At 62.3% G+C, this 226,934-nt stretch carries 211 protein-coding genes, 1 tRNA gene, 1 rRNA gene and 9 pseudogenes (1 of these 222 running past the window's edge); 96 read left to right on the plus strand and 126 right to left on the minus strand.

The features are described from left to right. Positions 1-185: 185 nt before the first annotated feature. A 5S ribosomal RNA gene (gene rrf, locus L6D80_RS04155) occupies positions 186-301 on the plus strand. A 66-nt stretch (positions 302-367) separates the two neighbouring features. On the opposite strand, the gene L6D80_RS04160 is transcribed toward rrf, so the two are convergent. After that, positions 368-1,231: a universal stress protein gene (locus tag L6D80_RS04160; RefSeq protein ID WP_054903524.1), complete on the minus strand. Its 864-nt coding sequence runs from the start codon at positions 1,229-1,231 to the stop codon at positions 368-370. 152 nt (positions 1,232-1,383) lie between these two features. On the opposite strand from L6D80_RS04160, the gene L6D80_RS04165 reads away from it, so the two are divergent. After that, complete coding sequence (locus L6D80_RS04165) at positions 1,384-2,001, plus strand: MiaE family protein (protein WP_054903525.1); 618 nt, start codon at positions 1,384-1,386, stop codon at positions 1,999-2,001. A gap of 28 nt (positions 2,002-2,029) precedes the next feature. Here L6D80_RS04165 and L6D80_RS04170 read toward each other — a convergent pair whose 3' ends face one another. After that, positions 2,030-2,350 carry an ElaB/YgaM/YqjD family protein gene (locus L6D80_RS04170; protein WP_054903526.1) on the minus strand — a complete coding sequence of 107 codons (321 nt, stop codon included), beginning with the start codon at positions 2,348-2,350 and terminating at the stop codon, positions 2,030-2,032. Between the two features lie 127 nt (positions 2,351-2,477). On the opposite strand from L6D80_RS04170, the gene L6D80_RS04175 reads away from it, so the two are divergent. Continuing rightward, a complete protein-coding gene (locus L6D80_RS04175) occupies positions 2,478-2,741 on the plus strand; it encodes a hypothetical protein (RefSeq protein WP_054903527.1) in 264 nt (87 codons plus the stop codon). Positions 2,742-2,755: 14 nt separating this feature from the next. On the opposite strand, the gene L6D80_RS04180 is transcribed toward L6D80_RS04175, so the two are convergent. Beyond that, complete coding sequence (locus L6D80_RS04180; protein ID WP_176515239.1) at positions 2,756-3,244, minus strand: LEA/WHy family protein; 489 nt, start codon at positions 3,242-3,244, stop codon at positions 2,756-2,758. 136 nt (positions 3,245-3,380) lie between these two features. Here L6D80_RS04180 and L6D80_RS04185 point away from each other — a divergent pair. The 7 genes and pseudogenes from L6D80_RS04185 to L6D80_RS04215 all read left to right on the plus strand — a co-directional run. Then, a pseudogene (locus L6D80_RS04185) lies at positions 3,381-3,887 on the plus strand (RNA polymerase sigma factor); the annotation flags it as partial. A gap of 4 nt (positions 3,888-3,891) precedes the next feature. Then, complete coding sequence (locus L6D80_RS04190) at positions 3,892-4,764, plus strand: FecR family protein (protein ID WP_223849214.1); 873 nt, start codon at positions 3,892-3,894, stop codon at positions 4,762-4,764. 128 nt (positions 4,765-4,892) lie between these two features. After that, positions 4,893-7,319: a TonB-dependent receptor gene (locus L6D80_RS04195; protein WP_054903530.1), complete on the plus strand. Its 2,427-nt coding sequence runs from the start codon at positions 4,893-4,895 to the stop codon at positions 7,317-7,319. A gap of 153 nt (positions 7,320-7,472) precedes the next feature. Continuing rightward, positions 7,473-7,790, plus strand: a complete 318-nt coding sequence (locus tag L6D80_RS04200) for a hypothetical protein (protein WP_054903531.1) — start codon at positions 7,473-7,475, stop codon at positions 7,788-7,790. Between the two features lie 23 nt (positions 7,791-7,813). Then, a complete protein-coding gene (locus tag L6D80_RS04205; RefSeq protein WP_176515236.1) occupies positions 7,814-8,962 on the plus strand; it encodes a PQQ-dependent sugar dehydrogenase in 1,149 nt (382 codons plus the stop codon). 40 nt (positions 8,963-9,002) lie between these two features. Continuing rightward, positions 9,003-10,109, plus strand: a complete 1,107-nt coding sequence (zapE, locus tag L6D80_RS04210; RefSeq protein WP_176515234.1) for a cell division protein ZapE — start codon at positions 9,003-9,005, stop codon at positions 10,107-10,109. 12 nt (positions 10,110-10,121) lie between these two features. Then, positions 10,122-10,703: a DinB family protein gene (locus tag L6D80_RS04215; protein ID WP_054903534.1), complete on the plus strand. Its 582-nt coding sequence runs from the start codon at positions 10,122-10,124 to the stop codon at positions 10,701-10,703. 25 nt (positions 10,704-10,728) lie between these two features. Here L6D80_RS04215 and L6D80_RS04220 read toward each other — a convergent pair whose 3' ends face one another. From L6D80_RS04220 to trhP, 4 genes are all read right to left on the minus strand, one after another. Continuing rightward, a complete protein-coding gene (locus L6D80_RS04220) occupies positions 10,729-11,727 on the minus strand; it encodes an alpha/beta fold hydrolase (protein ID WP_054903535.1) in 999 nt (332 codons plus the stop codon). Positions 11,728-11,802: 75 nt separating this feature from the next. Further along, a complete protein-coding gene (locus L6D80_RS04225) occupies positions 11,803-12,240 on the minus strand; it encodes a YqaA family protein (protein WP_176515232.1) in 438 nt (145 codons plus the stop codon). Continuing rightward, the gene (locus L6D80_RS04230) at positions 12,240-12,668 is read right to left on the minus strand and encodes a DUF411 domain-containing protein (protein WP_054903537.1); all 429 of its coding nucleotides are present in this window, start codon (positions 12,666-12,668) and stop codon (positions 12,240-12,242) included. Before L6D80_RS04230 ends, L6D80_RS04225 begins: the two co-directional genes overlap by 1 nt. Positions 12,669-12,770: 102 nt before the next feature. Next, positions 12,771-14,105, minus strand: a complete 1,335-nt coding sequence (trhP, locus tag L6D80_RS04235; protein WP_176515230.1) for a prephenate-dependent tRNA uridine(34) hydroxylase TrhP — start codon at positions 14,103-14,105, stop codon at positions 12,771-12,773. A 311-nt stretch (positions 14,106-14,416) separates the two neighbouring features. Between trhP and lhpI the strand changes: the two genes are divergently transcribed. Both lhpI and L6D80_RS04245 read left to right on the plus strand, forming a co-directional pair. Further along, the gene (gene lhpI / locus L6D80_RS04240) at positions 14,417-16,162 is read left to right on the plus strand and encodes a cis-3-hydroxy-L-proline dehydratase (RefSeq protein WP_176515228.1); all 1,746 of its coding nucleotides are present in this window, start codon (positions 14,417-14,419) and stop codon (positions 16,160-16,162) included. Positions 16,163-16,242: 80 nt separating this feature from the next. Beyond that, positions 16,243-17,307 (plus strand): AI-2E family transporter, encoded by a 1,065-nt coding sequence (locus tag L6D80_RS04245; RefSeq protein WP_054903539.1) that lies wholly within the window; start codon positions 16,243-16,245, stop codon positions 17,305-17,307. A 24-nt stretch (positions 17,308-17,331) separates the two neighbouring features. Here the strand turns inward: L6D80_RS04245 and L6D80_RS04250 are convergent, their stop codons facing one another. Continuing rightward, positions 17,332-19,395, minus strand: a complete 2,064-nt coding sequence (locus L6D80_RS04250) for a TonB-dependent receptor family protein (RefSeq protein ID WP_176515225.1) — start codon at positions 19,393-19,395, stop codon at positions 17,332-17,334. Positions 19,396-19,626: 231 nt separating this feature from the next. On the opposite strand from L6D80_RS04250, the gene L6D80_RS04255 reads away from it, so the two are divergent. Together L6D80_RS04255 and L6D80_RS04260 are read left to right on the plus strand one after the other, a co-directional pair. Next, the gene (locus L6D80_RS04255; protein ID WP_054903541.1) at positions 19,627-19,872 is read left to right on the plus strand and encodes a helix-turn-helix domain-containing protein; all 246 of its coding nucleotides are present in this window, start codon (positions 19,627-19,629) and stop codon (positions 19,870-19,872) included. 9 nt (positions 19,873-19,881) lie between these two features. Beyond that, on the plus strand, positions 19,882-20,244 hold the full coding sequence (locus L6D80_RS04260) for a hypothetical protein (RefSeq protein ID WP_054903542.1): 363 nt from the start codon (positions 19,882-19,884) through the stop codon (positions 20,242-20,244). Here the strand turns inward: L6D80_RS04260 and L6D80_RS04265 are convergent. After that, positions 20,241-20,630 carry a helix-turn-helix domain-containing protein gene (locus L6D80_RS04265; RefSeq protein ID WP_054903543.1) on the minus strand — a complete coding sequence of 130 codons (390 nt, stop codon included), beginning with the start codon at positions 20,628-20,630 and terminating at the stop codon, positions 20,241-20,243. The two genes, L6D80_RS04260 and L6D80_RS04265, sit on opposite strands and share 4 nt — an antisense overlap. Before the next feature lie 201 nt (positions 20,631-20,831). Here L6D80_RS04265 and L6D80_RS04270 point away from each other — a divergent pair, with 201 nt between their 5' ends. Next, positions 20,832-21,104, plus strand: coding sequence for an Ogr/Delta-like zinc finger protein (locus L6D80_RS04270; RefSeq protein WP_176515223.1), 273 nt, complete (start codon positions 20,832-20,834; stop codon positions 21,102-21,104). 74 nt (positions 21,105-21,178) lie between these two features. On the opposite strand, the gene nuoN is transcribed toward L6D80_RS04270, so the two are convergent. The 14 genes and pseudogenes from nuoN to L6D80_RS04340 all read right to left on the minus strand — a co-directional run. Continuing rightward, the gene (nuoN, locus tag L6D80_RS04275; protein ID WP_012273301.1) at positions 21,179-22,648 is read right to left on the minus strand and encodes an NADH-quinone oxidoreductase subunit NuoN; all 1,470 of its coding nucleotides are present in this window, start codon (positions 22,646-22,648) and stop codon (positions 21,179-21,181) included. Positions 22,649-22,655: 7 nt separating this feature from the next. Continuing rightward, positions 22,656-24,188 (minus strand): NADH-quinone oxidoreductase subunit M, encoded by a 1,533-nt coding sequence (nuoM, locus tag L6D80_RS04280; RefSeq protein WP_054903545.1) that lies wholly within the window; start codon positions 24,186-24,188, stop codon positions 22,656-22,658. Positions 24,189-24,228: 40 nt separating this feature from the next. Next, positions 24,229-26,082, minus strand: a complete 1,854-nt coding sequence (nuoL, locus tag L6D80_RS04285; protein WP_176515220.1) for an NADH-quinone oxidoreductase subunit L — start codon at positions 26,080-26,082, stop codon at positions 24,229-24,231. After that, entirely contained in the window at positions 26,079-26,387 is a 309-nt protein-coding gene (nuoK, locus tag L6D80_RS04290; protein WP_008096201.1) for an NADH-quinone oxidoreductase subunit NuoK, read from the minus strand. Before nuoK ends, nuoL begins: the two co-directional genes overlap by 4 nt. 3 nt (positions 26,388-26,390) lie before the next feature. Next, entirely contained in the window at positions 26,391-26,891 is a 501-nt protein-coding gene (gene nuoJ, locus L6D80_RS04295) for an NADH-quinone oxidoreductase subunit J (protein ID WP_054903547.1), read from the minus strand. A gap of 10 nt (positions 26,892-26,901) precedes the next feature. Continuing rightward, positions 26,902-27,450 carry an NADH-quinone oxidoreductase subunit NuoI gene (gene nuoI, locus L6D80_RS04300; RefSeq protein WP_016488223.1) on the minus strand — a complete coding sequence of 183 codons (549 nt, stop codon included), beginning with the start codon at positions 27,448-27,450 and terminating at the stop codon, positions 26,902-26,904. A gap of 11 nt (positions 27,451-27,461) precedes the next feature. Beyond that, on the minus strand, positions 27,462-28,469 hold the full coding sequence (nuoH, locus tag L6D80_RS04305) for an NADH-quinone oxidoreductase subunit NuoH (protein ID WP_016391389.1): 1,008 nt from the start codon (positions 28,467-28,469) through the stop codon (positions 27,462-27,464). Further along, positions 28,466-31,180, minus strand: coding sequence for an NADH-quinone oxidoreductase subunit NuoG (nuoG, locus tag L6D80_RS04310; protein ID WP_176515218.1), 2,715 nt, complete (start codon positions 31,178-31,180; stop codon positions 28,466-28,468). Before nuoG ends, nuoH begins: the two co-directional genes overlap by 4 nt. Before the next feature lie 132 nt (positions 31,181-31,312). Then, on the minus strand, positions 31,313-32,677 hold the full coding sequence (nuoF, locus tag L6D80_RS04315) for an NADH-quinone oxidoreductase subunit NuoF (protein ID WP_054903549.1): 1,365 nt from the start codon (positions 32,675-32,677) through the stop codon (positions 31,313-31,315). Further along, positions 32,674-33,171 carry an NADH-quinone oxidoreductase subunit NuoE gene (gene nuoE, locus L6D80_RS04320; protein ID WP_003251433.1) on the minus strand — a complete coding sequence of 166 codons (498 nt, stop codon included), beginning with the start codon at positions 33,169-33,171 and terminating at the stop codon, positions 32,674-32,676. The genes nuoF and nuoE overlap by 4 nt, the downstream gene beginning before the upstream one ends. 2 nt (positions 33,172-33,173) lie before the next feature. After that, positions 33,174-34,955: an NADH-quinone oxidoreductase subunit C/D gene (gene nuoC, locus L6D80_RS04325; RefSeq protein WP_054903550.1), complete on the minus strand. Its 1,782-nt coding sequence runs from the start codon at positions 34,953-34,955 to the stop codon at positions 33,174-33,176. Between the two features lie 78 nt (positions 34,956-35,033). Then, on the minus strand, positions 35,034-35,711 hold the full coding sequence (locus L6D80_RS04330) for a NuoB/complex I 20 kDa subunit family protein (protein ID WP_003251429.1): 678 nt from the start codon (positions 35,709-35,711) through the stop codon (positions 35,034-35,036). A gap of 9 nt (positions 35,712-35,720) precedes the next feature. Then, positions 35,721-36,134: an NADH-quinone oxidoreductase subunit A gene (locus L6D80_RS04335; RefSeq protein ID WP_003251427.1), complete on the minus strand. Its 414-nt coding sequence runs from the start codon at positions 36,132-36,134 to the stop codon at positions 35,721-35,723. Between the two features lie 414 nt (positions 36,135-36,548). Beyond that, a pseudogene (locus L6D80_RS04340) lies at positions 36,549-36,761 on the minus strand (lysoplasmalogenase); the annotation flags it as partial. 698 nt (positions 36,762-37,459) lie between these two features. Here L6D80_RS04340 and L6D80_RS04345 point away from each other — a divergent pair. Then, positions 37,460-37,689: pseudogene (locus L6D80_RS04345) on the plus strand (DUF3077 domain-containing protein); the annotation flags it as partial. A 124-nt stretch (positions 37,690-37,813) separates the two neighbouring features. Here L6D80_RS04345 and aceA read toward each other — a convergent pair. Together aceA and L6D80_RS04355 are read right to left on the minus strand one after the other, a co-directional pair. Continuing rightward, positions 37,814-39,139, minus strand: a complete 1,326-nt coding sequence (gene aceA, locus L6D80_RS04350) for an isocitrate lyase (protein ID WP_176512818.1) — start codon at positions 39,137-39,139, stop codon at positions 37,814-37,816. A gap of 493 nt (positions 39,140-39,632) precedes the next feature. Further along, on the minus strand, positions 39,633-40,367 hold the full coding sequence (locus L6D80_RS04355) for a secretin N-terminal domain-containing protein (protein WP_223849215.1): 735 nt from the start codon (positions 40,365-40,367) through the stop codon (positions 39,633-39,635). A 141-nt stretch (positions 40,368-40,508) separates the two neighbouring features. Here L6D80_RS04355 and L6D80_RS04360 point away from each other — a divergent pair, with 141 nt between their 5' ends. From L6D80_RS04360 to L6D80_RS04370, 3 genes are all read left to right on the plus strand, one after another. After that, on the plus strand, positions 40,509-41,684 hold the full coding sequence (locus L6D80_RS04360; protein WP_176512820.1) for an ATP-binding protein: 1,176 nt from the start codon (positions 40,509-40,511) through the stop codon (positions 41,682-41,684). A 52-nt stretch (positions 41,685-41,736) separates the two neighbouring features. After that, the gene (locus L6D80_RS04365) at positions 41,737-43,458 is read left to right on the plus strand and encodes a S8/S53 family peptidase (RefSeq protein WP_176512821.1); all 1,722 of its coding nucleotides are present in this window, start codon (positions 41,737-41,739) and stop codon (positions 43,456-43,458) included. A gap of 87 nt (positions 43,459-43,545) precedes the next feature. After that, positions 43,546-44,988: a SulP family inorganic anion transporter gene (locus L6D80_RS04370; RefSeq protein ID WP_176512822.1), complete on the plus strand. Its 1,443-nt coding sequence runs from the start codon at positions 43,546-43,548 to the stop codon at positions 44,986-44,988. Between the two features lie 32 nt (positions 44,989-45,020). On the opposite strand, the gene fusA is transcribed toward L6D80_RS04370, so the two are convergent. Further along, a complete protein-coding gene (gene fusA / locus L6D80_RS04375; RefSeq protein WP_054902665.1) occupies positions 45,021-47,132 on the minus strand; it encodes an elongation factor G in 2,112 nt (703 codons plus the stop codon). Between the two features lie 73 nt (positions 47,133-47,205). Next, a complete protein-coding gene (locus L6D80_RS04380; protein ID WP_054902666.1) occupies positions 47,206-47,631 on the minus strand; it encodes a hypothetical protein in 426 nt (141 codons plus the stop codon). 195 nt (positions 47,632-47,826) lie between these two features. Here L6D80_RS04380 and L6D80_RS04385 point away from each other — a divergent pair, with 195 nt between their 5' ends. Further along, positions 47,827-48,129 carry a hypothetical protein gene (locus tag L6D80_RS04385; protein ID WP_054902667.1) on the plus strand — a complete coding sequence of 101 codons (303 nt, stop codon included), beginning with the start codon at positions 47,827-47,829 and terminating at the stop codon, positions 48,127-48,129. Positions 48,130-48,131: 2 nt separating this feature from the next. Here L6D80_RS04385 and L6D80_RS04390 read toward each other — a convergent pair whose 3' ends face one another. Both L6D80_RS04390 and gcvA read right to left on the minus strand, forming a co-directional pair. Next, complete coding sequence (locus tag L6D80_RS04390; protein ID WP_054902668.1) at positions 48,132-49,376, minus strand: 2-aminoadipate transaminase; 1,245 nt, start codon at positions 49,374-49,376, stop codon at positions 48,132-48,134. A 132-nt stretch (positions 49,377-49,508) separates the two neighbouring features. Next, positions 49,509-50,405 carry a transcriptional regulator GcvA gene (gene gcvA, locus L6D80_RS04395; protein WP_054902669.1) on the minus strand — a complete coding sequence of 299 codons (897 nt, stop codon included), beginning with the start codon at positions 50,403-50,405 and terminating at the stop codon, positions 49,509-49,511. A gap of 253 nt (positions 50,406-50,658) precedes the next feature. On the opposite strand from gcvA, the gene L6D80_RS04400 reads away from it, so the two are divergent. From L6D80_RS04400 to L6D80_RS04410, 3 genes are all read left to right on the plus strand, one after another. Continuing rightward, positions 50,659-52,041 (plus strand): amino acid permease, encoded by a 1,383-nt coding sequence (locus L6D80_RS04400; protein ID WP_054902670.1) that lies wholly within the window; start codon positions 50,659-50,661, stop codon positions 52,039-52,041. Between the two features lie 109 nt (positions 52,042-52,150). Continuing rightward, entirely contained in the window at positions 52,151-52,651 is a 501-nt protein-coding gene (locus tag L6D80_RS04405) for a PaaI family thioesterase (RefSeq protein WP_176512823.1), read from the plus strand. Between the two features lie 88 nt (positions 52,652-52,739). Next, entirely contained in the window at positions 52,740-53,435 is a 696-nt protein-coding gene (locus L6D80_RS04410; RefSeq protein WP_054902672.1) for a glutathione S-transferase N-terminal domain-containing protein, read from the plus strand. A 46-nt stretch (positions 53,436-53,481) separates the two neighbouring features. On the opposite strand, the gene L6D80_RS04415 is transcribed toward L6D80_RS04410, so the two are convergent. Beyond that, positions 53,482-55,098: an inorganic phosphate transporter gene (locus L6D80_RS04415; protein ID WP_054902673.1), complete on the minus strand. Its 1,617-nt coding sequence runs from the start codon at positions 55,096-55,098 to the stop codon at positions 53,482-53,484. 127 nt (positions 55,099-55,225) lie between these two features. On the opposite strand from L6D80_RS04415, the gene L6D80_RS04420 reads away from it, so the two are divergent. The 8 genes from L6D80_RS04420 to L6D80_RS04455 all read left to right on the plus strand — a co-directional run bounded on the left by L6D80_RS04420 (position 55,226) and on the right by L6D80_RS04455 (position 62,015). Next, entirely contained in the window at positions 55,226-55,612 is a 387-nt protein-coding gene (locus L6D80_RS04420; RefSeq protein ID WP_176512824.1) for a DUF488 domain-containing protein, read from the plus strand. Continuing rightward, the gene (locus L6D80_RS04425) at positions 55,602-56,033 is read left to right on the plus strand and encodes a GNAT family N-acetyltransferase (protein WP_176512825.1); all 432 of its coding nucleotides are present in this window, start codon (positions 55,602-55,604) and stop codon (positions 56,031-56,033) included. Before L6D80_RS04420 ends, L6D80_RS04425 begins: the two co-directional genes overlap by 11 nt. Positions 56,034-56,191: 158 nt before the next feature. Continuing rightward, complete coding sequence (locus tag L6D80_RS04430) at positions 56,192-56,581, plus strand: helix-turn-helix domain-containing protein (protein ID WP_054902676.1); 390 nt, start codon at positions 56,192-56,194, stop codon at positions 56,579-56,581. A 63-nt stretch (positions 56,582-56,644) separates the two neighbouring features. Then, positions 56,645-57,283: a response regulator transcription factor GacA gene (gene gacA, locus L6D80_RS04435; protein WP_054902677.1), complete on the plus strand. Its 639-nt coding sequence runs from the start codon at positions 56,645-56,647 to the stop codon at positions 57,281-57,283. A 5-nt stretch (positions 57,284-57,288) separates the two neighbouring features. After that, positions 57,289-59,112 (plus strand): excinuclease ABC subunit UvrC, encoded by a 1,824-nt coding sequence (uvrC, locus tag L6D80_RS04440; RefSeq protein WP_054902678.1) that lies wholly within the window; start codon positions 57,289-57,291, stop codon positions 59,110-59,112. Between the two features lie 33 nt (positions 59,113-59,145). Beyond that, positions 59,146-59,706: a CDP-diacylglycerol--glycerol-3-phosphate 3-phosphatidyltransferase gene (pgsA, locus tag L6D80_RS04445; RefSeq protein WP_054902679.1), complete on the plus strand. Its 561-nt coding sequence runs from the start codon at positions 59,146-59,148 to the stop codon at positions 59,704-59,706. Positions 59,707-59,769: 63 nt separating this feature from the next. Continuing rightward, positions 59,770-59,845: transfer RNA gene (locus L6D80_RS04450), tRNA-Gly, on the plus strand. 226 nt (positions 59,846-60,071) lie between these two features. After that, a complete protein-coding gene (locus tag L6D80_RS04455; RefSeq protein ID WP_017642575.1) occupies positions 60,072-62,015 on the plus strand; it encodes a tyrosine-type recombinase/integrase in 1,944 nt (647 codons plus the stop codon). 48 nt (positions 62,016-62,063) lie between these two features. Here L6D80_RS04455 and L6D80_RS04460 read toward each other — a convergent pair whose 3' ends face one another. After that, positions 62,064-62,705: a substrate-binding domain-containing protein gene (locus L6D80_RS04460; protein ID WP_023110687.1), complete on the minus strand. Its 642-nt coding sequence runs from the start codon at positions 62,703-62,705 to the stop codon at positions 62,064-62,066. 95 nt (positions 62,706-62,800) lie between these two features. On the opposite strand from L6D80_RS04460, the gene L6D80_RS04465 reads away from it, so the two are divergent. Next, positions 62,801-63,109 (plus strand): helix-turn-helix domain-containing protein, encoded by a 309-nt coding sequence (locus L6D80_RS04465; protein ID WP_017642573.1) that lies wholly within the window; start codon positions 62,801-62,803, stop codon positions 63,107-63,109. A gap of 26 nt (positions 63,110-63,135) precedes the next feature. On the opposite strand, the gene L6D80_RS04470 is transcribed toward L6D80_RS04465, so the two are convergent. Further along, positions 63,136-64,029: a LysR family transcriptional regulator gene (locus L6D80_RS04470; protein ID WP_003821171.1), complete on the minus strand. Its 894-nt coding sequence runs from the start codon at positions 64,027-64,029 to the stop codon at positions 63,136-63,138. A 320-nt stretch (positions 64,030-64,349) separates the two neighbouring features. Beyond that, positions 64,350-65,438, minus strand: a complete 1,089-nt coding sequence (gene hppD / locus L6D80_RS04475) for a 4-hydroxyphenylpyruvate dioxygenase (protein ID WP_003821169.1) — start codon at positions 65,436-65,438, stop codon at positions 64,350-64,352. Positions 65,439-65,569: 131 nt separating this feature from the next. Between hppD and L6D80_RS04480 the strand changes: the two genes are divergently transcribed. Continuing rightward, the gene (locus tag L6D80_RS04480; protein ID WP_033471055.1) at positions 65,570-66,052 is read left to right on the plus strand and encodes an Lrp/AsnC family transcriptional regulator; all 483 of its coding nucleotides are present in this window, start codon (positions 65,570-65,572) and stop codon (positions 66,050-66,052) included. Between the two features lie 100 nt (positions 66,053-66,152). Further along, positions 66,153-66,347 (plus strand): heavy-metal-associated domain-containing protein, encoded by a 195-nt coding sequence (locus L6D80_RS04485; RefSeq protein ID WP_003821167.1) that lies wholly within the window; start codon positions 66,153-66,155, stop codon positions 66,345-66,347. 74 nt (positions 66,348-66,421) lie between these two features. On the opposite strand, the gene L6D80_RS04490 is transcribed toward L6D80_RS04485, so the two are convergent. From L6D80_RS04490 to L6D80_RS04505, 4 genes are all read right to left on the minus strand, one after another. After that, positions 66,422-67,180, minus strand: coding sequence for a MauE/DoxX family redox-associated membrane protein (locus L6D80_RS04490; protein WP_017642570.1), 759 nt, complete (start codon positions 67,178-67,180; stop codon positions 66,422-66,424). A 223-nt stretch (positions 67,181-67,403) separates the two neighbouring features. Continuing rightward, entirely contained in the window at positions 67,404-67,742 is a 339-nt protein-coding gene (fdx, locus tag L6D80_RS04495) for an ISC system 2Fe-2S type ferredoxin (RefSeq protein ID WP_003821165.1), read from the minus strand. Positions 67,743-67,757: 15 nt separating this feature from the next. Beyond that, a complete protein-coding gene (cueR, locus tag L6D80_RS04500; protein WP_003821164.1) occupies positions 67,758-68,237 on the minus strand; it encodes a Cu(I)-responsive transcriptional regulator in 480 nt (159 codons plus the stop codon). A gap of 15 nt (positions 68,238-68,252) precedes the next feature. Next, positions 68,253-70,748 carry a heavy metal translocating P-type ATPase gene (locus L6D80_RS04505; RefSeq protein WP_033471058.1) on the minus strand — a complete coding sequence of 832 codons (2,496 nt, stop codon included), beginning with the start codon at positions 70,746-70,748 and terminating at the stop codon, positions 68,253-68,255. Positions 70,749-70,983: 235 nt separating this feature from the next. Here L6D80_RS04505 and L6D80_RS04510 point away from each other — a divergent pair, with 235 nt between their 5' ends. Then, on the plus strand, positions 70,984-71,340 hold the full coding sequence (locus L6D80_RS04510) for an ArsR/SmtB family transcription factor (RefSeq protein ID WP_003821162.1): 357 nt from the start codon (positions 70,984-70,986) through the stop codon (positions 71,338-71,340). A gap of 109 nt (positions 71,341-71,449) precedes the next feature. On the opposite strand, the gene lpdA is transcribed toward L6D80_RS04510, so the two are convergent. The 6 genes from lpdA to L6D80_RS04540 all read right to left on the minus strand — a co-directional run bounded on the left by lpdA (position 71,450) and on the right by L6D80_RS04540 (position 79,621). After that, on the minus strand, positions 71,450-72,877 hold the full coding sequence (gene lpdA, locus L6D80_RS04515; protein ID WP_003821161.1) for a dihydrolipoyl dehydrogenase: 1,428 nt from the start codon (positions 72,875-72,877) through the stop codon (positions 71,450-71,452). 105 nt (positions 72,878-72,982) lie between these two features. Further along, on the minus strand, positions 72,983-73,381 hold the full coding sequence (locus tag L6D80_RS04520) for a hypothetical protein (protein WP_015912828.1): 399 nt from the start codon (positions 73,379-73,381) through the stop codon (positions 72,983-72,985). Positions 73,382-73,434: 53 nt separating this feature from the next. Then, positions 73,435-76,581, minus strand: a complete 3,147-nt coding sequence (locus L6D80_RS04525) for an efflux RND transporter permease subunit (protein ID WP_039016762.1) — start codon at positions 76,579-76,581, stop codon at positions 73,435-73,437. Positions 76,582-76,594: 13 nt separating this feature from the next. Further along, positions 76,595-77,710: an efflux RND transporter periplasmic adaptor subunit gene (locus L6D80_RS04530; protein WP_003821159.1), complete on the minus strand. Its 1,116-nt coding sequence runs from the start codon at positions 77,708-77,710 to the stop codon at positions 76,595-76,597. Continuing rightward, positions 77,707-78,258: a hypothetical protein gene (locus tag L6D80_RS04535; RefSeq protein ID WP_039016763.1), complete on the minus strand. Its 552-nt coding sequence runs from the start codon at positions 78,256-78,258 to the stop codon at positions 77,707-77,709. Before L6D80_RS04535 ends, L6D80_RS04530 begins: the two co-directional genes overlap by 4 nt. Before the next feature lie 34 nt (positions 78,259-78,292). Beyond that, entirely contained in the window at positions 78,293-79,621 is a 1,329-nt protein-coding gene (locus L6D80_RS04540; protein ID WP_058201276.1) for a TolC family protein, read from the minus strand. A 282-nt stretch (positions 79,622-79,903) separates the two neighbouring features. On the opposite strand from L6D80_RS04540, the gene L6D80_RS04545 reads away from it, so the two are divergent. The 14 genes and pseudogenes from L6D80_RS04545 (at position 79,904) to L6D80_RS04600 (ending at position 95,712) form a co-directional block, all read left to right on the plus strand. Then, positions 79,904-80,161, plus strand: coding sequence for a metal-sensing transcriptional repressor (locus L6D80_RS04545; RefSeq protein WP_039016764.1), 258 nt, complete (start codon positions 79,904-79,906; stop codon positions 80,159-80,161). Between the two features lie 9 nt (positions 80,162-80,170). After that, positions 80,171-81,356 (plus strand): annotated as a pseudogene (locus L6D80_RS04550) (MFS transporter). Between the two features lie 133 nt (positions 81,357-81,489). Further along, the gene (locus tag L6D80_RS04555) at positions 81,490-82,518 is read left to right on the plus strand and encodes a cation diffusion facilitator family transporter (protein ID WP_021205762.1); all 1,029 of its coding nucleotides are present in this window, start codon (positions 81,490-81,492) and stop codon (positions 82,516-82,518) included. A gap of 43 nt (positions 82,519-82,561) precedes the next feature. Next, positions 82,562-82,939, plus strand: a complete 378-nt coding sequence (locus tag L6D80_RS04560; protein WP_023110690.1) for an ArsR/SmtB family transcription factor — start codon at positions 82,562-82,564, stop codon at positions 82,937-82,939. 231 nt (positions 82,940-83,170) lie between these two features. Continuing rightward, on the plus strand, positions 83,171-83,740 hold the full coding sequence (locus tag L6D80_RS04565; RefSeq protein WP_021204993.1) for a DUF4148 domain-containing protein: 570 nt from the start codon (positions 83,171-83,173) through the stop codon (positions 83,738-83,740). 166 nt (positions 83,741-83,906) lie between these two features. Beyond that, a pseudogene (locus L6D80_RS30490) lies at positions 83,907-84,134 on the plus strand (cation transporter); the annotation flags it as partial. Between the two features lie 33 nt (positions 84,135-84,167). Next, the gene (locus tag L6D80_RS04570) at positions 84,168-86,615 is read left to right on the plus strand and encodes a heavy metal translocating P-type ATPase (protein WP_438810800.1); all 2,448 of its coding nucleotides are present in this window, start codon (positions 84,168-84,170) and stop codon (positions 86,613-86,615) included. A gap of 111 nt (positions 86,616-86,726) precedes the next feature. Further along, complete coding sequence (locus L6D80_RS04575) at positions 86,727-87,818, plus strand: efflux RND transporter periplasmic adaptor subunit (RefSeq protein ID WP_276574616.1); 1,092 nt, start codon at positions 86,727-86,729, stop codon at positions 87,816-87,818. Beyond that, positions 87,724-88,032, plus strand: coding sequence for a hypothetical protein (locus L6D80_RS30495; protein WP_476748335.1), 309 nt, complete (start codon positions 87,724-87,726; stop codon positions 88,030-88,032). The genes L6D80_RS04575 and L6D80_RS30495 overlap by 95 nt, the downstream gene beginning before the upstream one ends. Beyond that, entirely contained in the window at positions 88,029-91,205 is a 3,177-nt protein-coding gene (locus L6D80_RS04580; RefSeq protein WP_024069209.1) for an efflux RND transporter permease subunit, read from the plus strand. Before L6D80_RS30495 ends, L6D80_RS04580 begins: the two co-directional genes overlap by 4 nt. A gap of 20 nt (positions 91,206-91,225) precedes the next feature. Beyond that, a complete protein-coding gene (locus L6D80_RS04585) occupies positions 91,226-92,731 on the plus strand; it encodes an efflux transporter outer membrane subunit (RefSeq protein WP_024069210.1) in 1,506 nt (501 codons plus the stop codon). A gap of 50 nt (positions 92,732-92,781) precedes the next feature. After that, complete coding sequence (locus L6D80_RS04590) at positions 92,782-93,174, plus strand: MerR family transcriptional regulator (RefSeq protein ID WP_019396549.1); 393 nt, start codon at positions 92,782-92,784, stop codon at positions 93,172-93,174. A gap of 91 nt (positions 93,175-93,265) precedes the next feature. Further along, the gene (locus L6D80_RS04595) at positions 93,266-94,462 is read left to right on the plus strand and encodes an MFS transporter (RefSeq protein ID WP_058201275.1); all 1,197 of its coding nucleotides are present in this window, start codon (positions 93,266-93,268) and stop codon (positions 94,460-94,462) included. A gap of 278 nt (positions 94,463-94,740) precedes the next feature. Beyond that, the gene (locus tag L6D80_RS04600; protein ID WP_024569039.1) at positions 94,741-95,712 is read left to right on the plus strand and encodes an IS481 family transposase; all 972 of its coding nucleotides are present in this window, start codon (positions 94,741-94,743) and stop codon (positions 95,710-95,712) included. Here L6D80_RS04600 and L6D80_RS04605 read toward each other — a convergent pair. From L6D80_RS04605 to L6D80_RS04625, 6 genes are all read right to left on the minus strand, one after another. Continuing rightward, on the minus strand, positions 95,612-96,094 hold the full coding sequence (locus L6D80_RS04605) for a ClbS/DfsB family four-helix bundle protein (protein ID WP_176512826.1): 483 nt from the start codon (positions 96,092-96,094) through the stop codon (positions 95,612-95,614). The two genes, L6D80_RS04600 and L6D80_RS04605, sit on opposite strands and share 101 nt — an antisense overlap. A 245-nt stretch (positions 96,095-96,339) precedes the next feature. Next, on the minus strand, positions 96,340-96,882 hold the full coding sequence (locus tag L6D80_RS04610) for an ester cyclase (protein ID WP_058143955.1): 543 nt from the start codon (positions 96,880-96,882) through the stop codon (positions 96,340-96,342). Positions 96,883-97,097: 215 nt separating this feature from the next. Then, a complete protein-coding gene (locus L6D80_RS04615; protein ID WP_063893102.1) occupies positions 97,098-98,561 on the minus strand; it encodes an efflux transporter outer membrane subunit in 1,464 nt (487 codons plus the stop codon). A gap of 7 nt (positions 98,562-98,568) precedes the next feature. Continuing rightward, on the minus strand, positions 98,569-99,480 hold the full coding sequence (locus tag L6D80_RS04620; protein WP_058143957.1) for an efflux RND transporter periplasmic adaptor subunit: 912 nt from the start codon (positions 99,478-99,480) through the stop codon (positions 98,569-98,571). Between the two features lie 13 nt (positions 99,481-99,493). Then, the gene (locus L6D80_RS30225; RefSeq protein WP_058143958.1) at positions 99,494-99,688 is read right to left on the minus strand and encodes a DUF1656 domain-containing protein; all 195 of its coding nucleotides are present in this window, start codon (positions 99,686-99,688) and stop codon (positions 99,494-99,496) included. Further along, positions 99,682-101,745, minus strand: a complete 2,064-nt coding sequence (locus tag L6D80_RS04625) for an FUSC family protein (protein WP_058201273.1) — start codon at positions 101,743-101,745, stop codon at positions 99,682-99,684. Before L6D80_RS04625 ends, L6D80_RS30225 begins: the two co-directional genes overlap by 7 nt. 544 nt (positions 101,746-102,289) lie before the next feature. Between L6D80_RS04625 and L6D80_RS04630 the strand changes: the two genes are divergently transcribed. After that, positions 102,290-102,988, plus strand: a complete 699-nt coding sequence (locus L6D80_RS04630) for a FadR/GntR family transcriptional regulator (RefSeq protein WP_058201314.1) — start codon at positions 102,290-102,292, stop codon at positions 102,986-102,988. Between the two features lie 211 nt (positions 102,989-103,199). Here the strand turns inward: L6D80_RS04630 and L6D80_RS04635 are convergent, their stop codons facing one another. Then, on the minus strand, positions 103,200-105,458 hold the full coding sequence (locus L6D80_RS04635) for a TonB-dependent siderophore receptor (protein ID WP_323540057.1): 2,259 nt from the start codon (positions 105,456-105,458) through the stop codon (positions 103,200-103,202). A 12-nt stretch (positions 105,459-105,470) separates the two neighbouring features. Beyond that, a complete protein-coding gene (locus L6D80_RS04640; protein WP_058143960.1) occupies positions 105,471-105,887 on the minus strand; it encodes a hypothetical protein in 417 nt (138 codons plus the stop codon). 182 nt (positions 105,888-106,069) lie between these two features. Between L6D80_RS04640 and copM the strand changes: the two genes are divergently transcribed. The 3 genes from copM to kdsA all read left to right on the plus strand — a co-directional run bounded on the left by copM (position 106,070) and on the right by kdsA (position 108,079). Beyond that, positions 106,070-106,768 (plus strand): CopM family metallochaperone, encoded by a 699-nt coding sequence (copM, locus tag L6D80_RS04645; RefSeq protein ID WP_058143961.1) that lies wholly within the window; start codon positions 106,070-106,072, stop codon positions 106,766-106,768. 10 nt (positions 106,769-106,778) lie between these two features. Beyond that, positions 106,779-107,036 carry a glutaredoxin family protein gene (locus L6D80_RS04650; protein WP_058143962.1) on the plus strand — a complete coding sequence of 86 codons (258 nt, stop codon included), beginning with the start codon at positions 106,779-106,781 and terminating at the stop codon, positions 107,034-107,036. Positions 107,037-107,206: 170 nt separating this feature from the next. Continuing rightward, positions 107,207-108,079: a 3-deoxy-8-phosphooctulonate synthase gene (kdsA, locus tag L6D80_RS04655; protein WP_058143963.1), complete on the plus strand. Its 873-nt coding sequence runs from the start codon at positions 107,207-107,209 to the stop codon at positions 108,077-108,079. Positions 108,080-108,128: 49 nt separating this feature from the next. Here the strand turns inward: kdsA and mobH are convergent, their stop codons facing one another. Continuing rightward, the gene (gene mobH, locus L6D80_RS04660; protein ID WP_058143964.1) at positions 108,129-110,000 is read right to left on the minus strand and encodes a MobH family relaxase; all 1,872 of its coding nucleotides are present in this window, start codon (positions 109,998-110,000) and stop codon (positions 108,129-108,131) included. A gap of 315 nt (positions 110,001-110,315) precedes the next feature. On the opposite strand from mobH, the gene L6D80_RS04665 reads away from it, so the two are divergent. The 3 genes from L6D80_RS04665 (at position 110,316) to L6D80_RS04675 (ending at position 112,043) form a co-directional block, all read left to right on the plus strand. Beyond that, the gene (locus tag L6D80_RS04665) at positions 110,316-110,942 is read left to right on the plus strand and encodes a hypothetical protein (RefSeq protein WP_047219624.1); all 627 of its coding nucleotides are present in this window, start codon (positions 110,316-110,318) and stop codon (positions 110,940-110,942) included. A 12-nt stretch (positions 110,943-110,954) separates the two neighbouring features. After that, positions 110,955-111,587: an RES family NAD+ phosphorylase gene (locus L6D80_RS04670; RefSeq protein WP_058130708.1), complete on the plus strand. Its 633-nt coding sequence runs from the start codon at positions 110,955-110,957 to the stop codon at positions 111,585-111,587. An 84-nt stretch (positions 111,588-111,671) separates the two neighbouring features. Next, positions 111,672-112,043, plus strand: a complete 372-nt coding sequence (locus tag L6D80_RS04675) for a DUF3742 family protein (protein ID WP_058130706.1) — start codon at positions 111,672-111,674, stop codon at positions 112,041-112,043. Between the two features lie 17 nt (positions 112,044-112,060). Here L6D80_RS04675 and L6D80_RS04680 read toward each other — a convergent pair whose 3' ends face one another. The 16 genes from L6D80_RS04680 to L6D80_RS04755 all read right to left on the minus strand — a co-directional run bounded on the left by L6D80_RS04680 (position 112,061) and on the right by L6D80_RS04755 (position 126,096). Next, on the minus strand, positions 112,061-113,581 hold the full coding sequence (locus tag L6D80_RS04680) for a conjugal transfer protein TraG N-terminal domain-containing protein (protein WP_047219618.1): 1,521 nt from the start codon (positions 113,579-113,581) through the stop codon (positions 112,061-112,063). 15 nt (positions 113,582-113,596) lie between these two features. Beyond that, a complete protein-coding gene (locus tag L6D80_RS04685; protein ID WP_047219619.1) occupies positions 113,597-113,968 on the minus strand; it encodes a hypothetical protein in 372 nt (123 codons plus the stop codon). After that, positions 113,965-115,362, minus strand: coding sequence for an integrating conjugative element protein (locus L6D80_RS04690; protein ID WP_039016603.1), 1,398 nt, complete (start codon positions 115,360-115,362; stop codon positions 113,965-113,967). The genes L6D80_RS04685 and L6D80_RS04690 overlap by 4 nt, the downstream gene beginning before the upstream one ends. Before the next feature lie 9 nt (positions 115,363-115,371). Continuing rightward, a complete protein-coding gene (locus tag L6D80_RS04695; protein ID WP_222934056.1) occupies positions 115,372-116,298 on the minus strand; it encodes a TIGR03756 family integrating conjugative element protein in 927 nt (308 codons plus the stop codon). A 17-nt stretch (positions 116,299-116,315) separates the two neighbouring features. Then, positions 116,316-116,762 carry a TIGR03757 family integrating conjugative element protein gene (locus L6D80_RS04700; protein WP_026083770.1) on the minus strand — a complete coding sequence of 149 codons (447 nt, stop codon included), beginning with the start codon at positions 116,760-116,762 and terminating at the stop codon, positions 116,316-116,318. A gap of 154 nt (positions 116,763-116,916) precedes the next feature. Further along, positions 116,917-117,411, minus strand: a complete 495-nt coding sequence (gene radC, locus L6D80_RS04705) for a RadC family protein (RefSeq protein WP_017640437.1) — start codon at positions 117,409-117,411, stop codon at positions 116,917-116,919. 181 nt (positions 117,412-117,592) lie between these two features. Next, a complete protein-coding gene (locus tag L6D80_RS04710; protein WP_017640436.1) occupies positions 117,593-118,378 on the minus strand; it encodes a DsbA family protein in 786 nt (261 codons plus the stop codon). Positions 118,379-118,391: 13 nt separating this feature from the next. After that, a complete protein-coding gene (locus L6D80_RS04715; RefSeq protein WP_176512827.1) occupies positions 118,392-121,271 on the minus strand; it encodes a conjugative transfer ATPase in 2,880 nt (959 codons plus the stop codon). Then, positions 121,271-121,711, minus strand: a complete 441-nt coding sequence (locus tag L6D80_RS04720; RefSeq protein ID WP_017640434.1) for a TIGR03751 family conjugal transfer lipoprotein — start codon at positions 121,709-121,711, stop codon at positions 121,271-121,273. The genes L6D80_RS04715 and L6D80_RS04720 overlap by 1 nt, the downstream gene beginning before the upstream one ends. Beyond that, the gene (locus L6D80_RS04725) at positions 121,692-123,110 is read right to left on the minus strand and encodes a TIGR03752 family integrating conjugative element protein (RefSeq protein WP_176512828.1); all 1,419 of its coding nucleotides are present in this window, start codon (positions 123,108-123,110) and stop codon (positions 121,692-121,694) included. The genes L6D80_RS04720 and L6D80_RS04725 overlap by 20 nt, the downstream gene beginning before the upstream one ends. Beyond that, complete coding sequence (locus L6D80_RS04730; protein WP_003105643.1) at positions 123,100-124,011, minus strand: TIGR03749 family integrating conjugative element protein; 912 nt, start codon at positions 124,009-124,011, stop codon at positions 123,100-123,102. Before L6D80_RS04730 ends, L6D80_RS04725 begins: the two co-directional genes overlap by 11 nt. Beyond that, a complete protein-coding gene (locus L6D80_RS04735) occupies positions 124,008-124,700 on the minus strand; it encodes a PFL_4703 family integrating conjugative element protein (RefSeq protein WP_003105641.1) in 693 nt (230 codons plus the stop codon). Before L6D80_RS04735 ends, L6D80_RS04730 begins: the two co-directional genes overlap by 4 nt. Further along, positions 124,697-125,095 carry a TIGR03750 family conjugal transfer protein gene (locus tag L6D80_RS04740; protein ID WP_003105639.1) on the minus strand — a complete coding sequence of 133 codons (399 nt, stop codon included), beginning with the start codon at positions 125,093-125,095 and terminating at the stop codon, positions 124,697-124,699. Before L6D80_RS04740 ends, L6D80_RS04735 begins: the two co-directional genes overlap by 4 nt. Positions 125,096-125,106: 11 nt before the next feature. Continuing rightward, positions 125,107-125,466, minus strand: a complete 360-nt coding sequence (locus L6D80_RS04745; RefSeq protein WP_003090173.1) for a TIGR03745 family integrating conjugative element membrane protein — start codon at positions 125,464-125,466, stop codon at positions 125,107-125,109. 16 nt (positions 125,467-125,482) lie between these two features. Beyond that, complete coding sequence (locus tag L6D80_RS04750; protein WP_003050225.1) at positions 125,483-125,716, minus strand: TIGR03758 family integrating conjugative element protein; 234 nt, start codon at positions 125,714-125,716, stop codon at positions 125,483-125,485. Then, positions 125,713-126,096, minus strand: a complete 384-nt coding sequence (locus tag L6D80_RS04755) for an integrative conjugative element protein, RAQPRD family (protein ID WP_003120001.1) — start codon at positions 126,094-126,096, stop codon at positions 125,713-125,715. The genes L6D80_RS04750 and L6D80_RS04755 overlap by 4 nt, the downstream gene beginning before the upstream one ends. A 203-nt stretch (positions 126,097-126,299) precedes the next feature. Between L6D80_RS04755 and L6D80_RS04760 the strand changes: the two genes are divergently transcribed. The 8 genes from L6D80_RS04760 to L6D80_RS04795 are packed head-to-tail and all read left to right on the plus strand — an operon-like array spanning position 126,300 to position 133,538. Then, entirely contained in the window at positions 126,300-126,770 is a 471-nt protein-coding gene (locus tag L6D80_RS04760; protein ID WP_003050245.1) for a helix-turn-helix domain-containing protein, read from the plus strand. Continuing rightward, positions 126,767-127,342 carry a PIN domain-containing protein gene (locus tag L6D80_RS04765; protein WP_003109777.1) on the plus strand — a complete coding sequence of 192 codons (576 nt, stop codon included), beginning with the start codon at positions 126,767-126,769 and terminating at the stop codon, positions 127,340-127,342. Before L6D80_RS04760 ends, L6D80_RS04765 begins: the two co-directional genes overlap by 4 nt. Before the next feature lie 17 nt (positions 127,343-127,359). Then, entirely contained in the window at positions 127,360-128,274 is a 915-nt protein-coding gene (gene cap6 / locus L6D80_RS04770; protein ID WP_003105629.1) for a CBASS system CD-NTase-associated protein Cap6, read from the plus strand. Further along, positions 128,271-128,741 carry a type III CBASS phage resistance system CD-NTase-associated protein Cap8 gene (gene cap8, locus L6D80_RS04775; RefSeq protein WP_003105626.1) on the plus strand — a complete coding sequence of 157 codons (471 nt, stop codon included), beginning with the start codon at positions 128,271-128,273 and terminating at the stop codon, positions 128,739-128,741. Before cap6 ends, cap8 begins: the two co-directional genes overlap by 4 nt. Beyond that, a complete protein-coding gene (cap7, locus tag L6D80_RS04780; protein WP_003090159.1) occupies positions 128,738-129,238 on the plus strand; it encodes a type III CBASS phage resistance system CD-NTase-associated protein Cap7 in 501 nt (166 codons plus the stop codon). Before cap8 ends, cap7 begins: the two co-directional genes overlap by 4 nt. Beyond that, positions 129,238-130,140, plus strand: a complete 903-nt coding sequence (locus L6D80_RS04785; RefSeq protein WP_003105624.1) for a CBASS oligonucleotide cyclase — start codon at positions 129,238-129,240, stop codon at positions 130,138-130,140. Before cap7 ends, L6D80_RS04785 begins: the two co-directional genes overlap by 1 nt. Positions 130,141-130,178: 38 nt before the next feature. After that, positions 130,179-130,904: a CBASS effector endonuclease NucC gene (nucC, locus tag L6D80_RS04790; RefSeq protein ID WP_003050273.1), complete on the plus strand. Its 726-nt coding sequence runs from the start codon at positions 130,179-130,181 to the stop codon at positions 130,902-130,904. A 9-nt stretch (positions 130,905-130,913) separates the two neighbouring features. After that, complete coding sequence (locus L6D80_RS04795; RefSeq protein WP_003116812.1) at positions 130,914-133,538, plus strand: AAA family ATPase; 2,625 nt, start codon at positions 130,914-130,916, stop codon at positions 133,536-133,538. Positions 133,539-133,578: 40 nt separating this feature from the next. On the opposite strand, the gene L6D80_RS04800 is transcribed toward L6D80_RS04795, so the two are convergent. From L6D80_RS04800 to pilL2, 7 genes are read right to left on the minus strand one after another with little or no spacing between them, the layout of a single operon-like run. After that, positions 133,579-134,328 carry a TIGR03747 family integrating conjugative element membrane protein gene (locus L6D80_RS04800; protein ID WP_003109778.1) on the minus strand — a complete coding sequence of 250 codons (750 nt, stop codon included), beginning with the start codon at positions 134,326-134,328 and terminating at the stop codon, positions 133,579-133,581. Next, positions 134,325-136,517 carry a type IV conjugative transfer system coupling protein TraD gene (gene traD, locus L6D80_RS04805; RefSeq protein WP_176512829.1) on the minus strand — a complete coding sequence of 731 codons (2,193 nt, stop codon included), beginning with the start codon at positions 136,515-136,517 and terminating at the stop codon, positions 134,325-134,327. Before traD ends, L6D80_RS04800 begins: the two co-directional genes overlap by 4 nt. A 4-nt stretch (positions 136,518-136,521) precedes the next feature. Continuing rightward, on the minus strand, positions 136,522-137,070 hold the full coding sequence (locus L6D80_RS04810; protein ID WP_017640426.1) for an integrating conjugative element protein: 549 nt from the start codon (positions 137,068-137,070) through the stop codon (positions 136,522-136,524). Beyond that, positions 137,067-137,657 carry a transglycosylase SLT domain-containing protein gene (locus L6D80_RS04815; protein ID WP_017640425.1) on the minus strand — a complete coding sequence of 197 codons (591 nt, stop codon included), beginning with the start codon at positions 137,655-137,657 and terminating at the stop codon, positions 137,067-137,069. Before L6D80_RS04815 ends, L6D80_RS04810 begins: the two co-directional genes overlap by 4 nt. Next, positions 137,639-138,364: a TIGR03759 family integrating conjugative element protein gene (locus L6D80_RS04820; protein WP_017640424.1), complete on the minus strand. Its 726-nt coding sequence runs from the start codon at positions 138,362-138,364 to the stop codon at positions 137,639-137,641. The genes L6D80_RS04815 and L6D80_RS04820 overlap by 19 nt, the downstream gene beginning before the upstream one ends. Positions 138,365-138,378: 14 nt before the next feature. After that, positions 138,379-139,020 carry a hypothetical protein gene (locus L6D80_RS04825; RefSeq protein ID WP_017640423.1) on the minus strand — a complete coding sequence of 214 codons (642 nt, stop codon included), beginning with the start codon at positions 139,018-139,020 and terminating at the stop codon, positions 138,379-138,381. Then, positions 139,017-139,616 (minus strand): PFGI-1 class ICE element type IV pilus protein PilL2, encoded by a 600-nt coding sequence (gene pilL2, locus L6D80_RS04830; RefSeq protein WP_017640422.1) that lies wholly within the window; start codon positions 139,614-139,616, stop codon positions 139,017-139,019. The genes L6D80_RS04825 and pilL2 overlap by 4 nt, the downstream gene beginning before the upstream one ends. Before the next feature lie 243 nt (positions 139,617-139,859). Between pilL2 and L6D80_RS04835 the strand changes: the two genes are divergently transcribed. Next, the gene (locus tag L6D80_RS04835; protein ID WP_236183031.1) at positions 139,860-141,623 is read left to right on the plus strand and encodes an ATP-dependent nuclease; all 1,764 of its coding nucleotides are present in this window, start codon (positions 139,860-139,862) and stop codon (positions 141,621-141,623) included. Continuing rightward, positions 141,610-143,424, plus strand: a complete 1,815-nt coding sequence (locus L6D80_RS04840) for an ATP-dependent helicase (RefSeq protein WP_026083768.1) — start codon at positions 141,610-141,612, stop codon at positions 143,422-143,424. The genes L6D80_RS04835 and L6D80_RS04840 overlap by 14 nt, the downstream gene beginning before the upstream one ends. Before the next feature lie 66 nt (positions 143,425-143,490). On the opposite strand, the gene L6D80_RS04845 is transcribed toward L6D80_RS04840, so the two are convergent. The 19 genes and pseudogenes from L6D80_RS04845 to merT all read right to left on the minus strand — a co-directional run bounded on the left by L6D80_RS04845 (position 143,491) and on the right by merT (position 157,974). Beyond that, positions 143,491-144,270 carry a competence protein CoiA gene (locus L6D80_RS04845; protein ID WP_017640418.1) on the minus strand — a complete coding sequence of 260 codons (780 nt, stop codon included), beginning with the start codon at positions 144,268-144,270 and terminating at the stop codon, positions 143,491-143,493. 138 nt (positions 144,271-144,408) lie between these two features. After that, positions 144,409-146,688 (minus strand): helicase-related protein, encoded by a 2,280-nt coding sequence (locus L6D80_RS04850; protein ID WP_176512831.1) that lies wholly within the window; start codon positions 146,686-146,688, stop codon positions 144,409-144,411. A gap of 136 nt (positions 146,689-146,824) precedes the next feature. Beyond that, the gene (locus L6D80_RS04855; protein WP_003116817.1) at positions 146,825-147,130 is read right to left on the minus strand and encodes a hypothetical protein; all 306 of its coding nucleotides are present in this window, start codon (positions 147,128-147,130) and stop codon (positions 146,825-146,827) included. Positions 147,131-147,219: 89 nt separating this feature from the next. Beyond that, positions 147,220-147,540 carry a hypothetical protein gene (locus L6D80_RS04860; RefSeq protein ID WP_003116818.1) on the minus strand — a complete coding sequence of 107 codons (321 nt, stop codon included), beginning with the start codon at positions 147,538-147,540 and terminating at the stop codon, positions 147,220-147,222. A 50-nt stretch (positions 147,541-147,590) separates the two neighbouring features. Further along, a complete protein-coding gene (locus tag L6D80_RS04865; protein ID WP_003116819.1) occupies positions 147,591-148,700 on the minus strand; it encodes a DUF6094 domain-containing protein in 1,110 nt (369 codons plus the stop codon). A 64-nt stretch (positions 148,701-148,764) separates the two neighbouring features. Then, the gene (locus tag L6D80_RS04870) at positions 148,765-149,412 is read right to left on the minus strand and encodes a hypothetical protein (protein ID WP_003116820.1); all 648 of its coding nucleotides are present in this window, start codon (positions 149,410-149,412) and stop codon (positions 148,765-148,767) included. 76 nt (positions 149,413-149,488) lie between these two features. Then, complete coding sequence (locus tag L6D80_RS04875; protein ID WP_003090124.1) at positions 149,489-149,749, minus strand: hypothetical protein; 261 nt, start codon at positions 149,747-149,749, stop codon at positions 149,489-149,491. A 16-nt stretch (positions 149,750-149,765) separates the two neighbouring features. Next, a complete protein-coding gene (locus tag L6D80_RS04880; protein WP_003116821.1) occupies positions 149,766-150,173 on the minus strand; it encodes a hypothetical protein in 408 nt (135 codons plus the stop codon). A 104-nt stretch (positions 150,174-150,277) separates the two neighbouring features. Beyond that, on the minus strand, positions 150,278-150,619 hold the full coding sequence (locus L6D80_RS04885) for a hypothetical protein (RefSeq protein ID WP_003116822.1): 342 nt from the start codon (positions 150,617-150,619) through the stop codon (positions 150,278-150,280). A gap of 94 nt (positions 150,620-150,713) precedes the next feature. Next, entirely contained in the window at positions 150,714-151,403 is a 690-nt protein-coding gene (locus L6D80_RS04890) for a DUF3275 family protein (protein WP_003116823.1), read from the minus strand. A gap of 94 nt (positions 151,404-151,497) precedes the next feature. After that, positions 151,498-152,325: a DUF932 domain-containing protein gene (locus tag L6D80_RS04895; RefSeq protein ID WP_003116824.1), complete on the minus strand. Its 828-nt coding sequence runs from the start codon at positions 152,323-152,325 to the stop codon at positions 151,498-151,500. 145 nt (positions 152,326-152,470) lie between these two features. Continuing rightward, positions 152,471-153,376 carry a DUF3577 domain-containing protein gene (locus L6D80_RS04900; protein ID WP_003116825.1) on the minus strand — a complete coding sequence of 302 codons (906 nt, stop codon included), beginning with the start codon at positions 153,374-153,376 and terminating at the stop codon, positions 152,471-152,473. Between the two features lie 310 nt (positions 153,377-153,686). Next, positions 153,687-154,137, minus strand: a pseudogene (locus tag L6D80_RS30230) (XF1762 family protein). 141 nt (positions 154,138-154,278) lie between these two features. Beyond that, entirely contained in the window at positions 154,279-154,563 is a 285-nt protein-coding gene (locus L6D80_RS04910) for a DUF3085 domain-containing protein (protein ID WP_031629745.1), read from the minus strand. A 45-nt stretch (positions 154,564-154,608) separates the two neighbouring features. Continuing rightward, positions 154,609-155,127 (minus strand): annotated as a pseudogene (locus L6D80_RS30500) (Tn3 family transposase); the annotation flags it as partial. Continuing rightward, entirely contained in the window at positions 155,091-155,606 is a 516-nt protein-coding gene (locus L6D80_RS30505; RefSeq protein WP_003098931.1) for a Tn3 family transposase, read from the minus strand. The pseudogene L6D80_RS30500 and the gene L6D80_RS30505, both read right to left, overlap by 37 nt. Before the next feature lie 18 nt (positions 155,607-155,624). Beyond that, positions 155,625-157,313, minus strand: a complete 1,689-nt coding sequence (merA, locus tag L6D80_RS04920; RefSeq protein ID WP_003098932.1) for a mercury(II) reductase — start codon at positions 157,311-157,313, stop codon at positions 155,625-155,627. A gap of 10 nt (positions 157,314-157,323) precedes the next feature. After that, on the minus strand, positions 157,324-157,611 hold the full coding sequence (merP, locus tag L6D80_RS04925) for a mercury resistance system periplasmic binding protein MerP (protein ID WP_003116826.1): 288 nt from the start codon (positions 157,609-157,611) through the stop codon (positions 157,324-157,326). 12 nt (positions 157,612-157,623) lie between these two features. Further along, positions 157,624-157,974: a mercuric ion transporter MerT gene (gene merT / locus L6D80_RS04930; protein ID WP_003116827.1), complete on the minus strand. Its 351-nt coding sequence runs from the start codon at positions 157,972-157,974 to the stop codon at positions 157,624-157,626. A 71-nt stretch (positions 157,975-158,045) separates the two neighbouring features. Here merT and merR point away from each other — a divergent pair, with 71 nt between their 5' ends. Further along, positions 158,046-158,453, plus strand: coding sequence for an Hg(II)-responsive transcriptional regulator (gene merR / locus L6D80_RS04935; protein ID WP_003098939.1), 408 nt, complete (start codon positions 158,046-158,048; stop codon positions 158,451-158,453). A 261-nt stretch (positions 158,454-158,714) separates the two neighbouring features. Here merR and L6D80_RS04940 read toward each other — a convergent pair whose 3' ends face one another. The 10 genes and pseudogenes from L6D80_RS04940 to L6D80_RS30510 form a co-directional block, all read right to left on the minus strand. Beyond that, entirely contained in the window at positions 158,715-159,539 is an 825-nt protein-coding gene (locus L6D80_RS04940; protein ID WP_003098941.1) for a hypothetical protein, read from the minus strand. Between the two features lie 288 nt (positions 159,540-159,827). Further along, positions 159,828-160,106, minus strand: a complete 279-nt coding sequence (locus L6D80_RS04945) for a hypothetical protein (protein WP_003116828.1) — start codon at positions 160,104-160,106, stop codon at positions 159,828-159,830. Positions 160,107-160,203: 97 nt separating this feature from the next. Further along, the gene (locus L6D80_RS04950) at positions 160,204-160,941 is read right to left on the minus strand and encodes a DUF5983 family protein (protein ID WP_003116829.1); all 738 of its coding nucleotides are present in this window, start codon (positions 160,939-160,941) and stop codon (positions 160,204-160,206) included. 83 nt (positions 160,942-161,024) lie between these two features. Further along, on the minus strand, positions 161,025-161,711 hold the full coding sequence (locus L6D80_RS04955) for a hypothetical protein (protein ID WP_003116830.1): 687 nt from the start codon (positions 161,709-161,711) through the stop codon (positions 161,025-161,027). A 182-nt stretch (positions 161,712-161,893) separates the two neighbouring features. Then, on the minus strand, positions 161,894-162,286 hold the full coding sequence (locus L6D80_RS04960; protein WP_003116832.1) for a hypothetical protein: 393 nt from the start codon (positions 162,284-162,286) through the stop codon (positions 161,894-161,896). A 21-nt stretch (positions 162,287-162,307) separates the two neighbouring features. Further along, on the minus strand, positions 162,308-162,520 hold the full coding sequence (locus L6D80_RS04965) for a hypothetical protein (protein ID WP_003116833.1): 213 nt from the start codon (positions 162,518-162,520) through the stop codon (positions 162,308-162,310). 337 nt (positions 162,521-162,857) lie between these two features. Continuing rightward, a complete protein-coding gene (locus L6D80_RS04970) occupies positions 162,858-163,163 on the minus strand; it encodes a hypothetical protein (protein ID WP_223656317.1) in 306 nt (101 codons plus the stop codon). A 342-nt stretch (positions 163,164-163,505) separates the two neighbouring features. Then, positions 163,506-164,006 carry a signal peptidase II gene (gene lspA / locus L6D80_RS04975; protein WP_003098955.1) on the minus strand — a complete coding sequence of 167 codons (501 nt, stop codon included), beginning with the start codon at positions 164,004-164,006 and terminating at the stop codon, positions 163,506-163,508. Between the two features lie 3 nt (positions 164,007-164,009). Then, positions 164,010-166,142 (minus strand): heavy metal translocating P-type ATPase, encoded by a 2,133-nt coding sequence (locus L6D80_RS04980; protein ID WP_430736141.1) that lies wholly within the window; start codon positions 166,140-166,142, stop codon positions 164,010-164,012. Positions 166,143-166,490: 348 nt separating this feature from the next. Next, positions 166,491-167,015, minus strand: a pseudogene (locus L6D80_RS30510) (cation transporter); the annotation flags it as partial. Between L6D80_RS30510 and cadR the strand changes: the two are divergent. Then, entirely contained in the window at positions 167,014-167,412 is a 399-nt protein-coding gene (gene cadR, locus L6D80_RS04985) for a Cd(II)/Pb(II)-responsive transcriptional regulator (RefSeq protein ID WP_003098965.1), read from the plus strand. The pseudogene L6D80_RS30510 and the gene cadR overlap by 2 nt on opposite strands. Positions 167,413-167,479: 67 nt before the next feature. Here the strand turns inward: cadR and L6D80_RS30235 are convergent, their stop codons facing one another. Together L6D80_RS30235 and L6D80_RS04990 are read right to left on the minus strand one after the other, a co-directional pair. After that, positions 167,480-167,854: a DUF3703 domain-containing protein gene (locus L6D80_RS30235; RefSeq protein ID WP_011516992.1), complete on the minus strand. Its 375-nt coding sequence runs from the start codon at positions 167,852-167,854 to the stop codon at positions 167,480-167,482. Positions 167,855-167,866: 12 nt separating this feature from the next. Then, positions 167,867-168,076, minus strand: coding sequence for a sterol desaturase family protein (locus tag L6D80_RS04990; RefSeq protein ID WP_014747696.1), 210 nt, complete (start codon positions 168,074-168,076; stop codon positions 167,867-167,869). Between the two features lie 411 nt (positions 168,077-168,487). Here L6D80_RS04990 and L6D80_RS04995 point away from each other — a divergent pair, with 411 nt between their 5' ends. After that, the gene (locus L6D80_RS04995) at positions 168,488-169,123 is read left to right on the plus strand and encodes a cation efflux transmembrane domain-containing protein (protein WP_003098972.1); all 636 of its coding nucleotides are present in this window, start codon (positions 168,488-168,490) and stop codon (positions 169,121-169,123) included. A gap of 723 nt (positions 169,124-169,846) precedes the next feature. Here L6D80_RS04995 and L6D80_RS05005 read toward each other — a convergent pair. The 11 genes from L6D80_RS05005 to L6D80_RS05055 form a co-directional block, all read right to left on the minus strand. Further along, positions 169,847-171,877 carry a DNA topoisomerase III gene (locus L6D80_RS05005; RefSeq protein ID WP_003116834.1) on the minus strand — a complete coding sequence of 677 codons (2,031 nt, stop codon included), beginning with the start codon at positions 171,875-171,877 and terminating at the stop codon, positions 169,847-169,849. A 283-nt stretch (positions 171,878-172,160) separates the two neighbouring features. Beyond that, a complete protein-coding gene (locus L6D80_RS05010) occupies positions 172,161-172,601 on the minus strand; it encodes a single-stranded DNA-binding protein (protein ID WP_003098976.1) in 441 nt (146 codons plus the stop codon). Positions 172,602-172,674: 73 nt separating this feature from the next. Then, complete coding sequence (locus L6D80_RS05015) at positions 172,675-173,202, minus strand: DUF3158 family protein (protein ID WP_003098978.1); 528 nt, start codon at positions 173,200-173,202, stop codon at positions 172,675-172,677. Continuing rightward, positions 173,199-173,990 (minus strand): PFL_4669 family integrating conjugative element protein, encoded by a 792-nt coding sequence (locus L6D80_RS05020; RefSeq protein WP_003116836.1) that lies wholly within the window; start codon positions 173,988-173,990, stop codon positions 173,199-173,201. Before L6D80_RS05020 ends, L6D80_RS05015 begins: the two co-directional genes overlap by 4 nt. A gap of 429 nt (positions 173,991-174,419) precedes the next feature. Beyond that, positions 174,420-175,658 carry an STY4528 family pathogenicity island replication protein gene (locus L6D80_RS05025; protein ID WP_003116837.1) on the minus strand — a complete coding sequence of 413 codons (1,239 nt, stop codon included), beginning with the start codon at positions 175,656-175,658 and terminating at the stop codon, positions 174,420-174,422. A gap of 3 nt (positions 175,659-175,661) precedes the next feature. Then, positions 175,662-176,222 (minus strand): DUF2857 domain-containing protein, encoded by a 561-nt coding sequence (locus tag L6D80_RS05030; RefSeq protein WP_003090097.1) that lies wholly within the window; start codon positions 176,220-176,222, stop codon positions 175,662-175,664. Positions 176,223-176,236: 14 nt separating this feature from the next. Beyond that, positions 176,237-177,916 (minus strand): ParB family protein, encoded by a 1,680-nt coding sequence (locus tag L6D80_RS05035; RefSeq protein WP_004350508.1) that lies wholly within the window; start codon positions 177,914-177,916, stop codon positions 176,237-176,239. Further along, positions 177,909-178,178, minus strand: coding sequence for a hypothetical protein (locus L6D80_RS05040; protein ID WP_003050422.1), 270 nt, complete (start codon positions 178,176-178,178; stop codon positions 177,909-177,911). Before L6D80_RS05040 ends, L6D80_RS05035 begins: the two co-directional genes overlap by 8 nt. Continuing rightward, on the minus strand, positions 178,162-179,037 hold the full coding sequence (locus L6D80_RS05045) for a ParA family protein (RefSeq protein ID WP_003098988.1): 876 nt from the start codon (positions 179,035-179,037) through the stop codon (positions 178,162-178,164). Before L6D80_RS05045 ends, L6D80_RS05040 begins: the two co-directional genes overlap by 17 nt. A 42-nt stretch (positions 179,038-179,079) precedes the next feature. Next, a complete protein-coding gene (locus L6D80_RS05050; protein ID WP_003090093.1) occupies positions 179,080-179,292 on the minus strand; it encodes an AlpA family transcriptional regulator in 213 nt (70 codons plus the stop codon). 118 nt (positions 179,293-179,410) lie between these two features. Then, positions 179,411-180,157: a hypothetical protein gene (locus tag L6D80_RS05055; protein ID WP_003098991.1), complete on the minus strand. Its 747-nt coding sequence runs from the start codon at positions 180,155-180,157 to the stop codon at positions 179,411-179,413. A gap of 450 nt (positions 180,158-180,607) precedes the next feature. On the opposite strand from L6D80_RS05055, the gene L6D80_RS05060 reads away from it, so the two are divergent. The 14 genes and pseudogenes from L6D80_RS05060 (at position 180,608) to L6D80_RS05125 (ending at position 199,284) form a co-directional block, all read left to right on the plus strand. After that, the gene (locus tag L6D80_RS05060; protein ID WP_003098996.1) at positions 180,608-181,108 is read left to right on the plus strand and encodes a DUF305 domain-containing protein; all 501 of its coding nucleotides are present in this window, start codon (positions 180,608-180,610) and stop codon (positions 181,106-181,108) included. Between the two features lie 777 nt (positions 181,109-181,885). After that, positions 181,886-182,201, plus strand: a pseudogene (locus L6D80_RS05065) (IS3 family transposase); the annotation flags it as partial. 521 nt (positions 182,202-182,722) lie between these two features. Beyond that, the gene (tssB, locus tag L6D80_RS05070; protein WP_054902680.1) at positions 182,723-183,226 is read left to right on the plus strand and encodes a type VI secretion system contractile sheath small subunit; all 504 of its coding nucleotides are present in this window, start codon (positions 182,723-182,725) and stop codon (positions 183,224-183,226) included. Positions 183,227-183,260: 34 nt separating this feature from the next. Continuing rightward, positions 183,261-184,799: a type VI secretion system contractile sheath large subunit gene (gene tssC, locus L6D80_RS05075; RefSeq protein ID WP_054902681.1), complete on the plus strand. Its 1,539-nt coding sequence runs from the start codon at positions 183,261-183,263 to the stop codon at positions 184,797-184,799. Positions 184,800-184,819: 20 nt separating this feature from the next. Further along, a complete protein-coding gene (gene tssK / locus L6D80_RS05080) occupies positions 184,820-186,175 on the plus strand; it encodes a type VI secretion system baseplate subunit TssK (protein WP_054902682.1) in 1,356 nt (451 codons plus the stop codon). Beyond that, a complete protein-coding gene (gene tssL / locus L6D80_RS05085) occupies positions 186,172-186,852 on the plus strand; it encodes a type VI secretion system protein TssL, short form (protein ID WP_054902683.1) in 681 nt (226 codons plus the stop codon). The genes tssK and tssL overlap by 4 nt, the downstream gene beginning before the upstream one ends. Positions 186,853-187,223: 371 nt before the next feature. After that, a complete protein-coding gene (locus tag L6D80_RS05090; RefSeq protein WP_223849216.1) occupies positions 187,224-188,588 on the plus strand; it encodes an OmpA family protein in 1,365 nt (454 codons plus the stop codon). A 13-nt stretch (positions 188,589-188,601) separates the two neighbouring features. Then, positions 188,602-189,093 (plus strand): Hcp family type VI secretion system effector, encoded by a 492-nt coding sequence (locus tag L6D80_RS05095; RefSeq protein ID WP_054902684.1) that lies wholly within the window; start codon positions 188,602-188,604, stop codon positions 189,091-189,093. 148 nt (positions 189,094-189,241) lie between these two features. Then, positions 189,242-191,896 carry a type VI secretion system ATPase TssH gene (tssH, locus tag L6D80_RS05100; protein WP_176512924.1) on the plus strand — a complete coding sequence of 885 codons (2,655 nt, stop codon included), beginning with the start codon at positions 189,242-189,244 and terminating at the stop codon, positions 191,894-191,896. Between the two features lie 2 nt (positions 191,897-191,898). Then, positions 191,899-194,406, plus strand: coding sequence for a type VI secretion system Vgr family protein (locus L6D80_RS05105; protein ID WP_176512832.1), 2,508 nt, complete (start codon positions 191,899-191,901; stop codon positions 194,404-194,406). A 17-nt stretch (positions 194,407-194,423) separates the two neighbouring features. Then, on the plus strand, positions 194,424-196,691 hold the full coding sequence (locus L6D80_RS05110; RefSeq protein ID WP_176512833.1) for an ATPase: 2,268 nt from the start codon (positions 194,424-194,426) through the stop codon (positions 196,689-196,691). Between the two features lie 21 nt (positions 196,692-196,712). Further along, entirely contained in the window at positions 196,713-197,729 is a 1,017-nt protein-coding gene (locus L6D80_RS05115; RefSeq protein ID WP_176512834.1) for a formylglycine-generating enzyme family protein, read from the plus strand. Positions 197,730-197,813: 84 nt separating this feature from the next. Then, the gene (locus tag L6D80_RS05120; protein ID WP_082422857.1) at positions 197,814-198,077 is read left to right on the plus strand and encodes a PAAR domain-containing protein; all 264 of its coding nucleotides are present in this window, start codon (positions 197,814-197,816) and stop codon (positions 198,075-198,077) included. Between the two features lie 112 nt (positions 198,078-198,189). Next, the gene (locus tag L6D80_RS05125) at positions 198,190-199,284 is read left to right on the plus strand and encodes a hypothetical protein (RefSeq protein ID WP_176512835.1); all 1,095 of its coding nucleotides are present in this window, start codon (positions 198,190-198,192) and stop codon (positions 199,282-199,284) included. Here the strand turns inward: L6D80_RS05125 and L6D80_RS05130 are convergent. Further along, positions 199,265-199,795 (minus strand): hypothetical protein, encoded by a 531-nt coding sequence (locus L6D80_RS05130; protein ID WP_236183034.1) that lies wholly within the window; start codon positions 199,793-199,795, stop codon positions 199,265-199,267. The genes L6D80_RS05125 and L6D80_RS05130 overlap by 20 nt on opposite strands. Before the next feature lie 276 nt (positions 199,796-200,071). On the opposite strand from L6D80_RS05130, the gene L6D80_RS05135 reads away from it, so the two are divergent. Genes L6D80_RS05135 through L6D80_RS05165 form a run of 7 tightly spaced genes read left to right on the plus strand, consistent with a single transcriptional unit; the run spans position 200,072 to position 209,226 of the window. Continuing rightward, positions 200,072-202,618 (plus strand): ImcF-related family protein, encoded by a 2,547-nt coding sequence (locus L6D80_RS05135; RefSeq protein ID WP_236183033.1) that lies wholly within the window; start codon positions 200,072-200,074, stop codon positions 202,616-202,618. Beyond that, on the plus strand, positions 202,615-204,201 hold the full coding sequence (gene tssA, locus L6D80_RS05140; RefSeq protein ID WP_176512836.1) for a type VI secretion system protein TssA: 1,587 nt from the start codon (positions 202,615-202,617) through the stop codon (positions 204,199-204,201). The genes L6D80_RS05135 and tssA overlap by 4 nt, the downstream gene beginning before the upstream one ends. A 23-nt stretch (positions 204,202-204,224) precedes the next feature. After that, the gene (gene tssF, locus L6D80_RS05145; RefSeq protein WP_176512837.1) at positions 204,225-205,994 is read left to right on the plus strand and encodes a type VI secretion system baseplate subunit TssF; all 1,770 of its coding nucleotides are present in this window, start codon (positions 204,225-204,227) and stop codon (positions 205,992-205,994) included. Next, positions 205,958-207,055: a type VI secretion system baseplate subunit TssG gene (tssG, locus tag L6D80_RS05150; protein WP_176512838.1), complete on the plus strand. Its 1,098-nt coding sequence runs from the start codon at positions 205,958-205,960 to the stop codon at positions 207,053-207,055. The genes tssF and tssG overlap by 37 nt, the downstream gene beginning before the upstream one ends. After that, entirely contained in the window at positions 207,036-207,572 is a 537-nt protein-coding gene (gene tssJ / locus L6D80_RS05155; RefSeq protein WP_176512839.1) for a type VI secretion system lipoprotein TssJ, read from the plus strand. The genes tssG and tssJ overlap by 20 nt, the downstream gene beginning before the upstream one ends. A gap of 4 nt (positions 207,573-207,576) precedes the next feature. Further along, entirely contained in the window at positions 207,577-208,017 is a 441-nt protein-coding gene (gene tssE, locus L6D80_RS05160) for a type VI secretion system baseplate subunit TssE (protein WP_054902692.1), read from the plus strand. A 21-nt stretch (positions 208,018-208,038) separates the two neighbouring features. Next, on the plus strand, positions 208,039-209,226 hold the full coding sequence (locus tag L6D80_RS05165; RefSeq protein ID WP_176512840.1) for an OmpA family protein: 1,188 nt from the start codon (positions 208,039-208,041) through the stop codon (positions 209,224-209,226). Here the strand turns inward: L6D80_RS05165 and L6D80_RS05170 are convergent. The 7 genes from L6D80_RS05170 to L6D80_RS05200 all read right to left on the minus strand — a co-directional run bounded on the left by L6D80_RS05170 (position 209,221) and on the right by L6D80_RS05200 (position 218,177). Then, entirely contained in the window at positions 209,221-210,369 is a 1,149-nt protein-coding gene (locus L6D80_RS05170; RefSeq protein ID WP_176512841.1) for an LLM class flavin-dependent oxidoreductase, read from the minus strand. The two genes, L6D80_RS05165 and L6D80_RS05170, sit on opposite strands and share 6 nt — an antisense overlap. Then, the gene (locus L6D80_RS05175) at positions 210,359-211,357 is read right to left on the minus strand and encodes an LLM class flavin-dependent oxidoreductase (RefSeq protein WP_176512842.1); all 999 of its coding nucleotides are present in this window, start codon (positions 211,355-211,357) and stop codon (positions 210,359-210,361) included. Before L6D80_RS05175 ends, L6D80_RS05170 begins: the two co-directional genes overlap by 11 nt. 39 nt (positions 211,358-211,396) lie before the next feature. Next, the gene (locus L6D80_RS05180; RefSeq protein ID WP_176512843.1) at positions 211,397-212,428 is read right to left on the minus strand and encodes an LLM class flavin-dependent oxidoreductase; all 1,032 of its coding nucleotides are present in this window, start codon (positions 212,426-212,428) and stop codon (positions 211,397-211,399) included. Then, positions 212,425-213,429 (minus strand): LLM class flavin-dependent oxidoreductase, encoded by a 1,005-nt coding sequence (locus L6D80_RS05185; protein WP_176512844.1) that lies wholly within the window; start codon positions 213,427-213,429, stop codon positions 212,425-212,427. Before L6D80_RS05185 ends, L6D80_RS05180 begins: the two co-directional genes overlap by 4 nt. Continuing rightward, complete coding sequence (locus L6D80_RS05190) at positions 213,426-214,364, minus strand: 5'/3'-nucleotidase SurE (protein WP_054902698.1); 939 nt, start codon at positions 214,362-214,364, stop codon at positions 213,426-213,428. Before L6D80_RS05190 ends, L6D80_RS05185 begins: the two co-directional genes overlap by 4 nt. Then, entirely contained in the window at positions 214,361-215,704 is a 1,344-nt protein-coding gene (locus L6D80_RS05195; RefSeq protein ID WP_176512845.1) for an LLM class flavin-dependent oxidoreductase, read from the minus strand. The genes L6D80_RS05190 and L6D80_RS05195 overlap by 4 nt, the downstream gene beginning before the upstream one ends. 61 nt (positions 215,705-215,765) lie before the next feature. Then, positions 215,766-218,177 (minus strand): TonB-dependent receptor plug domain-containing protein, encoded by a 2,412-nt coding sequence (locus L6D80_RS05200; RefSeq protein WP_176512846.1) that lies wholly within the window; start codon positions 218,175-218,177, stop codon positions 215,766-215,768. Positions 218,178-218,551: 374 nt separating this feature from the next. On the opposite strand from L6D80_RS05200, the gene L6D80_RS05205 reads away from it, so the two are divergent. Continuing rightward, positions 218,552-219,544, plus strand: a complete 993-nt coding sequence (locus L6D80_RS05205) for a P1 family peptidase (protein ID WP_176512847.1) — start codon at positions 218,552-218,554, stop codon at positions 219,542-219,544. Positions 219,545-219,547: 3 nt separating this feature from the next. Here L6D80_RS05205 and L6D80_RS05210 read toward each other — a convergent pair whose 3' ends face one another. Next, positions 219,548-220,918: a tetratricopeptide repeat protein gene (locus tag L6D80_RS05210; RefSeq protein WP_176512848.1), complete on the minus strand. Its 1,371-nt coding sequence runs from the start codon at positions 220,916-220,918 to the stop codon at positions 219,548-219,550. A gap of 323 nt (positions 220,919-221,241) precedes the next feature. Between L6D80_RS05210 and L6D80_RS05215 the strand changes: the two genes are divergently transcribed. The 5 genes in view from L6D80_RS05215 to L6D80_RS05235 are tightly spaced (each overlapping or abutting the next) and all read left to right on the plus strand, a layout consistent with a single transcriptional unit that may run on beyond the window. Further along, entirely contained in the window at positions 221,242-222,846 is a 1,605-nt protein-coding gene (locus tag L6D80_RS05215) for an ABC transporter substrate-binding protein (RefSeq protein WP_220462500.1), read from the plus strand. Then, complete coding sequence (locus L6D80_RS05220) at positions 222,843-223,835, plus strand: ABC transporter permease (RefSeq protein WP_054902702.1); 993 nt, start codon at positions 222,843-222,845, stop codon at positions 223,833-223,835. The genes L6D80_RS05215 and L6D80_RS05220 overlap by 4 nt, the downstream gene beginning before the upstream one ends. Beyond that, positions 223,832-224,680 carry an ABC transporter permease gene (locus L6D80_RS05225; protein WP_054902703.1) on the plus strand — a complete coding sequence of 283 codons (849 nt, stop codon included), beginning with the start codon at positions 223,832-223,834 and terminating at the stop codon, positions 224,678-224,680. Before L6D80_RS05220 ends, L6D80_RS05225 begins: the two co-directional genes overlap by 4 nt. Further along, positions 224,677-226,314: a dipeptide ABC transporter ATP-binding protein gene (locus L6D80_RS05230; protein WP_176512849.1), complete on the plus strand. Its 1,638-nt coding sequence runs from the start codon at positions 224,677-224,679 to the stop codon at positions 226,312-226,314. The genes L6D80_RS05225 and L6D80_RS05230 overlap by 4 nt, the downstream gene beginning before the upstream one ends. Next, on the plus strand, positions 226,311-226,934 hold the 5' portion of the coding sequence (locus L6D80_RS05235) for an LLM class flavin-dependent oxidoreductase (protein ID WP_176512850.1). The gene runs 600 nt beyond the window's last position; 624 of the gene's 1,224 nt are visible here — the first part of the coding sequence; its start codon is at positions 226,311-226,313; its stop codon lies off the right edge, out of view. The genes L6D80_RS05230 and L6D80_RS05235 overlap by 4 nt, the downstream gene beginning before the upstream one ends.

Here is a 226,934-nt window from a genome sequence, read left to right on the forward strand (position 1 = left end):
GCGCTGTGAGGCGTTGAGCTAACCAATACTAATTGCCCGTGAGGCTTGACCATATAACACCCAAGCAATTTGCTAGCGCAGATTGCGGTGGTGAAGACGAAACGAACCGAAAGTTCGCAACATCACAAATATCGCATATCCGAATTCGCTAGGCTGTCCAGCTGGACATTCTGGCAACAGAATTTCTTGACGACCATAGAGCATTGGAACCACCTGATCCCATCCCGAACTCAGTAGTGAAACGATGCATCGCCAATGGTAGTGTGGGGTTTCCCCATGTGAGAGTAGGTCATCGTCAAGATTCATTTCGCAAAACCCCTATCTGCGCGAGCAGGTAGGGGTTTTGTCTTTTCCGACGTTGTCGCTTCTAGCCCCGGGCCAGCTCGGCCAAGTGCGCGGTAGCCTCTTCACTCTTGAGCACCAATACATCACCCTCGAGTGTGTCGAGCACCACTTCGGCGGTATTGCCAATCAATGCCCCGGAAATGCCGGTGCGTGCGACCGTACCAATCACAGTGACCACTGCATTGAGTTTCTTCTCGGTATGGGGTATCAGCACGTCTGCAGGCCCTTCAGCAACATGCAGCCGGTCTTCGCTGATATCGTACTCAGCCTGAAACGCACTGCAGGCCTCTCGGTACCGTTTTTCAATGGTTTCGCTGAGCTGATAGACCGGGTCCGACGCCGACAGCATGGGGGAGGGGTGGGCACTGATGACATGCAGGCTGCCCTTGGCCAACCCGGCAATAGCGTAACCGTGGTCGATGATGCTGGCATGCAGTCTACGATGGTCTTCGTCCTGATTGCCGACATCGACGGCGGCCAGAATCACACCGCCTGTCCAGGGGCGCTCACTCTTGACCATAAGGACTGCACAAGGGCATTGGCGTAAGAGTTTCCAGTCGCTGGGCGTCAGCAAGGCCTTCTTCAATGGGTTGTCCGGCCGGTGTTCCTTGATCACCAACTCGCACCCTTCTGCCTGCTGCACATTGATGATTGATTCGTGGAGCGTGTCATGCCAGGCCTGCTCATGCGTGACCTTGTCATAGCCGTCATCGTGCAGTTGGCTGCTCAACAGGCTGAGCAGGGCGCTATGATCGTGCTTCTTGTCGCACATCAGCAGATGCAAGCGGGCACCTGTCACGCCTGCAATCAGTTTTGCCCGTGTCAACGCACGGCTATGGGCATGTTCCGGGTCCAGGACGACAAGGATGCTACGGACAGCTTGCATGGGTAAGAACTCCATTCAAAGGGGGCGACCACTGTCTGACTATAGTTGGCGTGCGTGGCGTCGCCGTTTGATGTACATCAAGCATAGCCACTGGCGTAGCCAGTCGTCGTGGGTATAATCGCCGGTCCTGCCTGCCTGTGTGGTTGTACGTTATGTCCCTGATCCCTGAAATCGATGCCTTTCTAGGCTGTCCGACTCCAGACGCCTGGATCGAAGCGGCGCTCGCCGACCAGGAAACTTTGCTCATCGACCATAAGAATTGTGAGTTCAAGGCTGCAAGCACGGCCTTGAGCCTGATCGCCAAGTACAATACCCACCTGGACCTGATCAACATGATGTCGCGCCTGGCCCGTGAGGAGTTGGTGCATCACGAGCAGGTGTTGCGCCTGATGAAGCGGCGCGGCGTGCCGTTGCGGCCAGTTTCAGCGGGGCGTTATGCCTCTGGCCTGCGTCGCCTGGTGCGCGCTCATGAGCCGGTCAAGCTGGTAGACACGCTGGTGGTAGGGGCATTCATTGAAGCGCGCAGTTGTGAGCGTTTTGCCGCTTTGGTCCCTCATCTGGATGAAGAACTCGGCACTTTCTATCACGGCTTGCTCAAGAGCGAAGCACGTCACTACCAAGGCTATCTGAAGCTCGCCCATCAATATGGGGACGAAGCGGACATTGCCCGCCGCGTGGTGCTGGTACGCGAAGCAGAAGCCGAGCTGATCCAGTCGCCGGATCAGGAGCTACGCTTCCACAGTGGTATTCCGCTGGCGCAGGCCGCCTGAGGCGTACAGGCGGCGCGCCAAGCACTGTTTACTGGCGTCGTCCCAGCAGCAGGCCTATGACCAGGCCGAAGCCCGCCGATACAGCAACGGTCTGCCACGGATGGCCGCCAATGTAATCCTGGGTAGCGTCGACCACTGGCTGCGCCTTGGCGCGTACATTGCCTGCGGCCTCTCTGGCCTGACGAAGTTTCAGGCTTACCTGGGCGCGCAGACTGTCGGCTTCCTCGCCAACCATGGAAGCGCTGTCGTTGAGCAGCTTTTCTGATTCTTCGATCAATGCCTGCAGCTCACTGAACACCTGATCCTTGATCTGATCGCTATCAATCAATTTGGCTGTTTTACGGGCCATGAACACGTCCTCGTCGATGGTGGGGTTAAGCAATGGATGCTTGCGCGCCGCGAAAGTTGCGATAGCTTACCGAAGCGGCTGCGCTACGGTGTAAGATAGCGGCCATTTTCAAAAGGCAGGTACCTTCATGAGTTTCAATCTGGCCAATAAAAGCTTCGAGGAACGGGCGCAGATCGAGGCAGAGAAGGCCCGGCTGTTCGAAATGTGGAAGAACAACCTGGGCAAGGCCAAGGGTGAGGCCGCCCGGCTGATTTCCGAGAAACCGCGCCGCAAGGGCAAATGGGCCGAATGGGTACGTGCCGAGCTGGACGGTATGTCGCCGCCCGAATACGCCAACATGGTGCGCAGCGAGGTCAACAAGATGATGGCCGCCGCCAGTGCCAGCCGTTAATGTAACCGCGCCTGTCACCAATAGAAGCTGTCGCCCTTGGGTAGCTCAAGCGTGCCTTCATCGGTGAAGCGCACGGTGCCCAATGGCCCTCCGGCCAGCTTTCCGCGCAGCACATACGGCATCCCCTGCAGCGAGTCGAGCTTGCTCATACCGTAGGCTTGGCGCAGAAATGAGAAAGCCGTGATGCTCACCGGCACAACGATTACCGCCTCGCCATAACGGCCAATATGCCCAGGTTGATCGCTGACGCCGGAGGCCAGGGGCTGGCCATTGACCTCCAGGTTCAGCGCGATGCCGCTGTAATCGACGGTTGCTTCATTGGGGTTCTGCACACGCATCTTCACTGCCATGCGCATTTCCAGCTCCTGCCCGGCGAGTGGTTCAATGCCGATCACGCTGATGTTCAGCGGGTCACGGGCCTGGAACAATGCACAGGCATTGAGCCCGCCGGCCATCAGTAGAACCAGTAACAGACGAAGGTAAGGGTACAGACGGGCAGACATGGGTAGCGGCCTTGCGCGGGGAATCGAAGCTGCAGTGTGGCAAATGCACGGCAGCGTTGAAAGTATCGGGTCGAATGAAAGATACTGTTTCTCATTAACGCCCGATAATTTCTCCTACTGGCAGTTTCTTCACCCAATGCTGACGTCCCCCGTGTCTGGTCTGCTGGCGAGTTTCCAGGAGCACTACGACGATCTTCTGCAGTTTCTGACCCGGCGCATGAGCGATCGGCAGCGTGCCGCCGATGTGGCACAGGAAACTTATCTCAAGTTGGTGAAGGTCGACGCACAGGCGGTTCCGGTATTGCATGCGCGTAGTTTTATCTTCCGCGTTGCGGGCAATTTGGCCATTGATGCCCTGCGCCGAGAGCAGCGCCTCGCCTCGAGCCATGATGACAGCGACGGAGCGGGCGAGGTCGTATGCCCGGCACCGGCTCCTGAAGCAGCACTGCTGGCCCGGGAGCGCTTGCAGATCCTTGACGAAGCCTTGCTGCAATTGTCCACCAACGCCCGCCAGGCGCTATTGCTCAACCGGGTGGAAGGCCTGACCCAGGCACAGATCGCACAACGGCTGGGCGTTTCCGAGAGCATGGTGGCAAAATACATAGGCCAGGCGCTGCGTCACTGCCGTGACTGGCTCAAACACAACCATGACTGACACCTTGAACATGCACGCGCCGCAACCGATCAGTGATTTGTCCGATGATGCGCTCGATTGGCAGGTGCTCCTGCACTCGGGCAATGCCAGTGCGGCGGATAAGGCGCGCTACCGACGCTGGTGCCAGCTAAGCTCGGCCCATGCCGAAGCAGCGGGCGAAGCTGAAGCGCTCTGGCGCGATATTGGTCACGCAGCGGCTGCCCAAGTGAGCCAAGTGCCGCCAGTACGAAATAAACGGCGCTGGCTTGCCGGGGTGGCCGCCTCGTTGGCCTTGCTGATGGCCGGATACAGCAGTTGGCAGCAAGTGCCGGTGTGGCTGGCTGACTACCACACCGGTATGGGCGAGCGGCAAACCATCATTCTTGCCGATGGCTCTCGGGTCGTCCTCAACAGTGGCAGCGCTCTGAAGGTGGACTTCAGTGCGAAAGAACGCAAGGTGTCGTTGCAGGCCGGTGAGGCGTTTTTCGAGACTGCCACAGACCCACGCCCGTTCGTGGTCGAGAGTGCGGGCAAGCCTGTGCGCGGCGACGCGGCGGCGTTCAGTGTGCGCCGCGACGGCCGTGTGGTGCTGGCCCAGGGTCAAGCCCAAGTCGGCAATCACAGTGTCAACGTATCAGCCGACGCCAGCGCGCAGACGGCCTGGCAGCGCGGCAAGCTGATCTTCAACGGCAAACCGTTAGGGCAGGTGCTGGCTGAGCTCGAGCGCTACCAGCATGGTCGCATCCTGTTGCCCAACAGCAAGCTGGCAGCGCTTGAGGTCAGTGGAGTTTTCGACCTGAACGAGCCCGAGGCGCTGCTGCACACCCTCGAACAGCGCTATGGCCTCAAGGTCACCTACCTGCCATGGCTGGCGGTGGTCTATTAGCCGCTAAAAAATAATCGAAATATTTTTCATTTGGCACTGCAAGTTCGTGCGCGCCAGATCGTCGTAGTGGGACTGATCAGCAACCCATTCTCATTTACGACTTGTCTGGAAGCTCCTTCGTGCCTCTCATGCCCAAGCCTTCGTACCGTCGCGGCGGTCGTTTGAACCATGTTCTGCTGTCCTGTAGCGCCCTGGCCATGTTCGCCGGCCCCCTACAGGTGCTGGCCGCCACTCAAGCCGGGCAGGCGCCGATGGAGGCGCGGCAGGTGCAGCTGGATCTGCCTGCGCAACCCCTGGACCAAGCCCTGACCGCATTTGCCGACCAAGCCGGTCTGCATCTGCTGTACACCACCAGCGACGTTGCAGGCTTCACCAGCCCCTCCTTGCAGGGCAGCTACAGCGTTGAGCAGGCATTGCAGCAACTGCTCGCCGGCAGCGAGATGGCGTGGCATTTCACCGATTCCCGCACCGTTACCCTGCGCAGGGCCCTTGCAGCACCCCAGGCGGTCAACCTCAAACCCATTGAAGTCAGCGTAGCCTCGCGTACCAGCACGGCCATCAGCGAGATCCCCGGTACCGTCTGGGTGGTCGACCAACAGCAACTGCGCGAACAGCTCGACAGCGGGGTGAGCCTCAAGGAGGCCATCGGCAAGTTGGTACCGGGCTTAGACCTTGCACCTGAAGGCCGAACCAACTATGGCCAGAACATGCGCGGGCGCAACGTACTGGTGATGATCGATGGGGTTAGCCAGAACAGCTCACGTGGCCTCTCGCGCCAGTTCGATAGCATCTCACCGTTCAACGTCGAGCGTGTCGAAGTGCTGTCCGGCGCCAGTGCTATTTATGGCGGTGGCGCCACCGGTGGCATCATCAACATCGTGACCAAGAAGGGCGAACCAGGCCCGGCGCGCTTCGAGACCCAGCTCGGTGCCAGCAGCGGCTTCAATAACAGCGACGACCTCGCCACCCGCTTCGCCCAGTCGATCAGTGGCGGCAATGACCGGATCAGTGCGCGCCTGGGTGTCTCCGGCGAACAGAACGAAGCCTTTTACGATGGCGCGGGCGACCAGATCTTCATCGACAACACCCAGACCGACCTGCAATACAACCGCACCATCGATCTGCTCGGCACGGTGGGCGTGAAACTTACCGATGAGCAAAGCATCGACCTGCTGGCTCAGTACTATGACTCAGGCAACCACGGCAGCACGGGCATCTACTTCCCCAACCTGAACTACAACGCTCCCTCCGATCTGGAAGATGCCGAGCTGCGCAGCGGCTATTCCTCGGATCTCGAACCACGTACCCGGCGCTTGCTGCTGAATGCCAACTACCACCACACCGATGTGTTGGGCCAGGACTTCTACCTGCAGGCCTCGTACCGCAAGGAAGACGACAACTTCTACCCGTTCCCTTACTACAACCGTGCAACGCCAACCGGTTCGCGTGGGGTGTACTTCGCCGCCTCGCAGCAGAACTTCGAGGTCACCAGCCTCAAAGGGCTGTTCGCCAAGCAGTGGGATACGCTCAAGCTGACCTATGGGGTGGACCTCGATCGGGAGCGCTTCAACGCCGAGCAGACTACGTTCAATGCCCTGACCTCGTCGCAAAGCGGCGGCCTGGACATGGAGAAAGACAGCAAGGCGCCGCGCTATCCCAGCTATCGGGTCGATGGTGTCTCGGTCTACGCGCAGTTGGACTGGCATGCCACCGACAACCTGACCTTCTCGGGCGGAGCCCGGCGCCAGCAGATGGACGTCGACGTCAGCGATTTCAAGGGCGTACCTGGCGGCAGCAACGATTACCAGGTCAACCTGTACAACGTCGGTGCAATCTACGACTTCAAAAATGGCCACCAGGTCTGGACCAACTACGGTGAGGGCTTCGACCTGCCGGACCCGGCAAAGTACTACGGCAAGCCGGGCTTGAGCGTTGCGGACAACCCGTTGGCTGGTATCAAGAGCCGCCAGGTCGAGGTGGGCTGGCGTTACGCCGATCTGGACTGGGATGCTCAGGCCGCGCTGTACTACATCTGGTCGGACAAGATCATCAATGTCGACTCACAAACGTTGACCATCAACGTCGAAGAGCAGAAAAGCCGTGATTTTGGCTTCGAAGGCGCGCTGACCCGGCACTTCCAGAATGGCTGGGAAGCCGGTGGTACCTTGCACCTGACCCGTTCCGAGGAGGAAGCCGCCGACGGCGGTTGGATCAAGCGCGACGCCCGCTATGCCTCGCTGTCCAAATCCACTGCCTTCGTCGGCTGGAAGGGTGATGGGCGCAGCGCGCGATTGCAGGCCAACCATGCCTTCAGCCTGAAGGATGACGCCGACCACGAAATCGACGGGTACACCACCTTTGATTTGCTTGGCAGCCAGGACACTGGCTTCGGCACCTTCAGCGCAGGTATTCAGAACCTGCTGGACAAGCAATACAGTACGGTCTGGGGGCAGCGGGCGACGCTGTTCTACGCGCCCACCTACGGCCCGGCTTACCTGTACGACTACCAGGGCAGGGGCCGGACCTACACCCTGACCTGGAGCATGGCTTACTGATTGTTCGGTGTAAGTGCCGGCCCTGGCCGGCATGGCTGCCCCGCCAGGTGCAGGCTGAAACATCAGGAATCGCATTCATACTTTTGCCGCGAACCGATCGCGCCTTAGGCTATCCAACGCACAAGGCGCGCTATTTCGTACAAGAGGTGAAGCATGAATCTGACATTGCCAACCCTGGCCATCGGCCTGTTGCTGTGCCTGCCGGTACAGGCCGCGCCCGTGCAGCCGCTGCAGCTTGCGGCGGGCAACAACAACCCGTACAACAGCCCCATTCAACGTGCCAACCCCAACAGCCGCCAGGGCAGCATGCCGGCTACCCCGCCGGTGCGTGGCCCCTCGACCGCGCCCATTGAGCGTACGCCCACCCTGGACAATCGCGGCATTGGCAATGGCGATAACCTGCGGCGTCAGCAGCAGGTCCCGAACCTGGAACCTACCCGGCCGCCGCGTGACACCCAGCGCGCACCATGAGCCCCCATCGAAAGGAATCCTGCATGACCAGAGTCACCTGGCTGACCACGCTTGCCGCTGCCGCGGCGTTTGCGCTGCTGGCGCAGGCCGCCACCGAGCAGCAGTTCCAAAGCGAGGAGGGGCAGATCACCGTCAGTACTGTGGCCGACGGCCTACGCAACCCGTGGGCGCTGGCCTTCCTGCCAGGCGGCAAGGAAATGCTCGTCACCGAACGCCCCGGCAACCTGCGGGTGGTCAACGCCGAAGGCAAGGTCGGCCCGGCCATCAGCGGTGTGCCGAAGGTCTGGGCCGAGGGCCAGGGAGGTCTGCTGGATGTCGCCCTGTCGCCGACGTTTGCCAAGGACCGAACCGTCTACCTGTCGTATGCCGAGGAGGGGAGCGATGGCAAGGCCGGCACCACGGTCGGGCGCGGGCAACTGTCCGAGGACCAAGCACGGCTGGAAAACTTTACCGTGATCTTCCGTCAGCAGCCCAAGCTTTCGGTCGGCAATCACTTTGGTTCGCGGCTGGTATTTGACCGCGACGGCTACCTGTTCATCGCCCTGGGCGAGAACAACCAGCGCTCGACCGCACAGGACCTGGACAAGCTGCAGGGCAAGATCGTGCGCATCCTGCCCGATGGCGAAGTGCCCAAGGACAACCCCTTCGTTGGCAGGGACAACGTACGCCCCGAGATCTGGTCGTTCGGCCATCGCAATCAGCAGGGAGCAGCGCTCAACCCCTGGACCGGCAAGCTCTGGACCCACGAACATGGGCCGCGCGGTGGTGACGAGATCAACATTGTGCAAGCGGGCAAGAACTACGGTTGGCCGATTGCCACGCACGGCATCAATTACTCGCTCCTGCCAATCCCCGAGGCCAAGGGCAAGCATGTCGACGGTATGGTCGACCCTCACCATGTCTGGGAGCAATCGCCTGGCATCAGCGGCATGGCCTTCTATGACAGCCCCACGTTCAAGCCTTGGGATCACAACGTGTTCATTGGTGCGCTGGCCGCCCAGGAGTTGATCCGCCTGCAACTGGACGGTGACAAGGTCGTGCATGAAGAGCGTTTGCTGGCGGATTTGAAAGCGCGCATCCGCGATGTACGGGTAGGGCCGGATGGGTACCTGTACGTGCTGACCGATGACAAGGACGGGCGGTTGCTGAAGGTTGGCCTGAGCGAGGATTAAAGCGGGTTGCTGGTGTCATGGCCTTTGAAGATAATGCGCCATGGCGCTCGATCCCCGCTTTCTCTACCACAAAGCTCTAGCTGAGCAAGGCTACGCTGCCGATCCGGCTCAAGCCCGGGCCGTCTGCGCCCTGCAAGCCTGTTTCGAGGCCGTCGAGCATGGCGGCCCCGCCCGGGGGCTCTACCTGTGGGGCCCGGTCGGTCGGGGCAAGACCTGGCTCATGGACCTGTTCCACCGCAGCCTGAGCATTCCGGCCCAGCGCCAGCACTTCCACCATTTCATGGCCTGGGTCCATCAGCGTCTGTTCCAGCTCAACGGCACCGCCGACCCGCTGCAAGCCCTTGCCCGTGAGCTGGCCGGGCGAATCCGGGTGTTGTGCTTTGACGAACTGTTCGTCAGCGATATTGGCGATGCGATCATCCTTGGCCGTCTGTTCCAGGTACTGTTCGAGCAGGGCGTGGTGGTCGTTGCCACCTCCAACCAGCCGCCGCAGCAGCTGTACCGCGACGGTTTCAATCGCGAGCGTTTCCTGCCGGCCATCCGCGCCATCGAACGTCACATGCAGGTGCTTGCCGTGGCTGGCGAACAAGACCATCGCTTGCATCCCGGTGCTGCCTGCCAGCGTTATTGGGTAGCGCAGGCGGGTAAGGCAGGGGCACTTGAAGCGGTGTTCCAGCAGCTAAGCCCGGGGGACCCCGGCAGCGTCCAGCCGCTGGTGATCGGCTCACGGCAGGTCCGGGTTATCCGGTACAGCGCTCAGGCGATCTGGTGCCGCTTTACGGATCTTTGCGAGCAACCCCTGGCGGCTATGGATTTCATGGCCCTGTGCGACCGATTTCCGGCGATCCTGGTGGAGGGCATACCGGCGCTGGGCGGTGAGCAGCGGGCCGGGCGTATCGCCCGTGGCACCGAGGATGGCGCCTCGCGGGTCATGGCCGGGGACCGTGAGCTGCCGGCGTTGTCACCCAAGGATGACGCCGTGCGCCGCTTCATTGCCCTGGTCGACGAATGCTACGACCGTAGGGTAGCGCTGTATCTTGAAGCGCAGGTACCGCTCGATGCGCTCTACACTCAAGGGTATCTGGCATTTCCGTACCAAAGGACCTTGAGCCGGCTACGGGAGATGCAACTGCAACGCTTCGCCTGAAGGAGCCGAACCATGGAGCCTTTGTCCCATCACCTGCTGACCCAGGCCTACAACAATGGCTGGGCCAACCACCGGTTATACAAGGCCTGCCTGCAATTGACCCAGGACGAGTTCGTCGCCCCTCGCTGCAGCTTTTTCCCGTCGATCAAGGCCACCCTCAATCATCTGCTGACAGTGGACTGGTTCTACCTGCACATGCTCGAGTGCGAGCAGCGTGGGGAGGCGCCGGGCCAGGACGGCGAGCGTTTTTTCCGGCCCGAGCAGCCGTTCGCCACCTGTACCGACCTGTATGCCGAACAGGCCCAGGCCGACCATCGGCTAATCGCTTATTGCAGTGGGTTACTCGACAACCAGTTGGCTCGCTACGTCAGCATAGTGCGGCCCGATCGGGTGCAGCGCGAGCAGCGTCTGCGCTTGCTGGCGCATCTGTTCGAGCACCAGATCCATCACCGCGGGCAGGTGCACGCGATGCTCAGCGACACAATGGTGCGGCCGCCGCAGCTGGATGAATTCTTCTGCGAGGAAGAGGCCGGGTTGCGTGAGGTGGATTTTGCCGAGCTGGGGTGGAGCGAAGCGCACATCTGGCAGTGCTAGGGGCGCGAGGCGCCCCTTCGCCGCATCAGTGGCCAAGCCACTCGATCAGTGTCTTGTTGAAGCGCCGCGGCTCCTCGATCTGCGGCGCATGCCCCATGCCTTCGAAGGTGACCAGCTCACCGTTCGGGATCAACTTGGCCACTTCTGGCCCGAGCACCTTGTAGTTACCCAGCTTGGCCTTGACCTGCGGCGGCGCGATATCGCTGCCAATCGCCGTGGTGTCCTGGTCGCCGATCAGCAGCAGGGTGGGCATCTTCAAGTCCTTGAACTCGTGGTACACCGGCTGGGTGAAAATCATGTCGTAGATAAGCGCCGAGTTCCACGCCACCGCTTCGTGCCCCGGCCCTTTGTTCAGGCCCACCAGCATCTGCACCCAGCGTTCGTATTCAGGTTTCCAGCGTCCCGCGTAGTACGTCTTGCGTTCATACTCGCGTACCCCCTCGGCATCGAGTTTAAGCTCGCGGGCATACCATTGGTCCACCGTACGGTAGGGTACGCCCAGCGCTTTCCAGTCCTCCAGACCGATCGGGTTGACCATCGCCAGGCGTTCGACTTGTTGCGGGTACATCAGGGCGTAGCGGGTGGCGAGCATGCCACCGGTGGAGTGGCCGAGGATGATCGCTTGCTTGATGCCCAGTTGCTCCAGCAAGGCATGGGTGTTGATGGCCAACTGCTGGAAGCTGTATTGGTAAGCCGCCGGTTTGCTCGCGGTGCAGAAACCGACCTGGTCTGGCGCGATGACCCGGTAGCCGGCCTGGCTCAGTGCATCGATGGTGGTTTCCCAGGTGGCGGCGCAGAAGTTCTTGCCGTGCATCAGCACCACGCTATGGCCATTGGCCTGGCCTTTGGCGGGGACGTCCATATAACCCATTTGCAAGTTCTGGCCCTGGGACTGGAAATCGAAATGCCGGAGTGGGTGAGGGTAGCTGAAACCTTCGAGCTGTTTACCGTAGGTGGGCGATTCGGCGGCGATGGCCGGTGCGCCGACAAGGCAGGCCAGGGCCAGGGCGGTTGCGCGCAGCATGGGTGCACTCCGTGTAGGACCATGTAGGAATTGGCGACTTTAGCAGCCGGTAGCACACCTTAAACGTTAAAGGTGTTACCAGGGATGAAACCAGCCGAGGGTAACCATTGCCACTACGGCATATCGCCCGCCCTTGGCCAAGGTCACCAGCAGCAGGAACCGCCAGAATGGCTCGCGCATGATCCCCGCGATCAGGGTCAACGGGTCGCCGATTACCGGCATCCAGCTCAGCAGCAGTGACCATTGCCCCCAGCGCTGGTAACGCTGCTGGGCGCGTTCCAGCTGGGCGGCGTTGAATGGAAACCAGCGTTTGTCGCGCAGGTGCTCGATGGCTCGGCCCAGCAACCAGTTGACCACCGAACCGAGCACATTGCCCAGGGTGGCGACCAGCAGCAAGGTCAGCCAGGCATCGGGCTGCCGGAGAAGCAGGCCCACCAGCACTGCTTCCGATTGCATTGGCAACAGGGTGGCGGCCCCGAAGGCGCTGAGGAACAGTGCCCAAAGGCTGAGCATCAGTAGTTGGCGACTACGGTGTCCTGGCCATCCTGGGTCACCCCGATGACCTGGTAGGCGTCCTTGTGGTCCCCCATTTCCATGCCTGGCGAGCCCATCGGCATGCCTGGCACGGCCAGGCCTTTGAGATCATTGCGCTTGGCCAGCAGGCGCACTTGCTCGGCAGGCACATGGCCCTCGACGAACTTGCCGTCGATCACGCCGGTGTGGCACGACGCCAGGCGCGGCGCCACGCCCAGGCGCTGTTTGACGGCGCTCATGTTCGGTTCGACATGGTCGTTCACGGTAAAACCATTATCGCGCAGATGGCTGATCCAGGCTTTGCAGCAGCCACAGTTGGGGTCGCGGTAGACATCGATGGTGTCGGCCGCTTGGGCCAGGCCGCTGATGGCCAGCAGACCAAAGGTGATCAGGTGTTTACGCAGCATGGTCAAACAACTCCTTGAAAATGCACAGGCATACCGATCGTGTTCGCCAGGATACTTGCCTGCCGGGCCTGTCAGGTGGCTTAGGCAAACATTACAACCTTGTCAGGCAGCCTGCTCGTCAGGGTCCAGATCGCGCATCAGCAAACCATACTCCAGCGCGACCTGCTCTGGAATCGGCAAATACACGGTGTGGCCGTCGCCGGGCGCCACGTCGATGGCCTGCTGTTGGCCGTTGCACAAACGGTGCAGGTCGAAGTGATAGTTGCCGCGCGGGGTCATCAGCTCCAGGTGGTCCCCTATTGCGAAGCGATTCTTCACCTTGACCTCGGCCAGGCCGTTCACACGTACGCCGGTGAGTTCGCCCACGAACTGCTGGCGTTCTGACAGAGAATTGCCGCGCAGGTAGTTCTGGTATTCGTCGTGCACATGACGGCGCAGGAAACCTTCGGTATAGCCCCGTTGAGCCAGCGACTCGAGGTTGCCCATCAGGGTCACGTCGAAGGGCCGCCCCGCCGCAGCGTCGTCGATGGCCTGGCGGTAGGACTGTACGGCGCGAGCGCAGTAGAAGTGCGACTTGGTACGGCCCTCGATTTTCAGCGAATGCACGCCCATGGCTGCCAGGCGCTCGACGTGCTGGATGGCGCGCAAATCCTTGGCGTTCATGATGTAGGTACCGTGCTCATCCTCGAAGGCCGGCATTTCGGTACCCGGGCGGTTGCTCTCTTGCAGCAGGAACACGTGCTCGGTTGGTGCACCCAGGCCCAGCGTCGGCTCGACTTCACGCACGATTTCGCCAGCAATGTTTTCGGTCGCCGGTGTGGCCTCGTACTTCCAGCGGCAGGCGTTGGTGCAGGCACCCTGGTTGGCATCGCGCTTGTTGAGGTAGCCCGATAACAGGCAGCGCCCGGAATAGGCCATGCACAGGGCACCGTGGACGAACACTTCGAGTTCCATGCCCGGCACCTGCTGGCGGATCTCCTCGATTTCTTCCAGCGACAGCTCGCGTGACAGGATCACCCGGCTCAGGCCCAGTTGCTGCCAGAACTGCACACTCGCCCAGTTGACGGTATTGGCCTGCACCGACAGGTGTACCGGCATGTGCGGGAAGTGCTGGCGCACCAGCATGATCAGGCCGGGGTCGGACATGATCAGGGCGTCGGGGGCCATCGCGACCACAGGAGCCAGGTCCTTGAGAAAGGTCTTCAGCTTGGCATTGTGCGGGGCGATGTTGACCACCACGTAGAAGCGCTTGCCCAGTGCATGCGCCTGCTCGATGCCCAACGCCAGGTTTGCGTGATCGAAGGCGTTGTTACGCACGCGCAAACTGTAGCGTGGCTGGCCTGCGTAGACCGCATCGGCACCGTAGGCGAATGCGTAGCGCATGGTCTTGAGGGTACCGGCAGGGGCCAGCAGTTCGGGCTTGGCGGGAAGGGTCATAGGCGCACCGGGGCAAAAGGCGCGGATGCTAAGCCATGGCAGCGTTGGCGATATTGATTTGAATCAAGGCAGGCATGGCGCTGCTCGGGGGTATCAATTTTTAGGACAACACACGCAATCGGGTACGCCCCAAAATCTGTTAACCGCTGTAGCATCGTACGCCTCAGTCCAATGGTTCATGCCGGCCAGTACCCTGTACAAAATGAACCGCTCGTTCACTGTGCAGCCTGTCAGCTCCCAGAAAAACTAAAAGGTGACGGCGGCCCACAGGGTCGCCACGCTTGAAGAATCGAACACCGAGGTTAGCGATGATGGATGAGGTGAAAAACCATAGCGGCCGTAGCTTGGTTGGCGGAGCAGCGCAGGGCGAGCTGCTGTTTGCGGACGTGGGGCTCAGCTTCTGGGGTGGGGTCAATTCATGCACAGGGGAGGTGATTGACCAGCACCACCCCCTTGCAGGCCAGTATCTGGCGGGGCGGGTGCTGGCCATTCCTTCGGGTCGAGGCTCGTGCACCGGAAGCAGCGTCATGATGGAGTTGATCAGCTCCGGCCATGCACCTGCAGCATTGATCCTTGCTGAAGTCGATGAAATCCTGACCCTTGGTGTGTTGTTGGCCGAAATGATCTATGACCGCTCACTGCCGGTGATCAGTATCGGCAAGGAGGCGTTTGCCGCGCTGAGCGATTGCCGCTATGCCCGGGTGAGCGATCAGGGCGTGCAAGCAGCGGTGCACGCCCTGGCGGGTGATTTCATCCCCGCCAAGCCCACGCCTGTCTCGGACTTTACACAAAGCCCGGTCATCTTGACTGAGCAAGATCGCAGACTGCTTGAGGGTGTGCGAGGCAAGGCGGCCCAGGTGGCGATGCAGGTGGTGTTGCGCATGGCTGAGTTGCAGGGGGCCAAGGCACTGATTGATGTCACCCAGGCACATATCGATGGCTGCATCTACACCGGCCCCGCCAGCCTTCGCTTCGCTGAGCAGTTGGTCGCGTGGGGCGCCCAGGTCGTCGTGCCTACCACCTTGAACTCGATTTCAGTCGACCAGCGCCGTTGGCGCGACCTGGGTGTCGACCCACAATTCGGCGAGCCTGCCAGCGCATTGGGCAGTGCCTACATGGCAATGGGGGCACGCTTGAGCTACACGTGCGCCCCCTACCTGCTAGACACCGCGCCAAAGGCGGGAGAGCAGATCGTGTGGGCCGAGTCCAACGCTGTGGTCTATGCCAACAGTGTTCTGGCGGCGCGGACGTTGAAGTATCCAGACTACTTGGACATCTGCATTGCGATCTGTGGCCGCGCGCCGCTGTCCGGGTGCCACCTGGACGCAAACAGAAGGGCTCAGCTACGCATCGACGTGGCCATGCCGGGCCAGGTTGATGATGCGTTCTATCCACTGCTTGGCTACCACGTCGGCTTGCTTGCCGGTAAGCGAATCCCGATCGTGTTCGGTCTGGAAAATGCGGCTCCAACCCTGGACCACCTCAAGGCCTTTTCAGCTGCCTTCGGCACCACCTCAGGGGCACCGCTTTTCCACATCGCGGGCGTCACGCCTGAAGCGCTGGTGCCTGAACAGGCCCTGGCACCAGGGGTAAGCCTCGAAACGCTGTCCATAACCCCCACCGACCTCATGGCCAGCTGGAAGCGCCTCAACAGTGCCCGCTCAGCGAACGTGGACATCGTTTCGCTGGGCAATCCCCATTTCTCGCTCACGGAGTTCCAAGCCTTGGCTGCGTTGTGCAAAGGCCTGCAGAAGGCATCGTCCACGGCACTGGTCATCACGTGCGGCCGTTCGGTTTACGAACAGGCAATCAAAGCCGGTTATGTAGCGCAGATTGAGCGTTTTGGTGCGCAGATCGTGAACGATACCTGCTGGTGCATGCTCGCGGAGCCAGTGATCCCCCCAGCCGCCAAAACCGTGATGACCAACTCTGCGAAATTTGCCCACTACGCACCGGGCCTGGTTGGGCGTCCCGTGCATTTCGCCAGCTTGGCGGGGTGCGTCGCGGCGGCAACGCAAGGCCATACCGACAGTGCTTACCCCGCCTGGTTAGGCTGACCGTTTTGAGGTGAATCACAGGTCAGGGCACTTTTCCGGTTGTGGCATGCACTAATATCCATGACACGCGAGGAGTGCACATGAACCAAACCGCCTTACAGAACAAAGCCCTGGCAGTGCTGCTGGGCTTGGTGACCCTAGCCTTCGGCTGGATCCTGCTGCCGTACTATGGGGCCATTTTCTGGGCGGTGATTCTTGCCATTCTTTTCGCGCCCCTGCAGCGCAACCTGGTGATGCGTTTTGGCAGGCGCCGCAATCTTGCCGCGGCCACCACCTTGCTGATCTGCCTATTGGTGGCCGTGCTGCCGGTGATCATTACCAGTGCCTTGCTGGTGCAGGAGGGCGCGACGCTGTACAAGCGCATAGAAAGCGGGCAGTTGGATATTGCAGGTTACGTGGAGCACGGTTTCGACCTGTTACCGCAGTTCGTGCAGCACGGCCTGGACGGGATGGGCATAGGCAACCTGGACAGCCTGCGCGACAAGATCACCAAGTGGGCCAGCCAGGGTAGCCAGGTGCTAGCCAGCCAGGCATTCAGTTTCGGCCAGGGAACATTCGAGTTCGTGGTGAGCTTCGGCATCATGGTGTACTTGTTGTTCTTCTTCCTGCGCGAGGGCGCTGAGGTGGCGCGGCGCGTACGCCTGGCGGTGCCGCTGCCAGAGCACCAGAAGCGGCGGCTGCAACTGAAGTTCAACCGCGTGGTAAGGGCCACGGTCAAAGGCAACGTACTGGTGGCCATCACCCAAGGCGCGCTGGGTGGTTTCATCTTCTGGGTGCTGGATATTCCCAGTGCCTTGGTCTGGGCGGTGATGATGGCGTTTCTTTCGTTATTGCCAGCCGTTGGCGCCGGTATCATCTGGGCCCCGGTAGCGGCGTATTTTCTGCTGACCGGGGCGATCTTGCAGGGGGTGATCCTGACCGCCTTTGGGGTACTGGTCATTGGCCTGGTGGACAACGTGCTGAGGCCTATCCTGGTGGGCAAGGATACGCGAATGCCCGACTACCTGATCCTCGTCTCCACGTTGGGTGGGCTGGCGGTATTCGGGCTCAACGGTTTTGTCATCGGGCCATTGATTGCGGCATTGTTCATGTCCAGCTGGGCTATCTTTGCGGCGACCAAGCCGCAGGTGCAGTTGCCCCAGTAAGGACCGGCATGCCGCCCAATCGCGCTAGCGCAAGCTGTACGAAACGCCTGCATAAACACCGAACCCTTCGCCAGGCGTCGAGCGGGCGATGTCTTGCCCGCCATCGTCATAGCCTGGGGTCACCGTGGCCGCGTAGCGCTTGTTGGTCAGGTTGCGCAGGTCCAGCCAGGTCTGCCAGTCCTGTTTCGGTGAGTCCCAGCCCAGGCGCGCGCCGAGCAGCGCGTAGGCGTCGGCATGCTCACTGTTGGCGTAGTCAATCTGTACCTTCGAGGCCATCTGCGTATTGACCCCGGCGTAGAATCCTCCAGGCCAGTCGAAGCGCACTTCGGCCTGGTAATAGTGCATCGGGATGCCCGGCAACCGGTTGTCGTCGAACCTGTCATCGTCCCGGTAGTGGAAATCACTGAAGGTATAGGCCTGGCGCACGCTCAGCTTACCCGTGCCTGGGCGCTCCCAGAGCGTGCTTTCAAGCGCCGCTTCAACCCCCTGGTGCACGGTGGGGCTGGCGTTGAACTCCTTGGGTAGGGCCCCCGGCACGATCTCGACCGCCAGCAGTTCATGGCGTACCTGCGCGTAATACCAGGCCAGGTCCCAGTGCCCGAGCGTCGAGTCGCCGCGTGCGCCAAGCTCCAGGGTGGTAGCGGTCTGGTTCTGCATCTTGATCGGTTGGGTGGCCACCGTGGAGCTCCAGAGCAGCGCCCATGGGTGCGGCGGCTCGACGGACCGGCTCAGGTTGCCATAGACCTGCAACTGCGGGCTGATGTCGTAGCGCAGCCCCAGGCGCGGAGCATAGTCCCAATCATGCTGGCTGACCCTGCCGCCTGTGGCAGGGTAGGTGACGTCACTTTCGCGGCGGGTGTAGATCATTGCCAGGCCTGTGGTCAGCCACAGGTCTGGGATCAGTTCCAGGTCATTGCCAAGGTGCAGCACGCTGTCCGACCCCTGGTAACTGAAGTCGCGGCTGTGTGCCCCGGTCACGTCACGGTCACGGGCGAACTGTGAGGCACCACTGTTGGGCAGGTGCTTGGTGGTGCGCCAGCCCAAGGTGGTCCTGCTTTCACGGCCGAACAGGGTATCGCGGCGCAGATAATTCAATGTTCCGCTTACATCGGTGTAGGCGACCTTCAGCCGCATCGGGCCTTCGCGCAGGTCCATCGGGTAGTCGTGATAGACCAACCCCGCTTCCAGGCGGGCATCGTCGTCAAGGTAGAAGGTGGTCTTGTTGCCTACCCAGGTGCTGCCCGGTTGCGGACGGCTGTCGTCGCGCGCCAGGTAAGCCGCATTGGCGGCTCGAGGGTCGTGCTTGATCTGCTGCTTGGTCAGGCGCCCGGCCAGGTCGTTTTCAGTTTCCCGATAGCGCAGGTAGAAGCGTGTCTCAAGATTGGGGTTGAACCGATAGCCGACGTTGGCGGCAATGCCCTTGGCGCTGCCGCTGCTGTGCTGCTGGTAGCCGTCGTATTCGGTGTCGGTCAGGGCGATGTAATAGTCGAGGTTGCCCAGCACCTGGCCCGAACTGATGTGCCGATGCTGATAGCCGCGGCTGCCGGCTTCGTAGCGTACCTGCAACGGCGCCGCATCGTAGCCGGTGTGGGTGACATAGTTGATCGCTCCCCCCAGCGCCAGTGCGCCCTGGTCGAACCCATTGGCCCCGCGCAGCACTTCGGCGCGGCTCAACCACAGCGGTTCGAACAACTCATAGGGAGTACCGCCTGGGCCGGTCAAGGGCAGGCCGTCGAACATCGTGTAGACCCCAGAGCCATGGGCTCCCGGCGCTCGGTTGATGCCCGAACCACGGATCGACAGCTTGATGCCGTCGTTACCCGCCGACTGGGCAAACACCCCTGGTTGGTAGGCCAGCACATCCTGGTTGCTGGCGACCCGGCCCTGGCCAACGCGCTGCATGTCAACCAGATTGCTGGCGCCAGGCACCGCATTGAGCCGATCACGGGCATCTTCCAGTTCGCTTCGTTCCTCGTCGCTGATCAGCACTTGCCCCAGTTCGATCGCAGCGGCCGCCGTGGCTTGCTGGCCAACAGTGAAAAGGGCCAGGAGGCCAAGGCAAGACGAGAGGGGCAAAACGGGACGCATCGTACAACTCCAGACGAAAGACGACAGGCAACGGGGTTGTGACGTGCGAAATGGCGGCCAGAGCACGCGGAATTCCGGTTAATCGTATGCAGCCATTTGAGGACGTTTGTGTAGGACGCCGATTTACAAGCCCCATCGGTGGAGTGTGCAGGCCTGCCTTCGTAAGGTTGGGTTCTACCACGGCAGCTGCAGCGGTTGCCGAAACATGGCGATGACTTGTGGAGTTCGATGATGAAAGCCAACACGCGACCGATGGAAGACAGCCCCTATACGCCTGTATATCTGACACCTCGCGAGCAGCAGGTACTACTGTGGTGTGCCTATGGCAAGAGCTCGTGGGAAATCGGCCAGATCCTGCAGTGCAAAGAGTCGACGGTGAACTTTCATGTGGCCAACATCCTGCGGAAGTTCGATGTCTCAACGCGGGTTGCTGCCGTGATCAAGGCGATTCGCTACGGCATGCTCGTTGAGCAATGAGAGGCGCCCATGACTGAAGTCGATCTGATTGGCAGTAATGCGCCCGGTATTACCGAGTGGCTGGGCAGTGATGGTCGAGTCCTGTTCGGTGCGTTGCTGGGGGCACTGTTGGTCAGTGCCGCGCGCGACCGGCTGATCATCGTTTCGCGCAAGCGGCTCTCCTTCGGCAAGCAGGTGTTGCTGGTGTTTCTGACCCTGGGGGTCGGTTACCTGTTCGAGCCTCTGTTACAAACCTTGGCGCCGATGCTCTCGCGGGGCATGGCCGCCTTTGTGGCGGCGGTCGTGGTAATCCCCATCAGCCTCAAGGTGATGGTTTGGCTGGACTCGGTGGACGTGCGTGAAATCCTCCAGCGCTGGCGTCGTCGCAACTAGCCTTGAGTTGCCATGGGAAACCGTTCGCAAAGCTCGTCCAGGCGCTGTTGCAGCTCCTGGATCCGCTGTTTGTCCTTGATGTACAGCAGCGTGGCCTGGCGGTCGGCAAGCGAAAGGCTGCGCAGGCGCTGGAGAATGTCGCCTTCCAAGCCATCGCCTGGCTGACTGTCACGCTCTGCACGCTCACCCAATAGCAGCCAATCCAGGGAGCAGGCATGTTGACGAGCCATGTCTACGCATAATGAGTACGGCACACTGTTGCGTATCTTCCAGCTGCTCAGCGTCTGCGGACTTATCCCAAGGGCTCTGGCCAACTGGACGTCGGTGTCCGACCCGGTCAATAACTTGAGGCGTGCGAGCACCGACGCGAACAAGTGGCTACTCATGTTGAATATCCATGGCTGGTTTAATGGCATTCTCTGGGCTTAAACTACTTGATATGAATATTAGCCCTGCAATTTGAGGAACTTTATTGGCATGAACAGCAGCTTGATGAAAAGCCTTTCCGGTACCGTAGTCAATACTGACACCAGTGGTCGATCATTCTTACAGCGTATCCCGTTGTTGAGCGTTTGCAGGTACTTAGTGTGAGTACTTATAAACTGGTCTGCCCTCATTGCAACAGCCGTATGCGCATACGGACCAGCGAAGGGCGTCATATTTTCCTGAGGGTGGCCTATTTACAATGCACCACCGAGGCCTGTGGCTGGTCGGTGAGGGCCGAGTTTGAAATGACCCATGAGTTATCACCCAGCGGCATGCCCAACCCCCACGTGCATTTGCCATCGGCCAGCAGTGAACTGCGCAAGACGGCACTTCAGCGCACTGACAGCCCTTCAGGTGCATCCCAAGAGAGATAGCGTCTGCGGCCTGCGATCCGGCGCAGATAAAAAAACACCCCGCATGAGCGGGGTGTTTGTTGTTGCAGGCCTGATCAGCCGATCAGTTGCAGACCCGCTTGCTGGACCAGTTCCAGCAGCGGCTGCGGGTACACGCCCAGGACGAAGGCGAGGATGGCGATGGCCAGCAGCATGACACCACCGGTGCGCTGTTCCCACTTCAGCGGGGCGTCGTGGCGACGCAGGTTCGGCTCGACCAGGTAGAGGGTGACCATGACGCGCAGGTAGTAGTAAACGCCGATGGCGCTACCGATCACCAGGGCGCCGACCAGCCACCACAGGTGCGACTCGACGCCGGTGGCGATGATGTAGAACTTGCCGATGAAACCGGCGGTCAGCGGGATGCCCGCCAGCGACAGCATCATCACGGTCAGTACTGCGGTCAGGTACGGACGGCGCCAGAACAGGCCGCGGTACTCGTACAGCGCGTCGGCATCACGGCCGCCGTAAGGCGAGGACATCAGGGTGATGACACCGAAGGCGCCCAGGCTGGTGATCACGTAGGTGACCAGGTACACGCCCATCGCTTCCAGCGCCAGGCCCTTGCTGGCGACCAGCGCGATCACCAGGTAGCCGAAGTGGGCGATGGACGAGTAACCGAGCAGACGCTTGAGGTTGCTCTGGGTCAGTGCCAGCAGGTTACCGATCAGGATCGAGGCGACCGCGATCACGGCCAGTACGGTGCTCAGCACGCCGCTGCTGGCAGCAGGGGAGAGCATGAACAGGCGCACCACCACGGCGAACACTGCAACCTTGCTGGCGGTGGCCAGGAAGGCGGCGACTGGCGCCGGCGCGCCTTCGTATACGTCCGGGGTCCACAGGTGGAACGGTACCAGCGACAGCTTGAAGGCCAGGCCGACCAGCATCATGCCCAGGCCCAGTTGGGCGACCAGGCTTGGCATGCTGGTGGTAGCCAGGGCTTTACCGATCTGGTCGAAGCTCAGGCTGCCGGCGTCGGCGTAAAGCAGTGCCATGCCGAACAGCAGGAAGGCCGAACCCGCAGCCGACAGCACCATGTACTTGATGCCGGCTTCCAGCGATCGCTTGTTGAAGAATGCGTACGCCACCAGCCCGTAGACCGGTACCGACAGCAGCTCCAGGCCGATGAACAGGCCGGCCAGGTGGTTGGCACTGACCAGGACCAGGCCACCAAGGGCCGACATCAGCAGCAGCAGATACAGTTCTTCACGGTTGCCCGGGAAACCCTTGGACCCTTCGCCGAGGTAGGCGTGGGCGAGGGTAACGCAGGCCAGCGTCGCCACCAGGATGATCGCCATGTACAGGCAGGCGAACTTGTCGATGGTGATCAGCGGGGTGACCGCCAGTGGCGCAACCTTCAGCGCTGGCAGGATCGACAGCAAGGCCAGGTTCAGGCCCACGGTGGACAGCAGGAAGGTTTGCGAGTGGTTGCGCTTCCAGGCGATCGCCAGCATCACCACCACCGTGGTGATGGTGGTGATCAGCATCGGCGCCAATGCGATGAAGTGTTGAGTGGTGAATTCCATAGCGCTCTTACCGGGCCGAAGCGAGTTGAGTGAAAGCGGAACCGAGCCACTGCTGCACACCACTCATGGTGGCGGCAGAGGTGTCGAGGAACGGCTGCGGATACACGCCCAGCAGGATCAGCAGCACCGCCAGGCCCAGGACCATGACCAGCTCGCGACCGTCCATGCCGGCCAGCACGGTGTCAGCCTTGCTCGGGCCGAAGTAGGCACGGTGGATCATGATCAGCGAGTAGACCGAACCGAACACCAGGCCGGTGGTGGCGATCACGGTGATCCATGGCACGCTGGCGAAGCTGCCGATCAGGATCAGGAACTCGCCGACGAAGTTACCGGTACCTGGCAGGCCCAGGGAGGCGGCGGCGAAGAACAGGCTGATGGCGGGCAGGTAGGCGATACGGTGCCACAGGCCGCCCATCTGGCGCATGTCACGGGTATGCAGGCGCTCATACAACTGGCCGGACAGGATGAACAGCGCGGCGGCTGACAGACCGTGGGCCAGCATCTGGATCACGGCACCTTGCAGGGCCTGTTGGCTGCCGGAGTAGATGCCGATCAGCACGAAGCCCATGTGCGAGACGCTGGAGAACGCAATCAGACGCTTGATGTCGGTTTGCGCGAAGGCCAGGAACGCACCGTAGAAGATACCGATCAGGCCCAGGGTCATGGCGATCGGCGCGAACTCGGCCGAGGCATTCGGGAACAGCGGCAGGGCGAAGCGCAGCAGGCCGTAGGCCGCAGTCTTCAGCAAGATACCGGCAAGGTCCACCGAGCCTGCGGTGGGGGCCTGGGCGTGGGCATCAGGCAGCCAGGAGTGGAACGGCACGACCGGCAGTTTGACCGCGAAGGCGATGAAGAAGCCCAGCATCAGCACGTATTCGACACCGGCCGGCAGTTCGGCCTTGAGCAAGTCGCTGTAGTTGAAGGTGAGCACGCCGGTGGTGTTGTAGTTGACCAGCACCAAGCCAAGGATCGCCACCAGCATGATCAGGCCGCTGGCCTGAGTGAAGATGAAGAACTTGGTCGCGGCGTAGATCCGGGTCTTCTTGCCATCTGCGGAGCTGTGACCCCAGAGCGCGATGAGGAAATACATCGGCACCAGCATCATTTCCCAGAAGAAGAAGAACAGGAACAGGTCCAGGGCCAGGAACACACCGACCACGCCACCGAGGATCCACATCAGGTTGAGGTGGAAGAAGCCGACGTGGCGCTGGATTTCTTTCCAGGAGCACAGCACCGAGAGCACACCGAGCAGGCCGGTGAGCAGGATCATCAGCAACGACAGGCCGTCGAGAGCCAGGTGGATGCTGATGCCGAAACGCTTGATCCACTCGACCTTGTATTCGAGTGCCCAAGCAGGCTCAACGCCTGGTGCAGGTGCCAGGGTGTAGTCGCCGGTGCCCCACAGCCATAGGCCGATTCCGAGCAGCAGGGACATGGTCAGCAGCGCGATCCAGCGCGGCAGGGTGGCGCCGAAGCGCTCACCCAGCCAGCACAGGAAGCCGCCGATGAAGGGGATCAGGATCAGCCAAGGCAAAATCATGACGGGTTGGTTTCCTTTGGCAAAGTCGCAAGATTCATAGTCATACCGCAGCCACTACCACAGCACCGAGTACCAGCACGGCGCCCACGGCGATAGAGGCGGTGTACCAGCGCAGCTGGCCGGTCTCGGTCTTGCTCATGGCGACGTGGCCGCCACGCGCCATCCGAGGAATCAGGCCGATGCTGCGGTCAACCGGGTCCTTGCGCAGGAGATGGCTGATCAGCAGGTAAGGTTTGACGAAGAGCTTGTCGTAGATCCAGTCGAAGCCCCAGGCGGCGAACCACCAGGCCGACAGGACACGGCCGATACTGCTGTTGGCGATGGCGCTGACGAAGCGGCGCTTGCCCAGGAACAGCAGGGCCGACAGCAGGATACCGGCCACGGCGATGGCGCCAGAGGCGATTTCCAGCGAGTGCTTGGCCTCGCCACCGGCATGGCCGGCGCTTTCAGGCAGCACGCCTGCCAGTGGCGGGTGGATCCAGGCGCCGATGAAGGTCGACAGCACGATCAGCACGCCCAGTGGCAGCCAGTGGCTGATGCCGTGGCCGGCATGGGCTTCGGTCTTGGCTTCGCCGTGGAAGGCGATGAAGATCAGGCGGAAGGTGTAGAGCGAGGTCATGAAGGCACCGACCAGGCCAGCATACAGCAGGCCGGTGTTGCCGCTGGCGAAGGCTTCCCAGAGGATCTCGTCCTTGGAGTAGAAGCCCACGGTCAGGATCGGCAAGGCCGCCAGGGCGGCGCCACCGACCACGAAGCTGGCATAGGCCAGTGGCAGTTTCTTCCACAGGCCGCCCATCTTGAAGATGTTCTGCTCGTGATGGCAGGCCACGATCACCGCACCCGAAGCAAGGAACAGCAGGGCCTTGAAGAAGGCGTGGGTCATCAGGTGGAAGATCGCCGCGTCCCAGGCACCGACGCCCAGGGCCAGGAACATGTAGCCGATCTGGCTCATGGTTGAGTAGGCGAGGATACGCTTGATGTCGGTCTGAACCAGGGCGGCGAAGCCGGCCAGTACCAGGGTCACGCCGCCAACCACACCCACCAGGTGCAGGATGTCCGGCGCCAGCAGGAACAGGCCGTTGGTACGGGCAATCAGGTACACACCTGCGGTGACCATGGTCGCCGCGTGGATCAGTGCCGAAACCGGGGTCGGGCCAGCCATCGCATCGGCCAGCCAGGTCTGCAGCGGCAGCTGGGCCGACTTGCCAACCGCACCACCGAGCAGCATCAGGGTGGCCAGGACCATCCAGGTGTCGCCTGCCTGGAATTTCTGCGGTGCCAGCACCAGCAGTTCCTGCACGTTCAAGGTACCCAGCTGGGCGAACAGGATGAACAGGCCGATGGCCATGAACACGTCGCCGATACGGGTGACGATGAATGCCTTGAGTGCTGCGTTACCGTTGTTGCGGTTGCTGTAGTAGAAACCGATCAACAGATAGGAGCACAGGCCCACGCCTTCCCAGCCGAAGTAGATGAACAGCAGGTTGTCGCCCAGGATCAGGAACAGCATGCTGGCGATGAACAGGTTGGTGTACGAGAAGAAGCGCGAGTAGCCGGCTTCGCCACGCATGTACCAGGACGCGAACAGGTGGATCAGGAAGCCGACACCGGTGACCACGCCGAGCATGGTGACCGAAAGGCCGTCCAGGTAGAGGGTGAAGTTCGGCGCGAAGCCGTCCACCGACATCCACTGCCACAACAGCTGGCTGTATGCGCCACCTTCAGGCGGTGCAACGTTGAATTGCCAGATGACATAGGCGGCGACCGCAGCCGAGAGGCCGACAGAGCCCACGCCGATCAGGGCGGACAGGTTCTCCGAGAACCGCCCGCGCGAGAACGACAGCAGCAGGAAGCCGATCAGGGGGAAGACGAAAGTCAGGAAGAGAAGGTTCATCCGCGCATCTCACTGGCAGCATCGATGTCGAGAGTGTGGAAGCGGCGATACAGCTGCAGCAGGATCGCCAGGCCAATGCTGGCCTCGGCGGCTGCCAGGCTGATCACCAGAATGAACATCACCTGGCCGTCGGGCTGGACCCAACGGGCACCGGCGACGATGAACGCCAGGGCAGAGGCGTTCATCATGACTTCCAGGCTCATGAGCACGAAGAGGATGTTGCGGCGGACCATCAGGCCAACCAGACCTAAGCAGAACAGGATGCCGGCGACCGCCAGACCGTGTTCAAGAGGGATAGCACCCATGATTTACTCCTTCGCCTCGTTGCGGCCCAGGTGGAAGGCGGTGACGGCTGCAGCGAGCAGCAGCATCGAGGCCAGTTCGACCACCAGCAGGTAGGGGCCGAACAGGCTGATGCCCACGGCCTTGGCGTCCACGGTGGTACCGCTGATGGCCGCGCCGCTCGGGGCGACGAACAGCACGTACAGCAGCTCCAGCAGCAGCAGGGCGGCCAGCAGCACCGGCCCGGCCCAGATGCCGGGCTTGAGCCAACCCCGTTCCTGAGCGACCGAGGCCGGCCCGAGGTTGAGCATCATTACCACGAAGACGAACAGCACCATGATTGCGCCGGCGTAGGCGATCACTTCCAGGGCGCCGGCGAACGGCGCACCCAGAGCGAAGAAGATCATTGCCACGGAAATCAGCGAAATGATCAGGTAGAGCAGGGCGTGCACAGGGTTGGTGCCGGTCACCACTCGAAGGGTGGAGACCACGGCGATCCCGGATGCGAAGTAGAAAGCGAATTCCATCTTTCTGTCCTTATGGGAGCAAGCTCTTCACGTTGATCGGCTCGGCTTCGTTCTGAGCAGCGCCTTTCGGCTTGCCAGCGATCGCCATACCCGCAACACGGTAGAAGTTGTAGTCAGGGTTCTTGCCGGGGCCGGAGATCAACAGATCTTCCTTCTCGTACACCAGGTCCTGACGCTTGAACTCGGCCATTTCGAAATCCGGAGTCAGCTGGATCGCGGTGGTCGGGCACGCTTCCTCGCACAGGCCGCAGAAGATGCAGCGCGAGAAGTTGATGCGGAAGAACTCCGGGTACCAGCGGCCGTCTTCGGTCTCGGCCTTCTGCAGCGAGATGCAGCCGACCGGGCAGGCCACCGCGCAGAGGTTGCACGCTACGCAGCGCTCCTCGCCATCGGGGTCGCGGGTGAGGACGATACGGCCGCGGTAGCGCGGCGGCAGGTACACGGGCTCTTCGGGGTACTGCAGGGTGTCGCGCTTGCGGAACCCGTGGGAAAACACCATTGCCAGGCTGCGCAGCTGAGTGCCGGTACCCTTAACGATGTCGCCGATATACTTGAACATGGGTCAAATCCTCACTGGGCCGCGACGGCTGGCGTGTTGTAAAGCACGATCGCAGCGGTCACCAGCAAATTGATCAGGGTCAGCGGCAGGCAGAACTTCCAGCTGAAGTCCATCACCTGGTCATAGCGCGGGCGCGGGATCGAAGCGCGCAGCAGGATGAACAGCATGATGAAGAACGCGGTTTTCAGCGCGAACCACAGGAACGACAGTTGCGGCAGGATGCCGAACGGGCCGTGCCAGCCGCCGAAGAACAGGGTCACCAGCAGCGCCGAGATGAGGATGATGCCGATGTACTCACCGACGAAGAACATGCCCCACTTCATGCCGGCATACTCGATGTGGTAGCCGTCGGCCAGTTCCTGCTCCGCTTCCGGCTGGTCGAACGGGTGACGGTGGGTCACGGCGACGCCAGCGATGAAGAAGGTGCAGAAGCCGAAGAACTGCGGAATGATGAACCACAGGTTCTGGGCCTGGTATTCAACGATGTCGCGCATGTTGAACGAGCCCACCTGCACCACCACGCCCATCAGCGCCAGGCCCAGGAACACTTCGTACGACACGGTCTGGGCCGAGGCTCGCAAGCTGCCCAGCAGGGCGTACTTGTTGTTCGACGACCAGCCGGCGAAGAGCACGGCATAGACCGAGAGACCGGCCATGGCGAAGAAGAACAGCAGGCCGATGTTCAGGTCGGCAACGCCCCAGGTCGGGGTGATCGGGATGACCACGAAGGCGATCAGCAGGGCGCTCATGGCCACTACCGGTGCCAGGGTGAAGATCACGCGGTCGACGAAGGGCGGGTTCCAGTCTTCCTTGAAGAACATCTTCAGCATGTCGGCGGCGATCTGGAACATGCCGAACGGGCCGACACGGTTCGGACCGTAGCGGTCCTGCCACCAGCCCAGCAGGCGGCGCTCGACGAAGCTGAGCAGCGCGCCGCACACCACCACCGCGAGCAGGACCACGATGGCCCGGATCACGGTGAGGATCACATCGATCACTTCGGGGGTGAACCAGCTCATTGTGCTGCCTCCTGCAGACCTTCGACGGATGCACCGAAGATGGCAGGTGGGATACCGGCCAGGCCTTTCGGCAACGCGACCAGGCCAGCGCCCAGCTCTTCATTGATGCGCAGTGGCAGGCGCAGGGACACGCCAGCGACGTTCAGGCTCAACAGCGCGCCGTCGTTGACGCCCAAGCGGTCAGCCTCGGACTTGGCCAATGCCACGTAGGCGGCAGGAATGCGTTCCTGAACCGGCGCGGCGCGCGAGGAGCTTTCTTCGCTGCCGAACAGGTGGAAGAACGGTACTGCGGTCCAGGTGCCACGGGCCGGGTTGAAGGCGCCCGGAATGGCGTTGAACCAGTTCAGACGGTCGCCTTGCGATTCGATCAAGCGAACACCCGGGTCACCGGCACGCAGGTGGCCACCGACCTCGTCCTGGAACTTGTTCCAGGCTTGCGGCGAGTTCCAGCCCGGCGACCAGGCGAACGGCACCTGCTGGCGCGGCTCGGCCGACCCCGAGTAGCCTTCCATGGAGAAGGCGAACGCGGTGTCCTTGTCTTGCGGGGTGCGTGGTTCGTGCACGCTGATGTTGGCGCGCATCGCGGTACGGCCAGAGTAACGCAGCGGCTCACGGGCCAGCTTCATGCCCTTGATACGGAATGCGGCGCTTGGTGCGGCATTGACGATGCCGGCCAGTTGCGGCGCGGCTTCGGCGCAGGCGCTGGTGACGTGGTCCAGCTGGGTCCAGTCGACCGGCTTGTTCAGCAACGTGGCACGCAGGGCATGCATCCAGCGCCAGCCTTCGTGAACCAGGATGCTGCTGTCCAGGTACTGCGGGTCAAACACCTGGAAGAAGCGCTGGGCACGGCCTTCCTGGCTGACCAGGGTGCCGTCGCCTTCGGCGAACGAAGCTGCTGGCAGCACCAGGTGGGCGCGGTCGAGCGTCGGGGTCTTGGAATGGTCGGCAACGATCACCACCTTGGCCGCGGCCAGAGCAGCGTCCACCTTGGCGGCCGGTACGCGGGCGTACAGGTCGTTCTCCAGCACGACGATGGCGTCGGCCTTGCCGCTGATGACCGCGTCCAGCGCGGCATCCACCGATTCACCACCAAGCATGGCCAGACCCAGACTGTTGGCCTCAGGCACTACCAGGCTCAGCGAACCATCTTTCTCGCGCAACTTCAGGGCCTTGGCGATGTTGGCGGCGGCTTCGATCAGGGCTGGGTCGGCCAGGGAGGTACCGGCGATTACCAGCGGGCGCTTGGCGGCGATCAGGGCATCGGCGATGCGCTGGGCCAGGGCCTTGGCCTCGTCGTCCAGGCCGGCAACGGCAGGGGCGCTCGGGTCGATGGCGTGGGCCACGGCGAAACCGATGCGAGCCAGGTCTGCCGGGGCCGCGTGTACGCACTCTTCGGCCACATCATCGAGCTTGGTTTCGGCCAGGCTGGCAATGAACAGCGGGTACAGCGCGTGCTGGCCGATGTTTTTCACGGCTGCATCGAGCCAAGGCTGCACTTTCATGGCCTCGGCCATGGCTTCGGCCTTGCCTTTGGTGGCCTGGCGCACGGCCAGGGCAACGCGGGCGGCAGTCTGGGTCAGGTCTTCACCCAGCACGAACACTGCGTCGTGATCTTCGATGTCACGCAGGGTTGGCACTGGCAGCGGGCTGTTGTTCAGCACGTTCAGGGCCAGGCGCACGCGGGCCAGTTCACCGGCTTCCATACCGCAGTAGAAGTAGTCGGCACCGACCAGTTCACGCAGGCCGTAGTTGCTTTCGAGGCTGGCGCGAGGCGAGCCGATACCGACGATGGTGCGGCCACGCAGCAGGTCGGCGGCCTTGTCCAGGGCGGCATCCAGGCCCAGCTTGGTGCCATCGGCCAGCAACGGCTGGCGTGGGCGGTCGGTGCGGTTGACGTAGCCATAGCCGAAGCGGCCGCGGTCGCACAGGAAGTACTGGTTGACCGAGCCGTTGAAGCGGTTCTCGATCCGACGCAGCTCGCCGTAGCGCTCGCCCGGGCTGATGTTGCAGCCGCTGGAGCAGCCGTGGCAGATGCTTGGGGCGAACTGCATGTCCCACTTGCGGTTGTAGCGCTCGGAGTGGGTCTTGTCGGTGAATACGCCAGTCGGGCAGACCTCGGTCAGGTTGCCGGAGAACTCGCTTTCCAGCACGCCATCTTCAACGCGCCCAAAGTACACGTTGTCGTGGGCGCCATAGACGCCCAGGTCGGTGCCGCCAGCGTAGTCCTTGTAGTAGCGCACGCAACGGTAGCAGGCGATGCAACGGTTCATCTCGTGTGCGATGAACGGGCCAAGGTCCTGGTTCTGGTGGGTACGCTTGGTGAAACGGTAGCGGCGCTCGTTGTGGCCGGTCATTACCGTCATGTCCTGCAGGTGGCAGTGACCGCCTTCCTCGCAGACCGGGCAGTCGTGCGGGTGGTTGGTCATCAGCCATTCGACGACGCTGGCGCGGAACGCCTTGGACTCGTCATCGTCGATGGAGATCCAGGTGCCGTCGGAGGCTGGGGTCATGCAGGACATGACGATACGACCGCGGGTGTCGTTCTCGTCGGTGTACTGCTTGACCGCACACTGCCGGCAGGCACCAACGCTACCAAGCGCCGGGTGCCAGCAGAAATAAGGGATATCGAGGCCGAGTGACAGACAGGCCTGTAACAGGTTGTCTGCACCGTTGACTTCGAGCGCTTTGCCGTCTACGTGGATAGTGGCCATTGTTCAAAGTTCTTCGTTGGCCCGCGTGAGCGGGCGTGGCTAATGGAAATCGGTGAGCCTGCGGCCGGCCTCGAGTCGTTCGGGCCGGCCTGCGGGCTGGCGGGTGGCACGGACCACCCGTCGTCTATCTTTTTATGCGCCGACTACAATCGGCTTGGCCAGATTCGGGCGCAGGGTGTCGCCAGCGCTTGCAGGCGCGACACCGGCCTCGAATTCGGACCTGAAGTATTTGATGGCACTGCCCAATGGCTCGACGGCACCCGGCGCGTGAGCACAGAAGGTACGGCCCGGGCCGAGGAAGTTGACCAGGCCCAGCAGCGTCTCGATGTCTTCGGCGCGGCCCTGGCCTTTTTCCAGTGCGCGCAGCATCTTCACGCTCCATGGCAGGCCGTCACGGCATGGGGTGCACCAGCCGCACGACTCGCGGGCAAAGAACTCTTCCATGTTGCGCAGCAGCGAGACCATGTTGACGCTGTCGTCCACCGCCATGGCCAGGCCCGTGCCCATACGGGTGCCGACCTTGGCGATGCCACCGGCGTACATCTGCGCGTCGAGGTGCTCGGGCAGTAGGAAACCGGTACCGGCACCGCCTGGCTGCCAGCACTTGAGCTTGTAGCCGTCACGCATACCGCCGGCATAGTCCTCGAACAACTCACGGGCGGTCACGCCAAACGGCAATTCCCACAGGCCCGGGTTCTTCACCTTGCCGGAGAAGCCCATCAGCTTGGTGCCGTGGTCTTCGCTGCCTTCGCGGGCCAGCGACTTGTACCAGTCGTTGCCGTTGGCGACGATGGCGGGCACGTTGCACAGGGTTTCGACGTTGTTCACGCAGGTCGGCTTGCCCCACACGCCAACGGCGGCGGGGAAGGGCGGCTTGGAGCGCGGGTTGGCGCGGCGGCCTTCGAGCGAGTTGATCAGTGCGGTTTCTTCACCGCAGATGTAACGGCCGGCACCGGTGTGCACGAACAGCTCGAAATCGAAGCCCGAACCGAGGATGTTCTTGCCCAGCAGGCCTGCGGCCTTGGCTTCGTCGATGGCGCGGTTGAGGTGCTTCGCTGCGGTGGTGTATTCGCCACGCAGGAAGATGTAGCCACGGTAGGCCTTCAGGGCGCGGGCACTGATCAGCATGCCCTCGACCAGCAGATGGGGCTGTTGCTCCATCAGCATGCGGTCCTTCCAGGTGTTCGGTTCCATTTCGTCCGCGTTGCACAGCAGGTAGCGGATGTTCATGGATTCGTCTTTGGGCATCAGGCCCCACTTCACGCCCGTGGGGAAGCCCGCACCGCCGCGGCCCTTGAGGCCGGAGTCCTTGACGGTCTGGACGATGTCGTCCTGCGACATCTGCGCCAGCGCCTTGCGGGCGGCGGCATAACCGTTCTTGGCCTGGTACTCGTCGAGCCAGACAGGCTCGCCGTCGTCACGCAGGCGCCAGGTCAGCGGATGGGTTTCGGCCGAACGCGCAATGCGGTTGGCCGGGCCGAAGGAAGTGATGGTCATACGTAACCCTCCAGCAGCTTGGAGACGCCAGCAGGCTGTACGTCGCCAAAGGTGTCGTCGTCGATCATCAGCGCCGGGGCCTTGTCGCAATTGCCCAGGCAGCAGACCGGCAGCAGGGTGAAGCGCCCGTCGGCAGTGGTCTGGCCCAGGCCGATGCCCAGCTCGCTCTGGATCTGGCTGACCACGGACTCGTGGCCACCGATGTAGCAGACCATGCTGTCGCACACGCGGATGATGTGGCGACCGACCGGCTGACGGAAGATCTGGCTGTAGAAGGTGGCCACGCCCTCGACGTCGCTGGCAGGAATGCCCAGCACTTCGCCAATGGCGTGAATGGCACCGTCCGGTACCCAGCCACGTTCTTTCTGGACGATCTTCAAGGCTTCGATGGACGCCGCGCGCGGGTCCTCGTAGTGGTGCATCTCGTGCTCGATGGCCGAGCGCTCGGTTTCGCTCAGGGCGAAACGGTCAGTCTGGATAAGCGTGCTGTTCATGCTTAGCGGTCCACGTCAGCCATAACGAAGTCGATACTGCCCAGGTACGCAATGAGGTCGGCGACCATGCTGCCCTTGATCACCGAAGGGATCTGCTGCAGGTGCGGGTAGCTCGGGGTGCGAATCCGGGTGCGGTAGCTCATGGTGCCGCCATCGCTCGTCAGGTAGTAACTGTTGATGCCCTTGGTCGCCTCAATCATCTGGAACGACTCGTTGGCCGGCATGACCGGGCCCCACGAAACTTGCAGGAAGTGCGTGATCAAGGTCTCGATGTGCTGCAGGGTGCGCTCTTTCGGTGGCGGCGTGGTCAGCGGGTGGTCCGCCTTGTACGGGCCTTCCGGCATGTTGCGCAGGCACTGGTCGATGATGCGGATACTCTGACGCATCTCCTCGACACGGACCATGCAGCGATCGTAGGCATCGCCGTTGTGGGCCAGCGGCACTTCGAACTCGAAGTTCTCGTAGCCGGAGTAGGGGCGGGCTTTACGCAGGTCGAAGTCGCAACCGGTGGCACGCAGGCCGGCGCCGGTGGTACCCCACTCCAGAGCTTCCTTGGTGTTGTACGCGGCCACGCCGATGGTACGGCCCTTGAGGATGCTGTTCTGCAGGGCGGCCTTGGTGTATTCGTCGAGGCGCTTGGGCAGCCATTCGACGAAGTCCTTGACCAGCTTGTCCCAGCCGCGCGGCAGGTCGTGGGCGACGCCACCAATGCGGTACCAGGCCGGGTGCAGGCGGAAACCGGTGATCGCTTCGATCACGGTGTAGGCGCGCTGACGGTCGGTGAAGGTGAAGAACACCGGGGTCATGGCGCCCACGTCCTGGATGTACGTACCCAGGAACAGCAGGTGGCTGGTGATCCGGAAGAATTCGGCGAGCATGATGCGAATCACGTCGACCTTCTGCGGTACCTGGATGCCCGCCAGCTTTTCCACCGCCAGTACGTACGGCAGGTTGTTCATCACCCCGCCGAGATAGTCGATGCGGTCGGTGTAGGGGATGAAGCTGTGCCAGGACTGACGTTCGGCCATCTTCTCGGCACCACGGTGGTGGTAACCGATGTCCGGTACGCAGTCGACGATCTCTTCACCGTCCAGTTGCAGCACGATACGGAAGGCACCGTGCGCCGAAGGGTGGTTGGGGCCGAGGTTGAGGAACATGTAGTCCTCGTTGGCGCCCTGACGCTTCATGCCCCAGGCTTCCGGGTTGAAGCGCGCCGATTCCTCTTCAAGCTGTTGCTTGGCCAGGGTCAGGCTGTAGGGGTCGAACTCGGTAGCACGGGCTGGGTAGTCCTTGCGCAGCGGGTGACCTTCCCAGGTGGGCGGCATCATGATGCGGCTCAGGTGAGGGTGGCCGGCAAAGTCGATGCCGAACATGTCCCACACTTCGCGTTCGTACCAGTTGGCGTTTGGCCAGATGCCGGTCACGGTCGGCAGGTTCAGGTCGCCTTCGCTGAGCGACACCTTGATCATTACGTCGCTGTTACGCTCGATCGACAGCAGGTGGTAGAAGACGCTGAAGTCGGCGGCGGGCAGGCCACGGCGCTGGGTGCGCAGGCGCTCGTCGACGCCGTGCAGGTCATACAGCATGCTGTACGGTTTGGCGACGCCGCGCAGGAAGCTGAGCACCTCCTTGAGCTGGGCGCGCTTGACCCACAGCACGGGCATGCCGGTGCGGGTTTCCTGGGCGACGAATGCTTCGGCGCCAAAACGGTTGTTCAGTTCGACGACCACATCCTGGTCGTCAGCCTTGTAGGGCGGAATGAAAATAGCGTTGTCCGCTGTCATGGTCTCGGTCGCTTTGGGTCAACGTTAAGAATGAAGCCAGGCCGCCGGCTCCGGAGGAGCGGGCGGCAGGTCGCTGGATCAGACTTCGTCGGGGCTGCGCAGATTGGTTACTGCAATGCGCTGCTCACGACGCAGGTCTTTCTGGGCTGGCATCTCGGCACGATAAATACCTTGATCACCAACAACCCAGGAAAGCGGGCGTCGTTCTTGGCCAATCGACTCCTGCAGCAGCATCAAGCCTTGCAGGAAAGCCTCAGGGCGTGGCGGGCAGCCGGGCACATAGACGTCCACGGGGAGGAACTTGTCGACCCCCTGAACGACCGAGTAGATGTCGTACATGCCACCGGAGTTGGCGCACGAGCCCATGGAGATGACCCATTTGGGCTCGAGCATCTGCTCGTACAGGCGCTGAATGATCGGCGCCATTTTGACGAAGCAGGTACCGGCAATGACCATGAAGTCGGCCTGACGCGGCGAGGCCCGGATGACTTCGGCGCCGAAGCGGGCGATGTCGTGGGGAGCCGTGAAAGCCGTGGTCATTTCCACGTAGCAGCAGGACAGGCCGAAGTTGTACGGCCAGAGGGAGTTCTTGCGACCCCAGTTGACCGCGCCACGTAGCACATCTTCAAGTTTGCCCATGAAGATGTTCTTGTGGACCTGGTCCTCTAACAGCTGATCGGTGACGGTTTCCCGTTCACCGACCGGGTACTGCTCGTTGGGCGCATCCGGATCGATTCTGGTCAGATTGTATTGCATGCCAAAGCCTCATTGTTTCAGCTTCGCTTGCCGCTTGCGGCGACCTTCGGGAGCCCAATCAAGTGCCCCGACGCGCCATAGGTAGACAAGACCTGCCAACAGAATTGCTATGAAAACGAGTGCTTCGACGAATCCGGTCCAGCCGCTTTCGCGGACGGACACAGACCAGGCAAAGAGAAAGAGGGCTTCGATATCGAAGATCACGAACAGCATCGCGACCAGATAGAATTTGGCGGACAGGCGCAGGCGGGCGCTGCCGACGGGCAGCATGCCGGATTCGAAGGGTTCGTTCTTGGCGCGGCCCCAGGCCTTGCTACCGAGCAGGCTGGACAGGCCGAGCATGAAGGCACACAGGCCGACGACACCCAGGAGGAAGATGGCAAAGCCCCAGTTGTGGGCGATGAGTCCTGCCGAATCGGACATGCTAGAGATCCTTATACAGAGACCCAGCTCTGCAGTCTGAAATAAGTAGAGCGGCGACGTGGTGTCGCAGGTGCAGTGACCAAATGTCGCAGCTGAATCAATCGCGCTGATTTTATGGGTAAACCCGTAGCAAGTAAAATTTCTGTCGCAAATTTATTCGTAGGATTAAGAACAAAAGGCACTCGTAAATGGCTGAAAGCCTTGATATTCGGGCATTGCGTACGGTTTTGTTAATTATGTTTCTTGCGACTGGTAACGAATTACAATTTTCGGAATGATAATTAATATCATTTGACCTGATGCTATGTAATTTGGCTGTTCTGTGCCTTGTAAAGTTCATCTGGCCACTCCAGCTACTTACAAATGCGAAAGACTCCTGTTGTAACAGCTTCCGAAGCTGCGCGCACCGCTCTGCGTCAATATCAGTGCGGGCAGGGCGGGGCGCAGGGTAATGCCGCAATAGCCGCGCAGGTAAGCCAGGTGGGCACAGAGGAAGGCGGCCAGGCCGAACACGAACAGGTCGGCGGGTGCGGCCAGCAGGGCGAGCAGGGTATTGTCGCTGGCCAGCGCATATATATAGAGGGCGGCGGCCAGGGCCAGAATCATCAGGTGGCTTGGACGAGGCATGGGCGGTCCTTGCTGCTGTGCTGCCTCAAGCATAGACCTGATCCTGGGTTTTGCCGGTGATGCCTTTGGATTGTGTTAGGGCTGGCATGGGCTTGGCGAAAGGAATGCGAGGCCTGTGAGATCGAGCGCCGCCCGCGCGGCGCTTCGCGGCACAAGGCCGCTCCTACATCTGTTTCGGGCCAGTCACGCCTGTGAGGCTACCGCTGCCCGCCTTGTCTGTCCCCTTCGATATTGAAGGTTGCATCACTGCTCTACCTAGGGCGCGCGCCTATGGCACAGGAATAATTGGCCCGAAACAAATGTGGGAGCGGCCTTGTGCCGCGAAGCGCCGCGCGGGCGGCGCTCGATTTGAGCAGCACCGCAACAATCAAGCCGGGCGCCTCGCCGCCCTGATGCTATCGGGCGCAGAACACCTGAAATGTCGGATTTAAAATGATGACCTCGATGCATGAGTTGGAGGCGCTACGGGCTTTGCTTGAGTCGGCATTGATTCAGGTGCAGATACCCGCTGAACCTCGGCCGTTGCACTAAGGCTTGAGCGATGTATCGCCTGGATGGGCCTCTTCGCGGGTAAACCCGCTCCCACAGGATCACCACGGGCTCCAAGACTTGCGCAGTACCTGTGGGAGCGGGTTTGCCCGCGAAAGGGCCTGTCCTGGCAGTCGAGACTTATCAGGGGAACAGACAAATGATCACAGAAGACCACTTTCTATCAGGGCGAAAACGGCACCCATCCACTGTTCCGCATCGAGCCAGGCATTCCTTGTCGGGACGCCCGCGAGCAATCGTCGGAGTTGATGGACTATGTCCGTGAGCTGACCATCATCGGCCTGATGGCGAGAAACCGATGATGATCTGGGCCGCTCACTACCTGAGCGCGATGGCCAAGGCACTGATGGATGATGCAGAGCTTGGCATGAAGCACTGACATACCGCAGGCCTGCACGATCACCTCCTACAGGTTCCGTGCATTTCTAGCCGGTCTGGTATCGGCAAAAAGAAAGGCCCAGGGCTTTCGCAGCCTTGGGCCTTTCTTCAGTGGCAAGCCGCTATCAGTGGAACTGTTCTTCCTCGGTCGAGCCGGTCAGCGCGGTCACCGACGAAGCGCCACCCTGGATCACGGTGGTCATGTCGTCGAAGTAGCCAGTGCCCACCTCCTGCTGGTGCGCCACGAAGGTGTAGCCCTTGCTGGCGTCGGCGAATTCCTGCTCCTGCAGCTTCACGTAGGCGGTCATGTCGTTGCGGGCGTAGTCGTGCGCCAGGTTGAACATGCCGTGCCACATGTTGTGGATACCCGCCAGGGTGATGAACTGGTGCTTGTAGCCCATGGCCGACAGTTCGCGCTGGAACTTGGCGATGGTGGCATCGTCCAGGTTCTTCTTCCAGTTGAAGGAAGGCGAGCAGTTGTAGGACAGGATCTGGTCCGGGTATTCCTTCTTGATCGCCTCGGCGAAGCGGCGGGCTTCGTCCAGGTCGGGCTTGGCGGTTTCGCACCAGATCAAGTCGGCGTATGGCGCATAGGCCAGGCCGCGAGCGATAGCCTGGTCGAGGCCGGCGCGAACCTTGTAGAAGCCTTCACGGGTGCGTTCGCCAATCACGAATGGCTGGTCATACGGATCGCAGTCGCTGGTCAGCAGGTCGGCGGCGTTTGCGTCGGTACGGGCCAGGATGATCGTTGGCACGCCCGAGACGTCAGCCGCCAGGCGCGCGGCCACCAGCTTCTGTACAGCTTCCTGGGTTGGTACCAGGACCTTGCCACCCATGTGGCCGCATTTTTTCACCGAGGCCAGCTGGTCTTCGAAGTGCACGCCGGCAGCGCCTGCTTCGATCATGTTCTTCATCAGCTCGTAGGCGTTCAATACGCCGCCGAAACCGGCTTCAGCGTCCGCCACGATGGGGGCGAAATAGTCGATGTAGCCCTCGTCGCCTGGGTTCTTGCCCGCTTTCCACTGGATCTGGTCGGCGCGACGGAACGAGTTGTTGATGCGCTTGACCACGGTCGGTACCGAGTCCACTGGGTACAGCGACTGGTCAGGGTACATCGACTCGGCCGAGTTGTTGTCGGCGGCGACTTGCCAGCCGGACAGGTAGATGGCCTGGATGCCGGCTTTGACCTGCTGCACTGCCTGGCCGCCGGTGAGGGCGCCCATGCAGTTGACGAAATCTTTTTCAGGGCGGAAGGATGGGTGGGCACCTTGGGTGACCAGCTTCCACAGTTTTTCTGCACCCTGACGGGCCAGGGTGTGCTCCGGCTGCAGGGAACCACGCAGGCGAACGACATCGGCGGCGGTGTAGGTACGGGTCACGCCTTTCCAGCGCGGGTTCTCGGCCCAGTCTTTCTCGAGGGCTGCAATTTGCTGTTCGCGTGTCAGTGCCATGGAAATAAACCTCGTCGCATCGATCTTGGGGTAATTGTGCTGATGCTCACGAAGCGAATCAGGGGTGTGGCGGCTGTCTTGTTCAGGGGATAAGCGGCGGCGAACGCGAAGGCTCGAAGGGGAAGGGAGAGCAGGCCAGGCGAAGGTGTGCGCCGGCAGGTCGGCTCGTGGTTGCCTTGCTGCGGTGCTACGCGATTGCCAGTACTGCGGTGATGCGCTTCCGTCCCTCGGGACAACTTCTTCGTTGCAGTCGCAATCCCGTCGAACCGCCTTGTGGGCCGTATAGACACGAGGTGCCTCCAAGGGTGGGAGGAGTGCATCTCGAAGGCCCTTGCCAGGGCCCCTGATTAGCGGGAGCGAGGCCATCATGCCCTTGGGAAAAAGTGCCTGTCAAATGTTTTGTAGTGGTTTTTTTCGCTTACTACATCTTTGGTCTAATGCGACTTGCTGGTCAGTTTCAAGGCCTTTGGTCGAGGCCTTGAATTACCTGGGATCAGTCAATCAGGTCGACTTTGACACGCAAAGTCATGTTTTCCCCCCGTTGAGTGCTGTATGTGAGGGTTGACGCGTTGCGGTCAGCCTGGCTCTGCTGGTTGAAACCCGCCAGCGTGATCCACTCCCCAAGCTTGCCCGTGACCGTCGTGTCGGTGCTTTGCACTTTCACTACATCAGCACGTTCCTGGCTCATTCGGTCATTATTGGTGCTGATTTGCAGACGAACAGTCTCACCGCTCAGGCTGGGCGTTACATAGAAACCTTGGGTCACGTTGCGGTATTCGGTGTTGCTCTGGATGCGCCCGTAACCGTCGGTGCTGCTGCTGGTGACAGGGATACTCTGGCCCACCTGAATCAGCGCTGGCTGACCCTCGCTGGCCTGGACCTGTTGCAGGCCGCCGTCACGGTTACTGGTGCCGTACTGAATGATGCGCGCATTGCCCCGGTTGTCCTGGTAGTTGCTGTCGGTGTTATCGACGCTGATCAGCAGGCGCTTGGGTGCTGTGTCCAATTGCTGCAGCAGCGCGCGCAGGTCGTCAATGCGCTCGGGGCTGGCGTTTACGATCAGTTTGTTCTCAAAGGTGCTGACACTGCCGTCCTTGCCGATGAGCGATTGAGCGGCGGGCAACAGTTCGGCGCTGCTGCGGTGTTGTAGCGGCAGCACTTCGGTGGCAGCGTGGGCAGTCAGGCTCGCTGCCAGCAGCAGCGAGGCGAAAAAGGGGCGTAGCGGCATGTCCATGATCTCCGCAGGTGGAACCCACATGATGGCAAAATTGTGGGCATTGTGCCGGGCACACATCAAAGCCCGTCGTTTATCCTGGATTTATTTTTTAAGCTATAAACTATAGTAACAGTGATAATTAAGGATAATGGCATGCAGCCTTCCCGCCCAATCTTTCGCCGCGAACAATTGGCACAAGCGCTGGCCCGGGACCTGGCCGGCGAATCGTTTGTCGACTACAGCTCTGGCATGTTCCTCGCCGCACCGCGCCGTACAGGCAAAAGCACCTTCCTCAACAACGATTTCATTCCTGAATGCGTGCGGCGTGGTTGGCTGCCGGTCTATGTCGACCTCTGGTCTGACCGTGATACCGACCCTGCGCAGTTGATCAGCGGTGCCATCGGCACAGCCCTGGCCAGTTTTGAAAGCGCCTTGACCCGGACCGCGAAGAAGGCCGGTATCGATAAAATCAATCTGCTACGCACCCTGAGTTGGGATTTCACCCGGCCCCAACTTCCCGCCGGTACCACACTGGCCCAGGCCCTGACGGTGCTGCATCAAGTGTCCGGGCAGATGGTGGTGCTGGTGGTCGACGAGGCGCAGCATGCCTTGAACAGCGAGGGCGGGCTCAATGCCATGTTCGCGCTTAAGGCTGCGCGGGACCAGCTCAACCGTGGCGACCGTCCTGACGGCCTGCGCCTGGTCTTCACCGGCTCCAGCCGTGACAAACTGGCCAATCTGGTGCTCAAGAGTAAGCAGCCGTTCTACGGAGCCAGCATCACACCGTTTCCGCTGCTGGGGCTGGACTTCGTCGAGTTCGTCACCCGCACGTGGAACGGTCGCTTGGCGGCCAGCAATCAGTTCAAGGCAGAGGACCTGGAATACGCCTTCGAGCGGGTCGGCAGGCGCCCGGAAATGCTCGGCAAGCTACTCACCGAGGTGAGCATCGGCCTGGGCGAAGCGGGCAACCTGGGCGAGCTTTTGCGTACCGGCGCGCTGAACCATCAGGCCGGGGTCTGGAGCGACTACGAAAGCGCCTGGAACGCGCTTTCCGACTTGCAACAGGCGGTACTGGCAGTCATGGCCGAATGCGCACTCGGCAAGCGGGCGTTCTCTCCCTTCACTGAACAAACGTTTACCCAGGTCAACCGTAAGTTGGAGCAGACCGGCGCAACGGCCAATGCCACTACGCCCAATGTGCAAAAAGCGCTGGATGCCTTGCGCGATAAGGAGTTGGTGTGGAAGGCCAATCGCGGTGAGTACGCCCTGGAGGATGTGGCGATGGCTCAATGGCTGACGCGACAGGGCGCCGCTGCCAGCAACGGGTGAACCTTTGATTTACCCCGGTAGTCGCAACCACAGTAGACACGGGGTCGATCGCATGAAGCGTTACATCATCTTGCTGTGTTGCCTGTTGGGGGCGCCTGTCCAATCGGCCGAGGATACGCTGCGCATCAAGGCGTTGCAGCGTTGCGGCGACCTGCTCGGCGATGGCAGCCAGCAGTGGTGCCTGCGCAGCGAGGGCCTGGGACCACGCATGCCGGCGCTTTGGCTGGGCGGTCACCGCCTTGCGCAGAATGGCATCGAAAGGCAGGGGGACACGCTGCGGTTCACGCTGCAGCGAGCCGAGCAACGGAGCGCGCCGTTGTGGCTCGAAACCGATGGCCGAACCAGCAACCCGGTCTGGCTTACCCGACAGCGCAGCCATGTGGTAGCCGCGGGCCCGCGCGAGGTGGCAAGAAACATGGACGGCCTGACCACCTACCTTGACCTGGTCAGCCTGCTGATCGAAGAAAAACACGACGGCCTTGAGGAAGCAGGGCGTATTGCCGACAAGTATGGCGCCAAGGTCGTGGGTGCGATCCCTGCACTGAATGTCTATCAGTTGCGCCTGCCCGTGACGGATCTGGTACAGCGCGATGCGATGATCCTGCGTATGGGGGCTGAAGTCAGTGTCGATGCGGTCATTGTCGAAGAGTCTGCACCCGAGCGCGGTGAGGAGGGGGGCGCGCGTAGCACCCAGGTCATTGACCAGGCAGACGAATGGGCTGCCAACCGCTTCATCGATGCATTGTATTTCTACCAGCGGCGCATTCCGGCGTCGAAGGTGCCTGTACAGCCCATTCGCGTGGGTGTCATCGAACGGGAAGTGGATTTCGATGCGCCGGCATTCAAGGGCTATCGCGGCGGCTGCGAACAGGGCCGGGCGTGCCTCTATGCGCGCGATGGCGGTAGCGCCGAAAGCCATGGCACACATGTGGCCGGCATTCTGGCTGCGCAAGGGGAAGGCGTTGCCGGTGGCTTCCTGTCCGGGCTGGGCCAGCCCAGTCCAGGGTTCGAGGTGATCGTCGAGCGCAACTCGGATGCCGGCATCACTGCCAACATCGCTGCGTCGGTCAACCTGGTGGAGGATGGTGTGCGGGTGCTCAACTGGAGCTGGGGGATCCACCGTACTGGCGCGCGTAACATCCAGGGCGACGAGGTGGATTCGCTGGTGAGGTCGGGGTTGGCCATGAGTGGCTACGAAGAGCTGCTCGAGGAGTTCTTCCTGTGGCTACGCGCCAAGCACCCGGACGTCGTGGTGGTCAATTCGGCGGGCAATGGTGCGTCATGGTCCGGCACCGACGAATACCGCCTGCCTTCATCGTTCGTCACCGAACAGCTGCTGGTGGTCGGCGGCCACCAGCGTGGCGACAAGGCCGTGGCGGTGGAAAGCCCCGAGCATGTGCGCAAGCGGCACAGCTCCAATATCGACAGGCGCGTCGATGTCAGCGCCGCTGCCTGTATCCGCCCTGCGGCTTCGAGTGAGGCGCACTGCGGCACGTCTTATGCCACGCCCCTGGTAACAGCGACGGTGGCAGCGATGCTCTCGATCAACCCAGCCCTGACCCCGGAACAGGTGCGCATGCTACTGCGGCGCAGTGCCTTGACGCTGGGCCATGAACAGGACTTCGAAGCCATGGATGCCGAGGACCTGACTGCGCCTATTCTGCCCTCCGAGCGCGATGCCACGCTCAACCATCCAGACCTGGGACGCTCGGCACGGCTGGACATGCAACGGGCGCTGGACCTGGCGGTACAGAGCCGTGATCGGGTGCGCTAAGCGGTGGCTGCTGTTTGACAAATTCCGTAACATCGCGCCCCTCGATTGCTTTAGTACCGGCCGCCCGGGCCGTATCACAGGACCTTCATGAAACTCGCCCGACTCCGCGCCGACGTGCTCGCCGGCCTCACCACTTCGTTCGCCCTGGTGCCCGAGTGCATCGCCTTCGCGCTGGTGGCCCACCTCAACCCGCTGATGGGTTTGTATGGCGCCTTCATCATTTGCACCCTGACTGCACTGTTTGGTGGACGCCCAGGCATGATTTCTGGCGCCGCAGGCTCGATGGCGGTGGTGATTGTCGCCCTGGTGGTGCAACACGGCGCGCAATACCTGCTGGCAACGGTGCTGCTGGGCGGGGTGGTAATGATCCTCTTCGGGGTGCTGCGCCTGGGCAAGCTGGTGCGCCTGGTGCCCTACCCGGTGATGCTCGGCTTTGTGAACGGCTTGGCGATCGTCATCGCCCTGGCCCAGCTGGAACATTTCAAGGACGCCGGGCACTGGCTCAGCGGCGCGCCGCTGTACCTGATGGTGGGCCTGGTGGCGCTGACGATGCTCGTGGTCTATGGCCTGCCGAAGCTCACGCGCGCGGTGCCGCCGGCACTGGTGGCCATTCTGGGCGTGGGCCTGTTGGTGTACCTGCTTGGCTTGCCAACGCGCACCCTCGGTGACATGGCGCACATCGCCGGGGGCCTGCCGCACCTGGCCCTGCCCGATGTGCCATGGAACCTGGAGACCCTGAAGATCATCGCCCCCTATGCGGTGTTGATGGCGATGGTCGGTCTGCTGGAAACCCTGCTGACCCTCAACCTCACCGATGAAATCACCGAGAGCCGCGGCTACCCGGACCGTGAATGTGTGGCCCTGGGCGCGGCCAACATGGTATCGGGCCTGTGCGGTGGTATGGGCGGTTGCGCGATGATCGGCCAGACCGTGATCAACCTCAGTTCCAATGGCCGTGGCCGGCTCTCGGGCGTGGTTGCGGGGGTGATGATCCTGTTGTTCGTGCTGTTCCTGTCGCCGCTGATCGAGCGTATTCCCCTGGCGGCGCTGGTGGGGGTGATGTTCGTGGTAGCTCAGCAGACGTTCGCCTGGGCCTCCTTGCGGGTTCTGCACAAGGTGCCGGTGAGCGATGTGCTGGCGATCATTGCTGTCACGGTGGTGACAGTGTTCACCGATCTTGCCACTGCCGTGCTGTTCGGCATCATCATCGCTGCGGTGAATTTCGCCTGGCAGCATGCGCGGGAGCTCTATGCCGACCGCTATGAGGACGGGGAGGGCACCCGGCATTACCAAGTGCACGGCACGCTGTTCTTTGCCTCGACCACGCCGTTTCTGAACCAGTTCGACCCCGCCAATGACCCGGCCAAGGTCGTTCTGGACTGCCAGCACTTGAGCTTCGTCGATTACTCGGCGGTTGCCGCGTTGAAAACCTTGCGTGAGCGGTATGCCAAGGCCGGCAAGCAGCTGCGCGTGGTACACCTTTCAGAGCGGTGCAAGACGCTGCTGAAGCGAGCCGGCGAACAGCACTGAGCGCGTGACCCTCTGTTTCGCGGGCGAAGGAATCATTCCCCGCGATTTTTCTTCACGATGCCATCGGCAATGCTTGCCGGCGCTTCGGCATAACGTATGAACTCCATGGTGTAGCTGGCCCGCCCCTGGGTCATCGAGCGCATCGAGGTGGCATAGCCGAACATCTCACCCAACGGCACTTCGGCGCGGATCACCTTGCCGGCGGGTGTCTCGTCGCCGTCCTGGATCATCCCGCGGCGCCGGCTGAGGTCACCCATGATGTCGCCCTGGTACTCCTCGGGCGTGACCACTTCGACCTTCATCACCGGTTCCAGCAGCACCGCACCGCCTTTGTGTGACAACTGCTTGGTGGCCATGGACGCGGCGATCTTGTAGGCCATCTCGTTGGAGTCGACGTCATGGTAGGAGCCGTCGAACACGGCCGCCTTCAGGCTGATCAGCGGGTAGCCGGCCAACACGCCGTTCTTCATCTGCTCCTCGATGCCTTTCTGGATGGCCGGGATGTACTCACGCGGCACTACGCCACCGACGATTTCGTTGATGAACTCCAGGCCCTCCTTGCCCTCGTCACCCGGCGCAAAGCGTATCCAGCAATGGCCGTACTGGCCGCGCCCACCCGACTGGCGAACGAAGCGGCCTTCGATTTCGCAGGTGTTGCGAATCTTCTCGCGGTAGGCCACTTGCGGCTTGCCGATGTTGGCCTCGACATTGAACTCGCGCCGCATTCGATCGACGATGATGTCCAGGTGCAGCTCCCCCATGCCCGAGATGATGGTTTGGCCAGTCTCCTCGTCGGTACGCACGCGGAACGAAGGGTCTTCCTGGGCCAGCTTGCCCAGGGCGATGCCCATTTTCTCCTGGTCGGCCTTGGTCTTGGGCTCCACAGCAACGGAAATCACCGGGTCGGGGAAGTCCATGCGTTCGAGGATGATCGGTTTGTCGATGTCGCACAGGGTGTCGCCAGTCGTCACGTCCTTCATGCCGATCAGGGCAGCGATGTCGCCGGCGCACACGTCCTTGATCTCGGCGCGCTGGTTGGCATGCATTTGTACCATGCGGCCGATGCGCTCTTTCTTGCCTTTCACCGAGTTGAGCACCGCATGGCCGGAGCTCAGTACGCCGGAATACACCCGGGCGAAGGTCAGTGTGCCGACGAACGGGTCGGTGGCAATCTTGAAGGCCAGTGCCGAGAACGGTTCGTTGTCGTCGGCATGGCGTTCCAGGTGTTTGGCGTCGTCGTCCGGGTGGGTGCCTTTGATGGGCGGGATTTCTGATGGGGCGGGCAGGTAGTCGATCACCGCATCGAGCATCAGCGGTACGCCCTTGTTCTTGAACGACGAACCCAGGATGGTCGGCACGATTTCGTTGGCAATGGTGCGCTGGCGCAGGGCGGCCTTGATCTCGTCGATGCTCAGCTCCTCGCCATCGAGGAACTTCAAGGTCAGTTCGTCGTTGGCTTCCGCTGCAGCTTCGATCATGTGCGCGCGCCATTCGTCAGCCAGTGCCTTGAGCTGCGCAGGGATCTCTTCTTCGCGGTAGGTGGTGCCGTGGTCGGCATCATTCCAGTAGATGGCTTTCATCTTCACCAGGTCGATCTGGCCAATGAAGTTTTCTTCGCTGCCGATCGCCAGCTGGATGGGCACCGGGTGGTGCCCCAGGCGCTTATCGATCTGTTTGACCACGCGCAGGAAGTCGGCGCCCTGGCGGTCCATCTTGTTGATATAGGCCAGGCGCGGCACATGGTATTTGTTGGCCTGGCGCCAGACGGTCTCCGATTGCGGCTCGACGCCGTCGGCGCCGCTGAATACCACCACAGCGCCGTCGAGCACGCGCAGCGAACGCTCCACTTCGATGGTGAAGTCGACGTGGCCGGGGGTGTCGATGATGTTGAAGCGGTATTTGTTGGCGAACTGCTTGGTCGAGCCCTGCCAGAAGGCTGTGGTGGCTGCAGAGGTGATGGTGATGCCGCGTTCCTGTTCCTGCGCCATCCAGTCCATGGTCGCAGCGCCATCGTGGACCTCGCCCATCTTGTGGTTGACCCCGGTATAGAACAGGATGCGCTCGGTGGTCGTGGTCTTGCCGGCATCCACATGAGCAACGATGCCGATGTTGCGGTACAGCTCGATGGGCGTTGTACGGGCCATGGCGGACTACCTGTGGATGAGCGGATTCTCCCACGTTAGCAGACCGGGAGAATCCTGCTGTACCGCCGGGCTGTCAGTCGGCCAGGGCCTGCAGCATCCACTGGCCATCCACTTCGCGGGCCAGGCCGCTGGCGGGCAGCAGGGCCAGCAGGCGCTCGTGCAGAGTGGCTTCGGTGAAAGTCTTGAGGGTGGTCAGGTCCAGCGCGCCGACCAGGTTCAGGTCGGTCTTGGTGTACGACAACCAGGCTTTTTTCAGCACCTGTGCCACATCGCTGCCAGCGGTGCTGGCGAACCGGCGGTGCCACTGGCGGCCATCGAACGTGAAGCTGTGGGCGTGGCTGTAGGTGCTCTCGTCGCCACCTTCGGCGCAGCGGTGGCAGCGGCACGGGCCTTCGCCGAAGGCATTGCGCAGGTAACTGTTGAAGTCCACGACGGGCTTGAGGGTCAGGCGTTTGTCGACCTCGAACAGGTCGGCGATCAGGGGTTCTTCGGCGCTCACTCGGTGTCCTCGTGTGGTGTGGCGTGCATCGGCGGGCACCCTAACAGATCAAGGCGGGGGAGGCCATGTGGTTTTCCACCTGCAGGCACGGCCTGACGGTCGGCTTGCCGGCGAGGAGGCCGGTAGAGACAACCGAGCGCCGCTGCCGTACTCTACGCGCCCGCAAGCCTACATCTGATACCGAGGTAATCTCGCTTGAGCACCAAGTACCCGTACACCGCCACCGTGACCATCAGCGCCGAAGACCGTGGGGGCGACACCGAGGCCTCGGAAAACCCGAGCATGCGCGTAGGTCTCGAAGCGGTAACCGAAACACTGAAGAAGGTGCATTTCGTCGGTACGCTCGCAGCCCCGGAGAAGTCGGCCACGCACATTTGCGTCACGCTGGAGAACGGCCTGACCTACTACGGCCCGATCGTCAATGGCCATGCCGAACTGGAAGGCGGCTGGATCGCGTTCGAGTCCGACATGCTCACCCCTGATGAATTGGGCCTTTAACCTCAGTTCAGCGCTGCCAGGCACTGCTCGAGGAGGTCCAGGCCTTCTTCGAGCACCTCGGCCTCGATGGTCAAGGGTGCCAGCAGCCGAATGATGTGCCGCGCCTTGCCGCTAGGCATCAGCAACAAGCCCTTGTTCCGCGCAGCTTCCAGCACCTTGGCCAGATACGCAGGTGCCGGGCTGCCGTCAGTATTGACGAACTCGATGCCGCGCATCGCACCGACACCGGTCAGGCGCCCGATAAACGGGTACTGAGCTTTCCAGCGCTCAACGCGGCTGACGATTGCTTGGGCCTGGCGCTCGCCCCAGGTGGCGAGGTTTTCATCGCTCATTTGCGCCAGGCTGGCCAGCGCCGCCGCACAGGCAATTGGGTTGCCTGAATAGGTGCCGCCCAGGCCGCCTTTGGGCAGCGCCGCCATCAGGTCCTGTCGCCCCACCACCGCCCCCAACGGCATGCCGCCGGCGATGCTCTTGGCCAGCAGCAGCAGGTCTGGTTCGATGCCCAGGCGTGGGAAGGCGAAGCGCTGGCCGGTGCGGCCGAAGCCGGACTGAATCTCGTCGATGATGATCAGGATGCCGCGTTCGTCGCAGAAGCGGCGCAGTGCCTGGGCGAACGCCGGGTCGAGGGCGAGAAAGCCGCCTTCGCCTTGCACTGGCTCGAAGATGAAGGCAGCCACATCCTCTACTGCCAGCTCGACGCTGAACAGGCGGTCCATCGCCTTGAGGGCTTGTTCGCAGGTGACACCGGTGTCGGCGCTGGGGTAGGGCAGGTGGTACACCGGGCCTGGCAATTCACCTACCCGTTGCTTGTAGGGGGCCACCTTGCCGTTGAGGTTCAGGGTTGCCAGGGTACGGCCATGGAAGCCGCCATCGAAGGCGATGATGGCACGCTTGCCAGTGGCGCCGCGGGCAACTTTCAAGGCGTTCTCTGCCGCTTCGGCGCCACTGTTGGTGAGCATGCCGGCCACGGGGTAGCTGACCGGTACGAACGCACTCAGGCGCTCCATCAATTCCAGGTACGGGCCGTGAGGGGCCGCATTGAAAGCATAGTGGGTCAGGCGTGTGGCTTGAGCCTGAATCGCCTCGACCACTGCCGGGTTGCAATGGCCCAAATTGAGTACGCCGATACCGCCGACGAAGTCGATATAACGTTTGCCGTCGGTGTCCCAGACTTCGGCATTGCGGCCATGGGAAAGTGTGATCGGATGAACGATGGCGATGGACTGGCTGATACTTTCCTGGTTCATGGGGCACGCGGACCTTGTTCGATTTTCTTATTATCGAAGCGCGCCGAAGTGGTGTTCCGCAAACGAATTATTCGATTGCGATCATTCCATGGATTCTCGAACATGCGCTGAGGGCCACTTCGAGAGCGGCGCTCAGCTCCCCTCGGCCACCCGCTCACGAATCCACTGCACGAAGGCCCTGATCTTGGGCACCTCTGCCGCATGTTCGGCATGGGCGATGAAATGCCGGCCATTACTCGCCACCGGGTGGTCCCAGGCCACTACCAGCTTGCCCTCGCTCAGCTCTTCGGCCACCAAGTACCGCGGAATCAGGGCGATGCCACACCCGGCGATGGCGGCACGGATGCACAAGTAGAAGGTATCGAACCGTGGCCCGTGGTAGCTGTTCTGGCTGTGCAACCCGAGCCCCAGAAACCACTCGTGCCAGGCTTCCGGCCGAGAGGCGCACTGCAGCAGGCGGTGCTCGGTGAGCGTTTCGGCGCTATCGAAACGGTGTTGGGCCAGCAACTGCGGCGCGCACACAGGTACCACTTCCTCGCTGAACAGTTCGATGCAGGTGGCGCCCGGCCAGGTGCCCTGGCCGAAGAAAAAGGCGATGTCAGCCTTGGCCTGCACCAGGTCGAACGGCTCCAGTTCGTTACGGATGTCCAGGTGAATGCGTGGGTAGCGGTCACCGAACCCCTTGAGCCTGGGTACCAGCCAGCGCGCGCCGAAGGTTGGCTGGGTGGCGATGCGCAGCACCTCGGTTTCGTCGCCGTAGCTGAGGATGTAGCGGCTGGAAATGTCGATCTGGGTGAGGATCTTGTTCACCTCGGTCAGGTAAAGCGCACCCGCTGGGGTCAGGTGCAGGCGCCGACGAATACGCTGGAACAGCGAGTGCGAGAGCATCTCCTCAAGCTGCGCGACCTGTTTGCTCACGGCGCTCTGGGTCAGGTGCAGCTCCTGCGCCGCGCGGGTGAAGCTCAGGTGGCGGGCGGCGGCTTCGAAGCACTGCAGGGCGGTGGTCGAGGGCATCAAGCGTTTGGACATGGCAGCGGCATACCGAGCAAAAAAGGAAGAAGTTCATTCCTGATAGGAATCATGTGCTTCGAAAAGGTCGTTTGTTGACCTCGCCCTATAGATTAATACTGACCTGTATCAACGATTACAACCGGTGATGCGAAGAGGAGGGAACTGCACGGCCGGCGACTTAACAAGAACAACAACGCGCAACACGACCTACAAGAATTCTGCTCCAACTTTCAGCCGTCCCAGCGGCGGCCGACCCATTCGAGGGTTCTCCATGGCTTCGCTAGAAAACAAGAAACAGCGTTCCCTGCAGCACGGTCTGACGTCCCGTCAGGTGTCGATGATTTCCATTGCGGGCATCATTGGTGCCGGCCTGTTCATTGGCTCATCCAACGCCATTGCCACGGCTGGCCCGGCCATTCTCATCTCCTACGCCATGACCGGCCTGCTGGTGTTGCTGGTCATGCGCATGTTGGGTGAAATGGCCATTGCCAACCCCAACAGCGGGTCGTTTTCCACCTATGCCTCCGAGGCGATCGGCCCATGGGCCGGCTTTACCATTGGCTGGCTGTACTGGTGGTTCTGGGTACTGATCATTCCGGTCGAAGCCATCGCTGGCGCCGATATCCTGCATGCCTATTTCCCAGGCGTGCCGTCCTGGCTGTTCGCCTTTTTGATCATGATCGTGCTGTCGGGCACCAACCTGGTGAGCGTGAAGAACTTTGGTGCGTTCGAGTATTGGTTTGCCCTGATCAAGGTAATTGCCATCATCGCCTTCATCGTGGTCTGCAGCCTGGCGGTGTTCGGCTTCTGGCCGCTGGCAGAGGTGTCCGGTGTCAGCCGCCTGTGGGAGAACGGCGGGTTCATGCCCAATGGCTTTGGCACTGTACTTGGCGGTGTGCTGATCACCATCTTCTCGTTCTTCGGGGCCGAGATCGTCACCATTGCTGCCGACGAGACCGCCAACCCGAAAGACAAGATCCGCCGTGCGACCAACCTGGTGGTGTACCGTATTGCGATCTTCTATCTGGCCTCGATCTTCCTCGTGGTGTCCCTGGTCGCCTGGAACGACCCGGGGCTGAAGGCCGTGGGCTCGTTCCAGCGCGTGCTGGAAGTGCTCAACGTGCCAGGCGCCAAACTGCTGGTCGACCTGGTGGTCCTGGTGGCCGTCACCAGTTGCATGAACTCCGGCCTCTACACCGCCTCGCGGATGCTGTATTCCCTGGGGGCACGGGGCCAGGCGCTGAGCATGACCAAGCGTATCTCCGGAGCTGGCGTACCCACCGTGGCAGTTATTCTTTCGACCTTGGCAGGCTTTGCCGGTTGCTTCGTCAACTATGTCTTCCCAGGCAAGGTGTTTGGCTTCCTGCTGTCCACCACTGGCGCGATTGCCTTGCTGGTGTACCTGGTGATTGCCGTTTCGCAGTTGCGCATGCGTGCCCGTGCCGACCGAGAAGGCCGCCCGCTGGAGCTGAAAATGTGGCTGTTCCCTTGGCTGACCTGGCTGGTGATCGGCACCATCGTGATGGTGCTGGGCTACATGTTGTTCAGTGACGCCTACCGTTACGAGACGCTGATGACCGCCGGGGTGACCGCGTTCATTCTGCTGGTTTCGCTGACCCAGCGGCGCGGCAAGACGCTCGCACAGACCGCTTGAACAAACGGGGGCGCACTGTGCGCCCCCGACATTTTCATTGGCGTCGCCAAACCTGGGCGCTACCCTCGCAGCTTGCATCCCTTCCCATTCCAACAAGCACAGGAAGCGCATGAACGATCAAGCTCTCTCTCTTCAGGCCCTGGCGGCCCCCGAAGGCACCTGCTACGGCTGCGGCTGCGCCCATCCCAGCGGCCTGCACCTGCAAAGCTACTGGGACGCCGAAGGTGTCCACCTACTGTGCCGGCACACGCCCGACAGTACCTTCATCGGCTGGCCAGGGCTGGTCTATGGCGGTTTGCTGGCGATGTTGGTCGACTGCCATTCCAACTGGACTGCAATGGCCCACCACTACCGTGCCGAGCGACGCGAACCTGGCAGCCTGCCACGCATCGATTGCGTTACCGGCAGCCTTGGCCTGAACTACCTAAAGCCCACCCCCATGGGCGTGGAGCTGTTGCTCAAGGCACGAATCGAAGGCGAAGTAGGGCGCAAGACCCGCGTGCTGTGCGAGGTATGGGCCGGTGATGTGCTGACTGTCAGCGCCGACTCGGTGTTCGTGCGTGTCGACACCGAGCAGCTCAAGCTGAGGGCGCATGGCCAAGCGAGCTGAGGGCAACGGACGAATGACGTACAGGTGATGGTCAGCCAAACGGGATGGCACTACAGTGATAGGCCCAATCCCCTGGCACAGGTTGACCATGACCGATCTCAGCGCATTCCCCATCACCCGCAAATGGCCCGCGCAACACCCCGAGCGCCTGCAGCTGTACTCCTTGCCCACGCCCAACGGCGTGAAGGTATCGATCATGCTGGAGGAGATCGGCCTGGCGTACGAGCCGCACAAGGTCAGCTTCGACACCGATGACCAGCTGAGCCCCGAGTTCATCTCCCTTAGCGCCAACAACAAGATCCCGGCGATCCTCGACCCCAACGGCCCTGGCGGCAAGCCGTTACCGCTGTTCGAGTCTGGGGCGATCCTGCAGTACCTGGCGGAAAAGAGCGGGCAGTTGCTCAGCCAGGACCCGGCAACCCGTTACCAGACCCTTCAGTGGCTGATGTTCCAGATGGGCGGCATCGGGCCGATGTTCGGCCAGGTGGGGTTCTTCCATTTCTTCGCAGGCAAGGAATACGAAGACAAGCGCCCACGGGACCGTTACGTCAACGAATCGAAACGCCTGCTGGGTGTGCTCGACCGGCATCTGCAGGGGCGCGAGTGGATGGTCGATGAGTACAGCATCGCCGACATCGCCATCTTCCCCTGGGTGCGCAACCTGGTGGAGCGCTACAACGCCCGTGACCTGGTGGGGTTCGACGCATTCAAGGACGTGCAACGGGTGCTGGCCACCTTCCTTGAGCGGCCAGCGGTACAGCGCGGCCTGAAAGTCCCCGCGTGATGTTGGCAGGCCTGGCCCCTGTCGTCGGTGAGCCAGGCCGTTTGATTCAGAACACGTGGGTCAACAGCCAGTAAAGGCACCCGGCCAACAGCATTGCCGCTGGCAAGGTCAGTACCCATGCCATCAGCAGGTTGATCAACGTGCGTCTCTGGATGCCCGAGCCGTTGGCGACCATGGTGCCAGCTACCCCTGAGCTCAGCACATGGGTCGTCGAAACGGGCAGCCCGAACATATCCGCGGCACCGATGGTACACATTGCAACCACCTCTGCCGATGCGCCCTGGGCATAGCTCAAGTGCGTCTTGCCGATCTTCTCGCCGACCGTGACCACGATACGCCGCCAACCGACCATGGTGCCCAGGCCCAAGGCGATGGCCACGGCGACCTTGACCCACAGCGGGATGTAGCGGGTGGCGTCGTCCAGTTGCGTCTTGAACAGTTGCACATGGCTGCGGGTGTCGGCGTCGAAGGCTACCAGCTGGTTTTTCTCGATCAGGCGGATGGCTTCGCTGGTCAGGTACATGTCATTGCGCACGTTGGCCATGGCTTCGGCAGGTACACGCTTGAGCGACCCGTAACCTTTCACCTCCTCGCCGATCATGCCGGTCAGGGCAGCGAGTGCGGGTACCAATTGAGGGTTGGCCTTGGGTTCGGTGATGAACGTGGTCAGTACCTGTCGCGGATCTGCCGGGGTTGGCTGAGGGTTGCTGCGCACCAGCGCCTGGCGGGTTACCTCGGCGACGGCGGAGAACTGCAGTGCCTGTTCGCTGGGCATGGTTTTGTTCAGCGCATAGGCCATCGGCAGGGTGCCCACCAGAATCAGCATGATCAGGCCCATGCCCTTTTGCCCGTCGTTGGAGCCATGGGCGAATGAGACGCCGGTGCAGGTCAGGATCAACACGCCGCGGATCCACCAGGGCGGCGGTGTCTGGCCTTCGGGCGCCTGGTACAGCTCCTTGCGCTTGACCAGCGCACGCAGGGCCAGCAGCAACAAGGCCGCACAGGCAAAGCCGATCAGTGGCGAGAACAGCAGGGCGTAGCCGACCTTGCTGGCTTGGCCCCAATCCACCCCACTGGTACCGTCACGTCCGTGCATCAGTGCGTTGGCCACACCAACGCCGATGATTGAGCCAATCAGCGTATGCGACGAGGACGCCGGCAGGCCTAACCACCAGGTGCCCAGGTTCCAGATAATCGCAGCCAGCAGCAACGCGAAAACCATGGCGAAGCCTGCCGTCGAGCCCACTTGCAGAATCAGTTCTACCGGCAGCAACGCGATGATGCCGAACGCCACCGCGCCGCTGGAAAGCAGCACACCCAGAAAATTGCACAACCCCGACCACACCACGGCCACTGGTGCCGGTAATGAGTGGGTGTAGATCACCGTGGCCACGGCATTGGCGGTATCGTGGAAGCCATTGACGAACTCGAAACCCAGGGCAATCAACAGTGCCAGGCCCAGCAGCAGAAACGGCGTGACCGTGGTGATCACCGTGCCGCTGGCGCTGACGTCCTGCTTGAGACTCCAGGCGGTATAGGCGAGGCCGACCATGAGCAGGCCGAAGAACAGCAAGAGCGTGGCGCGCCCCGGTTTGTGGGTTAGCTGGGGGCGGGCATCGCGTTGAGCCAGGTGCGGCTGGCTGGCCAGTGATGGGGTTGCCATGGGGGCTCCGGTGGCGTCGGGCAAAGGTGCCGAAGGCTATGAGAATAGAAACAATTGGTTACCGGAACGTGACCTCGATCAATGAATTACCTAGGCTCAAGACAGGTGGTTATAGCAGGAGAATCCCATGATCCGCTGCAAGCGCGTCTATGGCGCAGTCGAAAAGGAGGATGGCCAGCGCGTGCTGGTCGACAGGCTGTGGCCACGTAATCTTCGTAGGGAAGCCCTGCATGGCCAGTGGTTGCGCGAAGTGGCGCCGTCAACCGATTTGCGCAAGGCGTTTCACCAGGGCGAGGTGGATTTCGCCACCTTTACCCAACGCTACCACCTGGAGCTGGCGGCGCACCCCGAGCACTGGTATCCGTTGCTGGACCTGGCGGCCAAGGGTGACCTGACCCTCCTTTTTGCCGGCAAGGATACCGAGCACAACAACGCTCAGGTGCTGGCCGCTTGGCTTGAGGATGAGTTGGAGCGGCGCGGGCCGGGCAGTTCACCGGTGTGTTATGCCCATTGAGCTGACCCCCGCCAGCGATGCCCACTGCAGCTTTGCCCGCGACCTGACGCGTCGCGCCATGCTGCCCTATTACCGGCAGTTCGACCTGTTGTGGGTCGAGGACGCATTCGACCAGGCGTGGGGCTGGCGTGAGCAATGGTTGGTGGTGGATGGCGAACGCGTGTTGGGCTACTGCAGCCTCAGCCAGGATCGCCAGGCGTTGTTCATCCGCGAGCTGCACCTGTTGCCCGAGCATCGCGGGCAAGGGGCGGGTAGCCAGGTACTGGAACAATTGGTCGGCTGGGCAGCGCAGCGGCGGTTGCCGTTACTGCGGCTGATGGTATTCAAGAGCAACCCGGCGCGGCAGCTCTACTTGCGCCACGGTTTTGTGGAAATGGGTGAGGATGGGTGTTTCGTACGGATGCAGCGGGCCGTTGGGTGAGCCGCACTGGCGCTGAGAGCTGCCAGGCTGCCGGGTAGTGGCGCAATGCTGGCTTGCGACGGTTGCAAGCGATGGGCATAGTGACCGTAGAGTCTGCAATTGCTCACAGGGTTGTGAGCATTACCCGATGACGATAAAGGAACAAGGAGAAGCGTCACATGAATGGACTCGGTCCACGCCTGAGGGAAGAGCGTGAACGGTTGGGGATGACCCAGCGCGTATTCGGCGATATAGGCGGTGTCGAACCCAATGCCCAGGGTAAATACGAAAGTGGCGAGCGTACGCCGCGGGTCGACTACCTGGCGGCCTTGGCGGCCAAGGGGGTGGATGCCCTGTATGTGCTAAGCGGTGTGCGCACGCCTGCGCCACTGGAAAGCCTGACCACCGATGAAACCGGCGTGCTCGGTGCTTTCCGGGGCTTGTCGGCAGCCGATCAGGCGGCTTTTCGGCATTTGTTGGGGCGCCTGGTGGGTGAGGGCGGTAGCCGGGAAGCCCTGTGGCCCCAGCGGCTTGAGCGTCAGCCATTTCTGAAGGAAGTTTTGCGCTAGGTCCGCCGTGAAAAATTTTGTTAAGGTGGCGGGATCCAATCGCCGTGTTGACGAGGTGTCTGCTTGATTAGGGTCCTAGTGGTCGACGATCACGATCTGGTACGAACCGGTATTACACGCATGCTCGCCGACATCGATGGCTTGCAGGTGGTGGGTGAGGCGGATTCGGGCGAGTCGGCACTCAAGCTGGCCCGAGAGCTCAAGCCGGATGTCGTGCTGATGGACGTGAAGATGCCTGGGATCGGCGGCCTGGAGGCGACCCGCAAGCTGCTGCGCAGCCACCCTGATACCAAAGTGGTCGCCGTCACTGTGTGCGAAGACGACCCGTTTCCTACAAGGTTGATGCAAGCCGGCGCCGCCGGTTACCTGACCAAAGGTGCGGGCCTGGATGAAATGGTCCAGGCCATCCGCCTGGCCTTTGCCGGCCAGCGCTACATCAGCCCACAGATAGCCCAGCAGTTGGCGCTGAAGTCGTTCCAGCCGCAAGGCTCACCGTTCGACGCGTTGTCGGAGCGGGAAATCCAGATCGCCCTGATGATCGTTGGCTGCCAAAAAGTGCAGATCATCTCTGACAAGTTGTGCCTGTCCCCCAAGACCGTCAATACTTACCGTTATCGGATCTTCGAAAAACTCTCGGTTACCAGTGACGTCGAACTGACGTTACTGGCCGTTCGCCACGGTATGGTCGACGCAAGCCTGTAACCCTCATGTCAAACACCTTTGATGCCAGCGCGTTCCTGGCGACCTGCAGCGGTCGTCCGGGCGTCTACCGAATGTTCGACGCGGAGGCTCGGCTGCTCTATGTGGGCAAGGCCAAGAACCTCAAAAAGCGCCTGACCAGCTATTTTCGCAAGACCGGCCTGGCGCCGAAAACCGCCGCGCTGGTGGGCCGTATCGCCCAGGTCGAGACCACCATCACTGCCAACGAGACCGAGGCCCTGCTGCTCGAGCAGAACCTGATCAAGCAGTGGCGACCGCCGTACAACATTTTGTTGCGCGACGATAAATCCTACCCCTACGTGTTTCTGTCCGACGGCCAATTCCCGCGCCTGGGTATTCACCGTGGTGCGAAGAAAGCCAAGGGTCGTTACTTCGGACCCTACCCCAGCGCGGGCGCCATCCGCGAGAGCCTCAGCCTGTTGCAGAAGGCCTTTTCGGTGCGCCAGTGTGAGGACAGTTATTACGCCAACCGCACCCGGCCATGCCTGCAATACCAGATCAAGCGTTGCAAGGGGCCGTGCGTCGGCCTGGTCGAGGCCGAGGAATACGCCGAGGACGTGCGCCACTCGGTAATGTTCCTGGAGGGCCGCAGCCAGCAGTTGGGCAACGAGCTCAATGCCGAGATGGAAAAGGCCGCCATGGCCTTGAATTTCGAGAAAGCCGCCGAGCTGCGCGATCAGATCGCCTTGCTGCGGCGCGTGCAGGACCAGCAGTACATCGAGGGCGGCTCTGGCGACGTCGACGTCGTTGCCGCTTTCGTCAACCCCGGTGGCGCCTGCGTGCACCTGATCAGCGTGCGTGGCGGGCGAGTGCTGGGCAGCAAGAACTTCTTCCCTCAGGTGGGTATCGAGGAAGAGGTGGCCGAGGTCATGGCCGCGTTCCTGTCCCAGTACTACCTGGGTAATGCCGAACGCGAACTGCCCGGCGAGCTGATCGTCAACGTGGTGCACGAGGACTTCGCCGCCATCAGTGAAGCGCTGCAGACCCTGCGCGGCCGCGAGCTGACCATCAGCCACCGGGTGCGTGGCACCCGCGCCCGCTGGCAGCAACTGGCGGTGACCAACGCCGAGCAGGCGCTCAACGCCCGCCTGGCCAACCGCCAGCACATGGCCGCGCGCTTCGAGGCCTTGGCCCAGGTGCTCGGGTTGGATGAAGTGCCGCAGCGCCTGGAGTGCTACGACATCAGCCATTCCAGCGGTGAAGCCACGGTGGCCAGCTGTGTGGTATTCGGCCCGGAAGGCCCGATCAAGTCCGATTACCGGCGCTTCAACATCGAAGGCGTGACCGCCGGTGACGACTACGCCGCCATGCACCAGGCCCTGACACGCCGTTACGGGCGCATCAAGGACGGCGAGGGCAAACTGCCCGACGTGCTGTTGGTCGACGGCGGCAAAGGCCAGTTGAACATGGCCCGCGAAGTGATGCAGGAGCTGGCCTTCACTGATCTGACCCTGTTGGGCGTGGCCAAGGGTGTGACCCGCAAGGCCGGTTTCGAAACCCTGTACCTCAACGATGTGGCCCACGAATTCACCCTCAAGGGCGACAATCCGGCGCTGCACCTGATCCAGCAGATCCGTGACGAAGCTCACCGCTTCGCCATCACAGGCCACCGCGCCCGGCGTGGCAAGGCCCGGCGAGTGTCCAGCCTGGAAGACGTTGCCGGGGTAGGGCCCAAGCGCCGTCGCGACCTGCTGAAACATTTCGGCGGCCTGCAGGAGCTCAACCGCGCCAGTATCGACGAAATCGCCAAAGCGCCCGGCATTAGTAAAAAGCTTGCCGAGTCGATTTATGCCAGCCTGCATAGCGAGTAGAATGCCGGGCTCAACCCGCAGCCAGTCGTACCGATGAATATTCCAAACTTGCTCACCGTTCTACGCGTCCTGCTCATCCCGATCTTCATCCTGCTGTTCTATGTGCCCTATCACTGGAGCTACATGGCCGCCAGCACGGTGTTCGCCATCGCCGCCGCCACCGACTGGCTGGACGGCTACCTGGCGCGTCGTCTGCAGCAGAGCACGCCGTTCGGTGCCTTCCTCGACCCTGTGGCCGACAAGCTGATGGTGGCCGTGGCGCTGGTGCTGCTGGTGCAGGTGCACGCCAACTTCTGGCTAACCCTGCCGGCCGCCGTGATCATCGGCCGTGAGATCGTTGTCTCGGCCCTGCGCGAATGGATGGCTGAACTGGGGGCGAGGGCGCACGTGGCGGTGTCCAACCTCGGCAAGTGGAAAACCGCCGCGCAGATGCTGGCGCTGGTTATTCTGCTGGCCAACCCGCCGGTGGTGAGTTTCTGGGTGATTCTGGGCTATGCGTTGCTGCTGGTGGCTGCCGCACTTACGTTGTGGTCCATGGCGCATTACCTGCTAGCTGCCTGGCCGCACCTGCGCGAAGGCTCGGAACAAAAATAAAACTTTTTTGAATCAAGGGGTTGACGCCGTTTTAGATATCGCTAGAATGGCACCCATCACGACGCGGGAATAGCTCAGTTGGTAGAGCACGACCTTGCCAAGGTCGGGGTCGCGAGTTCGAGTCTCGTTTCCCGCTCCAAATTATGATCTACAGACTTCTACTGACGTCTGTAAGTCATTGAAAAAAGGGGCTTCGGCCCCTTTTTCCATTCCAGCGAGCGCCACGGAAATCCACCCACAGCTACCGTTTTTGAGTGACCAATTGAGGCACAAGAATACGGGTGGGACGGCTACCGGATAGTTGCTGGGGCTGAGCGGGAACCATGACGAGCATAGGGCCTAAGTCATTACTTAGGAGCCTCGAAATGGCACTCTCTGATCTGACCGTCCGGCAGGCAAGAACCACCGGAAAACGCTACACCCTCTCCGATAATGACTGCCTGGGCCTGATGGTCTCTGCTGCAGGCGGTAAGTCGTGGATGTTTCGCTACTACTGGCTGGGCAAGCAAAAACGTATGTCCCTGGGCGGATATCCTGCCCTCAGCTTGCGCGAGGCCCGCGCCGAGCGGGATAAGGCCCAAGCCCTGCTTGCCAGGGGGGTTGATCCGCAAATCGAGCGTGACCAGCGCCGGCACGCGGCCAAATTGGCGGGTGAATACACCTTTAGGAACGTTTTTGATGCCTGGGTCGAGCATCGCCGCAAGGAACTCAAGGAAGGCCGCCAGAGCACCCTGTCGCAGATTCTGCGCATCTTCAACAAGGACGTGCTGCCCGCCTTAGGGAAGATGTCGATCTACGACATTCGCCGCCCTCAGCTCCTGGGAGTTCTGGCGGCGATCGAGAAGCGCAAAGCGTTCACCACCGCCGAGAAGGTTCGCACCTGGTTCAACCAGATGTTCCGCTATGCCTTGGTCGTTGCCGAGGGCTTGGAGGTCAACCCTGCTGCTGACCTGGATGTGGTGGCCGAACCCAAGCCCCCGGTGACCCACAATCCCTATCTGCACCTGCCCGAGATGCCCGAGTTCCTTCAGAAGCTTCGGCTCTACACCCCCCGCGGCTGGCAGACCCAGCTTGGTGTGCGGCTGCTGTTGTTAACTGGGGTGCGGACGGGCGAATTGCGGCTGGCCGAGCCTGAGCAGTTCGACCTCGACCGCGGCTTGTGGATCATCCCGCCACAATTCGTCAAGCAGCTCCAGGACGAAATGCGCAAGGCCGGTAAGCGGCCGCAGGACGTGCCGCCCTACATCGTGCCCCTCTCTCTGCAGGCCATCGAGATCGTGCGCTATCTTCTGAGCGCGATGCGGCCGGCGCAGAAGTACTTGTTGGCTCATACCAGCGAACTCAAGAAGCGCATCAGCGAAAATACGCTGAACAAGGCCTTGCAGCTCATGGGTTACGAGGGGCGCCTGACCGGGCACGGCATCCGCGGCACCATCTCGACGGCGCTCAACGAAATCGGCTATCCGAAAATTTGGGTGGATGCACAGCTATCGCACTCCGACCCCAACAAGGTCAGCTCGGCCTACAACCACGCCAAATACGTGGAGCCGAGGCGCCGGATGATGCAGGACTGGGCCGATCGCCTCGACCTGCTCGAACAGGGCGAGGTAGAAGCTGCGAGCGCACACCTGACCATCCGCATCGATGGGGTGCCTGCGATGGCAGAAGTGGAAGAGGCGGTGGGTGCGGCCCCCATCGTGGCCGAGCCCCCTGTGCCCGGCGTGCAGTCCCTTGTCGCAACGCCCATTGTCGTCACTTCGAGCAGCGGCGGAATCACGTTCCGGAGACTGTCGCATCTGCCGCCGCCTCCGGTGCATGTCCCAGAGCCGGAAGTGTCCGCGATCCAGCGCGAGCGCGAGGAAATGCTGGCTATCTATGAGTCGCCGAACAGCCTGCCGGTCCCGTTGTTCGGCAAGCTGGCCGGGAAGTCCAAGGACCAGATCAACCGCGAACTGAAAGCCGGAAAGTTGCTGGCTATCAGCCTTGGCAATCGGGGACAGCGTGTTCCGGACTGGCAACTGGTGCCGCTCAAACACAGGCTGGCCCAGGTGCTCATGAACCAGTGCCCGCACGCGGATTCTTGGGGACTTTACCGCATGCTGACCCAGCCGCACCCTGACCTGGGCGATCGCGCCGCCATCGATGCGGTCACGCCGACCAACGTGCCGGCGATCGTACGGGTCATCATGGGCGACTACCAGCATCACGAGGATGTGCCCAAGGCCGTCGCCCCGCAGCCCGTCCCGGAAGATGTGCGGCAGAGCGTTCGTAGGCTAGTGGACAGCGCTGTGGTGATCGAGGGAACCTAATCCACGGGTCAGCCTATGGCCGGGATGACGCTTCCGGCCGTAGGCCCATCACCTTGCACCTTCCCCAGCAATCTGTAGCGCTCTACGCTCGAACCGCTTGGCAGCAGAATCGGCTTGCGCGTGGGGCCGTTGGAGGTACGTCACGATATTGTAGGGGCCATCGGCGAGCGGTCGCATGCCGATCCCCCATTGATGGGCACGCTCGATGCGCGATTGCGCGCATACGCCGATGCCGTAGCCGGATGAGACCCACAGCGCCATCATCTCGAATGAAGTTGCAGACAGGATGTTCTCTTGGTCCACTGGCATGAGGGAGGCCAACCTCTCGTCCAGCAAGGGGCAAGCCTCCACCCGCCAGCGATAGATTGGATAATCCTGAAGATCTGAGATGGTGAGCTTCGCCTGGTTAACTAAGCGGGACCGCGGTGGTATCGCAACGGCCATGCTTTCGCACCATAGCCTCCGGCTACTCGTCAGGTGATCCCCCGCACCGCTAAGAGATAGTCCCGCGTCGTAGCGGCCCTCCTGCAGGCCCGTCATCAACTCTTGATCCGAAACTTCACGCACGGCCATCGCGACGCCCGGCTCCTGCGCTCGCTGCAGTGCAAGCAGCGCCGACAGCCGTGAAGACGGTACACCTGGCGCTATGGCGAGTGTGAAATTCGGGGGCGGACTGATGACGTCATGCATGGATACCCCCAAAGAGGCGGCGGGAGGGGATCGAAAAGATCTACCGACATCATACTAAAGAGATATCTTTAACGTGGTTAAAGATCAGTGATTCCATGACGCTTCTGCGAATGCAGAAGCGCACTATTCGGCCTGGACGGCCCGCCGGAGTAACCACCTATGAGTCCGCACCGGCGTTGGCGTTCGGGCAAGCGGTGCGAGCCGCTCGCCTGGATCAGGGGATTGCTCAGGATGAGTTCGCGGGCTTGGCGGGGATCGCGCGTTCGCACATGGGCAAGATTGAGCGCGGCGAGCACATGCCGACACTCGCTCTCATTCTAAAAATTTCCCTGGCTCTCAAGATCAGCTCGGCCGAACTGATGACGGCCACGGAGCGCAACCTCTACCTTCAGGGCGATGCGTGACGCCGGGTGTGGCGCAGGCGCCGTAGCTAATCGCTCTTTGGCGAACGCAAACGCTCGATGAAGCGCTCTACGGGAACGGATAGTCCGCTACCGCCTTCGGGCCGAAGCAGGTAGGTGATGATGACGGCCGAATCGAGCGCCAACGGCCGGATCACCACGTCGGGACGTTGGCATACCGCGATTCGGGTCGCCGTTGCGAAGCCGATGCCGTAACCAGCTCCGACCAACGTGAGCATCATGTCCAGCGACGAGACATGCTCAACGATGGTGGACTCGCGCTCCAGGGGATGTAGCAGCCGGGTCAATTCGCGGCAGTAGCCCTCGCAAAGCTGCGGATCGCACATCACCAGCGGGTAACTCACGAGTTCACGTAGCGACACTTCCTTGTGGGCCAGCAACGGGTGCCGGATCGGCAAGGTCACCACCAGCGGGTCCTGCCAGATGGGCTCCGTCACCAGTCCGTCGCCGACGTCCGCAGTGTGTGCGAAACCGATCGCGAAGTCGCCGGATCGCAGCCCCCGCAACTGTTCCGCCAGGGTGACCTCGGAGAGCCGTATTTCGATCTCCGGCTCCTCCTGGCGGCACAGGGCAAGAAGTGCAGACAGCCGCGGGTCGATGGCGCCATCGGAGATGGCGATGCGCACGCTGCCTCTTAGGCCTGCGGCGATCGCCCTGACGTTTTCTCGTGCCTGCTCCAGGTTGGTGAACAGCCGGCGAATGTCCTGAAGGAAGGTGGTACCCGCTGGCGTCAACCGCGTTCCCCGCCGATCGCGGTCAAAGAGCAGCACCCCCAGTTCGTCTTCCAATTCCTTGATCGTGCGGGACAGCGGCGGCTGCTCGATGTGCAAGCGCTCCGCAGCACGGGTGAAATGCAGCTCTTCGGCGAGAGCCACGAAGCAGCGCAAATGACGAAGTTCCATGGGCACGTCCTTCAGCAATCCTGGTCATTGGGTTGGCCACGGCGCATTGCTGCCGAAGTGCGCTTAGAGGGGGCGAGGTAGTGCTGGGTCCCTCTTCAGGGCGAGGAAAAAGGCCATCGGTGTATCTGAATAAGAATACATATGTTCATGTATTAACTCAAGTCAAGAGTGGTAGCAACTGTTTCGGAACGTGACGCCGAACCCAACCCGCTCAATGCTTGAGCGGCTAAGGCCGTACTGACGCCAAAGTAGCGCGAGCCCACAGAGGGGCTCGCGAGATGTAGGACCGAAGGCGCTCTGCCTTCATGGAAAAGCCCAAATCAGGCCGGGTTGATTTCCAACGAGCCACGGTTGATCTGGTCGCGTTCCATCGACTCGAACAAGGCGCCGAAGTTTCCTTCGCCGAAGCCCTCGCGGTAGTTGCCCTTGCGCTCGATGAACTCGAAGAACACCGGGCCAAGCAGCGGCTCGGAGAATATCTGCAGCAGCAGGCGGGGCTGGCCGCCTTCGGTCGTGCCGTCGAGCAGAATGCCGCGCGCCTGCAACTCGGGCACGGGCTGGCCATGGCCGGGCAGGCGCTTTTCCAAGTTTGCGTAATAGATGTCGTTGGGGGCGGTCAGCAGCGGGATACCGGCCATCTGCACGCGGTCGAGCGCATCGAGTAGGTTGTCGCACAGCAGGGCGATGTGCTGGATGCCCTCGCCGCTGAACTGCATCAAGAATTCCTCAATCTGGCCGCCGCCCTGGCGTGCTTCCTCGTTCAGCGGGATGCGGATCAGGCCGTCCGGCGCGCTCATCGCCTTGGAAGCCAGGCCGGTGTACTCGCCGTTGATGTCGAAGTAGCGGATCTCCTGGAAGTTGAAGAACTTCGTGTAGAAGTCGGCCCAGTACGTCATGCGGCCGCGATAGACGTTGTGTGTGAGGTGATCGACGATCGAGAAGCCGTGGCCTTTGGGACGGCGATCCACACCGGGTAGGAATTCGAAGTCGATGTCGTAGATGGACTTGCCGTCCTCGAAGCGATCGATCAGGTACAGCGGCGCGCCGCCGATGCCCTTGATCGCCGGTAGGCGCAACTCCATCGGGCCAGTGGGAATGTCCATCGGCTGCGCGCCCAGCTCCAGCGCGCGGTGGTAGGCCTTGTGCGAATCCTTGACGCGGAACGCCAGCCCGCAGGGGCTGGGGCCGTGCTCGCCCGCGAAATACGCCGCCTGGCTTTTAGGCTCGCGGTTGACGATGAAGTTGATGTCGCCCTGGCGGTAGAGCGATACGTCCTTGGAGCGATGCCGGGCCACCTCGGTGAAGCCGAGCTTCTCGAACAGCGGCTCCAGCACGCCGGGCGTCGGCGAGGCGAACTCGACGAATTCAAAGCCGCACAGGCCCATCGGGTTGTCAAAAAGGTCGGTCATCAGGGGTGTCTCTCTTGGGTTTGGGGTGGAAATCTGGACACCCTAGATGGTAAGAAAAAGCCCGCACATCATTTCTGCAAAATCAATTGCAAATAGACTTCTTGATGCCTGATTCCTGCGTGGTGAAAGAAATGAGCACAGAAATAGTCCTTGATGGTACGGATAGACGCCTTATTGATGCATTGCAACGCAATGGAAGGTCCACCTTCGACGAACTGGCCGAACACGCAAGCCTGTCGTCCTCGGCCACGCTGAGGCGGGTGCGCCGCCTCGAAGAGGCTGGCGTCATCGCCGGCTATGTGGCCCTGGTGCACCCCGAACGCATCGGCCTCACCCTCACGGCCTACCTGAACGTGCGCCTCGAAAAGCACTCTGATTCGCACAAGCGCAACCCCATGGACGTGTTCCGCGCGTCGGTTCAGAACTGGCCCGAGGTGGTGGAGTGCCACGCGCTGACCGGCGACATGGACTACCTGTTGCGGGTGGTCGTCAGAGATATGGCCCACTACTCCCGCTTCGTGCTCGATACGCTGCTCAAGCACCCCAGCGTGCAAGACTGCAAGACCAGCTTCGTGCTGGACCGCGTGAAGAGCACCACGGCCTTGCCCCTATGAACATTCGGCAGGTTGGTGTGGCGGGGATGCAAATAGCGCTTGACCTTCCAACCGTGGCAAGGATCAAACTTTAAGCATCCCAACCCGAAAGGAGTTTTCCATGCAATTCCATCTCGAAGACATGACCTGCGGCGGCTGCGCCCGCACTGTGACGAAAACGATCCAAACGATCGACCCCAACGCCAAGATCGTTACGGACCCGCCGACCCGCCGTGTCGAGGTCCAGACCTCGGCCTCGCAAGAGCAGATCGCCGCGGCCCTGAGCGAAGCTGGCTTCCCGCCGCGCGCGCAGTAACACCGCGTCGTGGCCGGCATGCACACAGGACGGCCGATGCGAGCACGTGCGCTGCGCCATATCTGGCGCGGCGCTCAGTGCATCCCAAGGTAGGCGACCTTGGCCCACATCCACAGGGCCATCGCCACCATCATCAGGTTCTCGGTCAGGGACACGAAGTCCAGCGGCACGTTGCTGTCCCCGCCCACGCAGGCGCACTTGAGTTCCCGGCGATCGACATAGACCGCCTTGAAAACCGACACGGCCCCGACGGTCCCGATGAACAGCGCCAACGGAATCGACACCCACATCCCCACGCCCGCGACCATCAGGACGCCTGCGATGGCCTCCGCGAACGGGTAGAAATAGGCATACCGAACCCAGCGCTTGGCCAGCAGGTCGTAGTTGAGGAACATCGTCGCGAAGCCGTCCACGTCCTTGAGCTTCTGCAGCGCCAGGAGACACATGGCAAAGGCCACGAGCCACTCTGCCGCCTGAATGCTCCAGAGCTGGCCGAAGGCCGCCCAGCTCGCCGCCAGCGCCATCGCGGCCGCCATGGCGAACAGCGCGATCACAGGGGTGTAGGTCACGGCGTTCTTGTCCTTCACGGACATGCCGAAGAATTTGCGTAGGTCGTCGTAGCCGCCCACGCGCCGCCCGTTTATGAAGACCTGGGGCGTGGTCTCGACGCCATGCTCCTTCTTGAACGCATCCGTCTGCTCGCGGCTCGCCAAGTGTTTGTCCTCGACCTCGTAGCCCTTGCGTTTGAGCAGATCGAGCGACTTCAGCCCGTAGGGGCAGGTATGGCCGGGCATGACCATTCGGTAGAGCGTGGCTAGCTTGGGCGCAGACATGCAGGACTTCTCCTGTGTGACTTTCCATGGGCCGGCCGTCACGGATTTAAGGACGTTGATGACCTTTCCAGCCTAACCGACGACCGTGCAAAGGGAGTGTAGACACCTGGCTCGCGGGTTGGTCTGGCCCACGGGTTGGTTATCTGGCTGCAATGCCGTCAGTCCTCCATCTGCCAGAGCAACCCTGCCGCAGGCCGGTGCGCCTGAGGCAGCACGCAGGCTCCTAGTGGTTCTCCTTGGCATGGTTGATCGTGTACTTGGGGATCTCGACGGTCAGGTCTTCGGTCGCAACGATGGCCTGGCAGCTCAGCCGCGACTGCGCCTCCAGTCCCCAGGCCCGGTCGAGCAGATCATCCTCGCACTCCTCGACTTCGTTTAGAGAATTAAACCCCTTGCGCACGATGCAGTGACAGGTCGTGCAGGCACAGCTCATGTCGCAGGCATGCTCGATCTCGATGCCGTTGTCCAGCAGGGCCTCGCAGATCGAAGTGCCTGCTGGCACGTTCAGTTCGGCTCCCTCGGGAGCCAGTTCAGGATGGGGCAAGACTGTGATTTTGGGCATATCTCTCCTGGCTGCTCAGTGCGCACGCGGCTTTTTTCCTGCTGCGTTGGCTCGCGCGCGGCGCGGCACTGCGCCAGTGCGCGCTTCGGGCTTGTTGTCACTGGTATCGGGCTGCTCCAGCGTGTGCAGGATCGGGCAGTCGGGCCGTTCGTCGCCGGCGCAACACCGGATCAGCGCCTTGAGCGTCGCGGCCATCTCCAGCATGCTCTCGATGCGCCGGTCCAACTCGTCGATGTGTTGCTGGGCCAGACGCTTTACATCAGCACTCTGGCGCGACTTGTCATTCCACAGTCCCAGCAAGTCCGTGATCTCGGCTACCGAGAAGCCGAGGTCGCGCGAACGCCGGATGAAATGCAACCGGTGAACGTCGTCCTGGGTATAGGCGCGGTAGCCCGAATCGGTGCGGTCAGCCGGAGGGATCAGACCGATTTGCTCGTAGTAGCGGATCATTTTGGCCGAGACCTTCGAGGCCTTGGATGCTTCACCGATGTTCATGGTGTTCCTCCTTTCTCAATGAGCGGTATCCGCCGCCAGCGGCGGCTGGAAGCGGCGCAGGCGCAGCGCGTTTCCGAGCACGAACACGCTGGACAGCGCCATCGCGCCAGCCGCGAAGATCGGCGACAACAGCACACCGTATGCGGGGTACAGGACGCCAGCGGCCACCGGGATCAGGGCCGTGTTGTAGCCAAACGCCCAGAACAGGTTCTGGCGGATGTTGCCGATGGTCGCCTTGGACAGCGCGATGGCGTTGGGCACGCCCTGCAGGTTGCCCGACATCAGCACTACGTCGGCCGACTCCACCGCCACGTCGGTGCCGGTGCCGATGGCCAGGCCCACGTCGGCCTCGGCCAGCGCCGGGGCGTCGTTGATGCCGTCGCCCACGTAGGCGATCTGGCCGTGGCTGGCTTTCAGCCGGCGCACGGCTTCGACCTTGCCCTCGGGCAGCACTTCGGCCACCACCTCGTCGATGCCCAGTTGCTTGGCGATGGCCTGCGCGGTACGCGCGTTGTCGCCGGTGATCATCGCCACCTTCAGGCCGAGCTGGTGCAGCGCGGCAATGGCCGCGGGCGTGCTGGACTTGATCGGATCGGCCACCGCGATGATGGCGGCCAGCCGGCCGTCGATCGAGGCGTACAGCGGCGACTTGCCCTCGTTGCCTAGGCGCTCGGCCGTGCGAGCGAAGCCGCCCACGTCCAACCCCAGCTCACGCATGAAGCGATCGGCACCGACCTCGACACGCGCGCCGTCCACGGTGGCGCGCACGCCCATGCCCGTGACCGAATCGAAGTCTGTCATCGTCGGCAGCGCGATGCCACCTTCCACGGCCGACTCGACGATGGCGCGTGCGATCGGATGCTCCGAGCGCGATTCCACGGCGGCGACCTTCGCCAGCACCTGGTTGCGGTCAAAGCCGTCGGCAATCTCCAGGTCGGTCAGGACCGGGCGGCCCTCGGTCAGCGTGCCGGTCTTGTCCACGGCCACCACCTTGGCGTCCTTGAGCAGTTGCAGGGCTTCACCCTTGCGGAACAGCACGCCCATCTCAGCGCCCCGGCCCGTGCCGACCATGATGGAGGTCGGCGTCGCCAGACCCATGGCGCACGGGCAGGCAATGATCAGCACCGCCACGGCATTGACCAGCGCGAAGGACAGCGCGGGCGACGGGCCGAACACCAGCCAGACCAGGAAGGTCAGCACGGCGGCCAGCATGACGGCGGGCACGAACCACAGCGTCACCTTGTCCACCACGGCCTGGATCGGCAGCTTGGAACCTTGCGCCTGCTCGACCATGCGGATGATCTGCGCCAGCATGGTCTGACCGCCCACGGCGGTGGCACGCAGCGTCAGCGCACCCTTCTGGTTGACGGTGCCGCCGACCACGGTGCTGCCTTCCGCCTTTTCGACGGGAATCGGCTCGCCGGTGATCATCGACTCGTCCACGAAGCTGCGGCCCTCGGTCACTTCACCATCGACCGGCACGCGCTCGCCGGGGCGCACTTCCACGATGTCGCCCTGCGCCACGTCGTTGATCGGGATGTCCACGATGCGGCCGTCGCGCAGCACGTGCGCCTCCTTGGCCTGTAGGCCGACCAGGCGCTTGATGGCCTCGGAGGTGCGGCCCTTGGCCCGTGCCTCAAGAAAGCGGCCCAGCAGGATCAGCGCCACGATGACGGCGGCCGCCTCGTAGTACACGTTCACCGTGCCGGCCGGCAGCAGACTGGGCGCGAACGTGGCGACCATCGAATAGCCGAAGGCCGCGGCCGTGCCGACCGCGACCAGCGAGTTCATGTCGGGACCCAGGCGGAACAGCGCCGGGAAGCCCTTCTCGTAGAAGCGCCAGCCCGGAATGGCGAGCACCAGCAGGGTCAGCACGAACTGCAGATACCAGCTCTGCTGGATGCCGATGGTGGAAGCCACCCACTCGTGCATGCCGGGAATCATGTGCGAGCCCATTTCGAGCACGAACACAGGCAGCGCCAGCACGGCGGCCAGGGTCAGGTCGCGCTTGAGTTCGGCGCGCTCGGCGTCCTTTTTCTCGGCGGCTTCCTCGTCGGCCTGCATGCTGGTATCGACAGGGCTGGCCTCGTAGCCGACCTTATCGACAGCCGCGATTAGATCCTGCACGGATGCCACACCACGCACGGTAGCGCGCTCGGTCGCCAGATTGACCACAGCCTCAGTGACGCCCGGCACCGCCTTGAGCGCCTTCTCGACGCGGCCCACGCACGAAGCGCAGGTCATGCCTCCGATCGCCAGCTCGATGGTGCCCTGAGGCACGTCGTACCCTACCTTCTCGATCGCCTGGATCAGCGCCATGCGATCGACAGCACGGTTCAGGCGAATGTCCGCTCGCTCGGTGGCGAGATTGACAGACACGCTTGCCACGCCCTCGACCTTGGCAAGGGCGGCCTCGACTCGGCCGACGCAGCTTGCGCAGGTCATGCCCTCGATGGGCAGGCTGATTGCCGCTGCTTGGCCGCCAGCACTACTCGTTGTTGCCATGCTCATGGTGTGCTTCCCATAGTTGAAATTCGACATGGAGGGAGCTTAGGGTTTACCATCGTGGGAAGGTCAAGCGCTTTTTCGGATGCTGTCAGGTTTCAGAAATGACCCGGTGCACGGGGAGCGGAGGCCTTGCCTGCCAGGCTCGCACTGGTTCTTTGCTGCGCGCGCCTAAGCGGCTGCTGCCTTGTTAATTCTGAAGGGCGAAAACAGCCATTCGAGGTTAGGAAATATTTTAAAAATGAATACAAGTAAGCCATTCAGTACCCCACCGAAGGATCCCAGCGCCAATTTGGAATCGCTGTCACAGAATGACGTGACCATCTTGGCTGAGACATTCCGCCTCCTGGGTGACCCGTCCCGGCTGAGAATCATGCTGTGCTGCATGAAGGGCTCATCCTCGGTCGGGGATATCGCTGAAACCCTCGAACTCTCGCAGTCGCTGGTGAGCCACCACCTGCGGCTGCTGCGCGGTGCTCGCCTGGTCAAGGGCGTGCGCCAGGCCAAACAGATCTTCTATGAGGTGGCGGACAAGCACGTGAACCAGGTGCTGCTGGATATGGCCACCCACATCGCGGAAGACCACAACGACGAGTAACTGTTGGGCATAGCATGCCGTTGCAGCGTGGCCTACGTTCCATGGCGATATGCGCCCCACCGCCCGCAGCTGCGTTCGGTGAGGCGGTTTGGATGCCGCTTCCGATCAATCAGAAGTTGAGCGCGCGCTTGTCCACTGCCAGCGAGGCCTCTTTGAACGTCTCGGAGAGGGTCGGATGGGCAAAGCAGATGCGGGCGATGTCTTCGCTGCTGGCCTTGAACGCCATGGCGATCACGGCCTCGGCCACCAGTTCGCTGGCCTGCGGGCCGACTACATGCACGCCGAGTATCTCGTCCGTGGCAGAATCGGCGATCACCTTGACGAGGCCCGTCGTGTCGCCCAGTGCACGCGCGCGGCCATTGGCCATGAACGGGAAGGAACCGATTCGATAGGCGGTGCCCTGCTCTTTGAGCTGCTGCTCGGTGCGGCCTACCCAGGCAATCTCCGGGCTGGTGTAGATGACGTTGGGGATCGTGTTGAAATCGACGTGACCGTGCTGGCCGGCAATGCGCTCGGCCACTGCGACACCTTCCTCTTCCGCCTTGTGCGCCAACATCGGGCCACGCACCACGTCACCGATGGCCCAGATGCCGGGCACACTGGTGCGGCATGCATCGTCCACCACCACGGCGCCGCGCTCATCCAGTTGGAGTCCCACGGCGGCCGGATTCAGGCCTTCGGTGTTGGGCACACGGCCGATAGCCACGATCACTTTGTCTGCCTGCAAGGACTGCGTCTGGCCCTGGCTGTCGGTGTAGTGAATAGTCACGCCGGCCTCGGTTGCATTGACTTCGCGAACCTTCGCACCTAGTTCGATCTTCAGGGCTTGCTTGTCGAACGCCTTCTTCGCCTCCTTGGCGATGGCTTGGTCGACGATTGGCAGGAAGCTGGGCAAGCCTTCGAGGATCGTGACATCCGCCCCCAGGCGGCGCCAAACGGAGCCCAGCTCCAGGCCGATCACGCCGGCACCGATGACGGTCAACCGATTGGGCACGGCCGCGATGTTCAGCGCGCCGTCGTTGGAGAGCACGACCCGCTCATCGAACGGTAGGTTGGGGAGCGGCCGCACGTTGGAGCCTGTGGCAACGATGATCTGCTTGCCCACCAAGGTAACAGCCTCATCGGCGGCGACGCTCACCTCGAAGCCACCATCGACAGTCCTGGTGAAAGACGCCAGGCCGTTGAAGAACTGGACCTTGTTTTTGCGGAACAGATAAAGGATGCCTTCGTTGCTGGACTTCACCACCTGATTCTTACGTTCCAGCATCGTGGTCACATCCATGCGCAGATCACCCGTGGAGATGCCGTGCGTGCCAAAGTGGTGCTTGGCTTGTTCAAAGTTCTCTGACGACTGCAGTAGCGCTTTCGAAGGGATACAACCGATGTTGTTGCAGGTACCGCCAGGTGCTGGCTTTCCGTCCTTGTTCTTCCAGGCATCTACACAAGCGACCTTCATGCCTAATTGGGCAGCGCGAATGGCCGCGATGTATCCGCCAGGGCCGGCACCGATAACAATGACGTCGAAATGCATGTCCATGATTTACATCTCCAAAGTTTTTGAGGAAATAGTGAGCGCCTATGTCGCGCCTTTTGTCAGGTGGTCGCCAGATTACAGCTCGTTCCCTGACGATCACGTTGAACACTACGGAAGAACGAACCGGGCGCTCGCGGTATTGCCCCCACGTTCGACTTGGACAACGGCCTTCGTGCCCTTGGCTGCGGCGAAGGTCCCGCTGCCTTCGAGGCGGCTTCCGTCCGCGGCAGGCGTGAGTTGCACCTCCTGCTTTTGTGAGCCGGTCAACAGCGTGAGCTTGGCTTTGGTGTTGCTTACGTTGACCTGCTTGCCGTGGTCGCGCAGGTAGAGTTGCGCTGCTGCGGGCTGAACGACCAACTCGTAGTCCACGTCCCGGACTTCGGTCACGACGCCACCATGCAGCGGCTTGTGGTCATGCGCGTGGTCATGGTCGCCTGCGGCGAAGGCGGTGACGGATGCCAGGGCGAGGGCGGTGCCAGCCGTGAGGGAACGAAATCGAACAGACATGAAAGCTCCTATAGGGTTACGGTGGTTGAAATCGGGTGACAGAAGGCGTTGCATCAGAATGCCCCCGCGTCGCGGTCGTCCAGCAGGCGTTCGGCAGGCTTGCGGCCGAACAGCCAGAACATGGCGGGTGTAAGGAAGGTGTCCAGCAGCGTGGAGCTGACCAGCCCCGAGAAGATCACCACCGCGACGGGGTGCAGGATCTCAGTACCGGGTCGTGACGCCTCGAACAACAGCGGGGCCAGTGCGAAGGCCGTGACCAGCGCGGTCATCAGAACCGGGGAAAGCCGTTCGAGCGAGCCACGCACGATCATCTTCTGGTCGAAGTCCTCGCCCTCCATGCGCATGAGGTTGAGGTAGTGGCTCACCTTCAGGATGCCGTTGCGCACAGAAATACCCGCGAGCGTGATGAAGCCGACCAGAGCGGCCACGGACAACGGCTGGCCAGACAGCCACAGCCCCAGCACGGCGCCGACCAGGGCCAATGGAATGTTCACCATGATGAGCGCCGATAGGGCGACCGACTTGTAGCGCGTGTACAACACCACGAACATGAGCGTCAGGGAGACGATGGACAGCAGGCCCACCAGTCGCGAGGCTTCCTCTTGTGCCTGGAACTGGCCGCCCAGCGTGATGAAGTAGCCTTCGGGCAAGCGCACTTCTTGGACGACGCTGCGTATGTCGGCCACTACTTCGGACAGCGGCCGTCTCTGAGCGTTGGCCGACAAAACTATGCGCCGACGGCCATCGTCGCGGCTGACCTGGTTGGGGCCGTCGCTGTCTTCGATGGTGGCAAGGCGCGACAACGGGACCCGACCCATGGGCGTGTCGATGAGGATGCGGCTCAAGCCCTCAATCGACCGCGCCTGCTCGGGCAGGCGAACCACCAGCGCGAAGCGGCGGTTGCCCTCGATGACCTCGGTGATCTTTTCGCCTTCGACCAGGCTTTGTAGCGTGGACAGAATTTGCGGTGCGGCCACGCCGTAGCGTCCCGCCGCCGCATAATCCACGCGGATTTTGATCTGCGGCGCAAGGACCTGCTTTTCGATCTCCAGGTCAGCAAGCCCCGGAATTCCGGCCAGCTTGGCGCGCAGCAGATCCGCCTGCCCGCGCAGGACGTCCAGGTCCTCGCCGAACACCTTGATGGCGATCTGCGAGCGCACCCCCGACAACATGTGGTCGATGCGGTGCGAGATCGGCTGGCCAATGCCGATGGAGCCGGGCAAGTGAGCCAGACGCGAACGGATGTCGGCGGTGATCTCCTCCATGGAGCGCTTTAGCTCTGAGGCAGGCAGCAGACCCACGTCCAGTTCACTGACATGCACACCTTCGGCATGCTCGTCCAGCTCGGCCCGTCCGCTGCGCCGGCCCACGTGCTGCACCTCCGGCACCTGCGCGACCAGCAGCTCGGCTTGCTGGGCAAGCGCCGAAGATTCGGCCAGCGTCACACCGGGATTCAGGCGCAGGCCCACCAGCAACGTTCCTTCATTGAACGGGGGCAGGAACGTGGTCGGGAAGAATGGCACCGCGGCGACAGCCAGTGTGACAGCCACAGCGGCCATGCCAAGGGCGGCACGCGGCCGCTGCAAGACCCGCTGCAGGCCGCCCTGATAACGCGCCTTAAGCCAGGCTAGAATCCGAGTGTCGCCATGGTCCAGCGTCCTCATCTTGGGCAGCAGGTAGTACGACAGCACCGGAGTGACCGTCACAGAGACCAGCAGCGAGGCTAGCGTGGAGACGATGAAAGCGATGCCCAGCGGCACGAACAAGCGCCCTTCCATCCCCGGCAGCGCGAACAGGGGCAGGAACACCAGCACAATGATCATCGTGGCGTAGAGAATCGCCGAGCGAACCTCCATCGAGGCCCTGGCAACGATGACCAGGGGCGTCAGCCGGTTCTCAGGGTGGCGGGCGCGGTTCTCCTTGAGCCGCCGCATGATGTTCTCCACATCGACCACAGCATCGTCCACGAGACCGCCGATGGCGATCGCCAGCCCACCGAGCGTCATGGTGTTGATTGACAGGCCGAAATAGTGGAACACCAGCCCGGTCACGAAGATCGAGGCAGGAATCGCGGTCAACGCGATCACCAGGGGGCGCAAAGTGCCCAGGAAGAAGAACAGGATCACCGCCACGAAGACCGATGCGCCGATGAGCTTGCCTTGCAGCGTGCTGATGGACGCCTCGATGAAGTTGGCTTGTCGGAAGGTCACTTGCGGCTCGGCCATGCCAGCCGGCAGTGAGCCCTTCATGTCCGCTAACGCTGACTCGATCGAGCGGGTCAGTGCAATCGTATCGGCCGTGGGCTGCTTTTGGATGCCCAGGATCACGGCTGGCAGGCCCTCGAAGCCCGCATCGCCGCGCTTGATGGCTGGCGCAAACTGAACATCGGCGACCTGGTGGATCAGGATGGGTTGGCCCGCACGCACCGCGAGAGGCAGGTTACGCAGGTCGTCGAGTCGGGACGTGCGGCCCAGGTTGCGGATCAGGTACTCGCGGCCATTGATCTCCAGGAAGCCGCCGGAAGTGTTCGCGGAGAAGCCCTTGAGAGCCGCATCCAGATCGGACGCAGTCACGCCCAGCTCTGACATTCGCGTGGTGTTGGGCTGGACCTGGAACTGACGGACCTCGCCTCCGATCGGGATGACTTGGGCAACGCCAGGTATGGCCATCAGCCGGGGGCGTAACACCCAGTCCGCGTACTCGCGCGTGTCCATGGCCGACAGCGGCGGGGCTGCGTTCTTCTGCCCTGAGGGCTTGGCACCGATGGGGATTGCAATCTGCATGATCTCGCCCATCACTGAGCTGATTGGCCCCATCGTGGGCGTCACGCCCGGGGCTAGCCCTTCCTCCATGGACGTCAGGCGTTCGGAGACCATCTGGCGCGCCCGGAAGATGTCTGTCTTCCAGTCAAATGTCACGTAGATGAAGGAAAGCCCGGCGCTGGAGACCGAGCGCACGCTTTCGACGCTGGGCAGGCCGTTCATGGCCGTTTCGAGCGGGAACGTGATGAGCTGCTCGACTTCTTCGGCAGCCATGCCGCCAGCCTCCGTCATGAGAGTGACGGTCGGCTTGTTGAGATCGGGAAAGACATCTACCGGCGTGCGCGTCAGGGTGAACGCGCCATACGCCATCAGCACCAGCGCCCCGATGATGACCAGGAGCCGGTTTCGTAAGCTATTTTCGAGAAGCCACTTGAACATGGAATGGTGCCCCTCAACGAACTTGATTGATCAGGGACGCGCCCTCGACAACCACGCGGTCGCCGTCCGCCAGGCCCGAAGTGACAGCGATGGATGCACCATCCAAAGGAGTGATGTTCACGACACGTGGCTCGAAGCGCTCGGCCTGGTCTTTGACCCAGACGATGTTCTGGTTGGCAGGGTTCTTCATCAGCGCACCGGAAGGCACGCGGTAGCCAGGTACCGTCGTCGCCTCTTGCACGAAGACCACCACCGGCATACCGACCGCCAAGCGCGAGAGGCTTTCGCTGGTGCCCTTGAACAGCATGGGCAGGGCCTGCTCGCGCAGGCTGCTGGCGGCCCCGACGAAGCTCAGCGGCACCTTCTGACCGCCTACTGCGAGTGCAGCACCGGCCAGGTTCTGTGCCATTGCCGGATCGTAGGCAAGCGCCTCGATGCGCAGTTGGGTCGGATCGACCACCTCAAACACCAGTTCGCGCGCATCCACGACCTGCCCGGCAACTGCGGGGCTGGATGCGATGACGCCGCTGACTGGGGCCTTTAGTACGTCCCTGCCGGCGAGGCCCCCGCTCAAGGCGCGGGCGCGTTCGGTCAGGCTGTTTACTTCGCTTTCGGCTGCTTCGATCTCCTTGCGGGGCACGGTCTCCGACAGCTCGCGCAGCCGGGCCAGGCGCTTCTGCGCGAGCGCTTGGCCCGCACGCAGCTCGGCAACCTGGGCCATCTGGCCTGAGCGCTCCAGCACACCGCTGGCCGGTTCGATGTAAGCCAGCACCTGGCCCTTGCGCACGGATTGGCCGATCTGCGGCAGACCATCCGGCCCGGGCACCAGCCGGCCCATTACCATTGCCTGGACCTTGCCGCCTGTCGTCGGGTCCATGATTACTTTGCCAGCCAGTTCATGGCTGCGGGCCAAGGGCTCCTGCTTGATCAGCTGGGTGCGTACACCGATCTGACGTTGTGACGGTTTCGGAAGAAACACGCTGCCATCAGGCTGGCGCTGGGGGCCATTGGAAGACGCAGCCGGCGCTTCGTCGCCGTGGTCGTGACCGTCGTGAGCGAACGCGGGAGCAGCCAGAGCCAATGCAGCCGCCATGGCCGTCGTCATTAGGAAACGGAAGTTGCGCTTCATGCTGCACCTCGCAGTGCACCGTTGGTGCGTGTACGTCTGCGCAGCGCCCACGCTAGGACACCGACGCCGAGGACTGCGGCACCGCCACCTAGTACGAGCACACGGCCGGATGCGACGGCATGCTCGTGTTCGGCGTCTTCGCTATGAACATCGAGAACGCCAGTCAACAGGTCCGATTGGCTCTGCGCAGTAACAGTGGCCATGATTGAGGTCTCGCCATCGGATAGCGGCTCAGTCAGATCGGCCTCGAACTCTCCAACCCCGTGTGGGCTGACCTTTACCTGTCGACCACCCAGCTCGAGGGTCAGCTCGCCATTGGTCACCGGCCGGTTGTCGGCAGCATGGTCGAGGTAGAGTGTGAGACGCTGGCCGTTCAGCACACCCACCAGTTCGAAGTCATCGGAAACTGCGGCAAAGCGCGGAAGCGCGGCCGCTGCGGGGGCAGGAGCGGCTTCGCCATGGTCATGGCCGTCGCCGGCCCACGTTGCGCTGGTGCCAAGCAGGAGGCTGGACAAGGCAGCAGCACGCCAGAAAGAGGATTGCGACATTTCTAAGGTTCCAGGATGGTTGAGCGCGCGCTGATCAGCGCGTGCCGGAGATGTCAGTGAAAGTCTCGGTCGGCTGCGGCAGCGTGCCTTGAGCCTGCAACAGGGACGAGATGGCCGCGGCATGCTCCACCTTGGCGAGCAGCGCCGCGCGCTCGGCCTCGGTGGCCTCCTGCTCGATGCGAAGGCGTGTCGGCATGTCCGTCTCGCCCATCGCGAACGACTTTTGGTAGAAGGTGCGCGTTTGTTGGGCTAGTCGCTGGCGCTCCGAAGCGGCCTGCATCTGGGTGCTGGTTGCCAGTTCGCGCGATTGGGCAGTTCGAATTTCCGAGAGTAGCCGGGTGCGCTGGGCCGCGAGTGCCGACTCAGCCTCCAGTGCCTGCGCATTGGCGCTGGACAATTGCTCGGTATGACGGCTACCCGTACCGAAGGGAATGCGCACACCCACCGTGATCGTCTGGTTGTAGCGTTCGCCGTAGCCGCCCCGATCCCGCGTGGTCGCCAGGGTCAGTTCGGGGTTGGCGTACTTCTGATGGGACACCAGTTCCGCAGAGCGGCGGGCCGCCAGCGCCTTGTGCTGCAGTTCCAGCAGCGCAGGGTGGTTACCCAACAACGCGCCGGACGGCTGTGCCGATGCCGGTTGAACTCGGACACCTGACTGCTCCGGCTGCGCGGAATCGGCCTGCGACGGGATACTCTCGATGCCGGTCAGTGCCAACAACGCCTCGCGCTGCGTGACTTCTTCGGCCTGAGCAATGGCCAGGGCACTACGAGCCGACGCCAAGGCGCCATCGGCCTGGTTTCTGTCGGCTTGCGCCAGGTCGCCCGCGCGAACCCGGCGAGCCACATCTTGCGCCAACTCGTCCGCGCTGCGGGTGCGATCCTGCGCCGCCATCAATTCGGCCTGGGCACGCTGCCATGCCCACCATGCCTGGCGAACCTGTCCGGCCGTGCGTAGCTTGGCGGCCAGCATCCGGCTGGATAGAGCGAGGCTTTCCGCGTCCGCCCAGCGTGCCGACGAGGCGCGCTCACCAGGCATCCAAAGGGGAATAGCCACCCCGACTTCATATTCGCGCTTTCCGTTGCGGTTGTTGAACCGATCAGTTTTGGTGGAGGCTTCCAGCGCCATCGGACCTGCCACCCAACTACCGGCCGTCTCTTGGCGTGCTTGGGCGGCCTGCTGCCAGGCGCCTTCTCCAGCGGCTTCTGGCTGCCGCTGCCAAGCTGACTCCCACAATTGGGCGACCATGTGGCTGTCTGGTCTGGATGGGACGTGAGGGGCGGCTACTGGCTGGGCTAGCACGGTGCCGGCCCAAAGCGTGGATACCGCCCATATCCATCCCTTGCGTATGTCTTTGCGAAGCATTCAATTCTCCATCGGTGTTGCATCAGTACTTACCCCCGGCTGGGTGTTCTCTTTCCGAGCAAGTGCTTGTCGTTGAAAAGCCACTGTCTACTGGCTTAGATATGAACAATTGTATATTTATTCATATGAATGGGAAAGAAAACCTTACCTCCTTTGAGCACCAATCGCCTTAGAGAGGGCGTCGGGCGCAAGACATCGAGAGGCGAGGTGGGGCTAATCCACTGCGCAAACAGCTATGCAGACTCCTTGAGCATATCCCCCAGGGGGGGATATGATTGCTGCATGAAAGAGATGCACAAGCACACCAGCCACCCAGATCTCGTGAAACGGCTCAAGCGCGCCGAGGGTCATCTGCGACACGTCATCGGGATGATCGAAGGAGAAGAAACCTGCCTGGACATCGCTCGCCAGCTCGCTGCGGTGGAGAGCGCCGTCACAGCGGCCAAGCGCGTCCTGATCCATGACCACATCGACCACTGCCTGTCTCATGATGAGGACTCCGTTCTGGCCGAAATGAAGGCACTAACCAAACTGCTCTGAGGTCTCTCGATGCTCTCCGTCCTAAAGAACCGCACCTACCGCCACCTGTTCACCGCGCAGGTGATCGCACTCGTCGGCACAGGCCTTCGCCGACCAGTTCCCGCGACGGTCATTACTCGTAGCGCTGGACCTGGTACGAGCGGTTGTCGCGATCTGTTTGCCATTTGTCACCGAGGTCTGGCAGATCTATCTGCTGATCTTTGTCCTGCAAGCGGCATCCGCCGGCTTCACGCCGACTTTCCAAGCCACTATCCCGGACATCCTTCCCGATGAAGAGGACTACACGAAGGCGCTGTCGCTGTCCCGGCTGGCCTATGACCTGGAAAGCCTGATTTCCCCGATGCTGGCTGCTGCGCTGCTGACCGTCATCAGCTTTCACAACCTGTTCGCGGGAACAGTGCTCGGTTTCCTCGTTTCAGCCGCGCTCGTGGTCAGCGTGCGGTTGCCCACAACTATTCCCGGACCGCGCCGCGGCATTTGGGATCGCACGACCCGCGGCACACGCATCTATCTCGCTACGCCACGCCTGCGGGGCCTGCTGGCGATCAGCTTGGCCGTCTCGGCGGCGGGCGCCATGGTGATCGTGAACACGGTGGTTCTCGTGAAGGCGCGCTTTGGCCTAGGCGAGGTCGAAGTGGCGTCGGCACTGGCGGCATTCGGAGGCGGTTCGATGGTGGCAGCCTTCGTTCTGCCATCCTTACTGGAAAAGGTGGCCGACCGAACCGCGATGCTCACCGGCGCTACCGTACTGGTCGTGGGCACGGGGATCGGCGCACTGCTGCCGAGCTATGCATTGTTGCTGCCGCTGTGGTTGATCATCGGCTTTGGCTACAGCGTGGCGCAAACGCCATCCGGCCGTCTTCTGCGCCGCTCGGCCCATGCCGAGGACCGTCCTGCGATCTTCGCGGCACACTTCGCGCTGTCGCACGCCTGTTGGCTCATCTGCTACCCACTTGCCGGCCGCTTCGGCGCGGTCATGGGCTTGCCATCGACCTTCATTGTCATGTCCCTGGTCGGCTTGGCCGGCGTGGCGCTGACGCTCTGGCTGTGGCCGGCCAGCGACCCTTCTGACGTGGCGCATGACCACCCCAGCTTGCCGCCGGATCACCCTCATTTACGCACACACGCAGACCAAGGCAGGCACCATCACCAGCTGATTCTGGATGACCTGCACCGTATCTGGCCGAAAGGATAGGCACATTTTCTCGTTGCGGCATCACAACGCATGGCTTCGGAGGCTGAGAAGGGTGAGCCAAAATATATCAAATGAACACATATTCATGTGTTATATTTCACCATAGTCAAACACTCAACCAGCAGAGGCGCCCATGTCCCAATCCAATGCACATGATCATGGTCACGACCATGATCACGACCACACCCCCACAGTGACCAGCGCCAACGAGCGCAAGGTTCTGGTTTCCTTCTTCCTGATCTTCGGCTTCATGCTCGTGGAAGCTGTCGGCGGCGTGCTGTCGGGCTCGCTAGCCCTACTTGCCGATGCTGGCCACATGCTGACCGACGCCGTGGCACTTGCCCTGGCTTACGCTGCCTTCCGATTCGGTCGCCGCGCAGCCGACAGCAAACGCACATTCGGTTACCTGCGCTTCGAGGTCATCGCCGGCTTCCTGAACGCCGTGACCCTGTTCGCGATCGTCGCATGGATCGCCTACGAGGCGTGGGAGCGGCTGCAGGCGCCGCCCGTCATCCTCGCCGGCCCGATGATGATCGTCGCCGTGCTCGGCTTACTGATCAACGTCCTCGTGCTGTGGATCATGACCCGCGGCGAAACCGATCACGTCAATGTGAAAGGTGCCATCCTCCACGTGATGGGTGACCTGCTCGGCTCTGTCGGCGCCATCGTTGCAGCGATCGTCATCTACTTCACCGGCTGGACTCCGATCGACCCCATCCTGTCGGTTCTAGTAGCGGCGTTGATTCTGCGCAGCGCCTGGAAGCTCCTGGCCAAGTCGATCCATATCCTGTTGGAGGGTGCGCCAGAGGACGCTTCGCCGGAAAAGGTGGAACAAGGCCTGATGAGCACTGTGCCCGGCCTGGCGGCTGTCAGCCATGTTCACGTGTGGCAACTCACTTCCGGTCGCACGATGGCCACGCTACACGTTCGACCCAACGTGGACGAGGAGGCGCGAGCTGTGGTCAAGCGCGTCGAGGCGGTGCTGCGAGAGCAGTTCAGCATCGAACACGCCACAGTCGGAATCGACTGGAACTCGGAGGCTGACGAGAACATCTGCAGCCTGCAACCCACGACAGGCCGTCAGGACCACAGCGGCCACGACCACAGTGAGCACAATCATGACCATGACCATGACCACTCCGCTCCCGGTCACAAGCATTGAGGCCGTGCTAGACGGTTCGCAGTTCACTTGAGGGTTTGAATCCATGACATCCCGCAAAACCACCAGCGCCGCTATTGTGCAATGTTCGACCTCTAACCACGGCACGACCACTGATGTCCTCGCACTATCGCAAAGTGACGTCGCTGTTCTGGCAGAGACCTTCCGCCTGCTGGGCGACCAATCGCGATTGAAAATCCTGTTGCTGTGCATGCGCGGATCGGTCGCAGTGGGCGACATTGCTGGCTCGCTAGACCTGTCGCAGTCCTTGGTCAGCCATCACCTGCGCCTGTTGCGCGGCGCGCGCCTCGTGCGCGGCGAGCGCCAAGCCAAGCACATCTTCTACGGCATTGCCGACCAGCACGTCAGCCAGGTACTCCAGGACATGGCGGTTCACATTTCGGAGGACAGACACGACGATTGACTGAACATGTGAGTGCGCGCCGGCCTACTCCTTCAAGGGGTAGGCTTTTTTTGGCTATCAATCTAGAGAGACACCGGCGCGCCTTGCTGAATGCCTAGAAGACCCCACAAGCAAAAAGCACTCTAAAAATAAACACTTGAACATATCTTCATGTGTGTTATTATTTGTCTACGGGGTATCCGAAAGGCGTAAGGACCACGCCATTATTTTTAACGTCAAGGAGTATTGACCATGTCCAAGAAAATTCGCTTTGCTGTTCTGCTTTCCGCACTTTTTGCTGCTGGAGCAAACGCTCAACCGTTCGCCGCAGATATGACACGGCAACAGGTCCAAGAAAATCTGACTGCTTGGAGGCAATCTGGGCTGGAAGCGTTGTCTCGCGGCGAAAGCGGCCCGGATACGTCCAGCCCTCAATACCAGGCTGCCTTTCAGCGCTACTTGCAATTGACCCAAGGTGATATGTATCAGGCGCCCTCAGCAGGAAAGACTCGTGCTGAAGTGATGGCTGATTTGGAACTGTGGAAAATCTCCGGCATGCACGCGCTCACCTCGCGCGGAATCACCACCGCTTCGCACACCCAAGCCTACCAACAAGCCTACGAGAGCTACCTCCAGCTCAAGCTGGGTGCGGCTTACAAGGCTCCGGTGGCATTGACTCGTGCTCAAGTAAAGAGTGATTTGGCAGATTGGCAGGTTGCGGGAATGGCTGGATTCTGGGCTGGTGAGCAGACGCCTGATACCTATAGTGATGCCTACCGCACCGCATTTGAAACCTACCAGATGCTGCGCAACAAAAAATGACTTAATGGCAGCAGCATAAAGCAGCGGTCGGATGGTTCAGCCAGAAAGAGATTCTTTCTTTTTTTTGAATAAACATACAAACAAGTGTTCATTTGTTTGTATAACATTCCGATCGCTGATTTGTGCGTCCTGCCACGGCGATTACTCAGAGAACCAGGAGATTGATATGTCTTTGGAAACAAAGGACGGCACAGGAGCGCAGGACGAACAACTGGGCTTTCGGGTCGAAGGTATGGATTGCGCCAGTTGCGTCGGCAAGATTGAAACAGCGCTTGGTCGAATTGATGGCGTATCAAATGTACAGGTTAATTTTACAAATGAGACGCTGACGTTGACGCGCAGCACAAGTAGCCGAAATACTGCACGCGACATTGCCAAGAAAATCCGGTCCCTGGGCTTCGACGTGCAGGCACTGCCCGCGTCCGAAATGTCCGCAGCACCTGCACCGCGCCATGCGGCCCACGCGCATGACCACGCCGGCTGCGGCGGCCACCATGACCATGGGCATGCCCACGACCACGGGCACGATCATTCGCACGGCAAAGCGTGCGGTGATGACCATGGGCATGCCCATGGTCACGGCCATGCCCATGACCACGGTCACGATCACGGGGCCTGCAGTGGGCATGACCATGCGCCGGCCTCTGCCTCCCGTGGAGCACCCAGCACGCCCCCCAACGTGTCCATGCGCGTCGAGGGCATGGACTGCGCCAGTTGCGTCGGCAAGATCGAAACGGCCCTCGCTCGCATGGATGGCGTGTCCGATGCCCGCATCAACTTCACCGCAGAAACGCTGGAATTGACGCTCGCGTCTGGCGGCCCCACGCAGCTCGGCCACATCGAGAAGACCATCAAGAGCCTGGGCTTCGGCGTCTCCGACGTGCGCCGCCATGATGGCTCAGCACCCGCGGCCCCAGCAGCAGCATCGACGGCGCGCCATCAGCGCTGGTGGCAGACGAAGAAAGGCAGGCACGTGCTGGGCCTGGGCGGCCTGATGGGCTCGGCCTACGCGATCGCGCAGTTCGTTCCTGGCTACGCTGAATGGATCTTCGCCGCTGCGGTGATCGCGGGCGTGCTGCCGTTCGCTCGCAAAGCCTTCGCGCTGGCTGTGTCAGGCTCGCCGTTCTCTATCGAAACGCTGATGGTCGTCGCCTCGCTGGGCGCGCTCGTGATAGGCGAGGCCGAGGAAGCTGCTGCCGTGGTGTTCCTGTTCGCGATCGGCGAGCTGCTGGAAAGCGTGGCCGCCGGCCGCGCGCGCGCCGGCATCAAGGCGCTGGCCTCCCTGGTGCCTAAGACGGCGGTACTGCTCGATGCCGCGGGCGGGCAGCGCGAAGTGCCCGCCGCTTCCCTGCGCGTGAGCGACCGCGTGCTGGTGCGCCCTGGTGACCGGGTGCCTGCGGACGGCAAGATCCTCCGCGGTGAAAGCAGCCTGGACGAGTCGCCTATCACCGGCGAGTCCGTACCGCGTCAAAAGGCTATCGGTGCCGACGTGTTCGCCGGCTCCATCAACGTCGATGGCGTGCTCGAAGTACAAGTCGAGAAGACGGCATCGGACAACACCATTTCTCGCATCATCCAACTGGTGGAGCAGGCGCAGTCCTCCAAGGCGCCCACGGCTCGCTTCATCGAAAAGTTCAGCCGCTACTACACCCCTGCCGTCATGGCCATCGCGGCGTTGATCGTGGTGGTTCCGCCACTTGCCATGGGTGGCGACTGGGGTACCTGGCTGTACCGCGGCCTCGCACTGCTGTTGATTGCCTGCCCATGTGCGCTGGTGCTCTCCACACCGGCGGCCATCGCCTCGGGCCTTGCGGTGGCCACACGACGGGGCCTGCTGATCAAGGGTGGCAACGCGTTGGAAACCATCGGCCGCGTGCGCGCAATTGCCTTCGACAAGACTGGCACGCTGACCGAGGGCAAGCCGCGCATCACCGAGGTCCTGCCCTTCGGGCTGTTCAAGCATCAACAGGTCCTTGCGCTTGCCGCCGCTGTCGAGTCCGGCTCAAACCATCCCTTGGCGAAGGCCATTGTCGCCCATGCCAAGAGCCTGGACGTGGCGATTCCCCAGGCCACGGGCGCATCGGCCATTGCCGGCAAGGCGGTGCGCGCCACCGTGAACGGCAGTGCGCTCGCTGTCGGATCGCCCGCCCATGCGGAACAGACGGCCACGCTGACAGCCGCGCACCGCAGGGAAATCGACAAGCTGGAGGATGGCGGCAAGACCGTGGTGGTCCTGTTCGACGAAGCCAGCAAGAACGTTCTGGGCCTGCTGGCCCTGCGCGACGAGCCCCGCCGCGACGCGCGCGAAGGCGTGGCCCAGCTCAACGCCATGGGCGTGCGCTCGGTCATGCTGACCGGCGACAACCGCCGCACCGCGCAGGCGATCGCCGGCAAGCTGGGCATCGAGTGGGAGGCCGAGCTGCTGCCGCAGGACAAGCTGCGCTTGGTCAACGAGATGAAGCGTGATGCCAAGGTGGCGATGGTCGGCGACGGCATCAACGACGCGCCGGCCTTGGCGACCGCCGACGTGGGTATCGCCATGGGCGGCGGCACGGACGTGGCGCTGGAAACCGCCGATGCCGCGCTGCTCAAGAGCCGCGTCACGGACGTGGCCCACCTGGTGGCCCTGTCGCGGGCGACGATGGCCAACATCCACCAAAACGTCGTATTCGCCATTGGCCTCAAGGGCTTGTTCCTGGTCACCACCGTGTTGGGTATCACCGGCTTGTGGGTTGCCGTGCTGGCCGACACCGGCGCCACGGCCCTGGTCACGCTGAACGCACTGCGCCTGCTGCGCTTCAAGGGCGCGCCGGAGGCCAACCACGGCGACGACGCCGGGCGTCCCACCACCTTGCCCGTGCCGTCTGCCCGCTGAGGCAACAAGAGGGCTTGACCTTGCCGTCGTTGTAACGCCTAGCCTCCACACAAATGTCTGCAGAGCGCTTCGGAAGGGCCGGAGTCCTGCATCCAAGAAAGGGTCACTTCCATGCGTAAAAAAATCAGAATCATTGTGGTGGCAGGCGTCATCGCAGCCGTCGGGGGGATAGCGATCGCTGCCCGCGACGCCAAGGACGAGGGCAAGGCCGCGGCGCCCCCGGCGGGCGCGCCGATGGCGCCGCAGGTGCCCGTGGCCGAGGTCATTACCCGCACGGTCGCGCCATCGGCCGAGTACACCGGCTTCCTGGCCGCGCCCAAGACCGTCGAGCTGCGCTCGCGGGTCGGCGGCGCCGTCGATGCGGTGAGCGTTCCCGAAGGTAGCCTCGTGCGCAAGGGCCAACTGCTGTTCCAGATCGACCCGAGGCCGTTCCAGGTTGCGCTCGACACGGCCGTGGCGCAACTGCGTCAGGCCGAGGTGCTGGCCAGCCAGGCCCAGGCCGACTTTGACCGCGCCGAGCGCCTGGTGGCGACCGGCGCCGTCGCGCGCAAGACCTATGACGATGCCGCCTCCGCACGCAACGCGCGCCAGGCTCAGGTGCAGGCGGCTAAGGCCGCCGTTGCTGCGGCTCAGCTGGACCTGTCCTACGCCCGCGTCACTGCGCCCATCGCCGGGCGCGTCGACCGCGTGCTCGTGACCGAGGGCAACTTGGTCAGCGGTGGCGGCGCCGGCGCGGCCACGCTGCTGACCACGATCGTATCCATCGACCCGTTGCACGTGTACTTCGACATTGATGAGGCCACCTATCTCAACGTCGTCAGCCGCTCGCGGCCCGCTGCGGGCGCCGGTAGCAAGGCTTCGCTGCCCGTGCAGGTCGGGCTGACCACGGACAAGGGTTTCCCGCACAAGGGCGCGCTTGACTTCGTCGGCAACACCATTGACCGAAGCACCGGCACGATCCGCGCGCGCCGTTGTGCCCAACCCGGATGGGCGCATGGCACCCGGCATGTTCGCCCGGGCCAAGCTGTCCACCGGCGCGGCGCGCGAGGCCGTCCTGATCGACGATCAGGCCGTGGGCACCGACCAAGGGCGCAACTACGTGCTGGTTGTGGGCGAGAACAACCAGGCCCAGTACCGGCCCATCGAACTGGGGCCGGTGGTGGACGGGCTGCGCGTCATCAACGGCGGCCTGCAGGCCGGTGAGAAGATCATCATCAAGGGCCTCGTGCGCCCCGGCATGGCGGTCACGCCGCGCATGGTGCCCATGCAGGCGCCCGCGGCACCGGCCGCCGGCGCGGCCGGCGCGACCAAGGCTGCGGCAAACGCTCCGGCTCCCGCTGCGGCGCCTGCCAAGGCCGGTGGCGCGGACCCCGCCAAGGCTGACGGCGCGGCCGGCTCGGCGGAGGCCCGCAAATGAATTTCCCCCGCTTCTTCATCAACCGGCCGATCTTCGCCATCGTCCTGTCGGTGCTGATGCTGATCGCAGGCGCGATCAGCTACTTCCAGCTGCCGCTGAGCGAATACCCGCAGGTCACGCCTCCCACGGTGCAGGTCACCGCTAGCTATCCCGGTGCCAACCCGCAAGTGATCGCCGATACCGTGGCATCACCGCTGGAGCAGGCGATCAACGGCGTAGAAGGCATGATGTACATGCAGTCTCAGATGTCCACCGACGGGAAAATGGTGCTCACCGTCTCCTTCGAGCAGCATATCAACGCCGACATTGCGCAGATCCAGGTGCAAAACCGGGTCTCGCGGGCGTTGCCGCGCCTACCGCCTGAAGTTCAGCGCATCGGTGTTGTCACCGAGAAAACGTCGCCGGACGTTCTCATGGTGGTGCATTTGCTTTCGCCTGGAGGTCGATATGATCCGCTGTACGTCTCCAACTACGCCACACTTCATGTGAAGGATGAGCTGGCTCGTACGCCAGGCGTCGGCGATGTCCTAGTCTGGGGCGCCGGGGAGTATTCGATGCGGGTCTGGCTCGAACCCGCCAAGGTCGCTGCTCGTGGGCTGATCGCGAGCGACGTGGTTGCCGCCATCCGCGAGCAGAACATACAGGTTGCCGCTGGTTCGGTTGGTCAGCAGCCGGATGCCTCGGCGGCGTTCCAGGTCACGGTCAACACTCTGGGCCGACTGTCGAGCGAGGAGCAATTCGGCGAGATCGTCGTGAAGACGGGCGCCGACGGCCAGGTAACTCGCCTGCGGGATGTCGCCCGCATCTCGATGGGGGCCGATTCCTACTCTTTGCGCAGCCTGCTCAATGGCGAGCCGGCGGTGGGGATACAGATCATCCAGAGCCCGGGCGCGAACGCGCTGGATGTGTCTAGCGCGGTGCGCGCGGCAATGGACCGACTTCAAGCCAAGTTCCCCGACGGCATTGAGTATAGCGTCGCCTACGACCCCACGGTCTTCGTGCGCGCCTCGCTCCAGTCCGTCGCCGTCACGCTGCTGGAGGCCATCTTCCTGGTGGTGATCGTGGTGGTGCTGTTCCTGCAATCCTGGCGCGCGTCGATCATCCCGCTGATCGCCGTGCCGGTCTCGCTGGTCGGCACGTTCGCGGTGATGCACATGTTCGGTTTCTCGCTGAACACACTGTCGCTGTTCGGACTGGTGCTGTCCATCGGCATCGTGGTGGATGACGCCATCGTGGTGGTGGAGAACGTGGAGCGCCACATAGCGCTGGGCGAATCACCCAAGGACGCGGCGCGCAAGGCGATGGATGAAGTGACTGGCCCGATCCTGGCCATCACCTCGGTGCTGGCAGCGGTCTTCATCCCCTCGGCGTTCCTGTCGGGGCTGCAGGGCGAGTTCTATCGCCAATTCGCGCTAACCATCGCGTTCTCGACCATCCTGTCGGCGATCAACTCGCTTACGCTGTCGCCAGCGCTGGCCGCCATCCTGCTCAAGCCGCACCACGGCGCGGCCAAGCCCGATCGCGTCACGCGCATCATCGATGGCGTGTTCGGCGGCTTCTTCCGCCGCTTCAACAGCTTCTTCGACCGCGCCTCGAATTCCTACGTCGGGGGCGTGCGCCGCGCGGTGCGCGGCAGCGCCATCGTGCTGCTGCTCTACGTCGGCTTCCTGGGCCTGACCTGGCTGGGCTTCCACAAGGTGCCTGCGGGCTTCGTGCCCGCCCAGGACAAGTACTACCTCGTGGGCATCGCCCAGCTTCCGACCGGCGCCTCGCTGGATCGCACCGAGGCGGTCGTCAAGGAGATGACCAAGATCGCACTGGCTGAGCCGGGCGTCGAGAGCGTGGTGGCCTTCCCGGGCCTGTCGGTCAATGGACCGGTGAACCAGCCGAACACCGCGCTGATGTTCGCCATGCTCAAGCCCTTCGATGAGCGCAAGGACCCGTCGCTGTCGGCCTTCGCCATCCAGGGCAAGCTCATGGGCAAGTTCAGCCAGATCCCGGACGGCTTCGTCGGCATCTTCCCGCCGCCGCCGGTGCCGGGCCTGGGTTCTATGGGCGGCTTTAAGCTGCAGATCGAGGACCGGGCGGGCCTGGGTCCCGAGGCGCTTGCACAAGCACAGGGCCAGATCATGGGCAAGGCCATGCAGGCGCCCGAGCTGGCGAACATGCTCGCCAGCTTCCAGACCAATGCGCCGCAGTTGCAGGTGGACATCGACCGGGTGAAGGCCAAGTCGCAGGGCGTGTCGCTGACCGAGGTGTTCGACACCCTGCAGGTCAACCTTGGCTCTCTCTACGTCAACGACTTCAACCGCTTCGGTCGCACCTACCGGGTAATGGCCCAAGCCGATGCGCAGTTCCGCATGCAGGCTGAGGACATAGGCATGCTCAAGGTGCGCAATGCAGCGGGCGACATGATCCCGCTGAGCGCGATCGCGACCATCGAGCGCAGTTCCGGCCCCGACCGGGTGATGCATTACAACGGCTTCCCCTCGGCCGACATCAGCGGCGGGCCAGCGCCGGGCTACTCATCCGGCCAGGCCACCGCCGCGATTGAGAAGATCGTGAGCGAATCGCTGCCGGACGGTATGACCTACGAATGGACGGACCTGACTTTCCAGGAAAAGCGAGTTGGCAATACTGCTATCTATATCTTCGCGCTGGCGGTGCTGCTCGCCTTCCTGTTCCTGGCGGCCCAGTACAACAGTTGGTCGCTGCCGTTCGCTGTGCTGCTGATTGCACCCATGGCGCTGCTCTCGGCGATCGCCGGCGTCTGGCTCTCTGGGGGGGACAACAACATCTTCACGCAGATCGGTTTCGTGGTGCTGGTCGGCCTGGCCGCCAAGAACGCGATCCTGATCGTGGAGTTCGCCCGCGCGAAGGAAAGCGAAGGGGCCGATCCGCTGGCAGCCGTGCTCGAAGCCGCGCGCTTGCGGCTGCGCCCGATCCTGATGACGTCGTTCGCCTTCATCGCTGGCGTGGTGCCGCTGGTGCTGGCCAGCAGTGCGGGCGCCGAGATGCGCCACGCCATGGGCATCGCGGTGTTCGCCGGCATGCTGGGCGTGACGGTATTCGGCCTGGTGCTGACGCCGGTGTTCTACGTCGTGGTGCGCAAGCTGGCGCTGCGCCGCGAAGCGCGCCATGCCCGTGTCGGCATGACCGACCAGCACGCATGACGGCCAGGAGGACATACGACATGAAAACATCTTTCGCATTCACACGACCCGCCAGGACGCTGGCGCCGCTCGCCCTCGCGGCGGCGTTGACTGGCTGCTCCATGGCACCGAAGTATGACCGGCCCGCAGCGCCGATCGACACGGCTTATCCCTTGGGCGCGGCCTATGTGGAACCGGCGGCCGCGACGCCCGACGACGCGATCACGGCCGAGATCGGCTGGCGGGACTTCTTCCGCGACCCGCTGCTGCAGCAGTTGATCGGCATTTCACTGGAGAACAACCGCGACATGCGCAAGGCCGCGCTCAACGTGGAGGCGGCTCAGGCGCTGTACCGTATCCAGCGTGCCGAGATGCTGCCGAACCTGGGCGTTTCCGCCCGCGGCGCGTCAGAGCGCGTACCGGCCGACCTCAGCACCACGGGGCAAAGCGACGTGCTCCGGCGCTACGACGTGGCCGGGGTGACGGCCGCCTGGGAACTGGACCTGTGGGGCCGCATCCGCAGCCTCAGCGACCGGGCGCTGGCGTCCTACCTGGCCCTCGACGAGACCCGCATCGCCACGCAGATGAGCCTGGTGTCCGAGGTGGCCAGCGCCTACCTCACGCTGCGTGCCGACCAGGAACTGCTGCGCCTGACGAGCGACACCCTCGCCACGCAGAAGCGCTCCTACGGGCTGACCACCCAACTGGTGGAAGCGGGCAACTCCACGCAGCTCGACCTGCGCCGCGCAGAGATCGCGTTGCGCACCGCCGAGGCCAACCATGCCGCCTACACACGGCAGGCGGCCAAGGACCGCAACGCGCTGGTGCTGCTGTTGGGCCAGCCGCTGACGCCGGAGCTGTCCCGGCAGCTTGACGAGGCCATGGCGCTGCCGGACGACATCGTGCCGACCGGCCTGCCGAGCGGCCTGCCGTCCGAACTGCTCGCGCGCCGGCCGGACATCCGCGCCGCCGAGCAGATGCTGATCGGCGCCAACGCCAACATCGGCGCGGCGCGGGCCGCGTTCTTCCCGACGATCAGCCTTACGGGCTCGGCGGGCACGGCCAGCGCTTCGCTGGACGGCCTGTTCGATTCGGGCTCGCGGGCCTGGAGCTTCCTGCCGCAGATCACGCTGCCCATCTTCCGCGGCGGCGCGCTGCGCGCCAACCTGGACGTGGCGCACGTACAGAAGCGCATCGAGATCGCCAACTACGAGAAGTCCATCCAGGCGGCCTTCGCCGAGGTGGCCGACGGCCTGGCGGGCAAGCGCACGCTCGATGAGCAGATCCGCGCGGAGCAGCTCCTGGTGGCGGCCAGCCAGAAGGCCTACGAGCTGGCCGAGCAGCGCTTCCAGGAGGGCGTGGACGACAACCTCACTGTACTCGACGCGCAGCGCACGCATTACGGCACGCAGCAGACCCTGGTGCGCACGCGCCTGACGCGGCTGAACAACCTCATCCATCTGTACAAGGCGCTGGGCGGCGGCTGGACTGAGCACACGGTGCAATCGGGCGCCACGGCGCAGCAGCCCGCCCGGTCGCCGGGATGAGGGCCGGCGCGCAGCGGTGGCGTCCCCCATCGCTGCGCGCGGAGAGCTGGATGAGGATTGGTGAACTCGCGCGCTTGACCGGCACGCCCCCTGAGAACATCAGGTTCTACGAACGGGAGGGCCTGCTGCCCGCTCCCGAGCGGTCCCGCAACAACTACCGGCGCTATGGCCCGGCCCATGTCGAGCGGCTTTACCTGATTCGCAACTACCGCGCGTCGGGCATCGGCCTGGATGACATGCGCAACTTGCTGGGCTGGACGCATCGCGAGTCCCCGGAACCCGAGCTGCTGACGCAGGCTGTCCGGGACCATCTCGCCTATGTCGAGGAACGCATGGCGCAACTGACCCGGGTGAAAGAGCACCTGCTCGCATTGGAACGGCAGGCTGTTCCTTCTGCCGCTCGGGAGATTTGCGAGGAGCGACCAGGTTGCGGCGGTTCATGAGCATCGCATGGCCGAATCATGGTCGGATAACTGAACATATATTCATGCGTGTAATATTTCCGGCCAGACAAACGAACAAGAAAGACCGCCCATGACCGACCAGAGCATCACGCGCCGAAACATCGGCGTTCTCACCGGCGCGCAGGCGCTCGGTGGCGCCAGCGCGCCCATCGTGATGTCGCTGGGCGGGCTGGTCGGCCAGCAGCTTGCCAAGGACTCGGCCTGGATCACCTTGCCCGTGAGCCTGTTCGGCCTGGGTCTTGCCATCGGCACCTTGCCTGCGGCGTTCATCATGCGGCGCCATGGCCGCCGCAACGGATACGTGGTCGGGGTCGGCTTCGGCGTGGCCTCGGGCCTGATCGCCGCGCTGGGCATCATGCTGGCCTCGTTCTGGATCTTCTGCGCCGGCACCTTCCTGGCGGGCTTCTACGGCGCGTATGTGCAGAGCTACCGCTTCGCAGCCGCCGACACCGCCGAGGACGCGCTCAAGGCCAAGGCGATTTCCTGGGTGATGGTGGGGGGTCTCGCGGGTGCCATCATCGGGCCGCAGTTGGTGATCTTCACGCGCGACGCGGTAGCGGGCACGCCCTACGTCGGCAGCTTCCTCAGCCAGGCGCTGCTGCCGCTGATCGCCCTGCCGATCTTGCTGATGCTGCGCACGCCGCGCCAGACCCCGGCCGAAGCCGCCGCCGACAGCGGCCGCACGGTGCTGCAGCTCCTGGCGATGCCGCGCTACGCGCTGGCCGTGGCCGCGGGCGTGGTGTCCTATGGGGTGATGGCGTTCGTGATGACCGCCGCGCCGGTGGCGATGGTCAACCACGGGCATTCGGTGGACAACGCCGCCCTGGGCATCCAGTGGCACCTGCTGGCGATGTTCGGGCCGAGCTTCTTCACTGGGCGGCTGATGGTGCGCTACGGCAAGGAGCGCGTGACCGCCGTGGGCATGGTGCTGCTCGCCGCCTCCGGGGTGGTGGCCCTGGGCGGGCTCGGCCTGTCCCACTTCTGGGGCTCGCTGGCGCTGCTGGGCATCGGCTGGAACTTCAGCTTCATCGGCGCGACGGCGGTGGTCACCGATTGCCACACCCCGGCCGAGCGCAGCAAGGCGCAGGGCATGAACGACTTCTTCGTCTTCGCCGCCACGGCGGCCGTGTCGTTCCTCGCGGGCTCGATCCTGCATAGCTCGGGCTGGCAAGCGGTCAACTGGATGATCTTCCCGGCCTTGGCGCTGATCCTGGTGCCGCTGCTGTGGCAGGCAGCGCGAAAGCCGGTGCGATCAGATCCAAGATGATCGAGCCGATGCGGGAGGCGTACCGTCTAGCGGGCGCCCCAGTCGCTACATCACCTGCTTCCACTGCCGCATCTTCGACAGTGCGTCGTCGTAGGCCGTAGCGGTGAAGAACTGAATCCTGCGCCCGAGGGTTTGCATCGGGCTCGTCGTGGGATCGAAAAGCCTAACTGTCGCATCCCGGACGATTGCATAGACTCTAAACGCTATCCACTCTTCATGGCCCGAGCCGTTCTAAAGGAGTTGATAGAGTCCTTGCAATCCACCCAGGGAGTGAAGCCATGTTGATAGCCCTGCACAAGAACGCCCGCACCACGCCCGCCGTGCGTGCCGAGATCGCAGCCAGCGATGAACCAGCCAGCATCCTGGCCCAGCGCTTTGGGATCACTGAGCAGACGGTCTACAAGTGGAAGAAGCGCGATGTCTTTGCAGACCGCTCGCACACGGCCCATCGCCTGCAGACGGTGCTCACGCCTGCGCAAGAGACCGTGGTGGTTCACTTGCGCCGTACCTTGCTGCTACCTTTGGATGACCTGCTGGCCGTGACACGGGAGTTCATCTGTCCCCATGTCTCGCGCTCCGGGCTGGACAGGTGCTTGCGCCGCCATGGAGCGGGCAACCTCAACGCCCTCAAGCCCCAGGAGCCTGCGGTAGCCCACAAGGCCTTCAAGAGCTACGAGCCAGGCTACGTGCACATGGACGTGAAGTACCTGCCCCAGATGCAGGATGAGAGCAGCCGGCGCTACCTATTCGTGGCCATCGACAGGGCCACGCGTTGGGTGTTTGTGCAGCTCAAGTCCAACAAGACCGCCGCCAGTGCACAGGCCTTCCTCAAGGCGTTGCACAAGGCCTGTCCGATCAGGATCAACAAGCTGTTGACCGACAACGGCAAAGAGTTCACGGACCGTCTGTTTGCCAGCAAGGAACGCGAACCCAGCGGCAACCATGAATTCGATCAACTGTGCCGGGAGTTGGGCATAGAGCACCGATTGACCAAGCCCAGGACGCCCAGAACCAACGGCATGGTGGAGCGGTTCAATGGACGCATTGCGGACGTTCTGAAGACCCACCGGTTCAACAGCCGCGAGGACATGGAGGAGACCTTGCTGCGCTATGTGGCCTTGTACAACCACCAGTTGCCGCAGTCAGCGCTCAAGAGCAGTACGCCGATGCAGGCCATGAAAGATTGGTACCAGACCCACCCGCACCTGTTTCACAAGCGACCATATGATCGTACGGGATGCGACACCTAACGTCCGAATGGTGCGCCACGATGTCGAGCACCCGGTTCTGGCCCTCTGCAAGCATGGTTTCCAGCTCGCAAAGGTCCCTGTTTGCGAAACGGCGTTGGAACATCCCTGAAAGACCTTCGGCGCGCTTAATCATTGTGTCCGCTGAGAAGAACGAAGCCGAAGGTCCAGGTGTATGAACGTGTGCGAGCTGCAGAATCATCGTATTCCAGAGGATCACGTCCACCAGGATCATTGCAGCGCTGGTGTGACGGCGCTGTTCTTGCCAGATCATGGCGATGTGCCTGTAGTGGTCCGCGGGGACCGTGGCGGTTACCACCTCCAGCTTTCGGTGGCTGGTGCGAACCTTATCTAGGAGTTCTTGTTTTGTAGTCGGTAGCTTCATTCGGAATCCTTAATCCATTGAGAATGCGCGTGTTTGTTGGTCGGCATGCGCTCCCCTATTCGAGTGTTGAGATAACGCATGCGTAACACTGAGTATTCCGACGTGGCTAGTTGCGCTCCCTGCGACTAATAAGCCACTGATGGCACTATGGGGCTTGCCATCGTTGTAACGTCAAGCGGGTGATGCGCGACTGCTCGGCGAGGTCAGCTATTCATGGAACGCCGAATGCACGGGTCCGACTTGTGCTACGGCTGAAGCTGCTTCTGCATGGTGTTGTGGTTGTAGTAATCGCTTGCGTAGACAATTTTTCCGTTCAAAACGCGGAAAAAACTCGCACCGAAATAACTGATATTCGTGCTGGAGGGTGACGTCTCGCCACTGTTTCTCTTGGTGGCGGTGAATTCCCATTCAATCGCTACGCCATCGTCGGATGAAATCGGTTGCGAGCGGATTTTCATTTTTCGATCAGGCAAAATTTGCTTCAGAAACTGCGAGACTTCGGTGATGGATTCCGGCCCGGTGCGGGGTACTTCATTACTAGTATTGAAATAGACGACGTTGGAGTCGAGAACTTTTTTCATATCATTGGTTTTCCCGCTATTCCAAGCTTCAAGGTATTGTCGAACCACTTTCACATTCTCTGGCTCTTGTGCTTCCTGCGAGGTGGCGCTATAGGCGAACGGGGCCAGGATAAGAAACATGGCTCCCAACGCCTGCACTGAGCGATGGCGCAGGCCCTTTGACGATTGAAATGAATGGGATGCCCAAGTGTGCTGCATGTGTTTCATAGCCGAGATTTTCTAAAGTCTGTTGAAATGAAGCCCGATTCAAAAAAATCGGTAGGTAATTTCTCTGCCATTAAGCTAATAAGGTTATGCTGTGATTGACTCCGAGTTGCTGTAACGGGACAACGGATTTCTATATGTACTTCGGTGAATAATGTCGGTTAATAGCGTTGGTGAGATGGTGTATCCCTGTGTCGGTAATTGGCTCGAGACTTGGGCTAATTGATTGTGCTCTGCTTGGTGGATTGCGCGGTTTCGGAAGGGGTTTCTGGATAAGCCGTTTGCCACCCCCCACCTAATGCCTTGGCTAGGCTGACCATGTTGAGCGCTTTCTTGGCCTTACTTTCGATCAACTGGTCTTCAGCCAAATAAAGCGACCGTTCGGCGGTTAGCAACGTTAGGTAATCAATCGTTCCAACCTTGCGTTCTCTCAAGGCGCGATCGTAGGTCAGTTGGCTGTCTTCCTGTGCCCTCATCAAGGACTCCTCGCGAACACCTTCCTGATGGGTTTGGGTCAACGCATCTTCGACATCGCGGAAAGCGATCTGGACCTTTCGCTGGTAGTCCAGCCTTTGGCCTTCCGTGGTTGCCTTCGCGGCACGAATGCGCGCCTCGCGTTGCCCTGAGTCAAACAAAGTTTCCGAGCCTGCCAGCGTCACGCTCCAGATCAGGCTCCCGGCTGAAAAAAGTGAACCGTAACCGCTCGCCGCTGTTCCCAGTGTCAGTGGGATCCGGAAGCGGGGAAAGAGATCGGCAACGGCGACATTGGCTTTGGCTGTTGCCGCGGCAAGTTTTCGTTCCGCTGCCCGAATGTCGGGTCGATCCCGTAGAACCTGGGAGGGAATGGACACAGGCAACGCTGGGGGGGCGGGAACCGGAGAGGTGGATTGCGCCAACTCGACTTGCCAATCGCCGGGAAATCCGCCGACGAGAACGGCAATTGCGTGAGAATGTTTGCTCACCCTGGCATGCCAGATCGGCAACTGCGCGACCGCGGCCTGCCATTCCGCGTGTGCCTGCGTGAGACTAGATGCGTCAACGATCCCTGCACTGCGAAGACGCACATTCGTGTCGTAGGTGGCCTTAGTACGTGCGACATTGCGTTCAGCGATCGCCAAGCGCTGTTGCTCCGAACGCAGCTCGATGTAGTTTGACGCAATTTCGGCCAGCAGGCTCGTGAGAATGGCCCGCCGATCCTCCTCAATGCTTCCTGCGGTAGCATCAGCCGCCTCAATAGACTGCTTGATTCGCCCGAACAGATCAGGCTCCCAACTTGCCTCAAACTCGACTGTTTGGGCGTTAGACACGCCAATTCCTCTAGGCCAATCAACGAGTGGACTACTGCGTTGATCCAAGGTACTCGCTGCAATGCCTAACTTCGGCCCACGATCCGCAGAAATGGCATCGCGCTCGGCGCGCGCTGCCAGCAGGCGCTGCGAGGCGATTTTGAGGTCAAGATTGTTTGCAAGCGCGCGGTCAACGAGACGATTGAGTAGAGGGTCGTTGAAGGCTTTCCACCACGTCTGAAGCTCGGCCACATTGTCGGAGGCATGCTGCATTTTCTCCTGCTCGGCCCAAGCGTTCGGCACGAGTGGTACCGGCTTTTCGTAGCGAACGGCGTGAGGAACTGCACAACCGGATAACAATGCGAGGACGATGGCAGCTGTAATTGGAATTCGCATGGCAACCTCACAGGACCTGTTGAGCCCAAGCGAGCAGACGCCCCTTGGGGATTGACGTGCCCACGGCAACACTGCACGTCATGCCGGCAGCAAGCCTCACGTCGGGAGGCACCTTGTCGATATGCACACGCACCGGGATGCGTTGGGCCAGTCGAATCCAGGTGAAGACTGGACTGACGCTCGGCAGGCCATGCTGATCGGAGTAGTCGTTGGTGTCCGCCACGCCGCGACCAATACTGGAAACGTGACCTTGGATCAGTGAATCGAAGCCCATGAGACGAATTTGCGCTTGGTCTCCGGGAGCGATATGCCTGAGCTTGGTTTCCTCGAAATATCCGGTAATCCAGAAACTGTCCGGATCTAGGATCGCGACCTTGCTGGTACCCTTGGTCGCATAGTCGCCAGTGCGTAGGTGGAGATTTGTGATATAGCCGTCAACGGGTGCCACGACCGTCGCTCGCCTGACATCTAGCTCGGCTTTGGCCAGCTCAGCTCGTACACGATCCACTGCCGCCCGCACTGCACGCACGTCACCGTTGGCTTGATCGATTCTTTCGTTGGCGATGATGTCGCCACCGAGCGTATTGCGCCGTTTAGCAAGATTCATCTTAATTGCGAGGTCGGCTTCATGCTGCTCAAGCTCAGCCTTCTTCTCCATAACTTCAAGTTCGAGATCCTCAGTGTCAAGCCGGTAGAGCACGTCTCCCCGGTTCACATGCTGGTTGTCCTTGATCGCGACTTCGACAACGGTGCCGGAAACTTCCGGGGCAATCTGTACAACTTCGGCACTCACGCGCCCGTCGCGCGTCCAAGGGGAAACTACATACTCGCGCCATAGCACCGAGATCAGCCATGCCATTCCAGCGACTGCCAGAAGCGTGAGAGAAATCCTGAATAGAGGTTTTAATGTCATTTTCATAGAAGACTCGGAATCAGAATAAAAGGACGAAGGCTGTGATGATCGATACGAGTAGGGAGAACTCAAACAATGCCGGATGCCAAAAAAGCCGTATCACGCCTGTCCTCGCCAGCACCGGGCGGATTCCGAGAAATAGCAGCCACGCTACGACGATGTAGAAGAGCAGCGGAGGCATGTAAATGCCCGCGACTGAAAATTCACTTAACATTGCGAGTTTCTATCGTTGGTGGCGAACCAGTCGCCGTGAAGTTCGACTAACCCACCCATATCTCGGATGCAGGCGGAAATACGATGGATAGCCCTTCGATTCGTCTGGTGGGTATCTGCAGAAGCGTGGACGACTTCACTGATAACGGCCAGACGCTTGCCCGTCCCTTGCGTGGGATTCCCGGCCTCGTTCAACGCCTCGGACGCTTGTTGTCGCACCGAGGCGGGCACCTCAGTATCCTGCAGCGTTAGGTGCAGCCTCGCCGAGGACCGACCTAAATGCAGCACACCAACACACTTGCTCAGCAGCGTAGAGGCGTAATCTTTATCTCCTTTTAGGTTCGCCACAATCCCGGCCAATCGATGGTGCTGCAGGTGTTCCCACACTAGCCGCGGCCCGCTGTATCCGCTACTGATCAACTGGCGGACATCGTTGCGAATCGCATTGCTTAAGCGGCCGGCATTTCTGCGCGGATCGTGCGGTAGGATCAGTTTTAGGACATAGACGGTTGCGATAACTGCGATCATCCAGCCAAGCGCGTAATTGAAGAACGCTGACATGTCGTAACTCATCAGGTTTTTCTCTCCAATCAGCGTGTTGAAGGCGACCAGGTATCCCATTCCGGCAAACGCATAGTTTGGTTTCGTGATTGCGTAGAAGCCAGCGATCCAGAATGGCAGCATCACAGCGATCATCAACGGAAAGCCCTGCACATGTGGTAGCAGGAAAAATCCGCATAAGAAGGCAGGCGCTATGGCTGCCGCCGTACCTTTGACGAAGGACACTGCGCCTGCAACCGGGTTGCCTGTCATCGCCATGAGAATGCCGTAAGGAGCAAGCAGCAAGATCGCAGTTTGCCAATTGCGCCAGCCCGTCAGCAAACCCAGTTCGCCGACGAGAGTGATGAAGATCAGTGCGCGGATTCCGTTTTTGATCGCGCTATGCCAGTCCCGATGAAAGCGAAAGCTGGCAGTACGGTGCGCACGCGGGCTGTGCAGTTGGACCAACCCGATGAGTGCAGCCTCCCAGTCGCTGATCACTTCTATCAGACGGTCCAGTTTGATGAGTGCGGTGGAACTTCCTCCTTGCGACTCGGTCTCGTCCACCATCCGGTTTAGCCTTCGACGAAGCTGAGCCACTTTTTTAAGGGCCTCTTTAAGTTGGCTTTCTTCGCCACTCTCGACCAGCTCGATGGCTTGGGCTAGCAACTCGACAGTTTGGCCCGCTGCCGCGCGCTGGGTGTGGTCTTCCATATCCAGTCGTATGGAGGACTCCGTCGCTCCTAGGAGTGCGCCAAAGAGTGCGGCCAGGCCATCCCTGACGGCAACGGCACGAACGGCGACCTCCGGTGACTCCGCGCGGCTGACTTCGAGGAGGTCGTCAATGGCAAACAGTGCGGCGATCTGCTCGGGTGTGGCTTGGGAGGCAGGTTCGCCGCCATTACGAGTCCGCGCAAGGATGAGCCGACCCACTTTCCCCAATTGCAAAGCGATGGCCGACTCCAGCTTCTCACGTGTTGCACGGCGTGAGAACAGGGCGCTGACCACGCCAAGACAGACGACACCGACTGCAACAGTCGCTATACGGGCTGCCACACCGTTGAAGGCATGTGCGGGATTTTCCAGTACCTCATAAGCCGCGAACCCAACGGTGTAGCCAAGGACCGCAAAGGTGGTCGAGCGGAAGTGGCGCGATACGGTCGCCGCAGCGCTGCACATGCCCAGCCACAGGCCATAGCCGATCAGAAAGAGTGCCGGCGCCTGAATGGTCAGACCCAGCAGAACGATAGCGGCAATCCCGCCAATGATCGTTCCGGCCAGGCGCGACGCGCCCTTGCCGAGCGTGGCACCTTGACTTGCGCTGGCGACGAGCATGACCGAGTTCGCCGCTGAATAGGCGCGGTCTAGTTGGAGCGAATAGGCCACGGCATAAGCCAGCGCGACCGCAGCCGCGGAGCGGAATACATAGGCCCAACCCGGCGTAAGCACGTTCACAGAAGTCAGCGCCGTGAGCGCATGTTGCGCATAGCTCCGACCTTTCAGAAGCAACATGTTCATTGATATTTAGATCCGTGGGCTCGAGGCTCAGGCAAGCCAATCGTTAGGAGTCGTTGAGCAATATGAATGATTGCAACTATTGCTATTTAAACATACTAACATCCTATGTATAGGAAGGGAAGTGACAGCCTAGGAAGGGGGGCATGGCGAGATCGCCACACGTGTAGCGCTGCGTTTGGGGGCGGCTTTCACAGCCGAGGCATTCGAATGTTTGCGGTCGCCGGAGGCCGTGTGGAAACCCCTTGTCAACTTGAAGATACGTCCGGTAAAGTTTGCGGACGTATTGAACGCAGAGGTCAACATGCCCAGATACATCGAGAGTCAAGACAGGCAGCAGGTCATGCTGCTGCCGGAGTGCCTGGGCGGCTCATGAACGAGTTGGAGTTGCGGCCTTGGAGTTCAGCGGCATACAGCCCCCCTCCAACGCCCCTCTGCGCTGTTGAAGCTCCACCTATGCGGTTAGATGCATCACCAGATGCGAATGCGCTATTATTGGGTGAATCCATGTTGGATGATCCTATCTTTTGAGTATTACCGAATCGCGATGACTGATGGCACCACACTTCCGCACGCGCCGAGGCGCTCCCTGGTCGACACGACGATTGAGCTGATCCGCCGTCAGATCGAGAATGGCGTCTGGCCGGTGGGTGAGAAGATTCCGAAAGAGCAGGAACTGGCTGACATGTTGAACGTAGCTCGCAACACCGTGCGGGAAGCTATTCGCGTGCTGTCGCATGGGCAGGTGCTTGAAGTTCGGCAAGGAGATGGCACCTATGTGCGCACCAATGTCGATCCTGTCGAGGTCATGCGTCGTATTGGCCGTTCGAGCCTGCGCGAGCACCTTGCGCTACGCTGCATGCTCGAAATCGAATCCGCGCGGCTGGCAGCTATCAACCGCTCCAAGGCGGACTTGGCGATGTTGCGCCGTCTCCTGAAGGCGCGCGGGGAGCAAAGCGATCATGAATCGCGCGCCTTGTTCGTGGACGCCGACACGGCCTTTCACTGTGCCATTGCGCGGGTATGCGGCAATAATGCGCTGTCCGAGTTGTACCGCTACTTTTCGAACTCCGTTCGAATGAACACTTTGGCCGTACTGGAGGATGAAGACTTGCCTGAGCCTGGCCTGGATGTCCATGAGGCGATCGTCGATGCGATCGAATGCCAAGACCCAGACGGAGCCGCAGAGGCTGTGCGTAATGTCATGGCACCGCTGGTCACCGCGCTGAATCATCGTTCGGCGTAAGGCGAACTGCCCCCGTTTCACCCCAATACGGAGCCTTGCCGATCCTTCGCCGTCGACACGCCGGGTGCTCAGGTTAGTCGCGCCTTTAAGCAGTTTTGTTCAGAACGATCCGGAAGACCACATCCAGCTTGTCGTGGGGCAGGAAGCAGCATCACGAGACTTCTATCGGGCGATAGGATTCACTGCAGCTTGCACATTTCTCGCTCCATCGTCAGGCTATCTTGTCGCCCGACGATGGATAGCGAGGGATAGATCGTGCAGTCAGAGCTTGTAGCTCAGCGTCAGCATAAAGTTGCGCGGCGCGCCATAGACGACTTGGTTGTAGAACCCGCTCATAAGCGTGTAGCGCCGATCGGTTAGGTTGTTGACGGTCAGCATCAGGTCTATGTTGCGTGTTGCCCGATACTTGGCCATCAGGGATGGCTAGTGCGTAAGATTTCTGTTCCACATTGACGCTGGCACCTTGCGGGTTTGTTGCGCTCTGGTAAGTGCCGCTTTGCCACGTCACCCCCCCGCCAACGGTCAACTTAGACCAATCGCCGGGAAGCCGATAGGTGGTGAATAGACGCGCAGTTGTGCGCGGAAGGTACGCACTTAGCCGCTCGCCCGTAGCGTCAGTGGAATTGAAGTGGGCAACGCCCCCATAGATGTTCCAGTCATCGGCCAGTTCCCCCTGGAGGTCGAATTCGACACCTCTCGACTTTGTCCCATTCACGGTGTGATACGCCCACGTACCATTTGGTAGTGCGTAGTTTTCCGCCTGCGCCAAGTTATCGAGCCGCGTTTCAAACAAGGCGATCGAAGCATTCAGGCGCCCGTCTAAATATTCACCCTTCAACCCGACTTCGGTGTTTTTCCCATTGGTTGGCGGGAGCACCTGGTTGTTGACATTCCGGTAAGACGACTGCGGATTGAAAATTTCCGTGTAACTCGCATAGGCTGAGTAAGTGTCGTTGATGTCGTACACGACACCTGCATATGGGGTGAACTTGGCAGTCTTTTTGTAATGCGTAGATGTGATGCCGTCGAATTCGTCGAGTTTATAGTTGTTGAATCGCCCGCCTAGAATAGCTTTCAGGGAATCCGTTAGGGAAAGGCGCACGGCGCCATAGACGCCGCTTTGTTCGATAGTGGTATGCGTGCTGGTGAAACCGTTCGCTGCGAAATTTGGTTCAGGATACTGGCCGTCATAGCCGAAAATACTCGGCATAGGCGTTAAAGGATAAACAAATCCACTGTTGTATTCATCCTCCGTTCGACGAGACGCCAGAACCCCTAGGACCAGTTCATGCTTGCGGCCAAGTAACTCGAATGGACCACTGACCATTGTATCGAAGCTGTTCTGCCTGGACGGAGTTGAATCAGAGATCGCCAGCGGGATCATCCCCAAGCCAGTGTCTCGGTCTGGATAACCGAGTGGCGAGAGGAGTCGAGCATTGGACTTCGACCGCTGATTGGTAATGGTCGCGTTCAGTTTCCAGCCATTTTCGAATCCGTGTTCGATACCAATGAACGCGTTTTCTAACCGGTTGTCCCAGCGGGCCCAATCAGGCGCCATGGATTTCGAGCGCGACCAATTTGTGTTTGATCCATCGCTAAACCAAAGCGGCACGCCGCCCCAGGTGACGCCTTTGGGCTTGATGTCCTGATAGTCATAGCCCATGCTCAGCACGGTATCGGGAGTGAGATCGACCTCGACTAAACCAAAGAAGGCGTTCTTCTTCTGCTGGTATCGATCTTGATATGAATGCCGATCTTGAGTGACGCCCACGATTCTGGCGCGAACACGGCCATCCTCGGTCATCGGAGTGGAGACATCTAGCATGCTGCGATAGTTGTCCCATGATCCTGCGCTCACCGAGGCATTTGCTTGGAACTCGCGCGTCGGCCTCTTTCTCACCAGGTTGATCGATGCAGACGGGTTGCCTGCGCCCGTGAGCAAGCCCGTGGCGCCGCGCACGATTTCGATGCGGTCATAGAAGGCCGTGTCTAGAAAGCTTGCGCCATTGACGAAGCCGGTCGGGATACCGTCGTATTGGAAGCTATCAATAGAAAAGCCCCTTGCATGGAAAGTCACTTGCTCGCTGCCCAAGGTGCGAGAGCCGACGCCTGTTGACTGTGCTAAGGCATCCTGAATTGTGTTGAGCTGCTGATCCTCCATGTGCTGCCGGGTTATGACAGTTACAGCCTGGGGCGTGTCCCTGATGGCAAGTGGCAGTCGCGTGGCGGCAGACGTGCGTGGTGTGGTGTAGGAATTTGAACCTTCGGTGGTCTCCGAGGAGGTTTCCCCGGTGACCGTTACCGCTGGGAGCGTTACAGCCTCAGGCACCTCGCCCTTTCCCGGGTCACCCAGCCCTTGTGCATCTGCCCCTGGCGCGGCCAGCACCAGCGCGAGACTGAACGGGCCGATGACCTTGCGACCCACGTAATTCGTGCTTGTAGCACGCGATTTATGTTCTGACTTTTTCATGGCGCGGGCCGCTCATACCGAATCGTTCATGCGACCACCGGCGAGAACGTGCCGGCCCAGACTCTCTGCCTCGTCACGGCTGGCGCGCGCGGCTTGCGGCGTGCCAAAGGCCTTTACGAGCATCGGCAGCATTTCCTCCAACTGCGCTCGCTTGGTCGGTTCGGGTTCTACATGTATGAGCGCCAGCAAGATGCCGTCCAGCATCTCCTTGTGGCTTTTCAGCCAAGCACCGCGCATGACGCGATCGTCGTGTGCCTCGTCCGGCCCGCCTGCGACGTAGATGAGGACAAAGGGCTTGCCGCGAGCGAGGAACTCATCCATCTCCGCGCACCAGGGGGCGCCGTAGCCTTCGTAGATGCTGGAGCCTTCGAATCGGACTATAGGGAAGTCGCTGGCGTCGTGAACTTTTGGCTGTTGCTGTTGCGACATGGTCTATTCCTTTCAGTTGATTTACATCCTAACATCCTACCTTATATTGAGATCTATTCGCAATTGGAAAATGGTTACTTGTCCTAGTGTTGCATCCGGGCACATGTGAGTCCGCCATATTGACCTTCCAACCATTGGAAGCAATACAGTGACCACATCATCAAGGTCCAAGGAGAATTTTCATGAATCTAAACAAGCTCAGTCTCATGTTCATTGCTGGCGCCGTGCTGGTTGCTGGAGGTTTGACAGTCGTCCAAAGCGGCCTGGAGTCCTCCGGCAAAATTGAACCGCCGACCAGTGCCAGCGGCGGACATGGGCATGACATACCTTCCAGCATGTCCGCGATCAATAGCCCCTCCACCATTGCCTATCGTGCCGTGACCAATGAGATGCACGCGGGAATGGGAGCGCAGTTCACTGGCAACGCCGACGGCGATTTCATGCGCGGCATGATCCCGCATCACCAGGGCGCGATCGACATGGCCAAGGTGGCGCTGCAGTACGGCAAGGACCCGGAGGTTCGCAAGCTCGCCCAGGACGTCATCACCGCGCAGGAAGACGAGATCGCCATGATGAAAAAGTGGCTGGGCGACAACGGCCAGCAGGCGACGACCGGCAGCTCGGGCGATGCCTCGACGGCCGCCTATCGTGCCGGCAACGACCGCATGCATGCGGACATGATGATCGACTTCAGCGGCGACGCAGATGTGGATTTCATGCGCGGCATGATCCCACACCACCAGGGCGCGATCGACATGGCCAAGGTGGCGCTTCAATACGGCAAAGATCCAGAGGTCAGCAAGCTGGCCCAGGAAGTCATAACCGCGCAGGAAGGCGAGATTGCCATGATGAAGAGCTGGCTAGCCGCTCGGGGCAAGTGAAGGTGCGACTATGCCCCAGGCCAACACCCCGTACATCCTCATCTACAGCACTCCGACGTGCCCGGACTGCCGGGCGCTGAAGGCGTGGCTGTCCCAGCAGGGCATCGCGTTTGAAGAGCGCGACCTGACCGACCCGAAGATTTCCGCGGAGGCTAAGTCACGAACCGGCGTGCGTGTGGCCCCGATCACGATCGTCGGCGACGACGTGTTCTATGGCACCTTCGCGAGCCAGAAGCCGAGGCTGATGAAGGCGCTCGGTCTTCAGTGAACCGCTGAAGGAAGACCGTGGTCACAGGCGGAGTCGCCGGTGCGGACCCCAGACCCTGTAAGCGCTGTTGCGGACGCGTCTGCACGCAAAGTCCAAGACCGTGGGGCATTCTTCGCCGACGACGCTCGGAGCTTTCACCTGCGGTCGTTGACATCACGAGAGGAAGTTTTATGCGATCGATATCATCAGCCACCTCCCTGCACGTCGCCATTTCGGAGGGCATCACAGTCGCCAACGACCTGCCGTTCGTGCTGTTCGGCGGCATCAACGTCATCGAGGATCTCGATACGACCCTGGCTGCGGCCGAGCACTTCGTGGAGGTGACGCGCAAGCTGGAAATACCCTTCGTTTTCAAGGCGTCATTCGACAAGGCCAATCGCTCGTCGATCCATTCTTTCCGAGGTGTCGGCCTGGACGAAGGGTTGCGGGTCCTCGATGCGGTCAAGTCGCGGTTCGGATGCCCAGTCTTGACCGACGTGCATGAGGTTGAGCAGGCCGTGCAGGTCGCAGCCATTGCCGATGTACTGCAAGTTCCGGCCTTCCTGGCCCGGCAGACCGATCTGGTGGTCGCCATTGCTCGCACCGGTCGGGTAGTGAATGTCAAGAAGCCGCAGTTCCTGAGCCCGGGCCAGATCAGGCATGTCGTCCACAAACTGCACGAGGCTGGCAACCCGCGCGTCCTGTTGTGCGAGCGTGGCACGCAGTTCGGCTACGACAATCTCGTCGTGGACATGCTGGGCTTCCGCGAAATGAGCCTTGCCAGCGGTGGCCTGCCACTGGTGTTCGACGTCACCCATAGCCTGCAGCGGCGAGAAGCGGATGCGTTGGCTTCGGGTGGGCGTCGCCAACAGTTGCCCGAACTCGCGCGGGCCGGCATGGCGGTCGGCATCGGCGGTTTGTTCCTCGAAGCACACGCCGACCCGGCGCATGCACGCTGTGACGGACCCAGCGCTCTGCCACTGGACGCGCTCGAACCGCTGCTGCGGCAGGTCAAGGTGGTGGACCAACTCGTCAAGTCGTTCGAGCCTCTTCGGATCGACTGAAGCCTGCCACCCGCTCAAACAGAACGTGTGGCACTTCCCCCTTAGTCGGCTATTTGAGCGACAGATAAGGATTGTTCGGTGGAACGGCATCGAATATGTGCGATGGATCTTCGAGCAAATATCCATGCACCTGGCGCGTTTTGCGAGGCCCCATGACCTCGCACGTCCTGATGTTCAGACCCGATGGCTGTTTCCTGTGGAGTCCGAGTTTTTCAAAGCGCTTCTGCACCCACTGCCAGTTCTGCAGGGCCGCGTCCTTTGCAAGCGGCCCAATGTTTGGATGCTCTTGTGCGTAGCGCTGGAAAATACCAGGGCTGATCAGGTAAACCGTGTCGGACACGGTATGTACCAGGGCCTTGGCGTCATTGATGATGAGCTTGCGGGTCTGGACGGCCTGTTTCAGCCAGGCCATGAAATGCTCGCCCGATGGCCGCCCGGTAAATGAGGCGGAATCGTGCGCGGCAGGCGCGGCGGTCGGCGCCGAAGGACCAGGGGCCGATGCGGGATGGTCGAGCGGCGCCGCTGCATCGTCGGCACCCTCTGGCGGGGCTTCGACGGACTGCTCCGGCTCAGGCGTTGCCTCGAACATCGCCAGCATGCTTTCCAGCGGGTCGGCCGGATTGCGCTGCGGGCTGGGAGGTATGGCGCGACTCCCGCCCGACTGATCTGGATGGCTGCTTGCTGCAGGCTCCTTCTCTGTTGCCGCCGCTGTTCCGGGTCGCAGTGCAGCGTCGTGCGCGGACGGGCGCGGCCCGTCCTCGGCCTCGCCGGCGTTGTCCACGGTCACGGTTCCCGCAAATGGGCTGGGTCGCTCCGAGGGCTCCCAGATCAGCGCCGGGGCCAGGCGCAGGAGCGTGAAGGCATGGGACCAGCCACTCTCACTGGTAATAGTTGCGCGCCAGATGGCCTTGCCGGAGGCGGTGGGCTGCAACATGGCATGATCCTGTAGCACGTTGAACACGGCCGTGTTGTTCGCGGGGATGCCATCGACCCCCTGGGACAGCAGGTGCGCGCGCAGCTTGTCCGAGACTGTCTTGCTCACCAGCCACAGCGCGTCCTCGGTGAGCCAGCCATCGGAGGCTTCGGGCTGGTTCAGTTTCAGCTCTTCCTTGAGCAGGTAGCGCAGCCCGTTGACCAGCTTGCGTTGGAGCGAGTGCTTGGGCGCGGCCATGGCACGCGCGGGATCGCCGCCCAATTCCTGAGCGACGGAGGCGCGGTCAGCCTGCACGACCAGCTCGCCCAGTACCCCGGCGTGCTCGTACTGCCCGGCCAGAACGTAGAGTAGCGGCGCCCACAGGGAAGGATAGCCACTGAGCCAGTCCAGCAGATCGCGGTCGAGCAGTTGCCGGTAGAGCAAGCCTGTCGCGGCGCTATGGAGCCGGTACTCGCGGTCGTCGCGGTAGCGGAAGCGGTACGGTTGGCGCAGCGGGCCGTGCCATGGGTGCCAGGTGCTCCCGTCGGCCAGCTCGACGTGCAGATCGACGGCAACCTTGCCGATGTCATGAAGCAGTGCGGCATAGGCGACGGCCGCAGTCCAGGCTTCGGCCTGCGCCGCTTGGTCTTCGGGGCTGGCCCCGATGGGCAGCAAATGGGACTGCCGCAGCTTCAGGCTGTAGGCGACGATTTCGAGGCCGTGATCGAGCATACCGCCCGGGTAGGCGTGGTGGTGCGCTTCGGAGGCCGGGAAGACCTGGACCAGCTCGGCGTATCGCTCCAGTGGCGCGCGGTACAGGGTGGCGAACTGCCGGCGCGAGAGCGAGGTGCGCTGCCAGATGTGTTCCAGCAGCTTCTGCCGGCGCGGGGTGGCCAGCAGCGATGCGGCCGACTCCGGCCGCATCAACCCTTTCGGGAGGTCGATGGCGGGGGCTGGAGACGTCGCGGCAGCGACCGGAGGCCGTTTCCGCTGGAACAGGGAGAGCATGTCGATGTCCTGATAGCGGGCCGGGCGGGAGGCCTTTTTGCCTTTTCGGGATAGGGCCTTTCCCCTTGCATCCCATTCCCTTGCCGTTTCGACCCTTTGGCCTTTCACCGTTTCGGTATAGCTGGGCCTGAGTTGCGGCTCCAGCGTCAATGCGGAACCCGCACGAATGGATTGGACGGCGAATTGGCGCTGGCCCCGGCCTATGCTGCCGGGACGCTACACCGCCAGGTGGGCTCCCACTCAGGCGATCAAGTTGACAAAGGCGACAAAGGCGACTAGAGTGAGTCTTGTCTCAAACCTACCTGGGAGTTGACCATGCCCACTGCGATCGAATTCATTGCCGACCGGCTGCCGCGCGTCACGGTGGAGGATGTGCGACGCTTCGCCGATACCGTCGAAATCCGGGATGCCCCGGCTTTCGCGGCCGAGTTGCAGGCGTTCATCCACGAGCGCGTGGAGGCTGTGACGCTGCCCGCTAACCTGGAAGGTGAAACGGTGGCGCAGGCCTTGCAGCGCAAGGCGGCCGCGTTGCGCTCCGACACGCGCTGGGCACCGACTGAAACCGACGTCCAGAGAGGCCGCGCCGTGCTGCTGGAAGCCTTCAATCAGCCGGACAACCTGCCGCCTGCCGAGTTCGCCAAGCTGGCGGACAAGTCGCGCCAGCAAATCTACAAGGACATCCTCGCCCGTCGGCTACTGGCGCTGAACGTGGGGCCGCGCGGCCAGAAGCTGCCCGACTGGCAGCTCGACCCGGTGAAGCAGCAGTTGACCCAAACCGTGCTCCAGGAGGTCGAGGGCATCGACCACTGGACGATCTACAGCGCGCTGTCCGAGCCGCTCGAAGGCTTGGGCGGTCGCTCGCCGGTGGATGCGGTGACGCATGGCACGATCGATGACGTGGCCGAGGCCGTGTTCAACGTGCTGGGCGTCCAGGTGCATTGAAGCGAGATCGCCATGAGCCACGAGCTGCCTTCGTTCCTGATCGATGACGGTGAACTGCTCCAGCATGTGAGCCGCGTCGTCTATCGGGGCAGCCCGCTGTACTATGGCCGCAGCAGCACGAATCGCTACGATGACCCGGCGGGGGCCTACGGCGTGCTCTACCTGGGGCGCGACCTGCCCACGGCGCTGATGGAGTCGGTGTTTCACAAGCACCAGTGGCTTGCGGACACGCAACGCTCGATCGCGCTGAAAGAAGTCCAAGCCCGGATGGTGCGCGCAGTAGGCGTGATGGACGACGTGCTTCTGGCCGATATCACGACGCCGGGCGTCATGGCGGGCTACTTCGGCCTGAACCTAGAGCAGTTGGCCAGCCGCGACTACACGCACACGCAGCAGGTGTCCGCCCAGGTGCATGCGATGCTCGCAGATGACGGCCAGGCGCTGTTCGACGGGGTGCTCTATCCGTCGCGCAACAACTATCCCGCTAAGAGCATCGCCCTGTTCGAGCGTGCGGGAGCGAAGGTTGGCGTCATCGAGGACATCGACCTGGTGGACCACGTGGACTGGCCGCATTTTGTTGCCACCTACCGCATCGGCGTTGAACCTGACCCCGGCCCGGTGGGGCCGGATGACGAAGCGTCCTGAAGCAGCAAGAAAACACATTGAAGCCGCAAACCGAATGAAGTGGAGCAAACTGGAATAGGCATTCCTTAACAGCAGGATACGACCATGAACACGACGACCCGCACCAGCACCGCAGAACGCCTCGGCCGCGCCTTTGGCCGCGGATGGCGCGCCTATGCGCGCGGCGAACGGCGGGCGTCGAATTGGCTGGTATTCAGGGGTGTGCCGCGAGCTGGTGCTACCGCACTTGTGTGGGTCTTCAAGCTGGCTGTGCTCGGGGTGCTGCTCTACGTTGCTTTCTGGTTCGCACTCGTGCTGCTGGGCGTGGTGGTGGCAGGATGGGCTATGAATCAGCACCATCCCGATGAAGAAGGGTTTGAACTGCAGTACCCAACCATTGAGGAACTGCGGGCCACGCCTGGCTACGATCCCAACCTGTACAACGATACCTCCCACGAGATGTACCAAGACGACTGACGCCGAAGGTCATTCGATCATTTGAGCTTGCCGCCTGAGACAGCACCTGCTCCTTTGCCGCCAGCGCTTCCTGCATCCTTTGTGGCAGTGGCGAAGGTGTTGGCGATTGCACCGGCACGTACACCGACCCAGGTGAGTGCGCCAATCCAGAACGTAGGCAGGACGATGAACATGGTGCCCATGACGAACATCAGAAGCATGTCGCCAAAGGCATTGTTCAATCCCACCAGCGGGTCGAAGTTGGTGTGCGGCCGATTCCACCCGAAGCCCCAGCCGTAAAGCGCATCGAGGATGGTGCTGTCGATCCAGCGGGCGAGCTGGAACCAGAAGTCCACGAAGAACAGCGCGAACTGCACGACGCTGACGGTGACGACCGTTTTCAGGTCATAGGTGCCGATGACCAGCACGAGCGGGATGCAGATGACCAGCGCCATCTTGAGCAAGGCGAGGACCATGGGCAGAGCCTGTCTCACGACGTCCATGGCAGGAAACGCGGCAATCGCGCCGACTGCCATGCCGACGTCGCCCGTGGCGCGCGTCACGATGTTCGGCAGGGTCTTGTCGATCTGGCCGCCGTAGTCCGTATAGACGCTGCCCTGGTTCAACTTCTGCTGCCGCGGGGAGGCGATGGCGCGGATCACCGAGTCGTCCACCTCGGCCCGGCTCAGGAACCCGGCCCAGCCCGCCAGGCGATTCAGCAGGCTCGGGTCCACCTGTCCCAGCAGGCGTGCCCGCAGGCCGTTGCTGCCATCGGCCCACCACTGCCTACAGTTCGGATAGCCGCCGCCGCTGGCCACCTGCGCAAGCCCGGCATCGCGGTTGCTGTCGTAGGGCCAGTCGTCGCGCGGCGTGCTGGAACGGTACGTGTCGTAGTAGCCGTTGGTGTCGGTGAAGAACCTCGATCCGATCCAGGTCACGTCGTGCATCTGCTGCTCATCGAGCTGAGGGCGCTGCATGAACAGTTTGGCCCGCGCAGGCCCATAGCAATCCCGCGAGAAGTCCGCCACTTCCTGGGCCAGCACCGGGTCGTCAATGCGGGTCGCGTCGATCTCCATGCGCATTTGCCGCAGGTCCGTACCACATGGGATCGCCGCCACCGAGGCGCTCGTGACAGCGCGCGAGAGCGCGTGCATGAAGGCCCACCAGACCGGCACCTTCGCGGACTGGTTGTTGATGGTGCTGAAGGACTGTGACCAGCCGGTATCCGTGGGCTGTGGCACGCTGACCTGGCACTGGGCCGAGCGCGAGCTGTCGTACTGGATGGTGTTGAGGTCCACGTCGATGAACGGAATGCCCGCGAACATCACCACCACGATGGCGACGAAGACCCGGTTCTCGATGCGGACGGCCGAGAGCAAGCCCTTGTTGCCTTCGTCGGCACCTTCCGCACGGGCCTTCAGCCACTCCTGCACGATGATGGCGACGAAAGGCAGCGCGAATACCCCGCTGGACACCAGCACCGCCCAGATGCCGTTGTTGACGATCCAGGACACGAGGGTGAGGTAGTACTCCAGATAGTCGGTCGTGAAGAGCGTCATGGTCCCGATCTCCCCTCAAGCGGCCTCCATCAACAGGCTGGTTTCCAGCGCGACGATGGCGACGACGCTGGCGACCTCGGTGCGGATCAGCCGGCGCCGCGCCTGCCCATCTGTCCCGCTTTGGTCTTCGCGGGCGAGCACCCGGCGGCGCATCCAGAACCATCCATAGGCCGTTGCCGCGTACACGCACAGCCGCCAGATGAAGAAATACCCTGCGGAGGCCGTCAGCCACCGTTCCCAGCCTGCAACGCTGCCGACTAGGTAGATGCCCGCGACGTTCGCCCCCACGGCGGCGGCAACGATCAGCACCAGCCACAGCAGCGTCTTCGCCGCGCGCCGGCTGAACAACCAGCGCAGCGGCCGCCAGGCCATGCGCGCCGGGCTCATGGCCGACTCCCCGGGTTGCCCTTCTGGAGCTGGTCGAGACGGTCCGGCACAGGATCGCCCTCGTAGATGCCGCGCGAGCCGGCCGCACGTGCGCCGTGGCGCTGGATGATCGCCATGGGTGAGTTGTTCGCCAGCTCGCGCCGCAGCTCCAGTTCGGTCTTGAGGTTGCGAATCTCACGGTCGAGCGTGTCGCTCTCGTGGTTCACCGCCTCAACGGCAAGCTCGTTGGCCGCGACGTTGGGCTCCTTCTTGCCCGTGAGCAGCGTGCGCTGCAGCAGCAGCGCTTTCTCCAGCACGGACGCCAGCGCGACTTCGGACGCCAAGCGCTGCGACAGCAGGTGCTGGTCGGGCTCGTCGCGCAGCGCCTCGATCACGCCGCGCGTGATCGGCAGCGACGCGCTGCCAGCTTCGCGCAGGTTCTCCGGCGTCGTGTTCTTGGCCTTGGTCACCAGGTCCTGGAGCGCCTGCAGCTTGGCGTCGTACTCCTCCTGGATCAGCGGCGTGAGCCCGACGCCCGGCGTCGTCTCGGTCTTGGTGCAGGCATCGCACGTGCGCTGCTCCTTCTCGCCGAGCACGCGCGTGGCCCACTCGACGGCGGCCTGCGGAGAGGCCCAGGTCTGGCACGAGAGGCTGCTGCAACTGGCCGGCGCGATGGATGAGGTGTCGGTCACGCCGCGGCCGTTGACCAGGTTGTAGCCGGCGCGGGTGACATCGCCGACGACCTTGATCGCGGGCTGGCCGGAGCCGCCCGCGTTGCTGCCCCCGACCCACGGCACGCCGTCATTGCCGCGGCGCGTCTCGGCTTGCTCGATGGCCGAGACCGCATCCGTGCTCGACACGGCATCGCGCAGCGCCAGCCCTTCGGCCATCTGGCTCCAGCCGAGCTGGCCGCCCGCCATTTCGGCCATCTTCTCGGCCATGGCACGGCACGTCAGCTTGCTGCGGTCGAAATCGAGTCGCGCCTGCAGCACGCCATTGGTGAGCAGGTTGTACAAACCGGGATCGGCCCGCTGGATGATCAGCGCGGGCAACGATGCCACCGCACTGGTGGCACTCTGGATCACCGACGACATGATTTGCTGGAAGCCGTTGGTGATGCCGTTAAGTTGGTTCTTCAACGTGGTCTGGATGCTCATGTCGCCGCAGATCAAGTTGCTGTTCCAACCCACGCCGACACCGAGAGAGCGCATGCCGGCCGCACGGCCCATCGACACGGCGTTGCCGCCACCGATCGAGTACATGACGTCATCGCCGATGACACTGCCGCTGGTCTGGTAGCCCAGTTGACCCCAGGCCACGCCGCTGCCCAGCGCGAGGGCGCCGGCCAGCGCCAGGACGATCTCCGTGCGACGTGCCCGGCGGGAGAACGGATTGAATGCAGGACGGAACTTCATGGCACCACCTCAGAGAAAATCGACGCTGCCCAGGAACACTTGGCCCCGGCGTTCGCAGCAGGCATACGGCCGCCACAGCGCCCATGCGTAGTCGCCTTGCTGCGCCTGGGTAAGAAAGCCGCTGCGCGGGAAGACCGTGCAGGACGACGACAGGACGGGCGTGAGTTCTTGCCACTTTCCGGTCGAGGCATCGCCCTCCATCAGCGCGCCTGCCGGCCAGTAGCCGTCGCGGGAGTTGGCAAGCAACGGCTGATAGACGTGGATCTGCCCCCGGCGCGTGACCACATCGCCTGCACGCTGGGCCACCACTGCGCCGGCCTTGAAGTCGTCGGTCTGGTGCAGGAAGCCGCCACGGGGATACACGTTGCCCCACAGGTTCATCGTGGTGCGTGCGCCGACCTCACGCCGGCCCGGAATCAGCGCTTCCGGGTAGGCCATCTCGGGCACGTTGTAGCGCCAGGCCAGCGTGTCCAAGGTGCTGAGCAAGTACGGCATGAACGCCGTGCCCGCGCCCTCGCAGAAGTAACCCGACGACGAGACGAACTGGTTGAACACCTCGACGCCGGGGTGGCCGATAACGTCCGAGTTTTTGAACTTGGCGAGGTTGTTTTCGTGATCCTCGTTCGTGGTTCCATCGCCGCCCGCTTGGGCGGACGGGTTGGGCGTGCTCATTGCCCGGACCTCGACCCAGGGGTTTTCGCCGGTATTCGAGTACGACGACACCACCGCATCGGGGATGTAGTGGCGCACCTTGATGGACGTGCGCACCGTGCAGCCGGTCCAGGTGCAATAGAGCCAGTAGCAGATGCCAACGACGCGGTATTCGAGGCAGTCGGGTGACGCTACCGAGCCGACGATGGTGGCAGTGTTGAGGGCGTAGCTGCCCGTGGCGCTGAGCAGCAGCAACGAAGCCACGCCAGCATGCAGACGGCGCATCAGGTCGAATGGTCGGGTCACGGCTGGGTCCTCCGGTGCTGCTCGATGCGCGCGACAGCGCGAGCCACATCCGACTCGCCATAGACCACATAGCGCCTGTCCACCACCACGGCCGGGAGGCTGGTGATGCCGAGACTCCATGCGTCGGTAACGCTTTGGTATGCGGAAGCGATGCGTCGCTGCAGATCGGCACCGCCGCCATTCAGCCGGCGCTTGACGATGGCCGTCGCCTGTTCGGGGTCGGTGGGCAGTCCCGCGGAAAGCTCCGCTTCAATCCTGTGGGCTTCGTTCAGTTCGATCAGCCGCTCGCCGCCCATGGTCTTGACCGGGTGGCGGCTGTCGGTGACGACCACCACGTCGGCGGCGAAGGTGGCCGGGCTGAAAACGGCCAGGGCTGCCGGCAGCGCCACGGCCAGGCCGAGGGTTCGCCAGCCCGGCGCGAACCTGGAAAGAGATGCTGGCATGTCGCGTGCCCTTGAAGTTGATCAGAGCAGTAGTCAAACGCGAAGCCGACGCGGCCCCAACAAACAATGCGCATCGCGCACTGCCCGCATACCTGCTTGTCTCGCGCCCATGAAAAAGCGGAGGCCGAAGCCTCCGCGTGGATCAAGGAGCGGGCTACAGCAGACCGGATTCCGCGAACGAGTATGGAGCGCCTTGGCCGACGATGATGTGGTCCAACACTCGCACATCGATGAGCGCCAACGCAGCCTTCAGTCGGTCGGTCAAAGCGCGATCCGAGCTCGACGGCTCAGTGCATCCCGAGGGATGCTGGTGCGAAAAAATCACCGCGCCGGCATTCAGCTCCAATGCACGCTGCACGACAGCGCGCGGATAAACTGCAGTCGAATCGAGCGTGCCCTTGAACATCGGCTCATAGGCCAACACCCGGTGCTGGCTGTTCATGAACACGATGGCGAACACTTCGTTCGGTTCTGCGACGAGTTTCAGACGCAGATAGTCCTTCACGGCCTGTGGCTGGCCAAGAAGCGGCCCGGCCTTGAAAACACGTTGTTCCAGCAGCGCGATGGCCTGCCGGATGATCCAATCATCAGATTGGGACGCTGGGGCAAAACGTGGCTCCACGCAGGAGTCATTTACGACGAGAGACATGGCGGACCTCCAGAATGTGAACGGAGGACGCCACCCCAGGAGGGCAAGCCCTCCTGGGGATGGAAACAGCGGAACAAGGTGCATCCACCACCGCGCAGCGGTGATTGTTCGCAGCCAGGATGCGAAGCGAACGGGTAGCGGTCAGTGCGGCAAGCCGCGCCGTAGCCTCCAAGACCGAGGGCTACCTGGGCATGTCGCCGACAACGTCGGCAGGCATTTCGGATGTGGGGATGGTGGGTGCGGCCGCCGTGTCGCTGGCCGAGTTCCCGGTCGCCAGCATGTCAATGGCCGACAGCAAGGCATCGCCCTCGATCGGCCCCTGCAGCAGGATGGTCTGACCCGTCTGGCGATCGAGCAGCCGCAGCGACGGCGTGGCGGTCACACCGCTCTTGGTGGCTTCAGCGGCCTGGGCGCGAATAAGCACATCTGGCCGCTCGCTCGCCAGGCACCGCTCGACGGCCGGCGTCGATGCGGGGTAGCGCAGGCCATCGGGCAAGCCCTGGCCGTCGCTGCGCGTGTGGGCATAGACCCATTCGATCGCCTGCCAGAACGCCGCATGCCCGCCACCTTCGGCGGCGCACTCGGCCAGACGCGCCTCGGCCGACGCGGCGGGCTCGTGTGCGGCCAGCGGCTGGTGGTGCCATTGCAGGGCCACGTCGGTGTTGTTGCCGACCCAGCGCTTGAGCTGCGGGAAATACTCCCGGCAGAACGGACATTCCAGGTCGGCATAGAGCGTCAGCGTGAAGCGGCCCTCTGGGTTGCCCATCTGCCAGGGTGACCCCGGCGTCTGCGTCATGCTGACCGGCGAGGGCGACGGCGCTGAGGATTCATCGGGCGACCGGGGGACGAGCCAGATCAACAGCAATGCGACCAATGCAGCGGCCAAGGCCCAGGGCCAGCGGGGACGCCCGTTGCGACGGCGGAACACCTGGACCTGCATCGGAATGGAAGGACGTTTCGGTTCCATGGCGTTCTCCGGCTTAGTAGGGCAGTTCCAGGGCTGGCGAATCGATGCCGCGTGCCTGGTCGATCTTCTCGGCCACCTTGAAGGCCGCCTCCAGTTCGGAGCAGCCGTATTGCTGCATGAGCTGGTAGCGCTCGGCCTTCTCTTCGGGTTCGGTCTGCGCGAGCGCGAGGTACAGGCTCGGCGGCACGGCACGGAACAGCACTTCCATGCTCTTGGAGAGGATGACGCCCTCGGTGAATTTCCCCGCCTCTTTGCGCGCCGACAACATTAGCGCCTTCTGTGCTGGGCTGAGTTCGCGGAACCGCGCGATCTTCTCCACCTCATCCGGGGGCATCGACAAGCAGATCCACCACTCGATCATGTTGAGCATGGGCTCAGCTGCGCGCGGCAGATCGTCGATGTTCTGCGTGGCCAACCAGAACCATGCGCCCAGCTTGCGCCACATCTTCGTGATCTTGACCACGTAGGGCGCGAGCAGTGGGTTCTTCGTGATGATGTGTCCTTCGTCGGTGACGTTGATGATCGGGCGTCCAAGGTATTGGTCGCGCTCGGCGATGTTGTTCACCGTGCTGATCAGGCTGATGTAAGCGATGGAGAGCTGCGCGTTGTAGCCCTCGCGGGCGTATGTCGCGAGGTCAACCAAGGTGATGTCGGCTTCGGGCCACGGCGTGCCGTCGCGGTCGAACATTTCGCCGTCCGTGCCTTGACAGAACATGTCCATCGCATCCGCCATCTCCAGCAGCCGCACGCGGCGCATTTCGGGCAGCGTCGGGTCCTGGCCGCGGGCGCGCAACGCGTTGCGCACGTCGCGCGTAAGCACCGTGCGTTTGTCGGCCACGCAGTGCTCGGCGGCGTCGAGGATGCACTGACGGATCAGCGAGCGGTCAGCCCGTGTCATCCGGGCTTCCTCCTTGTCCTCTCCGCCCGTGATCATCAGCCGCGCCGTGATCTCCAGTTCGCCGAGCACGTCGCGCTGCTCGTCCGCCTCCATGGCCGAGGCATCTGGTGGCGGGTCTTCATCCAGCGCGTCGGCGTCGAGCGTCTGCACGTCGCTGGGCGTCTCGATCAGCCGACGCGCGTCTGCGAATGGCGCGAGGCTGATGCCCGAACCTGGGGCCAGCTTGACCCGGTTTACCGTCAGCCCGAGCCTGCGTGCGAAGTCGCTGAACAGGCCGAAGCTGTTGCCAGCCTCCACGATGAACAGCCGCGGTCGGTAGATGGCCGTGACCTGATTCAAGAGGTTGTTGAGCGTGGCGCTCTTGCCGGAGCCGGTGGGGCCGAACAGGAACAGATGGGCGTTCATCTGCCGATCCAGGCGGCTGAGCGGGTCGAAGGTGATCGGCCCGCCACCGCGGTTGAACATCGTGATGCCCGGGTGCCCCGTACCTTGAGCGCGGCCCCACACCGGCGACAGGTTCGCCGCGTGCTGAGCGAACATCAGTTGGGTGTACCACTTGCGCCGATCCTGGCCGGGGTTGTAGCAGCATGGCAGCCACCGCAAGTAGCTGTTGAGCGGCGCCACCTCGTCGTCCTCGCGCACCGGCTGCAAGCCAGCATTGAGCATCACGTTCGCCAGGTCCAGGCCGCGCCGGTCCAGTTCCGCTTCGTCGCGTCCGCGCAGGTAGAATGCCAGCGTCCCCCGGTAGAGCTTGTGCGCGCTGCCGATGAGGGAGCGGGCTTCCTGCACGTCCTTCAACGTCTGCTCCGACGCCAGCGTCTCGCCCACGGCCTTCTTCGCCAGGTGGTTGAGATCCGCTTCCAGGACATCCTGCGGCGTGGCGACCATCGTGAGACACAGCAAGGTGTCTTCCGGCATCTGGTCGAACAGCGTGTTGATGGCATCCCCTTTGCGGGTCTCGCCGGTCAGGTGTCCGGTGCCGGGCGGCATGCGCAGCCGGTCGGTGATCAGCACGCGGTGCGGCATGCCGTCGAAATACCAGGTGCCGTGCTCCACGTCGGAGCGTGGCTGGCCGAAGAACAGCCGCTGACTGAAATCCCGCCCGCTCGCCAGCTCGATTTCGCCGGCCTCGCTTTCTTCGGTGCTGTCGGGGTAGCGCGCCAGTGCATAGAAGCGCTCCTGATCCTCGGCTCCAGGCCCGAGCATCGCGGGGCGCGGATTGAACCACCGCAGCAGCCAGTCGTGGACGTCGGCCGCGACCATGCGCCGTGCCTGGATGCCGGCGTTCGCCAGGCCGCCGCACAGGCGGTCGCAGACGATGTTCAGCATCTGCTCGGGCGTCTGGCCGCGGCGGCTTGCCTGCCCGGTGGCACGGCGATAGATCACCATGCGCACCCGCCGCGTCTGGCCGCGCCAGCGCAGCCGCGTGACCACCGTGTCCTCGAACAGGCCGCCCGGCTTGGCGACCGCGCGCAGATGGTGGCCGAAGAAGCGCAGGTAGAACTCGGTGAACGCAGTATCGCGGGCGCGCGGCTGCACATAGTCGCGCAGGGTCTGCATGTACTGGTCGAAGCTGGGCTCGTCCTGGGCGTAGAGCTGGAGCACCCAGGGGTTCTCGTCCAGCTCATCGAACGAGTCCTGGAGCGCGTTCTCCAAGGCATCGCGGGCATGCGCGAGCCAGCCGGGCTCCCGCCCCTCGGTGCCCAGCGGCACCAGCTCGTAGAAGGCAGCGACCGACTGCCCATCCTCCAGCAGCATGGACTTCGACTGCGGCAAGAACTCCACCCAAGGCAGCAGTTCCGCGAACGACGGCGCGACGTCGTACAGCGCCTGCTCGTCGGCCACGGTCGCCGGCTTGCGGCCCTGGACCGCTGCGCCGGGTTCAGGGACGCCGGCCTGGCGCAAGGCCTCGACGTGGCGCTGCCAGCCGTCCGGCTTCTCTTCGTCGCCGGTGCCGGATGCGGCCAGCTTCGGCCAGGGAAGTTTCCAGCGCATCAATAGTCCTCCAGCCGTTCACCGGGCATGGCGTACTGCACGCGCTGGTACAGCGGGAAGACCGTCGTGTAGCCCGGAACCGGCACGGGGTCCGTGCCCGCTAGGTGCGGGTACACATACATGACGAGATCGGGGTTGGGCAGGCGCTGGAACTGGCGATAAACCTCGTTGCGCGCCAAGCGCGTGTAGCGCATCTGCTCGACGGGCGCAGCCTGCACATCGGCGTCGGTCAGCGGCCGGCGCAGGCTCTGGCGCGCGTCGAGCAACTGCCGGCGCGCGACCTGGCCGGTGCCACTGCCGCCGCCACCCGTTTCCTGCTGCCAGATGTCCATCATGGTGCGGTCGCTATGGGTCAGCAGTTCTTCCTTGCTGGTGGCGCAACCGCCGAGCACGGCGACGGCCGCGGCCAGCGCGAGGCCCTTAATCGAGTTCGAGCGCATGGCTTTCTCCTGCACGGTGATCGACGCGCCGGCCTTCGGGGTCGTGATCGATGGCCAGCGGCTTTTCGAGGTGGACGGCAACCTTGGCACCAGGCTGGACATAGACGGAGGCGAAGGCCTGGCCGTAGAGCTTGTTGACCCAGGCCGACATGTCCCGGACGCCGCCCGCGAGGATCTGGCCGACTGCTTCCTTGCCGCTGATGCCCACGGTGCCGATGGCGCCGTCCGAGCCGACGTAGGACATGCGGCCGCTGTCGCTCTCGATGAGCGAGGCCACGCCGGCACCGGCCGCCGTGATCAGGGCCTGCGAGCCGAGGTACTGCTGGGCGTTGCTGCGCCGTTCGCCACTGACGCAGGGGATGCCGTGCGGATCGCTGATCCAGCCCAGGCCGTCGCGCTGCTGGTTGTTCTGCTGGTTGCCTTCGCGGTCTTCGGGGATGGTGCGGATCGTGCCGTCGTTGAAGACGAAGGTGATGCTGCGTACCTGGCCGCGCACGCACGAGAGCGTCCAGTCACCCGATGCGGTTCCGCTGAACACGGCGCCGGCCACGTCGGGAATATCAATCCCGTTGGCCGTGAGGTTGTCCGGGCCGACCAGCACCTTGAAGGGGTACGGATCGTTCACCGTCCCGTCGATCGGCACACGACCGATCAGCGCGGTCATCGCGACCGACCCCATCAGCGTTGAGTTGGTTGGCACGGTATAGACCGGCTTGGCGCTCTTGACGCCTGCCGCACGTGCGCCGGCGTTCGCCACGGTTTCCGCGGTCGTTTCCAGCGTGCTTTGCGCCGGGCCGAAGCTCGTCGGGAAGCTCATGCCGCTGCCCGTGCCACGACTGCCGTTGCGTCCCTCGGCCTTCTTCGCGTCGTCCGGTTCGACCCAGCGCATGCCGCCTTCCATGTCGGCCTCGTCGCCATCGCGCAGCCCCAGGCCCACGGGCAGATCGGCATGGCCGCCGCCGCGCCCGCCGATGCTGTCCAGACGCCGCTGCAGGTCGGCGAGCAGCCCTTCGGTCTGCTGGCGCGCGCTGGCCGCCTGTTCCTGGTCGCGGCGCAGGTTGGAGCGCTCGGATTCGAGGGCCGAATTGATGCGCTGATCGATGGAGTTCTCGCGCTGGCGCAGCCGCTGGTTTTCCTCGCGCTGCGACTTGTTGTCGGTCAGCGCGGTCTGAAGCTCGGTGCGCAACTGCTTTACCTGGGCGACGAGCGTTGCCACTGTATCGCGGGGGGTATCGCCTTCGATGCCCAACGCCTTCATTTCCTCGGGCGTGAGCTGGGCGCCGTTGTCCGCCACGGGTGGCGCCGTGCCGCCTCCACCCGAGAACAGCCGGATACCGGCGAACAGCACCAGGATGGCGACAGGGATCATCAGCCACTTGAGCAGGCCGTTACTGCGCATGGCGGGCCTCCTTGGCGTTCTCGTCGCCGTCCGGCTGCGGCAGATGCACGGCAGGGTCGAAGCGGTGAATCGCCGGCAGCAGCGACTGCGCGAGGCCGCGGCCGCGCGTGACCAGGTACAGCACGGTCGTGTCCTCGGTCGTGCCGCGCGGGCCCAGCGCCTCGTGCTGGAAGGTGGCGGTGAGGAAATCGCCTTGCAGCACGCGCGGGTCGAGCGCGACCCAGTCGGCGCCGGTGTTGGTGAGGCGCACGGCAGTCACCCATTGGTCTTCCAGGCGCCACGACGCGAGCACGGCCGCGCGCACCGGCAGCGTTGGCATCAGTGTGTCCAGGTCGAGGTCGCGGGGAAGGTTGACCCGCATGACGCCCGGAAGCGGCTCGACGGTGCGCAGCGGTGCGTAGAGGTTCTGCGCGGCGAAGCGCGTCAGCACGACAGGGACCGGAGTTTCGCGCCGCGCGGTCCGCGCACCTGCCTGGCCCTGGGCGCGTGCCGGGGCCTCGGCACTGTCGGCCTGCTCGCCATAGCGTCCCGGTGCGCTGTCACCCTCGACGATGCGCACCGGCTCCAGCTCGGCTTCCCCGTCCTTGGGCGGTTCGGCTGCGATGTCCAGCAGGATCAGCGCGCCCGTGTCGGCGTCCTGCAGTTGCAACCGCGTGGGCTCGATCGGCTCGCTGGCACGCAGGTACACCGCGCCGCCCGCACTCTGCACGCGCAGGCGTTTGCCCACGCCTGCGGGCACGCCCACGCGCACGTTCCGGTCGATGAATACGATGCGTTCCTGACCGACCTTCAGCGGCACTGCCAGTGGCATGCGTTCCCAACGCAGGATCTCCACCGCCTGGGCGACGGGTGCCGCGGCCACGGCCAGTAGCCCCAGCAGCGCGAGTACAGGATGCTTCATGGGGTGTTTCCTCCTTGAGGCGCTTGCGGATTCAGGTCACTCGGCGCCGGGCGCGCCGGCTCCGGTGCACTGATGCGCTGGGGCGCGCCTTCGTAGCAGTCCAGCGCCAGGCCGAACGGGTTGCGGGCGGGATCGACGTCCACCCGCGTGACCTTGATCGGATAGCGCACCAGGGCGCGTTTGACCTGCTCGGCGCCGTAGTACTCGTCGGCGGTGATGTCCAGCGTCACCACCCAGTCGCGATCGGATACGGTGCGCACGCGCGCCGTGGGGTCGTCGCCATAGCCGCGGCCGGGAATCTCGTAGATGCCGCGCACGCGCTGACGCAGCTCGCCCGTGGAGCGGCGGTAGTCATAGTCCGCCCGCAGGAAGGCCTGGCAGGACGGGGTGAGGTACGGCGAGAGCGTATGGAGGTTGCGCGAGTAGTCTTCTTCGCCATTGGTCGGCCAGCGGTTCAGCGTCTGGAACACGTAGAACGTGAACGCATAGACCGATTCGGGCGGCACTTCCCACCACTTGCGGGTACTGCCAGAGCGCAGGTCGGGCGGGACGTGGATGGTCAGGTCGCGCGGCGCGCTCCACCAGCCGCCGCCCATGACCAGGGCGACAATGACCAGCGCGCCCGCGCCCAGGCGCAAGGTCTTGATGTGCGCCTGCAGGTGGGCGATCTCGTTCTTGAAGCGGCTCATCGCATGCTCCTGCGGGTGGACCAGAAGCCCGAGCGCGAGATCAGCACGTGGCCGCCCACCCAGCCGGCCATCAGCGGATGGCGCGTTGCGATGCGCCACTGCAACTGTCGATACAGCCAGGTGTCGGGGCGCCCACGCTTGAGGCGGCGCAGGATGCCGCCGCCGATGAACACGCCCAAGGCCACGCCCAGGACAACGAACGTCGGTGCGATGGCGATCGTGCGGAACACCCACGAAAGCGGCGCGCCGACCAGCAGGCCGGCCGCGCCGGACAGGCCGCAGCAGATCCACAGCTCGTCGGCGGTGAGGCCGCGCACGACCACGGGATGGCGGTTGAGCCGGTGCGGAAGGAACGTGACCGTCCCGTCCGCACGGACGTGCTGCTGCTCGGACATACCGGCCTCGCTTACAGGATGCCGGTGGCTTCGGTGAGCAGCCAGATGCCGATCACGAGCAGCACGGCGCCGATGGCGACCGTGAGGCCGAATTGGCCCCACGTCTTGCGGCCGGTGTGGATCTCCGCGTAGGTGCCGTAGGCGTGGTAGCAGACGCCGATGAACATCGACGCCACCACCAGCAGGGCCACGAGCATGATGATGTCGTAGCCGTAGTTGCGGATGGTCTCCATGATGCCGTTGCCGGTGCCGCGCGTCGGGTTCTCCAACTGCGGCAGACCTTGCGCGAACGACAGTGCGGGCAGCGCGGCGGCGCCCAGGGCCACGGCGGCGCGCTGGGCAAAACGGGAAGTGAGGTTGCGGTTGTGCATGGTCGGGCCTTTCATGTCAGGACAGGAGGAAGAAACTCAGGACGAGGTACATCGCGACGAAGCGGATGCAGACGCCGAGGAACTGGCGCTGGTTGAGGCGGCTCTCGGACCACCCCACATAGGCCGTTCGGATGGCCCAGACGCCCCACACGAGCAGGACCGCGAACACGACGCCGACCAGGACGGTCGCCATCGCGGAAGGCGCGATACCGCTGTTGGCTTGAAATGCCGAGACCTGGGCGCCGTTCATTGCTCGCCCTCCGCAGTCGTCTTCGGCGATGGCGAAGCGGCCCGCTCGGTGCGGTAGTCGCCGGCCAGTTCGGAGGGGTCGCGCGGCTGAGCGCGTGATGGCGTCAGGTGGAACTGGATGCCGGCGCGCACGCGCGCCAGGTCAGCCAGCAGCCGTGGGTAATCGAAGTGGTAGCGCTCGCCCGGCTGGATGGGGGCATGCGCGGCGCTGTCCGCGACGGTGCGTTCCAGCGCGTCGAGCTGGCGCAGCGCGGCGACCAACTCCTGGCGCTGCGCCGGGGACTCGGCCAATGCCATCGGGGACTGGCCCAGCACGAGGGCCGTCACGAAAAAAGTGGGCACGCCGCGATGCGCGGCGCGCAGCCAGATCGAAGCCACCATCGCGCCATTCCTGTGTGATCAGCAATGGGTTGATCGTGGAGATCAGGGCTGTTTCAGGCCGCAAACAATAGGAACTGGCGGACGACCGGATTGGGCATGCTGCGAGCGAACCTACAAAAGCACGGGTCGCGCTTCGATTATTGCGTTTTTCGAGTATTTCGAATATGATCGGCTCTGCAACCGTTTTCGCTTAGGAGCTACCCATGACCACCGCCACTGCCCAATCCAAGATGACCCTTCCCGCCGCGGGAGAGGTGAAGGCAGCCGTCCAGGGTCAACGTGCCTTGGCGGCTTACCTCGCAACCCAGTTCGAGACGCAGCACATCCAGATCTTTGATGACCACAAACAGGCTCATCAGGTGGAACTGCCTACCTCGGCTTTACGCCTGCTGGTCGACATCCTGGCCGAGTTGGCCGATGGCAATGCAGTAAAGGTGGTGCCCGTCCATGCAGAGCTGACGACCCAAGAGGCGGCGGACTTGCTCAACGTGTCCCGTCCCCATTTCGTCAAGCTGCTCGAAGATGGGGTGTTGGCATTTCATCGCACCGGCAAGCACCGCAGGGTGAGGTTCGCCGATCTGATGCAGTACAAGGAAGCGCGCGAGCGCGCCAGTGAGCAGGCGATGGCCGAACTCGCTCAGCAGTCGCAAGAGTTGGGAATGGGATACGAATGAGGCATTCCCCATTCACCGCCGTCTACGACGCGTGCGTTCTATATCCCGCGCCACTGCGGGATTTCCTGATGTGGCTCGGCCTGTCTGGCCGCTTCCGGGCGCGGTGGAGCCAAGCCATTCATGAGGAGTGGAAACGCAACCTGTTGATCAACCGCCCCGATCTCACCCGGGTTCAGGTCGACAGGACGTCGGATCTCATGGACCGGGCAATTCCGGACGGCTTGGTGGAGGGCTACGAAGCGCTCGTGGCAGGCCTGACATTGCCCGATCCGGACGACCGGCACGTCCTGGCTGCGGCGATTCGCTGCGGTGCGAGCGTGATTGTGACGTTCAACGAACGGGATTTCCCGAACGATCTGCTGGCTCCGTACGGCATCGAATCGCAGCACCCCGATGAGTTTGTGGACAACCTACTGGATCTGGACGCGGCCGCCGTGGTGTCGGCTGCGCAGCGCCAGCGTGCCCAACTCAAGCATCCGCCGATCGAGGTGGACCGCTATCTCGAAATCCTGCTGCGCCAGGGCCTTGTGCAAACGACCAAGGTGCTGGCGACCTATCGCACCATTCTCTGACCCGCCGAGAGCCACGGATGACCAAGAATCCTTCATCAGACGCCACTTTGCCGAAAGGCATCCATCGAAGCTGGAAGCTGCCGGACACGTCGCTGGGCGCCCTGTGGGATTCCATCGTCATGGACGAAGCTCTCAAGAAGCAGTTGCTGTCACAGGCGATCGTCAACTTCACGGTGCGCCCCAAGGTGGAGCGCACGGTACTCCCCCTGCACGGCGTGATCTTGTTGGTCGGCCCGCCGGGGACTGGGAAGACCTCCTTGGCACGGGGCTTGGCGCATCGTGTGGCCGAATCTTTTTCTTCTGCGAAGTTTCGATTGCTGGAAGTAGAGCCTCACACGCTGACGAGCTCTGCAATGGGAAAGACTCAACGCGCCGTGGCAGACCTGTTCTCGCAATCGATCGCAGAATCCGCAGCGGCGGGCCCGACGATCGTCCTTCTGGACGAGGTCGAAACGCTTGCGGCTGATCGAGCCAAGCTCAGCCTGGAAGCCAACCCGGTTGATGTGCACCGGGCCACCGACGCGGTGTTGGTGCAGTTGGACATGTTGGCCGAACGCAACCCGCATCTGCTGTTCGTGGCCACCAGCAACTTCCCACAGGCCGTCGACAGTGCCTTCCTATCTCGTTGCGACATGGTGATGGAGGTGCCACTGCCCGGCAAGGATGCCTGCAAGCAGATCCTGGTGGACTGCCTGAATGGCCTGGCAAAGACATTTCCGGGGATTGGCAAGCTTTCCTCGGCTCACCAGTTCGACGCGTGCGCTGGCGAGTGCGTCGGATTGGATGGTCGGGCCATTCGCAAGGTCGTAGCCAACGCCCTCGCGGCCGACCCGCAAGTGGCTATCGATCCGAACAAGCTTTCCGTAGAGCACCTGCGCAGTGCGATACGACAGGCAACGCAAATGCGCCTTCAAGGAGGGAAGCAAAAATGACCACCGTTGTCAGCCGGACGTTTCGCAGCTCGCCGCACCGCGATGCGTTGCAGACGTGGGATGCCATTGTCGAACTGCTCACTCAGGGCAAGGACGGCACGGCTCGCTCTGAACTCAGGGCCGTGGCGGGCGTGGCCGCCAGCTTGATCGCCGACCAGGCACCCAAGAGCGCGCCCATCGTTGCGACATGCGATGGACCACGGACCAGGATCTACTGCCTCTTCGACGAAGACGCGATCGATGGTGATGATGCCAACGAAGAAGTCTTGGGGTTCGAGCCGTTGAAGGGAGACTGGGGAGTCTCGCTGCCGTGTCCGAAGGAGCAGCTCGGCTGGGTGCAAACCGCGCTCAAAAAGCACAGTTCTCGCATCATTGCACGGGACTTGAGCCAAGGAATTGCCACGCAGGCGCAGGCCGATGCTGGACAAGCGCTGTCGCTCGACCTCGGAGGTTTCCTCAAGTCATGAGCACCGTCGCCACCTACTCGTACACGCACTCGGTTACCTATGTGACCGACAACATCCTCAAGAGCTTGAAAGACATCATCCTGCTCAGTGGGCTGGACCCCGAGCACTTCGCGGATCGCTGGGAGAGCAATACCCGAGCCATCAAGACGTGGCTCGGGACCGGTGATCTGCGCAAGGTGATTCTGGAGATCTACAACCCGGCAACCGACAAACTCGTGACCCGATGGGATATCGACATCGTGTATGGGTGGTCCGATGGCGACGGCAGCTTCTGGACAGATACCGAGCAGTTGAAGTACGCGATCAAGAAAGCTGGGCTGCTGCCATCGCAGGCCAAGTACAAGTTAATGCTCGATACAAAGCCAGGGCGGCCTGATGTGGAGGGGTGGAGCAAAGGAAGTTATCGCTCGACGGATGGAATGGTCAAGCAGAGCCTAGGCTCGACTGTCGAACACAGCGGCCTGGCGGGTCAGGCCGGATATTGGAGGCAACGCTGATGCTGTCGATCGATGAAGCTTTTCGCAAGTTCAAGTCGCGTCTGGAACTCAACGAACGCGAACAGAAGAATGCCTCGCAACGCCAGAACGAAGTGCGGGACTACCTGCAGACCAAGTTCGGCATTGCGCGCAGCTTCCTGACCGGGTCCTATGCTCGATACACGAAGACGAAGCCGCTCAAGGATATCGACATCTTCTTCGTGCTGAAGGACTCGGAGAAGCATTACCACGGCAAGGCCGCATCGGTAGTGCTGGATGATTTCCACTCTGCATTGGTGGAGAAATACGGTTCGGCGGCCGTGCGCAAACAGGCGCGCTCGATCAACGTGGATTTCGGTGTTCACATCGACGCGGAGGACAACACGGACTACCGGGTGGTCAGCGTGGATGCGGTGCCCGCATTCGACACCGGCGACCAGTATGAGATCCCCGATACGGCGTCCGGAAAGTGGATCAAGACGGACCCGGAGATCCATAAGGACAAGGCGACCGCAGCGCACCAAGCCTATGGCAATGAGTGGAAAGGTCTCGTGCGCATGGTGAAGTACTGGAACAACAATCCCAAGCACGGCGATCAGAAGCCGGTGAAGCCCTCGTTCCTGATCGAGGTAATGGCCCTTGAGTGTCTTTACGGCGGCTGGGGAGGATCGTTCGATCGCGAGATCCAGTCGTTCTTTGCCACGCTTGCCGATCGTGTTCATGACGAGTGGCCGGATCCCGCCGGACTTGGCCCGGCGATCAGCAACGATATGGATGCCGCGCGCAAGCAGCGCGCGCAGCAGCTGCTGTTCCAGGCGAGCCAGGACGCAAGCATCGCCATCGACCACGCGCGTCGTGGTCGCAATATCGAAGCGCTTCGCGCCTGGCGCGCACTGTTTGGCCCCAAGTTCCCACTGTCCTGATTCCATCGGCTTCCATACACGTCCCATCGAGGTACAGCATGTCCCAGTGGTCGCTTTCCCAGCTCCTGTCGTCCCTGCATGAAGACATCCAGCAGCGCTTGTCCGTAGTACGCAAGACCTTCGGTCACCCGGGTACGAAGGGGGATGCGAGCGAGAACGTCTGGATCGACATGCTGGATACCTATCTGCCCAAACGGTACCAGGCGGCGAAGGCGCATGTGGTGGACAGCCTGGGGAACTTCAGCCAGCAGATCGATGTGGTGGTGTTTGATCGGCAATATTCGCCTTTTATCTTCACCTACGAGAACGAGACGATCATTCCAGCCGAAAGCGTGTACGCCGTGTTCGAGGCCAAGCAGACGGCTGACGCGGGGCTTGTGGCCTATGCCCAGGAGAAGGTCGCCAGTGTGCGCAGGCTGCACCGCACGAGCCTGCCGATCCCGCACGCTGGCGGGACCTACCCAGCGAAGCCGTTGATTCCGATTCTGGGTGGCTTGCTCACCTTCGAGAGCGAATGGAGTCCTGCATTGGGCCCATCCATGGACAAGGCGCTGAACGCAAACCTCACCGAGGGGCGTCTGGACATCGGATGCGTTGCCGCCCACGGGCACTTTTTCTATGACCAAGCCAGCGGCGCGTACAGCTACACCAACGAAAACAAGCCGGCGACCGCGTTTCTTTTCAAGCTGATCGCGCAGCTTCAGTTCAGTGGAACGGTCCCCATGATCGATGTGGAGGCTTACGGTCAGTGGTTGACCAAGTGAGGGGTCGCTGTGGCAAGCATACGTTCGGAGTACCACCGGTTCCTGGCGCACTTGACGCAGCGGCACGTGCACGACGACGTGCGCCGGCTGGCGCACCTGGTGCTCGATCACCTGCAGCCACTGGCCGAGGTCGGTGCTGCACGCCGGGGGCGCTCCACGCGCTTGGCGCCGCTGGCCATCGCGCATCTGGCGCAGATGCCTGTCGCCTACGACGGGGACGCGCGCGGCCCCGAAAACGGGCCGGCGCTCGGGCGACTGCACCAGCTCGAAGTCGGGCCGTTTCGAGGATTCATGCGGCAGGAGACGTTCGACCTCAGCCATGACATCACCTTGGTCTACGGTGCCAACGGCACCGGCAAGAGCAGCTTCTGCGAAGCCTTGGAAGTGGCGATGCTCGGTTCGATCAGCGAAGCGCAGGCCAAGCGGGTCGACCAGCGGACGTACTGCAACAACGCTCGCCTGCGCCGCCACATCGCGCCAGTCCTGTCGTCTACGGCGGCGGGCGAGGCGCAGGCCGTCCAGCCCGACGAAGCTGAGTATCGCTTCTGCTTCATCGAGAAGAACCGCCTCGACGATTTCGCCCGAATCGCCGCGCGGACCCCGAGCGATCAGCGCCAGCTCATCGCCACCCTGTTCGGCGTGGACCAGTTCAGCGAGTTCGTGCGCGGCTTCAACCCCTCGCTCGATCAGGACCTGATGCTTGCCGGCGTGCAGGCGGCGCAGCTGGCGCAGCGTCGCCTGCAGTTGGCGAACTCCGAACAGACCATCGCCGCCTACCCGCAGAAGATCGCAGCGGTCGAGGGCCTGGAACAAGCTTTGGCGCAGCGCATGTCACCTGGCGCGACCTATCAAACCTGCGTGGACTGGCTGCTGGGTACGCCGCAGCAGCAAGGACGGCTACCGTATGTCCAGGCTCAGCTGGACGCCAACCCGCCTGCCATTCACGAGGTGACCCAGGCCCGCCTGCAAGCGTTGCTGGCAGAGGCCTACCGCGTCCAGGGACTGTGGCAAGCGTCTTCCGCGCAACTCGCGGCCCGCGCCGGCGAGGTGTCGTACGCGAAGCTCTACGAGGCCGTGCAAGCGTTGGCGGACGGGGCGACCGCGTGTCCGGCATGTGGAACCGAACTGGCCGCCGTGGCGCAGGACCCGTTCGCCAGGGCGCGAATGGGCCTGGAGCAGCTCGCGCAACTGGCCGTCCTGCAGCAGCAGGAGGCCGGGCATCGGACGCAGTTGAGCGAGGCGGTCCGAGCGCTGTGTGACGAAATGCGCCGCGTGGTGGCGGCGGCTGGGGTCGCTTGTCCTGCCGAATCGCAGGCCGCGGGCCTGCCACTGCTGCCTCCCACGTCGGCGGGCAATTGGCTCGGCGGCGGGGTGAATGGGGACCAGCGCGCCTGGCAAGCCCTCTTACGGATCGCACAGATCATCGAAGGCTTCGACGCGCAGGCGCGCGACGTGAATGCCCAGCGCGGCGCGATGGCCCAGGAGCGGGACCGCCTGCAACAGCATCAGCTGGAGATCGAACGGCTGCGGACCATGCGCACGACTGCGGATCAGGAGCTGGCGGCCGCCCGCCAAACCGTGGCCCAATTCGACGACGCGAACCGCGGCCTGATCCAGGCGGCCACGGACGAAATGCCGGTGGTGGTGCACCATCAGCGGGTCAAGGCCGCCTACGACGGCTTCCTGCCCGAGATTCAGGCATACCTGACCGCTCTGCCGGGGGTTCTGCTACAGGGGCTGGGAGACCAAGCCCGCCATCTCTACAACGCATTCAACCGGGCCGATCCGCCCGGCGATCTGCTGCACGCGCTGTGGTTGCCCGTGGCCGAGAACGGCAAGATCGAGGTGGAGTTCGCCGGCGAGCCGGGCGCGCGCTACGACGCGTTGATCGTCTTCAGCGAAGGGCACATCAAATGCCTGGGCCTGGCGATTCTGCTTGCCAAGAACCTCGCGCAGGGCTGCCCCGTGGTCATATTCGATGACGTCGTCAACGCGATCGACGACGACCATCGCGATGGCATCTGGCGTACCTTCTTCGAGGACGGTTTGCTCCACGGCAAGCAGGTTATCCTCACCTCGCACGCAGAGGAGTTCCTGCACCGCATCCAGCAGGAGTTGGGCGTGCGCCGCGCCGCGGCCATTAAGCGCTACAAGTTTCTCCCGCATCAGGGAGAGCACGAACTGCGGGTCGACAGCGACCCGCCAGCGAAGAACTATGTTCTTCTGGCCCAGCAGGCGTTGGCGGCTGACGAGAAACGCGAGGCACTGCGTCAGGCCCGGCCGGCGCTGGAGAGTCTGACGGACCGCCTGTGGACGTGGCTGGGTCGGCGGGCGGACGGCCGGATCGACATCAAGCTGAGCGGGCCCCGCGCGCCTTGGGAGCTGAACAATAAATGCACCAAGTTGCGGTCGGCCGTCGAGCGTATCGCGGCGCAACATGCGGGTGCGCCGGATGCCGTAGGGGCGTTGGTCCGGCTGCTCAATGTCAGCGGTACGAGTATTGAATGGGGTTACCTCAATAGCGGTGTGCACGACGCTCAGCGCGATCATGAGTTTGATCGGGCGACGGTAAGAACGGTCGTCGAGGCGGTTACGGCGTTGGATGCTGCTCTTGATACCCTGCAGAACCGATGAACGGCACACGGCTTTGCAGAGCCGTGCCGCCCGTGTCACCTCATAAGTACTTCTTGAAGCTGCCTGCGGTCAGGCTGACTGCCATCCCCAGCAACGCCGCGCTGGGCAGCAGGATGACCAGAGGATGCACCGATATGGGCAGAGCGAGATAGGTGACCCAAGGCAGCACGGCCAACGGCATCAGGCTGGCCTTCGCGCGGTGGTAGATGAAGCCGGATTCGCGGCCCGCGCCGAACCGGCGCACATCCCGTCGCACCAGGCCGTCAATCAGGCCGACGAATGCCGCCGTGAGGATCAGCGGCAGCGTGAGCACCAGGACCAGCAGGCGCACCAGGAAGGTGAGCGTCGTGAAGGCCGCAGCGATCAGGTAGCTTTCGGCCCAGACATAGACTTGGCTGATGTAGTAGCGGAAGTTGCGGCTCTGCCCGTGGCTGGGCGCGCGGACGCGCTCGGCGGTCTGGCTCATGCGCTCCAGCAACCCCGAGCGCACGAACACCCACTCGTACCCGGTATCCACCAACTCGTGCGCCGTGCGCCCGGGCTCCTGTACCACCACGCTGCGCGTGAAGTGGTTGGACAGGTGCCCGAGTTCGTACCGCAGCATCTGCTGGGAGTGGCGCCAGCCCTGGTCCTTCCAGAACAGGTGCATGCCGGCGCACTCCACCACGATCGAGAACAGCAGCGAGCCAATGAGCACCCCGAGCAGCCGGAACGGTAAGGTGATGGTGCCGACGATCAAGCCTTGGCGATGGTTCTGCTCCCGCTGCGCGGTCGAGGCGGCATCCTTCATGGCACGGCCTCGTTGCCCGCGCCATCGTCGGCGCCGGTGGCCACCGCGCCGGGCTCGGCCGCAGCGGCATCGTCCAGCAGGTCGTCGGGCAAGGCCGCATCCTGCAAGGCCGACGAGCTGGTGAACTCCCACCACTGCGTGGCCTCGCTGTAGCTCTGGCGCATGTACCCGGCCAGTTGCTGCAGGTCCGCCGGCATCACTTCATCCGGGTCCGGCGCCGGCAGCGGCATACGCACCTTCCAGAGCTGGCCGCCCTGCAGCAGCGCGAAGCACTGGCCCTTGGGCAGGCCGACGACGTGTGACGGCTCGATCATCGGCACGCTGGCCATGCTGATGCGGTCCTGGGTGTTCGACGTGAAATCCGTCGCGCCGCGGATGTCTGAGCTGTCCGTCGCGCCCGAGACGATGGTGGTTGTATAGACCTCGACCTTCGGCAACTGCCTCGTCAGCAGTTCCGCGGTGGCCGTCTCGCGCACGCGCAACATGAATAAATTGTTGAAATTCCCGATCACTTGGCCGGCCTTCGCGCGATTTCCGATGCGGGCCTCGATGTCCGAGAGCGTCTGCGTGTACGCCGTGACTTGCAGGCCGGCACCGCCGCCCTTGTTGATGAGCGGGATGAATTCATCGCCCATCAGTTCATTGAATTCGTCCGCGTGCACGTTGATCGGCACGCGAGCGCCAGCCACTGCGCCGGGCAGGCCATCGTCGATTCCGTGCTTGTAGATGTGTCCGGCCACCGAAACCAGGTCGGAGAACATGGAATTGCCGACCGCTGCGGCGACCTCGGCGTCGGACAGCGCGTCCAGGCCCACGTAGACGACGGCGCGCTTTCGGATGACCTGCATCCAATCGAAGATCGGGCGCGGGTCGGCCAGGTCGGAATAATTCGGGGCCAGAAGCTGGGAAATCTTCCCGCTGGTGAGCTTCTCCAGCAGCGGCAGCAGGCTGGCGACGATCTTGTCGAAGTACGTCTTGTCGTAGCGGACGGCAGAGCGCAGGCCGTCCAGCACCGGGTCGTAGTTGCGGGCCTGGGAGAGGTACTGCTCCAGCGCCACCACGCGCTTCTCGCGCCCGATCATGTTGCGCGGGATGTTCTTCTCATTGAGCTTGGCCTCGATCTGAACGATCACCTCCCAGGCCTTGGGCTCCGTCTTGGCAAAGTAGTGCTGGGCGTACTCGATGAACAGCGCGTCGATGTTGATGACGTGCCGCTGGATCAGCATGTAGTCCGGGCGCTGCCCCAGTTCCACCAGGGCGCGGGCGATGATGTTGACGAAGCGCCACGCGAACTCCCTGAAGGCTGCGCTGTTGCCTTCGCCGGAGAGCTGGCCCGCGATGCGGGTGGCGACTTCCGAGATGCGACCGAAGCGGCCTACGGCGTTGTAGCGCGCGGAAATGTCCGGCCAGCCCAAATGGAAGACATAGAACTCGCCTTCGCGGCCCGCGCGCTTGGCCTCGACATACATCCGCTTCAGGAGATCGGCATCTCCTTTGGGGTCGATGAAGATCACGACCTCGTGCTCGCCCGCAGAGTTCGTGCGCCGGATGTCCTGCGTGACGAACAACTCGGCCAACCGGGTCTTGCCCACGCGCGTGGTGCCCAGTACCAGCGAGTGCCCGACGCGCTCGCCCAGCGGCAGGCTGACGTCCACCTCCTCCGGTTCGATTCCGTGCAGGCGCGGCAGGCCGCCCACTGGCGGCAGCGGCCGCACCGGGTTGCAAGGTACGTCCCAGCCGGTGAGTTTCGACAGCCGGGACAGCGGGAACGGCGCGAACTCCAGCCGTTCCTCCAGCCTGCGCGCCAGCCGATAGGCCGGCGTCGGCTCGACGTAGCGCCGAAACTCCGGCCGGTACGTCTGCATGAGCCTATGGGTGTGTTTCTGCTCCCACAGGAACCCGCGCCCCACGAACAGACGCTGCTGGCTGACCGGCACGTCCTTGCTGGTCATCACGTACCGAGGCAACCTGCGGATGTTGCGCCGGTAGCGCAGGATGACGCGGGCATCGCGGTAGCGGATCGCGCCATAGGCCCCGAACGCCAGCGCGCTGCCGACGCCCATGGCGGGGCTCAGCGCGAGCGACCACGAGGCCACCAGGGACAGAAACGCGGCGCCTGCACACGCCGCGACGGTATATAGCTCCACCGCTGGGCGAAGCAGAACCTCGACCGGCTGTTTCCCCGACATGGCTTCATTGCTCGATGCCGGTGGCCGTGATCAGCGCCGGGTAGTGCCGCAGGCCCAGGCGCTCGGCCAGGTCGTCGCCGGACACGGGCGCGAGGGGCACGCCATGCACCAGGGCGCGCAGCCGCGCCAGGCCTTGCACGGTCTCGACGTTGACCACCAGACCGACCGCGCCGCGCTCGCGCAATGAGGCTGCATGGCGGCGCAACCAGGCCTGGGAAGTCTCGTCGTCGCCCACGACCACGAAGGGACGCAGGCCCGGCGCCTCGATCACCCGCCGCGCGACGGTGCCGGACGTGAGCTTGGCGCTGCGCACCGGCAGCATCGCGGCCTCGTCCGCCGGTGTGGCAGGGATCTGAGGCGTCAGGATGGGCGACCGGGCCGGCGCGTTGGCGCGCGGCTGAAGGTTCAGGGCTTCGTAGTACGGCAGCGCCGACGTGCCGCCACGGTCTTCGACCACGATCAGCGGCTCGCCGGCACGCGAGGCCAGCGGCAGACCCGCCAACAGCACGAGCAGGCCTTTCGCCGCGAGATGAGCCAGATGGGATTTCGTCATGGTGAGGTCTCCTGGCGCGCGGCGAGGACCGCCGGGGTTGAGCGCGTGCCTTGCACGCGCGCGAGGTGGCGCGACACGCTGCGTCGATAGCGGGCGGCGGGCTCGCCTCCCGCGGGGCGGTGGTAACGGCCGATCGCCACCAACCAATCCTCCCCGGGGCTGTGCTGCTCTTTCAGGATCTCGGCGGCGATGGCGAGGTTGCGGTACGGGTCAAGCAGGTCGCACGCGGTGCTGTAGCGCTGCTGGTGGTAGCCGAGGTTGATCTGGCCCAGGCCCGCGTCGATGCGCGTGTGCGGCGTGGAGCGCATCGCCTGGTGCAAACCGGCACAGGCGTCGGATCGGGTCGCGTAGCGGCGCGACTGGCCGGCGACGTTGAGGGACCACGGCCACGGGACGATGCGCCCGTTGCGCCGGATGCCGCTCTCTTGCAGGGCTACGGCATAGAGCACCGTCGAGGGAATGCCCGCGCGCTGGGCGGCAAGCTGATAGGCCGGTGGTGGAACTTCCTGGGCCTGGGCAACGAAGGCGCAAAGGCCAGCAACGAGTACCAGTGCGCGCAACGGCGCCGTCAGGGTTGGCGTTGCCATTGGCCATTCACCTCGCGCACGACCGCAGGCAAATCGCCGGGCAGGCCCAGCGACAGCCAGCGGCCGCCGTCATGGTTGAGAGTGATGCTGCCGCTGCGCACCCGTGCGGGGTCGATCTGTGCGCGCTTGGCCCAGTCGCGGATGCGCGCGTCGTCCTGGCGGCTGCCGACCATGTACAGGTCGAACTCGGCCCCCGAGGATTGCAGGCGCTGCACGAGCTGTCCGCAGGCTGCGCAGCCGTCCTTGACGAATACCGCCGTGCGGCCGCTGCCGCGCGTGGCTCCGGCGACCGGTTTGTCGTCCGGCAAGTTCACCCGCTGCATGCCGGGGTTCAGGCGCTGCCAGGCCTCGTCGTAGGCCCTCTGGTAGGCGAGCAGCTTCTCGACGCGGCGCGCCTCAACCTGCACCTGCAGCTCTGCGTAGCGGCGCCTTTCCTCGTCGGTGCGGGCTTCGATGCCCAGGGCCGACAACGGGTCCAGATTGGGCGAGTAGATGCCCAGCGGCCCGTCCATCAGTTCGCGGTAGCGCGCCCACTCCTGCGGTTGCAGGCCCCAGTCGCTCGCCACCCGGTCGTCCAGAACGCGAGCGGCCAGCGAGCGCTCCTGGCTCTGCGCATTGCGGACGGGAGCCGCAGGCGGCTGCTGCGCCAAGGCGGGCCACTGGGCGGACGCCAGCAGGAGCGCGGAAAGGATGATCGGCGGCTTCATGCGCTGTACTCCAGTCAGGGAATCGCCATGCGACGGGTCTGGTCGCCGGTCTGGAACAGCGCGGTGTTGCCCTCGACCGCCTGCAAGCGCCACGGGCCGACCGCATCACCTGGCAGCAGCACCTGAAGTTGGTCGGGCGTGAAGTCGCCACTGCTGGGCGCGACAGACACGCTGCGCTCGCCGGCGCGCAGTTCGGCACCGACGACCCGGAACGGCAGCGGCGGAGGTTCGGGCTTGGCGGATGACTTGCTCGGTGCGCGCGGCTGGGCGGGTACTGCGGCGCGTGCGGTGGTCTGGCGCGCCTTGACCTGCTCGACTTCGGCGCGCAGTGCCTGAAGGTCGTCGGCAGCGGCATAGGCGCTCAGCGATTTCTCGACCTGGGCCGCGCGTGCTTCCAGGATTTGGCGGGTGTCTTTGAGGTCTGCCGCCGTGGCAACGGCCGGCCGCTGCTGGATGGCCTCGACGGTCTCGGCCAGGCCTGTCGCCTGCGCTTCGAGGCGTTGCAGCCGGGAATCGAGGCGATCCTGGTCGGCTTGGTCGTTCATGGCCTGGTAGCCCAGGGCCAAGAGGACACTGAGGCCAAGCAGCCAGAGCCACATCAGGCTCTGCACCACCACGGCGGCGGTTGAACGCTGGGCGGATTGCGGAGCGTTCATGGCTGGCCTCCCGAAACTGCGGGTGCCAGCGGGAACGTCTGCACCGCCTCGATGGGGGGCGGCGCGGGTGTGTTGTCGGCGGTCATGCTCTCGCCGGGCCGCTCAAAGCAAATCTGTCGTGTGAGGTCATCCGCGTGCAGTTCCCAGGCCGGGCCAGCCAGCGTGAGCAGCGCATCGCGCAAGGTCATTGGGCCGAGGTGCAGGTGCGCCGCCGGCAGCGGCAGCGCGTACAGCTCGATCACCGCATGCGCTGTCTGGCACAGGCCGTAACCGCTGCGCTTGAGCACATGCCGCAGCCCATCGCCGACGGTGGCGCGCGCATCCTCGGGGATGGACACGTCGATGGTCTGCAACAGCAGGTCGCGCTGCGCCACCGTGGGCGCCAACTCGACCAGGGTGTAGCGGCCGTAGCGCACGACGGGGATGTACTCGGGAGCCTCGGGCTCGGACGCGGGCGAGACTTCCTCGAAGGCATCGGGTGCGTGCGGCGAAGTCGTGGTCGCGCAGCCGCTAGCCAGCACCGTCCAGAGCAGACCGAGGATTCCCGCCAGCAGGCGGCGTTCGGGGTGGTGAAACCAGGGTGGAGAGGGGCACATAGCTCGGCGTCCTGAAACATCGAGCCCTCACCATCGCCTCTAACGCCCCGGGGCAGCAGCAAACAATGCGAACCACGCTGTGTCCGATTTGCCGGCAGCGGTCTAGTCGAACAAAAGCGGCCTTGAGGGGGCCGTAACGGAAAAGCTCAGTCGCGGTCGGCGGATGGAGGCCGGCTGCTTGACTGCTACTATTTGTTAAAACACCAGTGGACGGGGGCGTAAATGAGGGTTTCTCGGGTCAGGTTGATCAATTTCGCCAATTTCTCGGATGTTGATGTCGAGACGGGGGAAAGCATCGTCATCGTGGGAGAGAACAAGGTTGGCAAGAGCAATTTCATTCGCGGCCTGCAGTTGATCCTTGATCCGGGCTTGTCTGAACGCGATCGACAACTGGGGCTTGAACATTTCTGGGACGGACTTGGCGAAGACAAGGTTGGTGCGACCATTGAGGTCTCTGTGGATCTAACGGACTTCACAAACGATCCCCGGCTGATGGCTCACCTCAACGATTGCGTGATTGATCCTGGCCCACCCATGGTGGCCCGACTCACCTACCGCTTCCAGCCTAAGGCGGGCCTGGGGCGCGCCCCGGAATCGTTGAAGGACTATGAGTATGTGATCTTCGGTGGCAACGATCCCGAAATGCGTATCGGCGGCGGACTTCGCCGGATGTTGCCAATAGATGTTCAGGTAGCCCTGCGTGACGCTGAGAAGGACCTTGCGAGCTGGCGCAATTCGCCATTGAGGCCGCTCATTGAGGATCTTGCCGCGTCGTTGGATGATGACGCCCGTGAGGAGATTCAGAATCAGGTCGACCAAGCACAGCGAGAGCTGGCTGGACACGAGGAAGTGGTAGCGACAGCAGAACGGATCAGCGAACGGCTGATCGCAATCGCCGGGGGGCAACATGCTGTCCCGGTATCGCTCGGACTTGCACCTACACGAGTGGATGCATTGCTGCGTAGCCTTCGGCTGCTCATCGACAACGGTGTTCGCGGTGTCGGCGATGCCAGCCTAGGAACGGCGAATCTGATCTTCCTGGCCTTGAAGAGCCTCGAACTCGACCGTCTCGTCTCCGAGGGGGAGCGCGACCACACATTCTTCGTCGTCGAGGAGCCCGAAGCGCACCTGCATCCGCATGTCCAGCGTCTTGTCTATCGCTACTTTCTCGGCACAAGTGCGGAAGATGAGGACGAAGCCCCTCCGCTGACGACAATTCTCACTACTCACTCGCCGCAAATCGCAAGCGTTACACCGATTAGGTCCATCGTTCTCCTGCGTCATAACGCAACGGACGGGAAAACCGTCGCGGTTTCGACCGCGAACGCACCTTTCACACAGAGGGATGAAGACGACCTCCAGCGCTACATCGACGTCACTCGCGGAGAAATATTATTTTCCCGGGGAGTGATTCTGGTTGAAGGGGACGCCGAGCGCTTCATCATCCCCGCGTTCGCCGACGCCCTCGGGATTCCTTTCGACATACTTGGAATCACTGTGTGCTCGGTCGGGGGGACGAACTTCACTCCTTATGTGAAGCTTTTGGGCCCTAAAGGGCTAAATATTCCACATGTAATTTTGACAGATCGCGACCCGGTCAATGGCAAACCTCCACTAGCCCACAGGCGGTTAATTAATCTCTTAAACGAGGTCGATGACGAATATGGTTACGATGACCTGGATATAAATGATGTGCTCAAATACGCCGCAGAGTTTGGATACTTCGTCAACGAGAGCACGCTGGAATCCGACCTATTTGCCGCCGGAATGACCGAGGCGATGAAGTCGGTAATCGAGCAGGAGTTGCCGCTGAGGCAAGTCACCCGGGACGCACTGCAAGAGTGGGTGGATGATCCGGATCAGGTCGATGAAGACCGGCTGCTGAAGTTGATTGAACGGATTGGCAAGGGGAGATTTGCACAGGCACTTGCGCCGTCGGTGTCTGAGGACGTTTGCCCGGCCTACATTCGCTCTGCGCTGGAGCATATCCGCGATGCCGTCGCGTAACGTCGGTACAGCCTACCTGGCGCAGGCTGCCGAGTTGGCTGGAAATCCAGGGCAGTTGGCAGCTTACAACTCTCAAGGACATTGTGTGGTACTCGCTGGTCCCGGAAGCGGTAAGACCAAGACACTCGTCCTAAAGCTCGCCCGCATCCTGGCCGAAGACGTCGAGGCCCCACGTGGCGTTGCGTGCATCACTTATAGCCAGGAGTGCGCTCGCGAACTCGCTCGCCGAATTGAAAGCTTGGGACTTCAGCAGGCACCTAATCTTTTCATTGGTACGGTCCATGGGTTCTGTCTGCGTCATCTCTTGATGCCGTATGGACGCCTGGCCGGCCTGCCCATATCTTTCCCACTCTCGGTGGCCACTCAACGAGTCAGTGATCGGTTGTTGAAGCAAACTGGAGATGCGCTTTTCGGCCAGAACCATCCGTACAAAGTTATTGACCTCGGGCGGCATCGCCGTTCCGTGCTCAATCGAAATAGCGTCGCTTGGCGTAGCGAGGAGGAACTCGCTGCCTGGGCCGAGGCCTACGAGGCCGCTCTGCGCGACGATGGGCTGATTGACTACGATGACATGGTTGTCTTCGGCCAACGTTTGATCGCCGAGCACGACTGGGTACTACCTCTGGTTCAGGCAAAATTCCCCGTGCTCGCGGTGGATGAGTACCAGGATTTAGGCGTGGCACTGCATCGCATCGTCAAACGCCTTGCCTTCGACGGGGGTGTCCGACTTTTCGCTGTCGGGGATGCGGATCAGTCGATATATGGATTTACGGGAGCTGATGGCGCGTTGCTCATGGAATTGGCGGCTCGCAGAGACATTGAGCCTGTCCAGCTTCAGTTAAATTACCGTTCTGGTGCAGGGATCGTGACTGCGTCAGAGATGGCGCTTGGAGAAGCCCGAGGCTATCAAGCGAGCGATCCTGCGCGACAAACGACCATCGAATTTGTCCTGCGCCCGGGTGGTATGGCGGACCAGGCTGCGCACGCCGTCGCGCAGATCATTCCGGCGGCCTTAGCCTCCAAGCCGGGACGAACACTGGGCGATATCGCGATCCTATACAAAGACTATCGCGCAGGCGATATCGTGGCTGAAGCTGTGGCAACCGGTGGTCTCGATTACATCCGTGTGGATACCGCAGCACCTTACCGCAAGGTTGCCCTAACAAGTTGGGTAGAAGATTGTGCGGCGTGGTGCGCGGGTGGCTGGCGTGTTGGACGCCCACAATTGCGCGGACTACTCGACCGCTATCGCGCATTTCATCGGGCGAGCTTGGACGATTCACAGGCCAAGCGCGAAGAGCAAGAGCTAACCGCCTTGCTATGGGAGCTGCGTGCTGACCAGCAACCTGCGCGAGAATTTGTTGCTTCGCTGCGCAACGGTGTAGTGGATCATCTGCTGGCGGCTGAATTGGCGCTCGCTGATCAGAAGGAGCAACTGGATCGCATGACGGCAGCGCTCGCTGAAGGAGGTGCACTGGCTTCGCTAGACATCACGAGTTTGGGCGGCCGGGACGGTTCGCCCGATCACCTGAATCTGCTGACACTGCATTCCGCAAAGGGCTGTGAGTACGACGTCGTCATCATGGTTGGACTCGACCTCGGAAATCTGCCGTGGCGCAATGAAACTCCAGAGAAGTTGCGCGAAAGTCGCCGGCTCTTCTATGTGGGACTCACACGTGCTCGCGACGAGGTCCACATGCTGTATTCGGGCTTCGTTGATGGCCGCTATGGCCCTATGCGCTTTGGGCGCTCGCCATTCCTTGATGAGCTGGAGGCGCGAATGCGTGCCGCTGGCATTTGAGTGTGAACCCGAGAATCTGGAGTGTCGGTGCTGCGTCGGCGCATGTCGAGCAACACCACAGTCGAGCTACATCTTTGCAGCCAAGCGATTGGCTGCGAAACGCTCGCGCGAGAGTCTGGCGGCGTTATTCATCGAGTCTAGGTTATCGATACACCATAGACCGTTGATGCAAAGAAAGCGCTCACTAAGCACTGCTTCAAGTATGTTTGGAAGGGTTGCGTTGAAGAATCCGGCACCCTTGACCGTTGGGGCCGGATCTAGCTCAAGCATCGCGACCGGCAGGTCAGAAAGGCACGGGCCGAAGTGGCCAGCCGAAGGGAACTTGCCCCCAAACTCGGTGCGCAGACGCTCCTTTCCCATGCTCTTGGTGAGAGTGCTATATCGCTCCTGCCGCAGCAACCAAAGAGACTTGATGCCCGCCTCGCGGTACCGCTCTTGGCGTTTACGGTAGTCACGGAGCGACTGATACGATCTTTGGATCTCGACAGCCAACCTAACCCCATTGCGCTCACCCCAGACATCAGCCTGCCAGCGACCTGCATCACCCGAACCCGGCATTTCAACCGAGGCACGGAATCCAAGATCTTCAAGCACGCTGCGCACAAGTATCTTGGCCGCCAGGTGCCATTGGCTTTCTTCGGAAGTACTGCACGCACCTCCTAGATGCGCGAAGAAGGGGTACCCATTAGCACTAACCTTGGGAATCGCTGGAGCGTTGCAGCAAGGCATCAGCAGATCACCGATGCAGTACGCCCGTTGCAACTCTTCCCACTGCGCCTGAGACATATGCAGTGCGTTGGCTGCACCAGTACCATCTGCATATGCTGCTTCGATCACCATAGCCATAGTGCCTCCTTGAGTCTCGGTATTGTCTAATCAGTTTAGCCTTCCCCGCGCTGGGACCGGGGCGGTGATCGAATCCTCCGAACAGCAATTTCCTAGAAAAATGCCGGCACCCCCGAAAGGATGCCGGCAGACAGCAGATCACGCAGTTACCAATTGCCGGGCCAATGCGACCTCCACGGAATCACCATCCTGGTTCAGGACATCGAGCCCCGATTCGGGTACATCGCCCGAAGTGGACTGCGAGACCATGATCTTCTTGGCCATCAGCTCCAGGCAGGTCATCTGCGAGGAGCCGGCGTAGCCCAGGTAGATCACGCGCACGGACAGCTTCTGCCCGATACGCCAGGAGCGGCGTGCCGCCTGCTGGAGCGAGTACACGTTGTAGCCCGACTGCATGAACACGATCGTCGGAAACTCCAACAGGTCCAATCCCGTCTTGACAAGCTCGGGATTGGTGATGAGCACGTCGATGCCACGGTCCAACTGCTCGGCGATCCAGTCCTCGCGGCGGCTGGCATCCACGCTTGCGCGCAGTACCGCCACTTTGAAGCCTTCCTGCTCCAGCAATACCTTCAACCGGCTAGTCGTGTCGCGCGTGCCGGTATAGACCGTGTAGGCCAGAACCTTGCGGCCCTGTGCTTTCTCTTCCCTGCAGATGTCGATCAGCTCACGCTCCTTGGGGCTGATCTCGAACTCGTTGAACTGAGCCGGGACGAACGCCAAGGTATTGCGTGTACGCGGATGCACCACGGTCTCCGACCGGAAGCAGCAGTCCGGCCAGGCCAGCAGCACGTTGAGGACCACACCCAGCAAGGTCGTATCGCGTCGCGCCAGAGCCTGTTTCAGCTCCGCGGTCAGCCGACCCGCCAGATCGCGGTAGGCCGCGGCTTGCGCCGTGTCCATCGCGACTTCACGGAACTCCTCGTCATACGGCGGCAGGACGTTGCCACCGATGTCCTTGAGCTTGAGAAAGATCGTGAACGGCAGGATGCAGCGCAGCACGCCCTTGGGGCCAAACCCCGGGGCCTTGACCGTGCGCACCGATACCTTGGTGCCCTTGGCCGTCTTGTGCGCCGTGCCGGTGCTCTCGGAGTAGATGTCCTTCAACACCCCGTGATCGCGCATGAACGCCATCGCAGCCGAGGTCATGCTGCCGCTCGTGGTCGGGCGGTAGCCGTCTTCGATCATCCGCCCCGGAAGGGCTCGGAACAGCAGGTGGAACAGGTCGTCCCCGTAGCCGCCCATCAACGTGCCGGTCAGCAGCAAGGTCTTGCGAGCCTTCGCCGCCAGCACGCCCATGGCCTGGCCCTGGGCACTGCCCCCGTTCTTGTACTCATGTGCCTCATCGGCGATGAGCAGGTCGAACGTGCCTTGCGGCAGGTAGCGTTTGATGAACTCGGACGGCTGATAGCCGCCCTCGCCAAAGCCGAACTCCATGTTGGCCATCGCACGTTCCATGCGCGTGGCCTGACGGTCGGAAAACACCAGCTCGCCGTTGCCATCCATGAGGTTGATGAACTCATGGATGTTGTCGCCGAGCATCGACGCCAGGAACCCGTCACCGAACTTTTGCATCAGCTTCTGCGCGGTGACCTCTCCGATGGTCGGTATGCGCTTTAAGGCTTTGAGCACGGCCGAGGACTGGTCGCTGCCGGACAGACTGCGCGGGCGGATCAGTGTCCACAGGGGCGCGGCGCAGTGGCCGCACTTCCTGCGGCACTCCTCGGCTTGGAGCGCGATCGGGTTGACCGGCTCGCCGTCGAGGTCGGTGATGACCGTGCCGCAGTCCGGGCAGGCCGCCACGTCGCCGTGGCGGGTGCGCCGCGTGGTGAAGACAGGCTTCCAGTGAAAGCCCATCCGCATCCTGACGCGCCCCAGGACGAAGAACTCCTGGCCCGTGGGCTGCACGCCCAACTGCTCGCGCAGCTTGATGAGCTTGACGAGCGTATCCGGCCCGTTGAGTACCCACACCTTGGCACCGGCCACCGTCTCCTGGATCTCGCGCCGCCACTTGTAAACCAGGTGGGGCGGCGACAGCACCAGAGTGCGGCGATAGCCTTCGGCGTTGAGCACGGCGGCCGTGGCAATGCCGACGGTCGTCTTGCCGCAGCCCATCTCGCCATTGACGATCGCAGCACGTTCGCCACGGTCGATCAGCAGCTCGGCGGCGGCGTGGACGACTTCGGCCTGGGCTGGGAACAGCTTGCGCTTGAGGCTGGCGACCACCAGTTGCCGGTGCGCCTGCGGTTGGCCGGTATAGACCGGCGGATTAGCGCTGTTGAGGGCGTCGAGTAGTTCGTCGCCGAACTCGCCGACAAAATCCTGAAGGCTCAGGGTCAGAGGGGAAGATTCCGCGTCGAGCAGTTCGCCCTGTACGGGCGCGGATTCAGCGGCAGTGGTTTCGAGATCGAGGGACATGGTGATGCTCCAAAGAAAAATGGGGCATGCACCACCCCCAGCGGGGCAATGGCATGCCCCGTGGTGGGAAGAGAATCGACGCGTGGCTGAGGGTGGTTGAAGGTGCTGGCCTGGGCGGCCCGCAGGTGAACCGTGCTCAGTCTTCGGACGGAAGCACGATGACGGTTGCGCAGCGCTGCGAATCGGTGACGATGCGAATGGCGAGCCCCGGATGGATCACGTAGTGCGATTCCAGCGACGCGCCCGATTGAAGCGCGCTGCTGTTCGTCTGCCATTGCTGGATGTTGACGTCGCCCCAGTCGCCACGGGTGTGGCGCCTGAAGTACGGGATCGGGTCCAGGCGACCCGCGCGGACCAGGCGGTCTACACCTCTGCTGAAGATGAGCGCCCCGATGGGGAACGCCAGCCGCTGGCAGTAGGTTTCGATGCGATGCGATGCCATGGGCTCCTCCTTGATGAGTCATTGAGCCACGACACCCCTGCCGGAGTGAAGTGGCTCCGTCAGGTGGATGAGGATGACGATGTGGGGCCTCAGATCAGGTCCCGCTCTTCGGGAAGCTGGACCACCGTGGTCTGGTGGTCCTCGCTGGTCTTGACGATCAGCGCCAGGTCCGGCGTGATCCTGAACTGCGAGATCATTAGGTTGTCCTGTTGGATCGCCACGTCGTTGGCTTGGCGTGTGGCCTCATCGATCTCGCCCCAGTCCCCGCGCACATGGCGCTGGACATAGGCCAAGGGGTCGATCAGGCCTCGCCGGGCCAGCCAATGCACCTTCTCGCTCAACTTCAACGTACTCGGTGCGAACAACGGTTGCTTGTGCGGCGCAGGCCGCTTGAACGGATTGGGGATCATGGTGTTTCTCCTTCGAGTTGGTACAGCAGGACGGCAGCGCGTCCGGTGGATCAGCGAATGGTCAACACCTCGCCCCGTGTCGCGGAGCCAGGTGTCATGTCCCACGCGCGGATGACGGGAACGAACTTGTCGGTGAGGATGCGGGTCTCGGCGATGGAGCCGTCTTCGCGTTCGGTGAACTCCCGCTGGAGCGTCTTGTCCTTGTGGGTGTCACCTTTGACGACGAGCACGCGCCCGGTCTTGGAGCGCACAACCCCCGAGATCGCACCCGCGGCCAGAGCCAGGGCGAGATGCCAGCGGGACAAGGCCCGCGCCGGTGGACGCAGCGATTGCTGCGCAGCCCCCAGGTGCGTGTCCTGCGATGGCCACAAGCCTTGCAGCCTGCCAACCTCATCGGCGAACTGCTCGGGCTCCATCGTCACGCGGAAGAAATGCTCTGGCTCGGCCGGGCTGGCGGGGACGATGTACGGCAGGAACGGCCACTCGCTCGGCAGTTCCTCGGCTTCGACTTCGCCTTGCCCTACCTGCAACAGCAGATTGCGCACGGCCTTGACGCCATCGGGCACCTGCTCGCGCTGGCGCACCCGGCGTCCGAAGATCACCACCTGCTTGAACTGCGTCTCCACCGCTCGGTAGATGCGCAGGTCCGTGTAGTGGCGCGTCAGCCAGCCGACCAACTCCGCGTCGAGCACGTAGCCGGGGACGATGAAAACCAGCACGCCGCCGTATTGCAGCAGCGAGAGCGTGCGCTGGTAGAACAGCTTTTCAAGGCGGGCACGGCCCTGGCCCTGATAGCCGATGTTGCCGTTGACGTCCTTGGACAGGTCCCCATACGGCGGGTTGAGCCAGAGCAGCCCGAAGGACTGCTTGGAGACCATCGTGTCCATCAGGTCCGCGTGCAGGCAGTGATCGACCAGGCCGCGGGCATGGCGCGCCCGCTCCGCGTCGAACTCGACGGCGAACGCCTTTGCCTGCTCGCGCCCGAGGGCATGGGCGGCTTCGGCGATCGCCACGCCTTCGCCGGCGCAGGGATCGAGGATGCACATCGGCCCGTCGCTGGGCATCAGTGCGTTGAGCGCTCTTTCGAGCGTGGGTTCGTCGGTCGGGAAATATCCGTTCTTGACGAAATTGCGGGCGAGCCGCGGGAACATGAGGGCCATGGAAGTCTCCTGGTTGGCGGGGATGAAACACGGAAGTACGCCAAGGCGTGCCTCCGAGGGTGGGTCAAGCCGCTACCGCTTCCGGCGTCCAAATCTTGGCCGGATACGGATAGGCGGTGAGCGCGTCGCTGCGGATCAGGGAGCCGAGCGCCAGGGTCAGCGCCGGCACGTCGATGGCGAGCCGATGGCCTTCCAGCGGCCCGAGGGCGAACGGAAGGCGGGCCAGCATCTCGCGGGTTTGCAGCAGTTCCAGCACGGTCTCGCGCCAGTGATCGAGCAGCGGCAACGGGCAGGTGTCCCGCACCAGCATCCACAGGCGGTCAAGCCTGTGGGCGCTGTCGCGTGGCAGCAGTGCCAATGCGCTGGCGTTGGCCTTGTCGGGCTTGACGCAGCGCCGGTCGAACAGCCACACGTTGGACAGCGAGCCGAACAGCGTCCGCCGGTACGCGCGCGTGATGCGCTTTTCCAGGCGATCGACGTTGCCGATGAATACCGGGACGCTGCCGCCCTGGTCGGTGATGACGTGGAACTGGTCCAGTCCCTGCTCGTCGCGCCCGAGGGTCAGGCGAGCGAGGAACTGCTGGACGGCGGTGTCCCGCGCCCAGATGGACAGGAAGATCAGGTTGCCCTGGTCATCGCCGACGCAGGCGTCGGCCATCACGTCCGGGCATTCGTCGATGCGGTACAGCGTGGAAGAAGTGTTTGCGGGCATGGTGGTGTCCTCGGATGAACGGGAACAGCACCGCCCGCTGGGGCAAGTACTGCCCCAGGGGGTGGAAGAAAACCGCTCAGTCCGGCTCGAACTGCCGGGTGTGCGGGTTGAAGTGAAGCGGCTCGTCCGCCGAAGTGATCGGCGTGAAGCCTTCCAGGTAGATGTTGTTGAGGTACTGGTCGCGGTAGGTCAGTGCCTGCCGTGCCTGGTCCTCGGTGAGGCCGTTGTCGATGAAGTACGCCAGCATTTCCTCGTCGGAGGACACTTCGTCGTTGGACAAACTCCCTTCAACGAGTGCCAGCAACGAGGGCGGAAGCGTTGCCAGGATCGGGTCCATGTCGGTTCCTCCTGGCTCAGGCCATCGACGCCGCGGCGGATGCCGCGGATGCCGTGGGTGTGCGCCGCCGGGCGTGGTAGGCGCGAACGCCTGCACGCCAGTCGGCGGACTGCTCCGGTGCGAGGTCCAGATAGGACAGCGGGCACGTGTAGTAGTACGGGTGCATGGACTCGTCCAAGGACTTGTAGCCCCACTGGCCGCCGCTTCGTTCAAGCAGATCGCAGCGGATGTAGCGCAGGGACTGGCCCGGTGCGAGATCACGATGCACGCCTTCGACCTTGGCGGTCACTTCGGCGACGGACCACAGCACGTTGCCGCGCAGGGTGTGAGCGATGACCTTGACGCTGGCGCGCTCGGTCTCTTGCGGTGCGATCAGTTCCGCGATCAGTTCGGACCGCGATTGGTTTGAGAAATACCAGCCCATGAGAGGCCTCCTCGAAAAGTTGAGCTGAAGGCCTCCCCGTGGGGAAGAACCCCCAGCGGGTGATGGAATGCCGCATCTGCGGCGAAGGAACCTATGCGTCGCCCTCAATCCCAGTCGTCATCGTCTCGATCACAACCGGCCGGGCAGTAGCCGAACTCGATCCCGTGCGAGCAATAGCCATGCTCCGCATTCCAGTCCTGGGTTTCCTGCCGTTCGGCAGGTGTTGCGTAGTCCCATTCCTGGGCCGCGATTTCGAGAGCCTGAGCACGTTGCTCATCCGGCAAACGATTGGCCTGTGCGTCGATCGCCGAACTGAAGAGCGTCACGTAGTGGTCGTAGGACAAGCCGCAACCGCGCTGGGCGTGTGCGGCGGCCGCTTTGCAAAGGTCCCGCCACGCGGGTTCATCCAGCGTTGAACGCGGGGTATCGCAAGCGATGGTGGACATGATGGAGACCTCCAGAAAATGGCCAGGGCCTCCCCCGCATGGGAAAGGAACCCCGGCGGGTGGATGAAGAACACCGCGCATGCGGCGTCTGCGATCACGCAGGTTTTGGTTCGGCCTGGCGGCTCCACTCCTGCGTCTTGAAGTCCAGCGCGTAGCCCAGCTCGCCCAGGCGGGCGATCTGCGCGCGCAGGGTGCGGCGGTCGATGGTCGAATCCAGTTTCACGGACTCGCCCAGCGGCCACAGCAGGCCGAAGAGCGCGGCGTCACCGTCTTCGGTGCTGCCGGGGGCAGCGGCCGTAGCAGGCGGTGGCGCATCCACGCCGAAGGGCGTGGTATCGACCAGCGGGTCCGCGGACGCCTGCACGGGTGCGGGCTTGGCGGGCCTGGACGCTTTGGTGGGCTTGGCCGGCGTTGCCGCAGGCTGCGCCCCTTGCTCTTCATCGAGCGGATCGACGTCCTGGGTGGCGAAGCTGCGGGCTTCGTCGCGGCTGAGTTTGTCGATGCCGTTGAGCGTCATGCCGTCGAGGCTGGCACGGATCTCGAACCGCATGCCGCCGCCGACCGGATAGGACTTCGGGAAGATGTACCTGATGATGAATTCCCCGTCGTACTTGCCTTCGGGGTACTGCTCCAGCTCCGGGTCTTTGACCTCGAAAGTACCGAGGTGCGTCGCGAGGCGGCCAACCGTGAACGGGCCGTTCTTGCCGCGGATGGTACGCAGCGTGAGCTGGCCGGGGACGACGATGGGCGCAACAGATTTCTCGGAAGCCGATGGGGTTGCCATGATGGTTCTCCTGATGATGAATGACGGGCCGCCGACGGCACCCGGTGGATGAGAGGAAATGGCCTCGCCCGAGGTGGGCGAGGTCCGCGTGGCATCACGCCTTGAGCTGGCGCATGCCTTCGGCCAGCAGCCACAACGCCCGGTTCAGGCGCAGGTTCTGGTCGATGCCTTGCACCGGACGGGTGCGCTGATTGCGGCCGTTGGCCGTGCGTCCGTTCAGGCCCCCTTTGACTAGGTTCTCCTGGACGCGGTTGAAGACGGCCCACAGGTCGTTCTTGCGGTCGTCCCATCGCCGAGGGGCCAGCAGTTGGCTCTCGGTGACAGGCGTGGACTTGGCCGGATCGTCGTACTTGAGTGCGAGCGCAGAGTTCGCAAAGACCTCCGCTTCGCCCTCATCGAGGGTGATGGTGCGCATCGCATCGCGCGCGTTATGCACGCGCTCGAAACCTTCGAGGACTCCGTAGGCACCTTCGATCACCTGGCTGGCCACGTCGCCCTTGTGGGGAACGCGGATGTCTGCGGTGGTGTCACCGCAAACCAGGCCGTTGTGGCAGACGAACCGGAACATGCCGGCGAGCATCTGATAGCTGCTCGTGCCGTCATGGCTGTTGAGCAGGATGATCTCGTTCGCCTCGTCGCCGTTGATCTGGCTTGCATGGCGAAGTCGGATGAGGTGCTTCGTGTACTCGCGCCGGTCTTCGTTGCGCACGCGCGTCTGACACACCATGAAGGGCTCGAAGCCCTCCTGGCGCAGCTTGGTCAGCACGGTCGAGGTCGGTATGTAGGCATACCGATCGGACCGGCTCCCATGTGGAGCGTCGGCGAAGATCGACGGAACGACGGCACGAATGCGGTCGTCCGAGAGTGGGCGATCAGAGCGCAGGATCGGGGATTGCGGAGCAAAGCGGGATACCAGAGACATGGCTGATCTCCTTTGAGAAATTCGACAACCGCGTGGCCGTGAGACCACGCGGAACTCGGGGGATGAAATGCGCAAGCACGCGTCCTGGGGACGCGGCGTACGTGGGGAGGAAAAGCGACAAGGCCCCGTGAGAGGCCGTGCCGGATCAGAACGAAGCAGCCAATGCCGGCTCCTGCTCCTGGACTTGCGCCTCGGGCTCGCGCTCGGCGGGCTCGGTGGCCGTGTCGATGGCATCGTCGGCTTCGGACGCGGATGCGTCTTCGGCCGGCGGCGCCTCGGCTTGCGCCTGGCTCGTCGGATAGACCTGGGTGCCGTCGATCTTGATGAGACCGATGTGGACCAGCGTCGATTCCAGGCTGGCGGCCGGTTCCCCGGCGTGCTCACCCTTGGTGCGGATGTACGGATCGATCTTCATGTCGTTCAGACGGAAGGCGATCAGCACCTTGCGGTCACCCTCGACGGCCTGAACGCACCGGCGAACCAGGTGCTCGGCTTCCGGGGTGGCGACGATGGTGTCGAAGTACCGATACTCCGGTTCATCGACAGGCCCGGCCAGTGCCGCGACGGTGCAAGAGAGGAACGAGTCGCCAGCTTTTGGGGTGACGTCCTTCACACGATTGAGATAGCCGATGCCGCGGGTGATCAACTCGTGCTGCTCGATCGAAGCCAGTTCGGCCCGGTCGATCAGTTCGGCCTTGAGCAGTCGCGCCTTGAGGGACGCGGCGGCCTGACCCTTCTGCTCACCCTTGTCGCGGATGTACACATCGCCCCACAGGTCACCGAGGCGAAAGCGCACCAGCGGGCGCTGCTTGGGATCGTCAACGCCGATGTAGCGCTGAACGAGCTTCTTGGCCTCGGCACCCGAGACCTTGACGTCGAAGTAGCGGTAGCTGGGGTCCCGGGCGGGGCCGACCAGCGCGGCGATGGTGCATGCCAGGAAAGGCTGCGCACGGCGGCCGCCCCGGACGGGCACTTCACGGACACGCTGGATGTAGCCGATGCCCGAGGTGTGGAGGTCGAAATACGATTTCTCGTTGGACGTGGTGTTCATGGTGAATCTCCATTGGGATGAAGCGGAGACACACCGGCCCACGCATGCGGGGAAGGTGCGTGACCCCGCGGTGGGTTGATAAGGCGAAAGCATCCGCCACCAGAGGCTGGTGGCCGCTCGCGGAAGGATGCGGTGCGAGCTGGCTCGGTCACGCAGTGGGAACTGCGCCGCAACCTCGAAGACCGATGGTTGCCTGGCATGTCGCTGACGACGTCAGCAGGCATGGGGCCAGCATGGCGGGGCCTCGCGCGCGCGGCAGCAATCAATCGGCACCCGGGCGCTTCCCTTTGTCCGCGCCACCCGGCGCCTGTCACAGGCACTTGGCGCCGCGCAGGTGCTCGGGGGTATCGGCGCGCGGACGGCCGGGACGGCTCCAGGCGCCGCCACCGCGCGCGCCGATCAGCCGCCAGCCGGCGGCGCGCAGGCTGGCGCCACCTTCGTCGGGCATGGTGTAGGTGAGCAGGCGTATGTAGCCCAGCGCCCTTGCCGCCTGCCAGGCCGCGCCGTAGAGCTTGCTGCAGGCGCTGGGTGTGCCGTCGGTGCACAGCCGCGTGACTTCCAGCGTCCAGGTGCCGCGCGACCGGGCGGCCGACAATGGCCACGCCGTGGATCAGGTCGCTGTCGCTCAGCGTGACGGCCAGGGCGAACTTCGCGCCCTGGACCGGGCGGTGGTGGCGATGGTGCGACAGAACGAATGCATTGGCCGTGCGCAGCGACACCGGTAGGAGGTGCAGCCTCGGCGAGGTCGATGGCGTGTTCATGCGGTTGTCTCCGGTGGCATGCCGGCGTTGTGGCCGGCGGGGCGTGCCTCGGCGGCTGGAGACAAACGCGCACGCGCGGCGATGGCGGCGGTGCGAACAAAAGAAGGCCCCCGATGCGGGGGCTGCGAGGCGGTTGCCGCGTCAGGCGGGAGGCACCACTGCTAAGGACAGGTGCGTGGCGGTGGCGGAAAGCACGAGATCGTCCGCCGAGTGCTGGAGGCGCGTGAACAGGCCGTCCTTCGGGTCGAAATACTCCGCGAAGTCATCGCCGCCCAGCTCGCGGCCGGCGAGGTGCCACCAGTCATCGAACGGGTCGGTGTCCGGGTTGCATCCGACGGCGTAGGCGAGCAGTGCCTGGCGCCCATCCGGGCGACGCTCCCCACGCTCGGCGAGGAAGTACACGCCCTGATCCTTGACCAGGACAATGCGGCACTGATTGGGGACGTCTCAGAAAACGGAAAAAATCGTACGCTAAGCCGGTTGCAGCGGTCGTAGCGGCCTGAACTTGCCCGCGCCGATCTTGGCGCTGCTGCGCCAGAGGTAATCGCCGGTCAGGTTGATGTGCTCCCAGCCCAGCGGCGACAGGTACTGCAACAGGGCGTCATCGACAGTCTGGCCGTGACCGCGTAAGGCGTTTGAGGCCCGTTCCAGATAGACCGTGTTCCACAACACTATGGCCGCCGTCACCAGGTTGAGGCCGCTGGCCCGGTAGCGCTGCTGCTCGAAACTGCGGTCGCGGATTTCGCCCAGCCGGTTGAAGAACACGGCGCGGGCTAGCGCGTTGCGGGCTTCGCCCTTGTTCAGTCCGGCATGCACGCGGCGGCGCAGCTCGACGCTTTGCAGCCAGTCCAGGATGAACAGCGTTCGCTCGATGCGGCCCAGCTCGCGCAGCGCCACGGCCAGGCCGTTCTGGCGCGGGTAGCTGCCGAGTTTCCTGAGCATCAGCGAGGCCGTCACCGTGCCCTGCTTGATCGAGGTGGCCAGCCGCACCTTGGCGTTGATCGCCTTGCCGGACGCCTGGAACTGCTGCTGATGCTTGTGCTTGGCAGCGTTGAACAGCTTGCCCAGGATGCGGTCGTGCAGGTCGATGATTTCGTCGGTGACGGTGGCCATGCCCTCGATGGCGAGCGCACCAGGGTCGCGTAGCGGCGCTGTGCCTCGAACTTGGCCAGATCGGCGGGCGTCATCTGGCCGCCTTCGCGGGCGATCTTGAGCAGGCGGTTCTGGTGCACCGACCGCTCGATGCCGGAAGGCAGGTCGAGCGCCTGCCAGGCTTTGAGGCGCTCGATGTGTTCGAGTATGTGGCGCGAGTTCGGCTTGACGGGCGACTGGCGCAGCCAGGCCAGCCAGGTCGTCTTGCCGTTGTCGTGGCGCTTGAGCAGATCGTCGAGGCGGTGCCGGTGGGTGGCCGACAGGGGATCGGACAAGGCCGCGTAGATGCGGCGGTTGGCGCGGCTGTAGGCGTTCATCGAACACCTCCCTTTTCCTCATCCGGCGCAACAGGACAGTTGCTTCACGTCCTTGTTGAAGGTCTGCGCCGCGAGCTTCAGTCCCTCGACCATGGTCAGGTAGGGGAACAACTGGTCGGCCAGCTCCTGCACGGTCATCCGGTGGCGGATCGCCAGCGCGGCCGTCTGGATCAGTTCGCCCGCTTCCGGCGCGACCGCCTGTACGCCGATCAGCCGCCCTGAGCCAGCTTCCGCCACCAGCTTGATGAAGCCGCGCGTGTCGAAGTTGGCGAGCGCCCTCGGCACGTTGTCGAGCGTCAGCAGCCGGCTGTCGGTCTCGATGCCGTCGTGGTGCGCTTCCGCCTCGCTGTAGCCCACGGTCGCCACCTGCGGATCGGTGAACACCACCGCCGGCATCGCCGTCAGGTCCAGCGCCGCGTCGCCGCCGGTCATGTTGATCGCGGCGCGCGTGCCGGCCGCCGCCGCCACATAGACGAACTGCGGCTGGTCGGTGCAGTCGCCGGCAGCAAAGATGTGCGGTGCGCTCGTGCGCATGGCGCGGTCGATGACGATGGCTCCCTGCGCATTGACTTCGACGCCTGCCGCTTCAAGGTTCAGGCTGCGCGTGTTCGGCGCGCGACCGGTGGCGACCAGCAGCTTGTCGGCGCGCACTTCCCCCTGCCCGGTGGTGAGCACGAATTCCCCGCCCGCATAGGCAACGTGGCTCGCCTGGGTGTGGTCCAGCACCTCGATGCCCTCGGCGCGGAAGGCGTCTGTTACGGCTTCCCCGATGGCCGGGTCTTCTCGGAAGAACAGCGTGCTGCGCGCCAGGATCGTGACCTGGCTGCCCAGCCGGGCGAAGGCTTGCGCCAACTCGACCGCCACCACGGAGGAACCAATCACGGCCAGCCGCTCGGGGAGCGAGCTGCTTTCCAGCGCCTCGGTGGAGGTCCAGTGGGGTGTGTCCGCAAGGCCCGGGATTGGCGGAAGCGCCGGGCTCGCGCCGGTGGCAATCAGGCAGCGGTCGAAGTTCACCTCGTGCGTGCCGCCGTCAGCGGTCGCCACGGTCAGCGTGCGCGTGTCCCTGAACCGGGCCTCGCCGCGCAGCACGGTGATGGCCGGAGTGCTTGCCAGGATGCCTTCGTACTTGGCATGGCGCAGCTCCTCGACGCGGCCTTGTTGCTGGGCCAGCAGCCGCTCGCGCAGTACAGCGGGCGCTGCGGCCGGCAGGCCAGCATCGAACGGGCTTTCGCGGCGCAGGTGGACGATGTGCGCGGCGCGGATCATGATCTTGGACGGCACGCAGCCGACATTGACGCAGGTGCCGCCGATGGTGCCGCGCTCGATCAGCGTGACGCGGGCGCCTTGCTCCACGGCCTTCAAGGCAGCCGCCATCGCCGCGCCGCCGCTGCCTATCACAGCCACGTGCAGCGCTTGTTCACCGCCAACATGCTTCGTTTCGCCACCGAGCCAGCCCAGCGCCTTGTCTAGCAGGCCGGCAGGCTTGTTCGGCGTGTCGGTAAGCCGTGCGCGATAGCCGAGCGTGGCCACTGCGGCAACCAGCGGGGCCACGCTCACGCCTGCATCCGCCTCGATTTCGGCCTGCCGCTGCGGATAGGACACCGAGGCCGCGCGCACGCCGGGCACGTTCGTCAAAGCCTGCTGGACGTGCTCGGCGCACGACGTGCAGGTCATGCCTTCGATGTGGAGGGTGATCGCCTCGGCCATGATTACGCCCTCACTGCTTGACGCTGGACGGGTAACCCGCGTTTGCGGTGGCCTTGGTCAAGGCGTCGGCATTGGTCTTGGCCTCGTCGAAGGTGACGACGGCCTCCCGCTTCTCGAAGCTGACTTCGGCCTTCTCGACGCCGGCGACCTTGGACAGAGCCGTCTTGACCGTGATCGGGCACGCGGCGCAGGTCATGCCGGGCACCGACAGGGTGACGGTCTTGGTGGCAGCCCAGGCGGGCGCGCTTAGAGCGGCGGCCAGGGCGATGAGGGTGGTGAGGGTGGTGAGTTTCTTCATGGTGATCTCCTTTCAGTAGAACAGCGGCAGGACGTAGGGAAACGCGAGGGCAACCAGAACCAGGGCGGCCACGATCCAGAAGATCACCTTGTAGGCAGTCCGCACTTGGGGCACGGCGCAAACGTCGCCGGGCTTGCAGGCATGGGCTGGTCGGAAGATGCTGCGCCAGGCGAAGAACAGCGCGATGAGCGCTGCGCCGATGAAGATCGGCCGATACGGCTCCAGCACGGTCAGGTTGCCGATCCACGCGCCAGAGAAGCCGAGCGCGACCAGGACAAGGGGGCCGAGGCAGCAGGCCGAGGCGAGGACGGCCGCGACGCCGCCGGTCGCCAGTGCGCCGCAGCCGTTCTTGGGTTCCGACATAAGGTTCTCCTTCCGGGACTTCGCTTGATGCTGTAACGTTACTTCCGTAGTCAACTACGGAGTCAAGCGCCATGGAGAACGCTCAAGAGAATCTGACCATCGGGGCCTTCGCCAAGGCAGCCCGGGTCAACGTGGAGACGATCCGCTTCTATCAGCTCAAGGGCTTGCTACCCCAGCCGGAGCGGCCCTACGGTCGCATCCGCCGCTACGGGCAGGCGGACGTGGCGCGGGTGAAGTTCGTGAAGTCAGCCCAGCGCCTGGGATTCAGCCTGGATGAAGTCGGCCAGCTCCTGAAACTGGAGGACGGCACCCATTGCAGCGAGGCGGCCGAACTGGCTGCTCACCGGCTGGCCGATGTGCGCGCACGCATGGCGGACCTCACGCGGATGGAAGAGGCCCTGTCGACGCTAGTGAGAGAGTGCAACGCGCACCATGGCAATGTTTCCTGCCCGTTGATCGCAGCTTTGCATTGCTGCTAAAGGGCCCACTTCGGCTCTTAGCGTACGATTTTTTTCCGTTTTCTGAGACGACCCCTGATTGGCGATGGCTTCGGTCAGCACGGGGCGCAGGTCAGCGCCTTTGAATCGCAGTGACATGGATGAAATCTCCTGTGTGGAAGAATGAGAAAGGCCTCCATCCGATGGGATGAAGGGCCTGTAGTGCACGCGGCCGGAACGGCTGGAACGCCGTGGCGGATGCCTCGGGTCAGCCGCAGGACCGCCCGGTTTCGCTGCGGGGCGTCATGCCGGGACGGCCTGGCGCTTGCGGGCCGCTTTCGCGTCGAGGATGCTCACGTCGATCTGGCGCCAGCGCCCGTCGTCGATGAGCCTCTCCAGCACTTCGCCGAGCATGTCGAAATACACCTCGTCGTGCCGATCGACCAGTTCGACCGATTCACCGTTCTGACGGTGCAGTTCCACCACGTAGGTGTCTCCGCCGCGGTCGTAGAGGATCGTCACCCGGCCCTCGAACTTCGCGGTCGAGACCGTGAAGCTGATCGCCGGCGGGGTCTCGATGATCTTGGAGGGCGTGGGATCGACCCAGGTGAAGTCGCGGGCACCGGCATCCACCAGCATGTGGGTGATGCGCCGGAAGCGATCGGGGGCCGGCATCTCCTCCAACTGCTCGATGAGCTGGCCCAACTCCATGCACTGCGGCGTGGGAATGGGCAGCTTGGCCGGCGCCGAGCCGAGGATGTGCCTCGTGATGGTGTACGGCGTGCCGTCCGAAGTCTCCTCGGTGATGACCTCCGGCGTGTCCGCGCGCAGTCCGTCGAAGCGACGACGGGCATAGGGTTGGACATGCACCTTGGCGCCTTCGGCAGGAACCGTGGTCACCAGGCTGGGATCGAGCACCGCGAACTCGGAAGGCTTGAGCTTGACGACGATGGCATCGTCGGTCGCGGCGACCACCTTGCCGTCGAAGGGTTGGGGGTCGATGGCGAAGCCCAGCGTTGAGGACAGCGGCTGATCATCGAACACGCGGTACTTGAACGACCGCACGTTGCGGGGCACATGGCCTGCGACCAGCGAAGGCATCATGGATTTGATGAGGGAACGATCCATGGGGAAACTCCTTGAGGAAAAACAAGGGATTCCCCGCCCGCAAGGGAGAGGTCCCTTGTGGGTGGCGTGGATGGACGCGGTAGGTCCGTAGGAAGAAACGACCAGCACGGTTTCCCGCGCTTGCAGCCTCGAAGGTCTCGACTGCCTGGGCATGTGCCGGCAACGCCGACGAACATGGGGCAAGCATGGCCCTGGGGCGGTCTGCCTGCCCGCAGGAAACGGCACCGCACCACAACCGTTTTCCTGTGCTGCGGGCAAGAAAAAGCCCCTCGAAAGGGGCTGGAGGAATCAGGCTTGGTACACGAAGTAGTGCTCGCGCTGACGCGGAAAGAACACGTGTTTCCACGTGTCGCCGCTTGTGTTGCCACCGTCGAAGACGACCATTTCGTAGTCGTCCACGTCGGTGTCCACCAGGTCGGCGCTGGCGATATGGCGCATGTGCAGCGTGCCGCTCATGCGCTCGAATACCAGGATCTGGCCGATGGCATCTTCCTGGCTCATGGCGTTGACGCAGGCTCCGAGTTGGTGCTCGAAGTCGGATGCGGGTGTGATGAGGTCGGGGAACATGGGATCGCTCCTGTGAAAGTGCGCCGGCCCGGCTCTCTGGCGGGAGACCGGGCCGGCATGCGGTGAGGACAAGGAAGGCCGGGGATGTGTGTGGCAGCTATTCGCCGGCCAGCGATAGGCCCGGCAACACGGGTGCGTCGGCATCGAGGATGAGGATGCGCACGTCGGCCTGGCCGGCCAGTTCAAGGATCTGTGCCAGCTCGTCCGGCATGCCCTTGCTGCGGTGCTCCTGCCGAAGCTGCTCGGCGGCGATCCCCTCGACGTCCTGCAGGTGCTGGTCCGTCCAGGGCGTGGAGATCAGCTTGACGCCGATCGCCGGGCTGTAGGGAATCCGGAACGCGATGAACAAAAAGGCCTCCGGCGTCGCGAGGTCAGCCAGGTTGGCCAGGTACTGGCCGGTTTCGCGGCTGATGTGCGCGCTGCTGATTTCCCAGCACCGGCTGTAGTAGCCGGTCTCGAAGCTCAACCGCTGCACGACTTCCCGTGCGGCCTCGGCCGAATAGGTGTCGCCAATGTGGACGGGGCGGCCGTCGAAGTCGTCGCCGTGGATCGCGTACACCACGGCACCCACCATGCCTTCGCCGCTGCCCCCTTCAGCCGCGTCGCATTCGGCGATCAGTGCGGCGCCGACAGGTTCGGTGCCAGTCCTGACCACCGCGAAGTCGCTGGTGATGATGCAAGGAGAAGAAACCAGCGCCGCGTCGCAGAGGTGCTGCTGGCTCGGGTGGATGTTTCGCCAAACATGCGGGCTTCCGTCCTCGTAGCTGATGGACAGCGTGCGGACGATTTTCAGATTCCAGTAGCCGCGTAGAAAGGGATTGGGATTCTGGGACATGGGATTTCTCCAACAGAATAATGATGGAGCAAATCCCCGCCACCGGGAATTGACCCCGGTGGGTGGAAAGAAAGGAAACAGCGTCAGGTGACGCTGATCGTTGGCGTTTGGGCCAATCGCTCGGCGACGCGCCGGCGCAAATTCATGCGGAATGGCTCGTCGCTGACGCCCGCCAGCAGATTGATGGTCTCCAGCGCGATCAGGGCCGAAGCCTCTTCGATGTCGGCGGCCACAATGGTCTTGCGCAATTGGTCGCCGAGCTGGAGGGCCTGGGAGGAGGAGCTGATGAAGCGGACCTCGCGGCTCAGGTAGCAGCCGTTGCCGCCGAACTCGAACAGCCGCGGCTTGCTGCAGTACCAGCAGCCCTCGAACTGGATGGCGGTCAGGTGGTGCCCGTCATCGAACCGGGTGGCGATCAGAAACAATGCGTCGAGATCGGCGGTGTCCTCGAACGAATGACGGTCGATCAAGTTCCCCAGCTCTTCGTCCTCATCGGCACGGAAGTGCACGGCGAGCAGTTCGAGCAGCGGCGGGATCGACAGCCCTTCGTCGTCCGGCATCGGAATACCGAGTTGCGTGGCCAGGTCTTCCAGGCCATCGAGCACGTCCGGCCATTGCGGATTGGTGGTCTCGGCGATCTGGGCGATGTAGGCCTGCCCGTTGCCGGGGTGGCTCTCGTCCAGCGCGAAGGCGCCGAACAGCGCCTGGATGACGGGCGTCACACGGTCGAGCACGAGAACGCCGGTGGCTTCGTAGTAGTTGTTGGCCATGAAGGCTCCTTTCGATGAATGAACGGAGCCAGCCCTTGCGGACGATGGCATCCGCAGGGGAAACCGCCTGATGCCGGATGGCGCTGGGCGGGGAGAAAACGCGAGGGACATGGCCTCGAACGAGGCGCATGTCCCTCATGGGGTCCCGTGAACGCAGTGATGAAGGTGTGCCAGGGACCGGCTCACCAACCGCTGTAGTTCAGCAGCAGGTCGGCGATCACCTGGCGACGTTGCAGATCGAGACCATCGAAGTCCGACAGTCCTTGGAAGTGGCAGCGCTTGAGCATGGCACCGCCCTCGCGCGCGTTGTAGAAGCTGAACATGGCGGACAGGAACATGCGTTCCCCGCTGCTCAGGACGCCGAGTGCGTCGTTGGCACGCAGCATGTCGGGACGCAGATCCCACTTGCTCTTTGCCTGGTTCAGGCCTTCGCGCGTGCCGTCGCCAAACCATTGCGGGCCTGCGATCTCGACGCCGCGCTTCCAGACCTCGAAGAAGGCTTGGGGCGCGGCGGCGAAATGCTGCTCTTCCCGCATGATCTGATCGACGACTTCCTGGGGCAAAAGCTGGTTCATGACGTGGTTCCTCCAGTTGGATCAGGGTGTGGCGAGCTGGGACCAGCCGCCTCTTTCGAGGGCACGTTGAGCCGCGGCATAGCTGCGGAAGTACTGGCAGGATTCCCGCGAAACGGGACCTTCTGTATCGCGCGTGCCGATGTAGTGGCCGGCGGCGCTATGCAGGATTTCGAGCGGCAGGAACTTGCCGCAATGGATCAAGGCCAACTGGCCGAAAGAGGCTTGCTGGGACATGGACGGGCTCCTTGGAAAAAGCGGGGCCTCGTCCCTCACGGGATGGCAGCTCCCGCACGCGGTTGAGAAAAAAGCATCGGCGTCACGGGTGACGCGCGTCCGCAGACTCGATGCGATGGCGGACTGGCGGGTAGCGCGGAAAGAATCCGCGGCAGCCTGGAAACTCTGGCTGCTGGCATGGTGCTGACGAATCAGCGACACATGCGGGCAGCTTCATGCGCGAGGCGAGCCGCGTCAGCCGGAAATCGGCATTTGCAACAGCCCCGATTGGCGAACGCGGAAAAAAGAAAGCCCCGCAATAAGTGCGGGGCTGTCAGGAGGATGAGGCGAAACTGGGTCAGCGAGGCCTGTCGCCCAGTACATGCTGCTTCCACAGGGCGAATGCCTCGTCCGGTCCCAGCTCTGCGAGGATGACGATGGGCTGGCCCCGACGGGCACGCAGCGATGCGAAATACGCTGGCCGGTCGGCGATGGCGTTGAGCTTGATGCCCTTTAGGAACAGCAACTGGCGGGGGCGAACTTTGGTGGTAACGCAGGCATGATTGCGCTTGTTTGGGGCAAAAGGGCCAGCGAAGCGGGCGGACACGGCCAGAAAACCGCGACGAACTACTTGTACTTGCCAGGCGAGGCGAACGGGTGACATCAGCATATCGCTATGCGGTAAAGAAGACCGTCCTAAAGCTTGCAGGATCCCGGCATAGCTTCATCATCACCTCTCCGTGACGGCTCATTGGAACGAAAAAGGCCAGCATCGCCGTGATGGACTTTCATAATTGCCAGGTCAACTGGCTTGCGTGCTGTTTATTCACAGCAAGGCATTGCGACGTCGTTGCAGCAATCGCCGCCATCGCAACAGGGCGTTGCAGCAAAAGCGGCGGTGGGCGCTAGCATGAGGGCCAAGCCGCGGCCGCTCATGCTGGGGGCCGTTCTCTTCAGATTGGTGTCCTGCACCGTGTGCATTGCGAATTTCCGGATCGTCCCAATGTCACTGGGACTCCTTTGTGGCGGCCGGGTTCTCCACGCTCATGAACGACTGGGCCACCAGCGCGATCGCCCCGCCCACGATGGCCATGTCAGCGATGTTGAAGGCGGGCCAGTGCCAGCCGTGCAGGTGAAAGTCGATGTAGTCGATAACGTGCCCGCGCGTGGCGCGGTCGAACGCGTTGCCCAATGCGCCGCCCAGAATGAGGCTGTACGAAAGGCCTTCCGTTTTGCGCAGCGGCCGGGAGAGCAGCCATGCGAGCCATGCCGATATTGCGAACGCGATCGCCAGAAAAAACCACCGCTGCCAGCCGCCCGCGCCAGCAAGGAAGCTGAACGCCGCGCCGGGATTGAGAGCGTGAACTAGGTTGAAGAATGACGCCACCTCGTGCGACCAACCCAAGGGAGTTGTCGCGTCAATGTAGCTCTTAGCTGCCTGATCGCCGGCGAATATAACGATCGCGAGAGAGTACCACTGCGTCTTGCGAAGAGATGGTTCATCCATTGTTCATGCCGCCTTGAACTTCAGGAGGCGCAGCCCATTGACGACAACCAAAAGACTTGCCCCCATGTCAGCGAACACAGCCATCCACATGGTGGCATGCCCTGTGAACGTCAACGCAAGGAACACCGCCTTGATGCCAAGGGCCAGAACGATGTTCTGCGTGAGGATCGCCGCAGTGCTACGCGACAGCCGGATGAAGGCGGGGATCTTGCGCAGGTCGTCGTCCATCAGGGCGACGTCGGCTGTTTCGATCGCGGTGTCGGTGCCGGCCGCGCCCATGGCGAAGCCGATGTCGGCACGGGCGAGCGCGGGCGAATCGTTGATGCCGTCGCCCACCATGCCCACCTGGCCCTCGCCGCCGACCAGGCTTTCGATGGTCTTGAGCTTGTCTTCGGGCAGTTGGTCACCACGGGCTTCAGAGATTCCGACCTGGGCAGCGATGGCCGCGGCCGTGTGCTGGTTGTCCCCCGTCAGCATCAGCGTGCGCACACCCAGCGCCTGCAGGTCGGCCACCGCCTCACGGCTGGTTTCCTTCACGGTGTCGGCCACTGCAAAAATGCCGAGCACGGTCGCATCGTCCATCAGCAGGATCGCTGTCTTGCCTTGGCGCTCCAGGGTCTCCAGCCGAGCCTGGAGCGTCGCTTCGCTCAGGCCCAGCTCCTGGGCGAGCCTGTGGTTGCCCATGTGCAACATGCGCCCGGCGACGCGGCCGCGCACGCCGCGGCCAGGCAGCGCCGCGAAGTCGTCGACCTCGTGCAGCGCGATGCCGTCACGGTTCGCCTTGCGGGCGATGGCCTGAGACACAGGATGGTCCGAGCGTGCCGCGAGGCTTGCGGCCCAGGCGGCAACTTCCTGCGCCTCGCCGATCAGCGGCACGAAGTCGGTCTGCTCGGGCTTGCCATGTGTGAGTGTGCCGGTCTTGTCCAGGGCCAACGCCTTGAGCTTGCGCCCGCCCTCCAGGTAGACGCCACCCTTGATCAGGATGCCGCGTCGGGCGGCAGCGGCCAAGCCGCTGACGATGGTGACCGGCGTGGAGATGACCAGAGCGCAGGGGCAGGCGATCACCAGCAGTACCAGGGCCTTGTAGACCCAGTCAAACCATGCGCCGCCGAAGGCGAGCGGCGGCACGACGGCAACCAGCACGGACACCGCGAACACCGCCGGCGTGTAGACGCGGGCGAACTGGTCGACGAAGCGCTGCGTGGGCGCACGGCTGCCCTGCGCGGACTCCACGGCATGGATGATGCGCGCGAGCGTCGAGTCGCTGGCGCCTGCGGTCACCTTGTATTCGAAAGAGCCGGTCTCATTGATGGTTCCGGCGAAGACCTGGTCACCTTCGGCCTTCTCGACGGGCAGGCTCTCGCCGGTGATGGGCGCCTGGTTGATGGCCGATCGACCCGAGGTGATCAGGCCGTCCAGTGCGATGCGCTCGCCAGGACGCACGCGGACCACCGCGCCCTTTGCGACCTCCTTGGCCGGCAGCTCTGTCCATGAGCCATCGGCCTGCCGCACGGTCGCGGTCTCGGGCGCCAAGTCCATCAGCCCCCGAATGGCGTTGCGGGCGCGGTCCAGCGACTTCGCCTCGATCACTTCCGCCAACGCGAACAGGAACATGACCATGGCGGCCTCCGGCCAGTGGCCGATCGCCATGCCGCCGGTGACCGCGATGGCCATCAGGGCGTTCATGTTCAGGTTGAGGTTCTTCAGCGCGATCCAGCCCTTCTTGTAGGTGCTGAGGCCGCCGGTGAAGATCGAAACCAGTGCCAGCACGATCACGGCCCAATGATTGCCGTCGTTGACCCAGTACACGCCTTCGGCGGCCACCGCCGCAACGCCCGAAACCGCCATCGGCCACCAATTGGTCTTGTGCGCGGCCACCGGGGCATCGCGCGGCTCATCAGTCCTCTGGACCTCGGCTTCCATGCCCAGCGATTCGATGGCTTCGACTGCCGGCTTGATCGCGTCGGGTGTGTGCCGAACCGTGAGCGTGCGCTGCATCAGGTTGAAATCCATTCCCTGCACGCCCGGCATGCCTTGCAGCTTGCCGCGGATCAGACTTTCCTCGGTCGGACAGTCCATCTTCGCGATGCGAAGTACCGTGGTGGCTGTCTGCATGTCCTGCCGCGCAGCCTGCATTCCAATGGAAGCAAGCGCCTTCTCGATCGGCGCTGAGGTCGCCAGCGTGTGCTGGACTCCCAGCACACGCTGCATCAGATTGAAGTCGAGCGCGGTCACACCCGGCAGCTTGCCCAGCCGGTCGCGGATCAGCGCTTCTTCCGTCGGGCAATCCATGTTCTCGATCCGGTACGTCACCCGCTCGCCGATCGGCGGCGCGGAAACGGCAGCGGTTGGTTGCTGCTGCAGGGCCGAGGATGGGATCACAGCCGCGGCTTCGATCGGCCCCGTGTGGCCGAAGGTCTGCTCCTTGGCGCGCATGCCGATCGAGGCCAGGACCTGCTCCATCTGCGCGCGTGCCTGAGCGAGGTGTTTCACCGACAGGGTGCGCTCAGCGAGGTCGAAGTCGAGGTCCTGAATTCCCTCGACTGCCCCGAGGTGCGAGCGGATGAGTTTCTCCTCGCTCGGGCAGTCCATGTTCTCGATGCGGTAGGTGGTCGACACGGCGGCGTCTCGGACAGCCTGAGCCTTCATGCCCACCGAATTCAGCGCTTGCTCCAAGGCATCGGCCGAGACTTCGCGGTGCGAAATGGTCAACAAACGCTGCGGAAGATCGAACAGGAGCCGCTCGACACCGGGCATGCCCTCCAGCGTTCGCCGCACCAGTGCTTCCTCATTGCGGCAATCCATGTTGCTCACGTGGAAAACGGTGGTTTCAGTGCTGGCCTGCTCACTGGCGCACGCCGTCTGTTGGCCATTGCCGCCGGAGCAGGCGCATGGGCTGGAAGGTTCTTTGTTCATAGATCGCTCTTCATTGACAAGGTTTTCCCCGGATGCCATCATTAGAAAACCTCTAGTAGATATAGAGTCAAGTTTTTTATAGGAAGCAACCATGATGCGGATCGGTGAACTGGGCAAGAAGGCAGATTGCTTGGTGCAGACCGTGCGCTTTTACGAGTCAGAAGGCTTGCTGCCCGAGCCTGCACGTAGCGAGGGCAACTTCAGGCTCTATGACGAAGTCCATTTGCAGCGCTTGCTGTTCATCCGCCGCTGCCGGGCGAAGGACATGACGCTGGATGAGATCCGTCAACTGCTGAACTTACGGGATCGGCCAGAGTTGGGCTGCGGCGAGGTGAACGCGCTGGTCGACGCTCATATCGCGCAAGTGCGGACCAAGATGAAGGAATTGCGCGCCTTGGAGCGCGAGTTAATGGATCTGCGACGCTCCTGCGATAGCGCCCGAACCTCGCGCGAGTGCGGCATTCTCAACAGCTTGGCCGAGCCCGCCTGAAGCTCGAGCGTGTCATCGGTGCTGGAAGTGATCGGGTCCAGTTCTGAGAGCCACGTGCCGCGCTCCATCATGCGAAAGCGCGCGATTCTGACGTTTTGAGACGGCGTGCGACCGAGGGCGTGGCCCACAGGAGCCAGCGCGAGCCGGACGACCTGCGCGCCGCAATCTCCGCCACCTTACGGGTTCTCCAGGCCAGACCGAGCATCGCGGCGTGGCTGCGCAGGTGCAGGTGCAGGCCAAGGTAGCAGTGCGCCACGACGCGGCCCGACTCATGGGCACGCCACGCAACTCGCGATCGCTTCGCAAGAAGCCGCAAGGCCCGACTCGCGCAAGAATGCGACGTGGGCAAGATCGTATAGCCAGCAGCGCAAGCGTTTGCCGCTGCTGGCCGGCTCCGGAAGGGATAGACAAGCTGCGGGCCGTAGTCCATTGGAAAGTCCATCTTTCTTGAGTGTCACTCTTTGGCGCCCAGCGTGTGCTTTTGCGACCGGAAAGCGCTGAACAAGTGGCCCCCGGGCATCCAGAAATCGCCGTAGTTGACTTGGGCGTCTTCGTGCTCACGCTTGTGATGCCAGCGATGGGCTTCAGCCACCCCGATCAACAATCCCAACGGCCCGACCCGGTATCCCAGATTGGAGTGCTGGAAGGCCAGATGCACGACCAAGAAGCCGAGCCATGCGCCGACGGCCAACCACAGCTTGGAACGCCGCTACTGGCTCAACGGGGAGTGGAAAGGCCGCCCGCCCTCTAGCAAGGCGGCACAAGCGAGCGCGACGATCACTGTGAGTAGCTCCGTCGGAAAAGACGGCCGGCCGGTCGCGAGCTCGCCGAAGAGCACAACCGCAGTGGCGCCACGGATCAGTGGATAGCAGCCATACCGGATGACAGTCGCAATGAAGGGGGCGCATTGGTGCTCATCTGTTCTGTCCTAAAGCTCTGACTGGATTGGAAAACCTTCTAGCTACGGTAGAGTCAAGGGCGTCCGGGAAGACCCTGTGGCAAGTTCGTTGCATCTGCGCCTTGACTCTCCAGCCGCTACAGGCTTCAGCATCCATCGATTTGGAAGGAACAATGCATGGCTGAAAACCACAGAAATCACGAAAACGACGAGTTGGGCCGCCTAGATGCGAGCGATGCGAAGGACCGAAAGATTCTTCTGACTGTGTTGCTGATCAACCTGACGCAGTCCGCCGCCGGCATTGCCCTTGGCATCTGGGCTGGCTCTACGGCGCTGATGGGCGCCGGGTTGGACAACCTCGCCGATGCGTCGGTCTATGCGGTTAGCCTGTATGCCGTCGGTCGTGCGGCAACGGTCAAGGTGGGCGCGGCCCGCTTGTCGGGTTTCTTGCTAATCGGCCTGGCCGCGCTGCTGCTGTTGGAAGTCCTACGCCGCTTCGCTGGAGGGGAAGAGCCTGTCGGCCCAGCCATGATGGCCATGGCCGCGCTGAACGCGGCTTTGAACCTAGTGTGCCTCAGACTACTGCGCCGCCATCGCGGGGAAGATGTGAACTTCAAGGCGTCAGCGATCTTTACCAGCAACGACTCCATCGTCAATGGTGCGATTGTGCTGTCCGGGGTGCTGGTGATGGGGTTCGGGTCGAACATCCCGGATCTGGTGCTGGGCGTCATCGTGGCCGCAATCGCAGCGAATGGGGGGCGGGAAATCCTGCGCGAAGCATCGGAAACAGCTCGCCGTAAGGCGGGCACATAAGGCATGTTTTCGCCCAGTTCATCCCGAGGTTTACCTCTGCAAAAGAGGTAGTCCAGCCTTTGGGCTACGGCCTCGGCTGCAGCCGAGCGTACCATTGGCGATGGCCGCGCGATAGGCGGGCATGCCGTTCTCGACCTCCGTCTGCCGTACAGCAGCGGTGCGCAAGGTTGAGGGTGCATGTCGTCTCTCCTGTTCGTGTGGCCCAGGCCAATGGCCGGGCCGGGACGTTGATGGGCAGGAGAATGGCGCCGAAGGCCCAACGGCCTTCGGCTCGGGAGAAAAGAGGAACCACCCGTGGGCTGATTGGCAGGCCCGGTCGTCGCTAGAACCGTCTGCTCATCAAGCAATCACACCCGGCCCATGTCGTGGCTGGGGCCGGCATCGTCTGGCGCACATCCGCGCACAAAGGGAGCCCGTTTTTGCACCGGCGGGCACCGGCACCGATTACCGCTGACCACGAAGGGTCTCCCGGTGGCTCGTGCAGCCTGGCAAGCCACCGGGAGACCCTTCGCAGAGGGCGGAAGAAACGCAGATCAACAGAACGCGCGTGGTGCGGCTCGCAGAGAAGCTACCTTCAGGTCCCGCGGCCGGGGACGGCTGGGCGGGACGCGCACACGGATCAAGAAGGCGTTGCGCGCTGGGCGTCCCGCAGGGCATGCGGCGGAGTGCGGGACAGGGGCCACGCCGCCGAAGGCGGGCACGGCTCACGGGGAACGGGGGCGGTCAGGAGCCTTTGCGGCCGCTACGGCGCGGGCGCGAGGCGCCGCGCTTGGAGCTGCCGGATTCGACTGGCAGCGTGCCTTTGCAGTCCGGGTAGCGGCTGCACGACCAGAACGGGCCGCTCTTGCCGCTGCGCTGGCGCGTGGGTGCGCCGCACTGCGGGCATGCCGGCCCTTGGGGAACCTTGATGGACAGGGAGGCGCTGCCGTACTGCGCAATCAACTGCGAAATCCACGCGGCCTGCTTGCCGATGAACACGTCCAGGGTGAGCTGTCCGGCCTCGATCATGTCGAGCGCCTGTTCCCAGACGGCGGTGGTGCCAGGGTCGGCAATCGCCGCAGGCACGGCATCGATCAAAGTGAAAGCCGCATCCGAGGCGCGGATGGCGCGCCCCTTCTTCACGAGGTAGCCGCGAGCGATCAGGCCGCCGATGATGTTGGCCCGCGTCGCTTCGGTGCCGATGCCAACCGTATCCTTGAGCTTCTGCTTCAGGCGGGGATCGGACACCAGCTTGGCGACGCCTTTCATGGACTTGACCAACTCGCCTTGCGTGTACGGTTTGGGCGGCAGCGTCTTGAGTGCCTTGAGATCGACGTCGGCCACCTGGCATGCCAGGCCCTCATACAGTTTCGGCAGCGCGGGCAGCACCTGGGCGCGGACCGCAGTATCGCCCTCGCCATCACCGTCTTCGGCCTGCGGCTCGGCGAGCACCTGGCGCCAACCCGGGATGACAACCTGCTTGCCCGTGGCCGCCAGGTTCTGCCCCCCGCACGAAAACTTGGCCACAGTGCGGTCGAACTCGTGGTGAGGGAGGAACTGCGCCAGGTAATGCGACCGGATGAGCCTGTACACGGCCAGTTCCTTCTCGCTCATGGCGGAGAGCTTCGCCGGTTCGAGCGTCGGGATGATGCCGTGGTGCGCCGTGACCTTGCCATCGTTCCAGGCGCGCGAGCGCTGCGAGCGGTCGAGCTGGCCCATGATCGAGCGCAGCGAGGGATCGGTCTTGAGCAGGCTGTCGAGAACGGTGGGCACTTCGGCAAACATGCTCTCGGGCAGGTAGCCGGAGTCCGAGCGGGGGTACGTCGTGGCCTTGTGCGTCTCGTACAGGGCTTGGGCAATCTCCAAGGTTTCCTGCACGTCCAGCCCAAGCTGCTTGGAACACACTTCCTGCAAGGTGCCCAGGTCGAACGGCAGCGGCGGGCCTTCGCGGACACGCTCAGTCTCCACCGACACGACGTGGGCACTGCCCGCAGCGCGGATCTGCTGCATGGTCTGCTGTGCGACCGGCTGCCGCAGGCAGCGGCCTGCGTCGTCGGTGCACGCATCGGGTGGAACCCATTGCGCGGCGAAAGTCGAACCGCCTGCGAACAGGGACACGGCGATGGCCCAGTATGGTACGGACACGAAGCGCGCGATCTCGCGGTCGCGGTCCACAACGAGCTTGAGCGTCGGGGTCTGTACGCGGCCGACCGACAGCACGCCGTCGTAACCCGCCTGTCGCCCCAGCACCGTGAACAGCCGGCTCAGGTTCATGCCCACGAGCCAATCCGCACGGGAGCGCGCCAGCGCCGAGTGGTACATCGAAAGCGTCTCGGCCGAAGGCCGCAGCTTGCCCAGTGCCGCCCGAATGGACGCATCGTTGAGCGCCGACAGCCACAGGCGTTCGATGGGGCCGCGGTAGCCGCAAAGCTCCACGATCTCGCGGGCGATCAATTCGCCCTCGCGGTCGGCATCGGTGGCGATAACCAGGTGAGTCGCCTTCGCCAAGAGCGCCTTGACGACCTTGAATTGCGTGGCGGTCTTCGGTTTGACCTCGACCCGCCAGTGCTGGGGAATGATGGGCAACTGCTCAACGGACCATCGTTTGAGCTGCTCGTCGTAGGCCTCGGGCGGCGCCGCCTCCACGAGATGGCCGATGCACCAGGTGACCGTGACGCCGGAACCGTTGAGGCAGCCTTCACCGCGCTGCGTGGCGCCGAGAATCCGGCCAATGTCTTTGCCCTGGGAGGGCTTCTCGCACAAGAACAGCCGCATATCCGTCCATCCCGATTCCTGTTGTTCATGGAGTTGCTGGGATCGAGGATGCCGAGCGCAGCCCCTGGCAGCAGCAAACAAGCCGCATGCGGCAGCGACCGCTTTCACGCCGATGAAATGGCGAGTGCGGGGAAGGTGCGTGGCCGGAAGTGTGCGGGCCGAGAGCCGCGATTTCCGGGAGCGCGCGTGGAACTCGGTGGACGTTGGTGGAGCTATCCCCTGGGGATAATTCGCAGCGCATGGAGGGCGGCGAAGCACTGCGGCAGCCGCCCTCCATGCCCGATCACTTCCTGCGCTTGGTCTCTTTCGGCGCCGTCGATTCCTGGGTGGCCTGGGGCTTCGGCTCTGCCTCCTGTGGCTTCGGGCTGAGGGCCACAGACTCGATGCGGTACGGCAGGATGCCGACACTGCGCGCGTTGACCTGCCAAGTCTCACGCGGCTGATCTTCGTTGTCCGTCCAGGGGTCGCGCTCCATGCGGCCGACGACCAGCACCCGCATGCCCTTCTGGTAGAGCTGCTGCCAGCGGTCGGCGTCGTGGTGCCAGAGTTCCACCGGCGCCCAGAAGCCGCCGCGGTCCTCGAACTCGCCGCCCTTGGTGGGGACGGGGTTGTCGAAGTACACGTTCAGCCGGAGCAACCGGCGAGGATCGTCGTTGCCATTGGGGAATTCGCGGTACTCGGGAGGCGATCCGATGTTGCCCTCGCCGATGAATTGTGTGCTCATGTTGGAATCTCCGTGGTGGTTGAAATACCCGTGCCTCGTTGGGCTCGGGCGCGTGCTCGGATGGCAGGCGCAATCACCGATCGCGCACTGCGGCAGGAACGGACGCGAGCCGGCGCAGGTAGGTGTTGTCCGCCTGCGCGGCCTTGCTGGCGCATTCCTGTGCTTGCCTGCCCAGGGTGTGCAGCAGGCTGATCTGCATGTTCAGCATGACGCGCTGCAGTTCGATCTCGTGCAGGTCGTGCAGCAGGTTGACCGGCGTGCTGGGGCTCGCCATCAGCTCCTGCCACAACGCCACGCCCATGGCCGATCGATCGTGCTTGCGCCAGCGAAGAAAGGTCGTGCCTGCGCCAGTGGTCTGCTGGGCCAGCTCGACGGGAAGCAGGTGGAAGGGATGCCCGCACGCCTGTGGCAGCACCTGTCGCTGCGCCAGGGCAATCAACTCGTCGCGCATGGCGAAGCACTGGCTGGCCCAGGCCTCGAAGTCCCCTTTACCTTTAAAAGGCTTTAAAAGGCCTTTTAGAGAGGCCGCGTGTTCCAGCCGCATGAAGGCTGGCTGTTCCAGACGACGGAAGTAGCGCGGTTCGCGGTTCGGGTCGCTCATGCCGGTTCGTCCTCGCCGGCGGCTGTGGACTTGGCCTCGGCCGAATCGGCGGCAGCGCCTTCGTCGGTGGGAGATGCGGCTGCGGCAGCGCTATCACCACGCTGTTGCAGACCACGGCGCACGACGGGCGGCGCAAACTTCGAGCGGCGCATGCCTTCGAGCACGTCCTGCGGCAGTTCGCCGAACTTCTCCAATGCTGCCCGAGCTGCGGCGTTCTTGGCCGCGAAGTCGTCGCGGGTGCAGCCCGAGTAGCGGTATTGCTGGGCCAGGCTGAACAGGCTGCGCAGCGCGTGGGCACCTTCGTTGAGCCAGCGCTCCAACGTCGAGCGATCGATCAGCGCGGTGTGGTGGGCGAGGATCAGCTTGCGGGCGATGTCGTCGTAGTCGGCCAGCAGATAGACGGCGGCAAAGCCGAGCTGCGCGTTCACGAACAAGGGGAGCTTCACCGGCTGCACGTTGAGGTTCTCACCCAGGCTCAACGCCGCAGGCACGCCGGCCAGTGCCTGGTCAACCTGCTCGCGCAGCGATTGCAACGTGGTCCTGGTCTGGTCGAGCTTTTCCTCGATGCGCAACATCCACCAGTCGCTGTACGGGTCGTCCTGCTCCGAGCCGCGCTTCATCTTGTTCATCACGGCGATGTAGCCGTTCAGGCCGACGATGCCGGGTCGCCCCTCGGCGGCGGCGCGGCCATGCCAGATGCGCGAGGCGTGGTGGGTGTGCAGCGTCAGCGACATCGCGCTGCGCAGGGAGCCGAGGTTGAGTTGCAATGGTTCGTTGCTGGTTGCCATGGTGATCGCTCGCTGGTGGACAGGGAGCCGCCAGCATCCGCATGCAGCGGAAGGCAGTCAGTCAACAAACCGAAATGAGCCGACCCCCGGTTCTGTGCGCGCTGGCGGCGCAGCGCGCAACGGTCCCCTGGGGACCGCTCCGCAGATGGGCACTCACATCGGCGTTCCCGTCCTCGGTTGTTGACGGTATGCGTGCTGCACCGCACGTCGCGCTGCCGTTCGACACGATCCTTCGCCGCGCAGCCGTCCCCAGGGGACCGTTCCGTTGAGCGCCATGGAGGTCTGCTTCATGGTCTTGCATGCGCTCTACTCAGGTTTTGCGCAGCATGTCGCGCCGTCGCCCGGCGCTTCACCGCACAGCCGTCCCCAGGGGACCGTTTCTGCCGACCGCCATGGAGATCTACTTCACGGCTTTGACAAGCCCTGTGCTCAGGATTTGCGCAGCAGATCGCGCAGGCGCTCGATGTGCTGCCGGGCCACCTCGGGCGGCACGACGTTGCGCGGCGGCTCGGTTGGTGGCGCTCGCGCCGCCGATGGTGTTGGCGGTGCCGGGCCGGTCTGCTTGGCCCAGGCATTGAACTCGCCGCGCATGGCGCGCTGGATGATGCCGAACAGATAACCGGCGGGGTTGCGGATGCCATGCTTGCCGCACCGTGCGGCCCATTCGTCCAGCACGGCCTGCCGCAGGGCAGCGTCCACCTGCTGCAACGCCATCTTGGCTCCGGCCTGCTGTTCCGCCTTCAGTTCCGCGAAGCGCTTGGGCCATTGCAGGTCGCCCAGCGCACGCGCCTGCGCGGTAGTACGTACTTCATCAATACGACTACTACGTACTGTACGGTCCTGCTTCGAATTCCGAAGAGCGCCGTCTGGCGCGGGTTTCGGCCCTGCTTCGGATTCCGAAGATGGGCGATCGCCATTCCGAAGAAGGCTCGCGGGCCCTTCTTCGGAATCGTGGACCGCATCCTCCTGTGGATAACTTTCGGAGGCGGTGATGCCCTGGTCGGCCAGGCGCTCGGCGAGCACTTGCAGCCGCGACGGCAAGGTGCGTCCGGACAGCATCGGGTCGTCCGCGATCTCCTGGAGGGTGTTGAGTCCCACCACCTGGACGGCCTTGGCCGAATGCCCCAGCGACTGGCTGACCAGGGCCAGGTAGTCGGCGTCGAGTTGCATCGCCTCGAACGGCGTCAGCGGTTCGTCGTGCAGGACGTAGAGGTTGCCGAGGATGCGACCGGTCTTGGGGTCGCGCCGTCGTCGCACGAGGCTCAGCCAGCGCGTCAGGCGCAGCAGCGTCAGCGCCCGCGCCACGGTCTCATGGGAGGCCTGGCCTGCGCAGGGCATCGACGCCAGCCAGGGGCGCAACTGCTCATAGGTGGGAAATGCCGTGACGCCATCGTCGTTGAGCATCAATCGGAACACCTGCCAGGCGTTGCGCTCCAGCGGTGTCAGGCGGCGGTCGAGGAACAGCCGCCGCGGCACGCTCTCGTGCCGATTGCCACTGAACAGGAAGGCGTCGCCGGACGTAGGAGGCGTGGGCGTTGGAGCAGGCAGGGACGCGGGAGCGCCAGAGCTGGACTTGGGCGCGAGGTCCTTCAGCGCAGCGTCGAACAGGTCGGCGAGTGCGATGGGGCCAGGGCGCTGGGCTCGTGGGGCGGTGTCGTCCACGGCCATGGCCTAGCCCAATCCCTGATCGACCCAGTTCCTGATCGCGGCCCAGACCACCGAGAGCGGCAGCGACATGCCCTCGGCCAGGTCCATGGCCGCATCGAGAATCGAGGTCTCGTCCTCCAGATCGACGTTCCTGCTGCTGGTCACGGCTTTCCATTGCCGCCACAGTTCGGTGTCCTGGGTCTCGTCCAGGACGGGGTGGCGCCCCTTGCGCTTGGGCAGGCCGAGGATCTCCCGCCGCAGGGCGACTTCCTGATGGGTCAGGCCATAGAAGCGGCTGACCATCTCCGTGCTGGCCCCCAGCCGCAGCATGCGATCGACCGTGGCGATTTCCTTCTCCACGTCCTGTGCCTGGTTGAGCAGGCGCTGCAGCACTTCGCGGTTGACCGTGACCGAGCACCACGAGACGCTGGCGTTGGCCAGCACGCTGATCAGCGCGGGGTGCTTGAGCGCATCCAGCTCGGCCTCGCCGAAGCCCATGGCCTTGCAGCGGCGCAGTTGGCCGTTGCGAAGGTCATACAGCGCCTGGGCAATCACGGCCTGGTTGAGCGGATGCGATGTGGACATGCGGCCTCCCTCGCTCACGTCCCGGGCGCCGTGGTGCCGGCTTCCAGGTCCAGCAGACGCCGGGCGAGGCGCAGCAGCCGAAAGAGCTTGACCAACGCCGTGTCGCTCAAGCGCCTTGCGCCGCTGCCATGGCCTTGGCTCTGGCCGTGCAACAGGGTCGGCAGGTCGGCGGCGAGCTGCGCGCCGTCCAGGCCCGCTTCGGCGACGGGCTGACCCGTCAGGGAAGTGAGCAGCGTCAGCACCGCGCGGCCGAGCGGCGACGGGGCTTGGCCGCGGGCGCGGCACGCAAACCCGATGCCATCGGCGCGATCCTCGATGCACTCGTCCAGGCCTGCCTCCCCGGCGATCTCGCGCGCGAACTGCGCGATGTGGATGCGCAGCCGATCGGGCGTGTCCAGGCCGGCGTCGATGTACCAGACGTCGGAGATCGGATAGAGTCCGCCGGCTTGCACCGGGATGGACTGCAGCACGCTCGCCGAGAAGTCGGGCGGCAGCGCATCGCCCAACTGGTCGGCGACCATGCGCTGGATCGATTGGAGCCGTTCTGTCGTCGGTGCTGGCGAGACGATGTGCTCGCGAAGCAGATCGCCCGGTGCGGCCGGCTGGCTTCCCGTGGCCGCTTCGCCAACCGCCGTGTCGTCGTGGCGCAAGGTGGGCTCGGACGCCGGAGGGCTGGCGGGTGGAGGACCGGCCGCCGCTGCAGGCGTGGCGATGGACGATGCTGCGCCCGGCGGAGTCGGCGTGCCGGCGGTGGGCGAAGGCAACGCCGGCTGCGCCGCAGGTGGCGTCGGGTCACTGACCAGCGCCCGGTGGCGGCTTTCCGATTCGGTCAGGTCCAGCGCCAGCACGTCGTAGCCGATGCCCAGCAGCTCGGACATCTGGCCGATCAGCTCGTCTTGCACGCGCTGCGGCGCGAACTCGTCGCCCTGCGTGTCGAACTGCGCCAGCACCTCCTGAAAGAAACTGTCGAAGTCCAGCGGCAGCGAACGGTCCTTGGCGTAGTGCTCCCAGGTGCGTTTGCAGGCCGTGCGCATGACCGACAGCCGCTCGACCTGGTGGCGCCCCAGGCCGCCATAGAGCACAGTGGGAATGGCGGGCAGCAGGTAGCGCACCGCGTCGGCCATGCGGGTGATGTGCGACCGCTGGACGGGGAAGCCATCGGCCGCCAGGCGGCGGGCCAGTTCCGACTGGCTCAGGGCGGCGCCGCTCTCCTGCTCGTAGAACTCCCGTGCTTTCTCGACGCCGAGCGCGCGCTCGATGAACGTGAGGCCGCCGCGCAGTTCGTTCTCGGCAAGATGCCCGGTCAGCGCGACGATTTCACCGCGCTCCGGCCATGGTCGGAACAGGCACGATATGCGGAAGAAGCGTTCTTCCTTGGTCTCCGACCAGAGTTCGCGCAGGATCGCCAGTCGCGTGTTGCCGCCGTTGCGGATGATGTAGTGGTCCTCGCCGGGCCTGCGCGTGATGGCCGGCGCCGCGTCCAGGCCGCGCTCGCGGATGGATGCCTTGATTTCCTCGTAAGCCGGGTTGCGCTTCATGCGCGGGTCATGGTCGTAGGGCCGCAACTGGTCCAGCGTCACGACCATGGGCGTGTCCGCGATCGGGTCGCTCAAGGCCGTAGCCGCTGGGCCGCTGCGCTCGAAGCCGGCCGCGAGCAGCTTGCCTGCCATGTCCTGCGAGGTCATGTCAGCCATGGCCGCACCCCTCGCAGTCCCCACGACCGCCGGCCGGCGCCATGCGGGCCTCTCGCTCGGCGCGGCGGATCTGCGCACGGGCGTTCAATTCGGCCCGGTGGTCACTCGCTGTCGAACTCGTGTAGATCGCCGCGCAGCCGGCCTTGGTGAACTTGAGGTGCCCGCCCGGCGTGCGCTTGACGTGCCAGCCCTCACCGACCGCGAACTCGATCAGGGCGCGCAGCCGCTTGTGGCCGCGGGCCAGCTCATGTGCGTTCGCCATGGGGCCTCCCAGGATCAAGAGGTCGCTGCGGGCGGCCGGATACTTGAGCCAGTCGGTCCTGCCATTGCGGGAACAACTCGCTGGCGAGCGCGCGCATCGTGTCGAGCGCGGCAGGGGCGACTCTGCCGGGCGGCTGGCGGTGCTCGACCCGATGCACCGGCAGGCCGCGCGTTGCGGCACGTGGATACGCTTCTATGGCCGGCACGTCGGTGGCGAGCACGCGGATGCCGGCGCTGTCCTGGAACAGGTCGCGCAAGGCCTGCTGGATCAGCCGTGCGTTGGCGGACACCGGGTGGACGCGGTTGATGAGCAAGTGCAGCGGCGGCGGTTCGATGCCCAGGTGCCGGTACGGCGCAATGTCTTCGAGCAACTGCATGGTGCCGCGCCGCAGCTCGCGTGCCGCGAGGATCTCCGGCGTGACGGGCGACAGCGCGAGATCGGAGGCGAGCACCGCCATCTCCAGCAGCACGGAACGCGCGCCCTGGGTGTCGATCAGCACCAGGTCGTAGAGGGGAGCAAGTGCTGGCAGCAGATGCCGCAACCGCAGGCGGCCATCCGGCGCATGCAGCAACAACGTGTTCAGCTCGCCCCGGTGGTCGTCGGACAGCACCAGGTCCAGGCCCGCGATGATCGTGCGGGACACGAGCTGGCCAAGGTCGCGCTCGTTGAAGGCCAACAGCTCATAGATGCCGCCCGGCGCGCGCTGGGTCAGTTCGTAGTAGGAGGACAAGGTGGGCTGCACGTCGAGATCGAGCAGCAGCACGCGCAGGCCCGCGTCCGCGGCGAGCCCGCCCAGGTTGGCGGCCGTCGTGGTCTTGCCGACGCCGCCCTTCGTTGAAATGATGGACACGACCTGCATGGCGCTCTCCGGCTGGGAATGGGAAGTCCGCGGGAGAGCGGGTCAGGTCCGGTGGTTGAGGCGCTCGGCGATCCACTGGTCGATTTCGATCGAATCCCAGCCGACAGCGCGCACGCCCAGGCGCAGCGCCTGAGGGAACTGGCGCTTCTTCATCAGGTTGTAGATGTGGGCGCGTTTGAAGCCGGACTTCGCTTCGACTTCATCGAGCCGCAGGATGCGGCGCTCGTTCGGCGGGAGTACAGGGGTCTGCGACATGGCGGTCACTCCTGAACGCTCGGTGGCGTTTGTTGGCGTGACCTCTATTCAATAGACCTGGCTGCGGAAAGACATTGCAAATGCAATCTCCGCGATTGCACATACAAGCTGGATAACCTCATGCGCTTGCGCTACGAACGTACCTCTTAGCGTTGGCGAACTTTCCGTTTAAGGTGCGCTCAGTGATGCCCATGGTGCCGCCGTAGTGGGCGACCAATGCAGAGACAAGGGCCTCCTGCGTTTTGAAGCTGGAATAGGGCACGCCTGAAGGCGACTGGCTCAGCATCAGCGTCAACATCCCTCCAATGATGTTGAGATAGGTCGTTTCCGCCCGTTCGCTGATCTCGCATTGCTTGGATGCCAACAGCACCGAGGATTGCTTGAGTAGCGTGTCGTGCTGCTCCTGCAGTTCTCGCATCTCACGTCGGGCTTGTTCAAGCGCGGCCTGAAGGGCCAGCCGCTCCACGAGGATCGCCTGTCCTGTTTCCATGGTGATGAAAGGATGCGCCATGCGTTCGCCACGGCTGAACAGAAATCCTGGCCGGTGCTCGGGATAGTGGGTGCGCATCCAGCGTTTTAGATCGACATGGCGAACAGTCAGATCCAGAGAATTGAGCAGGTTCGGATCATTGAGCGTGATCCCGTTCTTGCCGTAGGGCAGCTCTCCGTTGAGGATGCCGTCATAGATACGTTCCGAGTGCAGCCGGCACTCATTCCATCGAGGGCAGTTCAGCGACCGAGGCAGGACACGCGGTGACGCGATCGTGGCCAGGATCATCGGGAGATACCGCAGCAACCCAGCCCATCGGATGGCCGCCTCGATGGGACGATAGAACACCTTTGATGTTGAAATGTCCTTGTGCATGTCTTCGTCTCCTTTCGGGTGCGCTACATCACCGGCTCCTTTCTTGCCCAAGGGCTGTTGTGTCGTTATGGCCTGCGACGGACGCTTGAGGCGATGCCCTAAGCGAAGGCGGAGGAGGCCATTGGCGTCCGCCGCAGGTGGCCTTGTCTTGCTTGATATGCAAGAATCGATCAGTTGCCGGCCCATCGAGCGATGAGGACGCAAGCTCGATATTGGCGCTCACGGTACCAGCGTCATAGGTGGCGCAAAGCCCATCAAGACCGATTTGGTATGGTCTGATATCCAGACGGTTCAAGACCAGCGAGTTGAAGCGTTCGACGCCCCTACGTCCAGTTGGGGACTGGAAATCAGCGGTTAGTGATGCATCGCTCCACATGCTGATATATCGACAAAGTATCTGCCGCAGTACCAGTGACCCTGCCAGGTTGCCCCAGCACATAGGAGACGGAGATGGCTGAACATTCCCATGAACATCAACATCACACATCCGGTCAGATGGGTAAGCACGGCCGACCATACGCCAAGTTCTGGGTGAACATGGTGTTGGGCCTCGTCGTCATGTACTTCGTAATGTTCAGCATGATCGACGGCGCCAGGGACTTCAGAAACAATCTCAACATGCTCTACATGGCGGTCACTATGTGGGCGCCAATGGGCATCTTCATGCTAGCGACAATGCCCGGCATGTTTCCAAACCGGCGGCTCAATCTCGTGCTGTACGGCTTGTTTGCCGTTCTCACACTCGGTTCTTTTGCCGCTACCCGTGCTCAAACCGGAATCGGCGATCGACAGTTCATCGCGTCTATGGTCCCGCACCATTCGGGAGCGATCCTCATGTGCCGCGAGGCGCAGCTCTCAGATCCGGAACTCGTCAACCTATGCCAAGCGATTTCCGATGGCCAGCGCGCGGAGATCGAGCAGATGAACCGGATTGCTGCACGCCTTCGTTGAGGCTGGCTGCCACTACACTGGCGCCGCGTTGCGCTCCGGCGAAGTTAGCCGCAGCGATGTAAAGATGAGTACTTGCGGTGGTCCGATGCCGGCGGTTGTGTCCTACAGCCGTCCAGGTGCCAGGTAGTCCACGCGACACCACCCCGCGCTGCCTGCGGAGCGAGCGCAAGTCATGATCGTCGCAAGTTGGAGTTCGATAGCGAACCCGCTCAGCAGCTGGACGCATCAGGCGTAACGACGGGTGGATGGATCATCCTTGGACGCTGGTGGAAGTGGTTGGATGAACTTTGTTGCCGAGGGCGAAAAACAAGGCTATAATTGAGTTCTTCGCTGATCACCACAGTGGAGAAAGTGATTGGGAAACAGAGACTTAGCGCTCTAGTGCATGACTCGTTTCCCGCTCCAAATATCGATTTACAGAGTTCCATTGAAGCCTGTAAGTCCTTGAAAATAGACGCTTCGGCGTCTTTTTTCGTTCCAGGCAAATCCACTCCTATCCATGGGCATCCAGACTTTCCTAGTCTAGAAATTAGTCCATGAAATCCGCATTTTCCCCGTGGCGGTTCGTTGCTGGAGAGGCGCGTTGAGCGTTCCGAGCATCTAGCCCTGAATTTCAGGTTCAGGAGCTCGTACATGGCACTCTCAGATGCAACCGCTCGCCAGGCCAAGGACTACACCCTCGGCGATAGCGATGGCTTGTCACTCGGCGTGACGGCTGCTCGCGCAGGGTACCAACCCCTGCACCCACCGCCGGCACCAGCACCACACCCACATCCAAACTGGCAAAGCTTCCTGAGAGCCAACAATTTGGTCAGCAGCATGAGCCGGCGAGGAAACGGCCATGACAATGCCGTAGCCGAGAGCTTTTCCAGCTTTTCGAGCTTTTGAAGCGTGAGCGAATCCGATGAAACATCTACGCAGCGCGTGATGAAGCCCTCAGTAATACTTTCGATTGCATCGAGATGGTCTATTCCCTAAACGCCGACACAAAAGTGCTATGCAGCTATCGCCGGTGGAGTATGAGAAACGCTATTTTCTGAGCTTGGAGAGTGCTAGGAAACCAGCGGCGATTCAGTGCGCTGGTTCTGCATAGGTAAGAGGTCCTACGACTCTGCTTGAAGGATCCTGCATGTTGTGCAGGAAAAAGAGCTGGGGCAGGGCATTTTTAATTCTTTTACTAGAAAGTATGTACTATTGAGATTCCGAAAAGATTGGCAGTTTTTTTACTTCCGTCTGTGGGACGTTTCTGGTTTTGAGTTTGATGATTTAAATTATTGGGTGTTTGTGCATCGGTGCCTCCCATAGTCTGCTGGTTAAATATCATTGATATGGATCAATGCAATGCTGGTGCATTGGTTGCTTCTATTTGGCGTAACCCCATTGGGCCTTTGCAGCCAGGCACCCAGCCGAAGGTTTTTCTGTTGATTGTAGGAAGTTTCCTAGTTTTGTGCAGGGGGTGGCGAGAAATAAAAAAATGGTACATGTTTGGTTGGGAAATATTTCGGGTGTCGCGTTGCTGGCTATAAGGTGAGTCCCATTGCGTTTGCCGATGGGATTGAAATAGATCGTTGTCGGTGATGTCTCTGTCGTCGAGGCCCGCTTTCAGGAGGAATTATGGCTTCAAACAGTTTTCAGAATGAGGTGCCCAAGGCGCGCGTTAATATCAAGCTTGATCTGCACACCGGTGGTGCTCAGCGCAAAGTAGAGCTGCCGCTAAAACTCATGCTCATGGGGGACTACAGCAACGGTAAGGAGCAGCGTCCGCTGTCCGAGCGAAGCAAGATCAACATCGACAAGAATAATTTCGACAATGTGCTCTCTGAGCTTTCGCCAAATCTGAAACTGATTGTCAAAGATACGCTCGCCAATGAAGAGGGTGAGACGCCTGTGGAGTTGAGTTTCCAGCGGATGAAGGATTTCGAGCCCGAGCAGGTTGCTCGACAGATACCGCAACTACGTGCATTGCTGGCGATGCGAAACCTGCTGCGTGAGTTGAAAGCCAATCTTCTGGATAACGCAACGTTTCGTTCCGAACTGGAGCGAATACTCAAAGATGAGGCATTGAGTGACGAGTTGCGCAAGGAACTGGCTGCCCTTGCCCCGCAAGGCGAATGCTAGATAACCATCATTTCGACTCACGGGAAGCGAACACATGTCCGAAGAGCAATCCTCTGCGCAATCGCGTGGTGCCATTGTGCGGGTGGAAGACAGCCAGAATGTCTACCACGCCTTGTTTGAAAAAATAAACCTCGAACCCCTTGAGCAGATGGGCGGTATCGACGCCTACCAGAGTGTGGACGTTCTGTCTGAGGCAACACCCAATGAGCGTGTGACCGCGTCTGTAAGTGTTTTTCTTGAGCGGCTCAAGCAAGTCTCCCCGAAAGTGGAGCGGCTGGACAGGGCCCTGCTGGATGAGCACATCGCCTCGATTGATGCCCAGATCAGCAGTCAGCTGGACGAAGTGATGCACCATCCTGACTTTCAGCGGGTAGAGTCGATCTGGCGTGGGGCGAAGTCGTTGATCGACCAGACGGACTTCCGACAGAACGTCCGCATCGAGTTGTTGGATATCAGTAAAGCGCATCTGGCCCAGGACTTTGAAGATGCGCCGGAGATTTCTCAAAGCGGCATGTACCTGCATACGTATACTCAAGAATACGATACGCCAGGTGGTGAACCTATCGCGGCAGCCGTCTCAAACTACGAGTTTGGCCGTGGGGCGCAGGACATTGCACTGTTGCGGAATATCTCGAAAGTTGCGGCCTCCGCCCATATGCCATTCTTGTGCTCGATGGGCCCTGCGTTCTTTGGCAAGCAAACCATGGAGGAGGTCGCCGCGATCAAGGATATCGGCAACTACATGGACCGTGCTGAGTATATTAAATGGCACGCTTTCGCCGAAAGCGATGATGCCCGCTATGTCGGCGGTACATTGCCCTGTACTTTGGGGCGCCTGCCTTATGGGCCTGGTACGAATCCGGTTCGGCTGTTTAACTATGAAGAGCGGGTCAAGGGGCCGGACCACAGCAAGTACCTCTGGGTAAGCTCGACGTTCGCGTTTGCAGCCAATATGGTCAAAAGCTTTATCGCCAATGGTTGGTGCGTACAAATCCGAGGGCCGCAATCAGGTGGTGCTGTAACTAATCTGCCCATCCATCTCTATGACATGGGTACGGGCAGTCAGGTCAAGATTCCTTCGGAAATTATGATTCCGGAAACCCGCGAGTTTGAGTTTGCCAATCTTGGTTTGATTCCGTTGTCGTATTACAAGAATCGTGACTATGCGTGCTTCTTTTCGGCGAACTCAGCTCATAAACCAGCTATCTATGATACGCCTGAGGCCACCGCCAACAGTCGCATCAATTCTCGGCTGCCTTATGTATTCCTGCTTTCTCGCATCGCGCACTATTTGAAGCTCATTCAGCGGGAAAACATTGGTACCACCAAGGACCGTCGCCTGTTGGAACTGGAATTGAACAGGTGGATTAGCGGCCTGGTTACTGAAATGACGGACCCCGGTGATGACTTGCAGGCGTCTCATCCGCTGAGAGAGGCGAAGGTGGTTGTCGAAGATATCGATGACAACCCAGGCTTCTTCAGGGTCAAGTTGTTTGCTGTGCCGCATTTCCAGGTTGAGGGGATGGACATCAACCTGTCGTTGGTTTCTCAGATGCCGAAAGCTAAATCCTAACGACAACCCAGGAGCTTCTCATCGTGATCGATCGGCCTCTGTGGGCGTCCGGTGTGGTGTTGTCTGCGCAGCAGTTTCAGCAGCAGGCCCGCTTTGAATCGTGGACCAACCATGCTGTTGCTTCATTGGCATGGGTTCATCCATGGGGTATCAGGGCAGTCGCATTTGATGCGGATGCCCTGCAGCTGGGCAAACTCCTAGCCACTCGGCTGCAGGTGTGCATGCCCGATGGAACACTGATTGACACGGATCGGCTGGATCGGCTTCCCAGTGCCCTGGAGCTGTCCCGGGCGTTGCCTGACGCCCGTCAAGCGGCAACGGTGGTGCTCGCTTTGCCGCTGGAGCAGGCCAATGGCAACAATTGCCTGTTCGAGGGTGGCAGAGTTGAGCGCCCCGTCAGATACCGTCAGGTGTGGCGGGATGTTCAAGATCTCTACACCGATGAAGTGCAGTCCATCAGCGTGCTCGAACATGCCCTGAGCTTACGTCTGGAGGATGATGACAATGCCGACTACCTCACCTGCCCAGTAGCGCGCCTGATACGGGATGGGCGGGGTGGTTGGGAGATTGATCCGGTCTACATTCCCCCGTTGCTGAAGTTTGATGCGCATGCTGGATTGTTGCTTCAACTGGATAATTTGCTGACCCAGCTGTCCGCCAAGCGTGAGCGGCTGATGGGGATGCGCCGGGAGAGCAACCAGCGCATGGCAGATTTCGCTGTCGCAGATGTGACGTTATTCTGGCTGCTCAATGCGCTGAATACCTATCAGCCGGTGTTGGCTGACCTTAAAGCACTCCCTGCTCGCCATCCGGAGCTGGTGTACCAGCAGTTGGTGAAATGTGCTGGGGCGCTGTTGACGTTTTCGTTGGACCAGAGCGTCGAGGATCTTCCTGCCTATCAGCATGCGCACCTTGAGACTGTTTTCCCTCCCTTGATGCGTACGCTCTCCACATTGCTGGAGGCGAGCCTGCCGTCACGGGTGCTGGCGTTGGTACTCCAAGCGCGCAGCGCCAACCGATGGCAGGTGGCCCTGAACGATCCCCGTTTGCTCGAGCCCGGCGGGGCTGACTTTTACCTGTCGGTGCGCTGTCGGCTGCCCGCTGTGCAAGTGCAAAGCCAATTCCCACGGTTGTGCAAGATCGGCTCGCCTGATGATGTGGACTATCTCGTCAATGCAGCACTCGATGGCGTTCCCTTGAAACCCCTCAGCCATGTGCCTGCGGCGATACCTTTGCGTTTGGAGAACCAGTACTTCGCACTGGACCTGGAGCATGAGAAAGGGCGTGCCATGTTGGCGGACGGCGTATGCGCGCTCTATGTGCCGAGCGTGTTTCAGGACGCCACACTTGAGTTGTTCGCGGTGCTGCGCTCATGAGTCTCGTTCAGCAGATACCCGGCGCAGCCAAGGCGGATATCGACGCCCTGCTACAGGATACCTACTTGCTAGTCGTCGAGTTGCGTCACGGCACCGGGGCACATAGTAGCCCGGAACTTTGGCCGCGTTGCGTGGCGGATGTCGAGCATGTTCGGGCCTCCCTTCAGGAGGATGGCCTGGATCGCCATAGCATCGAGCTTATCAGCCATGCCCAATGTGCCTTGCTGGATGAAACAGTGCTTGCGTGCGCTGAAGGTAAGGCCCATGAGGACTGGGCAATGGAGACCCTGCAGGCCAAGTTTTTCAGCAGTCATCAGGCGGGGGAATCGCTTTATGAAGACATGCGTACCGTGCTGCGGGAGGCCTCTGCACACCCTTATGTCTTCACGGTCTTTCAGCGGGTGCTGATGCTGGGTTTTCGGGGGCGCTACCGCGATGTGAATCACCCAGAGCGACAGCAACTGTTCGCTGCAATCGATGCGCATGTACCGCCCCTTGACTCAAGTCAGTCCCTGGTCACCCAGATAGGGCGTGCTTCATACCTTCCGATGTGGGGTTGGCTGCAGTCTCCTCTGGTCCACGTGGTAGCCGCATCTGGCCTGCTGATAGGCCTCTGGTGGGGGCTTGACCATACGCTGGGTGAGGCAGTGGCCTCGCTCCTGCCGGTGCAGGGGTGAGCGGGGTGCAACTGAGACAGGAGCAGGGGCTCTGGCTATGGGCCGGAACATTGTCCTTGCTGCTCATTGCCATGCTCCCGCTTGCTGTTGAGTGGCAGCTCACGACCGCCGTGGGTGTCACGGGCGCAGTATGGGCAGCGTGGCGCCGAAGCAGGCGTATTGCCGGCGGCGAGGGGCATGAACTGCAGTGGTGCAAGGGCACTAGCCTACCTGCTGGGTCCTACCGGCATCCGGTTGTCCTGGTGGTAGGCGATTGTCTGGCTGAGCTGTTTGGTCCTTTACCCGCTGAGCAATGGGCGTTGCGGGTAACCGGGGAGGGTTGCTATGTCCGGGGGGCCGACGCGTAGAAGCTGCGCACGACGGTTGCCAGTTTGCTGCTGCAAAGGCCTGAATGGAATGAACAGCTGAGTGTCATGTGGGTGGTGGATCCTACCCTCCATGCAGATGTTGCAGTGTTGGCGAATGAGCTGCGCAGCGTGTACCGCCAGGTAGTGAGGTTGCGCGAACGTGGTCGCCCACTGTCGCTGCTGGTGGTGGGCTATTTCCAGAGCACTTCGCAGGCTTCGGCCTGGTTTACCTGGGCAGCGGCCAAATCGAGCGTGCAAGTGCATGAGTCAGGTGTGTGCATGAGCCTGGCGCAATGGCAGGGGTGGAGCGCGGATCCTGATCTGCGGGCTGCTCGACTACGAGACACGGTGCAATTGAACGCTGCTGCTGGCTGGTTGAACGACGTGTGTATGTCGCAAATGCGCGTGCGGACTTCTCGTCAGGAGATCGCAGCCACCACCGTTGCTGTTGCATGGGCACCCAACTCCGGCAAGCGCCATGACAACAACCTATGGCACCGCTGGCTGCAGCAGCGGACCGGGCTGAGCTTTGACCAAGGTGCGACGGATGATGCCAATGCGGTATTGCCGTTCCCTGATGCTCTGCTCCATTTGCTGCCTCGCGGTGCTCGAAAAAGGAGGCAACACAAAACGGCGCTGGTGGGGGTCTGGCTGTTTGTGTTGGCAGCCTCCGTCGCTTTGGTCAGTTCTGCATGGCAGAACACGTTGCTGGTACGCCAGGTCACCGAAGACTTACGGCGCTATGCCACTGCTTCGATGAGCGCTAAGCCTGACAAGGGGCTCCAGCGAGAGGCCGCGCTGGCTGTGCTTCACCAAGATGCGCAACGCCTGGACACCTATTACCGCCAAGGTGCGCCCTGGTCGCTGGGCCTTGGCTTGTACCAGGGCGAAAAGCTACGCCCGTCATTGCTGGCGGTCATCAACGGCCACCGTATCCCGACGATGCCTCAGGCTTCGCCCGACAGGCCTCGAATGGTTCGCTTGGACAGCCTCTCGCTTTTCAGCAGTGGCAGTGCGCAGCTGAAACCGGATTCAACCAAGACCCTGGTCACTGCATTGGCGGGCATCAAGGCCCAGCCAGGTTGGCTGATTGTGATCACGGGGCATACGGACGCGACGGGCAGCGACGAACAAAACCTGCGTTTGTCACGAGCACGTGCGGCTGCAGTACACGACTGGATTCAACACATGGGTGACATCCCCAGCAACTGCTTCGCGGTGCAAGGTCTGGGAGCCAGCCAGCCAGTTGCAAGCAACGACACGGAACAAGGACGGTCGGCCAATCGCCGAGTTGAGATTCGCCTGGTACCGGAGGCGGGGGCCTGCCTGTCCTCGACTGCGGCCTCTGGGCTGCAACCCCTGTCGCATTCCGCGACCTCCAACATTTGAGAGGACTTTCTAAATGGCTATTCCTGTTTACCTGTGGCTGAAAGACGATGGCGGTGCCGATATCAAAGGATCGGTCGATGTCAAAGACCGCGAGGGCAGTATTGAAGTGGTCGGCCAAGATCATGATCTTTATATTCCCACCGATAACAATACTGGAAAGTTGACCGGCACGCGCATTCATACGCCGTTTGTTTTTACAAAAGAAATCGATGCATCCTCCCCTTATCTGTACAAGGCCGTGACAACCGGACAGACGCTCAAAGAAGCAGAGTTCAAATGGTACAAAATCAATGACGCTGGCCAGGAAGTTGAGTACTTCAACACCACGCTGGAGAACGTCAAGGTCGTGAAAGTTGCACCCAAGATGCACGACGTAAAAGACCCGGCAAAAGAAAAGCATAACCATCTGGAGTTGGTCGAACTTCGCTACGAAAAAATTACCTGGACCTACAAGGATGGAAACATCATCCATGCTGACTCTTGGAATGAACGGACCACCGCCTGATAAAGCTCGGCCGTCGGTCAGCATTTGCTGATGGCCTCCAGTGTATTGGGTTGAGCGTCCGCGCGCGGGCGCTCAGCCAAGTACACCTCGGTTTCAAATACGTCCACTCACGACGTTACGTTGGTCATTGACGACAAGGATGCCCTGTATGGCACATGATCCTACCCGCTTGCTCCGCCGTCTCAACGCTTATTGCACCCAGGCACTGACGGCGGCAGCGTCGTTGTGTCAGGCACGCGGGCACAGTCATATCAGTATTGAACACTGGTTGTTGAAGTTGTTTGAGCAAGGCGATGGCGATCTGGTGGTCATTGCCCGTCGCTACGGGTGGGATGTGGATGCCATGTGGCAAGGATGGCTTGAGTACTTTGACACCCTGCCGCGCAGCGTACTCAGCAAGCCCCAACTAAGTCCCGAAGTACAGCAACTGATCAGCAGCGCCTGGCTTCTGGCATCGATGGATCGCGACTGTGAGCAATTGCGCTCCGTGCATTTGTTGTCGGCCTTGGTTGGGACACCCGACTTACTCAAATGCTCAGCCGCTTGGCCTCTATTGGGTATAGGTTCAACACAACTGCAACAGGTGGAGGCCCTGCTTGAGTCGGATTCGGAAGAAAGGCAGTCGGTGCAGACCGTGTTGTTCAACCCCTCGACAGGACGCAGGGCCAAGCCAACAAGCGCCGCAGATAGTGATGTGGCACAGCCAGCGATACTCGATCAGTTCAGCCATGATGTAACCGCCAAGGCGGCAGCGGGGCAGATCGATCCGGTCTTCGGACGTGACGATGAAATCCGTCAGGTGATTGACGTACTGAGCCGTCGCCGCAAGAACAACCCCATCCTGGTAGGTGATCCTGGTGTCGGAAAAACCGCCCTGGTTGAGGGGCTTGCTTTGCGCATTGCCAGCGGCGAAGTCCCAGATAGCCTGAAACCGGTGAGCATCCGTACGCTGGACCTGGGGCTGCTTCAGGCTGGAGCCGGGGTCAAAGGTGAGTTCGAGCAGCGGCTCAAGAACGTGATCGATGCCGTCCAGCAATCGAAAACACCCATCCTGCTATTTATCGATGAAGCGCATACCCTGATCGGTGCTGGCAACCAGGCTGGGGGCGCTGATGCTGCAAACCTGCTGAAACCTGCCTTGGCCCGTGGCGAGTTGCGTACCATCGCTGCCACGACCTGGAACGAATACAAGCAGTACTTCGAGCGCGATGCTGCGCTGGAGCGGCGCTTCCAGCTGATCAAGGTGGACGAGCCGGATGATGCCAATGCTTGCTTGATGCTGCGTGGGCTAAAAGCGCGATACGCCACCTATCACGGTGTGCACGTTCAAGACGTAGCCGTGCAGGCGGCGGTTAGTTTGTCTCGGCGTTTTCTGACGGGGCGCCGCCTGCCGGACAAAGCGGTTGACCTGATAGACACCGCGTGCGCACGCGTTCGCATGAGCCTCGATTGTGAGCCGCAGGCGCTGGTCCAGCTGAAGTCGCAAAAGACGGCCCTGACTGCAGAGCGAACTGCGTTGGCGCGGGATGCACAACTTACCGGCAAGGTGATTGAACCCCGCCTTGCGAAGATCAACGCCCAGTTGGTTCAACTGGAGAGCCAGCAGGCCGCGCTGGAGCTGCAGTACCAACAAGAACTTGAACTTACGAAGCAGTTGCTCAATGTCCGTAAGGCCGAACAGGTCGATACAGCGGACTGCGCGCAGTTACAAAAAGAACTGAGCTACGTACAGGGGAGTCGGCCGCTCCTATCGCTGGATGTTTGCGCCCGCAGTGTGGCTGAAGTGATCGCCGACTGGACGGGGGTGCCCCTTGGCAGCTTGCTCAAGGACGAACAAGCCAACTTGTTGAACCTGGAAGATCAGCTGGCCGAACGCGTTGTTGGTCAGGCCTCGGCCCTGCTTGCACTCGCTCAACGCCTACGTGCCGCGCGAACAGGGTTGACGAGCGACAACGCACCGATGGGCGTTTTCCTGCTGGTCGGCACCAGTGGCATCGGCAAGACGGAAACGGCGCATGCTCTGGCCAGTAGCCTGTTCGGCGGAGAAAAGTCGCTCATCACCCTCAACATGTCCGAGTACCAAGAGGCGCACACCGTCAGCCAACTGAAAGGGTCACCGCCTGGTTATGTTGGCTACGGCCAAGGTGGTGTGCTCACCGAGGCCGTTCGCCAGCGCCCCTACAGCGTCGTGTTGCTGGACGAAGTCGAGAAGGCCCACCGTGATGTGCTCAATCTGTTCTACCAGGTGTTCGATCGCGGCTTTATGCGTGATGGTGAAGGACGGGAGATCAATTTTCGCAATACCGTCATCCTGATGACCTCCAACCTGGGCAGTGATCTGCTGCAAGGTTGGGTGGAGCGACAGCCAGATATCGAAGACGCCGCACTGCATGACCTGTTGCGGCCCGTGCTGCGCGCGCACTTCCAGCCGGCACTGCTGGCGCGCTTCCAGACATTGATCTTCCGCCCACTGGATGCGCGTGCGCTCAAACGGATTGTCGCGTTCAAACTCGATCAGGTTGCCAGGCGTTTGCAGCGTCATTACGGCTTGCAGTGCGAGGTGGACAACTCGCTCTACGAAGCCTTGGTCGCCGCCTGCCTGCTGCCTGATACCGGCGCTCGCAATATCGACAGCTTGCTGAACCAGCAGATCCTACCGATTTTGAGCCAACAGCTGCTGCAGCGCCAAGCCCTGGGGCAGCCAACTCAAACGGTAACGCTAGGGTACTGCGAAGACGCCGGCATCAGTTTGAGCTTCTCGGATGAAAACGATGCAGCGTTGCTGGCTGCCGAGAGGGCTTGATCATGGCGAAGCCATTACTAGGTTCCATCCATAATCACTACATGCTGGAAGTCGATGAGCTGGATGACGTCGAACTCGATGTACTGTCCTTCAAAGGCGAGGAATGGCTGAGCCAACCGTTCAAGTATACGGTGGCGTTTACCTCTCCCACGCAGGACATCGATGCTGCCAAGGTCCTCGGGAAGGATGCCAGTTTTCAGATGGGTTCGTCAGGGCAGACGCAGCCCAATCCGATCCCTGGCGCAGCGTCACGCACGTTGCATGGCGTGATCACAGGGTTCAAGCGCATCTCCAGCTCCAAGGATGAAGCCCGTTATGAGGTGACCCTGCAGGCACGACTGGCGCTGCTCAGCCGTGGCAAACAGTACCGGATTTACCAACATCAGTCGGTTCCGGAAATCGTCGAAAGCATCTTGCGCAGCCGCCACCAGTTCGAAGGTCAGCACTTTCTGTTCGACCTGGTTCGCGAGTACCCCAAGCGTGAACAGGTCATGCAGTACGGTGAAAGTGACCTTGCCTTCGTCAGCCGTTTGTTGGCGGAGGTTGGCATGTGGTACTGCTTCACGCACAACGACAAGCTGTCGATTGATGTTGTCGAGTTTCACGATCACCAACGCCATTATCAGTTCGATGTCAGCCTGCCCTATCGGCCGTTGTCGGGCCTGACCAGCAGCGGGCAGGATGGCGTTTGGGCGCTGCAGGTCAGCCATGAGGTGGTGGAGCAGCACATCAATGTTCGTGCTTATCACCACCGCGATGCTGCGGCTTCCCTGGAGGGGGGCGTGGATCATAGCCGGGGGGCGACCGCTACGTACGGCGAGGGCTACCACTACGGCGAACCCTTTACCGCGCTGGGTGACGCAATTGCCCAGGATGAGGAATTGGAGAGTGAAAGTGGCTACTTCTACGCGCGCTTGAACCATGAACGCTTCCTCAACGGGCAAACCCGCTGCAGTGGCATCAGCAGCAGCGTGACACTCGCCCCAGGGCAAGTGGTCACAATCACTGATGGGGCACCGCAGGTCTTTGAGCCTGGGGTCGTCATAACGCATCTGACCGTCGAGGCTGCACGGGACCGTAGTCTGGAAGTCACCTTCGAGGCGATTCCCTACTCAGAGTCGATATGCTTTCGACCCCCACTGCCGAACAAGCCACAGATCGCGGGCACGGTGCCGGCGCGGGTCACCAGTACCCAGCAGAACGATCCTTATGGCCATATCGACCTGGAGGGTCGCTACCGAGTGAGCTTCCTGTTCGATCGGGACAGTTGGAGAGCGGGCGAGGAGAGTGTTTGGCTACGGCTGGCGCGACCTTACGCGGGGGACACCCATGGCCTGCACCTGCCGTTGATCTGCGGCACCGAAGTGGCGGTGGCGTTCGAGCAAGGCAACCCGGACCGCCCCTACATCGCGCATGCCCTGCACGATAGCCAGCACCCCGATCATGTAACGCTGCGCAACTACAAACGCAACGTGTTGCGCACACCCGCGAACAACAAGTTGCGCATGGACGATACGCGGGGGCAGGAGCACATCAAGCTCAGTACTGAACACAGTGGTAAGAGCCAGCTCAATCTGGGGCATCTGGTCGATGCCGATCGCCGGCCTCGCGGGGAGGGCGCGGAACTGCGCACCGATGGGCATGCCGCGATCCGTGGCGGCAGTGGCATCTTCATCAGTGCTGATGCTCAGCCTCAAGCCCAAGGGACAATGCTGGAGATGGGAGCAGCGTTGGCTCAGCTCAATAACGCTCTGGCATTGGTGAACGCACTGGCGCAAAGCGCAGCTGTGTCGGGAGCATTACCAGCTGATAATCAGGCCCAACAGAGCCTGCGGGAGGCATTGGCGCGGCTCAAAGATTCGGGACTCCTTGCCTCGGCACCCGCCGGGATAGCTATGGTTACACCTGCAAACATCCAACTATCGGCAGAAAACTCTATTACAGCTACGGCTGGTGATAGTGCTGACTTCAGCCTATTCAAACGTTTTAGCGTGGCCGCAGGTGAGGCAATCAGTCTGTTCGCCCAAAAGTTAGGGCTCAGATTAATTGCGGCTCGTGGCCCTGTGGACATTCAGGCACAAAGCGATGCCATGACGTTACAAGCAGACAAGAAACTTGCTTTAAATAGCAGTAATGGCGAGATCGTTCTCAATGCCCAACACGGCATCACCCTGGTTAGCAGAGGTGCCTATATCAAGATAAAAGACGGATCTGTTGAGATCGGTGCCCCGGGTGAACTGCATATCAAGAATGACAATATCGCTTGGGGAGGTACTGCCTCATTGGAGAAGGCCCTGGCACCGATGATTCTGGAAGATCCTGTTTACAGCAATCCCATGCAAGGTGGCTTTCAAGTTAGAGATAAAGTCAGTGATAAGCCAAAACCTTACGTACGGTATCGAATTGAAGCTGCCGACGGCAGCGTGCTGAGAGGCATGACAGATGGGAATGGTTATACACAATCCCACTATGGAATTGATCTTCAAAGCATAAAGTTATTCTTTGAGTAACTTCGGAGTGATAGGAAATGAGCGGTGCGGATATCTCAGTAGCAGAGAGCAGGGTTTGCAAAAGTAAACCCGTTGTAGTGGCTCATCATCAATCGGTACAGTGTTATTTTTGTCCGGAAACCGAAGAGTTGGTTTTTATTGCTGACAGTGAGGCTGCAGAGTTTGAGGCGCATTGGAAGGAAATGCAACAGTGCGTAAATGATTTTCATCAGGAAAAAATTAATTACTCCGTTGCAATTGAAAAATATGGAATTGCTGCAGAAACCACAGCAGCGCCTGAGGCGTCATTTCATGACGCTGTAGTGCGAGCTGAGGAAAATTTGGAGTTGAAGCGAAAAGAATTAAAAGAAAAAATTGGTGAGTTTTCTACCCGGGACATGAAATATAATGATGTTGTGGAGCTTGTTCCTGTTAGTGGCCAGTCTGCTAAAAGAAAAGCTGGTGAGAAACGAGCGCCTGTAGTTTATGTAAAAAAAGGTTACTACAGTAAAGGCAAGGATGGCAGAAAACTCCATACTGTGTCGTTGAAAAGTAGTGACAAAAAAGGCGGCGCTGAAAGTATCTTTGAGCGACGCAGGGATGGAAAAATTCGACGCATAGACGACAAGAAGCTTAAGAGGCAGCTTGCCGGATTGAATTGGCCAAAAATAAAAATTGATCTGAAGGATGTTGTTAAATGGGCAGGCCTTGGTTTTGATCCTGAGGCGCTGAGTATGGATTGTTCACTTTTTGACTGGGCAGATAGCTGGAATGCTGCCGCACAAGGTGAGGCAAAGTGGGGGGATCATATTGATTTTGAGGGCGGAGCACAGTTTATGCGCTTTGTTTCCAATTTCGGCGCAAATGTTGAAATTGATCCACGTAAGCAACAATTCTCCATCAAAGGAGAGGGTGGCGGCAGCTTAACTGCGGCTGCCGGCATAGCCTCCTTTTCAATTTACGCCCCGGATCGCATCGGATGGGCGCTTACAGTTAATCCCTCTGATGAGAACGAGGTCCCGTTTGATTTAGGGATGATGCGCTTAAGTTTGAACGTTCGCTTGGCCGCATTTATTGGAGCGACGCTTCAGGTGGAGGCTCAATTCCAGGTGGTCAGTAGTGGTGGCCAGCAAACCGTCATGGGCCAACCTGGTCGTTTGAGACCTTTCAGTGAAAGAAAAATCAAAGCTTACGATTTTCATAAGCAGATGAGCAGTGAAGATGAAGGGATAAAACTTTCGGCAGAAGCTTTTGCGGGTGCGAGGGCGGAAGGAACACTGACGGGATCACTGCAATGGTTAAAGCCGACAGCGGCAGGGGAAACAAATGGCGGTATATTGGAGACTACTGGAGAGTACGTCGATTTTTGTAAAATAGGACCCAGTATTGCAGGGTTGGCGGGGGTGGGCGCCGGCTTAAGTTTTCACTGTACTTTTATTAATGGGAAGTTTTGTTTTCATTTTGCAGCCTCTCTATGCAAAGGGGCGGGTGCCAAAGGTGGCTTTATTTGTGAGGTGGATGGCAATACCTTTCTGGAGTTTGGTGCTTGGTTGATTTATCAACTGAATCAAAGGGATTATGGTTTTTTTAGAGTCATGGATGTTGATGCATTTAGTGTGTATACGAAGTATTGTGTTATGCAAATGGAGGTCGTTGAAGCTAATGTATATGAGCATTACTCATTCGCAAAAGAATCGATTGAAAAAATTGTAAATGATTTCACAAAACAGGTTGGTGAATTGGCTGATGAGACGAAGAGGAGTGTTGATGCTTCGAGACGACGGAATCAGTTAGCTAAAAATGTTATCACCCGACAGTTGGATCTGTTGCGCTACACACCTGAGGCTAAGGGTATATTGCTTTACCTTCTGACGCGTCATGGTAAGTGGGATAATATAGACCCAGGAAACATAGGTTTTCTCGATCGCTACGGCGAACGAAAAGAGGCGGTGCTTTGTGTCCTCAGAAGTATTCAGAGCAAGCGGGAGTGGCATAAAGTATTGTCTCGTGTCAATGCCCAGGGAAATGCCCCATCAGAGGGCTACGATGAGTTGGACGCCGTCGAGCGGCATGAGCGAAGCCTGGTAGACTTTCTTGAGTTAGGAAAGGATCGAGATAGAGAATTCTATGAAATAAAATATGAGCGAAGCGAATTGGCCGTAATTTATGATCGGTTGAAGGAGTTTGGTTCTTATGGTTATGCGCTCGCTATGAATGACACGGTCTATTATAAGCTAAACGTTGGTCGTAATCCGAATTACCCGCGACGCTGCAAGTTTGGTCCTTGTGGTGCGGATATTGTCTGAGTAAATCTCATTGGAGTGGCTGTGAAGATTTTTAAGGTGTCTATATTTTGTTTGGTTTCTTTGAGTTTATCAGGCTGTGACCAGTTGGCGAGCGAAGTTGATTATAAGGAGCCCAGGATAACGCCGATAGAGATGAAGCATTTTATCGAAGAAGTAAAAAGGGATTTGGTGTTTGTTGAGGGTGGTGAATATTTGATGGGGGATTATGGCTTGGAGTACGGGTCGGAGCAAATGTCTTATGATAGTGATGGAGACAGTCGGCCGGTACATAAGGTCAAGTTGAGCACCTTTTCTATTGCAAGATTCAAGATCTCAAATAAAGAGTTTGAGATGTATCTTAAAAGCAATGGTCTTAAGTTGCGTTCTTTTGAGGTAGGGGGAATACAGGAAAAGTGGAAGAACATTCATTCTTTACCTGATTTGCCAGCGCATATGGACTGGTATGAAGCCGAACGCTATTGCAACTGGCTGGCTAAAGTGTCCAATCTTCCTTTCTCATTACCCACGGAGGCCCAGTGGGAGTACGCGGCACGCAGCCGCGGGCAGTTTTTGATGGTGGCCACTGATGACGGTACTTATAAGCAGACCAATGATGGTTTTACTAAATATGGGGGAGGACCAAAAGGAATTAACATTTCTACTTATCGAGATCGTAAGGATTTTGCTAGAGAAATGGGGTGGAGCACGGACGGGCTTACGCCCTTGCCGGTAGACAGGTTTCCTCCCAATCCGTTGGGCCTTTATGCCATGTCGGATAATGGGCTGGAGTGGGTTAAGGATTGGTATGACGAAAATTATTATCAGTACTCCCCTGAAATTGACCCCCAGGGGCCGGAAACACCAGTGACCAAGGACTACTATGGCCGGGATACAAAAGTTACACGTGGTCAGGCATATGCCAATCCCAGCTGGGGAGGAGGAGTGAATGTGCACAGAACCCCTGAGAATCCGCATGGTTATGCATCCGAAGATAAAATGATTGTGTTGGGCGACAAAACGGCGAGGTGTGTTGTTAACAGTGACAATCGGATTGAGTAATGGTGGGCTCTAAATTTCAGGGGGTATTTAAACATAGGCTGCCTGAAAGGCGGGTGATGATCTTATTTTTGAGTGCTTAATAATATGCGCGGAGTTATTCGTGTTGGCGACAAACTGTCTTCGGGAGGCAAGGTACTTGCCGGCACCCGTGGATTGAAATTTATGCAGCTTGATGTCGCTTGCGTAGGTGATGCTGTTTTTTGTCCAATACCTGGGCACGGCGTGAATGAAATAGCAGAGGGGGATACAGGTTCGAAAGTTAAAGGTCGGCCCATTGCTTTAGACGGTCATTGCTGTTCCTGTGGTTGTGAGTTAATCACGTCGCTTCCTCAAGCAGGTAGGCTGTGAGATGGCAGTTGACCTGAACTCATTACCCGAGAGGCGATTGCTACCCCGGCAACCTCGGCACTGGCGGTGGGGTGTGGTCATCTTGCTTTGTTCGCTCGTAATTGGCGGGTTGATGGCCCTGCTTTGGCGGGTGGACAGTTGGCATACATCATTTTGGTTTTGGATCTGCGCATTATTAGGAGTTTTGATTACCGGGTTAGTGTTCTACGCACTGCGTTTGTTGGCGTACGAGAAACATCGAGATTATATAGAGAGCTGGAATGAGAGTCGCGATGAGTTGGAGCGGTCACTCATTCGGCGCGGCCAGCGTACGGTTGCCGTATTGGCCGTATCCTATTGTTCTGGGGCGGGTAATAATAAACTTGCTCAGGCCCTGCGTTTGGGTAGTAAGCCTCTCCAACCTATTTATCTGGAAGGACAAGCCTTGACAATGCGGTTGAGCCAATTAAAACCGTCGGTACAAAATCACTCAAAGTCCGAATACGCTAAGCGTTTACGTGGATTTTTACAAAAAGTTGTACGTGGGTTGGAGTCTGATTTAGAGATCGGGGCGCGCAGTCTTGCTGTGGATGTTCGTATTAGGCATAACCAAGTGCTTTGCAATGAAGAGCTTCTGTCTATTTGGTCTGCAGTTACCACCAACCACCGTTTAACTGATAACGTGGTCTTTGCAATGGACGATGATGGCGTAATGTGGCTGGACACTTGGTTGGATGCGCCGGAACGACATCAACTGTTAATGTCCGTTGAAATTAATCTTTTTCTAAACCCCGTTGCTGAACAGGCCGAGACCGTGACAGCTGTGTTGTTGGGCTCTTCGCAGTGGTGTAACACGCAAAAAATTGATTCGATCGCCCTGGTTCATCGCCCTGTCCAACTTGAGTGCGCTGGTCGCTCTATCAAGGATGCAGTTACGGATGCATTTCTTTGGGGGCAACTGCGTGCCGGAGAAGAAACGTACTTCAGTTGGCAGGCTCAGGTGCCTGGTGACGTTTTACGTGAGACAAGTATCGCTGTGAATGCAGCACGTTTCCCTTTTAACGTGGCCAGGTGTCATCGATTGGATGATTCGTTTGGTTTACCTGGATGTGCAGTAGGTAATGTCGCATTAATCGTTGCTAGTGAGTGTGCCAAGGCGGAGGACGGTCCGCAGGTGGTCCTGCTACACGATGCCTCTGCTCAAATTTTTATTGTCCGGCCTGCATGAGATCTTGAAATAGGGATTGATCGTGAAAAAGAAGAGAATCAGCGTCTGGATAGTGATCCTGTGTTTGCTCGTTGCGGGTGGGGTATTGATCTGGGTCGATAATCCCGTAGTGCAGGTGAGGAGTGAGACTGCACGCTTGCAATGGACAGCAGTGTTGTTGATCGGCTGTTTGATATTTCTCTTTCTCGATGGCGTCGGCGAATTGGCTATCCGAATGTTGGGCGCGAGAGATTTTATTGCTCTGATGGGACAAAAGCTCGGAGTCAACCGGACTCGTTCGACTGGCAGTAACGTGGTTTCTAATGCTGAGGATCCTTTCGGCGTACCCGAGTTGAGGGCGCATTTGAAGGGACGCTACGGCTTCTTCTGGCGGCGCAAAATTCGACTGTTGTTGGTGGTCGGTGAGTCTGAGCAGATCGAGGCGATTGCCCCTGGGTTGAGCGAGCAGCGTTGGCTGGAAGGGCAAAACACCGTGCTGCTGTGGGCCGGCAGCATCCAAGGTGAACCGCAAGACGCGTTGCTTTTGCAGTGGCGCGGCCTATGCCGCAACTGTGCGCTCAATGGGGTGGTCTGGGTGTTGAACAAAGACCAAAGCAATAACGTGAGCGCGATGAACGATAGCGTTCGTCGTTTGCAGAATCTGGCCAAAACCCTACGCTGCCAATTGCTGCTGCATGTGTGGCAGGTCTGCGACAGTATGTGGCCGCAGCACGCGCGCGAAATCGGAGCGGTAGGCTGCATGCTCCCGGTACCATTATCGCCAGTGCGGCTCGCCGACCACTTAGGCATGCTCGCACAACCCTTACGTGAGCAGGGTCTATCGCAGCTTCAAAAAGACTCTGATCATGATTTCTTGCTTCGATTGTCACGCGATGTTGCGACCGAGGGTGTCTCCGGATGGTGCGCTGCATTGTCCGCGCTGTTCCGGCGACGCGACGTTTGGTTGCGTGGAGTGTGGTTCAGCTTACCGCTGCGACTCCAGAACAACCTTCGCGTGGATCATCACTGGCCTGAAGACCCAGCATGGTCAGGGATCCTCAACGATCGCTCCGCCCGAGCCCGGCGACTGGGTTGGCACCCAGCCAGAGTCGCCTACGTTTCTGCGCTCGGCCTCGCTTTCATTTGGGGCATCGGCTTGCTGTTGTCGTTTGCGAGCAACCGTGCCGAGGTCGGTCAGATAGCGGCGGCGTACAGCGCTTTGCAGCAGCCTGTAGCAGGTACAGACACTAAACAGGCACTGGGTGAGCTGGTACGCGAACTCTCCCGCCTGGGCTACCGATCAGAACACGGCGCACCGTGGTATCAGCGCTTTGGCCTGAGCCGGTCGCACGAGCTGCGTGAAGCGGTGTGGCCCCTCTATACGCAGGCCAATAACCAGCTGCTCCGTGACCCAGCCGTCGCTGAGCTGGAAAAACGGCTCAAGGCGTTGGTCAACTTGCCTCCGGCGAGCTCTCAGCGGACACAGCAGGCTTACATCTACCTCAAAGCCTATCTGATGCTGGCGCGCCCAGAAAAAGCCGATGCTGCTTTCCTGGCCGAGACCTTGGGCGCTGCCGAACCGACATTGTGGACATTCTACGGCCAGCATCTGCCCGAGCACCCTGACTGGGCGATCAAGGCCAATCTCAGGTTGATCGCCCAAACACGCCAGGTGCTGCTGCGTGAACTGGGTCAGCGAAACGCTGAAAGCAGCCTGTACCAGCAGGTCCTCGACACCGCGGCGAACCACTACCCGGCGTTGGGTTTGCAACAGCTGGTCGGCGACACCGATGCAAGCGCTCTGTTCGCCAGTGCTGAACAGGTCCCCGGTGTATTCACCCGCCAAGCCTGGGAAGGGCAGGTTCGTGCAGCCATTGAAGACTCGGCGCAAGCCCGGCGCGAAGAGATCGACTGGGTACTCAGCGACCACCCCAACGACATCGCCAAGGCGCTGAGCCCCGACCAGCTTAGGGAGCGGTTGACCACCCGCTACTTCCAGGATTACAGCAGTGCCTGGCTAACCTTCCTCAACAGCCTGCGCTGGCAGCAGGGCCATGGCCTGCGCGATGTGATTGCACAGTTGACGCTGGTGAGTGACGTGCGCCAGTCACCATTGATCGCCTTGATGAACACGTTGAGCTACCAGGGCCAGGCCGGCGTTCGTGGCCAGGCCCTGGCCGATTCCCTGATCGAATCCGCGCAGAAGCTGGTAGGGCAAAAAGCAGCACCGATCGTCGATCAACTTCCCCAAACACCCAGCGGCCCGCTCGATAGTACCTTTGGCCCTTTGATGGCGTTGCTGGGCAAGGACACTGAAGGGCGATCAGTCGATGGCCGCCTGAGCCTGCAAGCCTTCCTCACGCGGGTCACCGGTGTGCGCTTGAAGCTGCAGCAGGTGGTCAATGCGCCCGATCCCGAGGCGATGATGCAGGCCGTGGCACAGACGGTATTCCAAGGCAAAGGCGCGGACCTGACCGACACCCAGGCCTATGGCAACCTGATCGCCGCCAGCCTCGGCGCCGACTGGGGGCCAGCGGCCAATACGCTGTTCGTGCAGCCGCTGGATCAGGCGTGGCAACAGATTCTGCAGCCGTCGTCGGCCGGCCTCAACCGGACCTGGCAGCGCGCGATCGTCGATGAGTGGCAGGGCGCTTTCAGCGGCCGCTATCCCTTCGCCGTCACCAGCAGTGACGCCTCATTGCCCATGCTGGGGCAGATGATCCGCGCCGACTCCGGGCGGATCGAACAGTTTCTGGCACAGCAACTCACGGGACTTCTGCGCAAGGAAGGCAGCCGCTGGGTGGCCGACGCGGGGCAGAGCCAGGGGCTGCGTTTCAACCCGGACTTTCTCACCGCGATCAACCAGCTGAGCCAGTTGGCCGATGTGCTGTACACCGATGGCGGTATGGGCTTGAGCTTCGAGCTGCAAGGCAAGCCTGTGCGTGATGTGGTGCAGACCACCTTCGTACTCAACGGTGAAAAGCACCACTACTTCAACCAGCGAGAAAGCTGGCAACGCTTTCGCTGGCCCGGGCAGGGTGATCATCCGGGTATCAGCCTGACGTGGAGCAGTGTTCATACCGGCGAACGTCTGTTTGCGGACTACCAGGGCACCTGGGGGCTGATTCGTTTGTTGGAGCAGGCCAACGTCACGGCGTTGGATGACGGCGACAGTCGCTTTCGGGTCGTGCTGGATGCGCCAGATGGCCTGGGCCTGACTTGGCATTTGCGCACGGAGTTGGGCGAAGGGCCGCTGGCGCTGCTCAAGTTACGCGGGTTCAGCCTGCCGCGAGAGATCTTTCTGGTAGAGGGCCGTGATACCCCGCAGTACACGCACAATGGGGGCTTCGAATGAGCCTGAAAAGCCTGATCGAAAGCTGTTTGTCCACCAGCGAGCCACTGGTCATTGCCCGCAAACACAGCGAATCCTGGGAGCCTTGGCTAACGCCCATCAGCGGTGATGCACCGGTGGGAGAGGACCCGGGCTACGACGACGATTTCCAGCGCATGCGCGAAGAGGTCAACAAACTCTCCGGGGCGGATGTCGACCTTGTGGCCCAACTGGCGCAGAAGCTGCTCCAGCAGTCCTGCAAAGACCTTCGTGTTGCCACCTACTACCTGTGGGCACGCTTGCATAGGGACGGTGAGTCCGGCTTGGCAGATGGCCTGAGTTTGCTGGCGGCGCTGATGGAGCGCTATGCCTGCGACATCCTGCCGGCGCGTCCCAATAGCCGCAAAATGGCCCTGGAGTGGCTTGCCGGCAGCAGGGTCCTGGCAAGCCTGTCGCTGTACCCTCAGGTGGTCAAGGCTGAAACTGAGCGAACGGTGGCTGCGCTGGTGTGGTTGGAGCACGGCTGCAGCAACTGGCCCGCAGACCAGCGCCCGCGGCTGGACGCCTTGTACGGCGCCCTCAGCAATAGACTCGCTATGTCGGGAGGTGTTGATGCAATCGTCCCGCAGACCAGCAGTGACTCACCGCCGAGAAGTAGCGCCCCTGGCCCGAGCGCATCACCCATCAAGTCCGGTCGCGATTTGCTGGACAGTGGCCGGGGCTTGGCCAGCTACCTGCGTGAACAACCAGAAGGTTGGCTGGCAGCGCATAGGCTGATGAAGAGCTTGCGTTGGGACACCGTGCATCAGGTACCACCGCAAGACGCACAGGGTATTACCCGGCTGGCGCCCCCGCGCGGTGAATACCGTGCCCAGTTAAAACGCCTGCACGTGCAGCAACGCTGGAGTGAGTTGATCGACCAGGCCGAGCGGGTGTATGCCGAGGGTGTCAACCATTTCTGGTTGGACCTGCAATGGCATCTGCATCAAGCCTTGAGCAAATCACCCCAACCGCAGGATAGCTGGGCAGCCATCGTCAAACATGACCTGAACATGCTGCTGCAGCGCTTGCCTGGGCTGGACATGCTGTATTGGAACGATGGCTCGGCCTTCGCGGATGAGACCACACGCGAGTGGATCAACCAGCACGTCAGCGACAGCCGCGCCGCGCAATGGCTGCCTGCTGCAGCCTCGGCAACCACAACGGCAACCTGCGAAATCCTCGCGCTGGAACCTGAGGCACTGGCACAAGCCGATGCTGAGGGTGTCGAGCAAGCGCTGGCGTGGCTTGCAAACCGGCCTGATACGCAGGCCGGGCGGCAACGCTGGTTGCTGCGCCTGCTGATGGCCCGGGTGGCCGAGCAGTACGGCAAGACCGAACTGGCCATTCATTTGTTCACTGAGCTGGATACCACCGCGCACCACCACGCACTGACCCTCTGGGAGCCTGAGCTGATTTTCGAGGTCAAGGCGCGCTTGCTCAAGCTCTTGCGCTTGAAGGCACAGCGCAACGATGCCGACCGGCCAGCACTGGCGCGGCAGATGGAGCAACAGCTGGCGGCGCTGGTAGCCATTGACCCGGTACGCGCTGCGGTGCTGTGCAGCTAACTCACATTGATCAGGATCCTGTTTTGAGTAAGGACAACCCAACCCTACGGTACTTCGATGCCGAGATGCGCTACCTGCGCGAAGCGGGTAAAGAATTTGCCCAGGCGTTTCCAGACCGCGCGGCGCAACTGAATCTGGATAAACCTGGGGCGCAGGACCCTTATGTGGAGCGCCTGTTCGAGGGCTTCGCGTTCTTGATGGGGCGCCTGCGCGAAAAACTGGACGACGATTTGCCCGAACTGACCGAGGGGCTGGTCAGCCTGCTGTGGCCTCACTACCTGCGCACCATCCCCTCGCTGGCCATCGTTGAGCTTATGCCTGATATCAGCCAGATGAAGGGCACCGAATCCATTGCCAGGGGGTTCCAGGTGCTGTCTCAGCCAGTGGGTCCGCAACGTACCCGCTGCCGCTATTCCACGACACAGGATCTGCCACTTCAGCCGCTCACGCTCGACACCGTGCGGCTTGATCACAAGCCTGATGGGCGTGCGGTGCTGCGTTTGCGCTTCTTGTGCGGGGAGATGGCAGATTGGAGCCGGCTGGATCTTGCTCAGATACCGCTGTACCTCAACGCCGATGCTGCATTGGCCAGTGCACTGCATCAAGCACTGACCTTGAAGGTACAGGCGCTGTATGTGCGAATGCCGGGCGAGGCAGAACGCCAAGTACTTGAAGGCCACTTCAAGCCCAAGGGCTTCGCTGACGATGACCGTCTTTGGCCCAAAGGTGATAGTGCGTTCAGTGGCTATCAGCTGCTGCTTGAGTACTTCACCTTCCGCGAAAAATTCATGTTCGTGACGCTGTGCGGTTTGCAATCGTTGTCATTGCCACTGGGCGCTACTGGGTTCGAGCTTGATGTCGTGCTGTGTGAAGCCTGGTCGCATGCCTTCACGCCCAACGAGGAGCACATGCGTTTACATGCGGTCCCCGTGATCAATTTATTCCCCCTGGATGCGGATCCGCTCAACCTGGACCCACTGCAGAACGAATACCTGCTTCGCCCCATGCGGCTGCAGGACGGGCACACGGAAATCTATTCCGTAGACAGGGTCTTCGGTTCGAAAAACAGTGTCCGTCAGGACTACGTGCCTTTCAGCAGCTTTCGCCACAAGGGTGGCATGCTCCGCGATGAAGCCCCGGAGCGGTATTTTCATACCCGCCTCAGGCAGGGCGCCAATGGTCTTCATGACACCTGGCTGATCCTGGGCGGGGAAGGCTTTGACAACGATGTGCTGCTCAAGCGCAAAAGCCTGTCACTGCGCCTTACCGGGACCAATGGCCAACTGCCGCGCAAGGCCCTGCGCAGTACATTGCTCGACACTGCCGCGCAATCTACCCAGGCCGGGCTGCAGGTGCGCAACCTGACCTCACCCACGCTTCCATGTTATCCGCCGAATCGTGATCGGTTCCACTGGCGGGTACTGAGCCACCTGGGCTCGAACTTCTTGCCCATGCTCAACAGTGCCGAAGTGCTGCGTGGCACGCTGGCGTTGTACGAGTGGACGGGGAGTGAAACCAATCGCCGTCGCTTGGAGGCCATCGTTGAAGTCAGGCATCACCTTATCCAGCGGTTCGAAAAAGGGTTCCTGCTGCGCGGCGTGGATATCGAGGTGACGCTCGACAGCAATGGTTTTTCGGGGGAGGGGGACATCTGCCTGTTCGGTGAAATGCTCAGCCGGTTCTTCGCGCTGTATGCCGACATTCACTTGTGCACGCAACTGACGTTGATCCTGCAACCGACGGGGAGGTGCCTGCGATGGAGCGAACATCACAGTCAGCGTATTCCAGGCTGAAGGCAGAAGGGCTTTTGCAGGTGCTGGAGGGGCAGGTTGCCTCGGCCAACGTGTATCGCGTCTGCCAGTTGGTGGAGCAGGTACTGGCCGATCATCCACCGCTGGGCAGTACCACACACCCGGTTGATGATGGGGTCCGCTTTCGGCCCGACCCAGGCATGGGCTTTCCCGCCAGTGAGCTGAAGGCCATAGAGTTCGACGACGCCTGTCCCGAACGCCCTATAACGATACGAACGCGGCTACTGGGCTTGTACGGCGTCGATTCGCCGCTGCCCACCGCCTATCTGGACGACATCGCCCAGCGCCGTGAGGGCCACGAAGCTGTAGAGGCGTTTCTCGATATCTTCAACCATCGGGTGTTCACCCAGTTCTATCGGATCTGGCGCAAATACTCGTATCCCGCCACCTTTGAGGCGGGCGGTAGCGATGCGACATCACAGTGCCTGTTGGGCTTGATCGGCCTTGGAGTACCCGGTACTGCCGAGCGTATCGCCACGCCCATGTCTCGCTTTTTGGCATTGCTCAGCGTGATGCGCTTGCCGACCCGCAACGCTGAGGGCATTGGCGCGTTGGTCAAGCTGCTGGCGCCGAGCACGGAGGCACATGTCACCGGGCATTGGCCGCAACGTGTCGTGCTTGAGCGACCAGCCAGCCTGGAAACGAAAAGCCCGGTAAGTCTTTCCCAAGGCATGCCGCTAGGCGCTGTCGGAACGGATGCGAACAGCCAGTTGCGCCTGTTGCTGCACACCAATGATCCGGAAGAGGCGCGCGAGTGGCTTCCTGGGGGGCAGTTGCTGCTCGACTTGCGGGTGCTGCTGGAGGTGTACCTGGGGTGGCGCTGTACGGCCAAGCTACAGCTGTCGATTCCGCTGCGTCTGCTGCCCGTGCAGGCACTGGGCCGTACGCAAGTCAGGTTGGGAATGACGGCAGTACTGGGCTTGCCGACGGGCGAAGAGGCTACAGCCCACACCGCCACCATCACAGTCAACCTGGGCCGCTATCAAGGCTTGCAACTGAATCCTTGCAACAGGGAGGTAGCGCATGTGGCGTACCGCTTCTAAACGCTTCACGGTCGTGGCGCTGGCCACCCTGCTGGGCGGCTGCGGCCTCACCCAGAAGGTTGTGGATGGTACCGCTTCTACGGCCCGTGCGGTTTTCTACAAGCAAGTCAAAACACTGCATCTGGATTTCACCGGCCGGTCAGCGATGAATACCGACAGCATCGAGATGAGCGGGTTGTCCGTTCCGGTGCTGGTGCGTGTCTACCAGTTGCGTGATCACCAGGCACTGGACAAGGCAACCTACGACGATCTGGTCAGCCACGGCGAGCGCGTGCTGGGTGGCGACTTGTTGAACGAAAAGGCCGTAGTGGTCAAACCTGGTGCGGCGGCTCAGCTCAGCACGCCTTTGCACAGGCAGGCTCAGTACATTGTCGTGATTGCCTTGTTCCGAAACCCGGACATGGAGGAAAACACGTGGCGCCTGACTTTGCAGCGTGATGACCTCGACCCGGACCAGCCCAGGGTCGTCGAGTTGGGTGACAACCGCTTGAAGTTGCGCCCGCGCAGCGAGGACTGAACGCATGATCGAACCAAGCCCTTCGCTTTACGAAACGCTGCTGCAGAATTTCAGCGGCGAGTTGGAGCTGGATCGGGTCAGTGATGATGATCAGCTGACGCTTTCGGTGCTGGACAATCTTCAGCGCATTCTAAACAGCCGGGCCGGAACACTCGCCCACCTTCCGGACTATGGCTTGCCGGATATGGGCACGGTTCTACAGGGGTTGCCGGCCTCGGCCCATGATTTGATGAACGACATCGTAGGCACCTTGCGCAGGTATGAGCCGCGGCTCGCAGAGGTACGCATCGGGTTGCTGCCTCAGCGACGGCCAGGCCATCTGGAATACGCACTCGACGTACACATCAAGGGCGGTAGCCGGGCCACCTTTGGGACCACGCTTGCACCTGACGGGAGGGTGGTTGTGCGTCACCTGAAGCAGCAAGGCTATCTCACCAAGCCATAGACCTACGGACAAGGAGGCCAGATGACGGCGCTTTTTGAAATGCGAATTCGCCTGGGAGGCGACCCAGGCAGTTTTGATGAGTTCAACGTGTTGCGCGGCGAGTTGGCCAAGCTTGATCATCCCGCGTGTCCTGACGTTGACTGGGCAAAAGTTGAAGCGTTGTGCTTGAGGCTCTTCGAACGGAACGGGGTGGAGCTGCAGACGGCAGTGTCCTTTATCCTGGCGCGTAGCTACCGTACCGGGCTCGCTGGTTTGACCGAGGGGGTGGCACTTCTCTCTACCCTCACGAACGAGTGGCCGCGCTTGTGGCCGTTGCAGGCTTCAGCTCGGATGGATCTCATCGCCTGGTTGTTTGCTCAGCTGCATCCTCTGGTTCGAATGCTGGAATGGGGCAGATCGAGTCTGGCGACGCTGAGGGAATTGACCGTTGAGTTGGGGCGGCTGGAGCACCGTCTGGAGCGGCTTGGTCAAGCCCCCTTGGCTTCGCTGAAGGTGTTTCGACAGCAGATTAGCAACGTGATGCAGCGGATGTCGGGCAGCAGGGACGTGCCGATGCCGCTTCCGTTGCAACCATGGGCATCACCAGCCGAGCCAGCGCCTAGCCCTCCGATCGCTGCGGTTGTCTCAGCACCACCGACGTACACCTTTGTCGTCGAGCCAGCGGCGCAGAAGCGCGCGGTGTTGCCGTGGTTGCTGACACTGACGGTCACCAGTGTCTTTGTGGGGTGGCTGGGCTGGCAAGAATGGGCATCCAGGCGAGTCAACGAGCCCCCCACGCCTGAGCCGATCCAACTCGACAGTCTGAATCTGTTCGATCCGGGCAGTGCCGAACTGAAGCCCGGTTCAACCAAACTGCTGATAAACGCACTGGTTGGCATCAAGGCTCAACCGGGTTGGCTGATCGTTATTTCCGGGCATGCGGATGCGCGGGGTGAGGCGGCCAGGAATCTCGACCTGTCCCGTGCCCGTGCTTCAGCCGTGCGCGACTGGATGCAGCGCATGGGGAACATCCCGGACAGTTGTTTTGCTGTTCAAGGTGTCGCGGCTAGCCAGCCGGTCAGCAGCAACGACACCTTCGATGGGCGGGCGGAGAATCGTCGTGTGGACATTCGTCTGGTGCCACAAGGCACTGCATGTGGCGAGCTGGAGGCCGGGGGGCGTTCGGTGAGAGGTGGCGGGGCTGCGCCAGACGGTGGCGGGGCCTCATGAGCGGTAGCGGTTACCCGCCGGGCTCAAGACCTGTCCGCCCAGGCGCCGCAACGATGGCAACAACTCTGCCCCGAGATGGATCGCTTCCTCCAGGTGGGGAAAACCGGACAGGATGAAGCAGTCCACCCCAATTTGATGGTACTGCTCAATCCGCTCCGCCACCTGCTCATAACTTCCCACCAGTGCCGTGCCTGCGCCGCCGCGGACCAGGCCGACGCCCGCCCAGAGGTTGGCGGACACTTCCAGCTCCCGTGCACCGCGTCCACGGCCCTTGACCAGCCCGGTCTGGCGCGACTGACCTACCGATTCATAAGCCGCCAGTTGCGATTGCGCCCGGTCGATGGCGTCCTTGGGAATTTCCTCCAGCAAGCGCTCCACATGGCTCCAGGCTGCCTCGTCAGTGGCGGCGGCAAACACATGCACGCGCAATCCGAAGCGCAGGGTGCGACCCCGCGTGGCTGCCAGTTCGCGCATGCGCAGGATGCGCTCGGCAATCATCGCCGGCGGCTCGCACCACATCAGGTAGGTCTGGGCATGGGCGGCGCCGACGTGCTCTGCGGCACCGGAGGCGCCACCAAAATAGATGGCCGGCATCTGCGCCCTTGGGTCGATGGGGTGGTCACCGCCGCCGCGGTAGTAGCGCCCGTGATGAGGCGGTCGGCGACCGGACCAGATGGCCTGGAAGGCGTCTAGGAATTCATCGGTACGGGCGTAGCGTTCGTCATGTTCCAGGTAGTCGCCAAGTGAGCGCTGTTCAAAGCGGCTGGAGCCACTGACCACATGCAGGTCCAGGCGGTTGTCGCTGAGCAGTTGCAGGGTGGCGGCGCGGTGCGCGCTCCAGGCGGGCAGTTCCAGCCCTGGGCGCAGGGTCAGGAGAAAGCGCAACCGGCGCACTTCCTGGGCCAGCACCGCGGTGATCAGCCAGGGGTCCTCGAACCCGCTGGCGGTGGGCACCATGATGCCGTCGAAGCCCGACAGCTCGGCGGCGCGCACGATCTGGCGCAGGTAGTCGAGGTTGGGCTCGCGCTCGCCCTGCTGGAATAGCCCGACCTTGGGCAGGCCGCTGCTGGTCAGGTGACGGCCGTCGCCATTGGTGGGCAGAAACCAGTCCAGCTCGATCGGGCCGCGGGGTTCATTGGCCATGTCGTTGGCCCTCCTTGCGCAAGCCCTGGCCATGCAGGAGGGGGAGGATACGCTCGCCGAAGCGCAGCACTTCACTGACGGCCGGCTGGTCCTGGATGATGATCTGTTCGATGCCCACGCCGTGCAGTTCCTGCAGGCGCGTGGCGATTTGCTGCGCGGTGCCCACCAGGTACAGCGGCTGACCGGGCCGCAGCTGCAGCAAATTTGGGTGAATTTCGAACTGCCGCAGTGGATGCCGGTTGCGCGTCAACCGGCGCATCGGCGCGCCGCAGGGTTGGGCCTGGACGTCAGCCGCCAGTTGCCGGGCGGCAGCGTCCCAGGCCTGCTCTTCGCTGTCACCCTGGATCAGGCCGAATGAGCTGGCAAAGCCCAGGCGCCCGGTGGACCCCTCCCGGAGCCGGGAAATTTCCTGTTCCAGCCAACCCGGTGGCGCGGACGGCAGCAGGCACAGGTGAGCATGGGCGGCGATCAGGGCGGCATTCTGGCTGCCATCGAGTATCAATGGCGGCGCGGGCAGCGGGCGCTTGGCGAAGCCAGCGTTCTCCAGCTGGAAGTAACGGCCGCTGTAGTTGAACCCCCCTTCATTGGGGCTCAGCAGGCGCTCGAGGATCTCCAGGTATTCGCCAATCCGCTCGCTGCGCTGATCGCGGTTGAGCCATTCGCCGAAGGTCTTGCGCAGGCTGTGCTGTTCGCTGTCCGGCAGGTGCAGGCGAATCCGGTTGGCACTGATGGACTGCAGGCTCTGCAGCGTGCTGGCCAGTGCAGCCGGCAGCATTACTTCTGCCGGCACGCTGACGGTTAGTTGCACATGGCGGGTATGGGCACACAGCGCAGCCGCCACGCCGAGGCTGTCGGCGCAGGGCGCGCCACCCGGGATCCACAGGCCGTCGATGCCTGCATATTCCACCGCCTGCGCCAGTTGAATCCATTGCCCAGGCGTTGGCACCGGGCTGCAAAATGGCATCTGCCAACTGAATTCAAGGGCCATGCGCGGGCTCCGGGACAGAGAAAGACGAAGGACGGGTCATCATCCCACCGTCGCCCTGGCCTGGGTAGACCGCGGTTGCCAACCCAAAGCCGGGGCGATCTGCTGGGCGATGATCTGCAAACGCTCGAGCACCTGGGCCTGGGTGGAACTTTCGGCCTGGACCACGACGATCAGGTAATCGGCATAGGGTAGCAACGCAGGGTCGTTACGCAGGCTGTGGATGACCTCGTCGGGATGCCCGTGATGGACGTTGAGCAGGCGCAGGTGCTCTTGCAGGTCGATGGCCTGGTCAATCAGGCCCTCACGTTGCAGCCGCGGCACATGGCGTTCGATATCCACCGCCAGCTCGGCTTGGGCGGTGGCCTGGTCGACGGCCGGGAAGACCGCGCGGACCACGCCGATGCGGGGCTTCTCGGTGGGGTGGTCCCAGGCGGCCAGGTACGCATCGGCCAAGGGTTTCTGCACGGTCAGCGGGTCATGGGTCGCCGTGCCGAGCAGAAAGCCGTTGCCTTGGCTTGCAGTATAACGGGCACCTTCCAGGCTGGCGTGGGAGTGCCACAGCCGTCGCGCCAGGCCGGGCGCTGGCGGCTGCAGGGTCAGTTCGCTGCCGGTGCGCAGTGCCTGGCCACCGAGCAGCGCCTGCAACCGTTGTTGATCTTCGGCAAAGCGTGCCTGGCGCTGTTCGGGATCACGCGCGAAGGCGCTGAAACTGTCCAGGTTGGCGCCGCCGCTGCCCAGCCCCAGTTGCACGCGTCCCCCGCTGAGCTGGTCGAACACACTGGCGTCCTCGGCCAGCCGCACCGGGTCTTCGAAGGGCAGTACGGTGACGGCGGTACCCAGCTCGATATGCCGGGTACGTTCGGCCACTGCAGCAAGTGCCAGCAGCGGCGAAGGTAAGCGGCCAAAGCCGTTGCTCAGGTGATGCTGAGCGATCCAGCCTCCATCGAAGCCGAGGGTTTGGGCAACGTCGAATTGCTCCAGCAGGTCCTGGTAGACCTGATGCGGGTCTTCCCCAAAGGCATGGGTAAGAAAGCCCAGCTTGAACGGTGGGCGGGGAGTTGCGGCAGTCATGACAGGGACAGCTCCTTGGTAGGACGGGCAACGCCGGGGCGCCAGCCGAGGGCCGGCGCAATCTGTTCGGCGATGACTTGCAGGGCGCGAATGGCCTCGCGCAGTGGCGTGCTGGCGGTCTGTACCTGGACGATCAGGTGATCGTGGCTGCCCAGTTGCGGCCCGGCCTGGAGGCCCTCCACGATGGCCTGCGCCGAGCCATGGAGGACGCCGAGGCGGTGCAGCGTTTCATTGAAGTCGCCGTCCAGCGGGCCTTGATAGACGCCGATAAGCTGCTGGCGCTTGAGGTAGGTGTGAATGTCCTGACGCAGCGCATCGCTGTGGGCCAGGGGGAAGACGCCCTGCACCCGGGCGATGCGTGGCGGGGTGCCGTTGTCGCCGGTCCAGGCGTCGCGATAGCGTCGCACTGCTTCGATTCCGGCGTGCGCAGGCAGGTGTGGATTGGGTGCCATGATCAGGCCGTTGCCGCGGGCCGAGACCAGTTCCACCCGCGAGGTGGCTTCCCACAGGCGCCCGCCAAGGCCGGCCGGCTGAGGCTGCAGGCGCAGCCCCTCGGCATTCAGGGGGCCGTTGCCCAAGGCCGTTTGTAGCTGTTTGAGGTTGTTTTCGTAATCGCGGTGGCGCTGTTCGTGCTCGCGGCCGAAGGCACTGAAGGTGTCCGGGTCGAAGCCTGCGCCCAGCCCCAGCTCCAGCCGCCCGTTGCTCAGCAGGTCGAGCACGGCGGCGTCTTCGGCCAGCCGTAGCGCTGGCTCCTGCGGCAACACGATGATCCCGGTGCCCAGGCTGATGCGTCGGGTGCGCTGGGCGACCGCCGACAGTAGCACCAGCGGCGACGGTAAACGCCCCTGTTCACTGGCAAAATGATGCTGGGCCAACCAGCCGCTGTCGAAGCCCAGCGCCTCGGCGGCCTGGAACAATTCGATGGTTTCACGGTAGACCCGCGGGTGGTATTCGGGCTGGTACACCCGGCTGAGAAAGCCGAGGGAAAATCCGCCACTCATGGCTGCTTCTCCTGTGGAATGAGGGGCAGAGCGGTCAGCGCTTGCGCCGCCCCGGCGAGGTCGGTGGACTCCAACAGGCCGTTGAACGGGCTGATGGTCAGATACCCCCTGGCCAGCCAGACCGCTTCATCGTCCTGCTGTGCCGAGGTGGCTGGCGGGCTGTACTGAAAGCTGATGCCAGGTTTGCCGGCGAGGGCGGGAAAGAGCGGCGCGAGGTCGTCGGTGTACAGGGGGTCGAAGCCGACATAGCTACCGATGCGCGTCAGGCGCACGCCCTTGATCGCGCTGTCGGCGGGGACGTTGACGTTCAGCCCCAGCCCGCTCGGCAGCAGCTTGCCGTCGGGCTGGCGATGGCGGTCCAGGGCGTCCACCAGCTTGACCACGAGGGCAGCGATCCGCTGCGGGTCCTTGTCCTTGAGGTCGGTGCTCACCGCCAGCGCCGGATAGCCCGAACGGACGGCGACGCTGGCGGCGTTGAAGGTGCCGGAAGCTGCGTTGATGGCGCCCACGTTGTTGCCGGGGTTCGGCCCAACGATCACCAGGTCCGGCGCCGGCAATATCTTTTTCAAACCCATCAACAGCGCCATGACGGGCGTGCCGCTGATCTCGATCTGAACCTGCTGGCCGGCGCAGGCCTCGCTGCTGCACAGGCCGGTTTCGTGGGTACTGATGTAGTAGCTGTCCGGGTAGGCGGGATCGTTGTCGCGGCCCACGGTGACCTCGCGGCCATAGAGAAAAGCGCCACCCCGAGCGCTCTGTTCGCTTTGCGGCGCAGCGATCTTCACGTGATGCCCGGCGGCCTTCAGGGCGGTGTACAGCGCGCGAATATTCGGATGGCGGTAACCGTCGTCGTTGCTCAACAGAATATTCAAGGCGAAGGCCGGGCTGGCGGCCAGGCCGCACAGGGCCAGCAGCAGGCAGGGCAGCCTCTTCATGCCGGCACCTGCGCCGGGCGGCTGAAGCGGTTGGTCGGCCGTGGCAGGCCGAGGTTTTCCCGCAGGGTGCGGCCTTCGTATTCGTGGCGAAACAGCCCACGTGCCTGCAACAGCGGGATCACCTTGTCGACGAAGACATCGATGGAACCTGGGAAATACGGGAAGAACACATTGAAGCCATCGCAGGCACGTGCCTGAAACCAGGTTTCGAAACTGTCGGCGATGTCTTCGGCGGTGCCGATCACCGGGTTACCACCGGCCAGGCGCAAGTACAACTGGCGAATCGTCAGGTTCTCGTTTCGGGCCAGGTCCAGCACTTGCTCGCGGCGGCTGCCGCGCTGGCCGGGCGGGGTATCGGGCAGTGGGCCGTCTAGGTCGAACCCGGACAGGTCGATGTCCTCACCCAGGGTGTCGGCCAGCAGGCGCAGGCCGAGAACCGGATCTATCAGCGCCTGGAACTCTTCGAACAGCGCCTGGGCCTGCTCGCGGGTTTGGCCAATGAACGGGGTGACACCGGGCAGGATCTTGATGTGGTCGGGGTCGCGGCCCAGCGCGGCGGCACGCGCCTTGATGTCCTGGTAGAACGCCTGCGCTGCCGGCAGTTGATGATGGGCGGCGAAGATCACCTCGGCGACCCGCGCAGCCAGGGCTTTGCCGGACTCCGAGGCACCGGCTTGGACCAGGACCGGGTGGCCTTGGGGCGGCCGCGCAACGTTCAGCGGCCCGCGGACCGAGAAGTGTTCACCACGGTGGTTGAGGGTGTGGAGCTTGTTCGGATCGAAATACTGGCCGCTGGCTTTGTCGCGGACAAAGGCATCGTCGTCCCAGCTGTCCCACAGGCCCTTGACCACGTCATGAAACTCTTCGGCGCGCTGGTAGCGGTCAGTGTGCTCGATGTGGGTTTCCCTGCCGAAGTTCCAGGCCTCGTCGGAGACCACCGAGGTGACAAGGTTCCAAGCGGCGCGGCCTTTGGAAAGGTGATCGAGCGAGGCGAACTTGCGGGCGATATGGTACGGCTCGTTGTAGCTGGTAGTGGCGGTGGCGATCAGGCCAATGTTGTCGGTGACCGCTGCCAGCGCGGCCATCAATGTCAACGGCTCGAAGTGCTCACCGCGGGCAGTGCGGCTCAGTGCGTCCAGGTGATGGCCCCATAGCGCTACCACATCGGCGACGAACAGTGCATCGAACCGGCCCCGTTCGGCACTGCGGGCGATGGCTTTGAAATGGTCGAAATCCAGGCTGGCATCGGCCTGGGCGAGCGGGTGACGCCAGGCGGCGACATGGTGTCCGCTGTTGGCGAGAAACGCCCCCAGCTTCAGTTGGTCGGTGCGACGGGTCATGGGTACAGGCTCCCGTGATTGGGTTGATGCCCCGCCCACCGCACGGCGGGCAGGGCCGCGATCAGAAGTTGTAGGTCAGGCCGGTGTACCAGTAGCCGCCCGTGGTGCCGTAGGGCGAGAAGTTGCCGTAGGGGAAGGCACCCGAACTGCTCGGCAGGTTGGTGCGCTCCGGGTACTTGTTGAACAGGTTGTTGGCCCCGGCGGTCAGGGTCAGGTCCTTGGTCAGGTGGTAGTCCAGGTTGAGGTCGGTGATCCAGGCCGGCGAGAAGGTGCGGTCGTAGGCTTGCAGCGTGCCGTACTGGGTGTACTCGCCGTAGCGGGTCAGGTTCAGGCTCAGCTCCAGTTGCTTGAAGGTCCAGGTGGCGCCCAGCAGCAGCTTGGATTCCGGCAGGCCGTGCTTGAGGTTGCCCTGGCGCTGGCGGTCGTAGCCGCCGGTTGGGCCGAGGGCCTGCTGGGCAACCGAGGAGGCATGGATGTCATCGATCTGGGTGGTGTTCCAGTTGAAGCCCAGGCTATAGCGCAGGCCACCCCAGGCCTGGAGGTCCTGGCGGTAATCGCCCACCAAGTCGATGCCACGGGTGGTGGTGTCCAGGGCGTTGGTGAAGTAGGTCACCGACTGATTGGTGGCCAAGCCCGCAGCGGCGAGGATGGCGTCGATCTGCGGGGTGCCGCCGAGGTAACCGGTCTGGGCGATACGGTCCTTGATCTTGATCTGGTAGGCGTCGAGGGTGACCGAGGTGTTGTCGCTCGGTTGCAGGGTCAGGCCGACGCTGATGTTGGTGGACTTCTCCGGCTTCAGGGTGGAGGCACCAAGCGCCTTGGCCACTGCGGAATCGACCGCGACGTTGCGGTAGTCGATCAGGTTGCCGTTGACGTTGCTCTGGGAGGTGGAGCTGTAGATCTGCTGGGCCAGCGACGGTGCGCGGAACCCGGTGCTGAAGGTGCCGCGCGCGGCGAGTATCGGGGTCAGCTGGTAGCGGGTGGAGAACTTGCCATTGGTGGTGGTGCCGGACCCGTCGTTGTAGTGCTCGTAGCGACCGGCCAGGTCCACGTGCCATTTGTCCGTCAGGTCCTGGCCGATCTCCGCGTAGCCGCCGAGGCTGGTGCGGCCTTTCTCGGCGGCGTCCTGCGGGGTGGTGCCAGCACCGGAAATGGTGCCCGGCGCGATCGGGTTGCCGCTGGCACCGGTGGTGAAGGGGCCGCTGGCGTAGGAGGCGTAGTCACCCTTGCCGATCTTGTAGTTCTCGTAACGCTGCTCCAGGCCCCAGGAAATTTGCGTGGGCTTGGCCAGGCCAAGGTCGAAGGCGCGGGTCAGGTCGAGGTTGTTGGTCCACTGGCTGAAGGTCTTCACGCCGGTGTCCACCGAGGTCGGCGAATCGGCGCCGTAGCTCAGGTTGTAGGTGTGGCGCAGGGTGGCTTCGGCATGGTCCTGGCCGTAAGTACTGGACAGGTCATAGTCCCAGCCCAGCGCCGTGCCCTTGCCACCGAAGGCCACCTGAAAGTCGTTTTCGATGAAGCGCAGGGTATCTTCCACCCCCTCCGGGAAGGGCGTGGCAATGCCGTCGAAGCTGGCCGGCTGGTGGAATGCCAGCGGCTTTTCGGAGTTGCGGCGGGTGTAGGTGGAGAAGGAGTAAAGGCTCAAGGCATCGTTGATCGGCAGCTCGGCGTTGTAGCCCAGGCTGAAGTTGCGCGCTTCTGGCAGACCGGTGCCGTAGTAGGTGTGCTGAAGGCTGGTGTTGCCGGCGCTGTCGGTGTACGGCGCGTTGTCGGAGCGGTCGGAGACCTTCTGTTTCTTCACATCCAGGGCAAGGTTGATGAAGCCGTCGTTGGGCAGGGCAAGGCCGACATTGCCGGTCTGGCGTACGGTCTCGCCGTCGCCATTTTCGTAGTTCTGCCCGTAGGTGGTGGAGACGCTGCCGCCGTTGTCGGTCTGCTTCAGCACGATGTTGACCACGCCACCGATGGCGTCGGAGCCATACTGCGCCGAAGCACCATCACGCAGGACCTCCACATGGTCCACCAGCGCGGTGGGGATCATGTCCAGGTCGACCGGCTGCGAGCCGGAGTTGAGGTAGGTGCCGTTATTGAGCAGGGCACTGTTGTGCCGGCGCTTGCCGTTGACCAGCACCAGTACCTGGTCGCCATTCAGGCCGCGTAGGCTGATGGGCCGGACCACCGAGGTGGAGCCGAAGCCGGACGAGGCGGGCTGGTTAAGCGATGGCAGTACCCGGCTCAGGGCCTTGGTCAGGTCGCCTTGGCCGGTGGCGAGCAATTGCTTGGAGGAAATCACATCGACCGGGGAGGGGCTCTCGGCCAGGGTACGGGCCTGGCCGCGGTTGCCGACCACCACCACGGTGTCCAGCGGGTTGTCTGCAGCGAGGACCGGGGCTGCTTCGCTGAGGGCGAGGAACAGCAAGCTGTAGGCGAATACTTTATGGGGCGGGCGCAAGGCGCTGCGAGGCGAGGAACGCATGAGGGGCTTACTCCGATGAGGTCAGTAGAGGCGGCTTGTTGGGGCAAGCTCTGGTGAGAGCACAGGAGCAAGGGCTGTGCCAGCCGAGAAAAGGCTTTTAAAACAGTGCATTGCTGGCGGTTGGGGCGGCTGGCTGGTGATTTTTCAGCGATGAACAGGGCAGGGTGTTGGTTTTTCTACAGTGCCGCAGAGGGGGCTCGCCCAGGCTGCTTCGTCGACACGCCCACGCCCGGGCGATGTGCGTTACGCCAGACCTTGCGGGCGCTGGCCTGCAGGCGACAAGGACGTCATCGGTGGCACGAAAGCCGGCCACTGGCACATCACTTGCTCCACCCCTGCCACCACCACCTTTCGCTTTCCAAGGATGCCTGCACATGCCGTTCCCCGGTCCCCGCAATGCCCTCACTGACATACCAGGCCTGACCGTTGGCCACGCCACCGATACCCGGGTCGACACCGGTGTCACGGTGATCCGCACCGATGCCGTCTGGACAGCCAGTGTCGATATCCGCGGCGGCGGCCCAGGCGGGCGCGAGTCGGCGGCTTTGGAGCCAGAAAACATGGTTGGCCAATTGCACGCCCTGGTGTTTGCCGGCGGTTCGGTGTTTGGCCTGGGCGCGGCGGACGGCGTGGCTGCGGCGTTGTCCGCCGAGGGCATCGGCCTGCACCTCAAAGCCGGTGCCCCGGCCATTCCCATCGTGCCGTGCGCCGTGCTCCACGACCTGGCCAATGGAGGGGATAAACAATGGGGCCTGGAGCCGCCTTACCGCCGCCTCGGTTTCGAAGCGCTGGCCAACGCCGGCCAGGACGTCGCCCAGGGCGCGGTCGGTGCCGGCCGCGGCGCCATGGCGGGCGTGCTCAAGGGCGGCCTGGGCACCGCCTCGCTGGACTTGGGCGATGGCCTGGTGGTCGCCGCACTGGCGGTCGCCAACCCCATCGGGTCGGTATACATGCCCGATGGCAAGACCTTCTGGGCCTGGCCGTGGGAGATTGCCGGCGAATTCGGCGGCGCACGGCCCGTGGGCGATCAGGATTGCAGCGACCCGATCCCCGAGCTGTCGCGGCTGGACGCCATGGGCCGCCTGCAGGCCGGGGCCAACACGACCCTGGTGGTGGTGGCCAGCACCGCCAGGCTGAGTACTGCCGAGTGCAAGCGGGTGGCGATCATGGCCCAGGACGGTATCGCCCGGGCAGTGCGCCCGGCGCACCTGCCGTTCGACGGCGATACCGTGTTCGCCTTGGCCTCTGGTGCGGTGGAACTGGGTAGTGGCGCCTGGCGTCAGGTGCAGATCGGCAGTGTCGGCTCCGCTGCGGCGGACTGTGTGGCCCGGGCCATTGCCCGTGGGGTGCACGCTGCCCGCCGATGAGCATCAGCGCACGCGCGCAAGGCCCTGCTCGACCCGTTGCCGGGCCTGGGCCGCCAGGCCTGGTAGGTGCAAGGCGTGGTACACCCGTTCGAGGCTGCGGTTGGTTGGCACATCCAGGTTGTCGTAGCGGCGGCGCAATTCCAGCGTCTGCTGTGCCACTTCCCAATCGCCTGCCCGTAAGCGTGCGTCCAGCTCGATCTGGGCGAACAGATCGCGCTGGGCATGGCTGCCGCCGATTTCGTTGAGGCGCGGCAGGCTGCTGGCCAGCAGCCGGGCAGACCGCGCGTAATCGCCGCGGGCATGGCTTAGCAGCGCTTCGGCCACCGGCAGGGTCACCTCGGCCCAGACCGCGCGGCTGAAAGCAGGTGCTTCACGGCTACGCTGATGCAGGGCTTCGAACAGTTGCTGCGCCTGCGGCTGTTCGGCTCGGGCCAGGCCATAGAGGTATTGCAGGCTGAGGAACGGTTGCACCGTGTCGCCGTGGCGCTTTTGCAGGTAGGGCGCCAATGCCTGCCAGCGCTGGCCCACATCGATACCCGCCAGCTCCAGCCGTGCCAGCAGCGATACCGCGCCAATCTGGTCCTGGGAGTACTCCGGCAGAATCCCCCACACGTGCTGGTCGTAGATCGCCAACACCCGCGCTTGTTCGCCCCGTGCGAGGTAGAACAACGCCAGATGCCACCAGTTGTGGGTGTACATGAAGGAGTTCAAGCCGTCCCAGTGCTTGCTGACGCTTTCCAGAAATGCGATCCCTTCCTCGATCCGGCCTTCGGTGAGCATCACATGGGCCAGCGCATGCTGGGCCCAGGGTTCATCGGCCTGGATCGCCAGGGCCTGGCGCGCGCTGGCCTCGGCGTCGTCGAGCAGGTGGCATTGCTCATAGGCGAAGGCCAGCATGCCGTGGCTCTGGGCGATATCCGGTGCCGCCTGTACCGCCTTGAGCGCGGTACGCAGCAGCGCCGGCCAGTTGCCGCGGTTGAACTCCACATATTGGTTGAGCTTGGCGGCGAACAGGTCGCGAGGAAAGTCCGCCAGCAGGCGCTCGCTCAGGGCCAGCACACGGTCCAGGTCGTCCGCGATCCAGGCTTGCAGCAGGTCCAGGTACAGCGCCGCCCGGGGGTGAGCTGGCGCTACGGCCGCGGCCCGGCGCCGGTACTTTTCTGCCAGCCCCGGTCCTTGCGGCGATTCACTGAACATCAGCAGCACCCCGGCCAGCGCATTGCTCAGGGCTGATTGGGGGTGGCGGTCGGCGCAGCCCAGAATGGCTTCGGCCCGGGGGTGATAGCCGATAAAGCCCGAGACGAAGTCATTCAGGCCCTGGCGGGCGTCCTGGTCGTCGGTGTCCAGCGGGTTGCCCAGATAGTCCAGTGACATAGCATTCCTGTCTGACCAAAGATGGCGTTTGATGGGGTCGGTGTGCGGCAGGGCCGCATGGGCGCGGGCAATCCCCGCAGGCAGATCCAGGAGCAAAGCCTGTGCCAGCGCCGCCCAGGCCGCGAAACAGGCCAAAAGGCCTGCGCGGCGCTGCTGCTTTTTCCACACTCGGTGTGTCCGGCTGTGGCTTTTTCACCAGCGGCCCTGCGCTGCCTGGCTGCTGGAGCCCGTATTTGCGGTGGCCCAAGGCAGTGGCATAGCGCTTGCAAAATCACCGGCAAAGGGGCCTGCGGGCCCCGCTGGACCATTGCCAAGGAGTCACCATGCCCGGTCATCTTCATCGCCACCCGCGTCACGCTCTGAAACGGCTGGGGCTCGCCGTGCTCACCTGTGCCGCGCTGTTCGGCACCCACGCCTATGCCGAGCCGAAGGACGGCGGTGTGCTCAGCCTGATCGCTCAGCCCGAGCCGCCCTCGCTGATGCACGGGGTGGTCACCCATGTGGCCACCCAGTACGTCAGCGGCAAGGTACTGCAAGGCCTGCTGACCTTCGACACCGATCTCAAGCCACAACCGGTGCTGGCGAAAAGCTGGAGCGTGTCGCCGGACGGCCTGACCTACACCTTCGATCTGCAACCCGGCGTGACCTGGCACGACGGCAAACCTTTCACTGAGCAGGATGTGCTGTTCACCTTCCAGACGTTCTATCCGGAGGTGGACAAGCGCCTCGGCTCGATCTTCGAGCAGTTCGTCGCCTCCATCGATTCGAGCAAACCGCTGCAAGTGACCTTCCACCTGCGGCAGCCCTTCGCGCCCCTGCTGTCGTCGCTGGGCAGCGGACTGCGCCCGATCGTGCCTCGCCACCTCTACGAAGGCACCGATTTTCGCGCCAATCCCTACAACCTGAAGCCGGTGGGCACCGGGCCGTTCGTGTTTCAGGAGTGGAAGCGCGGTGCGTTCATCAAGCTGGCGAAAAACCCCAACTATTGGAAAAAGGGCCTGCCGCACCTCGATGGTGTGATCTTCCATGTGATTCCCGACGGCTCCTCCCGCGCCGCGGCCTTCGAGCGCAACGACGTGCAGGTGCTGCGCGCCGGCGACGCCGACTACGCAGACCTCAAGCGCCTCAGCGCACTGCCAGGGGTGGTGGCCTCGGAGCAGGGCTATGAGCTGTATTCCGGGTTGGCCTTCCTGCAGATCAATACCCGCAAACCGCCACTGGACAACCCCAAGGTGCGCCAGGCGATCCTCACCGCGCTGAACCGCCAGTTCATCGTCGACAACATCTTCTTTGGCTCGGGGCGAGTGTCACAGGGGCCGTTCGTGTCCAGTTCGCCGTATCACGATCCGAATTTGCCGCAGTACAGCTATGACCTGAAGAAAGCCAAGGCGCTGATCGCCGAATCCGGTGTGGACGTGGGAGCCGTGCGCATCCGTTTGCTCAACGGTGAAAAAGGCGGCGCCTGGGAACGGTTGGCCGAGTACACCAAGCAGGCCCTGCAACCGCTGGGCTTCAAGGTCCAGGTCATCACCTCGGACGCGGCGACCTGGTTCCAGCGGGTCAGTGACTGGGATTTTGACCTGACCTACAACTTCATCTTCCAGATCGGCGACCCCTACCTGACCACCGCCTACCTTTACCGCTCCGACTACATCCTCAAGACCTCGCCCTTCGCCAACGTCAGTGGCTACAACAACCCTGAGGTCGATCGCTTGTGGAACCAGGTCGCCGATACCGCCGAAGGCCCGGAACGGCAGAAGCGCTACAGCCAGCTGGAAAACCTGCTGAACGACGACCTGCCGATCGCGCCGATCTTCGAGATGCGCTACCCGACGTTGTACCACGCACAGGTCAAGAACCTGCTGCGCACTGCCACCAGCCTCAATGAAGATTACGAGAGCGTCTACCTCGACGCCCCCGCACCATGAACGCGGTGCTGTTCCTGGGTGGGCGGCTGTGCCGCGCCGGTTTGATGGTGCTGGGTGTGCTGGTGCTCAGTTTCCTGCTGATTCACCTGGCGCCGGGCGATCCGGCGTTGCTGATGGCAGGGGAGGCCGGGGTGGATGACCCTGCCTTCATCGACAACCTGCGCCGCACCATGGGCCTGGACAAACCGCTGTTCCAGCAACTGTTGATCTACCTTGGCCACGTGGCGCATCTGGACCTTGGCTATTCCTACCGCAACCAGACCAGCGTATGGGCCTTGCTGGCCGAGCGGCTGCCCGCCACCCTGAGCCTGATGGGCTCGGCATTCGTGGTGTCGTCGTTGCTGGGTGTGACGCTGGGGGTGATTGCCGCACGTGCGCGGCAACGTCGGCATTGGCTGGATGGGGTGATATCCCAAGGGGCGCTGGTGCTCTATGCGGTACCGACGTTCTGGCTGGCCATGCTGTTGATTCTACTGTTCTCGGTGAACCTCGACTGGCTGCCGGCCTTCGGCATGGAAACCGTCGCTCGCGAGCTGCACGGTGGTGCGTGGCTGGCAGATCGGCTGCGCCATCTGGTGCTGCCGTGTTTGTCCTTGAGCTTTCTGTTCCTGGCCCTGTACATCCACCTGACCCGCGCCGCAACGCTGGAAGCGCTGACCCAGGAATACGTCTACACCGCGCGGGCCAAGGGCCTGCGCCCAGGGCGCATCCTGTTTGGCCATGTGCTGCGCAATGCCTTGTTGCCGGTGGTGACGTTCGCCGGCCTGCAGCTGGGTCAACTGGCCAGTGGTGCGTTGCTGGTGGAGGTGGTCTATTCCTGGCCCGGCATTGGCCGGTTGATGTACGACGCCCTCGCGCAACGCGACTATGGGGTGCTGATGGGTGGTTTCTTGCTGATTTCGGTGCTGGTAGTAGGTTTCAACCTGCTGACCGACTTGGCCTGTCGGGTCCTGGATCCACGCATTGGTGTTGGAGGACAACAGCCATGACCGCGTCTTCATTCTGGCTGCGTTTTCTGGCCCAGCGCTCGGCGGTGGTCGGCGCGCTGTGGCTGCTGCTGTTGAGTGCACTGGCCCTGGCCGCACCTTGGATCACGTCGAGTTCGCCCTGGGAAATGGCTGCACAGCCGATGCTTGGCCCGCTGCAAGCGCCTGGGCACTGGCTTGGCACCGATCTGCTGGGGCGCGATCTGTACAGCGGCCTGCTGTATGGCGCCCGGGTCTCGCTGGCCGTCGCTGCGCTGACTAGCCTTGCAACCTTGCTGGTGGGCCTGTTGGTGGGGGCTGTCGCCGGGTACTTCGGCGGCTGGCTGGATGGGGTGCTGATGCGCCTTGCCGAGTTCTTTCAGATCATTCCGCAACTGGTACTGGCGGTGATCCTGGTGGCCATCCTCGAACCGTCGCTGGGGTCCATCGTCCTGGCCATTTCGCTGGTCGCCTGGCCTGCGGTGGCGCGGCTGGTACGTGCTGAATTCCTCAGCCTGCGCCAGCGCGAATTCGTGCAGGCAGCGCGGGTATTGGGGCAGTCGCCACTGGCCATTGTCTTCCAGCAGATCTTGCCCAATGCCGTGGCGCCGCTGCTGGTGACCCTGACCTTCGTCATGGCTACAGCCATCCTCACCGAAGCGGCCCTGGCGTTTCTCGGCCTCGGCGACCCCGAGGCCATGAGCTGGGGCTCCATGATCAATACCTCCCGTGGGCTGTTGCGGGAGGCCTGGTGGATGAGCCTGCTGCCCGGCCTGGCAATTCTGTTTTGCGTGCTGGCGGTCAACCGCGTCGGCGAGGGCCTGCGGGTGGCCTTCGAGCCGGCCCGTCGACCAGGAGATGCCCTATGAGCTCACCGACCCTGTTGAGCATCGAACACCTGCGCATCGCGCTGCCAGCAGCGGCCGACCGCAGCCATGCGCTGCATGACCTGTCGCTGCACCTGGCGCCGGGCGAGTGCCTCTGCGTGGTGGGCGAGTCCGGCTCGGGCAAGTCCATGTTGGCCAAGGCGCTGCTGCGCCTGCTGCCCGCCGGCCCGCGTATCGAAGGCGGCCGCATCCTCTATCGCGGCGTCGACCTGGCCGACCACGATGAGGAATCCATGCGCCAATTGCGCGGGCGGGATATCAGCATGGTCTTCCAGGAGCCGATGAGCGCGCTCAATCCGCTGCTCAGTGTGGGCCGTCAGATCGATGAGACCTTGCGCGCCCATGGGGTGAGGGACAACGCCACGCGCCGGCGGCGGATCATTGAGCTGCTCGGCTACGTGGGCCTGCCGGACCCGGAGCGGCTGCGCCATTGCTTGCCGTTCGAGCTCTCCGGGGGCCAGCGCCAGCGGGTGGTGATCGCCATGGCGCTGGCCTTCGATCCGGCGTTGCTGATCGCCGACGAACCCACGTCCGCGCTGGACGTCACCACCCAGGCGCAGATTCTGGCGCTGCTGCGGCGCATCCAGCGGGAAAAGGGCATGGCCATGTTGTTCATTACCCACGACTTCGCCGTGGTGCAGGCCATTGCCGACCGCGTGCTGGTGCTGGAGAAAGGCCAGGTGGTGGAGCAGGGCGGCGCTGCACAGGTGCTGCAGGCGCCCCGCGAAGCCTATACCCGTCGGTTGATCGCGGCGGTCAGCGCCCGCGCCCTGCATCCACGCCCCGCCCTGAGCGGCGCTGCCCCGGTGTTGCAGGCCCGAGCGCTGCACAAGTCTTTCAGCCGTCGCGTCGGCCTGTGGCAACAGCGCACCACACAGGCGCTGGAGCGGGTGGACCTGCAACTGGCCGAGGGCGAGACCCTGGGCATCGTCGGTGAGTCCGGTTCAGGCAAGTCCACCCTGGGGCGTGCGCTGGTTCGGCTGCTAACGGTGGACAGCGGCAGCATCGAGTGGCTGGGCCGTGAAGTGTCCGGGCTGTCCCAGTCCCGCCTGCGCGGTCTGCGCGGCGATGTGCAGATGATCTTCCAGGACCCTTTTGCCTCGCTGAACCCACGCCAGCGTGTCGACGCACTGCTGATGACCGGGCCGCTGGCACGTGGCATGAGCCGCGAGCAGGCCATGCAGCGTGCGCGGGAGGTGCTGGCGCTGGTCGGCCTGCCTGTCACCGCGCTGGCACGTTTTCCCCACGAGTTTTCCGGCGGCCAGCGCCAGCGCATCGGCATAGCCCGGGCCTTGGCCGTAGCGCCGAAGATTCTGATCGCCGATGAATGCGTATCGGCGCTGGATGCGCTGATCCAGGTGCAGATCCTCGAATTGCTGGAGTCGCTGCAGCGTCGCCTGAAGCTGAGCATCGTCTTCATCACGCACGATCTGCGGGTAGCGGCGCGGCTGTGTGATCGCATCGCGGTGATGCACCACGGCCACGTGGTGGAGCAGGGTGAGGCGGCGGCTGTGCTCAGTCGGCCGGTGCATCCGTACACCCGCAGCCTGCTCAGCGGCTTCACCGGCAACCCTGTGCCGCCTGTGCCGCCTGTGGCGGTGGAGGTGCTGCCATGAGCCGCGGCATGATGAGCCTGAACGCGTTTCTCATGGCCACCGGGCACCACGTCGCCGGCTGGCGGCACCCCCAGGCGCAGGCCGATGGCGGGCTGGATTTCGTGCATTACCGACGGCTGGCGCAGACCGCGGAACGGGGTTGTTTCGATGCGCTGTTTCTGTCCGACACCCTGGCGATGCTGCCGGGCAGTCTGGAGGCGGTGAGCCGGATGTCGCGTACCGAGCATTTCGAACCGCTGACCCTGCTCGCCGGGCTGGCAGCAGTGACCAGGCGCATAGGGTTGGTGGCGACGGTGACCACCTCGTACAACAGCGTCGATACCCTGGCCCACGCCTTCAAGTCGCTGGAACGCTTGAGTGGCGGGCGCAGTGGCTGGAACCTGGTGACCTCGAGCAATGTCGAGGAGGCCTTCAATTTCGGTTGCCAGGCGCATCCGGAACACGCCCAGCGCTATGTAAGGGCGGCCGCCTTTCTGGACCGTGTACGTGCCCGCTGGGCGCAAAGCGGCGTGGCGCCGGTGCAGGTCCTGGCGGGCGCGTCCAAGGCCGGTTGCGAGCTGGCAGCGGCCCAGGCGGAAGTGGTGTTCACCGCCCAGCCCGAACTGGCCGGGGCGCAGCAA

The sequence above is a fragment of the Pseudomonas ceruminis genome (genome assembly GCF_021602025.1).
In the GTDB taxonomy this organism is placed as follows: Bacteria; Pseudomonadota; Gammaproteobacteria; order Pseudomonadales; family Pseudomonadaceae; genus Aquipseudomonas; species Aquipseudomonas ceruminis.

Bases quoted from the DNA above. Each gene is read 5' to 3' on its own strand.
- L6D80_RS04160 (WP_054903524.1), bottom strand. From the start codon at position 1,231: ATGCAAGCTGTCCGTAGCATCCTTGTCGTCCTGGACCCGGAACATGCC.
- L6D80_RS04165 (WP_054903525.1), top strand. From the start codon at position 1,384: ATGTCCCTGATCCCTGAAATCGATGCCTTTCTAGGCTGTCCGACTCCA.
- L6D80_RS04170 (WP_054903526.1), bottom strand. From the start codon at position 2,350: ATGGCCCGTAAAACAGCCAAATTGATTGATAGCGATCAGATCAAGGAT.
- L6D80_RS04175 (WP_054903527.1), top strand. From the start codon at position 2,478: ATGAGTTTCAATCTGGCCAATAAAAGCTTCGAGGAACGGGCGCAGATC.
- L6D80_RS04180 (WP_176515239.1), bottom strand. From the start codon at position 3,244: ATGTCTGCCCGTCTGTACCCTTACCTTCGTCTGTTACTGGTTCTACTG.
- L6D80_RS04190 (WP_223849214.1), top strand. From the start codon at position 3,892: ATGACTGACACCTTGAACATGCACGCGCCGCAACCGATCAGTGATTTG.
- L6D80_RS04195 (WP_054903530.1), top strand. From the start codon at position 4,893: ATGCCCAAGCCTTCGTACCGTCGCGGCGGTCGTTTGAACCATGTTCTG.
- L6D80_RS04200 (WP_054903531.1), top strand. From the start codon at position 7,473: ATGAATCTGACATTGCCAACCCTGGCCATCGGCCTGTTGCTGTGCCTG.
- L6D80_RS04205 (WP_176515236.1), top strand. From the start codon at position 7,814: ATGACCAGAGTCACCTGGCTGACCACGCTTGCCGCTGCCGCGGCGTTT.
- zapE (WP_176515234.1), top strand. From the start codon at position 9,003: ATGGCGCTCGATCCCCGCTTTCTCTACCACAAAGCTCTAGCTGAGCAA.
- L6D80_RS04215 (WP_054903534.1), top strand. From the start codon at position 10,122: ATGGAGCCTTTGTCCCATCACCTGCTGACCCAGGCCTACAACAATGGC.
- L6D80_RS04220 (WP_054903535.1), bottom strand. From the start codon at position 11,727: ATGCTGCGCGCAACCGCCCTGGCCCTGGCCTGCCTTGTCGGCGCACCG.
- L6D80_RS04225 (WP_176515232.1), bottom strand. From the start codon at position 12,240: ATGCTCAGCCTTTGGGCACTGTTCCTCAGCGCCTTCGGGGCCGCCACC.
- L6D80_RS04230 (WP_054903537.1), bottom strand. From the start codon at position 12,668: ATGCTGCGTAAACACCTGATCACCTTTGGTCTGCTGGCCATCAGCGGC.
- trhP (WP_176515230.1), bottom strand. From the start codon at position 14,105: ATGACCCTTCCCGCCAAGCCCGAACTGCTGGCCCCTGCCGGTACCCTC.
- lhpI (WP_176515228.1), top strand. From the start codon at position 14,417: ATGGATGAGGTGAAAAACCATAGCGGCCGTAGCTTGGTTGGCGGAGCA.
- L6D80_RS04245 (WP_054903539.1), top strand. From the start codon at position 16,243: ATGAACCAAACCGCCTTACAGAACAAAGCCCTGGCAGTGCTGCTGGGC.
- L6D80_RS04250 (WP_176515225.1), bottom strand. From the start codon at position 19,395: ATGCGTCCCGTTTTGCCCCTCTCGTCTTGCCTTGGCCTCCTGGCCCTT.
- L6D80_RS04255 (WP_054903541.1), top strand. From the start codon at position 19,627: ATGAAAGCCAACACGCGACCGATGGAAGACAGCCCCTATACGCCTGTA.
- L6D80_RS04260 (WP_054903542.1), top strand. From the start codon at position 19,882: ATGACTGAAGTCGATCTGATTGGCAGTAATGCGCCCGGTATTACCGAG.
- L6D80_RS04265 (WP_054903543.1), bottom strand. From the start codon at position 20,630: ATGAGTAGCCACTTGTTCGCGTCGGTGCTCGCACGCCTCAAGTTATTG.
- nuoN (WP_012273301.1), bottom strand. From the start codon at position 22,648: ATGGAATTCACCACTCAACACTTCATCGCATTGGCGCCGATGCTGATC.
- nuoM (WP_054903545.1), bottom strand. From the start codon at position 24,188: ATGATTTTGCCTTGGCTGATCCTGATCCCCTTCATCGGCGGCTTCCTG.
- nuoL (WP_176515220.1), bottom strand. From the start codon at position 26,082: ATGAACCTTCTCTTCCTGACTTTCGTCTTCCCCCTGATCGGCTTCCTG.
- nuoK (WP_008096201.1), bottom strand. From the start codon at position 26,387: ATGGGTGCTATCCCTCTTGAACACGGTCTGGCGGTCGCCGGCATCCTG.
- nuoJ (WP_054903547.1), bottom strand. From the start codon at position 26,891: ATGGAATTCGCTTTCTACTTCGCATCCGGGATCGCCGTGGTCTCCACC.
- nuoI (WP_016488223.1), bottom strand. From the start codon at position 27,450: ATGTTCAAGTATATCGGCGACATCGTTAAGGGTACCGGCACTCAGCTG.
- nuoH (WP_016391389.1), bottom strand. From the start codon at position 28,469: ATGAGCTGGTTCACCCCCGAAGTGATCGATGTGATCCTCACCGTGATC.
- nuoG (WP_176515218.1), bottom strand. From the start codon at position 31,180: ATGGCCACTATCCACGTAGACGGCAAAGCGCTCGAAGTCAACGGTGCA.
- nuoF (WP_054903549.1), bottom strand. From the start codon at position 32,677: ATGACCATCACTTCCTTCGGCCCGGCCAACCGCATTGCGCGTTCGGCC.
- nuoE (WP_003251433.1), bottom strand. From the start codon at position 33,171: ATGAACAGCACGCTTATCCAGACTGACCGTTTCGCCCTGAGCGAAACC.
- nuoC (WP_054903550.1), bottom strand. From the start codon at position 34,955: ATGACAGCGGACAACGCTATTTTCATTCCGCCCTACAAGGCTGACGAC.
- L6D80_RS04330 (WP_003251429.1), bottom strand. From the start codon at position 35,711: ATGCAATACAATCTGACCAGAATCGATCCGGATGCGCCCAACGAGCAG.
- L6D80_RS04335 (WP_003251427.1), bottom strand. From the start codon at position 36,134: ATGTCCGATTCGGCAGGACTCATCGCCCACAACTGGGGCTTTGCCATC.
- aceA (WP_176512818.1), bottom strand. From the start codon at position 39,139: ATGGCACTGACACGCGAACAGCAAATTGCAGCCCTCGAGAAAGACTGG.
- L6D80_RS04355 (WP_223849215.1), bottom strand. From the start codon at position 40,367: ATGCCGCTACGCCCCTTTTTCGCCTCGCTGCTGCTGGCAGCGAGCCTG.
- L6D80_RS04360 (WP_176512820.1), top strand. From the start codon at position 40,509: ATGCAGCCTTCCCGCCCAATCTTTCGCCGCGAACAATTGGCACAAGCG.
- L6D80_RS04365 (WP_176512821.1), top strand. From the start codon at position 41,737: ATGAAGCGTTACATCATCTTGCTGTGTTGCCTGTTGGGGGCGCCTGTC.
- L6D80_RS04370 (WP_176512822.1), top strand. From the start codon at position 43,546: ATGAAACTCGCCCGACTCCGCGCCGACGTGCTCGCCGGCCTCACCACT.
- fusA (WP_054902665.1), bottom strand. From the start codon at position 47,132: ATGGCCCGTACAACGCCCATCGAGCTGTACCGCAACATCGGCATCGTT.
- L6D80_RS04390 (WP_054902668.1), bottom strand. From the start codon at position 49,376: ATGAACCAGGAAAGTATCAGCCAGTCCATCGCCATCGTTCATCCGATC.
- gcvA (WP_054902669.1), bottom strand. From the start codon at position 50,405: ATGTCCAAACGCTTGATGCCCTCGACCACCGCCCTGCAGTGCTTCGAA.
- L6D80_RS04400 (WP_054902670.1), top strand. From the start codon at position 50,659: ATGGCTTCGCTAGAAAACAAGAAACAGCGTTCCCTGCAGCACGGTCTG.
- L6D80_RS04405 (WP_176512823.1), top strand. From the start codon at position 52,151: ATGAACGATCAAGCTCTCTCTCTTCAGGCCCTGGCGGCCCCCGAAGGC.
- L6D80_RS04410 (WP_054902672.1), top strand. From the start codon at position 52,740: ATGACCGATCTCAGCGCATTCCCCATCACCCGCAAATGGCCCGCGCAA.
- L6D80_RS04415 (WP_054902673.1), bottom strand. From the start codon at position 55,098: ATGGCAACCCCATCACTGGCCAGCCAGCCGCACCTGGCTCAACGCGAT.
- L6D80_RS04420 (WP_176512824.1), top strand. From the start codon at position 55,226: ATGATCCGCTGCAAGCGCGTCTATGGCGCAGTCGAAAAGGAGGATGGC.
- L6D80_RS04425 (WP_176512825.1), top strand. From the start codon at position 55,602: ATGCCCATTGAGCTGACCCCCGCCAGCGATGCCCACTGCAGCTTTGCC.
- L6D80_RS04430 (WP_054902676.1), top strand. From the start codon at position 56,192: ATGAATGGACTCGGTCCACGCCTGAGGGAAGAGCGTGAACGGTTGGGG.
- uvrC (WP_054902678.1), top strand. From the start codon at position 57,289: ATGTCAAACACCTTTGATGCCAGCGCGTTCCTGGCGACCTGCAGCGGT.
- pgsA (WP_054902679.1), top strand. From the start codon at position 59,146: ATGAATATTCCAAACTTGCTCACCGTTCTACGCGTCCTGCTCATCCCG.
- L6D80_RS04455 (WP_017642575.1), top strand. From the start codon at position 60,072: ATGGCACTCTCTGATCTGACCGTCCGGCAGGCAAGAACCACCGGAAAA.
- L6D80_RS04460 (WP_023110687.1), bottom strand. From the start codon at position 62,705: ATGCATGACGTCATCAGTCCGCCCCCGAATTTCACACTCGCCATAGCG.
- L6D80_RS04465 (WP_017642573.1), top strand. From the start codon at position 62,801: ATGACGCTTCTGCGAATGCAGAAGCGCACTATTCGGCCTGGACGGCCC.
- L6D80_RS04470 (WP_003821171.1), bottom strand. From the start codon at position 64,029: ATGGAACTTCGTCATTTGCGCTGCTTCGTGGCTCTCGCCGAAGAGCTG.
- hppD (WP_003821169.1), bottom strand. From the start codon at position 65,438: ATGACCGACCTTTTTGACAACCCGATGGGCCTGTGCGGCTTTGAATTC.
- L6D80_RS04480 (WP_033471055.1), top strand. From the start codon at position 65,570: ATGAGCACAGAAATAGTCCTTGATGGTACGGATAGACGCCTTATTGAT.
- L6D80_RS04485 (WP_003821167.1), top strand. From the start codon at position 66,153: ATGCAATTCCATCTCGAAGACATGACCTGCGGCGGCTGCGCCCGCACT.
- L6D80_RS04490 (WP_017642570.1), bottom strand. From the start codon at position 67,180: ATGTCTGCGCCCAAGCTAGCCACGCTCTACCGAATGGTCATGCCCGGC.
- fdx (WP_003821165.1), bottom strand. From the start codon at position 67,742: ATGCCCAAAATCACAGTCTTGCCCCATCCTGAACTGGCTCCCGAGGGA.
- cueR (WP_003821164.1), bottom strand. From the start codon at position 68,237: ATGAACATCGGTGAAGCATCCAAGGCCTCGAAGGTCTCGGCCAAAATG.
- L6D80_RS04505 (WP_033471058.1), bottom strand. From the start codon at position 70,748: ATGAGCATGGCAACAACGAGTAGTGCTGGCGGCCAAGCAGCGGCAATC.
- L6D80_RS04510 (WP_003821162.1), top strand. From the start codon at position 70,984: ATGAATACAAGTAAGCCATTCAGTACCCCACCGAAGGATCCCAGCGCC.
- lpdA (WP_003821161.1), bottom strand. From the start codon at position 72,877: ATGGACATGCATTTCGACGTCATTGTTATCGGTGCCGGCCCTGGCGGA.
- L6D80_RS04520 (WP_015912828.1), bottom strand. From the start codon at position 73,381: ATGTCTGTTCGATTTCGTTCCCTCACGGCTGGCACCGCCCTCGCCCTG.
- L6D80_RS04525 (WP_039016762.1), bottom strand. From the start codon at position 76,581: ATGTTCAAGTGGCTTCTCGAAAATAGCTTACGAAACCGGCTCCTGGTC.
- L6D80_RS04530 (WP_003821159.1), bottom strand. From the start codon at position 77,710: ATGAAGCGCAACTTCCGTTTCCTAATGACGACGGCCATGGCGGCTGCA.
- L6D80_RS04535 (WP_039016763.1), bottom strand. From the start codon at position 78,258: ATGTCGCAATCCTCTTTCTGGCGTGCTGCTGCCTTGTCCAGCCTCCTG.
- L6D80_RS04540 (WP_058201276.1), bottom strand. From the start codon at position 79,621: ATGCTTCGCAAAGACATACGCAAGGGATGGATATGGGCGGTATCCACG.
- L6D80_RS04545 (WP_039016764.1), top strand. From the start codon at position 79,904: ATGAAAGAGATGCACAAGCACACCAGCCACCCAGATCTCGTGAAACGG.
- L6D80_RS04555 (WP_021205762.1), top strand. From the start codon at position 81,490: ATGTCCCAATCCAATGCACATGATCATGGTCACGACCATGATCACGAC.
- L6D80_RS04560 (WP_023110690.1), top strand. From the start codon at position 82,562: ATGACATCCCGCAAAACCACCAGCGCCGCTATTGTGCAATGTTCGACC.
- L6D80_RS04565 (WP_021204993.1), top strand. From the start codon at position 83,171: ATGTCCAAGAAAATTCGCTTTGCTGTTCTGCTTTCCGCACTTTTTGCT.
- L6D80_RS04570 (WP_438810800.1), top strand. From the start codon at position 84,168: ATGTCCGCAGCACCTGCACCGCGCCATGCGGCCCACGCGCATGACCAC.
- L6D80_RS04575 (WP_276574616.1), top strand. From the start codon at position 86,727: ATGCGTAAAAAAATCAGAATCATTGTGGTGGCAGGCGTCATCGCAGCC.
- L6D80_RS04580 (WP_024069209.1), top strand. From the start codon at position 88,029: ATGAATTTCCCCCGCTTCTTCATCAACCGGCCGATCTTCGCCATCGTC.
- L6D80_RS04585 (WP_024069210.1), top strand. From the start codon at position 91,226: ATGAAAACATCTTTCGCATTCACACGACCCGCCAGGACGCTGGCGCCG.
- L6D80_RS04590 (WP_019396549.1), top strand. From the start codon at position 92,782: ATGAGGATTGGTGAACTCGCGCGCTTGACCGGCACGCCCCCTGAGAAC.
- L6D80_RS04595 (WP_058201275.1), top strand. From the start codon at position 93,266: ATGACCGACCAGAGCATCACGCGCCGAAACATCGGCGTTCTCACCGGC.
- L6D80_RS04600 (WP_024569039.1), top strand. From the start codon at position 94,741: ATGTTGATAGCCCTGCACAAGAACGCCCGCACCACGCCCGCCGTGCGT.
- L6D80_RS04605 (WP_176512826.1), bottom strand. From the start codon at position 96,094: ATGAAGCTACCGACTACAAAACAAGAACTCCTAGATAAGGTTCGCACC.
- L6D80_RS04610 (WP_058143955.1), bottom strand. From the start codon at position 96,882: ATGAAACACATGCAGCACACTTGGGCATCCCATTCATTTCAATCGTCA.
- L6D80_RS04615 (WP_063893102.1), bottom strand. From the start codon at position 98,561: ATGCGAATTCCAATTACAGCTGCCATCGTCCTCGCATTGTTATCCGGT.
- L6D80_RS04620 (WP_058143957.1), bottom strand. From the start codon at position 99,480: ATGAAAATGACATTAAAACCTCTATTCAGGATTTCTCTCACGCTTCTG.
- L6D80_RS30225 (WP_058143958.1), bottom strand. From the start codon at position 99,688: ATGTTAAGTGAATTTTCAGTCGCGGGCATTTACATGCCTCCGCTGCTC.
- L6D80_RS04625 (WP_058201273.1), bottom strand. From the start codon at position 101,745: ATGAACATGTTGCTTCTGAAAGGTCGGAGCTATGCGCAACATGCGCTC.
- L6D80_RS04630 (WP_058201314.1), top strand. From the start codon at position 102,290: ATGACTGATGGCACCACACTTCCGCACGCGCCGAGGCGCTCCCTGGTC.
- L6D80_RS04635 (WP_323540057.1), bottom strand. From the start codon at position 105,458: ATGAAAAAGTCAGAACATAAATCGCGTGCTACAAGCACGAATTACGTG.
- L6D80_RS04640 (WP_058143960.1), bottom strand. From the start codon at position 105,887: ATGTCGCAACAGCAACAGCCAAAAGTTCACGACGCCAGCGACTTCCCT.
- copM (WP_058143961.1), top strand. From the start codon at position 106,070: ATGAATCTAAACAAGCTCAGTCTCATGTTCATTGCTGGCGCCGTGCTG.
- L6D80_RS04650 (WP_058143962.1), top strand. From the start codon at position 106,779: ATGCCCCAGGCCAACACCCCGTACATCCTCATCTACAGCACTCCGACG.
- kdsA (WP_058143963.1), top strand. From the start codon at position 107,207: ATGCGATCGATATCATCAGCCACCTCCCTGCACGTCGCCATTTCGGAG.
- mobH (WP_058143964.1), bottom strand. From the start codon at position 110,000: ATGCTCTCCCTGTTCCAGCGGAAACGGCCTCCGGTCGCTGCCGCGACG.
- L6D80_RS04665 (WP_047219624.1), top strand. From the start codon at position 110,316: ATGCCCACTGCGATCGAATTCATTGCCGACCGGCTGCCGCGCGTCACG.
- L6D80_RS04670 (WP_058130708.1), top strand. From the start codon at position 110,955: ATGAGCCACGAGCTGCCTTCGTTCCTGATCGATGACGGTGAACTGCTC.
- L6D80_RS04675 (WP_058130706.1), top strand. From the start codon at position 111,672: ATGAACACGACGACCCGCACCAGCACCGCAGAACGCCTCGGCCGCGCC.
- L6D80_RS04680 (WP_047219618.1), bottom strand. From the start codon at position 113,581: ATGACGCTCTTCACGACCGACTATCTGGAGTACTACCTCACCCTCGTG.
- L6D80_RS04685 (WP_047219619.1), bottom strand. From the start codon at position 113,968: ATGAGCCCGGCGCGCATGGCCTGGCGGCCGCTGCGCTGGTTGTTCAGC.
- L6D80_RS04690 (WP_039016603.1), bottom strand. From the start codon at position 115,362: ATGAAGTTCCGTCCTGCATTCAATCCGTTCTCCCGCCGGGCACGTCGC.
- L6D80_RS04695 (WP_222934056.1), bottom strand. From the start codon at position 116,298: ATGCGCCGTCTGCATGCTGGCGTGGCTTCGTTGCTGCTGCTCAGCGCC.
- L6D80_RS04700 (WP_026083770.1), bottom strand. From the start codon at position 116,762: ATGCCAGCATCTCTTTCCAGGTTCGCGCCGGGCTGGCGAACCCTCGGC.
- radC (WP_017640437.1), bottom strand. From the start codon at position 117,411: ATGTCTCTCGTCGTAAATGACTCCTGCGTGGAGCCACGTTTTGCCCCA.
- L6D80_RS04710 (WP_017640436.1), bottom strand. From the start codon at position 118,378: ATGGAACCGAAACGTCCTTCCATTCCGATGCAGGTCCAGGTGTTCCGC.
- L6D80_RS04715 (WP_176512827.1), bottom strand. From the start codon at position 121,271: ATGCGCTGGAAACTTCCCTGGCCGAAGCTGGCCGCATCCGGCACCGGC.
- L6D80_RS04720 (WP_017640434.1), bottom strand. From the start codon at position 121,711: ATGCGCTCGAACTCGATTAAGGGCCTCGCGCTGGCCGCGGCCGTCGCC.
- L6D80_RS04725 (WP_176512828.1), bottom strand. From the start codon at position 123,110: ATGCGCAGTAACGGCCTGCTCAAGTGGCTGATGATCCCTGTCGCCATC.
- L6D80_RS04730 (WP_003105643.1), bottom strand. From the start codon at position 124,011: ATGAAGCATCCTGTACTCGCGCTGCTGGGGCTACTGGCCGTGGCCGCG.
- L6D80_RS04735 (WP_003105641.1), bottom strand. From the start codon at position 124,700: ATGAGCCGCTTCAAGAACGAGATCGCCCACCTGCAGGCGCACATCAAG.
- L6D80_RS04740 (WP_003105639.1), bottom strand. From the start codon at position 125,095: ATGTCCGAGCAGCAGCACGTCCGTGCGGACGGGACGGTCACGTTCCTT.
- L6D80_RS04745 (WP_003090173.1), bottom strand. From the start codon at position 125,466: ATGCACAACCGCAACCTCACTTCCCGTTTTGCCCAGCGCGCCGCCGTG.
- L6D80_RS04750 (WP_003050225.1), bottom strand. From the start codon at position 125,716: ATGAACGGCGCCCAGGTCTCGGCATTTCAAGCCAACAGCGGTATCGCG.
- L6D80_RS04755 (WP_003120001.1), bottom strand. From the start codon at position 126,096: ATGGTGGCTTCGATCTGGCTGCGCGCCGCGCATCGCGGCGTGCCCACT.
- L6D80_RS04760 (WP_003050245.1), top strand. From the start codon at position 126,300: ATGACCACCGCCACTGCCCAATCCAAGATGACCCTTCCCGCCGCGGGA.
- L6D80_RS04765 (WP_003109777.1), top strand. From the start codon at position 126,767: ATGAGGCATTCCCCATTCACCGCCGTCTACGACGCGTGCGTTCTATAT.
- cap6 (WP_003105629.1), top strand. From the start codon at position 127,360: ATGACCAAGAATCCTTCATCAGACGCCACTTTGCCGAAAGGCATCCAT.
- cap8 (WP_003105626.1), top strand. From the start codon at position 128,271: ATGACCACCGTTGTCAGCCGGACGTTTCGCAGCTCGCCGCACCGCGAT.
- cap7 (WP_003090159.1), top strand. From the start codon at position 128,738: ATGAGCACCGTCGCCACCTACTCGTACACGCACTCGGTTACCTATGTG.
- L6D80_RS04785 (WP_003105624.1), top strand. From the start codon at position 129,238: ATGCTGTCGATCGATGAAGCTTTTCGCAAGTTCAAGTCGCGTCTGGAA.
- nucC (WP_003050273.1), top strand. From the start codon at position 130,179: ATGTCCCAGTGGTCGCTTTCCCAGCTCCTGTCGTCCCTGCATGAAGAC.
- L6D80_RS04800 (WP_003109778.1), bottom strand. From the start codon at position 134,328: ATGAAGGATGCCGCCTCGACCGCGCAGCGGGAGCAGAACCATCGCCAA.
- traD (WP_176512829.1), bottom strand. From the start codon at position 136,517: ATGTCGGGGAAACAGCCGGTCGAGGTTCTGCTTCGCCCAGCGGTGGAG.
- L6D80_RS04810 (WP_017640426.1), bottom strand. From the start codon at position 137,070: ATGACGAAATCCCATCTGGCTCATCTCGCGGCGAAAGGCCTGCTCGTG.
- L6D80_RS04815 (WP_017640425.1), bottom strand. From the start codon at position 137,657: ATGGCAACGCCAACCCTGACGGCGCCGTTGCGCGCACTGGTACTCGTT.
- L6D80_RS04820 (WP_017640424.1), bottom strand. From the start codon at position 138,364: ATGAAGCCGCCGATCATCCTTTCCGCGCTCCTGCTGGCGTCCGCCCAG.
- L6D80_RS04825 (WP_017640423.1), bottom strand. From the start codon at position 139,020: ATGAACGCTCCGCAATCCGCCCAGCGTTCAACCGCCGCCGTGGTGGTG.
- pilL2 (WP_017640422.1), bottom strand. From the start codon at position 139,616: ATGTGCCCCTCTCCACCCTGGTTTCACCACCCCGAACGCCGCCTGCTG.
- L6D80_RS04840 (WP_026083768.1), top strand. From the start codon at position 141,610: ATGCCGTCGCGTAACGTCGGTACAGCCTACCTGGCGCAGGCTGCCGAG.
- L6D80_RS04845 (WP_017640418.1), bottom strand. From the start codon at position 144,270: ATGGCTATGGTGATCGAAGCAGCATATGCAGATGGTACTGGTGCAGCC.
- L6D80_RS04850 (WP_176512831.1), bottom strand. From the start codon at position 146,688: ATGTCCCTCGATCTCGAAACCACTGCCGCTGAATCCGCGCCCGTACAG.
- L6D80_RS04855 (WP_003116817.1), bottom strand. From the start codon at position 147,130: ATGGCATCGCATCGCATCGAAACCTACTGCCAGCGGCTGGCGTTCCCC.
- L6D80_RS04860 (WP_003116818.1), bottom strand. From the start codon at position 147,540: ATGATCCCCAATCCGTTCAAGCGGCCTGCGCCGCACAAGCAACCGTTG.
- L6D80_RS04865 (WP_003116819.1), bottom strand. From the start codon at position 148,700: ATGGCCCTCATGTTCCCGCGGCTCGCCCGCAATTTCGTCAAGAACGGA.
- L6D80_RS04870 (WP_003116820.1), bottom strand. From the start codon at position 149,412: ATGCCCGCAAACACTTCTTCCACGCTGTACCGCATCGACGAATGCCCG.
- L6D80_RS04875 (WP_003090124.1), bottom strand. From the start codon at position 149,749: ATGGACCCGATCCTGGCAACGCTTCCGCCCTCGTTGCTGGCACTCGTT.
- L6D80_RS04880 (WP_003116821.1), bottom strand. From the start codon at position 150,173: ATGGGCTGGTATTTCTCAAACCAATCGCGGTCCGAACTGATCGCGGAA.
- L6D80_RS04885 (WP_003116822.1), bottom strand. From the start codon at position 150,619: ATGTCCACCATCGCTTGCGATACCCCGCGTTCAACGCTGGATGAACCC.
- L6D80_RS04890 (WP_003116823.1), bottom strand. From the start codon at position 151,403: ATGGCAACCCCATCGGCTTCCGAGAAATCTGTTGCGCCCATCGTCGTC.
- L6D80_RS04895 (WP_003116824.1), bottom strand. From the start codon at position 152,325: ATGTCTCTGGTATCCCGCTTTGCTCCGCAATCCCCGATCCTGCGCTCT.
- L6D80_RS04900 (WP_003116825.1), bottom strand. From the start codon at position 153,376: ATGAACACCACGTCCAACGAGAAATCGTATTTCGACCTCCACACCTCG.
- L6D80_RS30505 (WP_003098931.1), bottom strand. From the start codon at position 155,606: ATGAACGCCTACAGCCGCGCCAACCGCCGCATCTACGCGGCCTTGTCC.
- merA (WP_003098932.1), bottom strand. From the start codon at position 157,313: ATGGCCGAGGCGATCACCCTCCACATCGAAGGCATGACCTGCACGTCG.
- merP (WP_003116826.1), bottom strand. From the start codon at position 157,611: ATGAAGAAACTCACCACCCTCACCACCCTCATCGCCCTGGCCGCCGCT.
- merT (WP_003116827.1), bottom strand. From the start codon at position 157,974: ATGTCGGAACCCAAGAACGGCTGCGGCGCACTGGCGACCGGCGGCGTC.
- merR (WP_003098939.1), top strand. From the start codon at position 158,046: ATGGAGAACGCTCAAGAGAATCTGACCATCGGGGCCTTCGCCAAGGCA.
- L6D80_RS04940 (WP_003098941.1), bottom strand. From the start codon at position 159,539: ATGGATCGTTCCCTCATCAAATCCATGATGCCTTCGCTGGTCGCAGGC.
- L6D80_RS04945 (WP_003116828.1), bottom strand. From the start codon at position 160,106: ATGTTCCCCGACCTCATCACACCCGCATCCGACTTCGAGCACCAACTC.
- L6D80_RS04950 (WP_003116829.1), bottom strand. From the start codon at position 160,941: ATGTCCCAGAATCCCAATCCCTTTCTACGCGGCTACTGGAATCTGAAA.
- L6D80_RS04955 (WP_003116830.1), bottom strand. From the start codon at position 161,711: ATGGCCAACAACTACTACGAAGCCACCGGCGTTCTCGTGCTCGACCGT.
- L6D80_RS04960 (WP_003116832.1), bottom strand. From the start codon at position 162,286: ATGAACCAGCTTTTGCCCCAGGAAGTCGTCGATCAGATCATGCGGGAA.
- L6D80_RS04965 (WP_003116833.1), bottom strand. From the start codon at position 162,520: ATGTCCCAGCAAGCCTCTTTCGGCCAGTTGGCCTTGATCCATTGCGGC.
- L6D80_RS04970 (WP_223656317.1), bottom strand. From the start codon at position 163,163: ATGTCACCCGTTCGCCTCGCCTGGCAAGTACAAGTAGTTCGTCGCGGT.
- lspA (WP_003098955.1), bottom strand. From the start codon at position 164,006: ATGGATGAACCATCTCTTCGCAAGACGCAGTGGTACTCTCTCGCGATC.
- L6D80_RS04980 (WP_430736141.1), bottom strand. From the start codon at position 166,142: ATGCAGGCTGCGCGGCAGGACATGCAGACAGCCACCACGGTACTTCGC.
- cadR (WP_003098965.1), top strand. From the start codon at position 167,014: ATGATGCGGATCGGTGAACTGGGCAAGAAGGCAGATTGCTTGGTGCAG.
- L6D80_RS30235 (WP_011516992.1), bottom strand. From the start codon at position 167,854: ATGGACTTTCCAATGGACTACGGCCCGCAGCTTGTCTATCCCTTCCGG.
- L6D80_RS04995 (WP_003098972.1), top strand. From the start codon at position 168,488: ATGGCTGAAAACCACAGAAATCACGAAAACGACGAGTTGGGCCGCCTA.
- L6D80_RS05005 (WP_003116834.1), bottom strand. From the start codon at position 171,877: ATGCGGCTGTTCTTGTGCGAGAAGCCCTCCCAGGGCAAAGACATTGGC.
- L6D80_RS05010 (WP_003098976.1), bottom strand. From the start codon at position 172,601: ATGAGCACACAATTCATCGGCGAGGGCAACATCGGATCGCCTCCCGAG.
- L6D80_RS05015 (WP_003098978.1), bottom strand. From the start codon at position 173,202: ATGAGCGACCCGAACCGCGAACCGCGCTACTTCCGTCGTCTGGAACAG.
- L6D80_RS05020 (WP_003116836.1), bottom strand. From the start codon at position 173,990: ATGGCAACCAGCAACGAACCATTGCAACTCAACCTCGGCTCCCTGCGC.
- L6D80_RS05025 (WP_003116837.1), bottom strand. From the start codon at position 175,658: ATGGCCGTGGACGACACCGCCCCACGAGCCCAGCGCCCTGGCCCCATC.
- L6D80_RS05030 (WP_003090097.1), bottom strand. From the start codon at position 176,222: ATGTCCACATCGCATCCGCTCAACCAGGCCGTGATTGCCCAGGCGCTG.
- L6D80_RS05035 (WP_004350508.1), bottom strand. From the start codon at position 177,916: ATGGCTGACATGACCTCGCAGGACATGGCAGGCAAGCTGCTCGCGGCC.
- L6D80_RS05040 (WP_003050422.1), bottom strand. From the start codon at position 178,178: ATGGCGAACGCACATGAGCTGGCCCGCGGCCACAAGCGGCTGCGCGCC.
- L6D80_RS05045 (WP_003098988.1), bottom strand. From the start codon at position 179,037: ATGCAGGTCGTGTCCATCATTTCAACGAAGGGCGGCGTCGGCAAGACC.
- L6D80_RS05050 (WP_003090093.1), bottom strand. From the start codon at position 179,292: ATGTCGCAGACCCCTGTACTCCCGCCGAACGAGCGCCGCATCCTGCGG.
- L6D80_RS05055 (WP_003098991.1), bottom strand. From the start codon at position 180,157: ATGCACAAGGACATTTCAACATCAAAGGTGTTCTATCGTCCCATCGAG.
- L6D80_RS05060 (WP_003098996.1), top strand. From the start codon at position 180,608: ATGGCTGAACATTCCCATGAACATCAACATCACACATCCGGTCAGATG.
- tssB (WP_054902680.1), top strand. From the start codon at position 182,723: ATGGCTTCAAACAGTTTTCAGAATGAGGTGCCCAAGGCGCGCGTTAAT.
- tssC (WP_054902681.1), top strand. From the start codon at position 183,261: ATGTCCGAAGAGCAATCCTCTGCGCAATCGCGTGGTGCCATTGTGCGG.
- tssL (WP_054902683.1), top strand. From the start codon at position 186,172: ATGAGTCTCGTTCAGCAGATACCCGGCGCAGCCAAGGCGGATATCGAC.
- L6D80_RS05095 (WP_054902684.1), top strand. From the start codon at position 188,602: ATGGCTATTCCTGTTTACCTGTGGCTGAAAGACGATGGCGGTGCCGAT.
- tssH (WP_176512924.1), top strand. From the start codon at position 189,242: ATGGCACATGATCCTACCCGCTTGCTCCGCCGTCTCAACGCTTATTGC.
- L6D80_RS05105 (WP_176512832.1), top strand. From the start codon at position 191,899: ATGGCGAAGCCATTACTAGGTTCCATCCATAATCACTACATGCTGGAA.
- L6D80_RS05110 (WP_176512833.1), top strand. From the start codon at position 194,424: ATGAGCGGTGCGGATATCTCAGTAGCAGAGAGCAGGGTTTGCAAAAGT.
- L6D80_RS05120 (WP_082422857.1), top strand. From the start codon at position 197,814: ATGCGCGGAGTTATTCGTGTTGGCGACAAACTGTCTTCGGGAGGCAAG.
- L6D80_RS05125 (WP_176512835.1), top strand. From the start codon at position 198,190: ATGGCCCTGCTTTGGCGGGTGGACAGTTGGCATACATCATTTTGGTTT.
- L6D80_RS05135 (WP_236183033.1), top strand. From the start codon at position 200,072: ATGCTCGCACAACCCTTACGTGAGCAGGGTCTATCGCAGCTTCAAAAA.
- tssA (WP_176512836.1), top strand. From the start codon at position 202,615: ATGAGCCTGAAAAGCCTGATCGAAAGCTGTTTGTCCACCAGCGAGCCA.
- tssG (WP_176512838.1), top strand. From the start codon at position 205,958: ATGGAGCGAACATCACAGTCAGCGTATTCCAGGCTGAAGGCAGAAGGG.
- tssJ (WP_176512839.1), top strand. From the start codon at position 207,036: ATGTGGCGTACCGCTTCTAAACGCTTCACGGTCGTGGCGCTGGCCACC.
- tssE (WP_054902692.1), top strand. From the start codon at position 207,577: ATGATCGAACCAAGCCCTTCGCTTTACGAAACGCTGCTGCAGAATTTC.
- L6D80_RS05165 (WP_176512840.1), top strand. From the start codon at position 208,039: ATGACGGCGCTTTTTGAAATGCGAATTCGCCTGGGAGGCGACCCAGGC.
- L6D80_RS05170 (WP_176512841.1), bottom strand. From the start codon at position 210,369: ATGGCCAATGAACCCCGCGGCCCGATCGAGCTGGACTGGTTTCTGCCC.
- L6D80_RS05175 (WP_176512842.1), bottom strand. From the start codon at position 211,357: ATGGCCCTTGAATTCAGTTGGCAGATGCCATTTTGCAGCCCGGTGCCA.
- L6D80_RS05180 (WP_176512843.1), bottom strand. From the start codon at position 212,428: ATGACTGCCGCAACTCCCCGCCCACCGTTCAAGCTGGGCTTTCTTACC.
- L6D80_RS05185 (WP_176512844.1), bottom strand. From the start codon at position 213,429: ATGAGTGGCGGATTTTCCCTCGGCTTTCTCAGCCGGGTGTACCAGCCC.
- L6D80_RS05190 (WP_054902698.1), bottom strand. From the start codon at position 214,364: ATGAAGAGGCTGCCCTGCCTGCTGCTGGCCCTGTGCGGCCTGGCCGCC.
- L6D80_RS05195 (WP_176512845.1), bottom strand. From the start codon at position 215,704: ATGACCCGTCGCACCGACCAACTGAAGCTGGGGGCGTTTCTCGCCAAC.
- L6D80_RS05200 (WP_176512846.1), bottom strand. From the start codon at position 218,177: ATGCGTTCCTCGCCTCGCAGCGCCTTGCGCCCGCCCCATAAAGTATTC.
- L6D80_RS05205 (WP_176512847.1), top strand. From the start codon at position 218,552: ATGCCGTTCCCCGGTCCCCGCAATGCCCTCACTGACATACCAGGCCTG.
- L6D80_RS05210 (WP_176512848.1), bottom strand. From the start codon at position 220,918: ATGTCACTGGACTATCTGGGCAACCCGCTGGACACCGACGACCAGGAC.
- L6D80_RS05215 (WP_220462500.1), top strand. From the start codon at position 221,242: ATGCCCGGTCATCTTCATCGCCACCCGCGTCACGCTCTGAAACGGCTG.
- L6D80_RS05220 (WP_054902702.1), top strand. From the start codon at position 222,843: ATGAACGCGGTGCTGTTCCTGGGTGGGCGGCTGTGCCGCGCCGGTTTG.
- L6D80_RS05225 (WP_054902703.1), top strand. From the start codon at position 223,832: ATGACCGCGTCTTCATTCTGGCTGCGTTTTCTGGCCCAGCGCTCGGCG.
- L6D80_RS05230 (WP_176512849.1), top strand. From the start codon at position 224,677: ATGAGCTCACCGACCCTGTTGAGCATCGAACACCTGCGCATCGCGCTG.